This is a genomic window from Serratia sp. MYb239 (assembly GCF_002966855.1).
GTDB classification, from domain to species: domain Bacteria; phylum Pseudomonadota; class Gammaproteobacteria; order Enterobacterales; family Enterobacteriaceae; genus Serratia_B; species Serratia_B rhizosphaerae.
Window position 1 is genome coordinate 2,061,325 of record NZ_CP023268.1, and the last position, 226,557, is coordinate 2,287,881.

The window sequence follows — 226,557 nt, forward strand, 5'->3', positions numbered from 1 at the left end:
TTTGGTGTACTTTGCTATCTCTCAGAATAGTTCTAGTTTGTTTTTTCTGTTTATGATCTGTTTGATTTGGGGTGGGGTTAATAATTTTGGGTTGAATGTTATTGTTAGCATGATAATACAACTTAGTCCTGGATGTAAGACGACCTCATTAGGTATTTATAGTGCCTTATCATATGGAGGGGCGATGATCGGCAGTTTTTTATATGGGTATATATTTAATCAGTGGGGTTTTTCTGTTACTGCTATTGTTTCGTTAATTCTGTGTCTTATATCGGCATTACTTGCCTGGGTTAACGTAAACTATGTCGGAAAGGCACGAAGTCACGGTGTAAAAAAACAGAAAAATTGAGAACCTATCTTAGTGCTATACTTGCTCTGTCAATAATGGTGAGCAATGATGAAGGAGCCAATATGAATAAAATTGATAATACTCAGCACGATAGTGAGATTATCCGTAATTTTGGCTTTCCTTCGGCAGATGTGATCGCGGACTCTACCCTTTCTGGGTGGCGAAGCCTCTTTACGGTGTTGCATAAACAGCGACTCGATACTGATGAGTGTCAACGACCTGCCACGGCACAGCATCAATTGGTACTGTATTGTGGCGGAACAGAAAGCGGTGAAGTGAGTTTTAATCAGGAGTCATGGAAAAAATATACTAAAAGGAAAAATGAGTGGTATATAGCTCCTGCAGGTGGTTCAGGAAGCGTTTGGCGCTGGAAAAATATGACGGAGACAGACCAGGACTCGTATATTTTTCGCATCCTGCTGTCAGCGCAATCTTTGGCTGATGCGGCTTTACAGCTGAATGCCGACTCTTCGATAAATTTAATCCCGCGAATCGGTATTGTCGATGATTTTATGTTACAGCTTGCCCGGCAGCTTCGGGACGAAATGATAGCGCCTAGCCTCTATGGCTGTTCGTATGGAGAGGCATTATCAGCGGTACTGTCGATACATATCTTAAAAAATCACGCAGAGCTTAAGACGATTGAGGTACCCGGAAACGGTTCTTTATCCATGCAGAAAAGGGAGCTTGTGCGAGAATATATTGCAGAAAACCTGGATGGTGTGTTGTCGTTGGATGAGATGGCTGCACTTGTATCACTCAGTAAGTTTCATTTCTCAAGATTATTTAAAAACACGTTTGGTATGGCCCCTTACCGTTATATATATAATGCCAGGATGAACCTGCTTGCCAGATTGCTGGCCGATAGCGATGAGCCATTATATTCCCTGGCCGATAAAGTCGGATTTAGTTATAGCACCAATTTGATCAGGGCATTTAGGCGATTTAAAGGCGTGACGCCAATGGAATATCGTAAAGCGATAAGGGGATGATATTAGGTAAACAGACATTGATATGATAATCAAAGGGGCCGCAGCCCCTGAGCTTAACGATGGCGATAGTGCTCTTGCGGGCCGCCGTGGCCGCCGCCGTGCGGGCCACCGTCGCCATGGGGGCCGAAACAGCAGGCGCTCAACAGGGTGGTGAGCAGGGCAGCGCCGACCAGGGCGATAATACGTTTGGTCATAATCATTTTCCGGGTTACAAGGTGCAGTGATTATAAATAACCGCCGGCCGCAGCGTCCGTCAGTAAATCGTTAAGCGCTGTTAGCAGTCATATTTCCGTTGACTCTGGCAGCGTAATGTCAGTATTGCGTAAAGATGCCGAAAACAATCTGCAAATAGGCATCGGTGAGATAGTCGGGAAATAGTCACCTTGCTATAACGGCGCCTGCTTCAAATAACCCGAGACTATTACATGAATAAAATGTTGTTGCTGATGTGCCTGCTGCTGCCGGTGGCGGCGCAGGCGGAGGTGTTTATCGATATCAATGTGCCCGGCGTGTCGCTGCATCTGGGCGATCGGGATCATCGCGGTTACTACTGGGATGGCTACGACTGGCGTCCGCCGCAGTGGTGGCATGCGCATCAGGGGCGCGGCATCGGCGAACGTAACGACCGTGGATATTACTGGGACGGCGGCCGCTGGCAGCCTCCGGCGCAGCATGGGGAAGGCCGCCGCGGCGATGCACACCACGCTGACGACGACCGCAGCCATCATGACGGGCATCCGCATGCTGATCACGAGCAATCGCATGAAAGCAACGATCGTCATGATGGTGGTCACGGCGCGCAGGATAGCGGTAAACCGTACCCAAAACGGGGCGATGAGCATCGCTGATCGCTTACCGCTTACGCAGTTATCCGTGCTCGCCCTTTGAACGGCAGGGCGAGCTGGCTGCCATTTTCCCCTCCGCGATGCGACAAAGGCTTTCCCTGACGTCGTTAACCCCCTAATATTTAACTACAGATGTTAACGATCCGGCCGGCTTCTTCGGCCCACAGGGAATTGCCGCGTTTATGCCAACCAGCCAGACTTTCACGCTTTTACTGAAAAACCAGCGCCGGCGCGATAAGCGCTATCTGTCACTGTTGGCATTGGGCGTGGCGGTGGCGCTGGTGTTCAGCCTGAGCGCCGGCGATCTCTGGCTGTGGCCGAACCAGTGGTTTGGCGACGCCGGCCGGCTGTTTGTCTGGCAGTTGCGTCTGCCGCGCGCGCTGGCGGTGATGCTGGTAGGCGCCAGCCTGGCGGTGGCCGGTGCGGTAATGCAGGCGCTGTTTGAAAATCCGCTGGCGGAACCGGGGCTGCTGGGCGTCGCCAACGGTGCCGGCGTGGCCCTGGTGCTGACGATTCTTCTGAGCCACGGGCTGCTGCCGGTGGCGTGGATGAGCCTCAGCGCGATTATCGGCGCGCTGGCGATGACCTTGTTACTGCTCGGGTTTGCCCGCCGGCGACGTCTGACCAATACGCGCCTGCTGCTGGTGGGGGTGGCTTTGGGCATCGTCTGCAGCGCCGTTATGACCTGGGCGGTCTATTTCAGCTCCAGCCTGGATCTGCGCCAGCTGATGTACTGGATGATGGGCGGTTTTGGCGGCGTCGACTGGCGGCAAAAATGGCTGATTGTGGCGCTGTTGCCGGTGGTGCTGTGGCTGTGCCGGCAGGGTAAGGCGCTCAACCTGATGACGCTGGGGGAAACTCAGGCGCGTCAGCTGGGCCTGCCGCTGCACCTGTGGCGCAACCTGCTGGTATTGGCCGTCGGCTGGTTAGTGGGCGTCAGCGTGGCGCTGGCGGGGGTGATCGGCTTTGTCGGTCTGGTGATCCCGCATATGCTGCGGCTGAGCGGCCTGACCGATCAGCGTTACCTGCTGCCCGGCTGCGCGCTGGCCGGCGCCGGCGTGCTGTTGGCCGCCGATGTGGTGGCGCGTATCACGCTGCTGTCGGCGGAGCTGCCGATCGGCGTGGTAACCGCCACCCTCGGCGCGCCGCTGTTTATCTGGCTACTGACCCGGGTGAAGGCGTAAGCTGGCTGTGGCAGGCATCCGGCGCAGGCGCCGGACTTTTACCGATGACGACTCTCAAACTCACAGGATAACGATGATGACACAGGCTATTTATGACATTCCGCTGACCACGATCGACAACCGCCAGACCACGCTGCAGGCGTATCAGGGCGATGTGCTGCTGGTGGTCAATGTGGCTTCAGAATGCGGGTTGACCAAACAGTATGCAGGTCTGGAAAAACTGTATGAAACGTATCGTCAGCAGGGGCTGACGGTGCTGGGCTTCCCGTGCAATCAGTTCCTGGCGCAGGAGCCGGGCAGCAATGAGCAGATTCAGGCATTTTGCCGCACCAATTTTGGCGTGCAGTTCCCGCTGTTTAGCAAGATCGAGGTGAACGGCGCCAACCGTCACCCGCTGTATCAGGCGCTGATCGCCGCGCAGCCTGCTGCGCTGGCGCCGCAGGGCAGCGAATTTATGGCGCGACGCATCAGTAAGGATCAGGGGCCGAAACAGCCCGGCGATATCCTGTGGAACTTCGAAAAGTTCCTGATTGGCCGTGACGGCCAGGTGATCCAGCGCTTTGCCCCGGATATGACGCCGGAAGATCCGCTGCTGACGGCGGCGGTGGAGCGGGCGCTGAGCCGTTAAGGGATATGGAGACGATGCTGCAGCTTAGCCAGGTCGGGGTTACGGGGCGCCTGGCCCCGTTTAGCGCGCAGATCGCGGCAGGGCTGCAGGTGCATCTGATCGGCCCGAACGGTGCCGGCAAGAGCAGCCTGCTGGCGCGCCTGGCGGGGCTGTTGCCGGGGGACGGAACGATCGCGCTGGACGGGCGGCCGCTGGACGACTATCAGGCCGGTGAGCTGGCACGGCGGCGTGCCTATCTGAGCCAGCAACAGCCGCCGGCGGCGCTGATGCCGGTATTCCAGTACCTGGCTCTGCACCAGCCGGTGGGCGCAGCGGCGCAGGCGGTGGAAAACGCCATGCTTTACCTGTGTCAGAGCCTGAAGCTGACCGATAAGCTGTCGCGCATGTTGCAGCAGCTTTCCGGCGGCGAGTGGCAGCGGGTGCGGCTGGCGGCGGCGCTGCTGCAGGTATGGCCCAGCATTAATCCGCACAGCCGGCTGTTATTGCTGGATGAACCGACCAGCGCGCTCGACGTGGCGCAAAAAGTGGCGCTGGATCGCCTGTTGCATGAGTTCTGCCGCAGCGGGCGCAGCGCGCTGGTGTGCGCGCACGACCTCAACCATACGTTACAGCAGGCAGATCGCGTCTGGCTGCTGCAGGCCGGGCAGGTGGTCAGGCAGGGCGTAACCCATGAGGTGATGGAGCCGGCTCTGTTGTCACAGATTTATGAGGTGGATTTTCATATGCAGTCGACGGGCAATCAGCGCTGGATTATGACTACCACCGCCTAAGCGTTTTATACGCGCAGGATAAGTAAACGGAATATAAACAAACTTCATAAAATAGCCGGCTAAATACCGGCATCTCGTGCTGATATATTTGAGTTAAATTCGACCGCTCCCTTGAAAAACACACTTCAAGTGCTAGGCTTAATATAAGTTCACTTATTTTAAGATATAATTGTTAATAATTATAACTTATTGCTTTTTGGTGGATTTATTCTATTCCTCACGGCGATTCCGCCGTCAAAACTTCTGCAGAAAATGAATTTCATCTTAAGGTTTAGTTAAGCTTGCCGCCGTACATTGACCATGGAACAACCGGGAACGACTTTCTCCGGCGTTTACTATCCGTTAAATAAAAGCGCCTTACATTGTAATTGAAATCACGTTCGCAATCTTTGAGGTTTACTATGGATCAATTCTTGCCTTTCTCTCGCCCGGCAATTGGCGATGAAGAAATTGCGGCGGTAGGCAAGGTGCTGACATCCGGTTGGATCACTACCGGGCCGCAAAACCAGCAGCTGGAAGCGGACTTTTGCCGCACCTTTGGCTGCCGGCACGCGGTGGCGGTCAGTTCAGCTACGGCAGGCATGCATATTACGTTAATGGCGCTGGGTATCGGCCTGGGCGACGAGGTGATTACTCCGTCGCAAACCTGGGTGTCCACCCTTAATATGATCGAGTTACTGGGCGCGACGCCGGTCATGATTGACGTTGACCGCGAGACGCTGATGGTCAGCGCTGCCGATGTGGAAGCCGCGATAACCTCCCGCACCAAAGCCATTATTCCGGTGCATTATGCCGGCGCGCCACTGCCTCTGGATGCGCTGCGCGACGTTGCCCGCCGTCACCGGCTGCCGCTGATTGAAGACGCCGCACACGCGGTAGGCGCCCGCTATCAGGATGAGTGGATCGGCGCGCGCGGCACGGCGATTTTCTCCTTCCATGCGATAAAAAACCTGACCTGCGCCGAAGGCGGACTGATCGCCACCGACGATGCGGAACTGGCCGAGCGCGTACGGCGCCTGAAGTTTCACGGCCTGGGCGTGGATGCGTTCGACCGCCAGACTCAGGGGCGCACGCCGCAGGCGGAGGTGGTGGAGCCCGGCTACAAATACAACCTGTCCGACATTCATGCGGCGATCGCCGTGGTGCAGCTGGCGCGTCTGCCGCAGCTGAACGCACGCCGCAAGGCGCTGGCCGAACGCTATCTGCAGGCGCTGCAGGGGTCGCCGTTCCAGCCGCTGGGGCTGCCGGATTATCCGCACGATCACGCCTGGCACCTGTTTATGGTACGGGTGGACGCCGAGCGCTGTGGGTGCGACCGCGATACGCTGATGGAGCGTCTGAAGGCGCAGGGCATCGGCAGCGGGCTGCATTTCCGCGCCGCCCATACGCAAAAATTCTACCGTGAGCGTTATCCGCAGCTGAGTCTGCCGCATACCGAATGGAACTCGGCGCGGCTGTGCACGCTGCCGCTGTTCCCGGATATGAGCGAGGCGGACGTCGACCGCGTGGTCGGTGCGCTGTTCAGTGTACTGGAGGCGTCACGTGTCGCAGATTGAACCGATCAACAAAGTCTCGATCGTCATTCCGGTCTATAACGAGCAGGAAAGCCTGCCGGCGCTGCTGGAACGCACCATGGCGGCCTGTCATCAGCTGACGCAGGCGTATGAAATCATTCTGGTGGATGACGGCAGCAGCGATGACTCCGCCGATATGCTGAGTGCGGCGGCCGAACGGCCAGGCAGCCATGTCATCGCCGTGCTGCTGAACCGCAACTACGGCCAGCATTCGGCGATTATGGCCGGTTTTAATCAGGTGAGCGGCGATCTGGTGATCACGCTGGACGCCGACCTGCAAAACCCGCCGGAAGAGATCCCACGGCTGGTCAGCGTCGCGGAGCAGGGGTACGACGTGGTGGGCACCGTGCGCGCCAACCGGCAGGACTCCTGGTTCCGTAAAAGCGCCTCCAAAGTGATCAATATGATGATCCAACGCGCCACCGGTAAATCGATGGGCGATTACGGCTGCATGCTGCGCGCCTATCGGCGCCATATCGTCGAGGCGATGCTGCACTGCCACGAGCGCAGCACCTTTATCCCGATTCTGGCGAACACCTTTGCCCGCCGCACCACTGAAATCGACGTCCGGCACGCCGAGCGCGAATTCGGCGACTCCAAGTACAGCCTGATGAAGCTGATCAATCTGATGTATGACCTGATCACCTGTCTGACCACCACGCCGCTGCGTCTGCTCAGCGTGGTCGGCAGCGTGGTGGCGCTGTGCGGATTTGTGCTGGCGCTGCTGCTGATCGTCCTGCGTTTGATATTGGGGCCGGAGTGGGCCGAAGGCGGGGTATTCACGTTATTTGCCGTCCTGTTCAGCTTTATTGGCGCCCAGTTCGTCGGCATGGGACTGCTCGGCGAGTATATCGGGCGCATCTACACCGATGTGCGTGCTCGCCCGCGTTATTTTGTTCAGAAAGTGGTCGGCAAACAGCCTGACCAAGAGACTCAGGAAGAAGAATGATGAAAGCGATTGTATTTGCTTACCATGATATTGGCTGCGCCGGTCTGCAGGCGCTGAGCAACGCGGGTTACGACATCCAGGCGGTATTTACCCATACCGACCAACCCGGTGAAAACCAGTTTTTCTCTTCGGTAGCGCGTCTGGGGGCCGACATGGGCCTGCCGGTATACGCGCCGGAAGACGTGAACCACCCGCTGTGGGTCGAACGCATCCGCGAACTGCAGCCGGAGATTATTTTTTCGTTCTACTACCGTAACCTGCTGAGTGACGACGTGCTGTCGCTGGCTCCGCTGGGCGGTTTCAACCTGCACGGTTCGCTGCTGCCGCGCTACCGCGGCCGCGCGCCGGTGAACTGGGTGCTGGTTAACGGTGAAAGCGAAACCGGCGTTACGCTGCATAAAATGGTTAAACGGCCGGACGCCGGCGATATCGTCGGCCAACAGCGCGTGGCGATTGCCGGCGATGACACCGCGCTGACGCTGCATAAGAAAGTGCTGGCGGCGGCGTCGCAGCTGCTGGAAGAACAGCTGCCGAAGCTGAAAAACGGCAGCGCAACCTTCAGCCCGCAGGATGAATCCCAGGCCAGCTATTTTGGCCGCCGCAGCGCCGCCGACGGCGAAATTCAGTGGCACCGCAGCGCCGACGCCATCCATAACCTGGTGCGGGCGGTGACCGAACCTTATCCCGGCGCGTTCAGCTATCTGGGGCAGCGCAAACTGATTGTCTGGCGCTCGCGTCCGCTGGCGATTGCGCATGACAAACAGCCGGGCACGGTGCTCAGCGCTTCGCCGCTGGTGGTGGCCTGCGGCGAAGGCGCGCTGGAAATTATCGCCGGGCAGAATGAGGCCGGTCTGTACGTGCAGGGCAGCCGGCTGGCGCAGGAGATGGGCATTGTGGCCGATGTTCGCCTGCTGGCCAAGCCGCAGTCGGCGCTGAAGCGCCGCACCCGCGTGTTGATCCTGGGCGTGAACGGGTTTATCGGCAACCATCTGACTGAACGGCTGCTGCGGGAAGATCGCTATGAAATTTACGGGCTGGATATCGGTTCCGATGCCATCAGCCGTTTTCTGGACAATCCGCGCTTCCACTTTGTCGAGGGCGATATCAGCATTCATTCTGAGTGGATTGAGTATCACATCAAGAAATGCGACGTGGTGCTGCCGCTGGTGGCGATCGCCACGCCGATCGAATACACCCGTAACCCGCTGCGGGTGTTCGAACTGGATTTTGAAGAAAACCTGAAGATCGTGCGCGACTGCGTGAAGTACAACAAACGTATTATCTTCCCGTCGACGTCGGAAGTGTACGGCATGTGCGACGACCAGGCGTTCGACGAAGATCATTCCCGCCTGATCGTCGGGCCGATCAACAAACAGCGCTGGATCTACTCGGTATCCAAACAGCTGCTGGATCGGGTGATCTGGGCCTATGGCGCCAAAGAGGGGCTGAAGTTCACGCTGTTCCGGCCGTTCAACTGGATGGGGCCACGGCTGGACAACCTGGACGCCGCACGCATCGGCTCATCGCGCGCCATCACCCAGCTGATCCTGAACCTGGTGGAAGGCTCGCCGATCAAACTGATGGACGGCGGGGCGCAGAAGCGCTGCTTTACCGATATCAACGACGGGGTTGAGGCGCTGTACCGCATTATTGAAAACCGAGGCGGCGCGTGCGACGGCCAGATCGTCAATATCGGCAACCCTACCAATGAGGCGAGCATTCGCGAACTGGCGGAGATGCTGCTGGCCAGCTTTAACGACCACCCGCTGCGCGACCGTTTCCCGCCGTTTGCCGGCTTTAAAAACGTCGAGAGCAGCAGCTATTACGGCCAGGGGTACCAGGATGTGGAGCACCGCAAGCCGAGCATCCGCAACGCCCGTCGCCTGCTGGACTGGCAGCCGACCATCGCCATGCAGCAGACCGTTGCCGAGACGCTGGACTACTTCCTGCGCGCCACCGTGCAGGAAAGTGAGGAGGCATGAAAAAAGTCGGCCTGCGGGTGGATGTAGACACCTTCAGCGGCACCCGGGACGGCGTGCCGCGCTTACTGGCGCTGTTCGACAGGTACGCTATCCGCGCCAGTTTCTTCTTCAGCGTCGGGCCGGACAATATGGGGCGCCATCTGTGGCGCCTGCTGCGGCCGCAGTTTCTGTGGAAGATGCTGCGCTCCAACGCCGCCTCGCTCTACGGCTGGGATATTTTACTGGCGGGCACCGCCTGGCCCGGCCGCCATATTGCGCGCCGGCTGGCGCCGCTGATGAAACAGACCGCTGATGCCGGCCATGAGGTCGGGCTGCACGCCTGGGATCATCAGGGCTGGCAGGCCAACGCCGGGCGCTGGTCCGAGGCGCAGCTGGCGCGGCAGATCCAACTGGGCGTCGATGCGCTGAGCGCTGCCGCCGGCCAGCCGGTGCGTTGTTCGGCGGTCGCCGGCTGGCGCGCCGATCGGCGCGTGCTGGCGGTGAAAGAGCGTTTTGCTTTTGACTACAACAGCGACTGCCGCGGTACGCATCCGTTCCGGCCGCGGCTTGATGACGGCAGTTTGGGCACGGTGCAGATTCCGGTCACGCTGCCGACCTTTGATGAAGTGATTGGTCGTGAAGTCAGCATGACGGATTTCAATGACTATATTCTGCGGGCGATAGCGCAAGACGCCGGCGTGCCGGTTTATACCATCCACACCGAAGTGGAAGGCATGTCGCAGGCGGCGATGTTTGAGCAGCTACTGCAGCGGGCGCAGCAGCAGGGCATTGAATTCTGCCCGCTGAGCGTGCTGTTGCCGGCTGATTTGTCGTCGCTGCCGCCGGGCGATATTGAACGCGGGCCTTTTCCCGGCCGTGAAGGCTGGCTGGGCCGCCAAACCGACGTGAAGGACGTTGCATGAAGTCGTTAAAAAACGCCTGGGCCATCGTTGCATCGCTGTTTTTTGTGCTGGCGTATCTGCTGCCGCTCAACGGCCGCCTGCTGTGGCAGCCGGATGAAACCCGCTATGCGGAGATCAGCCGCGAGATGCTGCAGCGCGGCGACTGGGTCGTGCCGCATCTGCTGGGCCTGCGCTATTTTGAAAAGCCGGTAGCGGGTTACTGGATCAATAACATCAGTCAGTGGCTGTTTGGCGACAGCAACTTCGCCGTGCGTTTTGGTGCGGTATTTTGCAGCGGCGTCAGCGCGCTGCTGGTGTTTGCTCTGGCGATGCTGATGTGGCGCAACGCGCGCCGCGCCGGGCTGGCGGCGCTGATTTTCCTGTCGATGGTGCTGGTGTTCAGCATCGGCACCTACAGCGTGCTCGACCCGATGATCGCGTTATGGATGACGGCGGCGATGGTCAGTTATTACCTGGCCCTGCAGGCCGTCTCGGTCAGGGGCAAGCTGGGCGCTTACGCGCTGCTCGGTCTGGCCTGCGGCATGGGGTTTATGACCAAAGGCTTTCTGGCGTTGGCGGTGCCGGTGATCGCCGTGCTGCCGATCGCCATTACGCAGCGGCGCTGGCGCGATCTGTTGATCTACGGCCCGCTGGCGATTGTCACGGCGGCATTGCTCAGCCTGCCGTGGGCGCAGGCGATCGCTCAGCGCGAGCCGGACTTCTGGCGCTATTTCTTCTGGGTGGAGCATATCCAGCGTTTTGCGGAGAATGATGCCCAACATAAAGCGCCGTTCTGGTATTACCTGCCGGTGCTGATGGCCGGCGTACTGCCGTGGCTGGCGCTGCTGCCGGGGGCGTTGTTCAAAGGCTGGCGCGAGCGCGCCGCGCGGCCGGAGCTGTTCTTCCTGCTCAGTTGGGTACTGATGCCGCTGCTGTTTTTCAGCATCGCCAAAGGCAAACTGCCGACCTATATTCTGCCCTGCATGGCGCCGCTGGCGCTGCTGATCGCGGACTATGCCGAAGCGCGGCTGAGCGCGCTGCGCAGCCGGGTATTCAGGATTAATGCGCTGCTTAACGGTCTGTTCGGCGCGCTGGGGCTGCTCGCGCTGTTGCTGCTTGGCAGCGGTCTGCTGCCGGGCACGCCGCTGTTCGGCCCACACGAGGGGATAAAGCTGGCGCTGGGGGCGACGGCGTTTGCCGGTTGGCTGCTGTTTGCCGTGCTGTCGCTGGGCGAGGGCGGCCGGCGTTGGACGTGGGCAGCCGCTTGTCCGCTGCTGCTGTGCCTGCTGATCGGTTATGCCATTCCGCAGCAGGTGATCGACGCCAAACAGCCGCAGAACTTTATCCGCACCAATCAGACGCTGCTGGCGCACAGCCGCTACGTACTGAGCGACAGCGTGGGGCTGGCTGCCGGCCTCTCCTGGCAGTTAAAGCGCGGCGACGTGCTGATGTACAACGAACAGGGTGAGGTGGGGTATGGGCTGGGCTATGCGGATGCGCACGACCGGTTTATCAGCGAGGGCGAGTTCGCGTCATGGCTGGCGCAGGCGCGCCGGCAGGGCAACGTGGCACTGGCGCTGCAGCTGTCGCGCGGGGAGAGCCTGTCCGATCGGCTGCCGCCGCCGGATAAGATGCAGCGCATGAACCGCTACGTTTTGTACTGGTATCAGCAGCAGCCATGAGCGGCTACCTGCTGGTCTTACTGGCGTGTCTGCTGACCTGCGGTGGGCAGCTGTGTCAGAAACAGGCGGCGCGCGGCTGGCGCTTACCTGCCAGGGTGCGCCGTCGCTACCTGCTGCGCTGGCTGGCGCTGGCGTTGACGCTGCTGGCGGCGGGGATGGCGGTATGGCTGGCGGTATTGCAGCGGCTGCCGCTCAGCCAGGCTTATCCGATGCTCAGCCTCAATTTCGTGCTGGTGACGCTGGCGTCCCGCCTGCTGTTTAAGGAGTCGATCGCGCCGCGTCACTGGTGCGGCGTCGTCGCCATCGTTGTGGGGATCCTGCTGATGAGCGCGCCGTTATGAGAAAGGGCTACATCTGGGGCATCGCCAGCGTGCTGCTGGTCAGCGCCGCGCAGCTGCTGATGAAGTGGGGCATGGTGCAGTTGCCGCCGCTGTCGCTGCATAGTCTGGCGCTGCCGGCGGCGGGAAGCCTGCCGGCGCTGCTGGCGGTGGCATTCGGCATCGCCGGCTACGGGTTGTCGATGCTGTGCTGGCTGATGGCGCTGCGCACCCTGGCGCTGAGCCGCGCCTATCCGTTGCTGGGCGTCAGTTATGTGCTGGTGTATCTGGCGGCGGTGGCGTTGCCGTGGTTTAACGAATCCGCCAGTTGGTTAAAAAGTCTGGGTACGCTGCTGATACTGCTGGGGGTGTGGCTGATAGCGCGGCAGGATGCCCGGAAGCGCTAAAAATTGGTGCCATATCAGAATTATCCCGGTTGAAACTTGCCTTTTTTCCATCGGCGAGGATAAATTACCCGCATAGCGCCGTGACTTCCCGCCGCGCGGGCGATGCGGCAACGTATGCAAGCAAGGGATGATAACAATGCGTACCTGGTTCTTATTGCTCAGCCTGGTGCTGGCCGGCTGCAGCAGCCATGCGCCGCCGCCGAGCGGCCGGCTGGCGGATTCCATCGTGGTGGTGGCGCAGCTGAATGAACAGCTGCGTCAGTGGCACGGCACGCCTTACCGTTACGGCGGGCTGGACCGCGGCGGCGTTGACTGCTCCGGCTTTGTCTATCGCACTTTCCGCGACCGCTTTGACATGCAGCTGCCGCGCTCGACGGAAGACCAAACCTCGCTCGGCAGTAAAGTCTCGCGCGATGAACTGATGCCGGGCGATCTGGTGTTCTTCAAAACCGGCCACGGGGAAAACGGCCTGCACGTCGGGATTTATGACACCAACGATCAGTTTATCCATGCTTCCACCAGCCGCGGGGTGATCCGCTCCTCGCTGAATAACGTCTACTGGAAAAAGGTGTACTGGCAGGCGCGCCGCATCTAGGCGCCCGCTTTTTTCGGTAAGCGAAAATGTTGTATTCCGTTATCATACCGGCATGATGTTCTGACCGGTAACTGTGATGACAGCCCTGCGCGTATTGATTTCCGATTCTTACGATCCCTGGTTCAATCTGGCGGTGGAAGAGTGCATCTTCCGCGAGATGAGCACGCAAAAAATCCTGTTTCTGTGGCGCAATGCGGAAACGGTGGTGATAGGCCAATCGCAAAACCCGTGGAAAGAGTGCAACACCCGCCGTATGGAACAGGACGGCATTCGGCTGGCGCGCCGCAGCAGCGGCGGCGGGGCGGTATTCCACGATTTGGGCAATACCTGTTTTACCTTTATGGCTGGCAAGCCGGGCTATGATAAAAGCGTGTCAACGCAGATTATCCTGCAGGCGCTGGCGACGCTGGGCATCCGTGCGACGGCTTCTGGGCGCAACGATCTGGTGATCGACACCGCCGAGGGCACGCGCAAAATCTCCGGTTCCGCCTACCGCGAAACACCGGATCGCGGCTTTCACCACGGCACGCTGCTGCTGAATGCCGATCTGAACCGCCTGGCGGACTACCTGAACCCCGATGAGAAAAAACTGCAGGCCAAGGGCATTACCTCAGTGCGTTCACGGGTGGCCAATCTGGCGGAGTTTTTGCCGACGATCACCCATCAGCAGGTGTGCGACGCCATCGTGCAGGCGTTTTTCGCCTACTACGGCGGCAGCGCTGTGGCGGAGGTGATCTCGCCCGACGTGTATCCCGACCTGCCTAATTTTGCCGAACAGTTTGCCAAACAGAGCAGCTGGGCGTGGAATTTCGGCAAGGCGCCGGCCTTCAGCCACCTGCTGAACGAGCGTTTCAGCTGGGGCGGGGTGGATATCTTTTTTGACGTTGAGCAGGGCGCTATCAGCCGGTCGCAGATTTTTACCGACAGCCTGCAGCCGGCGGCGCTGCAGCGGCTGGCCGAGCTGCTGGTGGGCTGCGCCTACCGCAGCGATGCGGTGGCGGCGTGCTGTCGGCAACTGATTGATGAATATCCGGCCCAGCGGACGGAGCTGGCGGAACTGTGCCGCTGGCTCAGCGAAACCATCAAATAACCGTCGCGCTGAGCGGACGGCAGCGGATATTTTTCGTCGCCGTCCGGTATTCCCCGCCTGTTGCCCGTTCAATATCGGCAAATGAGGGCAGGCATTTTTTCTGCCGTTCAATGCCGGGAATAACGCCGATAATTGCTGTCTAATCATATTGAATCCGATGTAACGCAAATCGGCGTGCGTGAAAAAATAAAAGATAAGATTTTTCTTGGTGTTCATTCATGTTTCTGCGTAATTAAAATAATTAAGTCAAATTGTTAGCATACTGCGATGCATTAAGTGAAAAAAGTGTGCGGCAGCTGGCTGTAAACTATTTTGTCTCTCAGTTTTATCTCATTTTTAAGTCGTGGGCGTGACTTTCTTATAGTTTAAAGCTATCAATCTAATACTTATTTATTGGTATTTGCATCGTTATTTCCGATTAATCTATCGGTGATTGATCGATAAAAATTATTGATATACGATGAGATGCTCGCCATTTTTATTCCGGCATTAAAATGAAAATCCAATTTGAAACTGACTTTACCATTCGCCATGTATTCCAGCCTGTCTATACCCTCAGCGGACGGCTGTTAGCGTTAGAAATTCAAAGCCGTTTCAATAGTCCGGACGGCGCCCTGGCGATGCCGGCGGAGATTGGCGTTAATTTATTGCAGCCAGCGCAGAAAGCAGCGTTATTTTATGAGCAACTCGGGGTGATAGAAGCCTATGCGGATTGGTTTATTGAGCATCAGGTATTATTAAGTATTAATATTGACGCCACGCTGGCGGCACTGTTGTTGCAGGATAATCAACTGTGTCAACGCCTGCGGCGGCAGCCGTTTATCGTAGTTGAAATCAGCGAGAGTTTTCCCCAGTTGTCGGCCGGAAAAAACAATGCGACCGTCCGCCGGCTCAGCGAATTGTTCACGCTCTGGCTGGATGATTTCGGCTCCGGTCAGGCTACGCTGACGCCGTTGTATGACGGTTTATTTACCTATGTAAAAATAGACAAACGTTTTTACTGGCGGCTGTTTTCACATCCGGGATCCGATACGGTGATGGATTCGCTGCTGAGAAATATCAATTTACTGTGTCAGGGTATTATCGTTGGCGGTATTGAAAAAAAAGCCTACTTTAATCATCTCGATCGCGCCGGTGTTTTAGGACTGCAGGGTTTTTTATGGCCGGCCGTTGGGGGAGAACAGTTGGATACCTTGTGCAAAGTTCCGCCAGAATTTATCGACGCTGATGCGCCGGATAATCATTAATCCTGAACGTATTTAATACTGCAGATATACCCTTATCAATAATGGGTGTAGGCGGCGTTAATTCTACGGCGCCGATACTTTCGCGGCGCCGGTAATTTGCCCGCTGGCGCTTGCCGCTCGCCGGAATGTCTTTCTCCTTGTAATTACTCCGTGTTAATCGACCGCCGCAGGCAGTAGAGTAGGCGGAGACCCGCGCACCGTTGCCTGAGGCGGCGGGGCGCGCCCAGTATTCACGGAGATCCTATGCCGCAGTTTGATAACGCTTATTACCGGCAACTGCCCGGTTTCTATACCGCCTTGACGCCCACCCCGCTGGAAGGCGCGCGCCTGCTGTACCACAGCGCGCCGCTGGCGCAGCAGCTGGGGCTGGATGACAGCTGGTTTACGGCGGAAAATACGCCGGTCTGGAGCGGAGAGCGACTGCTGCCGGGCATGCAGCCGCTGGCGCAGGTCTACAGCGGCCATCAGTTTGGCGTCTGGGCCGGGCAACTGGGCGACGGGCGCGGCATTTTGCTGGGGGAGCAGCGCCTGGCGGACGGTACGCATCTCGACTGGCACCTGAAGGGGGCCGGCCTGACGCCGTATTCCCGCATGGGCGACGGCCGTGCGGTGCTGCGCTCGGCAATCCGCGAGTTTCTGGCGTCGGAGGCGATGCATCATCTGGGTATCGCCACCACGCGCGCGCTGACGGTGGTAACCAGCGACCAGCCGGTCTACCGCGAGCAGGTAGAGCGCGGCGCGATGCTGCTGCGCGTGGCGGAAAGCCACGTGCGTTTCGGCCATTTCGAGCATTTCTACTACCGCCAGCAGCCGGAGCAGGTGCGGCAACTGGCCGATTTTGTCATTGAACGCCACTGGCCGCAGCTGGCCGAACGGCAGGATAAATACCTGCTCTGGTTCACCGACGTGGCGGAGCGCACCGCGCGGCTGATGGCGGACTGGCAGACGGTCGGTTTTGCTCACGGCGTGATGAATACCGACAATATGTCGATTCTCGGTCTGACCATCGACTACGGCCCTTACGGTTTCCTCGACGATTATCAGCCGGGTTATATCTGCAACCACTCGGATCATCAGGGGCGTTACGCCTTTGACAACCAGCCGGCGGTGGCGCTGTGGAACCTGCACCGTCTGGCGCAGGCGCTGTCGGAGTTGATGAGTCCAGAGCAGCTGCAGCAGGCGCTGGCGGCGTATGAGCCGGCGCTGATGCGCGCCTATGGCGAACGCATGCGCGCCAAGCTGGGCTTCTTCAGCCAGCAGCGGCAGGATAACGATCTGCTCACCGAGTTGCTGAGCCTGATGGCGCAGGAGGGACGCGACTATACCCGCACCTTCCGTCTGCTGAGCGAGGTGGAGCAGCAGCAGGCGCACTCGCCGCTGCGCGATGAGTTTATCGACCGTGCGGCGTTTGACGGCTGGTACCGCCGCTACCGCGAACGGCTGCAGCAGGAACAGGTGAGCGATGCGCAGCGCCGGCAGGCCATGCAGGCAGTGAACCCGAAACTGATCCTGCGTAACTACCTGGCGCAGGAGGCGATCGCGGCGGCAGAACAGGACGACGTCAGCAAGCTGGCGCATCTGCACCAGGCATTGCTGAAGCCGTATGACGACGATGCGCGCTATGACGCGCTGGCGGCGCTGCCGCCGGAGTGGGGCAAGCACCTGGAAATTTCCTGTTCCAGCTGACGCCGCCTCAGCGGCGCAGATACACCTGCGGCGTCGTGAATTCCGGATGAGTCATCACGCCGAGGTCTGCCTGATACCAGCGGGTGAGGGTTTCGGCCTGCAGCACCTCGGCCGGCGTACCGTCGGCCACCAGCCGCCCCTGATGCAGCAGCAGGATGCGATCGGCATACAGCGCCGCCAGATTGAGATCGTGCAGTACGCAGCACACCGCCAGCGGCTGCTGCCGCGTCAGGTCATGCAGTAGCCGCAACGTATGTTGCTGGTGGTATAAATCAAGCGCCGAGGTGGGTTCGTCAAGAAACAGCCAACGCGGCGACGGCTGCGGTTGCCACAGCTGCGCCAGCACCCGCGCCAGCTGCACCCGTTGCTGCTCGCCGCCGGAGAGCCGGCGGTAATCCCGCGACGCCAGACTGAGGCAGTCGGTCTGCGTCATCACCTCATGCACCGCCTGTGCCGCGTCGCGCATACCGTGCGGCGCACGTCCCATCGCCACCACGTCTTCGACGCTGAACGGGAAGGCCAGCTCGCTGTGCTGCCGCATCACCGCGCGCACTTTGGCCAGCCGGTCGGGCGTCCACTGTTCCAGCGGTCGCTCCAGCAGCCGGCACTCGCCGCAGTCCGGCTGCAGATAGCCGGTCAGCAGGCGCAGCAGGGTGGATTTGCCGGCCCCATTGGGGCCGATAATCGCCACCATTTCGCCGCTGGCGATGCTCAGCGACACATCATGAATCAGCCGGCGTTCGCCCAGGCGATAGCGCAACTGCTGCGCCGTCAGGCTGGCGGATTTAGCCACGGTTACGCTCCTGCTGGCGCATCACCAGCCATAAAAAATAGGGGCCGCCCAGCAGGCTGGTCATCAGGCCGACCGGCATCTCCGCAGGCGCCACCAGCGTGCGCGCCAGGGTATCGCTGACCAGCAGCAGGCAAGCGCCCCCCAGCGCCGAGGCGGGCAGCAGCCAGCGGTGATCGCCGCCGAGCCGCAGCCGCATCAGGTGCGGCACCACCAGGCCGATAAAGCCGATCACCCCGCTGACGGCGACCGCCGCGCCGGTCAGCAGGGCGCTGAGCAGCAGCAGCTGTAATTTAACCCGCGCCACGTTAACGCCCAGATAGTGCGCTTCTTCATCCCCCAACTGCAGCAGGTTGAGACGGCGCGCCTGCAGCAGCGTCAGCAGGCAGGCGGGCAGAATCAGCGAGGCCGCCACCGCCAGCGTCGGCCACTGCGACTGGTTCAGACTGCCCATCATCCATAGGGAGAACTGGCGCAGCTGCTGGTCGTTGCTGAGATAAGACAAGACGCCGATTGCCGCCATACACAGCGCGTTAATGGCGATGCCGGCCAGCAGCAGCCGCGACAGGCTGCCGTGGCCGCCGCGGCTGATGGCATAAATCAGCGCCGAGACCAGCAGGCTGCCGAGAAATGCCGCCAGCATCTGGCCGTACAGCGCCAACATCGCCGGCAGCGCGAGCGGCAGCACAATCGACAGCGCCACCAGCAGCGCGCCGCCGCTGCTGATCCCCAGCAGACTGGGGTCCGCCAGCGGGTTGCGGAACAGCCCCTGCATCACCGTGCCGGCCACCGCCAGCGCGCAGCCGATCAGCACCGCCAGCAGCACCCGCGGCAGGCGGATATTCAGCCAGATATGCCAGGCGGCATCGCCGAACGGCTGCTGCCACAGGGTGCGGAATGACAATGTCAGCGCGCCGTAGTTGGCGGCAATCAGCGACAGCATGGTCAGCAGAGCCAGCAGCGTCACCAGCGCCAGCCGTGGCGAACGGCGGCACGGCATTACGGCTGCTCCGCGGCGCGGCGCAGCTTAATCAGGGCGTCCGGCGTTTGCAGGCCGAACCCCAGCAGCGCCATATCGTCGACCACCAGCACGCGGCGTTTTTTCCCCGCCGGCGTCAGGGCGATGCCGGGCAGTTTCCACAGCTGTTCCACGCCGCCGAGGGTTTTCACGCCGTCGCGTCCCACCAGCAACAGGTCCGGCGCGCTGGCGATTACGCCTTCCTGCGACAGCGGCCGGTAGTGGCTGAATCCCTGCATCGCATTGCGCAGGCCGGCGGCGCGAATGGCGGCGTCGGCGGCGGTGTCCTGCCCGGCGGCCATTGGCGTCATGCCGCCGTGGCTCATGATAAACAGCACTTTTACCGGCAGCGGCCGGGTGTTGACCGCCGCCAACTGCTGGCGATAGCGCGCGATCAGCTGTTGTCCCTGCTGCCGACGATCCAGTGCGGCGGCCACGGCGGCGATTTTTTCGCTGACCGCTTCCGGCGCGTTGTCGGCCGGGATATGCACCACGCGCACGCCGCTGTCGGCCAGTTGGCGAAATACCAGCGCCGGCTGCGCCAGATCGCTGGTCAGCACCAGCGTCGGCTTCAGCGCCAGAATGCCTTCGGCGTTCAGCTGGCGCATGTAACCGACGTCCGGCAGCGCCTGCAGCGCGGCGGGGGAGAGGCTGGTGCTGTCGCGCGCCACCAGCCGATCGCCGGCGCCGAGTGCATAGACGATTTCACTGACGTCGCCGCCGATGGAGACGATGCGTTCCGCCGCCCCGGCCAGCGGCGTCATCAGCGCCGCGCACAGCGCCAGCGCGTGGGAGAATAAGCGCGTCATGCGGCGATGCCCCGCGGCTGCAGTGCGGCGATCTGCTCACGCCACAGGGTTTGTTCCGGCTGGCCCTCGCTGCGCTGGCCGTACAGCTGGGCGATCTGCGTGCCGTCGGCGGCGAACAGCTCCAGACTGGTGACGATGCCGTCTTTGGTCGGCTTACGGGTGATCCAGCTTTCGGCGATGGCCTCTTCGATCAGATGCAGGGTAAAGCGCCGGTTAAACACGTTCAGCCAGCCGTTTTGTGGCAGCAGGCGCTCAATCTGGCCGGTAAAGATCTGCACGCAGCCGCGGTTGCTGACGAAAATCATGATTTCGTTCTGCGCCTGTTGCGCGGCGTTCAGCAACTGCGCCAGCGCGCCGTTATCGACGCGGTAGGCCAGATCGTCGCCGACGGCGCGAAACGCCTGCTGACGACCGATCTGATGGCGGCTCAGCAGCTGGAAGAACTGGTGCACGTCGGTCATGGCGCGCCATTCACTGTCGATGCGCGCGGCGTCGGCGTCGCGGTTTTCCGTCCGGGCCGGCGTCGGCTGCAGCGCCAGCGGCGGGTTGTCCGGCGCGGCATGGCGTTCGACCAGCGCCAGCCAGGCGGTCAGATCGGTTTCATCGCTGCTGTACACCTTATGCAATGCATCGCCCTGATGATCGAAAAACTGGATGCTGTGGCGTACGCCGCGCTGGTTGCTTTCGCTCAGGCTGAAGGCGCTGGCCCACTGGCCGAGAAACAGCCGCAGGTCCAGTTCGCGCGGGTTGAGGATCAGCCCCGCGTGGCCGCTTAACTGCTGATTGCGGTAGCGTCCCATCTGTTCATGCACCGCATAGTCGTTGCGGGTGAGCGATTTGGTGACGCCGACCTGTTCCAGCTCGCCGAGCAGCGTACGGACGTCGGCCTGCAGACGGCGGGCGTCGTGGCCCACGCGGGCGTGGGTCAGTTCCGCTTCGCTGACGGCGAGCAGCGCCGCCAGATCGCGCGCGTATTTACCGGGGTGATCCTGTTTAGCTTGCAGATAGCGTGCATAGAGGTCGTTGTTCATGGTTATTCTCCTGTCGTTACCACTGATAGCTGACCAGCAGTTTGGCGTTACGTCCGTCCTGCGGAATGCCCTGCGGCGAGTAATATTCTTTATCGAAGGCGTTGCCCAGCACCACGGTGGTGGTCAGCCCCTGCAGTTCGGCGCTGCCTTTGTAGCTGAGGTAGAAATCGTTGACGCCGTAGCCGGCCTGCTCGGCAGTGCCGCTGGGCACGTGGGTCGAGCGTTGGGTCAAGGTGGCGACCCAGCCGGTGGAGAAACCGCTGGCGCCCAGCGGCACGTCCAGCACGCTGGTGACGGTGTCCGGGTTGATGCTGGCGATCCAGTCACCGCTGGTTTCATCTTTGCCGCGGGTGCGGTTATAGGCCAGATCCCAGCCGAACCAGCGGGTTTTATAGTTCAGCGCGGCGTCCCAGCCCCAGATTTTGGCGCGGTCGATATTGGTGGAGTAGGTGGTGCAGCTGATGCAGTAAGGCCCGCGCGGGCCGGCTCCGATATCCATGGTGACGGCGGTGGAGATATAGTCTTTGGCTTTGGTATCGAAATAGCTGGCCTTGAACTGCAGGCTGTCGTCGGCCAGCAGCAGGTCGTCGAAGCGCAGGCCGAAACCATACTCCTGGGTGGCGTTGGTCTCCGGCTTCAGATTCGGGTTCGGCACCCAGTTGTTGGTGATGGTGGTGGGGCCCATCGGAATCGAGAAGTGTTTGTCATCGTTGTACATTTCGCCCATGGTCGGCGCGCGGAACGCCTGCGAATAGGAGCCGAACAGCATCAGCCAGTCGGTGGGGGTTATGCTGACCGCCCCGCGTGATGACCATTTGTCCGCGTTGACGTCGTCGTAGCCGTCGCTGCTGCCTTTATAGTTGTCATAGCGCGTTCCGGCCAGAATCGATACCGGCAGATCGCGCAGGGTGATCTCATCCTGCAGCCAGGCGGAGGCGAAGTTGATCTTGGCCTGCGGGAAGCTCTCGGTGGCGCCGCCCGGCGTCTGCTCCTGCTTATACGCTTCGGTGCCGTAGGTGAACAGGTGCGCCGCCGCGCTGTCGCTGAACAGGCGGGTGCGGTTTTCCAGCTTGGCGCCGCGGGTGGTTTGCTTGCGCGCCTCGTCTTCACTGCCGTCGCGGTGGGCGTTGATCTGCACCTCGGAGTAGTACAGCTGCGCCTGTGCATCCAGCCAGCCTTGTCCTACCGGTTTGAGCTTATAGGTCAGCTGTCCGTCGCGCTGAATGGTGGAGCGATCGGTCTGCAGGTTGCTGGCGGAAGCGGCCGGCGTCTGCGGGTTTTTCGGCTCCTGCGCGCGGTTGTTGTAATAGCGGAAACTACCGCTCAGCGCCTGGTTTTCATCGATGGTCCAGGTGCCTTTGGCCAGCAGGTTATTGATGTTTTCATCGTTCGGCGCGTCAAAGCCGTTTCCCTGGCGCAGATTGCCGACGTCGCGGGTGCCGAACGACAGCAGACCGTCCAGATTGTCGCTTCTGCCGTAGGCGCTGGCGCCCATGCCGAGGCTGTGATCGCCGCTGGCGGCGCTGCCGTAAACCCGAAAGCCGGTATTGTGCCCCGGTAGCAGCAGGTCGGCGGTGTCGACGGTTTCATAGGAGATGACGCCGCCCAGCGCGCCGCTGCCGTACAGCAGGGCCGACGGGCCGCGCACCACTTCCACCCGCTTGATCAGCGCCGGATCGAGGAAGGTGCCGTTAAGATGGCCGGTATCGGTGCCCTGACGCACGCCGTCCACCAAGGTCAGCACGCCGCGGCGGTCATAGCCGCGCATCATAATATCCTGGCCGTTGCTGCGGCCGGTGCCGGTGACGGTGATGCCCGGCACCTGACGCAACAGGTCGCCGGCGGTGCCGGCGGTCTGCGCCTGCGGCGACGTGCCGTCGATCACCGTGACCATCATCGGCGCGCTGAAACTGCTGCGCTGGTTGCCGGTGGCGACTACCGTCAGGGTATCGTCGGTCGCTTTTTCCGAACCGGTGTCAGAAACGGGGCTGGTGTTGGCAAAAGCCACCGTAGGCAGGGCGCAGGCAATGGCCAGGCTCAGGGCGGACAGACGCCGCGGGGTGGCAAAAATAGCAGGCATAGTGCAACTCTCCGTATGTTTTACAACATATCAAATGATTTGCTGGCTGCCTGGATCGTGACGATCGGGGTGGCTGGCGTTGGGGCTGTAAGGTATTACTTGGTCAGGATCAGCTTGCCCGCTTTGGTCTGGCGCAGCTGATAGCGTTGGCCCTGATGCGTGATAATCGCGACGCCGTCACGGCCGAGCAATTGCCGGCTGTCATAGCTGGGTGGGGGGGCCGTTTCCTGCGCGGGAGCGGCAGGCGCGACGGGCGCCTCGTGCTGTTTATTATCCATAATTGCTGTCTGAAGAATAAAAGAGTTAATTGATAACGTTTATCATAGTGATAATCATTATCATGTGAACATTGGGTTACAGCAAGGAAAATTTGCTTACCGGCGGGATCGGGTTCTTAACGTGGGAAACCGGAGCGGGGAGACTGAACGGCGCGGGCGGTGGGTAAGGGATTCCGCCCGGCACGAGAGTTATTTCAGCAGCGTCTCGATACGCTCGAACAGGCGCTCCGGCTTAGTCAGCGGCGCAAAGCGCATCACGCGCTGGCCGTCGGCGGTGAGCAGGAATTTGGTGAAGTTCCATTTAATGCGCTGACTGCCCAGCAGCCCCGGCGCACGGCGCTTCAGTTCGTTAAACAGCGGATGGGCATCCGGCCCGTTGACCATGATCTTGGCGAACAGCGGAAAACTGACGCCGTAGTTCAGGCTGCAGAAGCTGGCGATGTCCTGTGCGCTGCCCGGCTCCTGTGCGCCGAACTGATTGCAGGGAAAGCCCATCACCACCAGGCCGCGATCGCGATAATAGCGCCACAGATTCTCCAGCCCGCGATACTGCGGGGTAAAACCGCATTTGCTGGCGGTATTCACCACCAGATAGGCGCGCGCCGGGAAGTCGGCCAGCGTTTTGGCTTCGCCCTGCAGCGTAGTGCAGGGAATGGATAATAGCGATGGGAGCATGCGGCGGATCCTGTCTCGGTAAATAACACCCCTAGTGTAGAGCAATCGCTGTTATCAGGTCACGGATTTGCCGCGCAACGGCAGACGCCGGGCGCCTGCCGTTTGGGCTTATTTCTGCATTAAATAGTCAAAGTTGCTCATCAGATTGCGGTAGTCGGGAATATGTTCGCTGAACAGTTTGCCCAGACCCTCGACATCGTTGCGCCAGTCACGGTGCAGCTCGCAGGCGACGCCGAACCAGTTCATCAGCTGCGCACCGGCCTGGGTCATGCGCTGCCAGGCGGCATCGCGGGTGATGGGGTTAAAGGTGCCGGAGGCGTCGGTCACCACAAACACCTCATAGCCCGCTTCAATCGCCGACAGCGCCGGGAACGCTACGCACACCTCGGTCACCACGCCGGCGATGATCAGCTGTTTTCTGCCGGTGGCTTCCACCGCCTTCACAAAGTCTTCATTATCCCAGGCGTTGATATTGCCGGGGCGGGCGATATAGGGTGCGTCGGCAAACTGCGCCTTCAGTTCAGGCACCAGCGGGCCGTTGGGGCCGGTTTCAAAGCTGGTGGTCAGGATGGTGGGTAACTTGAAGTAGCTGGCCAGGTCAGCCAGCGCCAGCACGTTGTTCTTGAATTTATCCGGATCGATATCGCGCACCAGAGATAGCAGCCCGGTTTGATGGTCGACCAACAGTACCGCCGCCTGGTCTTTATCCAATCTGACATAGGGTTTGCCCATGACTTACTCCTTAATTAAGACGATGATCGTACAAGGCGCCGGCGGCAATGCCGTCGGCATCGGGCGTGCGCAGCCTGCCGCACGCTGTCGACAACCTTAGCGTAGGCGAGTAACGGCAGGTAGCCAGGAAAATTAAGCCAGAGCGTTCTATGGCTGGAACGATGAGGCGGTAGCAGCCAGCTTACGCCGCACCGCGCTCAGGGTGCGGCGTCTGATCCAGCCGCTGGCCGGACGGATCAGCAGCCAGTAGCAGGCAAAGCGCGCTTTCACCTGCGGCGTGGGGCAGTAGACAAAGGTTTCGGTTCGTAGCCGCGTTTGGCCGATTTGATCTGCGACGACCTTAAAGCGCAGCACCAGTTTGGCGGCGTCGGGGTCGGCAAACTGAAGAAACTGCCGGGCGTCCTCCGGCCTGGGCAGAACCAGCGTTGGCCGCCAGAAACGGCCGGCCAGACCGAGGGAGAGTTCGTGGCTGTCCTGATGCAGCGGGGTGAAGCTGTCAAAGCCGAAGGGGCGGGCGGGCTTCGCGCGCCGGCGCAGCCTGTCCGGCAGTTGTCGCAGCGCCAGCAGGCGACGGATCAGCGGATCCTCCTGCATATCCAGCGCCTGCACCGCGTGAATAATGGCTTGTGGCGCGGCGTCGATCGGCGCTGACTGGTGCCTTTCGTAAAAGCTGAACGCCGGCAGAAACGGCGACGCGTCCTGCCAGTGCCTGCACGCCCGTGCGCTGATAAATCCCAACCATGCCATAAGCCGCTCTCCGTATTGTCTGTCTGCAATATAGCCGGCGTTGCGGCGTAATGACAGCGCATAAAAAAAGCCTCCGCATGCGGAGGCTTGAGTGTTGCCGTAGCCGGTCTGTTACGCCAGATCGAAGCGATCCAGGTTCATCACCTTGGTCCAGGCGGCGACGAAGTCGCGGACAAACTTCTCCTGACCGTCGCTGCTGGCGTACACTTCCGCCAGCGCGCGCAGCACCGAGTGGGAGCCGAACACCAGATCGGCGCGGGTACCGGTGTATTTCACCTCGCCGCTTTGACGGTCGCGACCTTCGTACAGCTCCGCGCTGGCATCGGTGGCCTGCCATTCGGTGCGCATATCCAGCAGATTGACGAAGAAGTCGTTGCTGAGTACGCCGACGCGATCGGTGAACACGCCGTGCTGGCTGCCGTCGAAGTTGGCGCCCAATACGCGCAGGCCGCCGACCAGTACGGTCATTTCCGGCGCGGTCAGCGTCAGCAGCTGCGCCCGGTCAATCAGCAGCTCTTCGGTGGTCGGGCCGTTCGGCGAACGGCGATAGTTGCGGAAGCCGTCGGCCAGCGGTTCAAGCAGGTTAAACGCTTCAACGTCGGTCTGATCCTGACGCGCATCGACGCGTCCTGGCGTGAACGGCACTCTGACCTGTACGCCCGCGGCGGCGGCGGCCTGCTCAATGCCCACCACGCCGGCCAGCACGATCACATCCGCCAGCGACGCTTTGCCGGAGGCCTGCTGAATCGCCTTCAGGGTCGGCAGCACGCTGACCGGAATGGCGTTGACTTCCCAGTCCCGCTGTGGCGCCAGCGCCAGCCGTGCGCCGTTGGCGCCGCCACGCTTATCGCCGCCGCGGAAGGTGGCGGCCGAGGCCCAGGCGACCGAGACCAGCTCGCTGACGCTGAGATCGGAGGCTTTGATCGCCGTCTTCAGGCTGTCGATATCGGCCGCGCTTGGCTGCTGTACCGCCTGCGGCAGCGGATCCTGCCAGATCAGATCTTCGCCCGGCACTTCCGGCCCCAGGTAGCGCGCTTTCGGCCCCATATCGCGGTGGGTCAGTTTGAACCAGGCGCGGGCGAAGGCTTCGTTAAACGCCTGCGGGTCGTTCAGGAAGCGACGCGAGATTTTCTCAAACTCAGGGTCGAGGCGCAGCGTCACGTCGGTTACCAGCATGGTCGGCTTACGCTTCACCCCCGGGTTGAACGGATCGGGAATAATTTCCGGTCCGTCTTTGGCTTCGAACTGGATGGCGCCGCCCGGGCTGCGCGTTTGTACCCACTCATATTTGAACAGGTTTTCGAAGAAATTATTGCTCCACTGGGTCGGCGTTTGCGACCAGACAACCTCCAGACCGGAGGTGATGGCGTCGGGGCCGGAGCCGCTGCCGTAGTTGCTGGCCCAGCCGAGACCCTGCCGCTCCAGCGGCGCCGCAGCTGGCTCCGGGCCGAGGTGGTCGCCGGACGCTGCGCCGTGGGTTTTACCCAGCGTATGGCCGCCGGCGAGCAGCGCGACGGTTTCTTCATCGTCCATGCTCATATTGCCGAAGGTGGCGCGGATGGCGGCTGCGGCCGACAGCGGTTCGCCGCTGGCTTCCGGCCCTTCCGGGTTGACGTAGATCAGCCCCATTTCGGTGGCACCCAGCGCCTGATGGGCCAGACTTTCCGGGTGGCGGTGCGCCAGCCAGGTTTTCTCATTGCCCCAGTCGACGTCGAGATCCGGTTCCCAGACGTCTTCGCGACCGCCGCCGAAACCGAAGGTGCGGAAGCCGGAGTTTTCCAGCGCCACGTTGCCGGCTAGAATATACAGGTCCGCCCAGGAGACTTTTTGGCCATATTTTTGCTTGATCGGCCACAGCAGACGGCGCGCCTTATCGAGGCTGACGTTGTCCGGCCAGGAGTTAACCGGCGAGAAGCGCTGCTGCCCGCGCCCGGAGCCGCCGCGACCGTCAACGGCGCGGTAGGTGCCGGCGCCGTGCCAGGCCATGCGAATAAACAGGCCGATATAGCTGCCCCAGTCCGCCGGCCACCACGACTGCGAGTCGGTCAGCAGATGACGGATATCCGCTTTTAACGCGGCGTAATCCAGCTTTTTGAATTCTTCGCGGTAGTTGAAATCCTCGCCCAACGGGTTAGAGCGGTTGGAGTGCTGATTTAGCAGATCCACACGCAGTTGGTCGGGCCACCAGTCCTGATTGGTGGTGCCTCCGCCGGCGTATTGCTCAGGCACGTCGGCATGGAAGGGGCATTTCGCGGTCGTTGAAGACGTTGATTTGTCGGTTGGATTGCTCATTTCTTACTCCCTTTGCACTCGATGAATACCGTTACGATATCCTTTGGTTTTAGTAAGAGATATTTGAATTGGCCTACGGATTCGATAGGTATACTTTTTGTAACCATCTGATTCCATGCCTTTTATTTTTATTGTTCCGAAATTACTCGAAATTTACTCGAATTTTGATAGTTACTTTTTAAAGCATAACGTATTCTTTCCGGCGTGCATCAAGGTATTTTTCTGTCATAACCCCCGATTTATGCCCCAGCAATTTCTGTGCAAAATCCTTCCCTTTTTCCTTATCATAAAGCCGGCCAGACAAGCTGCGGATCTCGTGGAATGGTGGAGGACTGGCTTCAAACTCTATTCCCGTCAATTTCCGTGCTATAGCAAATTTACCAGTCAGGCTATTTAGGCTTATCGCCCCGTCAGGGCTGTTTTTGCGGATGCCAGCGCTAATCATGTAATCTGTCTTGCTGACCTGGCGGCAACGGTCAATCACTGCTCCCAAATGCAAGCCAACGGCCTGCAGCTCAAGGTTCAGGGGAAGGGCAATCATTGCCCCTGTTTTATCCTGCTCGATCAGCAAACGGCCATTCACGACGTGATCAAACCTCATTTTTGCGATGTCTGCACGTCGCTGGCCGGTGACAAGTGCGAGATCCATTGCCAATGAGAGCCATGCCGGCAGGGTGTCAGCTGCTTCACGTATTGGAATGTATTGCTTTAGCTCCAGCCGCTCCCTCTTTATAACCGGTTTGGCCGATCTCGTTGGAGTGACCGGGTTGCTTTCGATATGACCTTCAACGATAGCCTCTCGGAAGATGTCAGATAGCACTGTCCTCATCGCTGCCGCCATTGTCTTTTTCTCCTGTCTTACCCATATTTCAAGAAATTCTGCGATATGCCGAGTGGTGATTTTTGACAGGATCATGCTGCCCATTTTTTCGCTGATGACGGCAAATTGCTGGCGGCGAAATCTGCACGTTTTAGCTGATAGATTTCTACGTTCGAATAGAATGTAGTACCGCTCTAACCAGTTGTTTAGCGTGTATTCGTGGGTGCCTTTAATCTTCTCCAGCAGCAGTACTGGTGAGTAGTTCTGATCAATGTAGTGGTTGGCTTCGATCGCCTGAGCGATTGCATCACGGCGGGAAATTGCCCCCATTGAAATCTCTTTCTTGGTGATCGGATTCCGCCAGTAGAATGACTTGCTTTTTTGGCGATAAGTCAGATTTTTAGGCAATTGCATGTCATACCTCCCTTTTCGCCGTGTCATTGATCACTTTCTCCATAAACGCCTCGCGCGCCGGCGCGGCGCTCTGCGCTTCCTTAATTTTCTTGCCCAACGACGGATCGTTGGGTTTGATGTAAATCGTGCCGGGCTTCAGCATGTAACGACTGCCGTGCTTCTCCGCTGGTGGGTAGAAATTGCCGTTGCGCGCCCAGCGCCAGAGTGTCTGAATGTTCGGTTTGTAGCTCTCGTACGTGCCGTCGCACCATTCTTTCAAAGTGAGCAGCTTTTCTTTGCCACAGTCAGCGGGGCGGTGATTATCCCACCCCCTTGGGATCGGGTTGTTGGGCATGGTCTTTCCTCGGTTTTATCATCTTGGCTATGCTGTCGTCGGTCACACGACAAGCCCGTTTAATGTCCGCATCGGCCAGTGTTGTTTTGCGAACGCTGGAAGATAGACGGCCAATTTTTAGATCGAAATCAGAAAGCAGGATCATTCCTGGTTGCCACCGCTGCATTGCCATTTCCTCGTTGTGTGGGAGAGGGGACAATTTAGCGGTGGCGGCGGGTTATTTCTGATTATCGTTAATCAACTTTTTGAACGCTTGCTTTTCCCGCGCCAGGCGCACTTTCTGGGGAAAGTGGAACGCCAATTCGCTGCGGCTTTCTACTTCAATAATTCCGGTTGAGCCGTCGGGGAATGTCACGTGCACGGCGTCACCCTTGGCCAGATACATTCTCAGCATGTGAGATCCTCAGTATTGGCCCCGTTGCCGGGGCCGGGTGATTACCGAACCTGCAGAGACGGTTCGCCGATTTCGATATGCGCGCCTTTAACTTCCACGCCGTTCTCGATTGCCTCCTTAATGGCTTTCTTGTCTGGTGAAACGACGGTTTGCACGGTAACCAGCTCGTCGGGAAGAATATCGGCATTATCGACAACAATGCTCGCCGTACCTTTTCTGGCCGTGAACGTATTGGCCGTGGTTTTTATGGTGCCCTGGCCGCTGGCTAGCAGGCACGTCAGCACGTACATGCGGATCGATTTTGCACGGTTCTCGAATGACTTCTTACGTTCGGTCAGGCGTTTTATTTCCTCTGCCAATATGGCGGCTTGCCCTTCGATATTGCGCACGTGGATAAAGGCGGCGTCCAGCTTGTCGCCCAGTGCACCCTCGATGCCCTCGAGGGTGTCAGCGATCATCTCCGGCGTCAGCTCGTCAGAGGTTTCAACCAGCGCCTGTAATTTGGCGTAATCGGATGCTAATGCAATGGCGTTGACGCTCATGATGCTTTCTCCTCTGACAGTGTGGCGATGCGCTCTTCTTTCAGAACGGTAAGGCGGCGCAGACGGCTGGCCAGGTATTTAGCGTGTTCTGTATCGCCTTTGGCCTCGGCTGCTTTGCGGTGTGTTTCCACTTCGCGAGCGATCGAGCTATAAACTTTGCTGGCTTCATTGACGGTAACGGCCGTGCTAATGGTGTCGGCCACTGCAGACAGTTTCTCGTCCAGCTCTTCGCGCAGCCGCGTGACGTCTTCGGCTTTGTCGCTGGCGTTCTTGATAGCGAACTCCGTTGCGTTCTCTTCCCGATATTCAGGCAGGTCATGCCAGCCGAGGAATACATCGGCAGAGAAGCCCAGCATGGAAAGTGACTTTTTGATCGCATCGGTGAGGCTCTTTTTCATCACTTCACTGTCAGCCATAAAACCGCGCCTCGTTTTGTACATGTACGGCGTGGCGCCATAAGCTGTAACGCGGCCTTTGGTTCCGTTCAGGACATACCAAAATTCGACCTGCAGGCTATGGTTCTGCTCGAACAAGATAGTGCCATCGGCGTCGCGCAGAATGCGGTTACCAATAATTTTCCCGCCTTCGAATACCGCCTCGCTCATTGGTGCGCCGGCGATCATCTTCTCTTCGACAATGTCAAAACCCCAGCCAGTGCCGATAGGGCCGAAAATTTCGGTTGCGCGCATAAACATGTATTCGCTGTTGATGCTGGTACCGACATAACCGGCCCCCTCGATCGGCTTCGTGTATCGAGGATCTGTGCGCATGACGCGTTTCCAGATTTCGAGATTCTGCTGGGCTTCTGCTGGCTGCTCGGCGATCACTTGCTCAACCTGTGCAGCGCGCTGCTGGAAATCGTCGGCCTTTAGCTGCTTTGCCAGTCCCTCTGCGCGCTCTGCGTTTTCTTCAGCCTGCTGCAGAGCTGGGGATTTATCCTCTGGCGCGCTGGCGTAAACGCCATAGCCCATCTGATCTAGCTGCTGCTTGGCCTGCTCCGCCGTGGCGTCGTTAACTTCCTGCTGCTGATCCACTTCCGTTTTTTCGGCTTGATTTGAGGCGGTGTCCGGCTGCTCACCGGTCAGGCCGTCAATGGTAAATTTCCCATCCCCCAGAGACGCGACCTGCGGTTCTTTGACTTTGCTTTTGGGTGCTGACTGGCGGCCGAGATTGGCGTTGATGTATTCCCTATGGCTTGTCGGGAACTGGTGCAGGTCAGGATTAGCCGAACGAATAAGGTCGAAGATTTGCGCGCGGCTAAACTCCAAAACCCCGGTGGTTTTACGCAGCATTGCCGACCATTCTTTCCATGGGCTTTCCTTCTTGGCCACAACCTCTTTTGCTCGGCGATGGATCGCGACTGGAATGTTAAAGATATCGAAGTCCATCGGCAGCAGGGCTGCAGAGATTTCGTAATCGAGGCTGTCTAACGTGTGCGGATACCCTCGTTCCTCATCGTGCACGGATTCAGCCGGCGCATCATTTTCGGCAGCTACGTTTGTAGCGGTGCCAGACAGCTTCAGATTTTCACGGTCATTAGGATTGGTTACCCAGGAGTGTGCGAACGCTGCCACATCCTCTTGTGACGGCATTGATTCGCCAGCCTGCTGGAATATTGCAGATACCAATCTGTAAATGCCGATAGGTAGCATGATGCCGACCTTTGGCACGGAAACTAACCCATCGATCACCGCACGCATACCCGTATCATCAGGCGTTTCGTCATCATTGAGCATATCGACTACAAGCGACAGCTGGCTGTTATCGATTTCACCGTCGCCATACATCACTACCGCGGCGATCCGAACGTTCGCCGGTTGAGACATTAAATCTACCGCACCGGTCTGCGCTTCTGGCTCCGGTTCGGGCGCTTTCGGTGACCACGCCTTACCGTCGAACTCATTCTCGGCCGCAAACTGTTCATCGAACTGGCCAATGGCTGGGCGAGGGGCACCAGGTTGATCCTCTACGGTTTTCGGGGAGAGGAAGCTGTCGCCACCTTCTGGATACGCTTCGAACAGCTTACCGAGCGCGATGCTTTCAGCCGCACGCTTGCTCGGTGCATCCAGTGCAATAACAAGCGGCACGGCGCCGGCCGCCAGGGCTTTTTTCTTTGGTTCAAAAAGTGAGATGTAAGTTGGCATTTTCGGTCTTTCCTTTTGAAGTATCCGGCGCTGGTCAGGCGCCGGGGTTGGTTAAAATTTATCGCGTAATACGGCTTTCACGTTGTCGCAATACCAGCTGTATAACTCACGCTGGCGCTGCGGTAGGGTGTCGGGCGTTGCCATCATTACCGCCATCAGAAGCCGGTCACGGGTGTCCGCATCTTCGCCGTCGATGTACGTAAACACCTCGATCGCCTCGTCGGAGTATCCGTGCGTTGCTGCCGCCTCGAACTGGTCGCGCTGCGCGGCGGTGTCGTGTTGTTCGTAGAGCGCCAGCTCGGCGCGCAGGTTGTGGGTTTCGATATCCATGGCCGCGACCTCAGTACGGGAGTTCGTCGGCATCGACAGGGCAGTGCTCAATGCAAAGCAGCTGCTGCACCTGATCGTCGATTTCAGCAATGCGCTTGTAAGCGGCATCGGTGAGACGTGCCTTTTCAAGCTGCAGCGCTTCAACCTGCTTGCCGATAATATCGATCGGTTCTGGCTGATTTACATCGATGTGGATCTGGCGGGTTTCCAGCAGCACGTATTCGGGGTATTGCGACATATCCATGGTGAACACGGAGATTTTGTCTTGCGTGTACTGGCTAACGTTCGCGTGGATGTAGAGCGTGACGGGTATCTGTAGTGCTTTCATAGCAACTCCTGATATAATCGGCACTGATCGGTAGTGCCTTCGTTGGTGATATCGGTCTTTCCTAGCCGGGGTGGTTCCCGGCAAATCCCGGTTGCTTTGGTCGGCGCCGGGGTAAAGAGGCCCGCTTCGGCGGGCTTTTTTACGTCTGTATGTTGCCGGTCTTTCCCGGCTGTCAGGGCTGGTCATGCCCGTCGGTCTTTCCTAATTCATGCGGTGTGAAAAAAATGCCCCGACGCACGGGGCGAAGACTACACACAGCAATGGTAATTTTTTGCCGCGTAACGCCCGGCTGGCGGAACATTCTGAACAACCGCTGCATGGTTAGTGCGCTGTTGATGGGATTATGTTAGTCATGGCTAATCTCAATTGCAATATTAAAATTGAGTTATAACTAACATTTTTGGCGTAAGTAATTTAACTTTTTGATATTAAATTAAATATTTTTTCTGCCTTTACGGGCCTTCAGCAGTTCTTCAAATAGCTTATTGAAGTCGTCAACTTTGTCCCGCAGCGTTGATAGGTGGATTTCCTTTTCGGACTCTGGCAGTTGGTCAAACAGGTCAAGTAGCTGTATTTGTTGCTCATTGAGTTGGCGCGGGATTTCATCGACCTGAGATGGTTGTTGCTCTTCATCACCGAAAAGAACCCAGGTAGGCGAGCACCGCAGGGCGCGACTAAGGCTGAAAAGGTTTTTTCCAGAGGGTTCACTATCATCGCGTTCCCACTGTGAAACTGAGACGTGAGAAATACCCAGAGCCTGCGCGAGGCTCCGTTGCGTTAACTTCATTTCTTTGCGGCGTGCTCTAATTCGAGAGCCTGGAGTCTGTGTTGTCATAGTTAGCTAATACTAAATTCTATTGACTAAGTTAGTATTACCATCTAATTTGTTAGCCATAACTTACAAATCGGAGGTGATATGTACAAATCTGAAGCTATTAAGCACTTCGGCAACCTGACCAAATTGGCTCAAGCGGCTGGGGTTAAGTTGCCATCTGCTAGCGCCTGGGGAGTGTTAATCCCAGAGAAACGAGCAGCCCGTTTAGAACGGCTTACCGATGGCGCATTGAAATATGACCCAGCGCTTTATCAGCAACAAACGAATGAAGCTTAACAACCAACCCCCACAAAATCTGATTACGCGTAATCAGGTTTACAGCGACAGGAGACGCGACGTGGAAAACATCGAAAACCTGAAAGACGAGATAGCAGCCTGGGCAACAGAACGCGGACAGGAACATGTGGCCATCGAGATCAGCCGGATGTGGTTCATTTTGGGCGGCGATTCGTCAGCGGTGCGCCTTCACCCGATCGAGGATGATTTCGGCAGGGCTGATTGGCGCGCAATAAACAATAACCGGCAGCAGATTTTCCGCTGGTTACGCGGGGAGTCGAAGGCCGCTAGGGCAAAGGTTAGAGCGCTGGCCGACGCGATGGCCGCAGCTTTGCCTGCTGATAGGCGCGCCCGCCTGGGCGGGGTGTCGATGCAGTATCTGCTGTCCGTGGCCATTCGTGAATTTGCCGCGGCAGTTATCGCAATTCTGCTCGATGCCTGTGACACGCAGCAGCGGATTGCCGGAGCGCTCAGCGCATTACAAGACACACAACGCCTGACCAGCGTTTAACACCACAGCTAGGAAAGACCAATGACCGATCACATCACATACCGGAATGGCTGGCGCCTGAACGGAGCGCCGGCAGACATCGCAGATATTCGTCCGATCTTCGAAGAGAGAAGAGCGAGCATCTGGGAACAGTACGAGCAGCACAAGGCAGAGCTGCGTGACGAAAATCTATCGCCGGAGCAGTACCAGGATGCGTGCCGCCAGCTTGCGGATTCACTGGGGATCTGATCATGAGCATGGAAATGATGGTTCGGGCGATGAAAATCAAAGTGGGAAACCCGCTGCGCAAGCTGGTGCTGCTAAAGCTGGCTGATAACGCCAACGATCAGGGGGAGTGCTGGCCAGCAGTTCAGTACATCGCCGAACAGTGTGAGATCTCCAAACGCTCCGCCCAAAATCACATTCAGCAACTGGTGAAAGATGGCTTATTGCGCATCGAAGAGCGCAAAGCAGAGAACGGCCTTAATCGCTCAAATATCTATCACTTAGTGCTGGGGGAGTATGGTGCAAATGCTGCACCCTATGGTGCAAATCCTGCACCCATGGGTGCATCTGCTGCAGGGGGGAGGGTGCAGGAGCTGCACCCAGAACCAGTCAGTTTAGAACCAGTCAATGAACCTATACCCCCTAACCCCCAGGGGGACGACGCTGACGCGCCGGTTGAGCCGCCAAAAATTAAATACCAGGACGTGGCTGACGCCTACAACGAAATCCTCGGTGAACGACTGCCGAAGGTTCAGGAGCTGAACGACAAGCGCAAGCGGCAAATCAAGCGCCTGCTTGGCGAGCTGCATGAACCGACGCTTGAGGTCGTCCGGGCGTACTTTGAGACGTTCCGGGATTCTGCGGGGCCGTTTTATTTTGGCGACAACAACCGCACCTGGCGCGCCGGGTTCGATTACCTGCTGCGTTCTGACGTGCTGACAAAAACCCGTGAGGGTGCGTTATGACACAGCAGGAAATGGAGGCCGTGGTGCTGAGCGGCCTGCTGATCGGCGGCGCCACGCCGGACGCGATGGACGTGATCGCGACCATGCCTGAAGAGGCTTTCAGTGTCAGGTTTCACCGTGACACATACCGGGAAATCAAAAAGCAGGCGCTGACCGATGGCGTGATCGACGTCGTGCTGATCAGCGAAAAGTTGGGCGGCAGCAGCCTGTCGTCGCTGGTTGAGATCAGCCGCGCACCTGGCGCACTGGCCAACCTGAAAGGCTTTGCCAACCTGGCCGTCAAAGGCTGGCGTAGCAGGGTGATGGCCGAACTGCTGCAGGAAGGGGCCGACGCTATCCGCGGCGCCAGGAACCAAGAACAACGCGACGAGGCCGTGCAGGCATCGGTCACGAAGCTGATCGAGATGACTGCTGATGCTGGTGGTGTGGTGCCGGTACACCTTGGCGAGCTGCTGGGTGGTTACATGGATCTGCTGGATAAGCGCATGGCCGGTGATGCGGAAACCCGGAACCTGCTGAGCGGCATCGAGGAGCTGGACGCGATAACCGGCGGTTTCAACCCGCAGGATCTCGTTGTGATTGCCGGCCGCCCGGGCATGGGTAAAACAGAATTTGCGCTGAAAGTTGTCGAGGGAGCGACCCGGAACGGCGGTGGTGCACTGATTTTCAGTATGGAGATGGCCGCCCTGCAAATGGTGGAACGTTCCGTCGCCGGTGCCGGGAACCTGCCTGTTTCAAAGCTGCGTAATCCTCTTGAGATGTGCGACGAAGACTGGGGCCGTATCAGCAGCGCGCTGGAAACGCTGAACGAGCGCGATATCTGGATCGTCGATGCCACGGATCTGACCGTTGACCAGATACAGGCAATCGCGGAGACGCACAAGCGCCGGCACCCGCACCTGTCCATGGTCATGGTCGATTACCTCGGGCTGATCAAAAAGCCCAAGGCGGAGCGTAACGACCTGGCCGTCGGGCACATATCACGCAGCCTGAAAACGATGGCGATGCGCACACGCACGCCGTGCTTCGCACTCAGCCAGCTGTCACGCAAAGTCGATGAACGCCCGGCGGGAAACCGGCGGCCGATTATGTCCGACCTGCGTGATTCCGGCTCTATTGAGCAGGACGCGGACAGCATCCTCATGCTGTATCGGGAGGGCGTTTACAACGCCGACAGCCCGGCAGCACGTTTCGCAGAAGTCATCGTCGGCAAAAACCGTTTTGGCGAGAACGGCACCGTTTACCAAGAGTTCAAAAACGGCCACTTCCTGCCGGTTGATCAAGTCAGCGCACAGGAGGCCACCAGAATGGCTCAGGAGGCTCAAAACCCACAACCCAAGCAAAGACCTTACTCAAGCAAGAAATTTTAACCAGCGCCTGACCAGCGCGTTTTTGACCATAGGAAAGACCCATATGACGACTACAGATTTGTTCTACGCAAAATCCTCGGCAGTTATCGATGATGGCTGCGACCACACTGCGCTGATCATTTGGCGTATGAATGCCGGCGCCCGGGCGCGTACCCGTTCTGCGTTCGTTTTGCCGCCGGTACCGGTGCAGGTAATCAAACCACGCCACGAAAAAGCTAAGCCAGCCCAAAAAGATCGGACGGTTCGCGCCAAGGTGAAACCGGTAAAAACGGGCTTTCCTGCGCGAAACCTTGCTGCTGTCATGCTCGGTAAAACCCTCACGTTTAACGGTGTGATGATGGCCCTGAATAAACATTATCCGGGGCATGGACTGACGAAACGGAACCTGCAGACGCGCCTGACGCAGATGCTCAACTCCCCGCACGTCGATATCGTTCGGCACGAAAAACCGACCCCTGAATACACGCTGAAAAAAGTAGACGGGTGCTATTACGCCAACTCTGAGAAGTCATCAGGGAGCCTCTGACCGATGGCCGGGCAATCGGATTACTTACCGCCCGGCCTGCCATTCAATCGAGGAGCCTGGACGCAGGAACAACGCGACCTGGAGCAGTACGACCTGCGCGCCTGCGGCCTGATCCGTGACCTGTACGCACGGAAAATCACCCGCACAAAAGTGCTGGTGGCGATTGAAGAAGCACCGGAGCACTACCGCGAACATTTCAGATCGCGCCTGAATTACTGGCGTGAGCGTAAAGACGGGATAAAGACATGAAAACGAGCATCGTAAAAACTCACATCGGCACGGTTATCACGAAAGACGGACCTAAGCGCAAGAAGCTACACGAAACGAGCTCGATGTGGGTTGTCGGGAAAAACGAGTATTACCGAAAAGACACTGGTAAGCGCCATTTTGCCGAGCATACGCGCCGGCGTCTGGTACTCGAATCTATTAAACCGATCCAGGGGGCCGAAAATGCTTAATCAGACCGAAATAGCCATTGGCCAGATATCCGAATACATCCTGCGAGTATGTCAGGGCATGCAGCTGCAGGAAGCAAAAGAACGGTTGCAAAAAAAGTTGGCCCTGTACTCCGCTGATGGGTGTGAGGCCGAAACACTACATACCACCTTTGCCGCGGCACTCAAAAGCCATACGCGTGATTCGTTCTTTTCGCATATCAAGCAGTCGGAAGGAAAGGCACTTAAATGCCCTCGCTGCGGAACGGAGGGGTGGCACCGCTGCTATATAGGGCAGGAGGTAGGGCGATGATCTGTATTCAAAATTATGAGTGGAGAACGGATATCGATGAATAAGCAACTGGAAGAGCTGAAATCGGTTGGTGCAGATTTTCAAACACCTCATGGGCCACAATCATGGGACAGTAACGGCAGATAGTAATGCCGGTAGCCTGTTTACCGATAGCGGGGTGTAGTTATATTTTAGAGTGTGCGCTAAAATTCACACCTATATACTTAATCAATGGATAGGGATAACTATGTGCCAATTATTTGATCATAAATATTCTGATAGGGTGTCGGATTCACTTAAAGAAAAAGTTCTATCTAATATTAAAGCCGATGGGGTTATTGCTCGAGGGGTTTTGGAGGCTATTCGCCTTCTCGAAGGTGATACCGTTGCGCAGTCCACAAAAGCCATGCTTCATAAGGAAAGAGAGTTTAAAGGTGAGCTGGCTGGTTTTTATCACATCCATGTCGCTGAAAACGTCCTCAGCAGGACAATAAATAACGTTGGTAAAAAAAAACGAAATCCGGTGAAAAATCCCGAGCCAGATGAGGTTATTGAGTATGTAACAATACAGGTTTTAGAGTCATATGCTAAAAGTTGTAACATTCCCTACAGTCAGGATAATAGCCAGCATTTAGTGGAAAGCATTCGTCATAGTAGTCATGTAAAAAAAGTTGGCCTTGACAAGGTGCTTGCATCACTTCAGGAAAAAACTAATGTCATGATTAATAATGTTTTTTATTCAAAAAACAAAGTGACTGGTGATTGGTTAATATATAAAAAACATTCTGATGGGAAAAATTACTACTTAGACTATACACCACACATAAGTCCACATGACTTACAGTTACAGAGTGAGCTTAAAGCATCTTTAAGCAAGTCTTTTGAATTATTGATCTCTCAATGTTGATAATATGTAAGATCAACGTCTGAGAGTATTTTCGGGAATAGTTAATGTACTATTATAGCGTTAGCAAGCAGTTCCCAGGTTCGGTATTTTATCCAACAGAGGATACTAAATGATTATGGATTTTGTTGTCTTTGGCCACGGCTACGATGGTGATAGAAAAGAGGGGGACTATAACGGAGAGGGAACCGTGGATTTCTTCCGCCCTATTGGCGTTGGAGCGTTATCTGTTGAATCAGGTGGATTTGTTGGTCAACCACTGACTAAGGTCACCTTCACAGTCCACGAGCACAAATCATCCATCAATGGAAAGATTTATATGCTAGCGATAGAAGATGGCTTTGTCCCGGAAGATGTGGATTTTAAAATATTACATTCAATGGTAGACCCAAGACCTTAGCAACACCCTACACAAAACAACCTCGCCCCGGCGGGGTTTTTTATTGCCCAGAGATAGCATGAAGGGGGGCATGCGCGGCGACACTGAACACGGCATTGTCACTCACTTGGTACCACGACTTGCTGCGCTGGAGGATGGCAGAAATGAATAAAACTAATGTCAAAATTGATGAGATAATTCTTAATGAGAGCAGTGAAAGATTCAAAAGGAATAGTTTTGTGAAGTTATTTTTTATTTGGTTATTAATTTGCAGCCCATTGCTGCTGCTAGGGAATATCCTTGGCTTGGCGTCAGTAGCGCTCTGGCTCGCTAACACAGCAATCATGACGTTGATCGCGCGGTATGTGATGACACGTAAACGTGGTGACGAGGACAGTTGGGACGGGTACTGATTGCCTTCCAAACGCCATAATCTTGAGCGGCCCGTTAGTGCGGGCTGTTTTTATTCCACCACCACACAACAAGTCATGTGTATTTATACAGTATTTTTGTGACATACTTCTCCTGTGAATTGGTTGTGCCAGGGGAGAAACAAAAATGATTACGAAACAATATGCTATCGATAATTTACCATACACAGGACGAGTCATTATTCGCTGTGAAAACGGTAGCGTGGAGAGCATTCGTAACGTATACAATAATGAACACGTTGCATCATTTAACGCGTTGATTGATTTGGCAAAATCCGCAGGTTATTCGATTGTGTCACCAGACGGGATTAAGCTATAATTAATGGGTCGGACTGAACACCCGGCCTATTCAATTTCTGAACAACTGCTGCGCTACAGGAGATCACCTAATGGCGCAGTATTCGTTTGTAAAATCCGCAGGAAATATGTTGGTTCCGGCAACGCCGGACGCACTGGAATTTCTCAAAACCAAGGTTAAGTTTGGCGCTGTCATGTACGCGGATTTCAGCCAGGCGCGTAACCCGGCATTTCACCGTAAATATTTCTCGCTGCTAAACCTCGGGTACCAATACTGGGAGCCAACCGGCGGCGCCATATCCCCGGCCGATAAAGAGCTGCTCACCGGGTATGTGAAGTTTCTGGCGTATTACGCAGGCAACGAGGAAACACTGCAGGCCGCCGCAGACGAATATCTGCATGATGTAGCCGAAAAGCGCGCCGGAAATATCACCATCACAAAATCGTTCGAGGCGTTCCGCTCCTGGGTAACGATCCAATCTGGCCATTACACCGAATACCAGATGCCCGACGGCAGCGTGCGCAAGGAACCCCGCAGCGTATCGTTCGCAAAGATGGACGATATCGAGTTCTCCCAGCTCTACAAAGCCACCATCGATGTACTGTGGAACTACATCCTGTTCCGCTCGTTCCCCAGCCAGCAGGCAGCAGAGAACGCTGCCGCCCAGTTGCTCAGCTATACAGGTCAGGGGCATTAATGGCTATGAAAAAAACCTGGTTCCATCATCTCGAATGCTCGACCACTCAAGCTGACGAACTGGTCTCTCGGTATCGCCAGCGCGGCGTGAAGGTTGAGCGCAGCCTAAATCACGATCTCAGCACATGGACGGTCAGCGCATACCTGCCAGAAAGCAAAAATACACCACGCCCAGCCCGGCGCTGGCGCAACCGGATGTGGGGGTGATCATGGCTAATTTACGCAAAGAGGCCCGCGGCCGGGATTGCCAGATCCGTATCCCGGGCGTTTGCAACTTCAACCCAGAAACGACCGTGCTGGCGCACTATCGCATGACCGGCACCAGCGGCACGGCAATCAAGCCAGACGATGCGCAGGGCGCGTGGGGCTGCAACGCATGCCACGATGCGGTCGACGGCAGAACAAAAACAGAATACACGCGCGATGACCTGCGGCTAATGCATGCCGAGGGAGTATTTCGCACGCAAGCAATCTTGAGAGGTGAGGGGAAATTATGATGCTCGATATGTATGAGGTGTTGTCTCGTTGGGGCGTATGGGCACGTGAAAGCAGTGGTATCGACTACTCACCGATCGCCGCCGGTTTCAAAGGGCTGCTGCCGCCGGCAAGCTCAGGGAAAGAGTTCTGTAACGATGATGACGGGCTGCTAATCGATGGCTGCGTGGCCAGGCTGAAAAAGTATAAGCCCGACGAGTACGATCTGGTGATTGCACACCATGTTTACGGGGTTTCGCTGCGCAAGATAGCCAAGCGGCGTAAGTGCTCTGATGGCACGGTGCGGAAGGAGATGCAGACTGCCGAGGGGTTTATCATGGGGGTGTTGTGCATGTTAAACATACAACTTGGTTCTATCTTTGAATAATTTTAGTTTTTTGTAGGGGAGAGAGGGGGTTTTACGTTAAAATACCTCCCATTAAATTTGTAAATTTGTTATAGCTAGGGGCTTGGATATGTCAGCATTTATTACTCCACTACGTTATCCTGGAGGTAAGGGGCGTTTGGGACCTTGGCTGTCTGAATTGTTGAGATTTAATGCTATAAGTGGTGGATGGTATGTCGAACCGTATGCAGGTGGTGCCGGTGCTGCTCTTTTCTTATTAATGCGCGGGTATGTAAACCATATAGTCATTAATGATATTGACCCAGCAATCCATGCATTCTGGTGGTCCATTCTAAATAAAAATAAAGATTTTTTATGCCTTTTGGAAAGAACAGACATTACGATGGAAAACTGGTATAAGCAAAAAGAAATAATCGCTAACCATACTTGTTATGATCCATTAACTGTAGGATTTGCCGCATTTTTTCTGAATAGAACGAATCGTTCCGGAATTCTCACTGGAGGAGTTGTTGGAGGAAAGAAACAAGACGGTAAATATAAGCTTGATGCGAGGTTCAATAAGATAAAGCTTGCAGAGAGAATAAAAAGTATCGGAGAAATAAAATCTCATGTAAGCCTGTATAACCTTGATGCTATTAAGTTGATTGATAAGATTGAAAGTGATCTTCCAACAAATTCTCTAATATATCTCGATCCTCCCTATTATGTTAAAGGGAGTCAATTATATAGAAATCATTATAAACATGATGATCATGAAAAAATTGCAGAGCGAGTAAAAAAATTATCTACTCCTGTTTTAGTTACATATGATAACTGTGAGCAGATACGTGAAATGTATAGGGGAGAGAGTGTTGAGGAGTTTTCCTTTCATTACTCAACACATTTAACTCGACCAAAAATCACAGAAATTATGGTCTATAAAAATATAGATCTGCATAAAATTCCCTCTATGGTCAAGAGCGGATGATAAATCTGGCCACTTATAGTGGCCAGAGATTTAGTCTTTCCAACAAGCACGAACAAAACAACCTATGTTATCCCAAAATATATTTATTGTGATATAGTCTGGGTGGTGCGTCTCCCTATGGAGTAGTTTTTGCAAGGTTTCAATATGTAATGCCCCTTGCTCTCCTCTCGTATATGTCATAATAATGTTGTGCTCTGATTTATCTATCAAACCCCGCTCCAACATATGATCCGCACACGCAGCAATGTTTTTTGAAAGACTGGATTTATCTTTTAATTTATTCAACCCTCTATATTCTTTCTCGCTAAGTTCGAGCAGCGCCCTTAATAGGAAGGTTGCTGCAAGCGTTGTTTTCTTTACATCCAATTGCCGTAGTTCAGCAATGATTGTTCTAACTTTTGTATCTTCATCAGGCACTTCTATACCAATTTTACCTCTTCCGAGAACCCTGTTTCTTTCTGATGGTCTTTTTTTGGGAGTTTTTCCTCGACCTGATGATGATTTAACGTTATCAGTACCATCAGTACCATCAGTACCATCAGTACCATCAGTACCATCAGTACCATCAGTATTATTTGATGATGAACTATTTTTACTATTGTCCTGTTCTTTTTTTTCTCCCTCTCCATCCCTCTCTTGTTCATCATCGTTTTTGTTATATGAACTTTCGTCTTCATATATCCCTGCAAATGACCTGACTTTTCTTAAATAATTTAGAGCTGCCTCTGGTGTAAACACTGAGTTAACATCTACAATTTTTTGCGAGAAGTCAGTGTTTATCTTTGAAGCCATTTTAAGTATTTTATCCTTCGATAATATAGGTTTTAAATTATCGTTTTCCACCTCGTATCCGAGTAATTTAAGGTTGGCTATGGTGAAGAATCTATGGACAGTTGTGATAGGGAAATCATCTTCTACGTCTAGACCGCCTTGTTCAGCTAAGATGAGATATTGCCCAGCTCTCTTATAGTCTGTAGGATGTTCATTGTTTAATAGGAAAACAGTCCTCATATAAGCATGCCAATCATATAATCCAGCACCATCTCTGGCACCTGAATGTCTTGCGACGATTTCTTTAAATATGGCGTCTTTGTTGTCGCTGGATAAGCAGTCTATCTTCGAAGGTATGTTGTCCGAGTACGTTTTCTTTATATCTTTTATTTTATTTATTAAGTGTTGCTCTGAGCATAGTTTGGGATCATTAAGTAACTTTAATGCTGTAACTCTTCTGTTTCCATCTTTCACAACCCACTTCCCGTCATCTGTTGGCATGACTATAATGGGCATTGTGGTTAAGCCATTTTTCGCTATATCTTCCATCAAAACCAAAAGCTGTTTTTCTTTTCTCAATATCCTAGATATACAGTTGTTTTGATCGCTCCCAGCTCTTATACGTGCATTACCTGTATCTAAAAGAATATTTTGAATTGGAATGTCTTTTTGCTGAGTGAAATGCTTGCGGCTCATGAGAATATTTCCTTTTTCATTATGTAGTTACTTATAATGTCATCACGATGATACAAAAAAGCTAACGCGTACGCAAAAAGTGTTGTAACGTGATAAGAATGATTACGTAGTCACGTAGCTTAGCAACTTCCAAAACCTCGCTCTGGCGGGGCTTCGATTAGGGTGGTAGCGACGTTTAGGCATCCCCTTTCTGTATGTAATTCAGAATAGTTGGATATACATGGCATGCTTTTTGAACAGTGATGTCCCCCAGACGCTACTGTGCTTAAAAGTGACGACCAGGAAATACTGGTAACAAGCCTTGGCTAACGCCGGGGCTTTTCTATTTCAGGGCTGCGCTAACGCGCGGCCTTTTTCGTTTCTATCACCCGGAGACCGGGACAAGCCCCGGAAAGGGGAAAGGATGAAGATAATCATGCCTGATAAAATCGCCACAGCGATCGGGTATTGCACATCGGGCGGCCTCATTTGTTGGGGCGGTATTGCGCGTTGGTTGCATGACCTCGACTGGAATCTGATCGCCGTCGTCGGCGGCTTTGTTATCGGCGTGGCGACCTTCGCCGTTAACGTCTACTTCAAAAATCGGCAGACGAAAGCATATGAAGCGGCGCTAAAGCGTGGGTATGTGACGGCGCCGCCGCAGAAGGACTAACCATGACACCACAACTCAGGAAGAAAATTATCGCAGCCATTACCGGCGGCGGTGGTGCTGCCGTTATCGCGACTGCGATGCTCGGCGGCCATGATGGATTAGAGGGGCGGCGGTATGTAGCCTATCGCGACGTCGTCGGCGTTCTGACGGTCTGCGATGGGCATACCGGTGCCGATATTATTCCCGGCAAAGGCTACAGCGATGCAGAATGTGATGCGCTCCTAAAAGCCGATCTGCAAAAAGTCGCCCACATTGTCGATCCCGCTATCAAGGTTAAAACCACGGAAACCCAGCGCGCCGCGATTTACTCGTTCTCCTACAACGTCGGCCCGAATGCGTTTATTCGTTCGACGATGCTGAAAAAGTTGAATGTGGGCGATCCCACCGGCGCATGTGGTGAACTGAAGCGCTGGAAGTACGCCGGCGGTAAAGAGTGGAAAGGGCTTGTCACCCGTCGCGAGGTGGAAAATACCGTTTGCGCCTGGGGGCAGCGATGAACTTGTTATTCCACATCAAGGTCGCTCTGGTTGCTTTCGCTATTACGTCACTGATTTATTTCGCTGCCAGCAACTGGGGGCTGCGCAAAGAGTTGCTGATGGTGGAACAGCGGGCTGAACAGCAGAAAAAGACGCTGGCGCAGCAGGCCGAACTGCTCGCAACAATGCGCGCGGATGACGCCCGTAATCGCTCACTGATGGCGGAACAGCAACAGAGAGAGCAGCTGCTGCGCCAGCAGGGCGAAATTTACCAGAGGAAACTGCGTGATGCACTTAAAGGTGATAAGTGCGGCAATAGCCCTATGCCTGCCGCTGTTGTTGAGCTCCTGCAGCAGAACACCGCCGCCGGCACCAGAGCAGGTGATAAGCATGCCCCCTGAAACAGTATTCGCTACGTGCGAGCAGCCAGAACTGCAGGGCGACACGTGGGGAGACGCAGTCAGCTACACGCTGGCGCTTCAGACATCACTGAAAATATGCGCCGGCAAGGTTGAAACGCTCAACAAGTGGAGGCAAACCATGCCGAAATAAAACGGATAGACCGTAGCAGCCGAAAGGCGGCAATCGCAGGGTTATGACCTGCGCCCGAGTCTCCGCGTAGAGAGCCAGCTTTGCATCTGGCGAGGGTTAATATGAAAAGAGGCACCGGTGTCGCCGCGTGACAGCCAATCACGCACTGGTTAGAGCCAGCGGGGAGCAGAGACGAACTGGGGGGGGGACGACTCAAGGGCATGAGCGTGGCCACTGCGAAAGTGTGGCGGCATGACAGAAGCCCTTCAGTGAGGGGCTTCGATAATGACACTTCAAGCCTCGATTAGCTCAAATAGGTAATCCTTTCCATCATACGAGTAAATGGCCTTTTTCTGAGGCTTGAGAACGTTGGTTCTCCAACTCTGATGGCGTGACCATGGTTTGATCTCATAAAACTCCCAAGCAGCCAATGTGCTGCGGTGTTCACTAGTAATTCCGTTCACAGTTACACGAACTCTATGGCGAACGTGCTGTGCTGGATTTTTCATATGCGTCCTTCATCGTCATTGATAATTCAGATCATTAATTTTATCAGCAGTGACCACATAAAGCAGTCGGTTTGCATTATAGAGCGCCTATCCGCGGTGGCCAGATAATGCTTGAACGAATAGGAAGTGTATGGTTAGATAAAACTATAAAATTCAATCATCTCAGTATAGTTGAGTTGATTCACCGGCGTGTGTGGCTTCTTCCTTAGACTGATGCTCACGGCTTCTTTAGTTGGGACTGGCGAGAGCTTAACCTCATTTGTAACACAGTTCTTAATTGCAGAAGTAATCAGTGTCGTTGCGGGATATACCGTTAAGGAGGGTTCAAAAATGATGAGAAATTTATTTGCTGTGAAAGATTTTTTGAACAATACAATCGGAGCTGTGAAAAACAGTCTGGGCGTAAGCCACAATTTCAGGCAAAGCCTGCTGATGAGCCTGTGAAATTCAGGCGAAAATAGCACGTAGATAAATAAAGCCGCCTCCGGGCGGTTTTTTATTGTCCATTCCTGAGCGCCCACACGGACGCTGCGTAATGCGCAAAAAAAAGCCCCTCAAGGAGAGGGGCAAAGCAATACACAACACCAGGGAAAACGTCACGGTAGTAACGCGCTGTTATTGTAGGGTTTTAAGGGTGAAAATGCTGATGCAATTTTGCATTGGTATGATGAGCGGATACGCTTCGCAGAGCAGTTTCACGAGGCTACTGCGATATGCGCAAAGCAAAGTCACTGAATCTGCCTGACTTCCCCGTCGATTGGGTGATAGAAGGGAGGGGGCGACCGCTACGAGGGGGGCCGTGCAGGCTGCCCTCGGTGAATCGTGAAGATAGTGGCCCTTGCTCAAGTGATAACAGTTCTCGTTTTCGGGTCCCTTTCGTGATTTTGAACACCGAGGGGGCGGCGACACGCGGGAAACGGCTAGTTTTTTGCATTTTATTGACATCATCATCATGTGCTCACGTAATTGTTTTCACTTGAAATTATTTTTTCAAGATGTCGAATCGTATAAAAAGTGTTCATCATCATGGATAAAGAATTGGAGAACGTCAGGCTGAACCTGAATCAGCTGGCGGCAATTACGGGATCACATCGGCAAACCATCGCTGCGCGCCTGAAAAACGTCGAACCTGCCCCCGGCAGTAATGCCAAGCTGAAGCTTTACACGCTGCCGGATGTGCTGGCTGAACTGGTGAAGTCTGCGCCGGTGGATGATGTTGACAAAATGCTACCGCCTGACAGAAAAGCGTGGTTCCAGTCGGAACGCGAGCGGCTCAAGTTTGAACAGGAAACCAATGAACTGATCCCTGCAGAAGATGTTGCTCGCGAATTCTCTGCGATGGCAAAGGCGATGGTTCAGGTGCTGGAAACATTACCGGATATCTTGGAGCGTGATTGCGCGCTGCCGCCGTCTGCCGTTTCCCGTGTGCAGTCTATTATCGATGACCTGCGCGATCAGATAGCGCTGAAGGTTATGAACGCTGATACAGAGATTGAGGAGGAAATGCCCGAGGAGGAGTAATGGTTGCACAGGCATCAGCCGCAGAAACCCGGCGGAATATGGCCGGTATTATTCAGGCTCCGCGCCGCATGCCGGTTGCCGAAGCTGTTGAAAAGTTTATGCGGGTGCCTATGGGCGCGGGCAACTCTGTTAAGTGGGACCCGAGCGTGGCGCCGTATGTGATTGAGCCGATGAACTGCCTGGCGTCACGTGAATACGACGCCGTGGTGTTTGTTGGCCCGGCGCGTACGGGTAAAACCATCGGCCTGATTGATGGCTGGATTGTTTACAACATCGTGTGCGATCCCTCCGATATGCTGGTCGTGCAAATCTCGGAAGAGAAAGCGCGGGAACACTCCAAAAAGCGCCTGGCGCGCACGTTCCGCGTGAGTCCAGACGTGGCTGAGCGTCTCAGCCCCCGGCGCAATGATAACAACGTTCACGATCGGACCTTTCTGGCGGGGAACTATCTGAAGATTGGCTGGCCATCGGTCAATATCATGTCCTCGTCGGACTACAAATGCACCGCGCTGACAGATTATGACCGGATGCAGGAAGATATCGACGGCGAGGGCGACGGGTTCACGCTGGCGTCAAAACGTACCACAACGTTTATGAGTGCAGGCATGACGCTGGTAGAGAGTTCACCAGGTCGCGATATTCTGGATTCAAAATGGCGGCGCCGCTCAGAGCATGAGGCCCCGCCAACCACCGGCATCCTTTCATTGTTCAACCGTGGCGATCGCCGCAAATGGTATTGGCAGTGTCCGCACTGCGGCGAATATTTCCAGCCGATCATGGAAGTGATGACCGGATACCGGGAAATCCCCGATCCGGTAAAAGCCAGCGAGTCTGCGCATATGTGTTGCCCTCACTGCAGCGGCACGATAACGGCAGATATGAAACGAACCTTGAACCAGTCTGGTGTGTGGTTGCGTGAAGGGGAGTCGATCGACGCCGAAGGCAACCGGACAGGCGAGCCGCGCCGTTCACGTATTGCGTCATTCTGGATGGAGGGGCCGGCGGCGGCATATCAGACCTGGTCACAGCTCGTCTACAAGCTGCTGACCGCTGAGCAGGATTACGAAACAACGGGATCGGAGGAAACGCTCAAGGCGGTTATCAATACCGACTGGGGCCGGCCGTATTTGCCGCGTTCTGCCTCTGAACAGCGCCGCAGTGACGAACTGCTGGCGCGCGTGGAGGATTACGGTAAACGCCTGGTACCGCCAAAGGTCAGATTCCTGATCGCGGCGGTGGATGTGCAGGGCGGCAAGAATCGCCGCTTTGTGGTCCAGATTGTCGGCTATGGCGAAAACGGCGAGCGGTGGCTGGTGGACCGGTACAACATCAAGCAGTCGATGCGGTGTGATCCCGATACGGGTGAAGCGTTGCCGATCCATCCGGGGGCATACCCGGAGGACTGGAACTTGCTGATCACTGACGTGCTCGATAAAACGTACCGGCTGCAAAGCAATCAGGACAAGCGTATGCCAATCCTCGCCATGGCCGTAGACAGCGGCGGCGAAGATGGCGTGACCGACAACGCGTATAAATTCTGGCGTCAGTGCCGCCGCGATGGCGTGCATAAGCGGGTGTATCTCATCAAAGGGGACAGCACCCGGCGTCAGAAAACCATTACAAAAATCCACCCGGACAACACCGACCGAAGCGACCGCCGCGCAGCTGCGCGCGGTGACGTTCCTGTCTACCTGTTGCAGACCGACACGCTGAAAGACCAGCTCAGTAACGCGCTGAGTCGTGAAGCGCCAGGCGCCGGGTATATTCACTTCCCGAATTGGTTGGGGGAATGGTTTTTTGACGAACTGACCTACGAAGAGCGTGGATCAGATGGCAAGTGGCGTAAGCCAGGGAAGGGCAATAACGAAGCCTTTGACCTGTTTTGTTATGTGCATGCCGTCGTGATGTTACGCCGTTACGAGCGTATCAAGTGGGATGAGCCGCCAGCCTGGGCTGAATCACAAGATACGAACCCCAATATTTTCAACGAGAACTCATCAAGGGAGGTCGTGTTGACGAAGAAAAAAACCAAGGCGGAACCGAAACAGGCTGCGCCTCAGCATACCTCTAGCGGATGGATGAACGGTGGCGGTACGGGGGGAGGAGGCTGGTTATGACGAAACAGGAAATCCGGGACATGGTGGTGCGTGTCAGGGGGTTCTACACGGACTCGCTCGACGGTAAATCCGTGTCCTTTACCGGCGTCAACGGCCGCACCATCACAAACCACGATCCGGCGGCGATGCGTGCAGAGCTGGAATATTGGGAAGGCCGGCTACGAAAGGCGTCCTGTCGTGGCGGTGGGTATAAGCTCGCTAACTTCGTGTAGGTAACCCATGGGATTTATAGAAAAGACACTCGGCGTTGTGGCGCCAGGGTGGGCCTTGTCACGCGCCAAAAATCGTTATCAGCTGCGGGCGTATGAAGCGGCCAACGTGTCACGGCTGCAAAAAGCCAAGCGCGAGGGGCGTTCTGCTGATTCGGCCGTATTCGCGGCCGGTGTGTCGTTGCGTGAGCAGGCGCGCTGGCTGGACGAAAACCACGACATTGTGATCGGCATCCTCGACAAACTGGAAGAACGAGTCGTCGGGGCGCAGGGTATTCAGGTCGAGCCGCAGCCGTTACGGAAGGATGGCACGCTGCATGAGGAATGCGCGGAGCTGCTGGCTACGCACTGGTCCGAATGGTCCGTCCGGCCAGAAGTCACCGGCATGTTTACGCGCGCCGAGGTTGAACGGCTGATCCTGCGCTCAGCACTGCGTGACGGCGAAGTGTTCTCGCAACTGGTGCGGGGGCCGGTGTCGGGGCTGAAGCATGCCACAGGCATCCAGCTGTCTCTGGAATGTCTGGAGGCGGACTTTGTGCCGATGAATCTGGGGAGCCTTGGCAGCGGGAATGTTCAGCAGGGCATTGAGGTTAATGCCTGGGGGCGGCCGGTGGCTTACAACGTGTATAAGGCACATCCAGCCAGCACGCTGCGTATGTCTACGGCGACCAAGCGGGTGCCGGCCGAAAACATGTTGCACCTGGCAATGCGCAAGCGGCTGCACCAGCTGCGCGGGATCAGTTTGCTACACGGCGTGATTACCCGTCTGGCTGATATCAAAGATTACGAAGAGTCGGAACGTGTTGCCGCGCGTATCGCTGCGGCGCTGAGCTTCTATATCAAGCGTGGCGATGGCGCTTCTGGTGATGAGGCGGAGTTTTCGGAGCCAGGCACGGCGCGTAACTTTGACATTGCGCCGGGCATGATCTTCGACGAACTGCGCCCCGGTGAGGATTTGGGGATGGTTGAGTCAAACCGGCCCAATGTGCACCTGTCTGAATACCGTAACGGCCAGCTCCGCGCCGTTGCCGGCGGTACGCGCAGCGGTTATTCCAGTATTTCCCGCGACTATAACGGCAGTTATTCCAGCCAGCGCCAGGAGCTGGTTGAAGGGTTCGAGGGCTACAACGTCCTGCAGAACTGGTTTGTCGGTCAATACAGCCGCCCGGTTTACCGTGCCTGGGTAGACATGTTGCGTCTGTCGAAAATCCGCCTTCCCGATGATGTGGATATGTCCTCGCTGTACAACGCGCTCTATCTGGGGCCGGTAATGCCGTGGATTGATCCGGTGAAAGAGGCTGAATCGTGGAAAACCATCGTGCGCGGTGGGGCTGGCACCGAGGCTGAATGGGTACGCGCGCGCGGCAAGTCACCGCAGGAGATTAAACGCCAGCGTGTACGTGAAGTTGAATTTAACCGCGATCACGGTCTGGTGCTGGACTCTGACGCAGCCAACGACTCAGGAGCGAAAGCGAATGAAACAAAAAAATCCGGGGTGGATGACCCCGAAAGCAAGTCTTAGCGGTATCGACGCGGTGAATACCGAAACCTGGTATGAAATCCGTGCCGCGCTGGGCCGTCCGGGACAGGTAGAAATCTATCTCTATGAAGAGATCGGCCGCTGGGGTATTTCGGCGCAATCCTTTATCAACGACTGCCGCGACGCCGGCGTGTTCGAGGCCACAAACGTTGAGCTGCACATCCACAGCCCCGGCGGGGATGTGATGCACGGGTTCGCCATTTACAACACGCTGCAGCGGCTGACCGGGCAGGTCGATATCTATATCGACGGCCTGGCGGCGAGCATGGCTTCGGTTATCGCCTGCCTGCCGAATGCCACGGTACATATGCCCTCCAATGCTTGGATCATGATCCACAAGCCGTGGGGCGGCATGGCCGGGGATTCTGACGAAATGCGCGATTATGCCAATTTCCTCGATCGTAACGAGGAGATGATGCTGGCGGCGTATATGTCGAAAACCAGTCTGTCGCGGGAAGAAATCGCGGCATTACTGAAGGCCGAAACCTGGATGGATGGTGCGGAGGCGGTTGCTAAAGGCTTCGCTGATGTGCTGGAAGAACCACTCGATGCAGCCGCATCGCTCAATCAAAACAAACTGAAGGATTATCACAATATGCCACAAGCAGCTAATCACCTCTTCGGCGCACGTGCGCAGACCTCGGCACCTAACGCGCAAAATTCACAGAACCCGGCTCCGGTCTCTCAGCCGGCGCCTGCTCCATCCGCGCCGGTTGCACAGGCTCCACAAATCGATGTGGCGGCGCTGGCGGCGCAGCTGCAGCAGACGCTGCAGGCCAACAACACCGCACGCATCACGGATGTGAATGCCGTCTTTGAAGGTTTTCCTCAGTTGGCCGCGCTGCGCACCGAGTGCATCAACGATATGAGCTGCGATGCGAACATGGCGAAAGATCGCCTGCTGGCTAAGCTGGCGGAAGGCACCACGCCGAGCATTGGCGCCAGTGCCGCGCATATCCATGCCGGCAACGGTAACCTGGTCGGTGATTCGGTCCGTGCCTCGGTAATGAGTCGTGCCGGTCATGCGCAGGCGGAAAAAGACAACCCTTACCAGGGGATGACGCTGCGTGAACTGGCGCGCGCCTCGCTGGTTGATCGCGGCATTGGCGTAGCCGGCATGTCTGGTCAGGGTGTGGTCGGTCTGGCATTTACCCATTCAAGCTCCGACTTTGGCAACATTCTGATGGATGTGGCCCATAAATCTACGCTGTTAGGGTGGGAGGAGGCGAATGAAACCTTTGACCGCTGGACGCGTAAAGGCACGCTGACCGACTTTAAAACCGCGCACCGCGTTGGCCTGGGCGCGCTGGACAAGTTGCGTGAAGTGAAGCCGGGTGCGGAATACAAATACATTACGGTCGGTGACAAAGGGGAGCCTATCGCCCTGGCAACCTATGGCGAACTGTTCAGCATTGACCGCCAGACCATCATTAACGATGACATGGACATGCTGACGCGTATTCCTGCGATGATGGGCGGCGCAGCACGTTACACCGTCGGTGAGCTGGTCTGGGCGGTGCTGACCAGCAACCAGAAGATGAGCGACGGGAAAGCCCTGTTCAGTGCGGATCACAATAACCTGGTGAACCAGCCTCTCACTATTGACGGACTGGATAAGGCCCGCCAGGCGATGCTGCTGCAGACCAACGGCAAGCGTAAGCTTAACATTCGTCCGGCTTATATGCTGACGCCGGTGGCGCTGGAGTCGAAAGCCAATCAGCTGATCCGCTCTGCCAGCGTACCGGGCGCCGATGCCAACAGCGGCATCAACAACCCGATCCAGAACTTTGTGGAAGTTATCTCCGAAGCGCGCCTGGATGATAACAGCGCGGAAGCATGGTATCTGACGGCAGCACAGGGCAAGGACACGATCGAAGTGGCGTATCTGGATGGCATTGATACGCCATATCTGGAACAGCAGCAGGGTTTCACCATTGACGGTGCGGCATTCAAGGTACGCATTGACGCCGGCGTCGCGCCGATGGATTGGCGCGGTCTGGTGAAGTCTACCGGCAAAGCTTGATAAACCGCCTGATACGGCGGTTTTTTTATGTCCGTGGGTGGCGTCGCCACCCATTTACTTTCTGGAGAAAATCATTATGGCAAAGAATTTACAGCAGGATGGCACCACGCTGGATTACGAGAACACGTCGGCAACACTGGTTGAGTCCGGTCAGCCGGTGGCTGTTGGTGGCATTGTCGGTGTTGCACATGCCGATATCCCCGCAGGGGCGTGGGGCGTGCTGCATACCGTCGGGGTATTTGTTCTGCCCAAGGTGGCGGATGAAACCTGGGCGGTGGGTGACAAGGTTTATCTGGATGCCACTGGCGCGCTGACAGCAAAAGCCACTGACGGCGCAGAAACTGCTGCAGCGTTCCCTCTGGCCGGCTCGGCATGGAGCGCCGGCGAGGCCGGACAGGAAGACGCCCCGGTGCGGCTGGGTTTCTAAATGAACCGGTTCACGGAACGGATGCAGCGTGCTGATCGTCGTGTGGACCGCTATTTCGCCGAAGACCCCTCGGTGGTTTTAGTCATTGAGGGGCAAGCCCGTCCGGTCGTCGCAATTTTTGAAAGCCCGGATGATATGGCCCTGGTGCAGGGCGGCGGTGAAATTCAGGATCATGCGCCAGCTATCAGCGTGTATACGGCTGACATTGTTGGGCTTGAAAAGAAATGCCAGGCGTTGATCGGCGGGGCCAGCTATTGGGTGACGCATATCGGTGCTGATGAAGCGGGCAGAACGCGCGTGAAGCTTGCCAGAGGCGTCCCTGGGAAAGATGTGGACCCCATTAACAAATGGAGTAAGTAACGATGGCCAGGACTACGCGGTTACGCCGTGATCTCCCGATCGATATCGACACCATGGTTCTGCGTGACATTGCCCTGGCCGTCGGGGCAACGCACAAGCAGTACATGACCGCGTATTCCCGCGCACTGAAGCGAACCGCCGCCACCATGCGCAAGCGGGCCATGGCGGATATCAAGGATGGGCTGGCACCGCGCAGTATGGCGATGGTGAGAAAGCGCCTGCTTTCCTTTCGTGTTTCTCGCGGCTCGTTGCTGGATGAAGGGCGCTTGTGGTTCGGTCTGAATGCAATCAAGGTCAAGGACCTGAAGGGGCGTATTAACGGCCGTATGCGTCCGCATCATACCCGCCGTGACCCGAAAACCGGGCGCTATGCCCCGTCGCGCCGGCGGGCAAACTCTGTGGGTTATGAACCGCGCGGCAACCTGTTGTCAGCCAAAACGTTTGAGAATGGCGAGGTCGGACGGAGCAAACGAGAAGGACGCCGGACGGTGCTGATCCGCGACGCGGCGACGCGGCGTACCCGTGAAGCCGAAGTCGATATTTATGCGCCGATGCTGGATTACATCGAAGACAACGCGTTTGCGGATGTTATTGAAATATTTCTGCATCACTTTGAAACCGATATCCGGGGTAGGGTAAAGGCGCGGGTTAATGTGAACAGCTGGAGGAAGTAAGTGGCCAAGCCTATTTTAATGCCGACTTATCACGACGCGGTCATTGAAGCGCTGCGGTCGTTGTCGTGGGTAAACAATGCCGACGACTACCCGGAACACGCAACGCAGCTCACCACGCCGGCCGTGTTCTTTTCGATCATGGGCTGGGAACAGTCGCCGAGCAGTGACGGGCAGCTCAATGTTGAGTTTGAATGTGATTTGTTTGTGGTGATCGACAAGGCCAGCAACACCATCGATAAACCCCAAATTTACGCCCGCTCGGCGGCGGCGGATATCAGCCAGTGGATCAACGGACAAACCTTCGGGCTTGAAGGGCTGCAGCCAGCTGCGTTTATCAGCGCGGGGCCGGACAGCTTCGATCCTGCAATGGATGATTATATCGTCTGGCGCATCACGTATAGCCAGTCTGCAGCCATGGGGGAAGACCCGTTCGAATCGGTTGCTGGTCCGCTGCGTGAAGTCTGGCTGGGTGCGGCGCCGGAAATTGGTGCTGCGCACATTAATGACTACCGGCTTATCTACAAGCGCAAGGAGGAATGATGTCACAGGATATGGGGGACCTTGCCCGGCGCGTGGCCAACATGATCCGCCGTGGCGTCGTTCAGGCAGTTAAGCACGGCCCGCAGCCGCAATGCCGGGTAGAAATAGGCGACATTACCACGACCTGGTTGCCGGTCTGCCAGCCGTCATCCAGCGCCAACAGGGCTGACTCTAACCCGATTGCCGTAGGGGATGCCGTTACCGTCATCAGCGAAGCCGGCGACCTGAATAACGGCCGGGTGTTCCCCGGCTGGAACACGGGGAAAATGCCGGTCCCGGACGGGAGCGATAGCGAGCATGTCACCCGATACAGTGACGGCACGGAAATCCGTTATGACCGCGGCGCCCATGCTCTGAAAATCATTATTGCCGAAGGCGGCACGTATGAGATTGAGGGGAAGGGAACGCTGCGCGGCCCGGTGGAGATCACCGACACTCTGACGGTTCAGGGCGTCACGCAGATCAATGCCAACACCGGCGTTAACGGGGACTTGTCCGTCAGCGGCCAGATATCGGATGGCAAGAGCACGCTGGAGCGGGTGAGGGAGGTTTATAACAACCACGCCCACCCAGGAGACAGCGGCGGCACGACAGGCGCGCCAAACAGCAAGATGTGACCCGCGATAGCGCGGGTTTTTTATTATGGGGGTAATCATGCACGGTGTTAATGCCGGCAACGGCAAGCGGCTCTCCGGCACTGAGCATTTACGGCAATCCGTCATTGACATACTCACCACGCCGATCGGCTCGCGTGTGCTGCGCCGTGACTACGGGAGCGAGCTGGTTGATCTGGTCGATAACCCGCAGGACGAAAGCAACCGCGTCCGTATTATTGCGGCGACGGCCGGCGCCCTGGCTCGCTGGGAGCCACGCATTCGTGTGTCATCGGTACAGGTGGCGTTTGTTACCCACGGTCATTTTGACCTCACCATCGTTGGCACGGACATAGAGAGCAGCCAGCCGATCACGTTGACGGAGATAAGCATTAATGGCGACGAATTCAGCAACAATTAACCTTTCCGAGCTGCCGGTGCCGGATGCGGTGAAAGTCCCGGACGCCGGCCTGATTTTTGAAGGGTGGTTAAACCGTCTGCGCGGGCTGGACCCGGTCTATGATGCGCTGCTGCCTTCCGATCCGGTGTACAAACAGGGTGAAGTTCTGGCCTATCACTCCACGCTGTTACGCGTGGCGATGAATGACTCCATCCGCGCCGTGCTGTTGGCCAGCGCAAAAGGCGCTGACCTTGACCAGATTGGCGCAAACTTTGACGTGGCGCGGTTGCTGATAAATCCGGGCGATCCGAATGCAGTGCCGCCGGTTGAGCCGGTTTATGAAGATGATGACGCGTTTCGCACGCGCATCCAGTTGGCCTGGTCACGACTCAGCACCGCCGGCGCCGAGAACGCCTATACCTTCTTTGCCGCTTCTGCAGACCCCTCTATTCTGGATGTTCGCGCCTATGGGCCGCTGGATCATGGCCGGCACGGCGAGGTAGATATTTACGTGCTTTCCCGTGATAACGACGGTATCCCCACGACGGAGGTGTTGGAAAAGGTCAATCAGGCCGTTAATGCGAAGGACGTCCGGCCCATGACCGACTTTGTCACCGTGAAACCGGCGGCAATGGTGAAGTTCGTGGTAACGGCAGATATCTACATCCCCTCCGGCCCGGATATCGACACGGTGATGAGTGCATCACGGCGGGCGCTGGAAACCTACCTCGAACAGACACACCGGATCGGCAGCCGCGTATCACGTTCGGGGATTGACCGGGCGCTGCATCAGCCGGGTGTGGTCACGGTTAAGCTGGCCTCGCCGGTCGATGATCTGCTGATGGATATCGGTCAGGCGCCGCTTTGCACGGAAATCACGCTGAAAAAGGTGATCGTCAATGTCGATGCATAAAACGTTATTGCCGCCTAATGCGCTGCCCGCCGAGCGGGCGCTGGAAGAGGCAACCACGACAGAGGTGCTGTCGATCCCCGACCTCATCCGCGCCGTAAAGAACCCCGACACATGCCCGGCGGAACTGCTGCCCTGGCTGGCATGGGAATACAGCGTAGATACCTGGTTGCCTGAGTGGAGTGAGGAACAAAAGCGCGCAGCCATACGGAGCGCTACCTATATTCACCGGCACCGGGGGACGCGTGGTGCGATAGAGACGGCGCTGGAAGGTCTGCCCTTCACCTACCAGTTAACCGAGTGGTTTGAACAGACGCCGCGCGGGGAGCCGTACACGTTTTTGCTGGTGGTTGAGCAAGCCGGGAACCCGGTGAACGAGCAGCATATTCAGGATTTTAAGAACGCGGTGATGCGCAGTAAAAACCTGCGTTCGTGGTTCGACATGTCCTTTCAAAATGCCACACAAGGCACCGCATACTCGGCCTCCTACATGGTGACGTCCGAGATAACCAGTTACGGGAGTTAACTTAATGAGTGGTCTTATTCTGACGACTGCCGGCGCTGCGGCGATCGAGGCCGCTTACCAGGCGGGAACCGTCATAAAAATTACGCTGGCGGCGTTTGGTGACGGTGGCGGCAAACCAATAACCCCGAATCCCGGCGCGACGGCATTGGTAAACAAGTTCGGCGATGCGCCCTTTACCGGCGGGACATCAACGGAAGGAATGATTAGCGGCCAGACCGTTATCGAAGCGAGGAAGTATCCCGGCAAAGTTCTGCGAGAAGTAGGGCTGGTCAGTGCCGACGGTGTGCTGGTGGCGTACGGTGATTACCCGGACACGGTATTGCCGGCGGACGGTGCGCCGGTGATGAAAGAGATCATCATTAACTTCGTGATGACGCTGACGCATGCTGAGAGCGTGGTGATTGAGGTCGATCCTAATGTCTCCGCGTTAACCATTTCAGAGGCAGATAAGCGATATGTGAAAAAATCCGGTGACGTTATGTCCGGAAAATTACATGTCCAAAATAATATTGCTGTCGATGGCGAAGTGAGTATCGGTGGAGCACTTGGCGCAAACACGCTATCCATTGCCAAAACGGCACAAATCGGCACATTGACGGTCAGCGATGAAGTTTATGTGGGCAACGCACCACTGATGCCGGTGGGTGCCCCTATCCCCTGGCCGCTAAGTTCACCGCCACCCGGTTATGCATTCCTGTTAGGCCAGGGATTTGATAAGGCCATTTACCCGCGCCTTGCGCAAGCCTATCCGTCCGGCGTGCTGCCGGATATGCGCGGTAATACGATTAAGGGTAAACCGGACGGTCGCGAGCTGCTGACCTTTGAGGCCGATGGCAACAAATATCACGGGCATGGACTGGAGATTGATGGCACTGACCTGGGCACCAGGCAGACTACGCCGGGCGGCGCTTATCAACTGAAGTTACGCTCATACCGCTCTAACACCTCTCTGGATGGCGGCGAAAGTTCACGCCACAGCATCGACCAGGAAAGAAGTTTCGCTGACTTTGGCTTGATTGAACCTCTGCCGTCTCATACGCACGATGTCCCGATAGGTTGGCACAGCCACGGCGGCCGCATAAACCCGGACGGCAACCCGGAAACCACCGTCAAAAACATTGCATTTAACTATATCGTGAGGCTTGCATAATGAGCACAGACTTCGAATTTTCTGCCCAGCCGCGCTGGGTGTGGATTTACAATTTCGATGAAAATAACGTTTTTACTGGCACCCTGAATTTTTATGTCGCGCCACACACCGGATTACCAGCCAACTGCACGACAACGAAGTGCGCGCCGAAAACCGGCCAGGCTGGCGTCTGGAATGATGGGCAATGGCAGTATGTTAATGATTACCGAGGCTCACCGTACTGGGATGCGCAGGCGAATAAACACATCATGTTTGAGGTCGGCCCTTTGCCTGACGGTTGTACGTTTACGCCGCCGAACACACCGTATGACACGTGGGACGGTGAGAAATGGGTAACGGACGAAGCCAAGGCGCAGAGCGAGCAGCTTCAAATTGCAAAGAATGAACTGGCGCAACGTAGCGCTGAAGCCGCTGAAGCCATTGCACCGTTGCAGGACGCGGTAGAGTTTGGTGACGCCACTGAGGCTGAACAGGCGGCTCTGACAGAGTGGAAAAAATACCGGTTGGCGCTAAGCCGCATCGATGTTAATCAGGCGCCGGATATCTCCTGGCCAACCCGACCAACCCCAATTAAACAATGACCCGCCATCGAGCGGGTTTTTTTATGCCTGGAGGATACTATGGCCGAATTGCACGGCGTAGAAACAATTGAACTGACAAGTGGGACGGTTGCCGTTACCACGATCCAGACTGCGGTTATCGGCCTGGTAGGTACAGCCCCGGACGCATCGCCGGGAACCAAGGCGCAGGCCGTCACCGGGACTGCGCTGCTGGATAATGAGCTGACGTTTACGGCCTCGCAGCCGGGGCGGGCGGGTAACCAGCTCCGCGTGACCGCTGCTGCAGCGCCGGCCGGCGGAAAAACCAGTGCTACCTATGCGCGAGGCGTGCTGGAAATTCTGCTGGCCAGCGATACCGACGGCAAACTCACCGCCACCGCGCAAGAGGTGTCCGACGCGGTTCTGGCACTGACTGACAGCCTGGTCACCGTATTACCGGGCGCTGACACCGGCAAGGTCAGCCCGTTTAGCGTGGTGCTGTCCGGCGGACAGGATGAACCCTTTCCCCTCAACACACCGGTAGCCGTCGTCGGAGGTACGCAGATGCGGGCGCTGGGTAGTGCAGGAACTATCCCGCCGGCCGTGCAGGAGATTGCCGACCAGACCAACGCGCTGATCGTCATTGTGCGCGTTGAAGATAATGAACAGCCGGTCACCGTCTCCACCGAAGAAAAAGAGCCGATCACCGCCGAGGATGAACAGCGCCTGCTGTCTGATCAGATTTTCAATATCGATATCCGCGCGAATATCCTGGCGGGGATCAACGCCTGGTCATCCAGTGAATCGGTCAACGGTTATCGCCCTCGCATCTTGATTGCGCCGGGGTTCAGTGAAGATGACGGTATCGGCAAAGGGCTGGAAACGGCAGCCGAAAAACTCCGCGCCGTGGCTTATTTGGACTGCGCCTCGATGGCAACGTTGCCGGAAGTAGTACAGCGCCGGCAGATGTACGGTGGCCGCGTCGAACTGCTGCGGCCTCGGGTGCAAAAAGTGAATGCCGGCGGCGAGCTGGAGTTCCGGCCGTATTCCGCCTTTGCAGCTGGCCTGCGGGCGCGCATCGATCTGGAGAAAGGCTGGTGGTGGAGCAAGTCCAATCAGGACATCAACAGCATTCTCGGCCTTGAGCAGGTTGACGAGTTTATTCTTGGCGATCCGAACTGTGAAGCGAACCTGCTGAACATGCAGAACGTCAGCACCATCATCCGCCGCACGGGGTACAAGCATTGGGGCAACCGCCTGTGCATCGATCACCCTCAGTGGCGTTTCGAGTCGGTTCGCCGCACTGCAGACGTTATCGAAGACAGTATCCAGAACACGGTCATGATTTATAACGACCGGCCACTGGATAAAGAGACGGCTGATGACATTCTCGGCACGGTGAATGCCTACCTGCGCCAGCTTGTTGGCCTGGGTGCCATCTTTGGCGGTACTGCGTGGTTGGACGAAGAACTGAACACGGCAGAATCCCTGGCCGCTGGTGTGCTGTATATCAACTATGACTTCGGGCCGAAGTCGCCGACCGAGCGCATCACCATGCGTGTGCGCATCAATAATGATTACGCCGTTGAGGAGATGACCGCGCAATGAGCGAAAAAAATACGTTACGGGCATGGACCATTTTTGCCGGCGGCTTCCGTGTTACCGGCGCGCATGAGTTTACGCCGCCGGAGCTGTCCATTGTCACCACCCAGCTGCGTACCGGTGCCCAGGATGCACCGACCCCGCTGGATGATGGCATGGAGGCGCTGACGTGCTCTATCAAGTTCTGGGGCATTGATACCGACGTGTTGAGCCGATTTGGCTTTATCTCCGGTAGCCGCCCGCGCTTTATGGCGTATCAGGGCTATCTGAGTAACGGCCGGGCAGTCGGCACGATCGAAGAGATTGAAGGGTTCGTCTCGAAGGTCACGCCGGATGCGCGGGGCAATGAAAACATGGGGGAAACGGCGATCACGGTTGAGATTGCGATGAGCTATTACAAGCAGACGCGCGACGGTATGGAGCTGTTTGAAATCGACACCGAGCGTTTTATCCGCCGTGTGAACGGCGTGGATCAGCTGGGCGGCCTGCGCAGCAAAATCCGCATCTAATCCCCACCCAACAACTATTAAGCGGCCTTTGTGCCGCTTTTTTATTGGAGCAATACCATGAATTACCCAGGCAGCAACGTAGAAATCAAACTGTACTCCCCGCTGACGCTGGCCGATGGCAGCAAGCTTGAAAAAGTCACGATGCGCGAACCGCTGGTGCGTGACCGCATCGAGTATGTCAAACGTCCGGGGAGCGATGCAGAAAAGGAAATTGGCATGCTGGCCGATCTGTGCGGCATGAATGTTGAGGACGTCTATCAACTGACTGCGGCTGACTATTACCAGCTTGAGGCGGCCTGGAACAATTTTTTGCTGCCTCCTGGGGAGCGTCAGAAGGCGACATCCGACAAGCTTTGAGGCTGGTTGGCCGCACCCTGAATTACAGCATGGGGGACTGGCTCTCCATGCCGTTTTCCGCCTTTTACGACTTTGTTAAAGACGAATATGAGCGGGTGAGTAAATGAGCAGCATAAGTCAAAAATTGAAAGCCGTCATAACGTTTGGCGGCAACATCGACGGCAGCTGGGGCCGCTCGACGGACGGGCTTAACAAAGGGCTGAAAACCGTCGAGAAACAATCTGAACACCTCGCCAAGCAGCAAAAGGCGCTGGCGGATCGGATGAAGCAAACCAAGCTGGCGGGCAAGGATGTCAGCGCCCTGAAGCGCGATTACGACACTGTGACGCGCTCTATCAAACGGACGGAGCAGGAGCAGGAATCGCTGAACCGCAGCCTGCAGCGCGCTGAACGTTTTCGCAGGGCGGGTGCTATGGGACGCGGCCTTGTAGGCCGGGCGGGAAGAACACTCGGCGCCGGGTTGGGGATTGCTGCCGCCGGCGGGTTAATCGGGGCGGGGATCGGTGCGGTCATGTCTCCTGTTCGTTCTAATGCGGAAACCGCCGAGTCATACGGCATCGCCCGCAGTTATGGCGTAGGTATTGGCACCTACAATGCATGGCAGAGCCTCGGTAAGCAGATGGGGCTGAACGGGGAGAACTTCGGAGACCTGTTTGAAGAGTACCGCAATAAGGTCTCGGATTTTAAGAAGGACCCGACGAAAGGCGCTATCGCAGAGAACTTCCCGCTGCTGGGGTTCAAGGCCGGCGATATGTACGGCAAAAGCAATGAAGACCAGGTGTCGAGCATTTTTGAACGCCTGCTGAAGCTGGGTAACGAACAGCTGGCGGCCGGTTACGCGGACTCCATCTTCGGCGGTGAAGCCAACAAAATCCTGACCTACATGCGCCTGACCGGCAAAAGCTATCGTGACCTGATGAACGAACAGAAGCGATACAACCTGGTGACCCGTGACGGCGCGGAAGGGGCGATGCGCAGCAACATCGCGTTCAGCAACTTGCGAACGGTCTGGAGCAGCGCTGTGGACCAGATCGCCGGCAAGTTGGGCGGCGACCTGGCTCCGATGGTCACCAAGCTGGCCGATGAGCTGTCCGACTGGTTCAAAAACGGCGGTATTGAGGTGATTGCGTCAACGATCCGAAATTCCTGGATACCTGCGCTGATTGAGTTCGGCAATGGGTTGCTCACCTTCAGCAAGGTGGCCGTAAACATTGCGAAGTGGCTGGGGCAGTTTGTGCCGGACGAGGCCGACAATAAGAAAAAGGTGTTGCGTTCGCTGGCTTATAACGGCTCCACGGAGCTAGCCAGGCAGACGGCCGACCGTTATGGGCTAGGGGAGTGGTTTGATCAGCAGGTTGCTGCTAACCCGAACCTGACTAAACAAGCCATTGCTGCAAATACGGGAAGTACGCAATTCTTTGGCATGTTTAAGGACAGCAAGGCTTTCGACCAGCATATTGATGCATTGTATGAAAGCACCGTTGGGAATGAAGAGGGTGATCCAGTAGCTACAGCATTCACCCAGATGATGAAAAAAGCCGGCTTGCTGGACAGTAAGGAGGATAAGCCGACTGTCACCGACAACCGCCGGAATAATATTTATATGACCGTCAACGGTTCACCGGGGCAGGACGCCAAGAGCATCGCCGATAACGCGGTAACGCAGATAGGCAAGCTGGACGTATTCAACGGGAACAATGCGATGTATGACGCACCGGGAGGCTGGAGCGGATGAGCGATATAGACATCATCGGAACGATAACCGGCGCGTACAGCTACAACGCGCCGAACGGGCGCCCGGCAGAAAATGCCAAGATCATGATGATGTTGGGCGACTTTGAATTCTCCATCGACACGGCAGCCTATAACCAGCTGACGCGGGAGGCGCGCTGGCGCTGGCAGGAGCAGGAGCGGATCGGCAAACAGGACCTGCTGCAGTACACGGGCAAGGAAGCCCGCAGCGTCAAATTGGACGGTGAGGCCCACGCTTTTTTCCGCAACGGGGTCACGTCCATCGATGCACTGTACGATCTCGCCGACAAGGCGCAGCCCCAGCAGCTAGTTAGTGGCGCCGGGGATGTGCTGGGCTGGTGGGTGATTACGGACTTTACCGATACCACGCCTGCATTCCTGCCTGGCGGTTCTCCGCGAAAGAAAACCTACTCGATCACGATAAAACATTATGCCGACGACATACATAACCCATGAAGGCGATGTGCTGGATGCCATCTGCGCCAGGCATTACGGTCTGGCAAACCTCCCTCAGACGCTGACGGAAGTGCTGGATGCCAACAGGGAGCTGGCCGCGCTGGGGGCGATATACCCTTCCGGCCTGATCATTACGCTGCCTGATATCGAAACGCAGGTTGCAGAGTCAACGGTTCAATTGTGGGACTGAAATGGAAAACGTGCAGAGAGAAGAATATCGCCCGGAGTTTAGCCTCACGGCGGAAGGGCGGGATATTACTGCGCTGATGCGTGAGAACCTGGTGGAAATCAGGCTGACGGATAACGGCGGCGCTACGGCAAAGGCCGACGAACTGCAGATCACCATTTTGTCGGAAACCATGGCGCTCCCTAACAAAGGCGCTCGCCTGCGGATGGGACTGGGATATAACGGGGTATTGCAGGACAAGGGATGGTTTGTTGTCAGCGGTATTTCCAGTAGCGGCCCGCCGCGCAAAATCGTTATTTATGCCACGGCGGCACCGATGAACGCCCAGCGCCAGCCCGGTGACGTGCTGAACCAGAAAAGCCGCAGCTGGGACGACGTGAACCTGGGCGACATTGTGAAGACTGTCGCCAGTGACAACGGGTTGATCCCCAAAGTGGCCGGCGCACTGGCAGACATCGCGGTCGGGCACCTCGATCAGGTCAATGAGTCGGATGCCGCGTTAATGACCCGACTTGCCAGTCGTTTTAATGCGATCAGTAAGCCGTCCGGCGGCTATTGGCTGTTTCTTCAGCAGGGGGAGTCGTTAAGCGTCGGCGGGAAGCCGCTGGCCAGCGTAACGATTTTAAAGGAAGAGGTGTCGGAGTGGAGTTATACCGATGGCCAGCAGCGCGGGGCCACTACTGGCCCCGGTAAAAAAGGTGAGGGTGGGAAGAAGGGCAAAATCAGTGTTTCGTACTTTGACCCGGAGGACGGGCGAACGAAAACGCAATCACTCGAACATGATGGTCCGTCACAATCCCACCCCTTCACCCAGCCGACCAAAACCGCCGCCAACCACAGCGCGCAATCCAGAAAAACGCAGGTAAGCCGCAATGAGCGCCGCATGACGCTTAGCGGGCCGTGCCGGCCGGCACATATTCCACTGACGGCAGAGAGCCGGGTTATTACCCAGGGCTTCGGCGCGGTGGAGGATCGGAGCTGGTTAATCGAATCGTTGGTGTTTTCTCTCACCTCCCAGGGAATGTCGTTCGCGTTCAATTTGGCGACGGATATCAAGCCGCCAAAAGGGAAGGGCGGGAAAAAATCGGGGAAAAAGAAAGATGATGGTATTGGCTATTTTGATAAAACATAACGGGAGTCTGCAGCATGGTTAGCAGGTTAAAGCAAAAGGTGGTCAGTGACCCCATCGGTGTCGATAAGGAAATGAAAATATCGGAACTTCCTTCGGCTGAGAATTCGTTAATTGATGACCTTCTTGTTATTTCTCAAAGCGACGGTGATGGTTTGTTGCGAACCAAAAAAATATTAATGTCATTACTTATTAAGTCGCTGGTTTCTGATCGCTCCGGTAATCTCGTCAGTCTTGTAGACGGTTTTAAACTTTTTGCCGACAAGTCTGTTTTGGACGGATTGACGGAAAGGGCTGAGGATGCCGCAGGAAGGGCGGAGAATACTGCTGACGCCAACACGTATTACATCACCCCTGATGATCCTGATGGAACGATTGCCGGCCTTGCCGGTACGCCTTTCGGGAAAAGCTTCCGCGTCGGCCAGGGGGAAGGGAAAGGGTTTAAATATTATATGAACCTGAATGGCACCGCACTGGAGTTTGCAAGTGCAGCCGGTGCCAGTGATGTTGAGAATGCCATTGACTTTGCGAGCAAATCATTATCACAGAGTGGTGAGGTAGATAAGCGCACGCAGGGGTATGGCGTTGAAAAAAAGGTCTATGACACAGAGGGTGTATTAGTCGGGGGCGGTTTTTTTGCTGCGAACGGTGTGTCACCGATTAACTATACAGAAAATGGTGACGTCAATATTACCGGCGTACAGTTTAAAAATCTTGGCAACCATCATGAATATGATTGGGCGCAGACAGATAAAAAGAACGTGCCGTATATCGGCGGTTCGAAAATGGGCGGTGTCATCATTGGCCGGGTTGAGATTGTTGAAATTCCGGGGCCACCAGGCGTTGTGTTTGTCGATAAAGGTTATGTCCCTTATGCCTGTGATCCAGGGTATGAAACCGATCTGGATATTCCCGTGATTGGCTCTACCCCCCCGAAGCCTGATATTCCACCGGTGCCGTTCCGGCCGTATGACTACATGGGGGTGCGCAGTGAGGGGCAGTCGTTGTCTCTTGGTGCCGCGAACCCCAACGATGACCCACAGCCTGTCAGCACAGAACAGCGCTATGGGAACAAGGGATTCAGCACCAATAACAACAGCGGCATGACCGACACAGACACACTGGTGCCACTGGTGGAAAAGCGTTACCAACCGTCAGAGGGAACCTGGCCGGCAGCGGAAACCCCTGTTACCGGCGCGACGCATAAGCTGGTGGAAATGATCCAGGCAGAAACAGGGCTACCCTTTGACCATCAGGCCAGCGCCTATATCGGTTCTGCGCCCGGCACTGGCGGTCAGCCTATCAAGAACCTGATTAAAGGCACTGCAGCCTATAGTCGCATGATCGCCCACGTTACCAACAGTCTACGCCTGGCCGCTGACGAAGGAAGAACGTTTGCTGAACTGGCTGTTGTGTGGATGCAGGGCGAATCAGATTATCGCGATCAGACGTCGCGCGCTGACTATCTCGCTATTTACCTGCAGTACATCGCCGATTCGCTGGCAGACAAAAAAGCGATCACCGGCCAACTGTTTGACCCCATTTTTATCAGCTACCAGCTCAGCACGCACCGGGCGTACCGACGCCGTGACCCGCTTGTCGCTCTGGCACTGCGTGACGCTGCAATGCTGGGTAAAACGGAAATCGCTTACCCCGGCTACATCGGTGATTACTACGCATCAGACCACATCCACGGTATGCCTGAAACGTACTACATGTTCTCTCAGTATACGGGCCGCATGATTTACAAAAAGCGGCGGGACATGCTGGAGGGCGTGACGCGTATGCATCGTCTTGATGTGATCGATGAAATCCGGCAGGGCATCTTCACCATGCTCTATTTCAACGTGCCGGCTCCGCCGCTGGTTTTCGATACAGACTGGGTGGCGCCGGCGGAAAACATGGGGTTCTACATTCGTGACAGCGTTTCGCTCGACGTCATAGACATTATCACGTCCGTCGATATTGCTGGCCCCGACCGTGTCCGCATCACGACATCGCGGCCACTGCGCGATAGCGAAATCGTCACTTACGGATGGGGCAAGGCAGGTGATCCGCTGACGAACGGCAGAACGACGGGGCCGCGCGGCAACCTGCGCGATAGCGAAGGGGATTTACCTGGCGAAAACTACACAGACAGCGCAGGTGTTTTGCGCAAACTGCACAACTGGTGCGTAATTTTTTAAGTAAGGTAACGAAATGACAACGATTATTCGCAATCTGGATATGGAAATTAAGAACCCAACATTACCACCGCTGTTTGAGCCGTTTGCCACGGTGTCGGGCCTGATGGCTGGATGGCGTTTTGGGGATGGTTTCTCCGATCTGTCTGGGAACGGACACACGTTAAAGGCTGTCGGTACGCCAGTATTTAACGCGTTCTTTGTGACAGGCGATAAAGATAACGGTTTTATTACCGATGTACCGGACGGACTGCAGCGCACCATGATTGCGGTGTACCGCCAGGCTGCTGATGTGAATACGTTCGGTTACCCCGTAGGGAACATTGTGCAGTCGGCCTCGGCAAACGGGGAAGGCATTGCCATTACGGATGTATCAGTGGACGCACTTCGCCGGCGTTCATTGAGTATTGGCGGTCAAGCCTACAATGAAAAACTGTATGGTACGGCGGCAGGGCCTTCTGAGGCGACTTCAAGCCGTAACAACTTTGTATTTACTGCTGTCACTGTTGATGGCGCAGGTAACCAGGGCGGCTTATATGTACCTTCTGCCAGCGCTGACATTATCCCGGCAACACTCGCTGAAGGCGCGAATCTGGCCGAACGTTCGGTGACGGAAAAGGATGCGGAAAGCTTCTATCGCATTATCACCTGGCGCAATCCAAACTTGCCGCCGGTGCCGCCTTCAAGTCCCAATACAGGGCTGGCTGTTGCTGAAGTGTTGATTTATGACCGGGTGTTATCTTTGGATGAGCTGAAGGTTCAATACGGCCGTTCTCAGCGTTACTTCAAAAACACGTATGGTGTGGTCGTTTAGTGATGGGCGCCGGGGGATATCTCCCGGCTATTAGTCATTTTCGATGCCAGTCCCACTCTGCATGCACCCAGATGGCTAACATCACGAAGTTATAGATGAACATGGCCTCGGGCCAGTGGGTGAACCCAGAGATAAGGGAAAGCGCAGACACAGCGGCGCCGAGTCGAACGAATGCTTTAATGAAGGTATTCATGCTGTTCCTGCCGTAATAAAAAGCCCATGCGGTGCAGGCATGGGCGCAGTGAGGGGATTCCCTGGTGCTGTTGTAGTTGGTATGTGGTCAATGATTACACGGTTTGTATGCAAAATAACAATTGGTTGTATAGATCGGTTTTTTGGTATCGATCGGTTAAATCGATCAAGTTGTATAGACGAGCACATGGCAGGCAAAAAAAATCCCGGCCACGACAACCGGGGGAATGAACGGCTTAAAGCAATAGACAGTGTGAAAGGAATTCTTTCACTGGGTAACGATAACGGATTGAAATGATTGGCTCAAGAGATATGACATACTATTTCATGGCGGGTTACATCCCACTTCCAACCTTACCGCTTATCCGGCGTTGAAGCTCCTCACGAGCAATATCAATGAGCTGCTCTATTTCAGAGACAGCTTTTGTTCCGATGGTTTCAACGCGAGTTAGTGCATCTAAGGAGGATAGGAGGGGGCTTTCGCGCCCACCCTCTGTTTTTCTGCGGATAATTTCACCACGCATGGCCGAAACGATGAAGTGTGTTGTCGATTCCCCTTCTAACTTTACGGTTTCCATTTCCTCAATTATTTCACGTGGGACTCGAGATGCTAGGACTTTTGATTTGGCGATTTTCTCATCTATGGTCATTCGATTGCTGCTCCTTAACTTTGAAATGACAAAGTAAAAAATCGGCTGAAATCACCGACGGGGTCGAGCTAAATCTTGGGTTGTAGTTACTGCAGTTCATATGCTGACGAAAAAAAAGCCCGGCTACGGCACCGGGCTATTAGGTAGGCATATGTCGAGGCTATAAGTGCCTTTGATTTTTAATTTTAAATCAATATCGGCAGGGTGCAAAAAAATCCCAGCATGATGGATAGCATGCCGGGATTAAAGTTTGGGATATCCATTTAGTAAGTGGGTACGTAAAAGTCCACTTAAACTTAGTGTGTGTTATTATTTTGCTGTTTGCAACATAATGTTTCTGATTTGTGATGTGTATCGAGGATAGTCGAGCGGTACCCACACATGATTGGACTATATATGGAGGAGTTGGTGATCGATCACGTCTGCGCTGTGGGCAAAAAAAAGCCCGGACACGACGCCGGGTATATCAGGTAGGTATATGCGGGCTATATCTGCCCTTGCTGAAAAGTATAGACGGGCATGAGAAACCGTCAATACAGCCATCAACTGCCCACTGCGACGCCTTGAAAATTTAAACTCTGAACCTATATAAAATCTGCTGCCCCAATGCCGGCCTCGTAGTGTTCGTGTGGGTTGAACATCGGCAGGGGCAGCACCTCAAAAGATATGGTGGCCGGGATGGAGCTCGGTCTAATTATGATTCCCTGCATCATATTTGTTTTGGTGATTGTGCTGCCGAAATTTTCCCGAATTAAAACGAGAGAACTGGTAAGTACATGATTTTATTGGAAGGGAATGCAAGGTGTTGCATGCCTAAACTCACGGCGATTTGTGTGTAACCAATTGAAAATAAATAGGTTTTCTTGCTTTTTGAGGCTAAGGATTCGATAGTCGCTTTCTTTGCAATTTAGTGACCCGCCATGGCAGTGTGCCTGGGACTGTCGGTGGGCGGCGGCGCCGTCGGGATAAGCTAGATGCGGTGACGAAAAAAGCCGGCGGCCGCGATCTGACGGCCGCCGGCGGGATATTTACCAGCTGTAAGCCACCGAGGCGATAACGCTGCGGCCGCTGCCGTAGAAGCAGGCCGAGGTATTGCCGCAGGAGGCGACATAGTGCTTGTCCGCCACGTTGTTGACGTTCAGCTGCAGCGTGGCGCCGCGCAGAGACGGACTGGCCTGGCCCAGCTCATACTTCGCCATCAGGTCGTACAAGGTGTAGTGCGGAATTTTAAACCCGCCTTCGGAATCCCCCCAGCTGGTGCCGGTATAGCGTACGCCGCTGCCCAGCGTCAGCCCCTGCAGCGCGCCGTGCCGGAAGCGGTAGCTGCCCCAGGCGGAGGCGGCGTGGCGCGGAATGCTGGCGGGCGTATGGCCGACCTGCTCGCCGATGGCGCTCTCCTTGGTGACCGCATCGGTATAGCTGTAGGCGGCCATGACGTTGATCGCCGGCGTCAGCTGCACGTGCGCTTCGGCCTCGATCCCTTTGGAACGCACCTTGCCGACCTGCTCGTTATAGCCGGTTACGCTGTTATAGGCGGTGATGTTTTTCTGGGTGATATCAAAGGCCGACAGGGTCAGCAGCGTGTTGCTGCCCGGCGGCTGATATTTCAGGCCGATTTCGGTCTGCTCGCCGGTGGTGGGCTTGAACGGATCGCTGCCCGGCGCACCGCTGCTCAGGTTAGGCTCGAAGGAGGTGCTGTAGCTGATATACGGCGACAGGCCGTTATCGAACGCATACAGCAGGCCGGCGCGGCCGCTGAACTTGCTGTCGTTCTGCTGCACGTCGCTGTCCGCCACGCGGTCCTGCGTGCGGACTTCCGACCAGTCCTGACGGCCGGACAGCAGCAGGTTCCAGCGGTTCCACTCCAGCTGATCCTGCAGGTAGATCCCCAGCTGGTCCAGCTTTTTACGGGTGCTGGTGGCCAGGCTGAAGGTGCTTTCATCGATATGCACCGGGGTCGGGTGCGCCCAGTCGAGAATGTATTGATCGCCGCTGTCGCGCCACAGCTTGCTGTCCACGTCGCTCCATTTGTAATCCAGCCCGCCCAGCAGCGTGTGCTTGACGTCGGCGGTGGCGAATTCGGCCTTCAGCTGGTTGTCGATGCCAAGCTCCTGCGACTCGATTTTATCGTGCTGCGGCCGGCGGTTGATGGAATGATCGTTACGGTCGTCGGCGTCAAAGGTGTACACCAGATATTTGTAGGACTCGTCCATATTGGTGTAGCGCAGGTTCTGCTGGAAGGTGAGCACGTCGTTGAGGCTGTGGTCGAAAATATAGCCCACTGAGGTTTGCTCGCGCTTTGCCTGGTTGTAGCTCGGGTCGCTGACGTTGAAGTCGTAGGGAATACGTCCCGCGCTGGTGCTGAACACCGTGCCGTTGGCGGGCAGGAAGTTGCGGAAACCGGCTTTCGGTTCGTTCTGGTAGCTGGTCAGCAGCGTAAAGCTGGTGTCGGCATTGGGCAGCCAGGTGAGCGCCGGGGCGATGGCCAGACGCTGCTGCTTGTTGTCTTTCATCGACTGATGCTGGGTGCTGGCGACGCCGTTCAGCCGGTAGAACAGCGTGTTGTCGTCGTTGAGCCGGCCGCCGAAATCAAACGCCGCCTCGCCGTAGTGACGGTTACCGCTGCTGAGGCGGATTTTGTGGATGCTCTCGGCGGTGGGGCGCTTGCTGGTCATGCTGATAATGCCCCCGGGGTTGACCTGCCCATACAGCACGGAAGCCGGGCCGTGCACCACCTCGACGCGCTCCAGCAGCCAGGGATCGATCTGGCCCGCCGCGCCGGCCTGGCCGGACAGGCCGTAGCTCAGGCCGTCAAGAAACTTGGGCATATAGCGGAAGCCGCGGGCGATCACCTCATCGTTGCGGTTCGAGCCGCCGCGGTAGTTGGTCAGCAGGCCGCTGGTGTAGTTCAGCGCATCAGACACGGAGAGGGCGGCCTGGTCGTCCATCTGCTGGCGGGTAATCACGGAAATCGCCTGCGGCGTTTTGCGCAGCGGGGTGGCGGTTTTGGTGCCGGCGGCGCTGTCTTTGGCCACCGGGCCTTTCAGCGGCGCGGTCACGCTTTGCGCCGTGACGATCATGCTCTCTTCGTCCGCCGCATAGCCCGGCAGCGCCGGCAACAGGATGAGGGAAGGTGAAAATAACAAATAGAACAGCTGCCCCGACGTTGCCGGTTGTTTTCTAATTATCCCTTTGTTTTTCAATCTCATTGTAACCCCTGAATAAAAACGTGTGCTGTATGAAGGCGTGCGTTACTCCTCACGCGGCCTGCTGACGGCCTTGTTTATCCCACCTGTCGGCCGTTGCTGATTTGCCGAAACGCGCCGTAGCAAAAAAGCTCGCAAATGATATTGAAAATAAGAATGATTATCAATACGATTGTAAATCTTCGTAAAAGTACCTCACTTTACCGTAAGGAATTACATGCATATTTTGCCAGCCGCCCGACAGGGAGCGGCAGTAAGCGCACAGAGCACGGTAGCGGCAGGGACGGTCAGCCGGTGGTTGCAGGCTGAACAGGCCGGGCAGGCGGCGTGGTGGCAGCAGGTTGTGCAGCGGGGAACGCCGATCGTCGAAGAGCATGATCGGCAGCAGGCGCGCTTCACCTGGCTGTGGCGCGATCCGCACGGGGATGAGCCGCGTTCGCCGATCCGGCGGGTGTATGTCGATATCAACGGCGTGACCGACCACCACAGCACCGATCCAAGTACGCTGCAGCGTCTGCCGGGCACGGATATCTGGCACTGGTCAACCCTGCTGCCGCGCGACTGGCGCGGCAGTTACAGCCTGATCCCGGTGCAGGATGCGCAGCTTCCCCCCGTTTTCAGCGCCGATCGGGCGCAGTGCCGCCAGCAGCAGCGCGCCTGGTGGATCTCTCTGTTCCCGCTGGCAATTGCCGATCCGCTCAATCCCTATCCCGCCGCGTCGACCCGCATCGGCCAGCCGCTGTCGCTGGCGCAAGGGCCGGACGCCGCCGATCAGCGCGCCTGGCTGACCACGCCGCCGCCGCTTGATGTGTCGCGGTTACACCACTTCCTGTGGCGCAGCGAAACGCTGGGCAATCAGCGCCGCATCTGGGCGTACGCCAGCGGCGAGGGCGCCTCTGCGGCTGAGCGGCCGCTGGTGATCCTGCTGGACGGTCAGAACTGGGTGGACGGCCAGCCGCTGCTGCCGGTGCTGGCGCGCGAAACGGCTGCCGGTCGTCTGCCGCCGGCCTGCTATCTGCTGATTGATGTGATCGACGGCCAGCACCGCGAGCGGGAGCTGCCCTGCAATGCCGACTTTTGGCTGGCGCTGCAGGCGGAATTGCTGCCGCTGGTGCGCCAACGCATGGCGTTCAGCGACAGCGGCGCGCGCACCGTGGTGGCGGGGCAGAGCTACGGCGGGCTGGCGGCGATGTACGCCGGGCTGCACTGGCCGCAGCGCTTCGGCCGGGTGCTGAGCCAGTCCGGTTCGTTCTGGTGGCCGACGGTGCAGTACGTCACCGATTTTGCCCGGCGCGCGGAGTTTGACGAAGGCTGGCTGACGCAGCAGGTGCGTCAGGGCCGGGTGGCCGCGGGCACGCTGACGGTATTTCAGGAAGCCGGCGACCGGGAAGCGGATATCGAATTTGTGAATCAACAGATGCAGCAGGCGCTGAAGGCCGCCGGGCATCGGGTCAACTACCGGGTATTTTCCGGCGGCCATGACGCGCTGTGCTGGCGCGGCGGGCTGCTGGACGGACTGCACTGGCTGCTTTCCGATATGGACGACATACATTTCGACTAACAGGTGATGGAAATGACTCAGGAACAACAAAACCCTTTTGATGATGAAAGCCTGCCGTTTTTGGTGCTGATCAACCAGCAACAGCAGTATTCGCTGTGGCCGCAGTTTGCCGCCGTGCCGGCAGGCTGGCATGAGGTGATGGGGCCGGCGACGCGCGCCGAGTGCATCGCGTTTATCGAAGCCCATTGGCAGGACATGCGCCCCGCGGCGCTGAAAAACAGCGTAACGCCGGCGCCGTAATCCGCGCGCTCAAGTTCCGACACGTTCCGTTTAAGGAAAAGGATAGAAAGCATGTCAGAAACCCTTTCACTGCCTGAAACCCGGCTCGACTACCAGGAATATCCGCTGGTTGCGGCGCAACCGGGCATCTGGATCGCCGATCAAATCGCGCTGCGGCGCAACAGCTTCGCCGTGGCGCACTATACCGAACTGCGCGGCGAGATTGACCGCCCGTGCCTGGAGCGCGCCATTCGCCAGGGGCTGGCGGAGGCCGACACCGTGCAGGCGCGTTTCTATGAGTCGGCGGACGGTGTACCGCTGCAGCGTCTGCCGCTGCGGGCCGATGCGGCGCAGGTCGCGCCCGCCGAGTGGCTGGACTTCAGCCGGCAACCGGACGGGGAGCAGGCCGCGCTGGTGCTGATGGAAGACGATCTGGCGCAGCCGCTGCCCGCCGACGGCGAACGGCCGCTGTACCGTCAGGTGGTGATGCAGGTCGGCGAAGGGCGCTGGTTCTGGTACCAGCGCTTCCACCATATCATGCTGGACGGCTTCAGTTTTGACGCCGTTACCCGCCGGATCGCCGATATTTACCGCGCATTGCGTCAGGGCGAGACGCCGTCGCCGTCGCCGTTCACCCCGTTCGGCGAGGTGGTGGCGGAGTACCGCCAGTGGGCGAGTTCGCCGGCGGCGGAGCGGGCGGCGATGTTCTGGCAGCAGCGGCTGCGCGACCTGCCGCCGACGCTGTCGCTGTCGCATGAAAATTGCGTCGTTGCCGGGGAGGCGCGGCCGCTCAAACAGTCGCTGGTGTTGCCGGCGACGCTGTTCGACGCGCTGCAGGGCGAGGAGGCGTTGCAGCAGGCACAGCCGGCCGACATCGTCACTGCGGCGTTGGTGGTGTATCTGGCGCGCATCAGCGGTGAAAGCCGTCTGTCGGTAGGGTTTCCGTTTATGCGCCGCATGGGATCGCAGGCGCTGGCGGCGATCGGGCCGGTGGTGAATGTGCTGCCGCTGCAGCTGACGGTGACGCCGCAGATGTCGCTGGCGGAAACCTGCCGGGCGGTGGTGGCGGAAATCAAACAGGTGCGCCGCCATCAGCGTTATGAGGCGGAGCAAATCCGGCGTGATTTAGGGCTGGTGGGGCAGCAGCAGGAGCTGTACGGCCCGGTGATTAACGTGAAGGTGTATCACAGCGCCTTATCCTTTGACGGCCAGCCGGCGGTGACGCATACGCTGGCGATGGGGCCGGTGGACGATCTGGAGTTTGAACTGGGCTTCCAGAACGAGGCGCTGTACGTCTCGCTGGTGGCCAACCCGCAGAAATATTCCGCCGCCACGCTGCGGCAGCATGCCGAACGCATCGGCCATCTGCTGCAGCAGCTGGCGCATCAGCCGCAGCGGCCGAACGGCGAACTGCCGCTGATCGGCGAAGCGGAACGGCAACGGCTGGCCGCCTGGGGGCGCGGACGTGAACTGACGACGCCTGCCGGCATGACCTCGATCATCGACGCGCTGCTGCAGCGGGTGGCGCAGCAGCCGGAGGCAACGGCGGTGGCGTGCGGCGGGCAGAGCCTCAGCTACCGCCAGCTGTCGGAACGGGTGATGCAGCTGGCGCGGGTGCTGATTGATCACGGCATCGGCGCTGAAGATGTGGTGGCGATCGGCATTCCGCGCTCGGTGGACACGCTGGTGGCGCTGTTTGCGGTGCTGGCCAGCGGCGCGGCCTATATGCCGCTCGATCTGGACTACCCACGCGAGCGTCTGGCGCTGATGTGCGACGATGCCAAACCGGCGCTGCTGCTGACGCAGCGCGGTACGCTGCCGCAGATGCCGGAACTGCCGCAGGTATTGTGTCTGGATGATGCGCACTGCCGGGCGCTGTGCGCGGCGGCGGCGTCGCATCCGATTGAGGATGCTGAACGGCGCGAGCCGCTGCATGAGGCCCATCTGGCCTATATGATCTACACCTCCGGCTCGACCGGACGGCCGAAAGGGGTGATGTCGACCCATCGCGGCCTGCTGAATCTGTTCCTGTCCCATCAGGCGTACCTGTTCGGCCCGGCGATTGAGAAATATCAGGCTCGCCACGGGCGGCGCATGCGCGCCGGACACACCGCATCGTTCTCGTTCGACTCCTCCTGGGAGCCGCTGTTCTGCATGATCATGGGCTGCGAGCTGTATATCTTCGACGAAGAGCTGCGGCGCGACGCCTGGGCGCTGCTGGAACAGACCCGCCAGACGCCGGTGGATCTGCTGGATATCACGCCGTCCTTCTTCTCGCAGATGGTGGACTGCGGGCTGCTGCAGGGCGACTTCCCGCGGCCGTCGTTTGTGATGATCGGCGGGGAGGCGGCAACGCCGACGCTGTGGAACCTGATGCAGCAGCACCCGGAAGTGGAAATCCACAACTATTACGGGCCGTCGGAATACACCGTGGATACGCTGGGCGCGCCGGTTGACGCCGCCGAACAGCCGGTGGTGGGGCGCGCGGTGGCCAACACCGAAGTGTGGCTGCTGGATAAACAGCTGCAGCCGGTGCCGATCGGCGTCGCCGGCGAGCTGTATATCGCCGGCAAAGGCATTGCGCGCGGCTACCTGCGCCGCCCGGATCTGAGCGCGGCGCGCTTTGTCGCCAACCCGTTCAGCCGCGGCGAGGTGATGTACCGCAGCGGCGACCTGATGCGCTGGAGCAGCGAGGGGCAGCTGGTATTTATCGGCCGCACCGATCACCAGATTAAAGTGCGCGGCTTCCGCGTGGAGCTGGGCGAGGTGGAAAGCGCGCTGGCGGCGCTGCCGCAGGTGGGGCGCGCGGTGGTGATCGCCGAAGCGATCGGTGCCACCCACCGGCTGATCGGCTACTGTTCGGTGCAGGATGCGGCGCTGCGGGCGTCGCCGACGCTGCAAAGCGATCTGTTGGCAGCGCTGGCGGGCCGTCTGCCGGACTATATGGTGCCGGCGCTGCTGGTGGTGATGGACGAGCTGCCGCTGAACGTCAACGGCAAAATCGATCGTCAGGCGCTGCCGCAGCCGCAGCAGGCGGTGAGCAACGTCAGCCGTGACGCGGCCAACGACGCCGAGCGGCTGATCTGTCAGGCGATGGCGCAGCTGCTGGGCATGGAGCGCGTCGGCGCCGACGATGATTTCTTTGCGCTGGGGGGCGACAGCATCTCGGCGATGGGGCTGGGCACCGCGCTGCGGCGCGCCGGCTATCTGCTGCGGCCGCGCGATATCTTCGCGCAGCATACGCCGGCGCGGATGGCGAAGGCGATGCAGCCGCTGACGGCGCAGCGACAGCCGCTGCGCGAAGTACAACACGGGCCGATCGACGGCCTGCCGATCCTGCATGCGTTCGGCGAACAGGGCGATATCAACCGCCTGTTCGCCCACGGGGTGTTCCTGCGCGTGCCGGCGGTGCTGGAGGCCGGGCAGCTGCGCAGCGTACTGACGCAGCTGCGCGCGGCGCACCCGGTATTGGACGCACGCACCCGTGAGGGGCAACTGTGGGTCGGGGAAAGCGGCGGGGCCGACTGTCTGCGCGTGCAGACGACGGAGGGCGGGCTGGAAGCGGCCGCCGAACAGGCGTTCGACCAGTCGTTGAGCCGGCTCGATCCCGCCGCCGGCGTCATGATGCAGGCGGTATTATTGCCATGCGGCGGCGAATCGCAGGGACTGGTGCTGGTGATCCACCACCTGGCGACCGACGGCGTCTCCTGGCGCATCCTGCTGGAGGAGCTGCGTCAACTGGCGGAAGCGGCGATGCGCGGCGAGACGCCGGCGCTGCCGGCGGAAGAGACCTCGCTGTATGAATGGTCGCGCTGGCTGCGGGAAGACAGCGCGGCACGCGCGGCGGAGCTGCCGTTCTGGCGGGCGATGCTGGCGGACGGCGCACCGCGGCTGGGCGCTCGGGCATTGGATCCGGCGCAGGATCGTCCGGCGGCGCTGCGTGAGCGACGCACTCTGCTGGACGGTGAACTGACTGCCGCGCTGCTGGGCGCATTGCCGCACAGATACCGCGCCAACGTCGAGGAGATCATCCTCAGCGCGCTGGCGCTGGCCTGCCGTCAGCGCTTCGGCGCTTCACAGCTGCGTATCGGCGTTGAGTCGCACGGCCGCGCCGAGGTTGGCGCCAATGACCTGGCGCGCACCCTGGGCTGGCTGACGGCGGAATATCCGCTGCTGATTGCGCTGGAAGCAGAACCGGCGCATCAGGCGGTACGCGCGGTGAAACAGGTGGTGCGCGCGGTGCGTGACCGCGGCATCGGCTACGGCCAGCTGCGCTATCTGCACCCGCAGCATCGCGATGCGCTGAGCGCCCTGGCGGCGCGCAATGCGCCGGAGATCCTGTTCAACTATCTCGGACGTTTCGGTCAGGAACAGACGCTGTGGACGCCGCAGCGCACGCAGCAGCGCTTCCGCGACGTCTTTGCGGTGGCGCAGGATGCGCAACAGACGCTGAGCCATCCGTTGGAAGTGAATATTTTTGTCGAAGAAGGGGAGCAGCCGCGTTTGGCGGTGAACTGGAGCTGGCTGCCGGCGATCTTCAGCGAGCAGGATATTGCGGCGCTGCACGACGGTATCGAACAGGCGCTGGCCGAGCTGTCGGCGTTTGCCGCACGTCAGCCGGCGCAGGCGGCGGCGACGCTGGTGGCTGCCGAACTGGCGCCGCTGACGGTCCGCGATGAGCAACTGCAACAGTGGCAACAGCGCCATGGGCCGTTGGCGGATGCGCTGCCGCTGCTGCCGCTGCAGCACGGTCTATTGTTCCATGCGCAAACCGCCGCCGTCGGCGGCAGTTATAACTCGCTGACCCGTCTGAGCCTCAGCGGCGAGCTGGATGAGCAGCGTCTGCAGCAGGCGCTGGATGCGGTGGTGCGCCGTCATCCGCAGCTGGCGGCGCGCTTTACCCGTGAAGGCGAGCCGCTGCAGCTGCTGCCGCTGTTGGCGGAGAGCGACAGCCCGTGGCCGCTGGATGTGCAGCCGTTGCCGGCGCAGTCGGCGCAGCAGGAGGCGCAGGCGCTGCGCACGCTGGAGCAGGAGGAACTGGCGCGCGATTTGTTCAATCAGGGCGGAGCGATGCTGCATGCGCTGCTGGTCAGGCACGGCGACGAAGCGCGCTATACGCTGTTCCTGAACGCTCACCACCTGATTGTCGACGGCTGGTCGACGCCGGTGGTGCTCGGCGATCTGCTGACCGCGCTGTATCAGGGGCCGTCGGCGCTGCCGCCGCTGCGCTCACGCTACGGCGATATCGTGCGGCAGCTGACGGCGCGCGATGCCGAGGCGTCGCGGCAGATCTGGCGGCAGACGCTGCAGAACGCGCGGCCGACGCTGCTGTTCGGCGAGCGCTCGCATGATGAACAGGTCTATGAACGGGAGATGACGCTGCCGCCGGCGCTGGAACAGCGGCTGCTGAACCTGTGCCGCGAGCGCGGCCTGACGCTGAACAGCGTGATGCAGGGCATATGGGCGCTGCAGCTTGCCAGCCACAGCGGTCAGCAGGACGTGGTGTTCGGTTCGCCGGTGTCCGGCCGTTTCGGCCAGGTTGACGGGGTGGAAGAACATGTCGGCCTGTTCAGCAATACCTTGCCGGTGCGGGTGCGGCTGGACGGTCAGCGCTCGCTGTGTGAACAGATGGCGGAGCTGCAGCAGCAGCAGATCGCACTGCTGGAGCATGACGATCTGGGGCTGGGGGAGATCCAGCGTCTGGCGGGGGCCGGCACGCTGTTCGACACGCTGCTGGTGGTGGAAAACTACCCAGACAACGGCGCGCTGCTGGGCGGTGACCGGCCGCTGCGCTGCGACGCCATTGCCAACAAAGGCTATACCCACTATCCGCTGACGTTGCTGGTGCTGCCGGGTGAGCGCCTGCGCCTGCTGATGGAGTACCGCGCGTCGGTGCCGCAGCCGCAGCGCTTCGCCGAACGGCTGATACTGCTGCTGACGCAGTGGATCGAACAGCCCGATCGGCCGCTGGCGCAGTGGCAGCTGCAAACGCCGCAGGAGCAGGCGCTGATCGCGGCGGTGAACCAGACCGCGCATCCGCTGACGGCGACCACGCTGCCGCAGGCGGTGGCGCAGCAGGCGGCGCGAACGCCGGACGCTGTCGCGCTGCAGGATGCGCAGCACTGTCTCAGCTACCGGGAGATGCAACAGCAGACGCAGCAGTTGGCGCAGCGGCTGCGGCAGGCCGGCATCCGGCCGGGGGATATCGTCGCCGTCGCCTTGCCGCGTTCGGTGCGCCTGAGCCTGGCCCTGAGCGCGGTGGTGCAGCTCGGCGCCGCCTGGCTGCCGTTGGATACCGGCTACCCGGACGAACGTCTGGCCTATATGGTGGCGGACGCGCAGCCGCGGCTGATTATCAGCGACAGTGCCCTGCAGGCGCGTTTCGCCGCGCTGGCGCCGGTGCTGACGTTTGACGAGGTGACATTGTCACATGAGCCGTCGCCAACGGCGGAAGCGTGGCCGGCGATCGACCCCGATGCCCCGGCCTATGTGCTGTATACCTCCGGTTCAACCGGACGGCCGAAAGGGGTGGTGGTCAGCCACCGGGCGATTATCAATCGGCTGTACTGGATGCAGCACGCCTACCCGCTCGACGGGCAGGATGTGGTGCTGCAGAAAACGCCGTGCAGTTTCGACGTCTCGGTATGGGAATTCTTCTGGCCGCTGATGGTGGGGGCGCGTCTGGTGATGGCGCCGCCGGAGGCGCACCGCGACCCGCAGGCGCTGACGGCGCTGATTGATGAGTACCGCGTCACCACGCTGCACTTCGTGCCGTCGATGCTGGCCATCTGGGTGGAGGCGCTGGCGGAGCAGGCGTCGCCGCAGCGCGCCCGCAGCCTGAAGCAGGTGTTCTGCAGCGGCGAGGCGCTGTCGTGCGAGCTGGCGGTCCGCTATCAGACGCAGGTTGGCGCGCCGCTGCATAACCTGTACGGCCCGACCGAGGCGGCGGTGGACGTCACCTATCAGCCGGCCTCCGGCGCGGCGCTGGCGGCGGTCAGCGGCGCCGGGGTGCCGATTGGCCGTCCGGTGTGGAATACCCAGCTGCACATTCTGGATGCGCTGCTGCGTCCGGTGCCGGTCGGCTGTGCCGGCGATCTTTACCTCAGCGGCGTACAGCTGGCGGCGGGCTATCTGCGGCGCGCCGACCTGACCGCCCAGCGCTTTGTGGCGTCGCCGGCGGGGGATGGACAGCGCATGTACCGCACCGGTGATATCGCCCGCTGGCTGGAGGACGGCAGCGTCGAATATCTGGGGCGCAGTGACGATCAGCTGAAGATCCGCGGTCAGCGCATCGAACTGGGGGAAATCGAGCAGGCGCTGCTGGCGCAGCCCGGCGTGGCGCAGGCGGCGCATGCCATCGTGCTGTCGCCGCAGGCCGCTGCCGCCGGCGGAGCCGATATGCGTCAGCTGGTGGCCTGGCTGGTGCCGCAGCCGGGCATGGCGCTGGATAGCGAGGTGCTGGCGCAGGCGCTGGCGCAGCGTCTGCCGGCGCATATGCTGCCGGTCAGTTATGTGCTGACCGACAGTTTCCCGCTCAGCGCCAACGGCAAGCTGGACCGCAAAGCCCTGCCGAAACCGCAGTATCAGCAGACGGCGGGGCGTGCGCCGCGCAGCGACAGCGAACTGCTGGTGGCCGGGCTGTTCAGCCGGATCCTGCAGCGCGACGGCATCTGCGCCGGGGACGATTTCTTCGCGCTTGGCGGGCATTCGCTGCTCGCCATGCGGCTGGCGGCGGAACTGCGTCAGCAGTCGGGGCGTTCGCTGTCGGTCGGGCAGATTATGTTTGCCCGCAGCGTGGAAAATATGGCGGCGCTGCTGGATGAGGCGCAGCCGGGCGGCAACGCCGAAAGCCGTGGCGCCGGCGAAATCCTGCGGCTGCGCGGCGGCGACGGACCGGCGCTGTTCTGCCTGCATCCGGCTTCCGGCTTCGCCTGGCAGTACGCCGGCCTGATGCGCTATCTGCCGGGCGACTTCCCGATCGTCGGCCTGCAGTCGCCGCGGCCGGACGGCGTTATTGCCCGCTGCGACACGCTGGATCAGATGGTCGATCGTCATCTGGCGAACCTGCGAGACCTGCAGCCGCACGGCCCGTACTACCTGCTGGGCTATTCGCTGGGCGGCACGCTGGCCCATGCGATGGCGGCGCGTCTGCAGCAGCAGGGGGAAGAGGTGGCGTTCCTCGGTATGCTCGACACCTACCCGCCGGAAGGACAGGACTGGAGCGGGCCGAGCGAGGAGCAGGCGCAGCAGGAGGTGGCGCAGGAGCAGGCGGAGTTTATGGCGGAGGACGACGGCGATCCGGCGCTGCGCGCGGAGAAGGCGGCGATGTTCAACGACATTGTCGCCAACTATAAGGACGCGGTACGTCTGCTGTCTACCGCCCGCAGCGCGCGCTTCGACGGCACGGCGACGCTGTTTGTCGCCAGCAAAACCCTGCCGGCGGTGATGGACGTCAACGCCACCTGGGCGCCGTATCTGCAGCGGCTGACCTGCTATCCGCAGGCCTGTGAGCATGCGGATATTCTGTCGCCGGCGTCGCTGGAAACGCTCGGGCCGCTGCTGCATTCGCTGTTAACGCGCCAGTACCGTCTGGCCTGACCGACAGGCCGGCGGCCAGCGCGGCTGCCGGTCTGTAATAACGATAAAGTTTATTGTGAGACATTATGGCTAAACCCTCTTTTTTGCTTGATTTCAGTTTACTGAGAACCAATGCGCACTTCCGGGCGATTTTCTGCGCCCGCATGCTGTCGGTCTTTTCACTGGGAATGTTGGCGGTCGGCGTGCCGATTCAGATCCAGGCGATGACCGGCTCGACGCTGCAGGTCGGGGTGGCGGTGGCGCTGGACGGCGTCGGCATGTTTATCGGCCTGATGCTGGGCGGCGTGCTGGCCGATCGCTTCGACCGGCGTAAGCTGATTCTGTTTGCGCGCGGCACCTGCGGCCTGGGCTTTGTGGCGCTGAGTCTGAACGCCTTCGCCCCGGCGCCGTCGCTGTGGGCGCTGTATCTGCTGGCCGCCTGGGACGGCTTTTTCGGCGCGCTGGGCATGACCGCGCTGATGGCGGTGATCCCGCTGTTGGTGGGGCGGGAGAATCTGGCCGCCGCCGGGGCGCTCAGCATGATTACCGTGCGTCTGGGGGCGATTCTGGCGCCGGCGCTGGGGGGCGTGATTATCGTCGCCGGCGGCGTGGGGGCGGCGTTCGCCGTGGCGGCGGCCGGCACCCTGGGCACGCTGATCCCGCTGACGCGCCTGCCGACGCTGCGGCCGCAGGCGCAGGAGCCGGAACATCCGCTGCGGGCGCTGGCCAGCGGCGTGCAGTTTGTCTGGCGGCACAAAGTGGTGGGCTCGGTGGTGCTGCTGGGAATGCTGATGAGCATCGTCGGCGCGGTGCGTATTTTGTTTCCGGCGCTGGCGCAGGATACCTATCGGGTGGGCACCTCGGCCATCGGCCTGATGTATTCGGCGGTGCCGCTGGGCGCGATGCTGGGCGCCTTTACCAGCGGCTGGGTGCCGCGCTTCCGGTGGCCGGGCGCGCTGATGCTGAGCGCTGCGATCTGCGCCTTTGCCGCCATCGCCTCGCTGGGAGTGTTCAGCAGCCTGCTGCCGGCGCTGATCGCGCTGGTGTGTTACGGCTATGCCAACGCCATCGCCTCGCTGCTGCAGTTTATGCTGATTCAGAGCAATACGCCGGACCACCTGCTGGGGCGGGTGAACAGCCTCGGCACCGCGCAGGACGTGACCGGTGATTCGCTAGGGGCGCTGGGGCTGGGGGTGGTCGGCCGGGTGCTGACGCCGTTGCTCAGCGTGCTCACCTTTGGCGGCGCGGCGGCGCTGATCGGCCTGCTGCTGGCGTGCAGCGTGCGTACGCTGCGCCACTGTGTGCTGCCTGCGTCGCCGCAGGAAGAGGAGCCGGCGGACGGGGAGCCGGTGACGGCCGACTCCCGTTCTTGACGTGCGGAACGGCGGTTACGACGCCGCGTTGGCGAACTGCCGTTCCAGATAGTCCAGCAGGTTGTTGGCGCTGTAATAATCCAGCCGAAACGTATCCAGCCCCATGGCGTAAACCCGCTGCTGGCGCACCGCCGGCAGCTGCGACAGGAACGGGTTGCCAGTAAACTTCTTCACCGTCCGCCCGTCGGCGGAAAACAGCAGTATGGTGGCGCCGCTGACCGCACGCGCCATTTTTTCCCCGCTGAGCTGAATAATATCGTTGCGTTTACCCTGCGTGTGGTTGCCGCTGATGTCCGGCGGCAGCGGCGCGAGGGTAAAGCCCAGCTCCTGCAGCAGCTGACCCTGCGCCGACGCCGGCGTCCAGATATTCATCCCGCGACCGTCCTCGTAATACACCAGCGCCGAGGTGGGCTGCGGCGGCAGGGCGATACGCTGCTTCAGCGCCGCCACCCGCTGCTCGAAGCGCGTGACGGCGGCCTGCGCATCCGCCTCATGGCCGGTTATTTCTCCCAACTTCTGCGTCAGACCTTGCCAGCTGATATTGCCGTAATCAATCACCACCGTCGGGGCGATGCTCGACAGCTGTTCGTACAGCTTCAGCGCGGAGTCGCCGCCGGTGGCGGACATCACGATTAAATCCGGCGTTTCGGCGGCGATCGCTTCGGCATTGGGTTCGCTGATATACAGCGGCTTCAGCCGGCGCGCCTGCGCGGCCTGGCTCCACTGGGTGAAAAAGCCCTGAGCGTCGGCCACCGTCGAGTTGCGTGCGGTGGCGCCGGAGCCGACCAGCGGAGCGTTAATCGCCAGCAGCGAACCGGTCAGCGTTACGCTGGTGGAGACGATGCGCTGCGGCGGCTGCTGCAGCACCACGTCGCCCCGTGGCGTATGCAGGGTGCGCGGCCAGCCGGCGTCCGCGGCGCGGCCTGGCGGGCTGGCGAGCAGCAGTAGAAAAGTCAGTAGGGTGGAAAACAGCGGAAATAAACGCGAGGGCTGCACGGCCGGTCACTCCTTGATATCGAGGCGGAAAAATAAATCACGTCAGGGTGGCTGGTTGCTGGGCAATGGCTAGCTGACTAATGGTTTTTTGCAATATGTTTTTACATCAACAATACAAATAATTATAGTTCTCATTCGTATTACTTCGCGAGGGCGTTTGTGCTATCGCGTCAATTAATATGCCTCAGGGAAAGACATCAACACCGGAATCGCCGTTTTTGCGGATGATTCAGCACGGACACAGGGAATATCGGCGGAACGGCGCGGCGGCAATCACGCCGGCGTATTCCGCTCACTGACAATAATAAAACCCCGAAGGATAAAATAATGATTATGGCTAAACGCCGTGGCCGTCTCCTGACCTCTGGCGGCCGGATGATGCCGGCGCTGTCAGGCATTGCCGTTCTGGTCGCCGCCGCGCTGCACCTGCCGGATGCCGCCGCGCAGGAGACGGAACAGGAGGACAACATCCTGGTGGAGGCCGCAGCAGGCGACGATGAGGCGGCGCAGCAGGATTACAGCGTGCCGATCACCCGGGCGGGCACCAAGATGAACCTGACCGCGCGCGATATCCCGCAGTCGGTCAGCGTTATCGGCCAGCCGCGCATGCAGGACCAGCAGATGCAGACGCTGGGGGACGTGCTGAAAAATACCACCGGAGTGACGGAGAAAGTGGCCGACTTTGACCGCAGCACCTTCTATTCGCGCGGCTTCCTGATCGATAACTACATGGTGGATGATATTCCCACGGTGTTTGAGGAGCGCTGGAATCTAGGGGATTCCGCGTCGGATACCGCGCTGTATGAGCGGATCGAGGTGGTGCGCGGCGCAACCGGCCTGATGACCGGCGCGGGCAACCCGTCCGCCGCGGTGAATATGGTGCGCAAGCATGCGGACAGCCGGGAGTTTACCGGCAATGTGTCCGCCAGCTACGGCAGCTGGAACAAGCAGCGCTATGTGCTCGATCTTTCCGCGCCGCTGACCGCCTCGGGCAATGTGCGCGGGCGCATGGTGGCCGGCTATCAGGATAACGACAGCTATATCGACCGCTACAGCGCCAACAAGAAGTTTATTTACGGCGTGGTGGATGCCGATCTGACCGACAGCACCACGCTGTCGGCGGGCTACGAGTATCAGGAAACCAACGCCGACAACCCGCCCTGGGGCGGCGTGCCGCGCTGGTATCGCGACGGCGGCAAAACCGACTATTCACGCTCGTTCAATACCGCGCCGGACTGGGCCTACAACGACAAGCAGTCGCGCAAACTGTTCGCCACGCTGAAGCAGCGCTTCGACAACGGCTGGCAGTTCACCCTGAACGGCACCCACACCGAAACCAAGCTCGACAGCAAGATGCTGTATATCGACGGCTTTTTTGACCGCGACAGCGGTATTGGCGTCAGTTCCTATCCGAACTACCCGGTGGTCGGCGGCACCGGCTACAACACCGGCACGCGCAAGGTGCATGCCATCGACGCCTTCGCCAGCGGGCCGTATCAGCTGTTCGGCCGCCAGCACCAGCTGATGGCCGGGGTCAGCTACAGCCGGCAGACCAACCGCTACCTGAACGCTTTCGCCAACCTGTCGCCCGACGATGTCGGCAACTTTAATCACTGGAACAGCCAGTTCCCGGAAACCGACTGGGGCGAGATGAGCGTGGCGCAGCAGGACACCATCCATCAAAAATCGGCCTACGCCGCGACGCGTTTCTCGCTGGCCGACTCGCTGCACCTGATTGCCGGCGCGCGCTATACCCAGTGGAGCACCAGCACGCTGACGCAGAACATGGAGAAGAACAACGTTACCCCGTACGCCGGGCTGGTGTACGACATTAACGACAGCTGGTCCGCCTATGCCAGCTACACCTCCGTGTTCAAGCCGCAAACCTACCGCGACAGCAGCGGCAGCTATCTGTCGCCGGTCACCGGTAAAAACTACGAGGCCGGTGTGAAAAGCGACTGGCTGAGCAGCCGTCTTACCACCTCGCTGGCGATCTTCCGCATCGAGCAGGACAACGTGGCGCAGAGCACCGGCCACGTGATCCCCGGCACCGCCGAAACCGCTTACTCCCCGGCGCAGGGCACCGTTAGTAAAGGCATCGAGTTTGAAGTGAACGGGGCGGTGACCGACAACCTGCAGATGACCTTCGGCGCGACCCGCTATGTGGCGGAGGACAGCAAGGGTGAGGCGGTCAATCCGATGTTGCCGCGCACCAGCGTGAAGCTGTTTGCCGCCTATAACCCGCCGGCGCTGCGCGAGCTGACCGTCGGCGGCGGGGTGAACTGGCAGACGCACACCTGGCAGGACGTTGCCGGCCCGGAGGGCAACGGCACCCTGCACGCCGAGCAGGGCAGCTATGCGCTGGTCAACCTGTTCGGCCGCTATCAGCTGACCAAACAGCTGTCGCTGCAGGCCAACCTGAACAACCTGTTTGATAAACGCTACGACACCAGTGTGAGTCAGTACGTGGTCTACGGCGCGCCGCGTAACGTGTCCGTGACCGCCAACTACCGTTTTTAATTTTTATGCTGAAAAAAGAGGTTTGCGATGAATAAGAAAAGATCTGCGCTGATGTTGTTGGTGGGGTTGGCGTTGGCCGGTTGCAGCGCCCAGCAGGGCGGCGGCGCATCCGCGACGGCGACAGGCACGCCGGCCGCGGCGGCCACGCAGAGCGCGCAGCTGCAAAAGAACGCGCTGGGGGACGGGCTGTATGAAATGGCCCTCACGCCGGACGGCCGGGCGCTGTATGTCGCCAGCGCGCAGGGTTTTAAGGACGTGCAGGGCGGAGCGATCTATAAGCTGGACCCCGCCACGCTGAAGGTGCTGGGGATCACCCATACCGATCTGAAAAACTTCGGCGTGGCGATGGATCCGCAGGGCAAGACGCTGTACATCACCAACTCGCTTGACGGCGGCGTCAGCGCACTGGATATCGCCAGCGGCAAGATTACCGGCCGTCTGCTGTTCAGCGAGCGTAATGAGAAAGGCTTCCCCTACGGCGCGCGGGAAATTCTCTGGCATGACGGCCAGCTGTTTATCGGCGGCGTGGCGGATCCCGGCGTGATCTGGGTGGTGGATGCCAAAACGCTGAAGCTGAAAAAACGCATTAATAACGCCGGGAAATGGGTCACCGGTCTGCACTATTCCGCGCAGACCCAACGTCTGTATGCCGCCAACGGCGGCGGTGAAATTCTGGTGATCAACCCGCGCAGCTACGCGATTGAGCAACGCTGGCAGCCGCTGGGTGAGAAGCCAGCGCTGCTGTTGAATCTGGCGGAAGATAAGCAAGGCGGCCGCCTGTTCGTCACCGATAATTCCAAAGCCAAAACCACGCTGGTGCTGGATATCCGCAGCGGCAAGCTGATCAAGCAACTGGACAACGGCGACTCGCTGGCGGTCAAGTATAATCCGCAGCGCCAGGAGCTGTACCTGACCCAGCGCGAATCGGGCAAATTGCTGATCCTGGATGCGCACAGCTATGCGACCAAGCGCAGCGTCAGCCTGCCGCCGCACCCGAACAGCCTGCTGCTGTCCGCTGACGGACAAACCCTGTACGTGACGGTGAAGCAGGCGTTCAACAAGGACGGCTCGACCCAGGGGCCGGACAGCATTGTACGGGTGCCGCTGAATCAATAACGCTTATAAAAAATAATTGCAGAACCTGTTAGGCCATATGTGAGGTAAGAACGGGGGATAAAGAAAGTTTTTCTATAAATATGTCATTTTCACTTCTGACGGGCGCAATAAGATGCGCCCGTTTTTTATGCAATCATCATGGGTAATTACTTGGATGCATCCTGCAGGGCTTGCTTAATAAAGGCGACTGAACTTTCGAGAGCCTGTACCGCTTCTGGCTGCAGCGTTGAGAAGAAATGCCAAGCGTGGAACATACCCGGCCAGACTTCCAGATTTACACGAACGCGGTTATCACCCAGATGCGTTGCCAGACGCATCGCGTCGCTCAGCATAAGTTCGTTTTCGCCAATTTGAATGAGCACTGGCGGTAGACCCGTCACATCGGCAAATACCGGTGATGCCATTGGATGGTTAGGCAACGCATCACCCAGGAAGGTGCGCGCCAGAAAATCCAAACCTGCTTTTGTGTTTAAGGGATCGAGACCTTCCCTATTGGTCATGGATACACCCGTATGTTCAAGATTGGCCCATGGTGAGATAGAGACACCAGCGGCCGGAAGCGGGAGACCCTTGTTACGTGCGGCAACCATGACGGTAACAACCATCGCTCCACCCGCAGACTCGCCTGCCAGCACGATTTTACTGGCATCAAAGCCTTGTTCAATCAACCACTCATAGGCACGAACCGTATCGGTAACTGGCGTAGGGAAAGGATACTCCGGAGCCAGTCGGTAGTCCGGCATGTAGACCCTTGCGCCCAGCATATTGGCGTAGTTGCCGCCAATACCGTGATAGCCAGCTGGTTCACCGACAATATAGGCCCCGCCGTGGATGTACATAACGATAGCATCGGTTTCAAGGATGTCGGGCGTAACCAAAGTGCCTGGTACGCCCCCCATATCAACCTCATTAAAGCTCACTCCGGCAGGTGCAGGATTTTTAGCCAGCATACGGGTGTAGGCGTTACGGACCTCACTCATCGGCGTTACGGTATCCTGACCTGTAAGGATTGGCCCCAGACCGGCCAGACTGTCTGACCATTCTTTTACAGCTTGTTTGGTTTGTTGATTCATCATCAGTGCTCCTGTGTATATTTGCGTTTAAATTTGACAGGAGCCTATGATATACAAACATTTGGGGAATATGGTTCCCATATCAGGGGGCGTTAATGCCCGTATTTGAAGAGAGAAATAATGCATGGAGATCAATAGTATTGGTGATATTGCAGCATTCGTCGCTGCGGTAAAAGCGGGGAGTTACACCCATGCGGCGAGTTCCCTTGGGCTTACACGTTCTGCTATTGGCAAAAGTATTGTCAGGCTTGAAACACGTCTTGGTGTTCGTCTTCTTAACCGTACTACGCGGCGTCTGAGTCTTACTGATGAAGGGAGGATAATGTTTGATCGTTGTCGTCAGATACTCGAAGACCTCGAGGAGGTCGATGCCACCATGGCCATGCGCAGAGTTAAGCCAACGGGGACTCTCCGGCTTAGCGCGCCGCTCTCTTTTGGACAGCGACATATTCTTCCCGTTCTGGATGCTTATCTAAAGAAATGGCCAGAACTTCGCGCGGAGGTGTCTTTTAGCGACAGGTTTGTGGACCTTATTGAAGAAGGTTTTGATATTGCCATTCGCATAGGTGAACCGCGCGATGATTCGCGCATTCTGACCCGAACGATAGCGTTGCAGCATATTGTCACATGCGCATCACCTGAGTACTTGTCCTCTCGAGGTATTCCAAAGACACCTGCGGATTTAATCGACCATGACACTATCTTTCTTCTTAGTGCAGAGAAAAGACGTAGCTGGCGGTTTGCCACCCCGGAAGGGGCATTTGTGTATGAAGGACCCGGGCGACTTAACCTCGACAGTTCTGAAGCCATGCGTGCATCGGCTATTGCCGGGTTTGGAATAGTCCACTTACCAACCTATTTGCTCGGTGAGGATTTGCGTAGCGGAAGATTGATACCCGTTCTTGAGGAATATCCTATTCCACCGGAACCTATTCGGGTGATTTATCCCAGTAAGCGGCATTTATCACCGCGGATTCGCTCTTTTATTGACCTGCTTATTGAAAGCTGGGAGCAGGGAGCGCCTTGGGAATAAGGCAGGCGTATCCCAAGCTCTGTTGTTCAGAATGTTTTTCAGGCCTAACGTCCGCTCCTCGCTCACAGCGGACCTTATGGCTTTGCTTTCTGTCCGCTCCGTGCTGTGAGTTCAACTGATGGACGCAACACACTTATTGAACCGTTCTGCGGGTGATTCATAGTCTAGCGTTTTTCTCGGTCTTTCGTTGAGCTGTCTGGCAACGCTGTTTAGTCTCTGCTGACTGTGAACCGATAAGTCAGTTCCCTTTGGAAAATATTGTCTGAGCAACCTGTTCGTATTTTCATTTGAGCCACGTTGCCAGGGAGATTGAGGATCACAGAAGTAAATCTGGATGTCTGTTGCTACAGTAAACCGGGTGTGGCTGGTCATTTCAGCTCCCCGATCCCAGGTTAATGTTTTATAAAGCTCAACAGGCAATTCCCGGGCTTGTCTGATGAGTGCAGATATAACCGTTATGGTCTTGTTGTCCCTGATTTTAGCCAACATAACAAAGCGGGAATGGCGTTCTACGAGGGTGACGATATAGGAGTTTTTCGAGCCCTGGATCAGATCACCTTCCCAGTGACCAGGTATGGCTCTGTCTGCGGCTTCCGGTGGCCTTTCGCTGATAGGTATCGAATTCGGGATTTTCCCTAATCCTTTCCCTTTAAGTGATGACGTTCGGGATCTACGAACCGCTCTTCCGCTTCTGAGGCATTGCTGTAGTTCTTTTTTTAATGCTCCCCGGGTTTGTATAAAAAGCGTTTTATAAATCGTTTCGTGTGACACATGCATTTCCTGATTATCCGGATAACAGCGTTTCAGCCAACCGGCGATTTGTTCCGGCGACCAGTCCTGATGCATCTTTTCTGCAATGAGTTTACACAATGTGGGGCTTTCAATTAGCTTGCAAGGTTTTGGTCTCAGAGCACTTTCCCACGCAGCTGTATCTGCTTTTGCTGCACGGTATTGTTTTGCACCTCCATGCCTCTTGATCTCGCGGCTAATCGTTGAGGGGGCTCTTGATAATTTATCAGCGATATCCCTGATGCTACGTCTTGCTACCAATCCTCTGGATATCTCCTCTCTTTCATCAAGTGAAAGAGCCAGCCGGTGCCGCTTTCGAACAGGAGGGCGATACCCACCAGTCTGGTGGATAGTCGGCATAATAGAAGAATGAAATCTGTCGAACATTCTGGCGATATCATGCAGGGAATCACCTTGCTTATACCTGTCCCAGATAATCGCCTTCTGCTCTGGCGTGTAGTTAATCCGAGTTCTTCGTTTCATGGCAACGTCCCCCCTTGATTAAGGATAGCGTTGCATCGACCCATTGAACTCACAGCCAATAGCGGACATAAAAGAAATTGCGATACCTTGAGTGGTGAAAAGCCGTTTCCGCTCAGTTTTTAATGTTGAGAGCGGCCTCCTACAGTGAATCCAGCAAATGCTAAAGGAACATTCACTCATTTACTGTATTAACGCCTCTTGCTGGTCGCTGACGCATAGCGCCCGGCGGATATCCATTGATGCGCTTAAAAGCTCTGCTAAACGCTGCCTGTGAGGCATAGCCGAGGCGAAGAGCAACGGTGTCAATTGAGATCTTATCGTGAATAATCCAGTGACCTGCGATGCGCATTCGCACCTCCCTTGCATAGCGCAGGGGAGGTATGCCGATGATTGATTTGAAGCGTTCAGCAAAAACAGAACGTGACACATGTGACTGTGCAGCAAGTTCAGCAACAGACCACTCCCGACCCGTATCGCGATGAATGGCCAGAATTGCACGGGCGAGTCGTGGATCACGTAACGCAGCGATCAGGCCAGCTGCGTTCTCGCTGCCGTTTTCGATCCATCCACGCACAATCATGGCAGCCGCCACTTCTGCGAGGCGGGCCAGAATGCCCGCGAAGCCAGCGCGTCCGGAACAGATTTCAAATTTCATCGCGCCCAGAATGGGAACCAGCCCCGGATAGATCTGTTCATTTGCCTCAACCACTATGGCTTGCGGCATCAGTTTACCAAGACCCTGCATTCCACCGAGATCGAACTCCATACAGCCATAAAACAGAACCGTGCTGGGTGTCGGATGCGAACTCGGGCAAGTATTGATTCCGCTGACGGCCTCGCCTAAAGGAGCAGAGCCTAACGTGTCGATATGTTGAAATGAACAGCTGACATCCGATACAAGCTGGTGATCCTCACCCTGCGGCATGAATACCATGCTGCCAGCTTTCAGTTCGTGCAATGTACCATCGTGTGTGCGAAGCAGAGCAGTACCTACAGCGATGTAATGAAAATAGGCATGTCCCGGTCTGTTGCTAAAACCCACGCCAAACTCAGAGCCAGTCTGTAAACGGCGATACTGCACGCCACGCAGGCGCATTTCCAGCAGCAATTCACTGATGAGCTCGGATGTAAGGGCAAAATGTCTGTTCACATGCATAATCGGAGTTTCGGGTAAAAAATCAGGATGTAGCATCATAGATCGTCCAGCGACTCAACTCTAGACTAGGCGTTATAATTTTTCTCCAGGTAGAGTGTGTTATGAGAAATGAAGCAACTGAAGCTGTATCCGCGAGTTTGAATAGTTCGGAACCCAAAGAATCCGCATGGATGGCCGTTATTTCACTGACTATGGGTGTGTTTGGCTTGCTGACTGCAGAATATCTTCCTGCCAGCCTGTTGACCCCCATGGCTGCCGATCTCGGTGTGACCGAAGCTCTAGCTGGTCAGGCTGTGACGGTAACGGCTGTGGTGGCCCTGTTTGCTGGTCTGATGGTTCCCCGCCTGACGCGTAATTATGATCGCCGAAATGTTTTGCTTGGTTTTACCGTGCTGATGATTGCCTCCAACCTGCTGGTCGCACTTTCATCCAGTCTGGCTGTTCTGTTAGTCATGCGCATTTTGCTGGGCATCGCGCTGGGAGGCTTCTGGAGTATGGCTGCTGCCGTCGCTATGCGGCTGGTCCCTGCTAAAAGCGTCCCGCGCGCTCTCTCCATTATTTTTAGCGGTATTGCTGTCGGTACCGTGGTTTCGATCCCGCTGGGGAGCTATTTGGGTGGGCTTTATGGCTGGCGTAGTGCTTTTATCGCTGCAACCGCAGTAGGCGTGCTGACACTGATTTTTCAGCTGTTTACCCTTCCTGGAATGGCTCCGCGTAGAATGATGATAACAGCCTCTGTCATGGATTTACTCCGTCGCCCAGGCATTGCGATGGGTATGACGGGGTGTGTGATTGCCCATACCGGTCAGTATGCGCTGTTTACCTATATTCGTCCGGCTCTCGAAAATATTGCCCAACTTGATGTGGATCGTTTGTCTTTGATACTGCTTGGATTTGGCATCGCTAATTTTATCGGTACGCTGCTAACCGGGTGGCTGATGGAGAGAAGCCTGCGTCTCACACTGATACTCATGCCAGCGCTTGTCGGTTTCGCGGCATTAAGCATGATTTTGCTGCCACTAGAGGAAAAAGGATTGGTGTTGTTCGTCGCGTTGTGGGGGATGGCATTTGGTGGCGTACCCGTTGCGTGGTCAAATTGGGTAGCGCGTTCCGTTCCCGATCAGGCTGAAACCGCTGGCGGCATGGTAGTCGCAGCAGTTCAGTCCTCAATTGCGGCGGGTGCTGCGTTGGGAGGATTACTCTTTGGTATCAGCGGCGTAACAGATGTTTTCATCACCGCTGGTTGCATAATGTTTTTTGCCACGCTCGTTATTGGACTAAAGGTGAGGGTCGCTCTGACCTGACCACTTCCCCTGTAAGAAAGTTTCAATGAAGGCCAGCTGAACCAGGTGGCTGGCCTGAAAAAAACAGCGAGATTTCCTCCTCCTTTTCCGCTCTATTTGTTATCCGCTAGTCGTTGTCAGCAGATCTTCAGCGTCAAGTGTTTGTCTGCTGTGTGCCAGAAGCAGACATTGATTAACCCCGGCACCATGTGGAGCATATGAGGAGATCGATCTCCCGGACGTGAAGGTTCTTTTAGATCCTCCTGAAATATATAGCAGGGGGGATGTCCTTTATTATAATGGAAAAATTACAGACACTTCTTACGTTGCTGTTTTGAATCTAACCATAAATCATGACATCAAAAAAATATCTATAAATAGCATTGGTGGTGATGCTAAAAATGCTATGGAAATAGGTGACTACATCTACAAAAATGGCCTCGGTGTTGATGTACGCAGTGTTTGCGCTTCTGCCTGTGCTAACTATATTTTCCCGGCCGGGAAGAATAAATATCTAGGTAATAATTCATATCTTCTGTGGCATGGTGGTGTCAACGGACCTGAGAGAGAAGTTACAGTATCAGGAAATATTTCTAAAGATGATTTTTTTATGCTTCAGGAACTTAAAAAATTAAAAAATGATGACATTGCATTCTATAGAAGAATTGGTGTGAACATCAGGGTGTCATTTTGTCCGCAATTAAAAGATGACTATGAAGAAAGATTTCCGGAGAAATGGTTTTCATACCCTCCGGAAGACTTGGAAAAATTTGGCATAAAAAACATTAACTATGCCATTTCAGCTTCTCAATGGGTTTTCTCCATGAGAAATAAGCACGTTATTTTTGCCAGTTACTGTAATTAGGGGAAACAACAATGTGTGAGCTTTCTTTGAGTGAAATGAAGCTTCGTGTTGTAGAAATAACCGACAGAAAGGCAGCAGGAAGTAATGGTTAACCGCTTTAGCCCCCTCAGCTCTGCCCGCCCGCGATTGAAAGCCACCTTATAGTTCATAACTAAGAACATCGAGGCAGAACCTCATCGGTTTAAACAGCATCCCCTGAGGCCCGGAATGACGGCACCTTCGCCGTAACCGATATAAACTACAGCCCTGACGCCTTCTTCCTTGATTACCTGCAGGATAGGCGGCGTCCGGATATCATTTCCCTGAGTTAGGATAAGGTTTACCCCGATTCCTCTTTGATAAGAATCTCGCTTGCATCCAGTAGGGGTGGGATCAACGCCTTATCCTTACGTCCTTTGTGAGTACCACCCCATCATCTGTATCGGGGCAGATCGAGTGTGTATTTATTGACAGTGCAATCGAACAACGTTCAGAAGCTATATGTCACTTTCAAGCTTCCATTGGGCGATGCTTTTCGTTGCACAATCGGGCTGTTACGTGCATCACCAGCCAACTGCGTAAAGCCTGTAGCGGCCACTACACTCCAGTCTTGGTTGAACTTGTGCGTCCAGTCCATATTCATTGAATAGGCATAAATCCCGGAACCGGCATCATATTGACTAAACCCCGATGCGGCTGACTGTGATGAACTTACCCCGTAGTAAGTTTGCATATAGTTGCCTGTTCCCCAACTGCTGGTCAGCGCCATCGTCACGGTATTTTCCGATGAGTTATAAAGCGGGCTGATAATACCGAAATGCACGGCCGCGCCATTGTCCCGTTGAGAAAACGGCACCTCAGCCTGCAATTGCAAATGAAGCCAGTCGGTGACCTTATACCCCAGACCCAATGCCCCGATAGCCGAGCCTTTGACATCGCCCATACCCCGCAAGTCGTCACTGCCATCGCTCAGTGAGTCGCTGTCCACGTCATGATCCTTACGGCCTGCGCGATAGCTCAGCGCAGTACTGTAATCCAGCTTGCCGGTGCTGTTGCCGTAACCGATACCCCGCGTGGTACTCACGAAGAACCCATTATGCATCGAGTAATCAAGTAACAGGGCTGTCGTGACGCGGTTTTCATCCGAACCAGAATAAAGTGGCGTAACATCCACGCCTCCTCCCAACGTTAAGGCGTTACCCTGTTGTGGTTCTGCCGCAAGTGTTGGGGTGGCCAGTAACGCCAGCAGCGCGCCCGGCAGCATTTTTTTCAGGGTGCGTCCTGAGAGTGAATAGGGGAACTTATGACGCAGTTCGAAGTTGCTCATTAAAGAAGTCCTTATGGATTCAAACGATTACGATGCAAGCGGGTTTTAAACGCCAGAACGCTCAGTTTGAATACGCACCCTAAAGTTCTCATGAGCTAAAAATGAAGAAATACTTAAGCACGTACCGGTGACACAAACCTGATAAATTTCCTGATACCGTTTTTTTCTTCAGACGTTCTTCATTCACTGTTGATAACGTAACTATTGTGAAAATTCTCCTCATCGAAGACGACCTGGATCTCGGCAACGGCGTACGTATTGCCCTTGCAGATCAAGGATTAGATGTAATATGGGTTCGCCGCAAAGTGGATGCGCTGCATCAACTCGATGCCTGCGTGCCGGAACTTGTGTTGCTCGACCTCGGACTGCCCGACGGCGATGGCATGAGCCTGATGGCGTACTTGCGCCAGCAGCTCAAGGGGATCCCCGTCATCATTCTGACCGCGCGAGGCACTCTGCAGGATCGCCTGTGCGGGCTGGATGCCGGTGCTGACGACTATCTCGTCAAACCTTTTGTTCTCGCCGAGTTGTTGGCCAGGGTAAGAGCACTTGCGCGACGCAGTTACGGTTTTAAGAATGAGGTGATAGAAATTCGTGGGTTATCTCTCCACGTGCCGACTCGTCGCGTGACAGTGAGCGCGCGGAATGTTGAGTTGACGGCAAGTGAATATGCGCTGCTTGAAACTTTAATGATGCGCACTGATCGCGTGCTTACACGAAGGTTTCTGGAGGAAAGGATATTCGGCGCAAAAGAAAATATGAGCAATGCACTCGATGTGCATATGGGTAATTTACGTCGCAAAATCGGCGACGGTTATGTACGAACGGTGAGGGGCATAGGGTATGTCATTGATACCGTACCGATTCAGAAAGGGGCCGGTTGATGCGAAATTTTTGGCGCCACCTGAGAACTCCAACGCTCGTACGGCGAATTATGATCGCCCAGATGTTACTGCTTACACTGCTTTGGTGTCTTTTTCTGACCTACATTTTGTGGGAGAACTTGCGTAGCCCCCCGATGCTAACGGGCAGCAATACCTACGAAACCATTCTTACATTGGTTGATCGTATGGATGATCGCCCGCAGGATCGCAACGCTGTGCTGGAAAAGTTCAGCACAGCGTTGCGGGAAGGTTATGGCGGAGGTGAAGATCCGAAACTGTCAATCAGCCTAATCGTTCGGAAGAATAAAGAGATAATTTATTCATCTGATGGCGCTCCGGCAGGGGTGACAAACACCCTGTATGGGAAAATTCAGAGCATTCAGAGTGAAGGTCGCACCTGGACTAGCCGTACTCTCAAGTCCGGGAGGTCCGATGCGGAGGTAACACTTGTCACGCCTGCCGGAGGCTGGAACTTTTTTATATACCTGAACTCGCGTGGATACTACATATTGCCGCTGCTGGTGTGCATTCCTTTTCTTTTGTTTCCCGCGTGGCTGTCAATCCGTATTGCAATGCGACCCTGGAACAAGGTGATAAATGAAATTTCCTTACGAACTTCAGAAGATCTCTCTCCCTTAAAAGAAGTGCCAAAGCACATGGAGCTTCGCCAAATGGTGGACGCTACTAATCTATTTCTTGCCAGGGTGCAAGAGAGTTCTGATAGGGAACGGGTTTTCATTGCAGATGCCGCTCACGAACTGCGTACCCCACTGGCTGCGATGCGAATCAATGTGGAGGCTTTGCAGTCCTATGTAAGCAGCAATAATCAACAGGAGTTGCTTGCAGGGATTATTCGCAGCAATAGCCGTGCAGCGCGTCTTGTCAATCAGTTGCTGCTGATGATGCACAGCGAAGTGCGCATTGACACTGTTATGGAGCCTGTGCCGCTGACAACGCTCATACAAGAGCGAATGGCTGCACTGGCACCGCTAGCGGCTGAGCGCAGGGTTGAGCTCGAATTCTACTCTGATGATGAAGTCTGGATCACAGGCGTCAGGGAACGCCTGATGTCGCTGATTGATAATTTAATTGAAAATGCCGTGAAGTACAGCCCTGAGGGCGGACGGGTTGAGGTAGATGTACGATCTATTGATAAATCTACTCAGCTACGTGTTTCAGATGCAGGGCCCGGCATTCTATTTGAATTGAGGGAGCGCGTGTTCGATAGGTTTTTTCGCGATCCCAATCAGATACAAAGCGGGAGTGGATTGGGACTTGCAATAGTCAAAGCGGTTGCGCAGCAACACAACAGCAGCGTATGCCTAAGTACGTCTGCAGAAGGTGGGCTCATGGTTACTGTTGACTTTCCAAACTACAAGTCCGCCTGAAAGAAAACATGATTTTGATACCAGCGCAGCGGAGGGCCTCTCTCTGTAAGAACAATGGAGTTGAAATTGAAATATTTGACGCTGTCTACACTATTATTTTCTATCTCAATCAGCGGGTGCGCCATAACCATCAGCGAATTAAAAAGCGGTCAATCATCTTATGACGGCAGCTTCACGAGCAAGACGAAGCCCTCCGACACCTATCGAACCTTAAGGCACATGGCAAGGCAGTGCCTGGAATATGAGGCATATTCAGGAAATCCGGTCATCGTATTAAGCGAGTTTGACGGTGAGCGCAATGAAGGTGAGATCAATCAAAAGCTCCTTGCGCAGGGACTGTTGATTAACAACACGCTAATTGAAATAGAAAGAAATGATGGGGACAAAGCCCAGGTCAGCCTATACACAACCAAGAACATCTTGAGTGTGGGAATCAGGTCGCCAAATATAAGTGATATCAAGCGCTGGGCTGACGGCGATAGAGCTTGCTAGAACGACACTCTCGTCAATACCGTGAAGCATCTCAGGCCATATGACTTAATCCCCCGTTGATTTACACACCGCGATTTAAGTAATGCCTTCATCAGTAATGAGAACAACTGCGAACGTCCGCTCCTCGCTCATTGCTGCCTGTCATTCCTGCTTAAAAAACAGGCTTAACGTAGGATATTTTCCGTTTTCCAAGCGGCCCCCTTAAAAACCGCACCCAATATACCATATATGCGTTATCCACAGAAACTGGGGATAAGTTTGTGGGGGATCGGCTTTCCTCGCGTTAAGCCGAATCAGATACAAAAGATAGAAGAGGCCCAATATGAGAAATCCAAAAGGGAAATAATTCGTGCCGGTGATCGGTCAGCCCATCCGTTTTTCTTCCGACTTCTGGAATTATCCCCAAACTCGGAAGCAAATAATCGACACCGCCCCGCACCGCGGGGCAGGGGGTTCGGGTCTAAAACACAACATGCAGTACCTGTTACTGCCAAAAACCACTTCATCTTGTGCCTGATGGGCAGGGCGGGGGCGTTGCCGGAAATAGCAGAAAACGGAAGGGCGTTGTGTCACATCCAGACGGATGTATAAAAGTTGCGCGCGTTTCAGATTTTCATTAAAATGGATGTTATGAAATCTTAAACACACAGAGACGAGGCTATCATGACTACACTGAACATGACCAAACCGGCCCGTGCTCCCCGGCTCAACCCTGAGCACGTTGAAAAAGCGTTGATCCAATCGCGCATAGATAACGTCGGCAAAAAATTTGTTGCTGCACTCGATGCCGTGGATGAAAACAAATTACTGTCCTTATTAACCCTGTCCGACGATGAGTTCTGGTCGGAAGTTAAAATCATGGCCCTCACTCAGTCGCTGATTAATAACGTCAGCGAGGAAAAAGAGGAGCAGGAATATTATGCCGAAGCCCGGCTGGCATTCTTAAAAAGTCTGGAGAAATACGGCGGCGTTCATAAATCAACGGCCGTGAAAAATATACTGGGTGTGTCGGTGCCGACCGTCCACAAATATAGCAAGCAGAACAAGCTGATTGTTCTAGACTGGGGTGTTGAAAAGCTCTATCCGGTATTTCAGTTCTCGGTTGATGAAAAGAACAGTGAAAACGGCATGCTTAAAGGCGTTCCGGAATTATTGGCATGCATCACCCATAACGTGAGCAACCTGCGTAAATGCAACTTCTTTACCCGTCAGGTTGAAATGCCAGGCAGCGGTGAGAAAATCAGCGCGCTCGATATTTTGCGCCGTGGCGCCACCGATGAAGAAATGGCGCACCTGCGTATTCTGGCCGCAAACTTCGGCACGCAGAACGCGGTGTAACAAAAGCGGTGCCAGTCACCCCTGGCACTGCTTTTCCTTATTTATCCGGCGATCCGGATATTGCAATCAGCTCTCAGGATCTGCCTTGCGGTTCTCCCCCGGTGCTCATACTGACTCAGCGGTGTCACTGATGCTGTCGGCAGGATGCCATCCCCGTCTACCTTGTCTGACCAAAGAGCCAGGCACGGCTTACCGGTGTGTCTGGACAAATACTCAACGCCATCTGCATGCTGTGCCATCTCCGTTGCCAGTTCCTGCGTCAACGGATAGGTCGCCTTGGGCGCCATCAAATCGCCGACAGGCTGCCTCAGATGAGGCCCTAACCGGGTCAGATCAAACACCTTCAATGGCCGTTCTGTGGTGATTTCAGCCATGCAGTTGGTCTCAAAGTCCGAACGATCGATGAACTCTTCATCCTAGAAAAATTCACTACACGCCGTATGGGGCGAGTCGGCCAGGTACATCGGCCATTTGGATTGATCGGATACCCCGGCGGCGGCATAATGATAGCGCAACCTGGCACTGCCGGCAGGGAAAACCCTTGATATTTATAGAGTTTTGCTAGCTATAATCCAGAACACCACGATGAAGGGAGATAACAGCAATGACTGAGGCAGTACCGGATGAATTTATTGATGCCTTCGACCACTTGTGGCAGCTACCGGCGGGCATGACAGATAAAGAGATCTCGGACTCCCATGCGTTCCGGGAATTTAGGCAAACGGTTAATAGATGTTCCTATGCCCACGTCACGCTCTTTATGGAATGGCATCTGATCCGGGGATTAAAAAAACTGGGTGTGCCCTGTTTTTTCCTGCCGGTGACCCACTTGCGGCTACCGACAGGATGAAGGCGACAACGCTCTGTCATGCTGCGTTGATGAAGGAGTACGTCCAGATCACCTATCTCTGCCCGCTCGATTGCGCCGGCGACATACCGCGTATTAAGACGGCCAATGCCACCATCAAAGTCTTCAGTGAAGCAGAACTGAATGTATTGCTGAATTCTCCCGAGCATCAGCGACAATCAGGCTTCAAGGCCGCAGAGACCAATAGGTTGTCGCAATTTTGGTTCTGTCGCATTAAGGCGCGGTCAGGTAACATACTGTTTTTTTTTGCAATGTTGCCTGACCATGTCCCTGATCCAAAAATCCTTTAAACGCCTTCATTATCCCACCGATATTATTGCTCAGTGCGTCCGCTGGTATCTGGCTTACTCCCTGAGCCTGCGTAATCTGGAGGAGATGATGGCTGAGCACGGTATCACCATTGACCATTCCACGCTTCACCGCTGGGTAATTCGTCTGGTGCCGCTGCTGGATAAGACCTTCCGCCGGCATAAAAGTTCGGTGGGATGTCGATGGCGAATGGATGAAACCTACATAAAAGTCAGGGGGCAGTGGAAATATCTGTACCGTGCGGTCGATACCGAAGGCAGGTCAATCGACTTTCTGCTGACGGCGAAGCGGGATGCCACAGCAGCCCTGCGCTTCTTCCGCAAGGCCATTTGCCATCACGGTACACCGGAAGTCGTCACCATCGATAAAAGTGGCGCCAACACCGCGGCACTGGCCATACTCAATGCCGGTAAACCGGATGAAGAAACCATCGCCATCAGGCAGGGTAAATACCTGAATAACGTTGTAGAGCAGGATCACCGTAACATCAAACGCCGGATAAAACTGATGCTGGGATTCAAATCGTTTCGTCGGGCACAGGCGCTCCTGGCTGGCATCGAGCTGGTCCACATGATACGCAAAGGGCAATATCAGCATCCGGACGGGGAGGGATTATCTCCGGCAGATCAGTTTTACCTGTTGGGTGCCTGAAAAACAGGCAATGCACTTTTTGACAACCCGCTGCCGTTAATGCGACAGAACCCTCCCGGGCGGCATCAAATGCTCGCTGCCGCCACGGTTACCCTGAAAACATGTTCAGCAAATCCGTCACTCCCCGACACCCAAACTTCGCGAGCGCTTTGCGCCTGTGGGTGTAAATGGTCTTTGTGCTGACGTAGTTCAGCTTTGCCTGCCAATGAACGGACACTTCGCGCAGTGATTGTTGCAGAACCCGCAGCTCTGTTGGCGTCAGCCGGCCGTCGGGTAACAGGGGGAGTCGTTCCGCTTGCCATGAGCGCGAAAAAAAGGTCTCGGGCGAGGGCATCACGGCCGCACGGTACAGGGCGGTCAACGGCTGCCGTCCCGGTGTGATACGGACAATCCCCGGTATCCCCGTTCCCATCAGGGCGGTGCGAGTCACGTCGCTGGAAAATGGACTGCACACAATCAGTTGGTGATAATGCGCTAGGCACGCCTTCCCTCCCCCCAGTTGAAGCAATAACAACAGGGCAGCCGGGGGAAAGGGCGGCAAGTGCACAATCAGACTGCGAGCGAGAGAGCGGGGCAAGGAGCACCCGGCGCGTGACGCGTGGGGGGGCAGGGCCTCGACTGAGCCGGCAACAGTGACGCCGGACAGGGTGCCTGCCATGGCGGGCTCAGAGAGCAGCATTTCCCATCCCTTGCGGGTATATGCGCAAGGGGAAACGAGTGTCACATCCCAACACCATGGCAAGGTTGAGGTCAATGATGCCGGTGTGCCGTTGCCCTGTGGGGGCACGGCCGCGCGTGCCAGGATGTTCTTCGATAATAGGCTCAACAATGCATTCCCTTATGGTTCATGTAACATGTGAATGCCGAGATGGAACAGGCCAAGCCCCCACTGGCCAGTATCATGCCCAGCCAGAGGCAATACCGGAACCAGCACGCATTGTGTCACCCGGTATTGAATGCGGCGAACAAGACGGCACGTCCCATCATGACGACAACCCCACCCAACGGCAGGCTCATGACCGGCAATCCCGCAATTCTGCTCCATATCGCCCCGCCCCCCACGAATAACCCAGTCGTGATGACATCCTCCATGGCATATCTGCCACATAAAAATCGCCGCCACGCACCGTGTCTCTCAGGCGCGTGAACCACAGGGGTGCCGGGAAATAGCCACAGGCCAGCGGTCAGGGAGACAAGCAGCCATAACCACGACACGACATAGGAGCAGATTAACCCCTAGACCAGTTTTCAACCGTTGGGGTGGATCAGTTTTGCACCGTTGGTAACATTTATCCGTGAATGTGGACAGAACTCTGGACTGTTTTGGTGTCTCCCCGGAGCTACCGGTCAGTTATAGTTAATGGTAAACATTACCTGTCCATCCGCTTTTCCCGGTATAACAACATTTTCAACCTGATAGTATCGTGCAGCCAGAGGGATTCTGATTGTCTGTGAACCGTCTGCCGGTGGCGTGATTTCCTGCGCCCCGGCTAAATTCCATGGTACAGCGGAACTGGTGTCGCCAAACCCCAGCTGAATGCCGATACCGGATGCGGAGGATGGAGACGATTCGTTTATTTTGATCAATCCCTGTTCCGCATTAATGACACCGGTATTTGCGGTCAGCGTGACCAGCAGCTTATTAGGTGTTCCTCCCCCTGAAGGGGGGGCTTCGTTCAGAGATGATTGACCACCATGCAGCCCATAGTAGCCAATAAAACGAGGGCAATTAGTCAACATAATGGATGCGTCTTTCCACGGTGTTACAGACCCTTTACCTTTAAACGTACCGCGCAACTCATATTCGCCTAATGGTACAGTCGTATCCTGTGTTTCACAGGTCGACGTTGTGACAGTAACGCTTCCGGTAAACGACAGTGTTTGTAAATCCATCGGCAACCCGGTATAACCGGGGGTTTCTACTCCTCTGAATTTTATTATGGGTAATGCGCTTCCCTGTATCTGCGAACCAGATGTGACATTACCCGTTTTTATCAATGCAATGTCATAGCGTAGTCCGCTGTTCATATGTATTGAGCCATTTTTCGCACCCTGAGTAATGTTAAACGGCCTGGATGCAGTAAATGTATTATTCCCTACAAGTAATGCGATACCCACTCCATCAACATTTGTCGGGTAGATATCTCCATTAAACGGCATACCGGTCACACTGAAGGGTGGACCCGATGGTTCCGTTGCGGCAATACTGGTGGCTTTAATCTCCCATGGTTCTGATCCTGAATCACAACCGAAATCAGGGCCATAATTCGTTTCTAAATGTGTACGGTAAAGCACCGTACCAACGGGTAAGTCACTACCGGCATAAATACTGGCGTGCAATGGAACAGAAATACTAAAAGGATTATTAACAAAGCAAGCAACGTCAGCCCTGAGCAGCGTTGAATATCCCATCAGTGTCGTAATCAGGACCATTCCCTGAATTACAGATTTTTTTATCCAGTTAGTCATATTTACACTTATTTATTAAAGGTACAGGTTGCTCTCACCGAAATCAGTTTATTACTTTCAGTTTGTAACTGACTGAGTGAATAAGGAATGGTACATTGTTCATTGCTGCTCTGCCCCCAATGAACATGCAGAATGTCTTGTTCTTTATCCACTCGTGCATAGATCTCCCCTCCCTGGCCGACAATACCAACATTACTGCCGCTGGTATCCAGCACTTCCGCCCCAAACGGAATCACCAGGTCCCGGTTGTCAAGACTCAGGAGCAATGGATAGCCTTTCCGTGTCGCAAAAGTCAGTTTCACTACGGAGCCTGCATGAGGCGCCACACGCTGGCTGGTATTTTCCAGTTCAACATTCGGTGAAATTCCTTTTGGATCCAGTGCCACTTCATTCATTTCATAGGGGTTCAGATATGGCACTGCGGCATGACCAAAGTTGTCAATTTTCACCCCTGTGTAATTCCCGACCGTAGCACCGCTGGCACCCTCCGCTTCGACCAGCGCAAATGTGTCGCTGGTATATGGTGTCAAGACCAGACCATCTGACCAGGCTAACAGGGTTCCGCTGGCACCAGCTGAAGCACTGTTGTAATTTTTCCCCTTACTGACTGACGCACTGAGATTACTGTATGGTGTTCTGTACTGACCATTCAGGGTACCGCTGTTACCTGTACCGTTTCCATATCGGGTGGCGGTAGCGCCATAGCTGAACTGATGTTCTTTACCCCCTGTACCGGAAAGGCCCAGTTGCTGACCATAATTCCCCTGACCGTCACGGCTTAATCCTGCCGTCAGGTTAGGCGTATTGGCCATCCCCACACCGCCCAGAGGCATGCTCAGGTTGAACATGAACGTAGTCTCTTTCTTACTGCTTCCGTTACGGGTGCGTCCGGCATTAAATCCGAAAGCGACCGAATGGAAATTGTTGCTGTAACCGAGCTGGTATTGCAGGTCTGAATGTGAGCTTTTATTCCAGTAATCCTGCGTATACCCCGTCATGTATAACTGACCATACCCATCAGTAAGTCCCTGATTCAGCGTGGTGGTGAACCGGTTTTTGGGCCGGTAGATATTTTGTACACTTCTTCCATTTTCAACTTCGTCCTGCATCAGTATTGCAGTACGGTAATCCAGATAACCTGAGGTCGAATAACGGTAGGCCGCAATGGAAACATTACTTCTGGTTTGCGGCACAAACTTACTGTAACTCACCCGGTAGCTCTGTCCGGACAGATTGTTGTCCCCTGATACCGGGCCATTAAAATGCGTACGGGAGTGGCTGGCATCAACAGCCAGTGCTCCAAAGGGGGTATTAATCCCGGTTCCCAGCAGGATGGAATAATAGTCAGCGTTGCTGCTCTGGAATCCGCCATAGCCGGTAAATGTATTGGTCAGCCCCCGCTGATAAGTCAGCTGGTAAAGCCCACGCCGCCTTGCGGCGCGGCTGTCACTGGATTCACCGACCACCACATCGTAATGATGGGTTCCCGGACGCAGCAACTGAGCCACAGAGGCATAAGGCACGCTGAAGCGTTGAACTGAACCGTCAGCTTCCGTTACCGTCACCTCCAGCTCACCACCATAGCCGTTAGGGTAAAGGTCATCGATTATAAATGGACCGGGTGGTACAGTGGTTTCCCGGATAATCTGTCCGTTTTGACGGATGGTCACTTTAGCATTCGTATGGGCTATACCCCGGACTTCCGGCGCATAACCGCGTTCTGACTGCGGCAGCATACGCTCTTCATCACGCAGTTCCACACCACGAAATGCCAGAGTGTCGAAGACGCTACCACTGGTGTTATTTTCACCAGCAAGAAAACGTCCCCGGATAAGCGGCAGATCGCGCTGTACATAAGCATTGGTCCGTTGGTATGAACTGCCGCTCTCCTGCATCCAGTTGTAATTACCGTTATGCCGCAGTTTCCATGCTCCCAGATTAAGTCCGGCATTCAGCCCCACATGAGCCGAATCATAACGTTTACCGTGCGAAGACATGGTGTAATAATTACTCTGATATCCCAGCATGAAAGCGGATACGCCCTCATCCCAGTATTCCTGGCTGACATAACCGTCGTTGCTGTTACGCAGATAAGCCTGTGGTATGGTCAGGTACAGGTTTTGAGTGCCCGAATCATAATTAATATCAACTTCGGGAAGCAGTTTTTTCACATCCAGACAACTGTCACCAGTCTGTCTCATATCAGCGACTGAACTGGCCGGTAACTGTTTTTCATTCAGATTGATTTTACGCAAGGATGCCGGCGTCATGTACAGAGTGATGTTATCGTGTTCATCTTCTTTGAACGTAACATTGGTATATCCCATGCTCAGGTCGTTGATGAAAATCTGCACTTTGTAATTTCCAGGCAGAGCAGAAGCCTTTTTTTCAAAGCGTTTTAGGTCTGTTTTTTTCGCTGCACCCGGACTTAAAAATATGGGGTCAAATGTCACTGCTTCTGGTGAAGACTCTTTGGCATCAGATACATGAAAATCGCCATCTGTCGCAAATACATAACCTGGAACAACTGTTAAAGCTGGAAAAAGCAATACAGTAAGTATGTTACATCTAAAAGAGGAGGGAGTTTTCATTATTCATTTCACAAATTATTTTTTTGGTTTATCTTTCGATTTTTTTAACGGCTCCCCAGTCATTGATATACTGATAAATCATTTTCTCTCCGGCAGTGAAGTGTCCCTTCTTGTTTTTAAACGTGAGTCGACCAAATGGGATGAGCATTTCTTCTGGTGACTCTGTTTTACCGTGTGCAGATTGTACGCCGAGCAACGTAATAAAATAAGGGGATGAATTAACCGCGACCAGTTTTCCTCCACTTACCTGCCATTGTATACCTTCTGCTGCAGAGGTCATATCATCTTTCAGAGACGCTGGCCGGTAAAATAACTTAATTCGTGACCGGAATGCTACTTGTAATTTATTATCACCAGCGCCATTCATTTTAGTGGGAGGGATTTCCAGAACATTCAGCCAGAATACACTTTCCCGGTCATCCGGAAGACGAGGCATCCCTGTATAAGAAATGCGCAACGTCTGGCCTTTATGTGGATCCACACGGTTCATTGGAGGCGTTATCAAAAAAGGAACGCGAATATCATCAGGAGTGGCATTAACATTCCCGCTATCAATCCATGTCTGAATGAGGACAGGTCCATTACCTTTATTGTTCAGTTTTACAGTGATTTCTTTCTCGTCAGCCGGATAAATTACACGTGTTCCGGTAATAACAACATTGGCCATAACCTGAGATGTGCACAGCAATAACATACACAAAAATATTTTTCGCATAAAACAAATAGCCAGTTTAATTTTTCGCCATTCAATATGGTCTGACACAATCATGCCAGACCATTGTAATTTATTTGTACTGCAGGTTGTATACAACACTGGAACTTACAGCGCCAGCAGTCGCTTGATTTTCTGCATAATATTCAACAGAGTAAGGTAACACTACATTTTCGCCAGTCTTAATTTCAGAAAAGGCATTTCTTGTCGCCTGATTCTGGTTACCAGCAAAAATGGCATTACCATTAGTACCATCGCGTAATTGCAGAGAAACGTTAGAGGCACCATCGCTTTTAGTTTGCTTCAGACGCCCGGTATTATTATCGACAGTTGCGCCTGTCTGAAAGAAAGCCGAAACGGTGTTTGCCCCATGTTCACTCACAGTACAATCGGTCAGGTTCATATTGAAATTGGTACGTCCCGAAGTCTTCCCTGCACTTCCCAGCTCAGAGGTTGATACCGTCGGCAATACTATTGTGGCATTCGATCCCTGACCGTCGACATTTACATTACAGGTTGTATCCGTTACTTTACCATTAAAAGTAATCGTACCGGTTGATGCTGCATTGACGAAACCGGACCCCAGGCCCAGCACGGCCATTATTGAAATGGTGATTAGTTTTTTCTGCATTGAGTTAGAACTTGAAATCATAATTAATCTTTTCCCAGTAAAAAATGTTTTTATTAATTAATACAATCAACTGAAAGGTAATTTTAACTTTTAAAATATCACCCGTTAATTTAAATGCTATACTAAAAACCCACTTATAGTCATCACTATATTAAGAAACAATCTCAAAATAGAGCTTAGCAAGTGTACATAAACATAAAAATAAAACATCCGTTATTTTGGAAAACTTGCCTTTCCAAAAAGGAAAGAAAAAAGTATTTTTCTGGACTTCCCCACCTCGGTATGACCCTGACCAAAAATCCTGCTCCATTCAGAAACAGAATTCCGGCATGATAATGACTCCCCTGAACGGAGGGGCTCTGTCGCACTAAGGTTGTGCCGGATAACATGCTGTTTTTTATGATGGTACCTGCCCATACCTTTGATCCGAAAAGCCTTCCAGCAACTGCATTATCCCGTTGATATTATCGACCAGTGTGTTCGCTGGTACCTCGCTTATGCCCTGAGTCTGCGTAATCTGGAAGAAATGATGGCGGAGCGTGGTATCATCGTTGACCATTCCACGCTGCATCGCTGGGTCATCCGCCTGGTGCCGTTACTGGATAAGGCATTTCGCCGACATAAATGTGCCGTGGGGCGCCGCTGGCGCATGGACGAAACCTACATCAACGTCAAAGGGCAGTGGAAATACCTATACCGCGCCGTTGACAGCGCGGGACAGACCATCGATTTTCTGCTGACCGCCAAACGGGATACGGCAGCGGCCCTACGCTTCTTTCGCAAGGCTATCCGTCACCATGGCGAACCTGAAGTGGTGACGATCGATAAAAGCGGCGCCAATACCGCCGCCCTGACCACGTTCAATGCCGACAACCCCGAGGAGGAAAGCATCACCGTCAGGCAAAGCAAGTATCTGAACAACCTGATTGAGCAAGATCACCGTCATATCAAACGTCGGATACGACAGATGCTGGGATTCAAATCGTTTCGCCGAGCACAGACGCTGCTGATTGGCATAGAGCTGCTCAACATGATACGTAAAGGGCAATATCAACATCCGCAAAGTGATGGATTGTCACCAGCAGAACAATTTTATCTGTTGGCTGCCTAAAAAAACGGCAGCGCGATTTTTGCTGACATACTGTCGTTAATGCGACGGAGCCCCCTGACGCTCATCACGCAGTTGTTTGACCCATTTTGTCATCGTGGAAAGACCAACATCCATAGCCTTAGCTGCGTCAGAGACGGTGTAATTTTGGTCGACAACCAGCTGAGCGGATTCGCGTTTGAATTCAGGACTGAAATTTCTTCTTTTCATTGGAGCACCTGTGTTGTTCTGAGGTGAGCATATCACCTCTGTTCAGGTGGCCAAATTCAGTAAACCACTACAGTCCACATTACGTGGGTAGGATCGCTCATCCAGCCGCAGCCGCTACCAGTCCACCTGCGATAGCAAATGAAATAATCACGGCAACAGCAACAACCACTACAGTAGTACCACCGGCAACCGCAGCCCCTGTCTTTGTTTTAGATATTTCCGATTTCTCCAGTGAACTCAACTGGTTCAGGGGAAGGGTGATGTTATTGGTGCCGTTTATACTCTGCGGACTGACGCTGGCCACCGTCAGTTCTCCTTTCTCGCCCGTTTTCAGTTGATATTTTATTTTATCCCCGACATATAGCGGTGGTTCGGTGAGATAATAATAACTTTCGCCAAGGGGATGCTGCTTTAAGCTCACATTTTGATAGGAGTGACATCCGTTCAGTATCAGAGGGGTTGCGAGAATAAGACCTGTAAGTAAAGATTTGCGTTTCATAAATGCCCTACGTTGCAATAAGGTTATTAATCCGTTGCCGGGACGGTGCCTCTTAGGCGCTAAAAACAAATAAGGAAATCACTATCCCGGACCTATTTTTTCAAGCTGACTCAGGTAGGTTGAGCAACCAAACAACACGGGAATAGCGAGTTGCGGTACAGTTTCTATTGCGGTTAATTTTTTCATACACGTTAACGGGAACAGTAGACGCGGGCTTCACGCGGCGTATAAATACCAAAGGTAATAACATCGAGCAGTCCATTAACAAAAGTAACCTGAGATTCAGTACGAACCACCTTGTCGGCTCCCCCGCATACAGCGGCAGCATCGATGGTTTTCTTCTGGCCGATACCGGAAACGAAGAAGTGATGGGTTACAGTTCTGTCCGGCATTCCGGCAGGTTCATTTTTCAGGGTGAACGCCTGCTGTGCGCAACCACTCACCATCATGGTTAGCAATACTGCGATGTGGTATTTTTTCATCTATTCTCCGATTGTGTTAGACCTAAACACTGATAAAGTATTACATATAATTACACAAGTAACATAAATATTAAGAAAACTACGTTAGTATGTGTGATCTCTCCCCGCGCCGTAACAGCAAAGCCGAACCGGACTGCGCTTAAGATAACTTTTAACAAATTACTGTTTCGTTTTATTTCCATTTATGTGTTTCTCTTTCATGGCGAGTATATTTGTACGTTCAAAAAAACAGCACCCAGCGGTCGCCGGTCCGGCTCCTTACGGGAGCATGCCAAGAGGACCGAAGTGTGATTGACAGAACGAACCATCTGATTAGCGACTGGCTGATTTATATCCGGGTAGTGGAGTGCCAGAGCTTTTCAGCCGCCGCACAGTATCTGAACCGTAGCGTGTCGGCTGTCAGCAAGTCGGTGTCAAAACTGGAAAACACCTTAAACACCCAGCTGATCAGCCGGAATGCTAGGAATTTTGAGATGACCCCGGCCGGGGAGGCAACCTACGAGAAAGCCCTGGAGATGTACCGGGCTTATCGGGATTTGGTCGCGAAACTGCAGGCATCTTCCGGTCAGATACAGGGAACGTTGAGGCTTTCCGCTCCGACCGTGCTGAGTGACTGCATCATTCCCGGCTGGATAATGGCCTACACGGACAGTCATCCGATGGCGGTCATCAATCTTCAGTCACGGGAGGGAAGCAGCTTTTCCAGCAACTCGCAGGAGTTTGACGACCTGGTAATAAAAAGCGGCTACATAGACAGTTCCGACCTAGTGCATAAAAAAATCAACCCGGTCCCTCTCGGGATTTATGCGTCCCCGGACTATCTGTCCTGCCGTCAGATCGTTCATCCGGACGAACTGGTAAACTGCAGTATACTCAAACTGCAGCATCCGTCGCTGGCCGGGCCGTTAACGTTCACGGGAAAGGACGGCGACAATGTTCATGTCGCTGAAACCCGCCCGGTTTTTACGTCCAATAATGTTAGCAGCCTCGTTCAGATGGCCACGCAAGGTAGAGGGATCTGCCTGGCTGTACCTGCGTGGACTGTCAGGCAGCACCTTGAAGACGGACGCCTCCAGACTGTGCTGCCGGACTGGTCTCTTCCTGCGCTGCCCTCCTATCTGGTCTGGCGCTACCGAAGTAATTATTCCCTGCTGTTCAGGGACTTCATTACCTTTGTTGAACAGCAGTGGAATGATTTATTCAGCAACTAACGTGGTGCTGTTGCGCCGTAGGTCCATTGACCATCAGGCGTTCATTTCGTTATGGGGGCGTTGGTGACAGTTGGTCGAGAACCCGACCATGGCGCTGGCGCTGCACACCCACACGCTGGCCGTGAAGGTGTTCGGTTCGCGCTACGCCGGATCGCTGCTCAAAACGGCTCTGTAGCATTAAGGTTGTGTCGGATAACATGCTGTTTTTTATGATGATACTTGCCCATGCCTTTGATCCGAAAAGCCTTCCAGCGGCTGCATTATCCCGTTGATATTATCGACCAGTGTGTTCGCTGGTACCTCGCTTATGCCCTGAGTCTGCGTAATCTGGAAGAAATGATGGCGGAGCGTGGTATCATCGTTGACCATTCCACGCTGCATCGCTGGGTCATCCGCCTGGTGCCGTTACTGGATAAGGCATTTCGCCGACATAAATGTGCCGTGGGGCGCCGCTGGCGCATGGACGAAACCTACATCAACGTCAAAGGGCAGTGGAAATACCTATACCGCGCCGTTGACAGCGCGGGACAGACCATCGATTTTCTGCTGACCGCCAAACGGGATACGGCAGCGGCCCTACGCTTCTTTCGCAAGGCTATCCGTCACCATGGCGAACGTAGCGCCCCTGCGGGGCGAGCACGGCTGCTTTGCAGCCTCAACCGTCTTTAAGCCCCAGCTTCACATCAACGCCGATGCCACCTGACGGCCCGGCAGCTCGCACGGTGGCGCATACCCCACCGCCGCGTTGACACCCGCATAAAATGAGCACGCCTGTGGCGTGAGCCGGCTGGTGCCGACGCACTTTTCCTGCCCGATAACGCCCTGTAGACTCTGCACCATGTATATTCCGCGACCCGCAAAGCTGCTGTTCCAGCATGACGACGGCTGGAGCCGCTATCTCGACAAACACGGTGACACCCTTAGCGACTGGACCAAACTCGCCGTCGAGCGCATGCTCGCCTGCGGCACTTGTGCCATGGGTGTTCGCCGCTACTGCTGTGCCTCACCGGATTGCACCCATGCCCGCTTTTTCTGCCAGAGCTGCAAGTCCAAGGCCTGCAGCAGTTGTGGCCTCAAGGCCACCGAGCAGTGGATCGCCGAACAGCAGCACATTCTGCCCGACTGCGACTGGCAACACATCACCTTCACCATGCCGCACCTGCTGTGGCCGTTCTTCAATAACAACTGGCTCCTGCTCAATGATCTGTTTCGCTGCGCCACCCGCGCCATGCTCCGCTGGGCGCGCCAACAGGGGATCGAAGTCGGTATCTTCTGTGCGCTCCATACCTACGGCCGGCAGCTCAATCAGCACCCGCATATCCACGTCTCCGTCACCCGCGGCGGCCTCGACATCAAACACGGCACCTGGCGGCAGCTGTTCTTCAAAAAGAAAGAGGTAGAGCAAATCTGGCGCAACGCCGTGGTTTACCTGCTGCGCGACAACTACGCCCAAATCAACCCTGGAGGCCTGCCGGGCCTCGGTCATATCCGTAATGAAGATCGGTGGCACCGTTATCTGCATGCGCAATATCGCCGCGCCTGGAAAGTGCATTTTGCCAAAAAGACGCGCGGTGCCTGGCGCAGCGTGAAATACCTCGGCCGGTACCTGAAGCGCCCGCCGGTGGCCGCTTCTCAGCTGCGCCACTACCGCGGCGGTGCCGTGGTCCATCAGTATTACGATCACCGCACGCAGCAACACAAACGCCAGAAAATCAGCCAGGAGGAGATGCTGCAGCGTTACGTCAGCCATATCCCGGCCCGACACTTTAAAATGGTGCGCTACTACGGCTTTCTGGCCAACCGCAAGCGCGGCTCGCTGCTGCCGAAGGTCTACGACGCGCTGGCGATGACGGTACGGGAAAAACCGAAACGGCCCGGGTTCGCAGTACTTATGAAGGGCTTCCTGGGCACCGATCCGTACCAGTGTATCTTGTGCAAAGGCCGATTGCGTTTTGCCGGCGCTATGGCGGGTGAACACGCTACAAAAATGCTCTCTGACCGGCTGCAGCGGATGGCGAAAAAACGATGGCTTCAGAGCCCAGCTCTGGATTAGTGCGCCTGAAAAATGGGTTTTGGTTTAAAAACTCAGCAAAGTTGGCATTTTTACGCATTACCTCGCGATAGGTCGCACCACATGTTGATCCTCATTGCCACCGTTCATGGTTAGGAAACTCAAAAAGGGTCGATTGAGTTTCCTAACCATGAACGTAGCGCCCCTGCGGTGCGAGCACGGCAGCGTTGCTGCCTCAACCGTCTTTAAGCCCCAGCCTCACACCAACACGGTGCCTCAAATTAAATGCTGTATATGATTCATTTGTTGATGAAGGATCCGTATTACCAGAATATCCGTGTGCTCTATTTTATAGAAAATAGAGTGTTTTTGAAATTCGATCCGCCTGACATCAGGGATAGTAGGGTAATATCTCCCCAAACTTGGCATATCTGCGACTGAATTCAAAAACGCCTCCAGTGTTTCGGTGTAAGCATCAGCTTGCCTTTCTCCAAAACGCTGGAAGGTATAATCATAAATGGTGGAAAAATCCTCAACCGCTAGTTTTGTGAGTTTATACACGAAGTTTTTGCTTCCTCTGGGCTGCAATATCCTTTAATGATAAAGGGCTTACCCCACTATCCAACCCAGCAGTAACAGCTTGCCTTACAACCTCATCATGGGTTTCTTGTTGCTCCAACAGCCGTAATGCTGAACGCATAACTTCGCTTGTTGAGCCATAACGACCGCTGTTGACCAGTCGGTTAATAAAAACCTCAAGTTGCTCCCCGAGGGTAACACTGGTTGTTCTCGCCATAATAAGGCTCTCCTGTGTTGTATATCAACACAACTGTAAGCTAAGTGATTATGCCCGTCAAATAACATTTATCGCTGGGGATTTATGCGCGTCAGCGCATGAAGGCGACAGCTGCGGGGCAAGAGAACGCCATCAGGTGAGGGTCGCCGGTGACGCGGCGCAGCCGCCCAGGTCTGATAGGTATCACCTATCCCATCCCTCGCCCTGTAAGACCAGTTCCGCTAAACGCGACGTATATATCTGTGTGCGCCGTCGGAGTGGTCACAGCAAGGCGAAGCCGCAGCTGTGGCGTATCTCCGCGTTAGCGGGCCGTTAGGGCCGCTTACGGGCGTGTATTCGGAACATTCAGCAATACTTCCGATAGCGATTAAGTAGCTAGTTACAACATCCATCATTAATAGCGACACTGTTCCCCGGCCGGCGGCCGGGGGGCGGCGGCGCTTTTCAGTGGTGGGGAGAAAGTAGAAATAATTTGATTGGGGTTCTACGCCGGAACCGCCGAAATTTCCGGCCCGTGATCTTCAGAGGTTCTAAGAGGAAATCCGCCAAAAATTCCCGCATGCTAATTCAGCAATTAATCGTCCACATCGGAGCAAAGCATCCAGCTGCTTCCACCGAAAAGTATGTTACCCACGACCTGCTCCCAAGTTTCTGTTTCTGCCAGTTTCTCTTTCACTGACAAGAAATCGGCATGACTCAGTATGATCTCACCCTGTTCATCGGGTGATTCAAGTATATAGCCGTCGGCCAGCACTGATTTCTCCTGTCGGGGACTCCGCGCCGCTCGCCGGTAAAAGCTTTTAATGCACCCACCGTTTCGCAGGGTCGATAAAATTGTATTTTCGGGTATACGCATCACTAATCCTGCTTATGACGAGAAAGGGTCCGGTAAACTGTTGGCCTAGATACTGCGAATAACTCAGCCAGATCGTTGATCGAGTACTGCCCGGTTTCACGCATCCTGCACAGTTCTTTTTGTTGTTTATCAGATAGCTTGGGTTGTTTTCCCCGCAGTTTTCCTTTCGTCCGGGCAATGGCCATACCTTCGCGAGTGCGCAGACGTATCAGATCTGGGGTTCTAAGCGGGAACCCGCCAAAATTTTGTCACGAAGGAGATAATTGCTCAAGAAAGCAGGAAAGAAATTGGTTTTTAACTAAATGGAAAATGTAAAATCTCATCACTCTATAGCCATGGGTATTTAAGGCTATCAGCATAATTAATTAGACTTTTTTGAGTAACCCCGCTCTAGATTCTAATCATCAGCTTCGTCTAAATATGTAAATCTTGTTTATGAATTGTTGTTGCAATGATGGAAAAACATACTATAAATGTAAATTGTCTATGCTATGCCGTTTGTACGATTGCTAACGCATAGGCGTGATGGATCAGCAAAGAGTTCACTTTTACTAGTTGAAATACCAGTAGTTCTGAGAAGTTAGATGTGGATCAATAATCTCATTAACTAAATAGAAAATAAGGATATATTCATGGAAAAAGTTAACATCAAAATGCACCCGCGTTTACAGGCAGCAGCACCGATGAATTTGGCCAAGGTCATTGGCGGATTTGACTCGGCCAAGTCACTGCACCCACGTTTGCAAGCGGCCGCTCCTATGAACCTGGCTAAAGTGATCGGTGGTTTTGATTCTACCAAGGCGTTGCATCCGCGTTTACAGGCAGCTGCGCCAATGAATCTGGCCAAGGTCATCGGAGGGTTTGATTCCACCAAAGCCTTGCACCCGCGTTTGCAGGCGGCAGCCCCTATGAACCTGGCTAAGGTTATCGGTGGCTTCTAGTTAAATATTCCATGCCTCAATCTTGTATTGAGGCATTTTTTAAAAGGATTTTTCATGAGCACAATCTCTGTCATTGGCAGTGGCATGCTGGGTGTCAATCAAATCACCACAGAAGGTTTTTCCGTCATTCAGAATGCCGATAGAGTTTTCTGGATCGGAGACATTGCTGGTCTGAACGAATATCTTTACCATCATGAAATATATCATGAGGACCTATCGCATTTGTATGAAGATGGCGGAGTCGATGTTGACAATTATGCCAGTATTATCCAATACATGACAAATGCGCTTTCTGAGTGTGAACATGTCGGCCTTATTGTTCCTGGTCACCCGAGAGTCGGCGTGACGATCGTTCAATTACTGCAAAAATCATCTCAGGATGGGAGTTTTTCTTTTCATTGTTATCCTGGTATTTCGAGCTTCGACGCGATGATTAATGATATTGGCATTGACCCATTGGAAGAAGGTGTCAGTGTACTCGATGTAAATCGGCTGATCATCTATGATTACGCAATGGAACCCTGTATCAATTACTTTATCTATCATGTCTGCTCTATTGGTAATTCCAATACGGATTACTCATCACCGCAGACATCAAATAAAGTCACCTATTTGAAGTCGAAATTATTAAAACATTACCCCGCTAATACCACTATATTCTTGTTGAGTGCATCAACCGAAAAAGGACAATCTTCGGATAAGTTACAAGGTGATATTTCTGATATAGAGGCATTACTTTCAAAAGTCACTTACCGCCACACGCTTTACATCCCAGGCTCTTTACCCACCAAGGAGAGGGTAAACTTCGAGTTTTTGAAAGAAATTAATATTTCTTAGCAGGAGGGCTAAATGTCAATACTTTCCTATAGCGGAAATGATATGCTGAATGATTACTACTCATGCAGCGAGGGATCTGCATTCCACAGAGACATCAGCGAAAAGTGGCCTTCAATTTGCGCACAAGTTCGCGATCACGCCACTCACGAGAAATATCATTTTACTCTACTCCGAAAGCAGGTCTCAAAGGTTGATATAGGTAACGGGTCATTTAACTGGGTGCATGCTGAGGCTGGAGAGGCAATGGCATTGCTGATGGGGATCTCAGATGTCGGCAGTATTCCGGTATGTGAAAATAGATTGGCATTCCTCAATGACGGCATAAATAGATTTCTATCGTTATATGAGAGTGAAATGGAATTCATCACTGATTTCATTTCCACTTTGGTATGGTTAACTCCTAAAAATACAACCGCCAATAATGGAAATGCATCATTTTACGAGCTTCCACATATTACCTTTATTTCCGATGCCACCCTCTTCTTTGTTCCACCGTACCATCAGCTTCCAAGAGAGTTCGGGATACTTGGATTTGTCGAAAATCTTTATCACGAAGCACTCCATCATCAGGTACACGCGTTCAACGCATTTCATGACCAGCAATATTGCCATGGAAGCCATGGAGCGGCGCTGATTAATTTCCCGCAGCGACAAGACCGGACTTTCAGTTATACTCAAGCGTTCAATGCCTGTTACGTCTATGGTGAAATTGTTAAATATCGACGTAAAGTGGCTCAGCACCTTTCTGAGACATATCGACCAGAAGAATTGATATGGATAAATGAAGCAGTAAGTACTGCAAAAATGATGCGATTTAATCTGGCCGCACGGTTATATCACGTCAGGGACACCTTCTTACCTCCATGGAAATCACTCATCGAAGAATGGAAGTTTGAAAATGAGACGGATAAATATTTCAATTCGGAGAAATCATTATGAGTAATATAGTCGAAGGGGAAGGCTATCTGATTTTTGACGATTTTTTGAGTAACGATGAACTCTTCGCCCTTCAGTTATATATGCAATTTGAGAGTTACTATCTCGTTCATTCTCAGGGGTGGTCAAAATCATGGAGGATGACCGATGGCGAGCCTTTGGTTAGTGTCAGTTATTTTTACTCATTGCTGACAGAAAAAACCACCCTGGATGATAATGTCATTACGGCTGGCATTCATATTTTAAGTAAAAAAATCAGCATAATAACATCACGCCTGCGTAATTTTCTTGGGGAAGACTGGAATGCATTTTCACTCACAACGTTCCTGTATCCAGCAGGTAGCGGGCTGGGCTGGCATGAAGACGATGCCCAATATAAAGGGGCATACATATTTTATGCGCACCCCGAATGGAAACCTAATTGGGGTGGGGAGCTTTGCGTCATCAACACACCTGTTAACTCCAGTGCAGGACTGTCCGAACAAACCTACAATGCTTCTGAAGAGGTTTTACGCATGTCAGGGATAACCGGGGGGGCAGTCGGACCGGAATTTGGATGGACCATCCGTGAACGCAGTATCAATGACTCTGGGGTCGGGACATTTATTTATCCAAAACCCAATCGACTTGTGATCATAAAACCAAATTATTCACACTGCATCAAGAAGGTTGATGCCAGTGCCGGGGACAATATGCGTTGTTCCGTTGCTGGTTTTTTTCATAAAAGCTGAAGCTACGGCCGGTAATCAATACCGGCCGTTTTAATGTCATCAAGACTGACGTTTTACATGCAAAATCAGCAGAGAAGACAGCAATAACCCTGTCATAGAACAAATGACAAGTGCCAGCGGACTGCCTACTTTATCAGCCAGTATGCCCGCCGAGATACTGATCACTGCACCGATAATAATTTGTTTTCTGTAGCTGCTGGCAGAGGCGGCTGCTACCTGATCGTTGTCAAAGTTCGTCAGCAAACTGTACCAGCCAAGGCTATAGATAATATTGGAAAATACATGGGCAGAAAAAACCAGTAGTAATGACACACTCAAGAAGGGTGTCAGCGGAACGAACAAATAGCACACAATAAACGCCGTCATGCACGCAATAATAAACAGTGATGACTGATTCTTGTAACGCTCTTCCTTGACCAAAAATGGCCCAAGAAGTTGTCCCAGACTGCGGGCGAACAATAAAAACAGTAGTGTTTCTTTTTGGTCATTATTGCTGTGGACCAATGTGGGCAGGAGCGACATGGCCGGAGCTCCAGTCATTGCCAGTGCCGGCAATAAATAGAGGCTAGCACGTTGTTTTGATGACAACCTTTTAGGCAACCCTTGTGCGTAAACATTCTGTTCTGCATAATTCGCCAGCTTTGGCAGTGAAAATATAAATGTAATGGCTATGATGTAGCTGAGCAGATTTGCTAACAAATAGGTATTGCTCTGAACGGTACCATAAAGGAATACGCCAACACCTATGCCAAATAAAACCTGGCAAGCAAACACCAGCGTGTCGATAACCGCACCGGCACCAATATCTTCTGGAGCAAGCTTAGCTTTGGTATAATGATTAATGGCAGGAATGGTGATCCCCGCAGATACCGACGAGGCAACGCCAGCAAGCTGCAGGATGGTCACAGAACCATGAACCAATCCGTACCAGGGAATAATCAAACCCAGTGCGCCAATGCATTCAGCGATCATGAAGCAATATTTTGCTTCAATACGTGCAAGCAGATATTTTCCTGCAATACTCCCGAAAAAACCCGGAGATGTTGACAAAATAAACGCCAAGGCAAAGGAAGACGGCGCCGCGTTCAATCTGGCTAGCTCGCCAAAAACCATAATGAACGTCAATCCAGAACCTACGGAACTGCAAATTAGCGCCAACACGAGTATCCTTAACCAAAGATACTTACGCATTGAGCGTAACAATATCAAAAACATAGTCACCTCAAGACCATTAAACGATTAATTGAATTGATTCCCCTCCATGTGATGTCAATTACATCGTCTCGTTCCTTATCTGGATCTGGTTGTTGAGATGGCTATACTCCACCGAGTATAGATAATTTTTTCCTATTTTCCAGTTTGTGGCTCCATGTTTGAATCTCCGAACATTTTGACTTTACAGATAAATGGGAGCCTTTAGCTGTCCTTATGGCGGGCCAGTGTTCGGTAAACTGTCGGTCGTGACACCGAAAATAATTCAGCCAGGTCGCTGATCGAATATTGCCCGGTTTCATGCATTCGGCACAGCTCTTTTTGTTGTTTATCAGACAGCTTGGGTTGTTTCCCCCGCAGTTTTCCTTTCGCCCGGGCAATGGCCATTCCTTCCCGGGTACGAAGACGTATCAGGTCCCCTTCAAACTCGGCAAAGGTAGCCAGCACGTTGAAGAACATTTTCCCCATCGGGTCTGCCGGATCATAGAGGCTGGTTCCCAGCGCCAACTTCACTCCTCTGGCCAGTAGGGCATCGGCGATCTGACGCGCATCAGGAACCGAACGGGCCAGCCGATCAAGCTTCGGTACCACTAAGGTATCTCCGTTGCGGACAGCAGCCAGGGCCTGATCCAGTCCGGGCCTCTGCCGATTTGAACCGGTCAGCCCTTTATCCATGTAAATTCTGTCTGGGGAGACGCCGAGTTTTACCAGCGCCTCCTGCTGGGCGGTTAAATCTTGCTTATCAGTAGAGCATCGGGCATAGCCGATCCGTATTTCAGTCATAAATGTGTACGTTTAAGGGGCCATGAAAGAGATTGATACCGTACCAGTTATATGAGACAACGTCAGCAGTGATTTTTCCTGGGGTACAAAAATTAATTTTTACTGTCCGTTGAACGATCCTCTTACGGACATGATTTTTCGGGGTCAGGATGACAACTCGTGGTAAAGCGGCAGGCCAAAGTGAACGACTATCGGTTTTAAACGATGCCGAACAGGAGGCACTTTATGGCCTCCCTGATTTCGATGACGCTCAGAGGCTGGAGTTTCTGGCTCTGGATGCATCTGAACTTGCACTGGCCTGTAGTCGTCAGGAACTTCATGCTCAAATCTACTGCATTCTGCAGATCGCTTATTTTAAGGCCAAACATCTGTTTTTCCGCTTCGGGTGGAATGATGTTAAGGACGACTGCAGTTTTGTTCTGAGTCGTTATTTCCACGGAGAGTCGCTTCCGGATAAACCTATCTCTAAACACGAGCGCTATGCTCAGCGAGGAAAGATCTGCGCACTGTATGGCTGGCAGCCGTGGTCCTCGACGCTTTATTTACCACTTGAACAGCAGGCAGCTCACATTGTACATCGTGATGTGACACCTGGTTTTGTCGCTACCGAACTGATTATCTGGCTCAACGAGCATAAAATCATCCGTCCTGGTTACACCACGCTGCAGGAGCTGGTGAGCCGGGTTCTTTCTGACGAAAGGCAGCGGCTGGGGCGTATTCTGACGGAAAAGATTGATGATGCCACCATTGCCGGCCTGGACAAGCTTATTGAACGTGATGATACCCTTTCCCAGCTCGCGGTACTCAGACAGGATGCCCGTGATTTTGGCTGGCGTCAGATGGTCCACGAACGCGAGAAACGAGCTATTCTCGAACCTCTGCACCGTAAATCCTGCGACATCTTACCGGTACTGAATATTTCTCAACAAAACCTGTTGTATTACGCCAGCCTGGCAAATTTTTATACCGTTTACGATCTCCGCAACCTGAAGCCGGAGCAGGCCCGTCTTTACCTGCTGTGCTATGCCTGGGTTCGTTATCGCCAGTTCAGCGATAACCTGGTGGATGCGATGTTTTTCCATATGAAACAGCTTGAGAATGAAAGCCGCAGTGTGGCTAAACAACTTATGGCTGATGTGCAGGAAAAACACCGACGGGAAACGTCTAAAATCGGACGTCTGCTGTCGCTTTATGTTGACGACAGCGTTCCGGACCCCACCACCTTTGGCGAAGTCCGCCGTCGTGCCTGGAAAATCATGCCGCGTGAGACGCTGAAAACTACCGCACAACGCATGAGTGTAAAACCCATCAGTGAACTGGCTTTGCAGTGGCAGGCCGTGGACGGTATGACGGCATTAATCCGACGTCACCTGCGGCCATTATATCTGTCACTCGACCTCACCAGCGTGGTTCAGAACAGCCCGTGGGATGAGGCGCTAAGCTGGCTCAGAATGGTGTTCAGCAAAAAGCAGACGCTCTCGCAGAGACCACTGGCGGAATGCCCACTGGAAACGTTACCCAAACGGCTACGCCCATTTTTGCTTGAATTCGGCGAGGATGGCGAGCCCGCAGGTCTGAATGCCGGGCGCTATGAGTTCTGGCTCTATCGTCAGATAAGAAAGCGTTTTCAGTCGGGTGAATTCCACCTCAATGACAGTCTCCGGCACCGTCATCTTTCTGATGAACTGGTACCAGAAGGGGAACAGGCCGCTGTGCTGGCTGAAATGAACATCCCCTTTCTGCAAAAAACCATTAAGGTGCAGCTAAAGGCGTTGGCGTCTGAACTGCACCGGCAATGGAAAGTGTTCAACCGCGAGCTGAAGCAAGGGAAGCTGAAACACCTGGAATACGATAAAGAAACACAGAAACTGACTTGGCATAAATCCGTGCCCAGCCGTCATAAGGCACTGGAAACGCGTTTTTATGAGCAATTGCCATTCTGCGATGTGACCGACGTCTTCCGCTTTGTTAACGAACAGTGCCGGTTTTTTCCCGCTATGAAGCCACTGCAACCCCGTTACGCCAAAAAAGAAGCCGATACAGATAGCCTGATGGCGGTCATCGTTGCCCAGGCGATGAACCATGGCAATCATGTAATGGCGCGAACCAGCGATATTCCGTTTCATGTGCTGGAAACCACATACGAACAGTACCTTCGGCTGGCGTCGCTGCTCACGGCCAATGACTGTATTACTGATGCCATAGAGGCACTGCCGATTTTCCCGCACTATTCATTTGATCCGGATACTCTTTATGGTGCCGTTGACGGGCAGAAATTTGGCGTTGAAAGGCCGACAGTTAAAGCCAGGTATTCACGTAAATACTTTGGTCGCGGTAAAGGCATGGTGGCCTACACGCTGTTGTGCAACCATATTCCTATCAACGGATACCTGATTGGTACAAACGACTACGAGGGTCACCATGTCTTTGATATCTGGTACCGCAACACCTCAGGTGTGAAACCCACGGCCATCACCGGTGACATGCACAGTATCAACAAAGCCAATTTTGCGCTCCTGCACTGGTTTGGCCTTCGCTTTGAACCTCATTTTACTGACCTGAACAAGCAACTGCAGGAGTTGTACTGCACCAGAGATCCATCAGCATATAAAAAATGCCTGATTCAGCCTGCCGGACAGATTGACCTGAACCTTATCGCTCGTGAAAAAAGCAATCTCGATCGCATCGTCGCTACGCTGGGGCTGAAAGAAATGACGCAGGGAACGCTGATCCGCAAATTATGTACGTACACAACAACCAACCCGACAAGACAGGCGGTATTTGAATATGATCGGCTGGTTCGTAGCATTTACACGCTGAAGTATCTGCGCGATCCGCAACTGGAACGCAATATCCGTCGTTCCCAGAACCGGGTTGAATCTTATCACCAGCTACGTGCCGCCGTCGCCAAAGTCGGCGGGAAGAAGGAGTTAACCGGGAAAAATGATATTGAAACGGAAATCAGCAATCAGTGCGGGCGGTTGATCTCCAACGCGATCGTTTATTACAACTCCGCGATCCTGTCGCGATTACTGGAGCGAATAGAAGCCGAAGGTAACGACAAAGGCGTTGAGGCTCTGACCCGGATATCGCCGGTGGCCTGGCAGCACATTTTGTTGAACGGGCATTATACCTTCCAGAACAGCAATGAAATTATTGACCTAGATGCGCTGGTTGCCGGGCTGAAACTGGGGTAGCGGAAATTTCGGCGGTTCCGGCGTAGAACCCCGATATAAAAGGTCGTACTGCACGAGGGCAAAAGTGGATAACGCAGTTACTGCAGAAAACGTGCAGAGAGCCGATCGCCGAAAAGCATGACGGCAAGTCCGATCAGCATGACAACCATTCCCCCCAGCCTGAGTAACGAAACCGGACGCCGCACAGCGCCCAGCAAGCCAAAATGGTCAATCATCTGCGAGGAAAGTAACTGTCCGACAATCGCCAGCCCGAGCAGAGCTGAAAACCCGATTTTCGGCGCAAGCACGACATAGCTGAACAGGGCACATGCGCCTATCATTCCGCCCGCCAGACTCCAGAGGGGTTGCGACGGGATCGCCGCTAGCGATGTCATCAACCCACCCCGCAGCAGCGCGTAAATCCCCAGACTGAACGCGCCCGCCGTAAATGAAAACAGCGCCGCAGTGACCGGGTCGCCGCCCAGTCCCTTTGCCAGCTGGCTGTTCAGGGTCGTCTGCAGGGTGATCCCCAGACCTGCGGCAAAAGCGATTACGTAATAGATCATGCCCATGCTTTTCACCCTGGTCAGTCGGCCTGCACCAGCGGCAGGAAGGTGTCAGCAAAAATGTCAGGCTGGTAGCCAGAGGCTGCAAAAAGGTGCTCACGCGACTCATCAATCGCCGCACGTAGTCGCGCGCTGTCTACGCCCAGCACCTTACCGTTCTGTTTAACGATGCGTCCGCCGATCATGACGGTGTCGATGTTGCTGCGCTCGGCGGCATGAACCACCGTGCCAAAGGCATTGCCGGACGGGTAAAGATTGAGATCACTGACGCTAATCAGCACCAGGTCGGCTTGTTTGCCTGGCGTCAGGCTGCCCACTTTGTCCTGCAGCCCTGCACAGGCAGCGCCATCAAGAGTCGCGGCTTTAAGGAGTTGCGCCGCCGGAAGCGTTTTCAGCGCATGTTCAGAATCGCAGCACTGCTGCTGATGCATGCCCATCACGCGCTGCAGGTAAAAGGCGACGCGCATCTCCATAAACATATCGGTGCTGTACGACGTTTCATTGTCTACGCTCAGGCCAGGGTTGATGCCATGACGCTGCGCGGCCTCAATGGCGAACATCCCGCTTTCGATGCCATAGTGCGAATCTGAGCGCGGGCAGACATTCACCCGGACACCGGCCTCCCGTAGAATTTTCCATCCCCGGTCGGGCAGCGCCGTGCAGTGATTGAAAATATTGTCCGGACCCAGCAGCCCTTGCTGATGCAGCGACTCAAGTTCAGACCCCATCTCAGCGCCAAAGAACTCAGTGACAATCGACAGTCCCAGCCTGCGGGCCTCGGCCCACAACTCCGGCTCCAGCTGGGCCATGACGGCGAGAGAGACCAGGCTTTCAGGGTTGTCGGTGAAATACTTATCCTGCAGACGCTGCCAGTTTCCCGGCCAGTGGGCTTTATCCCATTCGCCAGCTACCGGTGCGCCGGAAGCATGAATGGCACGAATGCCGGTATCAAGCAGGGCCTCCACGGCGGCATCGGAATGCGCTGCGGTTCGGCTGTTGTGCGAGTTATCGATCATCATGGTGATGCCCGCGTCAATAGCGCCCAGCGCCGTCAGCAGGTTGCCAACATAGATATCGGCAGGACGGTAATATTTAGCGAAGGAGAAGTGCGTGGCGTTGCTGTAGTCGTCCAGGCAGGTGGCGTTTGGGTTAATGCGGCGCAGCTGTCCTTCCCATGCGTGACGATGAGAATCGACCATTCCCGGCATGGCGATCATGTTGGTGGCATCAATGACATGCGCACCCTGCACATCAAGGTTCTGGCCCACGGCGGTAATCGTTGAGCCGTTGATGAGAATATCGCCGCGCTCAATGTTACCGACGTTCCCGTCCATGCTCAGTATCGTCGCGCCACGAATCAACGTAGCCCGTGAAGTGACATTCTGATTGTTAACAATATTTCGGATGTAGTCGGTCATTAAACCTGCCTCTTTCCTGATTAATGGGGAAACGATACGCCACGTCATTAGCCTAAAAAAGATGCTTAAAACGTTTTCATAATTCATAATTCGCGAATAATCAGACTCACTTTTACCCAGGAGCAGGACGATGGATCGGATTCAGGCTATGCAGGTCTTTATAAGAGTTGCTGAAGCCGGAAGCTTTGTGCGCGCGGCAGAGACACTGTCACTGCCAGCTTCCACCGTCACCAGCACGATTAAAAATCTGGAGAGATACCTGCAGGTGCGTCTGCTTAACCGGACGACGAGGCGGGTCAGACTCACTCCTGAAGGCCTGCAGTATCTTGGGCAGTGCCGGGAAATCCTTTCACTGATTGAACACACGGAATCCAGCCTGACCGATTCCGTCAGGCGGCCCCAGGGGCGACTGCGGATAGATATGCCCGGTGGGATCGCCCATTTTATCGTCATGCCGAATCTGAAAGATTTTTACCGGCTCTATCCGGATATTTATCTGATGATTGGCGTCAGCGACCGGCAGGTTGATCTTGTTCAGGAGGGTGTGGATTGCGTCATCAGAACCGGGGAATTAACCGACTCCACGCTGGTTGCCCGTCCCCTTGGCCGGTTTCGCTGGGTGACCTGTGCCTCGCCGGACTATCTCAGGGAGTACGGTATCCCTGAGATGCCGGAAGCGTTGTCGCAGCATCGTGCGATCCATTATTTCTCCGGTTCGGGAAGACGGACCAATGAACTGCGTTTTACGCGTGGCACTGAGATGCTTTCCGTTCCGGTAGAAGGAGACGCAGCCGTTAACGAAACGGGACTCTATATCAGACTGTGTCTTGAGGGTTTTGGGCTGGCGCAGCTTGCTGAGAATGTGATTTCGGAGAATCTGCAGCAAGGCAAGCTGGTCGAGGTTCTGGCGGACTGGCAGCCACCTTCAGTGCCGGTGACGATGCTCTATCCGCATCAGCGTTTTCTCTCTCCCGCAGTGCGTGCTTTTGCTGACTGGGTCGCCGGGCTTTTTAACGATGGCGCAGGTCAAAAACGGTCTTCTCTGTAAAAGGTCGCCTTAAGTAGCAGGAATATTTATCGGAACGATAATGGAGAGTATCCACAGCAGGAGAACAGAGCGCTCTCCTGCAGTGTCAGCAAATTCAGCCCGGCTGCTGTGCCGGTTCCAGGTGTGCATTTCGTCCGGCAGCCATTCCTGTGCAGGCACCAGCGACCGCGATTGCTGCGGTCATCAGTAATGGCAATGTCCAGCCTCCGGACAACTCCTGTACTTTGCCCAGCAACAGCGGACCCATCGCCGCCATCAGATAACCGACGCTCTGCGCCATGCCTGACAGCGCGGCGGCGTCACCGGCATTTTTGGTACGTAGCCCGATGAAGGTCAGGCCCAGCATCATACTGGCACCCGAGCCGAAGCCGAGAAGAGCAGCCCACAACATCGCCAGATTTGGCAGGTATAGGATGCCGATAAAGGACGCAGCGGTTAACAGGCTGACGCCGGCAGCGGCTGCTTTCTGATCGTTGAGGCGATGCAGCGTGGCCGCCAGAATCAGGCCGGGAATAGCTGTGGTCAGCTGAAGAATGCCGTGTACTTCACCGGCCTGGGCTGAGGAGAGTCCACTGTCCGTTAGAATGGCGGGTAGCCAGCCGACAGCAACATAAAACGGCATCGCATTCAGGCCCATAAACAAGGTGACCTGCCATGCCAGAGGCGAGCGCCAGACCGCGACGGTCGCCGCTTTTTTCTCACCCTCTCCTGGCAACTGATGCTTCATCTTTAACTGGGGCAACCATAAAAGCAACGCAAGCAGCGGTGCAATAACCAGCATGGCTAACGCGATGTTCCAGCCCCAGCCCTGCGTCAGAGGAATGACAATGGCTGAACCAATAGCACCAGCCGCGCCCATGGTGATGGAATATGCCCCCGTCACGGAAGCCACGTTGCCAGAAAAGTCACGTTTGATAAGGCCAGGCAGCAGGACATTGCCGAGGGCAATCCCGATACCTATCAATATGGTTCCGCCATAAAGCGCCCAGACACTGCCTGCGGAGCGAAGCAGGATGCCCGCTGAAATCACGGCCAAGGCACCAAAAAGGGTGCGTTCAAGACCGTACTTGTGTGAGATGGATGCGCTCAGCGGTGAAAAGGCGGCAAAGGCCAGCAAAGGCAGCGAGTTAAGCAACCCAACGGCAGTAATACTTAGCCCAAAATCATGGCGAATAGACTCTAAAACGGGTGCGATAGCGGTAAAAGGAACACGCAGGTTGATAGCTATAAAAAGGATGCCGGTCACAAGTATGATTGAAGACCACTTGTTCGTAGTGTGGGACATAAATTTTGCTTTCTCTGGTAAAAAGAAAGACTTTAAAGGACGCATGAGTTACAGAATATAGATAATCTGACAACATATAACTAAATCATGCCAGTTAATAAAAAACCGGTGACCTCACCGGATGAGTTTAATGCCGATGCTTTCAGTCAGGCTGCTATCGCGCTGCATGTATCATCGTCAGGCGAGTATGCAGGTCAGAGTCCGCACTCTCACCGTAAGGGACAACTTATTATCTCTTTGCGCGGTGCAGTGAGCTGTGAGGTTGAGGATGCGCTGTGGCTTGTTCCACCGGGACATGCTGTCTGGGTTCCGGGTAAAATTCCCCACAGTTGCCGGGTCACGAAGAATGCAGATACCTGCTTTTTGTTCATCGAACCCGGCGCGGCAGCGATGCCGGAAATCTGCTGTACCCTGGCGATGACTTCTCTGGTCCGCGAGCTTGTTCTGTATCTGGCAGAGCAGGGACAGGCTTATTCTCCTGACAGTAAAACTGCCAGGCTCGCAGCGGTGCTGCTGGAGCATATTCCGGATGTGCCGGTTGAAGCGCTCCATCTTCCCGTATCCGATCATCCTAAAATCCGGAATATGGCGGAGGCACTTTTTAATGAGCCTGATGATCGGCGAACGTTAAAGCAGTGGGCTGCACATCTGGTCACCAGCGAACGATCGCTGGCCAGGCTGATAAAAGAGGCGACAGGAATGAGCTTTGGTCGCTGGCGTCAACAACTGCATTTGATGATTGCCCTGAGCCATCTGGCTGAAGGTCAGTCCGTGCAGCGTGTAGCCGGAACGCTGGGATATGATTCGGTCAGCGCGTTTATTACGATGTTCAGAAAAGCGCTGGGTAAATCACCGACGCAATATTTTTCGTCTCTAAACTAATGCAAAACAACACAAACCGAATTTTTATAAAGAACGTCAACGTCCGCTGTTCGCTCTCAGCAGACCTTCAGCGTCACGTGTTTGTCTGCTGTGTGCCATAAGCGGACATCTGCGTTCTGGGCCAACACAAACGGGAGAGCGAGAGTAATTTTGTATTAAATGAACGTACCTGTCATCTGTCAGGTCTGAGAGGCACCCCCGTCTGCGAACAGCTCTATACCATTCACATAACTTGAGGCATCACTGGCCAGGAATGAAACTACAGAGGCTATTTCTTCCGGCTCTCCGATACGTCCCAACGGACTTTTAGCGGTGAGGAAGGCGATCCCCTCTTCGGCATTATCGCCAAATGCGGCTCTGAGAGACGCTGTATTCACAGGACCCGGGCTGACAATGTTTATGCGTATACCCGTCCCGTGCAGCTCTGTAATCCAGCTTCTCACCATGTTTCTGACTGCGGCTTTGGTCGCACCATAAATACTCATGGTGGGTCCCGGGTCTGCTGACGCCGTCGAACCAATGATAATCACGCTCGAACCCTTTCCAAGCAGGGGCATAGCCTGCTGAACAGTCAACACAACACCTTTAACATTTGTGGCAAACTGATCGTGGATCTGTTTTTCAGTGATTTCACCAAGCGGAGCATGGACCCCACCGCCGGCATTAGCGACAAGAATATCAATGTGGCCGAATTCCGTTTTAACCTGTTCATAAAGCGCATCAATACTAACCTTGCTGCTGACGTCAGCCACAATACCTTTTACATTTTTCCCCAGCGCCTTTACCGCCTCCTGAAGGGTTTGTGCATTCCGGCCAGTGATAATGACATCTGCGCCTTCGTCGCTCAGATCTTTCGCTATAGCCAGACCAATACCGCTTCCGCCACCAGTGATAACGGCGAACTTTCCCTTAAATGTCTGATTCATAATTGCACCTTGTGGCTTGTTGTAGTGGTCACTATATTCAACCTTGAACAGGCTGTCACTAACTGATTGTAGCGTTCACTACAAAAAAGTTTTAAGATGGCATTCAGAAATACTTCTGATGCAAGGGAAAAAACCTATGAGCGATACCGAAAAAACAATAAAAGCACCCAGGCGGATATTTGACAGAGAGTCTGGCGTGCAGACGGCTAAAGCGCTGTTTCATCAGCATGGTTATGATGCTGTAGGTATCACGGAACTGACAAAGACGCTGAACATAAATCCTCCCAGCCTTTACGCCGCTTACGGTAGTAAAGCAGGGCTGTTTGAACGCTGCCTGGATCTCTATGTTGCAGAAGGAAACCTGCCGGCTGACAAAATTCTGACTCCGGGCAGGCCGCTGGATGAGGCGGTTGCAGATCTTTTTATGACTGCTGCACGTTTATACGCCCGATCCCCGGTCCAGCGAGGCTGTCTTGTGGCTGAAGGTATGCGTGCCGACGATCCGCAGGCCCGGGAGCTGGCAAGTCGCTATGGTGAGGCAGGAATTCAGTTTATCAGAAATTATATCCGGCAGTATGAACCTGCACGGGCCCGCGAGCTTTCTGATTATGTCGTGACAACGCTGCGGGGCTTTTCTGCAGCCGCAGTAACGGGACTGTCAAAAGCCAGGTTAACTGCCGTGGCTCAGCTGGCCGGTCAGGCATTCAGCGCTCTCCTGGAGCCAAAAAATGTTTAACTAGGAAATAAAAGTTATGTCTGTTATCGACCATGTTGAAATTGCTGTAAAAAATGCTCAGGTATCGCTCAAATTCTTTGAAGCAGCTCTCGCTCCGCTGGGGTTCAGCCTGATTATTTCTGTGCCTCCGGAGCGTACTTTATCGGGAGGTGCCCGGTACGGGCTGGGCCCGGAGGGATATCCGAGGCTCTGGCTTCATGATAAAGACATAACTGGCGCTTCAACACATCTGGCTTTTGCTGCCAGTGAGCGGGACATAGTCGACGAATTCTGGCGTGCCGCTCTACAGGCAGGCGGTATAGACAATGGCGCGCCGGGAATTCGCGATCATTATCATTCACACTATTATGCGGCTTTCATCCTTGATCCTGACGGTAATAACATCGAAGTCGTCTGTCAGGAAGGATGAGTAAGAGTGCCGGCCGTCACTTTGCGAAATTGAACTACGTCTGAGTTACTGCGTGTTGGGTTTTCCTGGCTGCTACCCACGGAGTGAAATATCTTGAGGTGAGTTATTGCCTCGTTGCGACAGCAAAATTCACTGTCGCATTAAACGTGGTGATTCAGAGAGCTTTCTGCATCATCAGCGTCGTTCCGGAGACTTGCAGCGTCTTTTAAAGGAGAGCGGCCAAAGAAACGGGCGTACTCACGATTAAACTGGGGCACGCTGCGATAACCCACCTCCATGGCAACAGACGTGACGCTCTGCTGACGCGCCAGTAATTTGGTTCTGGCATGAAGAAGACGGACGCGCTTCTGATACTGGACCGGACTCATGTTTGTCACAGACTTAAAATGACGATGAAAGGCCGATACGCTCATGGCCTCCTGCCCGGCCAGTGATTCAACCACAAATTCATCAGCAAAATTATGTCTTATCCAGCGAATCGCATTACCTATCCGCGCCAGCATGGTTCCCGGTGAAGCAATATCCCTCAGCATCCAGCCATGTGGGCCTTTCAGAACATGATAAAGGATTTCACGTTCATACACCGGTGCGAGAGCAGGGATATCTTCAGGACTTTTCATCAGGCGAAGCATTCTTACCCAGGCATCCAGCAGTTCGGGCGTGACGGCAGCAACGGAAAAAGCACCCGACTGTGAATCAGCCTTCACGGGAGGTAAATCAGCCAGCAGTGTCGCAATCCGTTCCGGCGTCAGGGTCAGGCTGACCGCGAGATACGGCTCACCGGTTGCCTCGGGATGGACTTCGCCTACGGCTGGCAAATCTACTGACATAACAAAGTAAGAAGCAGGATTGTAGTTGAATACCCGGTCTCCCACCGTCATGGATTTACTGCCTCGCAATATGAGATTAACCATCGGCTCATAGACCGCAGCCAGTGCATGTGCGGGAACGTTACCCTGCACCATGGCCACACGGGGGATACCGGTTTCGGTTCGCCAGTTTCGGGCATGAGCGGCCAGAAGACGCAGCTCGTCAAGCAGGGGTTCCAGTATCAAAGTCAGCCTCCTCAGTATGATGATTAAAGCGAGCATAAAGCAGAAAAAGGCAAGAATCGAGCAGGAACGCAGAGGTTGACCTGTCCGGGAAGTTTTATCCTTTTTCTATCGCAGACAGAAAGGATGAAATCATGAAAATTGTACTGGTTACCGGCGGCAGTGGCGGGATCGGCGCCAGCGTGGCGCAACAGTGCGCGGCTAAAGGGATGGGGGTGATTGTGACTTATAACAGCCATCCTGAATCTGCCCTGAGGGTTGTGAAGGAGATTGAGGCTTCAGGCGGCCGTGCCGTTGCGCTGCATCTGGATGTGGCTCGCACCGAAACTTTCGGCACTTTCCGCGACGCCTTACTGGACATAGTGAGTGTCACCTGGGAACGTGAGCATATTGACGTGCTGGCCAACAACGCCGGGTTTGGGCTCTTCAACCCGATTGAAACGGTGACGGAGAGTGAGTTCGACAGTCTTTTTGCCGTACACCTGAAGGGCCCTTTTTTCCTGACCCAAAAGCTGCTGCCTCTGATTTGCGATGGAGGGCACATCATCAACGTTACCAGCGCCACCACGCGCGTGGCTACGGCAGGTGTTGCGCCCTACGCTGCCTTTAAAGGCGGCCTTGAAGTACTGACCCGCTATATGGCCAAAGAGTTCGGGCCGCGGCGCATCCGGGCAAACGCAGTCTCTCCGGGTGCAATCCGTACGCCGCTTGGCGGAGGACTGAATGATGAATTTGAGACTCTGCTCGCCTCACAGACCGCGCTGGAACGCGTGGGAGAGCCGGATGATGTCGGCCGGGTTATCGCAGGCCTGGTCTCTGATGACAGCGTCTGGATTAACGCACAATCCATCGAGGTTGCCGGCGGCTACCAAATCTGAATCCTTCCGGAGGTTTTATGCTCGATCATCTGTTTTTAACGGTCAGCGATACAGACCGTTCTGTCCGTTTCTATACGGAAGTGCTTGCCCCTCTCGGCATCACGGTTCGTCATGATTATGACGGAAAAGAGGGGCCGCCCGGCCACCCGGATTTGAAAGGGTTCGGTGCTCAGGGCCGGATCTTTTTCTGGCTACGCGAAGGAACTGTTGCGCCAGCTGCTGTACATGTCGGGTTTGTCGCGCGAAATCAGACAATGGTGAATGAAGCCTATGCTTCAGCCATGCGTGCCGGCGCGTCTGACAATGGCGCACCCGGTGCCCGGCTTCACTACGATCCCCGCTACTACGCCGCCGGCGTTTTCGACCCCGATGGCTACAGCCTGGAATTTGTTTATAAAGAATGGCAGCACCCTCAACCATGAAAACATTACTGATTTATGGCGCCACCGGTTACACGGGACGCATGACCGCCGCGCAGGCTAAAAGTGCCGGCCTGAATATTATTATTGCCGGCAGAAACAGGCAGCGACTGGCCGCACTTGCCGGTGAACTTGACGTCAGTATGCGGGTATTCGGCCTGGAGGACGCTGCTGAAACCGCGCTGCAGCTGGCAGGCGTCGACATTGTGCTGAACTGCGCCGGGCCGTTTACTGCTACGGCAGAACCGCTGATGAAAGCCTGTATAGACCAGAGTATTCATTACCTTGATATCACAGCGGAAATTAACATTTACAGGCTGGCTGAGTCACTGGGAGAAAGAGCGGCGCGGGCCGGGAGTATGCTACTGCCGGGCGTGGGCTGGGACGTGGTACCTACCGACTGCCTGGCCGTTCGCCTTGCACGACATGTACCGGAACCACGACGGTTGCGTATAGCATTACAGGTGGCCGGAACGATGTCCCGGGGGTCTGCCGTCAGCGCAGGCGAAATAATCGCAGCCGGCCTGCTGGAACGTGTTAACGGTATTCTGATGACGAAAGAGGATGCGCAGCCCGGCTGGTTTGATTTTGGTGAAGGCCCTGTGGCCTGTGCGCCGCTTTCCTTTGGCGATCTGGTGACGGCATGGCATTCAACCGGTATTCCGAATATTGAGATGTTTGTGCATGTAACAGGGGATGCCTTTCCGCAGGGTGATTTGTCCCTGCTTCCTGAAGGACCCGGGCAGGATGAACGCGATGCAAATCGCGCACGCGCTGTTGCTGAGGTCACCGGGGCTGACGGGAGGGTCCACCGGGCTGTGATCGGGACGGTTAACGGATATTCCTATACGCCGCTTGCGGCCACAGAGGCTGCGAGGCGTGTCCTGAACGGTGACAGTTTTCCCGGTTTTCAGACACCGGCGATCGTTTTCGGTAGTGAGTTTGCGCTGAGTATTCCGGGTACGTGGCTCCAACTGTCCTGACTTTATTAATAAGCTGCACCGGTCAGCATTGAGCTGGCCGGTGCCCCGCATTGCCGTTCTGGCACTGATGGCTGACGGGTATAAAAAAGTGAAGTCTACTACGCTCTCTCAGTCTGCGAACTGTCGATAGGCGTGCCCACATGAAACTGAAGTGCACCCATCAAACGGGGAACCACGTTGCGCGATGTAAACCGCCACTGGCCGTCGTGTTTTTCAAAACTGTCGTAATACCGTCCTGTGCATACGGGCTGCAAAGGAAACCCCTCCAGTTCCTGATGCACGGTGAAATAGCTGACGCAGGTAGCTGAATTACCGGAAGGTGAAACATCTATCAGCACATTAGAAACGTTATGCCACGTCCGGGGAGTTCCGTCCTTATGACGCTGAACGCCACGGTTAAGAAACTGCTCAACCTCTTCACTACCATGAGCCATATCACTAAGAACAATAAATTCAGCATGTTTAAACAATTCGGCATTCTCAGCAAATTTCCCGTCATCCAGGTTGTGGGCATAGGTAGCGAGTAACCGCTGAATTTCTAACTCATCGAAATAATGCTGTTCATTTTCTGCACGAACGGAATTAATCATAATTTGAACTCCTAAGGTCAGGGTTGAAATGGATCCGCCACGCACCAACTAGGCGAACCACATTAAATATTGCCGTTGAAAATCAGCGCAACAGGTCCACTGCCGACAGGAAGCATCTGTGCCGGACCAAATCGTGGCAGCAGGGCCGGTTCCCGCAGAAGGGAGGACTGCTATGTTGCCCAAAAATATTCCTTCTCCAGTAACAACAGTCAGATCTGAGATGCGCCGCCATCGGCAAAAATTTCCGCGCCGTTGATATAACTGGCATCATCACTGGCGAGGAAGATAACAGCTTTTGCTATTTCTTCTGTCTGGCCGATGCGGCCAATCGGGCTGCGGTCACGCAAAGACTGCAGGATGGCGTCAACGGGATCAGGAAGGAAATCGTGTAAGGATTGAGTATCCACCGGTCCGGGGCTGAGGATATTAATGCGAACGCCAGCACCTTTTATGTCCACAATCCAGCTGCGTACCATTGCACGTAAAGCAGCCTTGGTGCCTCCATAAACACTGAGGCCCTGACCGGGATTAATGGATGCCGTTGAGCCCGTGATAATAATGCTGCTTCCTGGTTTCATAAGTGGTAATGCTTTCTGAACGGTAAACGTGACACCCCTTACGTTCGTTGTGAACTGACGATCGAACTTCTCCGGGGTAATCTGCCCGAGGGGTTCAAATTCGCCCATGCCGGCATTTGCTATCAGAATGTCAATGCGACCAAACCGGGACAATATTTGCTTATAAAAATTATCCAGTTCGGAGAGGCTGGATACATTCACCTGAAACTGACTCGCATCCGGTCCAAGAGTACTGAGTGCAGATTCAAGTTTATTCTTGTCCCGCCCGGTAATGATCACAGTTGCACCGAGTGCTGCTAATTCCTGTGCGATCCCAAGCCCAATGCCAGATGATGCGCCGGTCACAACCGCGATTTTGTTCTGAAAAGAGTGAGTCACTGTGTATTCTCCTCATTGCCGTGAGTTAGGTGTATAGTGATCACTACACGTAAAAGTAAAACACTGCAAGTTAAAAAATTAACATAAATTAAAAAAATATTTTATATCAATAATATGGATATATAACTTTATGCTGATAATTTTAGTGATTACTACAAAAATGGATTCAGGAAGCAAATTGAAATAAGAAAACAGGTTGCGATGAACTGCATTTGATCGCGAAGCATTAGTCGCAATTGCACAGGCACACTTTCATGAACATGGCTATGACGCTGTCAGAATTGCTGACCTGAAGCGGGCGCTGAATATCAAGCCGACGGATATCAAGGTACACACCTGACTATTCATCGATAATCATGAGGGTCCATACAAGACAACGGTCAAACGTGACGTAAAACAGTCCAAATCCGGTAAAACCATTCAGACGTGCCGAAATCATCAGGAGCTTTTTTCAGGATTCTTGCCGGAGTAAAGGTAGCAGAAACGGCTATCTCGCCTCAAAATGACGCTAAGGCGCTCTGCAGGGGGCCGCCCAAGGAATTTTATGTCTAATGTGGCATAACTACCCTATCGCCATGATTTTGACGTCCGCTTCTCGCTCACAGCGGACCTTCAGCTCCGTTAGCTTGCCCGCTTACGGCTGCCTGGTGCCGAAGCGCGAAGCACTACAGGTCGGAAGCAGAGGTATACTTGGGTCACTTTGCTCTTGTCTGTCTCGTGGATCGGTTCTGAAGGATATAGGTTAGAATTCACGTAGTGGGATCAACGATTAATTTCTTGCCGACATAAGAGTTCGGATGCCGCGGTAGGTCAATCTGAATGATAAAACGGCTCGGTTCGGTCGGTAGATGAGGGTGCTCCGGTAGTGATATGCGTTCTAACATAATTGAATATATTAGCATTTTTATACAGGTCGTTGAGCAGGGCAGCTTCACCAAAGCTGCTGATATTCTGCAGCTGCACCGCCCCGCAGTGAGTAAAGCGATACAGCAGCTCGAGGACGAACTTGGCGTAAAACTCATACATCGTACCACCCGCAAGCTGAGTATTACGGCGAAAGGGGACGAGTTTTATCAGCATGCCAAACACGTTCTGGCTGAAGTCGATGGCATGATGGCCAACTTTTCATCAACCTTACCACCGCGTGGGCGGCTCAAGCTTGATGTTCCGCTGGCGCTGGCCCATACCATCCTTATTCCCCACCTGACGCAGTTCAAGTCGTTATATCCCGATATTGACGTGGTGCTGGTTTCATCGGATAAAAAAAACGATCTGATCGCCGAAGGCGTGGACTGTGTGGTACGCCTGGGGGAATTGCAGGATTCAAGCTTTATCTCCAGACGTCTCGGGGATATCAGGATGGCCACCTGCGCCGCTCCCTCCTATTTGCAGAGGTATGGGAGGCCGGCAACACTGGCAGAACTGGAACAGCACCGGGCAGTTAACTTCTTCAGCGAACACAGTCGTGACGTGATGGAGTGGAAGTTTATCGAGAATGGGGAGGTGGTTTCACTGCGCCCTGCCAGCAGCATGCTGGTCGATAACTCCGATATTCTGTTGTCCTGCGCCCTGGCCGGTCTGGGGATCATCCAGGCCTCCAGTGATGCCCTTGCCCCGCATATCGCCTCCGGTAAGCTTGAAGAAATCCTGACGCAGTATCCCTCCGTTGCCAAACCCGTGTCGGTGATGTATCCGGACCGGCGCTATCTTTCCCCTCAGGTGCGCGTCTTTATCGACTGGTTCAGCGAGGTTTTTGCCGGCAGATCGGCTGAAACCGACAGATTGTTACTGAATGAATAACACTGAAGTTCCTCAGCGGCTATTTTTACCCGGGTGACAACCACGTAGATTGTTCGCAGATTAATCGAGTACACCTTTCACGCTATCGATAAGGTATACCGCTAACTGACGAGGTCTATATATGTCTAAAGTTGTCACGTTTAACCGCACCGGCGGTCCGGAAGTTCTTGAGGTTGTTGATGTAGAGGTGCCGGCGCCTGCCGCAGGGGAAGTCCAAATCCGCGTACATGCAATTGGCCTCAATCGTGCTGAAATTATGTACCGAAATGGTCAGTATGTGACTGCCCCCGAATTCCCGGCACGTCTGGGTTATGAAGCGGCTGGCGTGGTTGAGGTTGTCGGTGAGAATGTCGAAGGGTTCGCCAAAGGGGATGTGGTCAGCGTGATCCCTGCATTCATGTTTAACGAATATGGTATGTACGGTGAGCGTGTTAACGCGCCGCTACACGCGGTGGTGAAACATCCTGGCAATTTGTCTTTCGAAGAAGCGGCCGCAAGCTGGATGATGTTCGTCACGGCTTATGGCGCACTGGTTGAATACGGTAACCTGCAGGCCGGGCAGAATGTTATTATCCGCGCAGCATCAAGCAGCGTTGGCCTGGCAGCTATTCAGATCGCGAACATGTTGGGGGCCAAACCTGTTGCCCTGACCCGAACCAGCGAAAAACGCGACATGCTTCTGCAAGCAGGGGCGGCCGCTGTGATCGCGACTGCGGAGCAGGATATGGTCGCTGAAATCAACCGGGCGACACATGGCGAAGGTGTGCACATTGTTTTTGATCCTGTTGGTGGCCCGGACGTGGCAAAGTTGACTCAAATCATGGCACCACAAGGTATGTACTTCCAGTACGGTGCGCTCGACAGCCGTGACATGCTGGTGCCTGTATTCGATATTCTCGGTAAACATCTCACGCTACGCGGCTATGAGCTGTTCGAAATCACCACCGACGCGGAAAAAATGGAGCGAGCGAAAACCTTCGTTTCAGAAGGTTTGCGTTCTGGCAAACTGAAACCGGTCATCGATAAAACCTTCAGGCTTGAAGATATCGCAGATGCGCATCGCTATATGGAAGCAAACGGTCAGGTCGGTAAAATAATCGTGACCGTGGGATAAAACCGCTCTCCCACGCTTTTATAAGCGCAATTGCAGGGGCGCGTGAACGGCTCCTGCAATTGCCGGTCATTGAGGCGACAGAGAAGTGCCGGGCGTTTACGGCCATTCAGGTTACCCGCGACTGACAGACATCGTGTGCGGGTGATAACCGGTTTAGGCGGCCTGCGGCAGCTGCTCATGCAGCGGCGGCGTCAGCGTGACCGTGACCGGCAGCGCCGGCGAGCTGCGCAGCTCGGACGGGGTGAAGCCGAAGCGCTTTTTAAACATATAGCAAAAGTGCGACTGCGAGCCGAAGCCAAAATCGATGGCGATATCAAACAGGCTCTGCTCGGAAAAGCGCAGCTTGCGCAGCGCACCCATCAGCCGGCGTTCGCGGATGTAACGTCCCAGCGAATAGCCGGAAATCTCCTTAAAAACCTTCTGCATATACCATAACGAATAGCCGGAGTAGGCGGCGAGTTCGGGTAACTGAATGGCCCGGCCAAGGTGGTTTTCTATCCAACGGCTGAGCTCCACGACAAGTGTTATATGAAGTTGTTCGGTCATGTCGGCTGTCAAGGCTGATTGAAACAGCCTGCAGTATGCCTTAAACCTGCGTCGGGGATTTATCGTAAAAATGGGGTTGGGGTAAAAACATTGGCGAACAGACGGAGCATGATGCGTTGCGGGCAGGCCGGGGCGGTAACCCCGGCCGGGAATCTGTCAGAAGCGGGTGTCCACCGCGTCCGCCAGCATCGCCAGCAGCTGTTCGCTGTCTGACCAGCTGAGGCACGGGTCGGTGATGGACTGGCCGTAGGTCAGCGGCTGTCCGGCGACGATTTTCTGCGTGCCTTCCACCAGGAAACTTTCCGCCATGACGCCGGCGACGGCGGAGGAGCCGGCGCGGATCTGCTGGCAGACGTTCTCCGCCACGTCCAGCTGGCGGCGGTGCAGCTTCTGGCAGTTGCCGTGGCTGAAATCGATCACCAGGTGCTCCGGCAGGTCGAACTCGCGCAGGCTGTCGCAGGCGGCGACGATATCCGTAGCGTGGTAGTTCGGCGTTTTGCCGCCGCGCATAATGATATGGCCGTACGGGTTGCCGCTGGTCTGGTAAATGGTCATCTGGCCGTTTTTATCTGGCGAGAGGAACATATGACCGGCGCGCGAGGCGCGGATGGCGTCGATGGCGATACGGGTATTGCCGTCGGTGCCGTTTTTGAAGCCGACCGGGCAGGAGAGCGCCGAGGCCATCTCACGGTGGATCTGGCTTTCGGTGGTGCGCGCGCCGATGGCGCCCCAGCTGATCAGATCGGCAATATACTGGCCGATCACCATATCGAGAAATTCGGTGGCGGTCGGCAGGCCGAGCTGGTTGACGTCCAGCAGCAGCTTGCGCGCCATTTCAATGCCGCGGTTGACCTGGTAGCTGCCGTCCAGCGCCGGATCGGAGATCAGGCCTTTCCAGCCCACCACGGTGCGCGGTTTCTCGAAGTAGGTGCGCATCACGATTTCCAGCCGGTCCTGATAGCGTTCGCGCAGGGCGTTCAGGCGGCCGGCGTAGTCCAGCGCGGCGTCGAGGTCGTGAATCGAGCAGGGGCCGATCACCACCAGCAGGCGTTTATCCTCGCCTGACAGGATCCGTTCAATACGTTTACGTGACGCTGTCATGTTATCGGCAACCGCCGCAGAAATCGGCAGCTTGTCCGCCAGCGCTTGCGGCGTAACCAGGCTGTCGATGCGCGCGGTCCGCAGTTCATCTGTTTTGTGCATGACGTTCTCTGAATCTGTTTCTTCTCTACGGCAGGAGTACCGGGAAGTGATGACGATCACAATAACGCAAAAGCGGCTGATTTCAACCGTACAAAACGAGATTTATTGACCTGAGGCGGTAAAAAATGGCGTTGCATACCGTCACGCCGCCCGTGCGGCGTGACAAATGCGGGGCGATCAGAACATGCGGCGGCTCATGCCGAGAATATCGAGGATTTTGGTGGATATTTCCTCTACCGAATAGTTGGTGCTGTTCAGATAGCGGATCTGATTTTTGCGGAACAGCGCCTCCACTTCGGCAATCTCCATGCGGCACTGGCGCAGCGAGGCGTAGCGGCTGTTTTCCCGCCGCTCTTCGCGAATAGCGGCCAGGCGCTCCGGGTCGATGGTCAGGCCGAACAGCTTGTGCTGGAACGGCTTCAGCGCTGCCGGCAGCTGCAGGTTATCCATATCGTCGGCGATAAACGGGTAGTTGGCGGCGCGGATGCCGAACTGCATCGCCAGGTAGAGGCTGGTGGGGGTTTTGCCACAGCGGGAGACGCCCAACAGGATCACCTGCGCCTGATCGAGATTGCGCAGCGAGATGCCGTCGTCGTGCGCCAGGGTGTAGTCGATGGCGGCGATGCGCGCGTCGTATTTGCCCAGGTTGCTGGCGGTCAGCCCGTGGGTACGGTTCGGCACCGGCGTCGGGTCGACGTTCAGCTCCTGCTGCAGCGGGCCGACCAGCGCCTGTACGATATCCTGACAAAAGCCCTCGCTCTGCACGATCACCTGACGCACTTCCGGCGAAATAATCGAATAAAACACCAGCGGGCGTTCGCCGGTCTGCTGGTAAATATCGTTGATTTGCTGGCAGACGGCGCGCGCGCGCGCCTCGGTTTCGACAAAGGGGAGCGAATAGGTGGTCGCCGTGACCGGGAACTGCGACAGCACCGCATGGCCTAATACCTCTGCGGTAATGGCGGTGCCGTCCGAAATATAGAAAACGCTTCTTTCCACCCGTGACTCCTTAATTGAGAAACAGTAATCCTGCTGCTGCGGCAATGGGTCTGCCTGAAGGTTAAGCATAATGGGCTCCAGATGATTCAGCGGTAAAGAGGCTAACAAAAAAAGTGTGACGGCAAGAGACGCTTGCTCAGGGAATGGGCAGAGACGGGGCAAAATAGGAATAATCGGCTGCCATCGTTGCCTGAAACACTTTTTCTTTTTTTATGAAATATCAATTCCGGCGTTGAGGGGGGGACTGACGCGGAAAATGGCGCTTTGGCGCGCCGGCGGGCGGCTTTTTTCAATTTAAAGTTTAAATATTATGTAATTTATTGAAATAAAAAGCGGTTAGCTAAAAAGGGAACGATACCATCATAAAAGTTTCATTTAGGTAATACTCTTAAAATCCATTTTCTTCATTGGGTTGAACGATTCACCTTTCCATTTCTCATGGATGATTGTGCTAGTCTGATTGCGCTCAAACCAACGAGCAGTTAACGCAATTGAAGTAGGCTGCGCTCAGGCACCAATAAGCGATGAGCAACGCGAATAACCGGCCCGGCATACGCCGGGCCGGTGCTCAGCCGATGCGCAGCCTAAAGTCCGTCTATACCCTACTGATAGCAATAAGGATTGTCTCGATGCCCAACAATGGCCCAGACTTGCGTAATGTGCTTTGGTATAACCAGCTTGGCATGAACGACGTTGACCGCGTTGGCGGCAAGAATGCCTCGCTCGGTGAAATGATCACCAATCTTTCCGATCTGGGCGTGGCCGTGCCAAACGGTTTTGCCACCACCGCACAGGCGTTTAACGATTTCCTGGAACAAAGCGGCGTTAACCAACGCATTTACCAGCTGCTGGATCACACCGACGTTGATGACGTCACGCAGCTGGCGCAGGCCGGCGCGCAGATCCGCCAATGGATTATTGATACGCCGTTCCACCCGGAATTTGAGCGCGAAATCACCCTGGCTTACCAGCAGCTGGCCGACGGCGAACCGGAGGCCTCGTTTGCCGTCCGTTCGTCCGCCACCGCTGAAGATATGCCGGACGCCTCGTTTGCCGGCCAGCAGGAAACCTTCCTTAACGTGCAGGGCATCGACGCCGTGATGGTGGCGATTAAACACGTGTTCGCCTCGCTGTTTAATGACCGCGCCATCTCCTACCGCGTGCATCAGGGCTACGATCACCGCGGCGTGGCGCTGTCCGCCGGCGTACAGCGCATGGTGCGTTCGGATCTGGCCTCTTCCGGCGTGATGTTCACCATCGATACCGAATCCGGTTTTGATCAGGTGGTGTTTATTACTTCCGCTTTCGGTCTGGGCGAAATGGTGGTGCAGGGGGCGGTCAACCCGGATGAGTTCTACGTGCACAAACCGACGCTGCAGAACAACAAGCCGGCGATTGTGCGCCGCAACCTCGGTTCGAAGAAAATCCGCATGGTGTACGCGCCGTCGCAGGATCACGGCAAGCAGGTGCAGATTGAAGACGTGCCGGAGGCGCAGCGCAATCGTTTCTCGCTGAGTGATGACGAGGTGCAGGCGTTGGCGCATCAGGCGATGCTGATTGAAAAACATTACGGCCGCCCGATGGATATCGAGTGGGCCAAAGACGGCCATACCGGCAAGCTGCTGATTGTGCAGGCGCGTCCGGAAACCGTGCGCTCCAACGGCCAGGTGATGGAACGCTATCAGTTGAACGGCAGCGGCAACGTGCTGGTGGAAGGGCGCGCGATCGGCCACCGCATCGGCGCCGGCCCGGTGAAAGTGATCCACGATATCAGCGAAATGGATCGCATTCTGCCGGGCGACGTGCTGGTCACCGACATGACCGACCCGGACTGGGAGCCGATCATGAAAAAGGCGGCGGCGATCGTTACCAACCGCGGCGGCCGCACCTGCCACGCGGCGATCATCGCGCGTGAGCTGGGCATCCCGGCGGTGGTTGGCTGTGGCCACGCCACCGACCTGCTGAAAGACGGCCAGAAGGTCACCGTTTCCTGCGCCGAAGGCGACACCGGCTACGTCTATCAGGACGAGCTGGACTTCAGCGTGCAGAGCTCCGAAGTCAACGAACTGCCGTCGCTGCCGCTGAAAATCATGATGAACGTCGGCAACCCGGATCGGGCGTTCGACTTCGCCTGCCTGCCGAACGAAGGCGTCGGCCTGGCGCGTCTGGAGTTTATCATCAACCGCATGATTGGCGTGCACCCGCGCGCGCTGCTGGAATTTGACCAGCAGACGCCGGAACTGCAGGCGGAAATCCGCGGCATGATGCAGGGCTACGACGATCCGGTCGAGTTTTACGTGGGCCGGCTGGTGGAAGGCATCGCGACGCTGGGCGCCGCGTTCTGGCCGAAGCGGGTGATCGTGCGTCTGTCCGACTTCAAATCCAACGAGTACGCCAACCTGGTCGGCGGCGATAAATACGAACCGCACGAGGAGAACCCGATGCTGGGCTTCCGCGGCGCGGGTCGCTATGTTTCCGACAGCTTCCGCGACTGCTTTGCGCTGGAGTGCGAAGCGGTGAAACGCGTACGCAACGTGATGGGGCTGACCAACGTTGAAATCATGGTGCCGTTCGTGCGTACCGTGGCGCAGGCGGAAGCGGTGGTGGCCGAACTGGCGCAGCAGGGGCTGAAGCGCGGTGAAAATGGTCTGAAAGTGATCATGATGTGCGAAATCCCGTCCAACGCCCTGTTGGCGGATCAGTTCCTGGAGCACTTCGACGGTTTCTCCATCGGTTCCAACGATATGACGCAGCTGGCCCTGGGCCTGGACCGCGATTCCGGCGTGGTATCGGAACTGTTTGATGAGCGCAACGAAGCGGTGAAAGCGCTGCTGGCGATGGCGATTCAGGCGGCCAAGCGCCACGGCAAGTATGTCGGCATCTGCGGACAGGGGCCTTCCGACCATGAGGATTTTGCCGAGTGGTTAATGGAGCAGGGCATTGACAGCCTGTCGCTGAACCCGGATACCGTGGTGCAGACCTGGATTAATTTGGCGCAACAAAAATAAGCCGTTTTAATTAAATTAAGATTAATGCCATAGCCGCAACAATGTTGCGGCTATTTTATTTCTGAATGTAACTTGGTAATGAGGGAAAATAAGCGGGGAGAAAAATAGAATAAAAAAAAGCCCATCTAAGAAGACGGGCAAAGACTACACACAGCAATTCATATGTATGGCATTACATTGTTCGGAAACTTGCTTGGCTTCAGCGAGTTAAAGCAAGATATGGCAATAATACTAGGCACTTAGCGCGTTTTAGTCATTAAGAATTGTCCTAATAATTGCAATTTAAACCATTAAATGATTATTTCCCCTCGTATTTACAGAAAATAGAACATGTATCCTTACGGCATGTTTATTAACGCGCCATTTGGCATGACGAAATAGATTTTATATTAATGCGAATTGTCGTGCGGCGGGGAATGCTGTTAATTGTATTGTGTGAACGCGCCTGCCCATTGCGGGCAGGCGGGATTAAATTACATCTCTTCCAAATCCTTGGCGACTTCTTCCAGATCGGCGGTCGGCTCCGGTGTTTCATTCATCCAGGCGGTGAGCAGGCGGTAGGAGACGGCCAGCACTACCGGACCGATGAACAGCCCGATCATGCCGAAGGCCAGCAGGCCGCCGATGACGCCGGACAGGATCAGCACCATCGGCAAATCGGCGCCCATGCGGATCAGCACTGGCCGCAGGAAGTTGTCCAGCGTGCCGACCACGCAGCTCCATACCAGCAGCACGGTGCCCCAGGTGGTGTCGCCGCTCCAGTAAAGCCAGATAATGGCGGGCACCAGCACCGGTAACGGCCCGAGCTGCGCGACGCAGAAGATGAACATCAGCACCGCCAGCAGCACCGCCGCCGGAATGCCGGCGACCGCCAGCCCGATGCCGCCCAGCACCGACTGCACCAGCGCGGTGACCACCACGCCCAGAGCCACGGCGCGGATCGCCTGGCCGCCCAGTAGCACGGCGGCGTCGCCGCGTTCGGCGCCGAGGCGTACGGCAAAGTGGCGGATGCCCAGCGCCACCTGTTCGCCGCGGGCGTACAGCAGCGCGCTGAACAGCACCATCAGCGAACAGTGCATCAGGAAGCGGCCGATATGCGCCGCCTGCGAGGCGAACCAGGTCGCGGTACGGCCGAAGTAGGGCTGAACCTTGGCGATCAGCGCGCCGCCACCGCTTTGAATCAGCGTATGGTAGCTGTCATACAGTTTGTCGCCGATCATCGGCACCGCGTGCAGCCAGGCCAGATCGGGAATATGCACTTTACCCGGCGTGCTGGCCCAGGCGACCAGCGGCGCGCTGTTGTCCACCACGCTGTTCACCAGCAGCGCAATCGGCATCACGAACAGCAGCACCAGCAGCAGCGTCATCGCCAGCACCGCCAGCGAACGCCGTCCCCAGAGCAGCTTCTGCAGTTTTAGCAGCACCGGCCAGGTGGCGATCACCACCATGCCGGCCCAGGCAAAGCCGAGTATGAAGGGCTGCACCACCCAAAAGCAGGCGATGATCATAATGGCAATAAACAGCACGCCAAAAATTAGCCTTGGTAAATCGTAACGAGGTTGTGGGAGTGTCATGAAGGGCTCTCATCCTATGGTTTGCAGTACCCGCCCGCCAGCGATTGGCGGGGGATAAATTCCGTTGTTCCCGTTAATCATGATGCATTTTGGCTAAATTTCACAGTGTGACAGGTAATTAATACTGATGGATGGGGGCGAGCGCGCCGGCGGATACGGTTTGTCCTGCCTGCTGGGGTGGCGTAGTAAGAATGACAAAAACAGAAAGGGTTGTCAGTCCGCATGGAGCAGGCAACAAATCCCGGCCATAGGCCGGACGTGGAGACTTCATTTATACAGCCAGCGGCCAGCCTTGGCGGATTCGATGAGCATATTAATGGTAAAATCAGGGACTATAGGGATATCCCTCTTCTTGAACGGATTTAACAGTTCGCGCAGCGGCGGATCCGCTGGGTAGTAGGTTTCTAGGGCAAAACTCCCCCTCTCAACGCCAAATTGTTCAAAAAACTCGTTCATCAATGCTTCCGCTTCATCGTCTTCCAGTTGTAGATCCGTGTCCAGGTCAGTGTCTGGGGTGAGCGTTTTTTCCTTAAACAGATAGACACCATCATGTTTGCGGACCAACGCATAAATCTGTTCTTCGATTTCATCTACCATAACTTGTCGGCGCCTCTCGCTATCATGTTGTATTTAGTTACAGTTTTGAACGAAATTTCGGTTACATCCTTGGCAAGAATTATCCACCCGACAACAGGCACTGCTCTGCCAGTAAAGGTACCTATCTTTGCTGTCATTCGGAATTTCATGGTACTTGGAGGGTAACCGCCAATTATCGATGGAAGTTTGATTCCCCATGGAAAGGTAGCCAGACCAAATATTCGCCTTGCTCCTCGGGAAGCATAGGAGGTGTCTTTAATAGTTCCTGCAGGTTTGGCCCTTGTTTTGGAGATATTACGTCCTGAATAAATCGCGACAATAGCTGCAAAGTCATCGATGCCTAATTGGTTGGCCGTTTCTTCACAGAAAATGATGAAAAACAACTCGCTGGCACTTAAATTGTATCTTCCTGCGTAGAAGTAAGTCCCACCTGACTCTTCAATAGTATCCATACTCACATCCTCAACGACATTTGTTCGTAACATAACCAATAGGGGGGGCGGTTTCAATGTGTTGAAATGGAGAGACGATACATTGGGTGATTGAGTCTGATAAAGCACCGTGCATTTTCACTCTGGTTGTCATCCAATACCCGCGTTACTTGGTGGGGGAAAATGTGCCGGACCAACAATGAATATGGTTACGGCAAGGCAGCCGTTTGCTTAAAGGTGGTCAGCTCTGCTTGTTTTTCCCCGGTATCCATTTCAATATGTCATCTATAGCGATAACAAAAATTTAGGGCAGGCCTGCGACGGGCCTGATTCAGCGTTTATCAGCGCATCAAAATGAGACGGACAGGGTCTACAAAAGCAATGATCCCACAAATAGCTCAGGCGCCCGGGTTGGTTCAGCGGGTGCTGGATTTTTTGGAAGCGTTAAAGCACAACGGATTCAACGGCGATATCGCCACCAGCTATGCCGATCGCCTGACGATGGCGACCGATAACAGCATTTACCAACTGCTGCCGGAGGCGGTGCTGTTTCCGCGCTCCACCGCCGATGTGGCGCTGATTGCGCGGCTGGCCGGCGAGGAACGTTTCAATACGCTGACTTTCAGCCCGCGCGGCGGCGGCACCGGCACCAACGGCCAGTCGCTCAACAGCGGTATCGTGGTGGATATGTCGCGCCATATGAACCGCATTCTGGACATCAATCTGGAGCAGGGCTGGGTGCGGGTCGAGGCCGGGGTCATCAAAGATCAGCTCAATCAGTACCTGAAGCCGTTCGGCTACTTCTTTTCACCGGAACTCTCCACCAGCAACCGTGCCACGCTGGGCGGCATGATCAATACCGACGCCTCCGGGCAGGGCTCGCTGGTGTACGGCAAAACCTCCGATCACGTACTGGGTCTGCGCGCGGTGCTGCTGGGCGGCGATATGATCGACACCCGCGCCATGCCGACGGCGCTGGCGGAAACGATTGCCCAGGAAGAAACCTCCGAAGGGCGCATTTACCACACCGTGCTGAACCGCTGCCGCGACCAGCGCGCGCTGATTCTGGAAAAATTCCCTCAGCTCAACCGCTTCCTGACCGGCTATGATTTGCGCCACGTGCTGAGCGACGATCTGCAGACCTTCGATCTGACGCGCATTCTGACCGGCGCCGAAGGCACGCTGGCGTTTATCACCGAAGCGCGGCTGGACATTACGCCGCTGCCCAAGGTGCGCCGGCTGGTGAACGTCAAGTACGATTCGTTTGATTCGGCGTTGCGCAATGCGCCGTTTATGGTGGAGGCCAAGGCGCTGTCGGTGGAGACCATCGACTCCAAGGTGCTGAATTTGGCGCGGGAAGATATTGTCTGGCATTCGGTCAGTGAGCTGATCGCCGACGTGCCGGATAAGGAGATGTTGGGGCTGAATATCGTCGAGTTTGCCGGCGATGATGAAGCGTTGATTGAACAGCAGCTGGACGACTTGTGCCAGCGTCTGGACTCGCTGATGGCGGAGCGGCAGGCCGGCGTGATTGGCTACCAGGTGTGCGGCGATCTGGCTGGCATCGAGCGGATCTACGGCATGCGTAAAAAGGCGGTCGGGCTGTTGGGCAACGCCAAAGGGCAGGCCAAGCCGATCCCGTTCGCGGAAGATACCTGCGTGCCGCCGCAGCACCTGGCGGACTATATCGCCGAGTTCCGCCAGTTGCTCGACGGACACAACCTGAGCTACGGCATGTTCGGCCATGTTGACGCCGGGGTGCTGCATGTGCGTCCGGCGCTGGATATGTGCGATCCGCAGCAGGAGATGCTGATGAAGCAGATCTCCGACGACGTGGTGGCGCTCACCGCCAAATACGGCGGCCTGCTGTGGGGCGAACACGGCAAGGGCTTCCGCGCCGAATACAGCCCGGCGTTCTTCGGTGAGACGCTGTATGACGAGCTGCGCCGCATCAAGGCGGCGTTCGACCCGGACAATCGCCTTAACCCCGGCAAAATCTGTCCGCCGCTCGGCGTCGATGCGCCGATGATGAAGGTGGACGCGGTAAAACGCGGCACGCTGGATCGCCGCATTCCGATCGCCGTACGTAGTTCCTTCCGCGGCGCCATGGAGTGCAACGGCAACGGCCTGTGCTTCAATTTTGACGCGCGCAGCCCGATGTGTCCGTCGATGAAAATCACCGGCAGCCGCATTCATTCGCCGAAAGGGCGCGCCGCGCTGGTGCGCGAATGGCTGCGCCTGCTCAGCGAGCAGGGCGTCGACCCGCTGCAGCTGGAGCAACAGCTGCCGCAGCAGCGTATGAGCTTCCGTAATCTGATCGAAAAAACGCGCAACAGCTGGTACGCCGATAAGGGCGAGTATGACTTCTCGCACGAGGTGAAAGAAGCGATGTCCGGCTGCCTGGCCTGTAAGGCCTGCTCAACCCAGTGCCCGATCAAGATTGACGTGCCGGGATTCCGCTCGCGTTTCCTGCAGCTGTACCACACGCGCTATCTGCGTCCCGCCAGTGACTACGTGGTGGCCGGCGTGGAGAGCTATGCGCCGCTGATGGCCAAGGCGCCGAAGGTGTTCAACTTCTTCCTGAAGCAGCCGTGGCTGCGCGATTTGAACCGCAACGCCATCGGCATGGTCGATGTGCCGCTGCTCTCCAGCCCGACGCTGCGTCAGCAGCTGTCCGGCCATCAGGCGATCAATATGACGCTTGAACAGCTGGAGGCGCTGCCGCATGCCGCGCGCGAGCAGTATGTGCTGATCGTGCAGGATCCGTTCACCAGCTACTATGACGCCGTGGTGGTGGCGGACTTTGTCCGGCTGGTGGAAAAACTCGGCTACCGGCCGGTGCTGCTGCCGTTCTCACCAAACGGCAAGGCGCAGCATGTGAAGGGCTTCCTGACGCGCTTTGCCAAAACGGCGCGCAAGACCGCCGATTTCCTTAACCGCGTCGCCCGGCTGGGGATGCCGATGGTCGGGGTCGATCCGGCCTTGGTGCTGTGCTACCGCGATGAATACCAGGAGATCCTCGGCGAGACGCGCGGCGATTTCCGCGTACAGCTGGTGCATGAATGGCTGCAGGCGTTGCTGGCGGAGCGGGCAGAACAGCCGGCCACCGGCGAAGCCTGGTATCTGTTCGGCCACTGTACCGAAACCACCGCGCTGCCGGCCAGCAGCCAGCAGTGGGCGTCGATCTTCGCCCGCTTCGGCGCCAAACTGGAAAGCGTCAGCGTAGGCTGCTGCGGCATGGCCGGCACCTATGGTCATGAAAGCAAGAACCTGCAAAATTCGCTCGGGATTTATGAGTTATCATGGCATCAGGCGCTGCGGCGGTTGCCGCGTCAACGTTGCCTGGCCACCGGCTATTCCTGCCGCAGCCAGGTCAAACGGATTGAGGGCAACGGCGTGCGGCATCCATTACAGGCGCTGCTGGAGATGATTGCGTGAAGCTGTGGAAACGAGAGACAACGCTGGAACAGTTAAACCGTTCCGGAGAGGGCTGCATGGTGGGGCATGTGGGGATTGAATTTACCCAAATCGGCGACGATTTTCTGGAAGCCACCATGCCGGTAGACTCGCGCACCACGCAGCCTTTTGGCTTGCTGCACGGCGGCGCGTCGGTGGTGCTGGCGGAGTCGATGGGGTCGATGGCCGGCTACCTGTGCACCACCGGCGACCAGCAGGTGGTGGGGGTGGAGATCAACGCCAACCATCTGCGGCCGGCGTTTGACGGCCGGGTGCGCGGCGTCTGCCGGGCGCTGCACGCCGGACGGCGCAATCAGGTCTGGCAGATCGAGATTTTCGACAAGCGGGATAAGCTGTGCTGCATCTCCCGCCTGACCACGGCGGTGATTGAGTAACACACTGAGGCCCGGCGTCCGCGCCGGGCCTTATTCTTTGCCCTTACAGCTGAAAGGGCACGCGTTTGACGAAGTCCTTTTGATAGGCGTTAGCCTTTTCCCAGGTTCCCTCCATGGCGTATTTCTGACAGATCAGCGTCAGGGTGTGGCGCGCAAAATGGTAGCTCTGTACCCGAAACAGCTGACAGCGCTGCGGATTGTTGATCTCGACGATCAGCCGGTTATGCAGCTTGCTGAGGGCGTGCAGATAGCTGTCGTCGTCGCCGTTCTCCAGGCACAGATTGGCCATATTCAGGCAGACGCCGTTGTAACGCTTCAGGTGATCGACGTTGCACGTCGGCCGCTTGAGCGCCGCCTCCGCCATATAGAAATCCACCGTGGCGTCGCGGATACTGAATTTGTACTCATCAATCTTGCCCAGCAGCCATGCATTCATCGAAATGTTCATTTGCCCACGCCTGATAAAGTAAATGATAATCATTATCATATTTGCAGCCGCTGCGGCGATCAATCATCACGGCGAAATTTTTTTTCCTGCTTCGGTATTCAGAGCGTAGCGATCCATTTGCCCGCTAACGACTAAACTTTAACCTATAAGGAAAATTCACCGCCGGTGTGACGGCGGCGACGTTTTAGCGCGCAAGGGCATTTTTAAACCAGACAGCATGGCAGAAATAGGTATTTTCTATGAATGTTTAAGCAACGACGAATTGGCACGGCCGGCAGCAATACGGGACAGGGCGGTTCGCGGATAAAATGCAAGTAAAAGCATTAAAATTCAGTCTGGTAGGAAATGCTGGCCGTCGGTACGCGGCCATCGCCGCGCCGGGTGTCCGCGCAGCTTGCCGGTCGGAAGATGGAAAATCGGGCCGCGGGGGCGATACCCCTGCAAAATCAACGGTTGAAGTGATAATCATTATCACTAACATGGCTGGCAGATATCCCGCGCAGCGTGCGCGCGTCGCGTGTAACACGACGGGAAGAGGATGATGCGTCTCGTCAGAGACCAGTATGAGGTAGGTCATATGCAAACAGAAAATGTCGGCACTTTTTCGCTGGATGAGCAGACCTGGCAGGGGATTTCGCTCAGCGACAGCGCCGTGCAGCAAATCATTAAACTGATGCAGCAGGACCCGCAGGTAAAAGGGCTGCAGCTGAGTGTGAAACAGTCCGGCTGCGCCGGCTTCGGCTACGTGCTGGATCTGACCCGCGAGCCGGCCGACGACGATCTGCTGTTTGAGCGCGACGGCGCCAGGCTGTATGTGCCGTTAAAAGCGATGCCGTTTATCGACGGCACCACGGTGGATTTCGTCCGCGAAGGGCTGAATCAGATATTTAAGTTCAATAACCCTAAAGCTCAGCACGCCTGCGGGTGCGGCGAGAGCTTTGGCGTTTGAGTGATGTGATCGCCATGACACGAAGCAATGTAAATGTAGAAGTTCCTGATAATGTGCAGGCCTGGGTCAGCGAGGGACGCTATAAAGAAGGCTTCTTTACCCAGCTGCAGACCGATGAGCTCGCCAAAGGCATTAACGAAGAGGTGGTGCGGGCGATCTCGGCCAAGCGCAACGAGCCTGAGTGGATGCTGGAATTCCGCCTCGAGGCTTACCGCGCGTGGCTGCAGATGGAAGAGCCGCACTGGCTGAAGGCCAATTATGACAAGCTGAACTATCAGGATTACAGCTATTACTCGGCGCCGTCCTGCGGCAGCTGCGACGACGCCTGCGGTTCCCAGCCGGGGGCCGAGCAGCAGACGGGCGCCGCGCTGAATGAGAACGGCTACCTGACCAGCGAAGTGGAGCAGGCGTTCGAACAGCTGGGCGTGCCGGTACGCGAGGGCAGCGAAGTGGCGGTGGACGCCATTTTCGACTCGGTGTCCGTTGCCACCACTTACCGTGAGAAACTGGCGGAAAGCGGGGTGATTTTCTGCTCGTTCGGCGAAGCGATTCAGGAGCACCCGGAGCTGGTGCGCCAGTATCTCGGCCGGGTGGTGCCGTCCAACGATAACTTCTTTGCGGCGCTGAACGCCGCGGTGGCTTCCGACGGCACCTTCGTCTATGTGCCGAAGGGCGTTCGCTGTCCGATGGAGCTGTCCACCTATTTCCGCATCAACGCGGCGAAAACCGGCCAGTTCGAACGCACCATCCTGATTGCCGATGAGGGCAGCTACGTCAGTTATATTGAAGGCTGCTCCGCGCCGGTGCGCGACAGTTACCAGCTGCACGCGGCGGTGGTGGAAGTGATCCTGCATAAAGACGCCGAGGTGAAATACTCGACGGTGCAGAACTGGTTCGCCGGCGGGGAAAGTAAAGGCGGCATCCTGAACTTCGTTACCAAGCGCGCGCTGTGCGAAGGGGCGAACTCGAAAATGTCCTGGACCCAGTCGGAAACCGGTTCGGCGATCACCTGGAAATACCCCAGCGTGATCCTGCAGGGGGATAATTCGATCGGCGAATTCTTCTCGGTGGCGCTGACCAGCGGCCATCAGCAGGCGGATACCGGCACCAAGATGATCCATATCGGCAAAAACACCAAGTCGACCATTATTGCCAAGGGCATCTCCGCCGGCCACAGCGAGAATACCTACCGCGGACTGGTGAAGATCCTGCCGGGGGCGGAAAACGCGCGTAACTTTACCCAGTGCGATTCGATGCTGATCGGCCCGGACAGCGGGGCGCACACCTTCCCGTACGTCGAGGCGCGCAATAACAGCGCGCAGCTGGAACACGAGGCCACCACCTCAAAAATCGGCGATGACCAGCTGTTCTACTGTCTGCAGCGCGGCATCAGCGAAGATGACGCCATCTCGATGATCGTCAACGGTTTCTGTAAGGACGTTTTCTCCGAACTGCCGCTGGAATTCGCGGTGGAAGCGCAAAAGCTGCTGGCCATCAGCCTGGAGCACAGCGTCGGTTAACCCTGCCGGTTTGGCGGCAGCGACAAGATTTTTGGCGTGACAACGCCACCTGAGGATACAGCATGTTAAGTATTAAAGATTTACGCGTCAGCGCGGAAGACAATGAGATCCTGAAAGGACTGAGTCTGGAGATTAAACCGGGCGAAGTGCATGCCATCATGGGGCCGAACGGCTCCGGCAAGAGCACGTTGTCCGCGACGCTGGCCGGGCGTGAAGAATATGAAGTGAGCGGCGGCAGCGTAACGTTTAAGGGCAAGGATCTGCTGGAGCTGGACCCGGAAGATCGCGCCGGCGAAGGGGTCTTTCTGGCCTTCCAGTATCCGGTGGAGATCCCCGGCGTCAGCAACCATTTCTTCCTGCAGACCTCGGTCAACGCGGTGCGTAAATACCGCGGTCAGGAGGCGCTGGACCGTTTCGACTTCGCCGATTTTATCGAAGAGAAGATCGCGCTGCTGGATATGCCGGCCGACCTGCTAACCCGTTCGGTCAACGTCGGCTTCTCCGGCGGTGAGAAAAAGCGTAACGACATTCTGCAGATGGCGGCGCTGGAGCCGGATTTGTGCATTCTGGATGAAACCGATTCCGGGCTGGACATCGATGCGCTGAAGATCGTCGCCAACGGCGTGAACTCGCTGCGTGACGGCAAGCGCGCCTTTATTATCGTCACCCACTATCAGCGTATTCTGGATTACATCAAACCAGATTACGTCCACGTACTTTCCCAGGGGCGCATCGTTAAATCCGGTGATTTCTCTCTGGTGAAACAGTTGGAGGAGCAGGGCTATGGCTGGCTTGCCGACCAACAGTAATTCACGCGCGCTGCAACAGCTCTACAGCCTGTTCGAGGCGCAGGGCGGCGAGCACTCCCCGCATGCGCTGGCGAACTGGCAGCAGGCGCTGCGGCTGGGCTGGCCGACGCGCAAACATGAGAACTGGAAATACACGCCGCTGGACGGTTTGCTGGAGCATCAGTTCCATGCGCCGCAGCCGGCGGCAGTCAGTGCCGAGCGCTGCGCCGAGCTGGCGTTGCCCCTCGATGCCTACCGGCTGGTATTTGTCGATGGCCGTTATCGCGCCGATCTGAGCGACGCCGATCTCGGCGATTACCAGCTGGAAATGGCAGGGTATCAGCTGCCGGAGCCGATTCAGCCGGAGATCTTCCTGCACCTGACCGAGAGCCTGGCGTTGGAAAGCAGCCTGATTCGCCTGCCTGCCGGCAAAGTCGCCGCTCGTCCACTTTACCTGCTGCATATCAGCAGCGGGCGCAGCGGCGCCGGCGAAATTAACAGCGTGCACCACCGCCATCATCTGGAGGTGGCGGCCGGTGCGCAGGCGGAGGTGATTGAGCATTACGTCAGCCTGAACGAGCACGCGCACTTTACCGGCGCGCGCCTGACCGCGACGGTGGGCGACAACGCCCAGCTGCATCACTGCAAGCTGGCGTTTGAGAATCAGCCGAGTTATCACTTTGCTCATAACGATCTGAAGATTGGCCGCGACGCGCGGGTGAAAAGCGACAGCTTCCTGCTGGGGGCCGGTCTGACTCGCCATAACACCAGCGCACAGCTGAACGGCGAAGGCGCCAATCTGCAGCTCAACAGCCTGGTGCTGCCGGTAGGGAAAGAAATTTGCGATACCCGCAGCTATCTGGAGCACAACAAGGGGTATTGTGAAAGCCGCCAACTGCATAAAACCGTGGTCAGCGACCGCGCCAGAGCGGTGTTTAACGGCATGATCAAAGTGGCGCAGCACGCCATCAAGACCGACGGCCAGATGACCAACCACAACCTGCTGCTGGGCAAGGTGGCGGAAGTGGACACCAAGCCGCAGCTGGAAATTTACGCCGATGACGTCAAATGCAGCCACGGCGCCACCGTTGGCCGCATTGACGAAGAGCAGCTGTTCTACCTGCAGTCGCGCGGTATTGCCAAGCATGATGCGCAGCAGATGATCATCTTCGCCTTTGCCGCGGAACTGACCGAAGGCATCGGCAATGACGTAATTCGCGAGCGGGTGCTGGCGCATATCGCACAGCGTCTGCCGCGGGAGGCCGTATGAGTTATCCGATCGAACAGGTGCGCCGGGACTTTCCGCTGCTGACGCGTGAGGTCAACGGCCAGCCACTGGCCTACCTCGACAGCGCCGCCAGCGCGCAAAAACCGCAGGCGGTGATTGAGCGCGAGATGGAATTTTACCGCCATGGCTACGCCGCGGTGCACCGCGGCATTCACAGCCTGAGCGCGGAGGCGACGCAGCAAATGGAGGCGGTGCGTGAACAGGCGGCGCGCTTTATCAACGCCGCATCGGCGGAAGAGATCGTGTTCGTCAAAGGCACCACCGAAGGCATCAATCTGGTGGCCAACAGCTACGGCAGCCTGCTGCAGCCGGGCGACAGCGTCATCATCACCGAGATGGAGCACCACGCCAATATTGTGCCGTGGCAGATGCTGGCGCAGGCGCGCGGCGTGACGCTGCGCGTCTGGCCGCTGCAGCCGGACGGCACGCTGGATGTGGCCGATTTGCCCGGCCTTATCGATGACCGCACCCGGCTGCTGGCGATTACCCAGGTCTCCAACGTGCTGGGCACCGTCAACCCGTTACAGGAAATTATCACCCAGGCGCACGCCGCCGGGGTGAAGGTGCTGGTGGACGGCGCGCAGGCGGTGATGCATCAGCAGGTGGACGTACAGGCGCTGGACTGCGATTTTTATGTGTTCTCCGGCCATAAGCTGTATGGGCCGTCCGGCATCGGTATTCTGTATGGCAAAGCCGCGTTGCTGCAGCAGATGCCGCCGTGGGAAGGGGGCGGCTCGATGATTCAGCAGGTCAGCCTGACGCAGGGCACCACCTATGCCGAAGCGCCGTGGCGCTTTGAGGCCGGCTCGCCCAATACCGCCGGCATCATGGGGCTGGGCGCGGCGCTGAACTATGTGTCGCAGCTGGGGCTGGCGCAGATACAGCAGTATGAGCAGGCGCTGATGCAGTATGCGCAGGAGGCGCTGCAGCAGGTGCCGCAGCTGCGCATCTACGGGCCGGCGCAGCGCGCCGGGGTGATCGCCTTTAACCTGGGCGATCACCATGCCTATGACGTCGGCAGTTTCCTGGACCAGTACGGCATCGCCATCCGCACCGGTCACCACTGCGCGATGCCGCTGATGGCGTTTTATCAGGTGCCGAGCATGTGCCGCGCTTCGCTGGCGATGTACAATACCCGCGAGGAGGTGGATCGGCTGGTGGCCGGTCTGCAGAGAATTCAGCGACTGCTGGGCTAAGCGCCCGGCGGTGGAACAACGATAGGAAGCCTGATGGCCAACTTGCCGGATAAAGATAAACTGGCGCGTAATTTTTCACGCTGCCTGAATTGGGAAGAGAAATACCTGTATGTGATCGAGCTGGGCGGCCGTCTGCCGCCGCTGGCGGAGGAGGCGCACAGCCCGGAGAACCTGATTTCGGGCTGCCAGAGCCAGGTGTGGATCCTGATGCGGAAAAACGCGCAGGGCCAGGTCGAGTTCAGCGGCGACAGCGACGCCGCGATTGTCAAAGGGCTGCTGACCGTGGTGTTTATTGTCTATCGCGACCTGACGCCGCAGCAGATCGCCCTGCTGGACGTCCGTCCTTTCTTTGCCGATCTGGCGCTCAGCCAGCATCTGACGCCGTCGCGTTCACAGGGGCTGGAGGCGATGATCCGCGCCATCCGGCAAAAAGCCGCGCAGCTGTAATCATTTTCCCGCCCGTCATACCGGCTCATTGATTATGTCAATGAGCCTTTACAAAACGCCGTCGAGCGATGCCGCTAACGCCAAATCAATGTTTTTTCAACCGCTTAGTTGTTGACGTTACATTGACAATTCCTGCAGGAAGCTAGTTTATAACACTTTGATTTTTAGGCGAGTTATTGCCTTTACACCCAACGTTGCTAGTATTAAACAGGTTATTGTCTGATTTACCCGTGAACAGGCGACAGCTAGCCTTGTGGCCGAACCGTACTGAAAATAGGGAAGAGCATGAAACGTGCGTTGACTTTAATGGGCGTACTATTCGCCTCCGTGTTGGCCGGCAGTCAGGCCGCTAATGCGACCGAATATCCATTGCCGCCGGCGAACAGCCGTCTGATCGGCGAGAATACCACCTACACCGTACCGGATGCCGGCCTTTCGCTGGAGGCGATTGCCGCCAAATACCAGATTGGCCTGCTGGGCATGCTGGAGGCCAACCCTGGCACCGATCCTTACCTGCCGAAGCCGGGCAAAGTGCTGACCATTCCGACGCAGATGCTGCTGCCGGATACCAAGCGCGAGGGCATTGTGGTCAATCTGGCGGAGCTGCGTCTGTATTATTACCCGAAAGGCGAAGACAAGGTGATCGTCTACCCGATCGGCATCGGTCAGACCGGGATGCACACGCCGCTGAAAGTTACCTCGGTCAGCCAGAAGATCCCTAACCCGACCTGGACGCCGACCGCCAATATCCGCAAACGTTATGCGGCGAAAGGCGAGACGCTGCCGGCGGTGGTGCCGGCCGGCCCGAATAACCCGATGGGGCTGTTCGCCATGCGCCTGTCGATGGGACATGGGGAGTATCTGATCCACGGCACCAACGCCAACTTCGGCATCGGCATGCGCGTCAGCTCCGGCTGTATCCGCCTGCGCCCTGACGATATCGAAGCGCTGTTCAACAGCGTGCCGAAGGGCACCCGCGTGCAGATTATCAACGAGCCGGTGAAGGTATCGGTTGAGCCGGACGGCAAACGCTATGCGGAAGTGCATCAGCCGCTGTCGAAAGTTGAAAGCGACGATCCGCAGACCATGCCGATTTCGCTCTCCAAGTCGCAGCAGAAGTTTGCCGATAGCGCAGAAACGGATAAGTCGGTGTTTGACAGCGCCATAACGCGCCGCTCCGGCATGCCGGTGCTGGTCAGCGTCGGGCAGAACCCTGCAGACGTCCCTCTGCCGTCGGTACAGCTGTTTGGCGGCAGTAAGCAGGCCGAGACACAGGCAGCGCCGATCAGCCAGGCACAGTAGCGCACAGCGCGCGTAAGCGGTATCAAGCTCAGCCAGGCGCTGGGCTTTTTTTATGGCGTCGTGGGGCAGGTTCAGAAAGGGCGGTTTGACACGGCGGACAGACATAAAAAAACGGCGCACAGGGTGCGCCGTTTTTAATTACCGAAACTCTCTTACTTTTTGTAAGAATGAGCTTGGTTGTCCAGACGCTGGTTAGCACGTGCTGCGTCGTCTTTAGCTGCTTGAACGTCGGAACGGATAGAGTTCACGTCGTTGCTCAGTTGATCAACTTTAGCGTTCAGAGTCTGAACGTCAGAAGACAGTTGATCGATTTTAGCGTTGCTAGAGCAACCAGCCAGCAGAGTAGAACCCAGGATTACAGCGCCCAGTACCAGTTTAGTACGATTCATTATAACACCCTCTAGATTGAGTTAATCTCCATGTAGCGTTACAAGTATTACACAAACTTTTTTCGAAAGAGAATAAATTTTTTGCGTTGGAGGGCTTTATTTTGATCGTTCGCTCAAACTTGCATCTTGTTTTACGCAATAGTTAAAAAAGTGAAGCAAAACAGCCGGATTCCATCAGACTGCTCCTATTCATTATTCACTTAATAATAGCGAGCCTGCTATTGCGTTTTCGGAAATATCGTTTACCCGAGCAAAAAAAACGCCGCAAAGCGGCGTTTTGTCGATCAGATTTTTGTCACTTTTTAAATTACAGCACGTGAACGGAGGCGGTATTGGTGGTGCCGCTTGGCACCAGTGCGCCGGAAACCATCACCACGATATCGCCTTTCTGCGCCAGGCCGCTGGCCAGCGCCGCTTCCTTACCAATGCGGTAGAAGTCGTCGGTAGAGGCGATTTCTTTGACCATCTGCGGGATGACGCCTTTGCTCAGCGCCAGCTGGTGGCAGGTGACTTCATTGGTGGTCAGCGCCAGGATGTTGGCGTCCGGGAAGTACTTGCGCACGGATTTGGCTGACTTGCCGCCGCTGGTGGCGACCACGATCAGCGGTGCGGCCAGTTTCTCGGCGGTTTCCACCGCGCCGCGGCACACTGCTTCGGTGATGCGCAGTTTGCGGGTGTCGTTCAGGCTGTCGATGCGGCTAGGCATCACTTTATCGGTGCGCTCGCAGATGGTCGCCATGATGCTGACCGCTTCCAGCGGGTATTTGCCCTTGGCGCTCTCGCCGGACAGCATAACGGCGTCGGTGCCGTCCAGAATGGCGTTGGCGACGTCGCCGGCTTCCGCACGGGTAGGGCGCGGGTTCTTGATCATCGAGTCAAGCATCTGGGTGGCGGTGATCACCACTTTGCGTGCGCGATTACATTTTTCAATCATCATCTTCTGGGCGAAGATCACTTCTTCCACCGGGATTTCCACACCCAGATCGCCGCGGGCGACCATGATGCCGTCAGAGGCTTCGAGGATTTCGTCGAAGTTGTTCAGGCCTTCCTGGTTTTCGATCTTGGAGATGATCTGGATCTGCTCGCCGCCGTGAGCTTTCAGATGTTCACGGATTTCCAGCACGTCGGAACGTTTACGGATAAAGGAGGCGGCCACGAAGTCCACGCCTTGTTCGCAGCCGAAGATCAGGTCGCGTTTGTCTTTTTCCGCCAGCGCCGGCAGTTGGATGGAGACGCCCGGCAGGTTAACGCCTTTGTTTTCACCCAGGTCGCCGTTGTTCAGCACCTTGCACACGACTTCGCTTTCGCTGATATCGGTCACTTCCATGCCGATCAGGCCGTCGTCAACCAGCACGGTGTTGCCGATTTTCAGATCGTCGGCGAAGCCAGGGTAGGTTACGGCGACGCGTTCGTTGTTGCCGATAACGCTTTGATCGGTGGTGAAGGTGAAGGTCTGGCCGGCGACCAGCGCCGCGTCTTTACCGCCTTCCAGCTTCATGGTGCGGATTTCCGGGCCTTTGGTGTCCAGCAGGATGCCGGCGGTGGTGCCGGTTTTGGCCATGACCGCACGCATGTTTTTGATGCGGTTGCCGTGCTCTTCATAGTCGCCGTGCGAGAAATTCAGGCGCATTACGTTCATGCCGGCGTTCAGCAGTTGGGTCAGCATCTCTTCCGATTCGGTTTTTGGACCGATGGTGCAAACAATTTTGGTCTTTTTCATGACGATTTTTTCTACAAGTTGTGATGGATTATAAAACGAATAAAACCGACGGCCAGACCGCCGGTATGGAATTTGAGTCGAACCTGATAGGGCAAATCATAGTTAAGAATAGGTGACCGTGGTTGAAATGGGGCGGAAAAATTCAGCCCGCGCCGGCGTGCGGGGATACGGCGAAAACGATTGGAAAATAGGATTGTTGTTATTGCGTTTTCACAGATCAAGGGCTGAAACCATTCAACTGAAAGACGCGCGCATTATAAGGCCATCAGGGTGGGAAGCAAAACAAAAAACCGATGGCTGGCGCAGGTTTAGTCAAAAAGAGAGCAAATGTGGCGCAAATATGCGTCCGTGCGGCGAGTTTGTTGCGCAAATTACTGCAGTGTAAATAAAACGTCGCAGCCGTTAACGTCAGGCGCTGATTTCCAGCAGCGTACCGGCGCTCAGGCAGAAGCAGCCGCTGGGCACCTGCGCCGGAACAGCCACGCTTTCGCCGGCCTGCAGCAGGAGAATATCGCTGCCGACGGTAAATTCAAAGTCGCCGTCGATCACCCGGATGTGCACGGCGTCAGCACGCTTTTTCAGTTGGCCGAAGGCGCCGGCTTCAAAGCGGACTTCCGCGGCGACGCGGCCGTCGCTTAATTGTCCCTCACGGCGGGACTGGCCGTTATCGGGCGTGGTAAACGCCGATGCGGCAATAAATTTCAACATAGCACCCTCTTGGTCAATCAGGCCGCCGATGATAGCCGATCGGTACGGCGGAGCCAAAGTTTTTGCGCCGTCGGCCAAGGCGCGTTGACTCTTGACGCAATTTTCATCTGTCAGGGCTGGCGGTAGCGGATCGCCTCAACCAGTGCGGAAAACGCCGGAGAAGCATTGCGCCGGTTGGGGTAATACAGGTGGAAACCGGCGAAGTAGGGGCTCCAGTCGGCCAGCACCTCAACCAGCCGCCCGTCGTCCAGGTAAGGCTGCACCATAAAATCGGGGAGATAGGCCAGCCCGATGCCGTCCAACGCGGCGTTGAGAATATGGATATTGCTGTTGGCGGTCATCTGGCCCTTAACCCGCACGGTTAATGGCTGGCCGTCTTTTTCAAACTCCCAGGCATAGAGGCTTCCTCCCGGCGAGTGACGGATATTGATGCAGTTGTGGGCCGTCAGATCGCGTGGGTGCAGCGGCGTCGGGCTAGCGGCAAAGTAGGATGGCGCGCCGACTACCGATAGCCGCCAGTCCGGGCCGAGCCGCACGGCGATCATGTCCTGGCTGATCGCCTCGCCCAGCCGGATCCCGGCGTCAAAGCGCTGCTCGACGATATTGGTAAAGCCGTAATCAATGCAGATTTCAACGTTGATATCCGGGTATTTGGCAAGAAATGCCGGCAGCGCGGGGCGTAAGATCTGTTCCGCCGCATCGTCAGAGCAGGTGATGCGGATGGTGCCGGCGGGCTTATCCCTCAGTTCGCCGATTTTATCTATTTCCGCCGTTATCTGCTCGAACAGCGGGCCGGTGGAGGTCATCAGCCGCTCGCCGGCCTCGGTGGGGGCCACGTTACGGGTGGTGCGCGTTAATAAACGTACGCCTAACCGTTCTTCAAGGTTACGGACGGTATGGCTTAATGCCGAAGGGCTGACGCCCAGCTGTTTCGCCGCCCGGGTAAAACTTTGCGCTTTAGCCACCGCAAGAAAAGCGAGGATGTCATTCATGGCTGCCGATCCTGATTATTGAACTGGTATATCAATGGTGTCCGGCGGTTGCCGGCGGAAACCCGTTGCCGCTGCAAATTGATGAGATTTTTTCACAAGTACATACAGATTACGCCCTCTAATCATAACACTGCCGGCGTATTAGGATCTGCCTATCGTTAGAAAACAGGAATAATGCATGCCGTCAGTTCATACCTTTTCAACATCGCGTATCGCCAGCCCGCATCCCGCCTGGGGCGCCGTATTTTCTATGGCGCTGGGCGTGGTGGTGCTTATCGCCTCCGAATTTATGCCGGTCAGTCTGCTGACGCCGATTGCGCGGGATCTCGTCATCAGTCAGGGCCAGGCGGGGCAGGCCATCTCCGTATCCGGCCTGTTTGCGGTACTGACCAGCCTGCTGAATACTCCGCTGACCGGCCGCTTCGATCGGAAAAAAGTGCTGATCGGCTTCACCTTGCTGCTGACTTTTTCCGGACTGATCGTGACCTTCGCCGCCAATGGCGTGATGTTTATGACCGGCCGCGCTCTGCTGGGGGTTGCCATCGGCGGCTTCTGGTCAATGTCCACGGCGACCGTGATGCGTCTGGTACCCGTGCATGCGGTAGCCAGGGGGCTGGCGCTGATTAACGGCGGCAATGCGCTGGCGGCGACCATCGCCGCGCCGCTGGGCAGTTTTTTAGGGCAGTATATCGGCTGGCGCGGGGCGTTTTTTATCGTCGTGCCGCTGGCGATCGTTGCCTTTGTCTGGCAGTGGCGAGCGATCCCGCATTTGCCCGCTGCGTCGCGGCAGCAGGGTTCGGCCAATCCGTTTCGCCTGTTGCGTTACCCGCAGGTGGCGCTGGGAATGACCGGTATTATGCTGTTCTTTATGGGGCAGTTTGCGGTCTTTACCTATTTGCGGCCATTTTTGGAAGAGGTGACGCAGATTTCCGTCAATCAGCTTTCTCTGACGCTGCTGGCGTTGGGGGCCTTCGGCCTGCTGGGCACCTGGATGATTGGTCATCTGCTGCAGCGCTGTCTGTTCGCCTGGCTGGTGGCGATCCCGTTAGCCATGGCGCTGATTGCCGGCCTGCTGATTGAAACCGGTGCGTCTTTTATGTTTGTCGGGCCGCTGTTGGCGCTCTGGGGACTGGTGGCGACGCCGGCACCGGTGGCCTGGGGACTGTGGTTGAGCAAAGCGTTGCCCGATGACGCCGAGACGGGCGGCGGCCTGATGGTGGCGGTGATCCAGGGGGCGATTACTCTGGGCGCAGGTGTGGGCGGCGTGTTGTTTGACGCGCTCGGCTGGTGGAGTCCTTTGGCGTTTGGTCTGTTGCTGCTGCTGGGGTCGGCGCTGTTTGCCTGGTTTGCCATGATCAACAGCGTCAGGATCAATATGGCGGCGGTGGAACATTAATGGGAGTGTGACGGTGTTTAGGAGGGATAAACCGAGAGGGCGGCGTGTGGTATATCCGAACTGGCGTCATACGAAAAAGAGAGTGGCTATTTAAAAGGTATTTGTGCAGGGAAGGATATTACGGCTTGCGATGAAATGGTGCGTCCGAGTGGACTCGAACCACCGACCCCCACCATGTCAAGGTGGTGCTCTAACCAACTGAGCTACGGACGCACTGAGCTGCTGCAGTAATTTGGTGCGTCCGAGTGGACTCGAACCACCGACCCCCACCATGTCAAGGTGGTGCTCTAACCAACTGAGCTACGGACGCACTGAACTGCTGTAGGAATTTGGTGCGTCCGAGTGGACTCGAACCACCGACCCCCACCATGTCAAGGTGGTGCTCTAACCAACTGAGCTACGGACGCATCATTTTCCTGTCTGTCATGGCTGACAGCGGGGACGAATATTAACGAGCAACCTGCCTGCTGGCAAGGGGAAAAACGTAATTTTATCCGCTATTTCGCGCGACTGCTGCGCTTATGCGCAGTGAGGCGGTTTTTTCCGCAAATTCAGCGTGGGAAGTCGCCGGCCCGCGGGGAGCCGGCGGAAAAATCAGCGGGTGGAACGCTGCAAAATCAGCGCGGCGGGCTGACGCTGCAGCCAGCGCATGCGCAGCACCATCATGATGGCGGCGAAGGTCAGGCCGATAATAAAGCCGATCCAGAAGCCGCTCGGCCCCATCGCCGGCACGATGTAGTCGGTCAGCGCTAGCAGATAGCCGCTCGGCAGCCCCAGCACCCAGTAAGCGATAAAGGTGATGAAGAAGATCGAACGCGTATCTTTGTAACCGCGCAGTACGCCGCTGCCGATCACCTGAATGGAGTCTGAAATCTGGTAGACAGCGGCCAGCAGCATCAGGTGCGAAGCCATGGCGACCACCGCCGGCGTGTCGTTATACAGCAGCGCGATCGGCTCGCGCAGCAGGGCGGTAAACAGCGCGGTGCCGCAGGCCATGGCAATACCGACGCCAATGGCGCTGTAGGCTGCGACGCGCGCGCCGTCGACGTTGCTTTCCCCCAGCCGGTGGCCGACGCGGATGGTGGAACCGACGCCGAGCGACAGCGGCAGCACGAACATCAGTGAGCTGAAGTTCAGGGCGATCTGGTGGCCGGCGACGGCGACGATGCCGAGCGGCGACACCAGCAGCGCCACCACGGCGAACAGCGTCACTTCAAAGAACAGCGCCAGGGCGACCGGCAGGCCGATGCCGACCAGACGTCGCTGCGTGGCCCAGTCGACCGGCGGCCAGGCGCGCTCTGGTTTGATGTCGCGCTGCGACGGCGCGCGGCGCACGTACCAGCGCATCAGCAGGAACATCACCCAATAGACGCTGCCGGTAGCAACGCCGCAACCGACGCCACCCAGTTCCGGCATGCCGAATTTGCCGTAAATGAAAATATAGTTAATGGGAATATTCACCAGCAGACCAATAAAGCCGATCACCATCCCCGGTTTGGTTTTGGATAATCCTTCACACTGGTTACGCATTACCTGGAAGAATAAATAGCCCGGCGCGCCCCACATAATGGCGTGCAGGTAGCCGACGGCTTTTTCCGCCAGTTGCGGATCGACATTGTGCATCATGTCGATCATATATTTGCTGTTATACAGCACGGCGATAATCAGCAACGAAACACCGCTCGCCAGCCAGAAGCCCTGACTGATTTGATGCGCGATGCGGTCGCGGCGGCCGGAGCCGTTAAGCTGGGCGATAACCGGCGTTAACGCCAATAGCAGGCCGTGGCCGAACAGGATAGCCGGTAGCCAGATGGATGTGCCGACTGCAACTGCAGCCATGTCCGTGGCGCTGTATGCACCCGCCATAATGGTATCCACCACGCCCATCGCCGTCTGGGCGATTTGCGCGATAATGACCGGAATAGCGAGGGCTAATAAACTACGCGCTTCAATAAGGTACTTCTGCACGCATTACACCTTTTTGAGTATTAAGCAATGAAAGAACGGCTGTCACGAATGGACAGCAATTTAATCGCGGAATGATAACCAGCGTAGTGTAACCGTTCGGACTTATTTAAGCCACTGGCGTTGTTTAATGCAGGATAGCCGGCGGCGATGGGAAAACGGGTTTATTTCGTGCGCAGACAACGAATTTTTACCGCTGCGGATTTGGTTTTCTCCGCCATCTGGGGCACACTGCCTACCAGCGCTGTATATCTATTTTCAGAAAGAGGCACCCATGTTTACCGGTATCGTACAAGGCATTGCGCCGCTGGTTGCAGTAGAAGAAAAACCCAATTTCCGTACCCACGTGATTGAAATGCCCGATGAGCTGCTGCCCGGTCTGGAACTGGGCGCTTCGGTGGCGCATAACGGCTGCTGCCTGACCGTTACGGCGGTGGAGGGCAACCGCGTCAGTTTTGATCTGATTAAAGAGACCCTGCGGCTGACCAACCTGGGCAGTCTGACGGTCGGCGACAAGGTCAATGTGGAAAGGGCGGCGAAATTTAACGATGAAATCGGCGGCCATCTGATGTCCGGCCATATTATCTGCACTGCGGAAATCGCCAAGATATTCACCTCGGAAAACAACCGTCAGGTCTGGCTGCGTATGCCGAATGCCGATCTGATGAAGTATGTGCTGCATAAGGGGTTTGTCGGTATTGACGGCATCAGCCTGACCATCGGCGAAGTGGTGAACAACCGTTTCTGCGTGCATCTGATCCCGGAAACGCTGGAGCGCACGACGCTGGGTAAAAAACGTCTGGGCGACAAGGTCAATATTGAAATCGATCCGCAAACGCAGGCGGTAGTGGATACCGTCGAGCGCGTATTGGCCAGCCGTGAAGCGGCGACGGCGCAGATTGCGGATCCGACGCCGAAACCCTGAACGGGCACGATCTGTTTGAAGGCAAAAAAGAGGAGCTAAACGTGAAGTTTTATCGGAAAACATTGATGTTGGCGGCGCTGATGACGCTGGCTGCCTGTAGCAGTACGTCAGAGAACGGCGCCTCTGCGTCGTCGGTCGATGCGGATGACACCTGCGGCGCGTCGCAGTATCAAAACTACGTGGGCAAGCCGCTCTCTTCACTGGATGGCGTGCAGATCGACGCCCGTCAGGTGCGCACCATTCCTTATAATTCTGCGGTCACCATGGACTTCAACCTGACCCGCCTGAACTTCCTCGGCGATCGGGACGATAAAATCACACGCGTTTACTGCGGCTGATCGTGGCCAGATAATAAAAACCCCGGGACTGAATGCCGGGGTTTTTTATTGCGAACGCATGAAACTCAACGCGGTACGCGTATGCCGCCTTCAACGCCTTTCGGGCTGAACAGCACCTGCCACAGCTGAATATCGCGCGAACGGAAGGCGCCGGCGCAGGCGTTGAGGTAGTAGCTGAACATCCGCTCGAAACGCTCGGAATAGCGCTCGGCCAGCTGCGGCCACGCCTGTTTAAAGCGTTCATACCAGGCCATCAGGGTGCGATCGTAGTCGGCGCCGAAATTATGCCAGTCTTCCATCACGAAATGGCCTTCGCTGGTCTGGGCAATATGCGCCACCGAGGGCAGGCAGCCGTTCGGGAAGATATATTTATTAATCCACGGATCGACATTCATATCGGTTCTGTTTGAACCGATGGTGTGCAGCAGGAATAAACCGTCGGGTTTTAAATTGCGCTCCACCACGTCGAAATAGGTGCGGTAGTTTTTCGGCCCGACGTGTTCAAACATGCCGACCGAGACGATGCGGTCAAACTGCTGATGCAGATCGCGGTAATCCTGCAGTTGAATATCGACGTCCAGCCCGGCGCAGCGCGCTTGCGCCAGCTTCTGCTGTTCTGCGGAGATAGTCACGCCCACCACCGAGACGCCGTAATTTTTTGCCGCAAACGCTGACAGTCCGCCCCAGCCGCAACCGATATCCAGCAGGCGCATGCCCGGCTGTAATTGCAGCTTGTCGCAGATCATACGCAATTTATTTTCCTGCGCCTGTTCCAGCGTCTCGGCGCTTTTCCAGTAGCCGCAGGAATATTGCATATAGGGATCCAGCATCAGGGTAAATAAGTCATTACCGAGATCGTAATGCTCTTTCCCCACGATCCACGCGCGCTTCTTCGACTGCAGATTGGTTAAACGCGCGGCGGCAATGCGCAGCGTATCTTTAAAATGGTGGGGGAGTTTTCTTTCCAGGCCGGCGGCCAGCACGCGATGAAAAAAACAGTCCAGCCGCTCGCACTCCCACCAGCCATCCATATAACTTTCACCCAGCCCGAGAGAGCCTTCCTGCAGCACGCGTTTAAAAAATTCGGGGTTCTTTACCTGAATATCGAAAGGTCGGGTGCCGTTTATTTCTATATCGGCCATGCTGAGCATTTCATGGGCGATACGATACCATTGGTTGTCCTGGATGCTCAGATCTTCTAAACACGATGAACTCATTAGTTTCTCCATCACCTTTCTTCTGACTTATGGCCACCAAAAAAAGCTTAGCCAATTTCGGTAGGCACATACGTATACCTGCGGAGGATTGCACCGCGGCGTCCGATATCCGACATGAACAGAGGAAAATTCAAAGAGAAGCCCGTACCGGCTGGCAGGGTAAACTCATCAATAAAATAAAAAAGTGACGCCATTGGCGACCACGAAACGCCACGGATTACTACAAGATTTTACTATCTTATTTTAGCGCTTTTTTGAGTATAGGCCTGCCGGGGCGCTTCCTCAACCGCAAATCGCACCCGGCAGACATGTCATTTAAGTGAATATTATTACTGGTAATTATGACGCAGAGTTAGCATGCTGACGGCGTTCGGCGTTCTTTTGCCGTGCGCTGTCGCCGCGCTGCAGCAGATAGCCGGCGGCGGCCAGCGCCACCGTGGCGACCATCACCGTCACCGTCGCCAGCAGCGGCTGGGCGATATAGGCGGAGACCAGCATACTGGCGACAAAACACAGGCCCAGTTGCAGGGTATTTTGCAGCGCCGCCGCTTTGCCGGTGCTTTCCGGGAACGGCGTCAGCGCATTTGCCACCACGATCGGGTAGGTAGCGCCGTTAACCAGCGCCATCAGGCAGAATGGGATCAGTAGTGTGGTCAGCGTCGGCGTGGTCAGGGTGGCGACCAGATACAGCGCCACCATGCTGACGGCATACATGAGGAGCAACCACGGCAGCAGCGTATTGCCGTTCGTACGGTTCAATGCGGCGCGGCAGCCGAACCCCCCGAGCAGAAACGCCAGCGTCTGCGGCACATAGCTCAGGCCGATATCGTTCGGGCTGTAGCCCATATTGCCCAGAATAAACGGCGAGCCGGTCAGCCAGGCGAAGAAACCGGCTGAGCAGGCGGCGTACACCAGCACGTTGCCGCTGTACAGCGGCGATTTCAGCAACTGCAGGAAACCGATGCCAGGCGCAGCGCCTTCATCGGCTCGCGGACGCGGTTTGTCGCGCAGCAGCAGCGTCGGCAACAGCAGCAACAGCGTAATGGCCAGCAGCACGGCGAAAATGGCGCGCCAGTTCAGGTGGTTCAGCAACCAGGCGCCGACCAGCGGCGCCAGCGCCGGCGAGAGGGCGACCAGCGGCATAATGGTGGCGAACACCTGGTTGGCGCGGCTGCCCGGGTAGCGGTCGATCACGATGGCCTGCCAGGTTACGGCGGCGGCACAGACGCCGACCGCCTGTATAAAGCGCAGCGTCCACAGCTGCTGCGCGTTGTCCGCCCACATCATGCCAAGGCAGCCCAATCCAAACAGCGCCAGACCGATCAGCAGCACCGGCTTGCGTCCCAGTCGATCGGACAGCGGTCCCCACAGCAGTTGCGCAAAGGCAAAGCCGGCCAGGAAGATGCTCAGGCTGGCGCTAATGGCGCCGGGGGAGATTTGCAGATCTTTTTGCATCATGCCGAAGGCCGGCAGGTACATATCCGTGGCCAGAAAGCCGAGCATACTCAGGCCGGCCAGATAAAACATAAATCCAAAGTTTCGCATAGTGGTTCTCAATCGTTATTTGTGATGCAGGTTTTCACGCCGCGCAGTGTATCCGGCTGGATCTCTGGTTGTGAAACGGTAATATTTGCATACTGGTTTGAAAATTTTTGCAGGCAAACGTATGTGGTCTGAATATTCACTGGATGTGGTCGATGCGGTAGCGCGTACCGGCAGCTTCAGCGCGGCGGCGCAGGAGCTGCACCGCGTTCCTTCCGCGGTCAGCTATACCGTGCGTCAGCTGGAGCAGTGGCTGGCGGTGCCGCTGTTTGAGCGGCGTCATCGCGACGTCACGCTGACGCCGGCGGGGGCGCTGTTTGTCCAGGAGTCGCGCGCTGTCATCAAAAAAATGCTCGACACGCGACGTCAGTGCCAGCAGGTCGCCAACGGCTGGCGCGGGCAGGTGAAGATCGCCGTCGATCTGATCGTCAAGCCGCAGCGCTGTCGGCAGCTGGTACTGGATTTTTATCGCCACTTTCCGGACGTTGAGCTGCTGCTGCAGCCGGAAGTGTTCAACGGCGTATGGGATGCGCTGGTGGATGGCCGCGCCGAAATGGCCATCGGCGCCACGCGCGCGGTGCCCGCCGGCGGCGGGTTCGCCTTTCGCGATATGGGCTTTATGAACTGGCTGTGCGTGGTCAGCGCCGATCATCCGCTGGCCGGGCTGAACGGCGCGCTCAGTGATGAACAGCTGCGCCCCTATCCGGCGCTGTTGCTGGAGGATACATCGCGCAATCTGCCCAAGCGTGTTACCTGGTCGCTGGACAACCAGCGCCGCCTGGTGGTGCCGGACTGGGTATCGGCGGTGGATTGCCTGCGTGGCGGTCTATGCGTCGGCATGGCGCCGGCGCACCGGGTGTTGCCGCTGGTGGCGCGCGGCGAGCTGGCGGTACTGCAGCTGCACGAGCCGTTTCCGCCCAGCGCCTGCTGTCTGACCTGGCAGCAACCTAATCAGTCGCCGGCCATCGCCTGGCTGCTGGATTATCTGGGGGACAGCGAAACGTTGAATCAGGAGTGGCTGAGCGAAGCAGAGGAAGCGGGGCCGGTGCGGGAGTAAGCGCACCGGCCAGTCGCAATTAGCGGCGGTAATCGATAAAGGGACCGTCGGCCACGGAGCGCCGTTCGATCAGTTTAGGATGGACTTCGATCACCTGCGACTCCTCGCGTTTGCTGATAATACGGTCCAGCAGCATGGTGAAGGCCATTTCGCCCAGGCGCTCTTTCGGCTGGTGCACCGTGGTCAGGGCCGGGGTGAAGTAGCGCGCGTTGCGCACGTTATCATAGCCGATCACTGAAATATCCTGCGGTACGCGCAGGCCCAGCTCGTCCGCGGCGCAAATGGCGCCCATCGCCATAATATCGCCGCCGCAGAACACCGCCGTCGGGCGATGTTTTTGCGACAGGATCTGGTGCATTGCCTTATAGCCGGACTCCGGCTCGAAGTCGCCCTGGACGATCCACTCGTTGCGCAACTCGACATTGGCCTCCTGCAGAGCCTTCAGGAAACCCTGATGGCGGCCGCCGCCGGTGTTGCGTGACAGCTGGCCGGGAATGGCGCCGATCTCACGGTGGCCGCGCTCGATCAGATAGCGACCCGCCAGATAGCCGCCTTCGAAGGCGTTATCGATAATGGTGTCGGTAAAGTCGCTGCGCGCCACGCCCCAGTCCATCACCACCATCGGAATATTACGGTGGTCTTCCAGCATGCCGAGCAACTGATCGGGGTATTCGGAACACATCACCAGCAGGCCATCGACGCGTTTTTGCGCCAGCATCGCCAGATAGGCGCGCTGCTTGTCCAGATTGTTGTGCGAGTTGCACAGAATCAGGGTGTAGCCTTTGCTGTAGCAGCTGTTTTCCACTGCCTCAATCACTTCGGCAAAATAGGGGGCCTCGCTGGAAGTCGCCAGCAGGCCAATGGATTTGGTGTGGTTGACCTTCAGGCTGCGCGCAACCGCGCTGGGTGAATAGTGCAGCTCTTTAATGGCGGCCCAGACCGCCGCTTTAGTCTCTTCGGCGACGAAACGGGTCTTATTGATGACGTGCGAAACGGTGGTGGTGGAAACGCCCGCGCGTTTGGCCACATCTTTAATCGTTGCCATGTAAAGATGACTCCTGAACTCACATGTTTGCAGTATGTAAGCATGTTGTTAATCGTTTGCCTGCGCAGATCCTTCTCCAAAATCTCGAAAACGTAGTTTTTAGTTTGGAAGTCGTAAGCCGCTTGCTTGGTTTGGAGGGGCTTATTGGCCGGTACGCAGCAGTGAACTGCGAATTTTGGCGTATATTGCGCAAAAGTGGAAGAGGAAATCGGTATTATCCGCCAGGAAAGCGGGCAATATTTTTATATTGGCCTCTTTTTTGCCGCAACACGATCGGGCGTTGCGCAAAATCAATTGGGAATGGCCGCGAACTGTGGGAAAATCATTTGACCCATTAACGCTGGGGGCTTTATGCTGGCGTCGCGAAACAGATAAGGGAGTTTCTGATGGAAACCGAGTTGAAATTGTCATTGTTCACCACCGTATGTGCGTTGGTGATGATTATCGCCTTTAGCTTTACCGCCGCGCTGAACTGATTGTTCTGCGAAATATAAAAAGGCGCAGTAATTACTGCGCCTTTTCTGTTTGCGGGTGAACCGGCGCTTATGCCAGATTTTCCGCCACGAACGCCCAGTTTACCAACGCCCAGAAGTTTTCCAGGTAGTTAGGACGCGCATTGCGGTAATCAATGTAGTAAGCGTGTTCCCACACGTCCACGGTCAGCAGCGGTTTGTCTTCACCGGTCAGCGGGGTAGCTGCGTTGGAGGTGTTGACGATCGCCAGTGAGCCGTCTGCTTTTTTCACCAGCCAGGTCCAGCCTGCGCCGAAGTTGCCGACAGCGGATTTGGTGAACGCTTCTTTAAACGCGGCGAAAGACCCGAAAGCCTGATTGATGGCGTCCGCCACCGCGCCGGTTGGTTCGCCGCCGCCCTGAGGTGACAGGCAGTGCCAGTAGAAGGTGTGGTTCCACACCTGCGCCGCGTTGTTGAATACGCCGCCGGTAGAGGTTTTCACGATCTCTTCCAGGGTTTTACCTTCGAACTCGCTGCCTTTCACCAGGTTGTTCAGGTTCACCACGTAGGTGTTGTGGTGCTTGCCGTAGTGGTATTCCAGCGTTTCAGCGGAAATGTGCGGTTCGAGAGCGTCTTTTGCGTACGGTAATGCAGGTAATTCAAACGACATTGCTTTCTCCTTATTGATACAGCGCTAAAATGCCCATGGCCGCCTGTGGGATGCGATCGTTCGGGTGGTCCCCCAGACGAAGCCGCGCTATTTATACCCGTCATACAGCATATTTAGGGCATATTCGGGCATCGAGTTGTTATGTTTTTTTTAAGGTTATTAATTCTAACCACTTTCAAAGGGAAGGGAAGGTTTAAAACGTGCGGAGCGTTCAACTGCTTAAAGCGTCGGCAATGGCGGGAACGGGGGAATGGCTGAGGCAAGCTCAGCCATGCGGATTAGCGAACGGTTTTCGGCGTCATCACGCGGCGGGCGCCGATGTAATGGTTTTGCCAGTAGTTATTGTCCAGCTGACTGATGCGGATATCTTTGCCGGTACGCGGCGACTGAATAAACTTGCCGTCGCCGAGGTAAACGCCAACGTGGTCGGCCACGCCGCGGTTATTAATGCGGAAGAATACCAGGTCGCCTTTTTGCAATTCGCTTTTCTTAATCGGCGCGGCATCACGCAGGTGATACATCTCATTCGCCGTACGCGGCATTTTAATTTTCATCACGTCTTTATAGGCGTAATAAATTAAACCGCTGCAGTCAAAGCCGGTACGCGGCGAGGCGCCACCCCAGCGATAGGGCTTGCCCATTTGATTCATCAGCTTGGTCATTGCGGTTTGCTTCGCCCGCTGATAGCGCTTTTTATGCGCCGCGCTGAGCTTGAGCGGTTTATCGTCGCTCAGCAGTTTGCTGGTTGCCAGGCCGTGGGTGCGGTGACGACCGTAGCCTTTTTTATAACCTTTCTTCGGCGGGGTGACTTTATTTTTCGCCAGGTGCGTCACTTTACGCGTAGATTTAATGCGGGTCGTTTTTTTGGCGGTTTTAATCGTCGTGCTTTTATGCGCTTTTACCTTGGTGGTTTTTGGCGCCGTGGCGGTGCGGGCTTTTTTACTGCTCTTCAGCGTTTTCTTTTTTCGACGCTCGTCCGGGCGCGCATCGCTGACGTGGCTTTTACGCGGCTCAGCGGCAACGCGCGACTGTGGCGCAGCGTGCGCCAGATTGAAGAACAGCTGGGTAAACAGCAGCACAAAAAGCGTAACTATTAGACGCATGTCGACGTTACCAACCTTGGTCCCGAGTCAGAGATTGAATTAAACACAGTATTCCCCAAATCCGCGATATAAAACAGCGCGGAACTTAATAAAGCGTAATCCATATTGTGAGAAAACGTTAATAAGATTTCACCTGGCTGAAATTTAATCGCCGGGCGGAGAAAAAAACGCCGCTTTGACCGCGCAGGTTAATATTTCGCAGCAGGGCGCTGCTGAAAATATATTAGTGAAATGGTCAGATTAAAAATGTTATTCTGAGAGCATGTTTAGCGCGTAAGGGCGTTGCCGGCGCCGCTGGTTCGGCGGGCGGAATGTCCTTGCAAAAGATGGCGTTTTTTTGCAACGGCCGCAGCCGCTACAATAGCCCGGTGTAACGCATGTTGTAGCCATCCGATGGCTTGAGGAAGCAATGATGACGACGATTGAAAGAATTCAGCAACAAATCGCAGAAAACCCGATTCTGCTGTACATGAAAGGCTCACCGAAGCTGCCGAACTGCGGCTTCTCCGCGCAGGCCGTACAGGCGCTGTCCGCCTGTGGCGAGCGTTTTGCCTACGTGGATATTCTGCAGAACCCGGACATTCGCGCCGAGCTGCCGAAATACGCCAACTGGCCGACGTTCCCACAGCTGTGGGTTGACGGCGAACTGGTCGGCGGTTGCGATATCATCATCGAAATGTATCAGCGCGGCGAACTGCAGTCGCTGATCAAAGAGACGGCGGAAAAGTACAAGCAGGAAGACCAGCAGTCGTAACGACGGTTTTCAGCGGAAGGATAATGGGCGCAGTCGGTGTATACCGCTGCGCCCATTTTTTGTATTACTCGTCGTCGCCGGCGGCGCCGATCGCCAGCGGCCATCCGCCGAGCCGTTTCCAGCGGTTAACCAGCTCGCAGAACAGCAGGGCGGTCTGCTCGGTATCGTACAGCGCGGAGTGCGCCTGGCTGCTGTCGAAGGTCATGCCGGCGGCGATGCAGGCTTTGGCCAGCACGGTTTGCCCCAGCACCAGACCGCTGAGCGCGGCGGTATCAAAGGTGGCGAACGGGTGGAAAGGATTACGCTTCAGGCCGGCGCGTTCTGCGGCCGCCATCAGGAAACTGTGGTCGAAGTTGGCGTTGTGCGCCACGATAATCGCCCGGTTGCAGCCTTGCTCTTTCAGGCCTTTGCGCACCGCCTTGAAAATGGCGTGCAGCGCGTCATATTCACTCACCGCGCCGCGCAGCGGATTGTGCGGGTCGATACCGTTAAATGCCAGGGCTTCCGGCTGCAGATTTGCGCCTTCAAAAGGCTCAACGTGGAAATGCAGAGTTTCATCCTGCTGCAGCCAGCCGTCCTCATCCATTTTCAGCGTAACGGCGGCAATTTCCAGCAGCGCGTCGCTCTGGGCGTTAAAGCCGGCGGTTTCTACATCTATTACTACGGGATAAAACCCACGAAAACGACCACTCAGGGCGTTAAGATCACTTTTATCGGCCATCAGTTTCTTATCTTCATCGAATGCAGCGCGCATTATGGCAAATTTTGCCGCGGCGTGCAGGCGGTTATCATGCGGATAATAAAACGGGCGCAGAACGCGCCCGACGGAAACTTAGTTGCCGAGGCCGTGGCCGGCGTGTTTATTCTCGATCAGCTCGATTTTATAGCCGTCTGGATCTTCCACAAACGCGATCACCGTGGTGCCGCCTTTGACCGGGCCGGCTTCGCGGGTGACGTTGCCGCCGGCCTGACGGATGGCGTCGCAGGTGGCGGCGACGTCGTCGACGCCCAGCGCCAGATGGCCGAAGGCGCTGCCCATCTCGTAGCTGTCAACGCCCCAGTTATAGGTCAGTTCAATGACCGCACCTTCGCTCTCTTCGGTATAGCCAACGAATGCCAGCGAGTATTTATATTCTGGGTTTTCACTGGTACGCAGCAAGCGCATGCCTAATACCTTGGTGTAGAAGTCGATAGAGCGTTGCAGGTCACCGACGCGGAGCATGGTATGGAGTAGGCGCATAATTTCCTCTAATTGCAGGTGTTTGCCGTCGTTAACGGCTGAGTTATTGAAACGTCGTTCAGTATAGCGTTGTCGCAGAAGGGAATTCAAATGGCGCGGCGGCGGATGCCTCTAGGTGACGGTGTAACAAAAACCGCGCCGGCCAATAAAACACCAAAGGCCGGCGCAGGGCCGGCCCGTAGCGTAAACGCGGGGGTTACTTCGCCAGGAACGGGTAGTCGGTATAGCCCTGAGCGCCGCCGCCGTAGAAGCTTTCCGGCTGCGGTTCGTTGAGCTCTGCGCCTTGCTGCAGACGTTCGACCAGATCCGGGTTGGCAATATAGCTGCGGCCAAAGGCCACGGCGTCGATATAGCCTTTTTCGATCAGCGTTTCGGCCTTTTCCGCCGTATAGGCGCCGGCGCCGACGATAACGCCGCTAAAGCGCGCGCGCACCGCATCGCGGAAGGCGTCAGAGTAAGGCTTGCCGCCGGCCCAGTCCGGTTCGGAAATATGCAGGAACGCGATGTTGCGCTTATTCAGCTCTTCCACCAGGTACAGCGCCGCTTCTTCCTGATCTTCACCGTTATCCAGGCCGTTGAACGGGCCGAGCGGTGAAATACGGATACCGACGTGCTCGGCGCCCCATTCCTGGATGCTGGCGTCGACCACTTCCAGCGTCAGACGCGTGCGGTTTTCGATGCTGCCGCCATACTGGTCGCTGCGCTGGTTGGAAGCCGGCGACATAAATTGGTGCAGCAGGTAGCCGTGTGCGGCGTGCAGCTCAATGTAATCAAAGCCGGCTTCGCGCGCATTGGCGGTTGCCTGGCGGAAATCATTGATGATGCCGGGAATTTCCGCCGTTTCCAACGCGCGCGGCGTAGAGGTCGGCACGCGTACCCAGGCGCCGGTTTCATCGCGCACGGTGGTGCGGGTGTCGGCGTTGATGGCGGACGGGGCGACCGGCGCCTGCTGGCCCGGCTGCAGGCTGGTATGAGAGATGCGGCCTACGTGCCATAGCTGTACGGCGATATGGCCGTTTTTCTCATGCACCGCCCGGGTGATTTCTTTCCACGCGGCAATTTGTTCCGGCGTATGCAGCCCCGGCGCGCCGGCGTAACCCTTAGCCTGGAAGGAAATTTGCGTCGCTTCGGTGATCAGCAAACCGGCGCTGGCTCGCTGGGCGTAGTACTCTGTCATCAGCGGCGTCGGGATATCGCCCGGTTCAATGCTGCGCAGGCGCGTCAGCGGCGCCATAAATACGCGGTTGGGCAATGTGGCGGCGCCAACCTTCAGCGGGGTAAATAGTTTTTCAATTTTCATAAAGCATCCATCCTGAATAGACCGGTCGACTAGTGATACATTAAATAAAACCCCTGTGATGTCGGATCTTGGCATCCCAGGGGAGGGGCTTAAGGCTGCGCAGGGCGCAGCAGCAGTTCAATACTTTCCAGCGCGCTGGTGAGCGGCGCAACCGAACGACGAATTTTGGCGCGCAGTGAAGCGCCGAGCCACAGCGCGTACAGCGTTTCGGCGGTGGCCGCCGGGCTCATGGTTATCGCCAGCGACCCTTCGCGGATACCGCGTTCAATCGCGTCCTGCAACCGGCCGATCACCTGCGCGCTGCCGGTTTCCAGCGCATGACGCATCGGTTCCGACAGATCGCTGACCTCGGCGGACAGTTTTACCGCCAGGCACGAATTGTGACATTCGCTGCGGCAGTGAAAACTGATGGCCTGCGCATAATAGCTCAGCAACTGGTGCCGGGCATCGCTGCCACTGTCGTTGAACAACGCCAGCATGGCGACGTCATAATGCGCGAAATAGCGTTGCAGCATGGCTTCGCCGAAGGCTTCCTTCGAGCGGAAGTAGTGATAAAACGAGCCCTTGGGCACCCCGGCGGTAGCCAGCAGTTCGCTCAGGCCCATGCCGGTAAACCCCAGGCGCAGGCTGAGTGACTCGCCGGTGGCGAGCAGGTGTTCGCGTGTATCTGTGTTGCAATGCGTATGTTTCGTCGTCATGAGGCTGAGCATAATAGACCAGTTGGTCTAGATCAAGAGGGAAAGAAAAAAACCGACGCTGAGGCGCCGGCCATGATGGTGAGTATTGTGCCTCAGCGGCGCAGGGAAGTTAAGCGCTGTCGCTGCGGCAGCGCTGCAGAATATCCAATTGAGACTGATACTGCCGGGTCTGCACGTTCAGCATGCCAAGCAGGGTATGGAACAGATTATCCTGCGAGACGGCATCCCGCTGCGCGATATTTTGCAGGCACTGGCGGTTAATGCCGAAGCTGCGCTGATAGTCTGCCGACATCCACATCAGGAACGGTACGTGCGTCTGTTGGCTCGGTGCGAACAGATACGGCGTGCCGTGCAGGTACATACCATTTTCCCCTAACGATTCGCCGTGATCCGACAGGTATACCAGCGCGGTATTGAAACGGTCGCTGTACTGCTGCAGCAGTTTGATGGTGCTGTCGAGCATGGCGTCGCTGTACAGCAGCGAATTGTCATAGGTATTGATCAGTTGCTGGTGGCTACAGTCCTGGATCTGATTGCTGTCGCAGGTCGGGGTAAAACGGCGGAACTCAGGCGTGCTGCGGCGGTAGTAGGCCGGGCCGTGGCTGCCCATCTGGTGCAGCACAATCACGCCGTCGTCTTTCAGGCTATCAATATAGTCCCGCAGGTGATACAGCAGCACACTGTCCATACAGACGTCACCTTCACAATCCTGCGGCAGTTGCAGTTTGGTCATATCGACGTGAGGGATCCGGTCACAGGCGCCTTTACAGCCGTTATCGTTATCGCGCCACAGCACGTTGATTCCGGCATGGGCCAAAACGTCCATCAGTCCCTCCTGATGCTCGGCCAGGGTGGAGTTATACCTGCTGCGCGTCATATTCGAAAACATACAGGGGACCGATACCGCGGTTTCGGTACCGCAGGAGGCGGCGTTTTTAAAATAGATCACGCTGTCCTGTTGCAGGCGCGGGTTGGTGACGCGCCCGTAGCCGCCCAGCGAGAAGTTTTCCGCGCGCGCGGTTTCGCCGACCACCAGTATCACCAGCGTCTTTTTCTGCTCGGCGCGGAGCAACGGCCCCTTATGGGCGTCCTCGCCGATTTTCACCAGAGGCAGGCTGCGGGTGAGTTCGCGCTGTTCGGTGAGCTTGATGGCGCCGGCGATAAAATTCGACGGCGTCAGCATTTTCACCACGCTTTTGTTGTTGCGAATCAGCGACGCGTAGTCTTTATAGAATAATGCGGCGATCAGCAGAATCACCACCAGCGACAGCATCACGTTGGCGGCGCGCAGGCCGAGCGTGTACCACCACGGGCGGGTCTGGCGAATCCTGACGATAGACACCGCCGCTGCCGGCAGCACGCCAAGCAGCAGCAGCCACAGCCCCATTTGCGGCGTCAGCAGCGCGCCGATCTCCTGCGCATTGGTTTCAACGGCACTTTGCATCATATCGCCGTCGATCACGACGCCATAGCTATACATAAAGTAGTTGGCCGCAGCGCTGCCCAGCAGGAAAACAATCATTAACGGTTTGCGCAGATAGGGGATGGTCAGCATGCTGAAAATGATGTTCAGCGCGCAGAAGATCACCACCGGCATGGTGGCGGCGAACAGCAGGTTGTTGAAACTGCCGAAACGGATATATGACCACGCCGTATGCAAAAACAGCGCATTTTGAAATAGCGTAAAGAACAGCGCGCAGCCTAGGATAAAGCTCAGGCTGCCGCATGAAAATTTTGGTAGTAACCGCATTGCCGCATTGTCATCCTGTAGAAAGTCATGCAGGGCAATCTAGCGGGTGAAACTTAAGATAACCTTAGAGGCATGCCGGCCGCGCGGAGCGGCCGGGCTGGCGATATCAGTAGGCGGCGGTAAACTGCGCCCGGATAAACTGCGGTTTTTCGATTTCGTCGACGATCGCCACCGCCAGGTCTTCCACCGAAATATGCGCCGGCGCATCGCCGTCCATCAGCAGGCTGGTGGTGCCGAGGCGGAATTGGCCGGTGCGTTTGCCCGGCTCCAGCATGGCGGCCGGAGACAGATAGGTCCACTCCAGGCTGTGGTTCTGCAGCAGCTGGTTGCGCAAATCACGCACCGCGCGAGCGCCGGGGCGAATATTTTCCGGGAATTCCGGCGTATCGACCAGTTCTACGCCGGGCGCGACCTGCAGGCTGCCGGCGCCGCCGACTACCAGAAAACGCGTGACGCCGGCGGCGTTCACCGCGCTGAGAATTTGCTGCATGCCGGCCACGGTTTTGTCATACAGGTTATCTTCCCCCCAGCCGGGGTTAAAGGCGCTGATCACCGCATCCTGCCCGCGCAGCTGCGTAGTCAGCCAGTCGGTATCGGCCACGTCGCCGAGTGCGATATGCAGGCGGGCGTTATCCGGTAAATCTTTTTTCTGCCGGGCGATGGCGGTGACGTCCAGTCCGCGCGACAGGGCTTCATCCACTACGCGACGGCCTACAAAACCGGTGGCTCCAATAATGGCAATTTTCATCTGCTTGCTCCTGATAAGTGATAAGGCAACCGTGGGGCCGAGGTCGTGCCCCGGCGTGATGCAGATACTCTAGATCTTAACAATAGATTTGATTAGTGCCATATTGATGCTTTCTTTATTAAGTAAAACTTTATAGTGATGGATAAACTCAATCGAATGGCGGTGTTTGCCGTGGTGGTGGCCGAAGGATCGCTGGCGGCGGCGGCACGGCGGCTGGGCATGTCGTCATCGGCGGTCAGCCAGCACCTGCGCGCGTTGGAAAGTTCGCTTGGCGTGCCGCTGCTGCACCGCTCCACGCGCAAACTGGCGCTGACCGAGGCCGGCGCGGCGTTTTATCCCGGCTGCGAAGCCATGCTGCAGCAGGCGCAACAGGCGCAGCAGCGGCTGGCGGAATTGCGGGACACGCTGGTGGGGGAGCTGCGCATCGCCACCACCGTCGGTATCGGCGGCGGGCCGCTGGCCGAGGCGCTGGCGCCGCTGTTGCAGGCGCATCCGCAGCTGACGCTGCGCGTGCTGGCGGATGACCGGGTGGTGGATATGATTGAGCAGCGGGTGGATATTTCGCTGCGGGTCAGCCGGCAGCTGGCGGACACCTCGATGATCGCGCACGCTCTGAGCGAGTGGCCGATGGTATTGTGCGCTGCGCCGCGCTATCTGAGCCAGCACGGCGTGCCGGAAACGCCGCAGGCGCTGCAGCAGCACCGCTGGATCAGCGGCAACAACGCCGCTTTTCCGCTGGATTTGCACCATGCCTCGGGGGAGACCTTCAGGCTGCGGCAGGCGCAGGGCCAGATCGTCAGCGACAGTATGCACGTGATGCGCGCCTTTACCCGTATGGGGCTTGGCATCTCCGGTCAGCCGCTGTATGAGATTGGCGATGAACTGCGGCGCGGCGAGCTGATTGCGCTGTTGCCCGCCTGGCGGCCGACGCCGCTGCGGTTGCATGCGCTGACGCTGGAACGCGCAATGCCGGAGAAAACCCGCCAGGCGCTGCGCTATCTACGCGATTATTTTCGCCGTCTGGCGGAAAAGTCGCTTGCCATCAACGCCGATGACGTCTTCAATTAAGGGACGAGTCAGGAGGTGGTGTGCCGCAGCAACTTGAGTTCTTCGACATTCCCAGCCCGTGTCGCGGCATTTGTCAGGCCGACGAGCGCGGATACTGCCGTGGCTGCCTGCGCAGCCGCGAGGAGCGCTTCGGCTGGATGAACATGAGCGATGCGCAAAAGCGCGACGTGCTGCGCCTGTGCCGCCAGCGGCTGCTGCGTCTGCAGCGCGCCAATAAGGCGGCGGAAGAACAAAACCCCGATCAGCCTTCGCTATTCTGAGCACTTTTCCCATGAATTTTCCGATCCTGCGCACGGGCCGCCGCGCGCTGCGTTTCCCTGCGTCGCCGGCTTGTGTATGCTGGGGAAAACACCGTTATGAGGTCTGAACATGGGTCATCGTATTCAACTGGCGCCGCAGGGGCCGGAATTTTCCCGTATGGTCTGCGGTTACTGGCGGCTGATGGAGTGGGGCATGTCGCCGCAACAGCTGCTGGGGTTTATCGAGCAGCACCTTGAGCTGGGGATCACCACCGCCGACCACGCGGATATCTATGGCGGCTATGCGTGCGAGCAGGCATTTGGTGACGCGCTGCGGCTGCAGCCGGCGCTGCGTCAGCGGCTGGAACTGGTGAGCAAATGCGGCATTGCCACCACCGCCAAGCCGGGCAACCCGATCGGTCATTACATCACCGACCGCAGTCATATCGTCAGCAGCGCCGAGCATTCGCTGCAAAAGCTGCATACCGACTATCTCGATCTGCTGCTGATTCACCGTCCCGATCCGCTGATGGACGCCGACGAGGTGGCCGAAGCCTTTGTCGATCTGCACAAAAGCGGTAAGGTGCGCCACTTTGGCGTGTCTAACTTCACCCCGGCGCAGTTTACGCTGCTGCAGTCCCGTCTGCCGTTTTCGCTGGTCACCAATCAGGTCGAGATCTCGCCGCTACATCAGCCGGTGCTGCTGGATGGCACGCTCGACCAGTGCCAGCAGTTGCGTATCAAGCCGATGGCCTGGTCCTGTCTGGGGGGCGGGCGGCTGTTCAGCGGCGCGGAGAGCCAGCCGTTGCGCAACGAACTGCACAGTGTGGCGCAGGAGATCGGCGCCGACACGATTGAACAGGTGGTTTACGCCTGGGTGATGCGTCTGCCGTCCGCGCCGCTGCCGATTATTGGTTCGGGTAAAATCGAACGCGTCACATCGGCGTTGCGGGCGCTGGAGCTGACGATGAGCCGCGAGCAGTGGTTCCGCATCCGCAAGGCGGCGCTGGGGTATGACGTTCCCTGACGGCGTGCGCCGGCCACTGTCGGCCGGCGCATTAATCAGGCCACAATCAGCTGGCCGTCCTGCAGCGACTGCGGGCTGACGCCGACCAGCGTCACGCTGCTGTCGCCCAGCCCGATAGTCAGATTGTTATCCGCTTCATGGTATTCGACCCGGCTGCCGGCGCCGATAAACACCAGCTTATCGCTTGCCTGCAACCCCTCCAGCCGATCGTGGCCGAAGCTGCCGCTGAACAGAAACGTATTGCCGCCGCCGCCGGCCTGCAGTTGGTCGTTGCCGGCTCCGCCGACAAACGTATGGTTGCCGAGCTGGCCGTTCAGCGTATCGTCGCCTTCCAGCCCGAACAGCCAGCCGCCGGCCTGCGTTGCCGTCAGGCTGTCGCCGCCGTCGCCGCCGTTGAGCGAGTCGGCGTAAGCGGTCAGCCCCGACGCAGAGAGCAGGCCATCGGCGGTGACCTGATGATCGACGTTTTTATTCAGCACGACGAGCTGCAACTCTTTGCTGCGCAGCGTAGAGATATTCTCGGCAAGGGTAATCCCGCCGTCGGCGTCGCGCAGATACAGGTTTACGCCGTCGTACGCCACTTCGCGATCCTGCAGCGGCTGCTGGATATCCAGCGTATTGCGGCCGTCACCGCCGAGGATCCAGTTATAGCCGCCGCCGTCGCGGAAGGTATCGTCGCCGGCGCGCCCTTCGAGGTAATTGTTGCCCTGACCGCCTTTGATGAGATCATTGCCATCGCTGCCGATGATAAAGGTCGGTCCGCTGTGCGTCTCGGCATTGCGGTTGAGATCTTCCACCCAGGTCGAGCCGCGGGTCACGTTGGACAGATTGGTGACGATCACCGTCGAATTTTGCCCGGTAAGATCGTAAAACGCCGAGTCCAGCACGCGCGTCAGACCGTCCTGATAGGCACTGGGCAGGTGCGACAGCCAGGTGGGAATATTCAGGATGGAAAACGGCAGCGCGTTCCAGGCGGCGGAGGCGTAGTGATCGTTAAAATTGACGATATTATTGGTGGCGTTCTCTTTTACGCCGTCGTGCACCCCCAGCGAACCGGCGGTCAGCGTACTGCCGTCGAGGGCGCGGAACACCGGGTCGTTTTCGTAACCGATATTCAGCACCCGATCGTCGCCTTGGTGCTGAGTGGGTGAGGCGAATGCCACATAGTTGGCGTGTGCGTAGAAACCGTCCCAGTTAGCGTCACTCATGCTGGCCATACTGTTGACGGCCATGCCGCCCAGGCTGTGGCCGCTGACCACCACGTCTTCGCCCGTCAGGCCGTTTTGTTGCGCAAAGCGCGCCACGTCGCCCAGCAGCGTATTAAAGGCGTTAAGCGTGTAATGGTCGGCATAACCCGCCGGGCCGAAGCCGGCCAGCAGATCGTTAATCACATCGCCGATACTGTCGCTGATGACCGATTCGCGCGGTCCGCTGGTGCCGCGGAAGGCGATGCCGATCTCGGTCAGCTTGCCGGCATCGTCATACTTCGCCAGCACTTCAGCCTGTGCGGTTTCATAGCCCCTGGTTTCGCCGAAATAGGTGCCACGGGCGTCGGTTTTACCCTGGTAGCCCAACTGCTGCGCATCGACCCGCGTCCAGCCAGCCTCGGTGACCGCCTCCAGCGCGGCCTTTTCCGCATCCGGGTTCCAGGGAATGCCGGGCAGCGCGCCCTGCGAGTCGGTACTGCCGAGGATACCGCCAACCAGCGTCAGCGGCAGCCCCAGGCCATAGCCGTTATTCTGATAGCCGACGGCAAAGCCGTTATCGATGTTATGGTATGCATAGTGGGAGATCGCCATCGCGTCGGCAAACAGCGTTTTGGACGCAGCGGCGTCCGTCTCACGATAATCAAAAATGCCCATAGCCGGTTCCTTTTGATGCCGGTTGCCGTTATGTTGGTGATTCGCTTGATGATCTTCGGCAGCCGGGATTAAGTTAAACAGGATAAACCGAACGACAACTGGTCAGATGACTGACCACAAGCGGTAAAGAAGTATTAGCACAGATGGATAATTATGCGAGCCGGGCAGGCAATATTGCGCTCCGGTCGGGTGCGGCGAGGCTCGTCTTCTATACTCAAAGTTCGATAACGGACGTGAATGGAGAGGTTGATTTATGAAACATTTTTGGTGTGCGGCAATCGGCCTGCTGGCCTGCGGCGTTGCCCAGGCGGCAACGGAAGAGGTGGATATTCATTTGGTGACCGCGCAGGGCATCGGTCAGGATATTGGTAAGATCGCCATCAGCGAAACGCCGTACGGGCTGCAGTTTACACCGCAGCTCAAAGCGTTGCCCGCCGGCATCCACGGTTTTCACGTACATGAGAACGGCAGCTGCGAGCCGGCGATGAAAGAGGGCAAGGCGGTGGCGGCGCTGGCGGCCGGCGGCCACTTTGACCCGGAAAAAACCGGCAAACACCTGGGGCCGTATGCCGTTGGTCACCTGGGAGACTTACCGGCTATCTACGTTGCCGAAGATGGCACCGCCAGCTATCCGGTGCTGGCGCCAAGGCTGAAAAAAATCAGCGACATTGAAGGCAAGGCGCTGATGGTGCACGTCGGCGGCGATAACCATGCCGATCGGCCGAAACCGCTGGGCGGCGGCGGTGACCGCTTCGCCTGCGGGGTGATCAAATAACCGTGCGTCAGGATGGGGCCGTCATGACGGCGGCCCCATCGTCCTGCGGCGGCGCGATAGCCTGCCGCAGCTGTTGCAGCGAGCAGTATAGCCGCCACACCAGCCCGGCCAATTCCCGCGCCGCCGCGTCATGATGCTGCGCCAGCGCATCGCCTATCCGCAGTAACTCCCGCAGTGTCGCATCCAGCGAACGGTGCTGAACGCCTCTTTCCGTCATAATGCCGCGCAGGCAGTGAATACAGCGATCGCGCACCGCCGAGAGCGGATCGGAGCGCGTCTGCCAGTCACGCAGCTGCCAGACGATATGGCTGCAGTTCAGCAGCACCACGCCCCAGCGTAGCAGCCAGGTGCGCGCCTCCTGGTCCTGGCTCTGATTCAACTGGCTGATGCGGTGGTAAATCAGCGATTCGAAGCGGCTTTGGCGCAGCTGCGGCTTTTGGCTCAGTTGGTCAATAAAATCGCGCCGCAGGGCGCGGATGATGCGCCGGCTTTTGCGCTTGTCCGAACTGGGGCGCAGGATCTGGAAGGCCAGCCCGGCCAACAGAACGCCGACGATCTTGCCGATATTGTCATTGAGGAATGACTGATAGTCGTAACTCGGCGGGTTGGTGATGGTAAGAAAAGAGCCCATAAAGACAATCAGCTGTCCCCACAGCGCGGCGTAGGGGGGATTCTGCAGCTTGAGCATTTGCATGGTGACCAGCACCGGGAACAGAAAGGCGCAGAACAGCCAGAAATCATCGATTTGCACCATCAGACCGAATTTCACCACAAAGCAGCCGACGGACAGCAGCACCAGCGCTTTTAACAGCGTGGTGATGCTTTTGATCGGCGACGGCGTGGCGGAGTAGAGCACGCAACTGATGGCGGTCAGCGTCAGAGCGGCGCTGCCGGCCTCCCACTGCGTGTTGATCCAGTAGGCGCAGCCGAGCACGATGCTTAAAAAAGTGCGCAGCCCGTTGTAGGCCGCTTCATAACTGTCGGTATGGCGCGCCAGCGCGCTGACCGCCGGAGGCTGAATATTGCTGACCGGCGTGGCGTTTTCCAGCTGCAGCAGCCAGCGGTTGGCCTGCAGATACAGCCAGCAGAAGTCGCGCAGCCGCAGGAAAAAAGCATGGTGGCGATAGTCCGTTTCATCCAGCGGCGCGATCTGCTGCAGGATTTTCGCCAGCCGGTATTTGTCGGTATGCGCATTGCGCAGTTCGTCAAGCAGCTGTGTCAGTACCGGCTCCAGATTGGCCGGCGGATCCGGCCAGTTGAGCAGCATACGCCGCAGGCTGGAAATTACGCTGGTCAGGCGCAGCTGCAGGTGCAGCATGTAGTTGAGCACATGGTTTTGCCGGCGCAGCCGGTAGTGGCTCCAGAACGCCTGAATACGCAGCAGATTCATGGTGAGGATCTGGCTGATGACCCCTTCGTGGGAGGTGCGGATCTGCGGCGTCACCTCCGGTTGCCACAGCATGGCGGCGTGCTCCAGCAGGCGCAGATGCATGCGGCGCAGGGAGGTCAGCAGCGTTTCGCCGTCAGAGGTGCTGGGCAGGATCATCATCATCAGCGCGCCGCACAGGATGCCGGTAATCACCTCGCAGACGCGCGCCTGGGCAAGGTTGAAAATATCCAGCGTGTCCGTCACGTTCACCGTACTGAAGGCGATAATGGCGGCGGTGTAGCCCGACAGGGCGAAGGCATAGGAGACATTGTTCTGGTAGTGGTTGGAAATATAGGTGCACAGCCCGATCCAGGCGGCGATAAACAGCGTGAACAGCCAGGGATCGTTCAGGCAGTGGCCGGCGATGGCGACCGATGCGGCGGCGCCGATCAGGCTGCCGATAATCCGGCCGATACTCTTGCTGATAACGCCGCCCACCGTGGGGAAACTGACCACCGCCGCCGAGGTGAGCGCCCAGTAGGGCTCGTCCAGATCAAGGGCGAACGCTACCCAGAGCGCCAGACACATTGCCAACGAATTACGCAGCGCATAGCGCCACTGGCCGCCGGTGGCGCGCCCCCACGGCGTGCGTTTCCATTCCAGAAACGGCAGATTCATTGATTAACCTTTCTGATGTATCGAAATGGTGCAGGTGGTGCCGGCGACCAGCGGCAGGTCGGCGGGCACATTGAGCAATTTTATCCGTACCGGCACGCGCTGCGCCAAACGTACCCAGGGCACATTGGGTTTCACATCCATTAATAAATTGCCGCCGTTTTCGACGCTTTGGTCATAAATAGCGCGACCGATGCTCTCGACCTGTCCCTGTAAAGGCATATTGCCATTATATAAAGTGATATCCGCTTTGTTTCCCTCTTTAATATGCTTGAGTTTGGTCTCTTCAAAATAACCGAGCACATAAAAAGAGTGCACATCGACCAGCGCCACCAGCGGGGTGCCGGTGCTGGCATAGTTACCCACCCGCGCCTGTAAATTAGTGATATAACCGTCCGTCGGCGCATAAATTTGCGTTTTACTTAAATTCCATTTTGCCTGTTCAAGATTTGCCTGAGCGGCTTTATAAGCCGCTTTCATTGCCTGTGCGGTTAAATTTGCAGCGTCCAGCGCTTCGCTGGAAATAACATCGCGCGGCAGTCCGCGGCGGCGGGCGGCTTCATGTTCGGCCTTCGCCAGGTCGGACTGCGCTTTGGCAAGCGCCGCCTCGGCATTCGCCAGCGCGATGCGGTAAGGCTCGGCGTCCAGGCTAAATATCAGACTGCCGGCGGAAACATATTGGTTATCGTGTACGGTTATTTTGGTCAGCCGGCCTGAGACTTCCGGGGTGATATTGACCAGTTCCGCGCGTACTTTGCCGTCGCGGGTCCAGGGAGACTGCATATAATAATTCCACAGCCACCAACCGGCGCAAATGGCGATGGCGCAGACAATGACCGTGGAAAAATATTTTAATGTTTTATACTTCATCGGTTACAAACTCGCTAAGATCCACAAAGAGCCGCTCACGGCAATGACGAAAATGGATAAATCCATTAACATTGGATGCCAAATTTCGCCGGAATAGAGCCAGTCGCGCAGCAGGCGATGCACCAGCAACCAAAAAACCAGACCTAGTAAGAATGCTTTAAACATGGGGGGGAAATAAAGCGATGCGCCCAATACCAAATCGGGCAGTGCTGCGCTCGAATGTAACCATGGCGTAATCAATTTAACTATTCCTACGTGCAAATGTGTAATATATTCGAGTATTTGGTAACCAAATACTGCTAAGTTTACTGACGGCTTTGAGAATATCCATTATATACATTTGTATTTTTAATGTGATTTACCCAAAATAGAGTATGGTCTGGGAGATTAATATTAGCATGCTAATTATAAGGAGGGGTAAGTGGAATCAACTTTAGGTTCGGATTTAGCACGATTGGTTCGTGTTTGGCGCGCGCTCATCGATCATCGGCTAAAACCGTTGGAGCTCACCCAGACGCATTGGGTGACGCTGCACAATATCAGCCGGCTGCCGCCGGAGCAGTCGCAGATTCAGCTGGCGAAGGCGATTGGCATTGAACAACCCTCGCTGGTGCGTACGCTGGATCAACTGGAAGAGAAGGGGCTGATCACGCGGCATATCTGCGCCAACGACCGGCGGGCGAAACGCATTAAACTGACCGAGGCCGCCGCGCCGATTATCCGCGAGGTGGACAGCGTTATCAGTTCGACACGCGGTGAAATCCTGAACGGCATCAGGCCGGAAGAGGTACAGCTGTTGGTGACGCTGATTGGCAAGCTTGAGCAGAACATTACCGACCTACAAAACAAACAATAATCTTCAAGATTTTTGCACGATTACATTTACAGCAGCAAAACATAAAACCGGAGGCCAGGGCCTCCGGTTTTACGTTGGGAAACAGCGTGTTACAGCGGAGATACGGTAACCGTATTGCCGGAGCGCGCCATACGCACGCGCTGGCCCGGGCTGAACTTGGTGGCGCCTGCTTTCTGCACCACGACAATGTTGTCGCCTTTGGTGTCCGGACGGATTTCCAGCTCGACGCCGGAAGTACGGCCGGCAACGTCGCCGATCTGGTCGCCCGCCACGCCGCCGGCGACGGCGCCTGCTGCGGTGGCCAGGCTACGGCCGGTGCCGCCGCCGATCGTGTTGCCGAGGAAGCCGCCGATCACTGCGCCGCCGATGGTGCCGAGCATGTTAGAACCGCCTTCGCCCTGGATTTTCACCGGACGCACGGATACCAGAGTGCCGTAGCTGGCCTGCTGCACCTGCTTCGCCTGTGCCGACGTATAAACGTCGCCGGACATGGAATCATTGGCGCAACCGGCCAGCGTCAGCCCGGCTAGAGCAACAACGATAAGACGTTTGATCATATAAAACTCCTGATTTTAGTGTTCCATAACCTGGCCATCCCAGGCGAGAGTCAGTGAAAGATAGACAAAGTATGGCTCAAAGCTGCGCAAATGCCTATTAGGCCGCGCGTGCCGCACCTTACCTCTCCTTCCAGCATAATCGTGCACCGTTCAACCAATAATAAACAGCTGTTTAAATTTATCACAGTGTATCGCCGTACGGCTCAGGGTAAAACGTGCGCCTGGCGCGTGCTAAAAATAAACGTTTTCTCTCACAATCGCAAAAAAGGCATCCTAATTCATGGCGTTAATAGATTAATTCTGGTTTATTTGTCTGAGTGACAACGGTTAAGCAGACCCGCGACGGGGAAAGGACAGGTTTATGAAGTCAGGCCGCTATATCGGCGTTATGTCAGGCACCAGTCTGGACGGGGTAGACGTGGTGCTGGCCGCCATTGATGAACGTATGGTGGCGCAGCAGGCCAGCTACAGCCATCCGCTGCCGATTGCGCTTAAGCATGAAATCCTCGGCATGTGCCAGGGCCAGCCGACCACGGTCTCCGCCGTCGGGCAGTTGGACGCCAGGCTGGGCACGCTGTTCGGCGAAGCGGTGCTGGGGCTGCTGGAGCAAACCGGCGTGCCGGCCCATGAGATCACCGCCATCGGTTGCCACGGGCAAACCATCTGGCATGAGCCGGAAGGAGACACGCGTTTTTCGATGCAGCTGGGTGACAATAACCGCATCGCCGCGTTGACCAACATTACCACCGTCGGCGATTTTCGCCGCCGCGATATGGCCTACGGCGGGCAGGGCGCACCGCTGGTGCCGGCGTTCCATCAGGCGCTGCTGTCGCATCCGGCGGAGCGGCGCATGGTGCTGAATATCGGCGGTATCGCCAACCTGTCTATGCTGCTGCCGGGGATGCCGGTGCGCGGCTTTGACACCGGGCCGGGCAATATGCTGATGGACGCCTGGGTATGGCGCCATCGCCAGCAGCCGTATGACAAAGATGCCGCCTGGGCGATGAGCGGGCGGGTTTGCCTGCCGCTGTTGCAGCAGATGCTGGCCGATCCTTATTTTGCGCTGCCGGCGCCGAAAAGCACCGGACGGGAATATTTCAATATCGGCTGGCTGGAGCAGCAGTTGGCGCGGCTGCCGGGCGTCAGCGCGGCGGACGTGATGACCACCCTGGTAGAACTGACCGCCGTCACTATCTGCGAACAGGTGATGCTGGCCGGCGGCAGTGAACGGCTGCTGGTGTGCGGCGGCGGGGCGCGCAATCCGCTACTGATGGCGCGCATGGCGGCATTGCTGCCCGGCACCGAGGTCAGTACCACCGACAGCTTCGGCATCAGCGGTGACGATATGGAAGCGCTGGCGTTTGCCTGGCTGGCGTTCCGTACCCTGTCCGGCCAGCCGGGCAACCTGCCGTCGGTGACCGGCGCCAGCCGCGAAACGCTGCTCGGTGGGATTTATCCGGTTTTCCCATCGCACCGGCGTCCGCTCTGTTAGGATAAAAACGATCGCCTGACTACAAGGAATAACCCGATGAAAAAACTTCTTCTTGCCGGCCTGACGCTGGCGCTCGGCGGGTGCAGCTATTTCCTGCCGCAGCAGAGCCAGGTGCTGCACTACCAGTGCGGCACCACGCCGCTGACCGTGGCGCTTAACGGTGAAGACAGCACGGTCAACCTGTTGCTGGATGGCCAGCAGCTGACGCTGAAGCAGCAGTTGGCCGCCTCCGGCGCCAAATACGGCGACGGCAAATATACGTTTTGGTCCAAGGGGCAGAGCGCGTTCGTCGAACGTGACGATAAAGTGATTATGAGCGACTGCACGCTGGTGAACTGAGATGGCGCCCGGCGTGCGGTAAAGATTGAGATTATGGCGCGTCGGGCGCAGAATAATCCCACCTATTTTTTGGTTGGTTGATACACCAGATGTCTGATAACTCTCAGTTTGATGTCGCGGACCTGCGCCGCGAATACACCCGTGGCGGCCTGCGTCGTCAGGACCTTACGGCAAACCCTCTGGATCTGTTTGAGCGCTGGCTGCAGCAGGCCTGCGAAGCGCGCCTGGCCGATCCCACCGCCATGTGCGTGGCGACGGTGGATGAGCAGGGGCAGCCGTATCAGCGTATTGTCCTGCTGAAGCACTATGACGACAAAGGGCTGGTGTTTTACACCAACCTTGGCAGCCGCAAGGCGCAACAGCTGGCGCACAACCCGAAAATCAGCCTGCATTTTCCCTGGCATACGCTGGACCGGCAGGTCAGTTTCCTCGGCACGGCGGAGCGCCTGTCGACGCTGGAAGTCATGAAATACTTCAGCAGCCGGCCAAAAGACAGCCAGATCGGCGCCTGGGTGTCGCAGCAGTCAACGCGCATCTCGGCGCGTGGCGTGCTGGAGAGCAAGTTCCTCGAGCTGAAGCAGAAATTCCAGTCCGGCGAGGTGCCGCTGCCTAGTTTCTGGGGCGGTTTCCGCGTCAGATTCGACTCCGTTGAGTTCTGGCAGGGCGGCGAACACCGTTTACATGACCGTTTCCTGTACCAGCGCGACGGGAATGACTGGAAAATTGACCGACTGGCGCCCTGACGCGCAGAAAATACCGTTAAGCGCTGGCAGAGTTGAGGCCGGCGCTTTATTCTATGCGCTTCATTCCGATTTTATTATTTCGCCACTGGGCGGAAGGCCGTGTACCGGCAAAGGTGCATTCGTTTATACATGGAGAACTTGATGGCTAGCATCAACCTGATTCAACAATTGCAAGAGCGGGGCCTGGTGGCCCAGGTGACGGACGAGGAAGCGTTAGCAGAGCGACTGGCGCAAGGGCCAATTGCGCTGTATTGCGGCTTCGATCCGACCGCTGACAGCTTGCATTTGGGCCATCTGGTGCCGCTGCTGTGCCTGAAGCGTTTTCAGCTCGCCGGCCACAAACCGGTGGCGCTGGTGGGCGGGGCGACCGGTCTGATCGGCGATCCGAGCTTCAAGGCGGCGGAACGCAAGCTGAACACCACGGATACCGTTAACGAGTGGGTGGAGAAGATCCGCAAACAGGTGTCGCCGTTCCTCGATTTCGACTGCGGCGACAATAGCGCCATCGCTGCCAACAACTACGACTGGTTCGGCGATATGAACGTGCTGACCTTCCTGCGTGACATCGGCAAGCACTTCTCCGTTAACCAGATGATCAACAAAGAAGCGGTGAAGCAGCGCCTGAACCGTGACGATGTCGGCATCTCCTTTACCGAGTTCTCCTACAATCTGCTGCAGGGTTACGACTTTGCCGAGCTGCACCGTCGTCATCAGGTGGTACTGCAGATCGGCGGTTCCGACCAGTGGGGCAACATCACCTCCGGCATCGACCTGACCCGCCGTATGCATCAACAGCAGGCGTTCGGTCTGACCGTGCCGCTGATCACCAAGGCGGACGGCACCAAATTCGGCAAAACCGAAGGCGGCGCGGTATGGCTGGCGCCGGAAAAAACCAGCCCGTACAAGTTCTACCAGTTCTGGATCAACACCGCGGATGCGGACGTGTACCGCTTCCTGAAGTTCTTCACCTTTATCAGCCTGGAAGATATCAACGCGCTGGAAGAAGAGGACCGCAACAGCGGCAAAGCGCCGCGCGCCCAGTACGTGCTGGCGGAAGAAGTGACCCGTATGGTGCACGGCGAAGAGGGGCTGGCGGCGGCGCAGCGTATTACCCAGAGCCTGTTCTCCGGCGCGCTGCATGAGATGACCGAAGCCGATTTCGCGCAGCTGGCGCAGGACGGTATGCCGTCGGTCAAGCTGGATAAAGACGCCGATCTGCAGCAGGCGCTGGTTAACGCCGAGCTGGTGCCGTCACGCGGCCAGGCGCGCACCATGATCGGCTCCAATGCGGTGAGCGTGAACGGCGAGAAGCAGTCCAACGCGGAATACGTTTTCAGCGACGACGACCGCCTGTTCGGCCGCTATACGCTGCTGCGTCGCGGTAAAAAACATTACTGCCTGGTTGAGTGGCAGTAATCGCAATTAACAGAAAGGGGCCCGCTGCGGCCCCTTTGTCATTACCCGGTCAGGAACGGCACGCTCCCGGCCTTTGAGATTTACGCACGCCAATGAAAAACATTCTTTCCATTCAATCACACGTGGTGTTCGGTCATGCCGGCAACAGCGCCGCGGAGTTCCCCATGCGCCGCATGGGCGTCAACGTCTGGCCGCTGAATACCGTGCAGTTTTCCAACCATACGCAGTACGGCCGCTGGACCGGCTGCGTGATGCCCGCCAGCCACCTGAGCGAGATCGCCCAGGGCATCGCGGATATCGACCAGCTGCAGCGCTGCGACGCGGTGCTGAGCGGCTATATCGGTTCTCCCGAACAGGGCAGCCATATTCTGGATATCGTGCGCCAGGTGAAACAGGCGAATCCCGACGCCTGGTATTTTTGCGATCCGGTGATGGGTCACCCGGAAAAGGGCTGCATCGTGGCGCCGGGCGTGGCGGAGTTTCTGTGTCAGCAGGCGTTGCCGTGCAGCGATATGGTGGCGCCGAACGTGCTGGAACTGGAACAGCTCAGCCAGCGTGAGATCGCCTCCGTCGATCAGGCGGTTGACGCCGCGCGCGCGTTGATTGCGCGCGGGCCGAAAGTGGTGCTAGTGAAACACCTGAGCCGCGCCGGGTATCGCCACGACGCGTTTGAGATGCTGCTGGTGACGGCGGAGGAAGCCTGGCATATCAGCCGTCCGCTGGTGGACTTCGGCAGCCGTCAGCCGGTGGGCGTGGGCGATTTGACCAGCGGCCTGCTGCTGGTGGATCTGCTGCAGGGCAAGGCGCTGGACCAGGCGCTGGAGCACGTGACGGCGGCGGTGTATGAAGTGATGCTGACCACCAAGGAGATGGGCGAGTATGAACTGCAGGTGGTTGCCGCGCAGGATTATATCGTCAACCCGCGCTGCCATTTTGCGGCGGTGAAGCTCGGGGCATAATTCTTTCCCCGCCGTTGCGGCGGGGAAGACAAACACTTACTGCAAACCTTCGGCATTCAGCGCTGCGGCGACCGCCGGGCGTGCCGCCACGCGCTTCATATAGCCGGTCAGGTGCGGATAGGGCTGCAGATCGAACTGCAGCGCTACCGCCCAGCGCAGCACGGTAAACAGGTAGGCGTCCGCCACGCAGAAGCGGCTGCCCAGCAGGTAGTGTTGCTGCGCCAGCACGTCGTCGAGATAGTGGAAATGCTGCTCCAGCTTGGCGCGCGCCATCGCCAGATACGCTTCCGGCGTTTTAGGGTTGAACAGCGGGGTAAAGCCCTTGTGCAGCTCCGTAGCGACAAAGTTCAGCCACTCGATCGCATGGTAGCGCGACAGCGTGCCCGCCGGCGGAATCAGTTGACGGTCGGGCACCCGATCCGCCAGATACTGCACTATTGCCACGCCTTCGGTCAGCAGACTGCCGTCATCCAGCAGCAGTGCCGGAACCTGTCCTTTAGGGTTAATCGCCAGATAGTCGGCGCCGCTCTCGGTGGTTTTGCTGACCAGATCGACTTTTTCCGCGGTGAAGTCCAGCCCCGCCTCGCGCAGCACGATATGCGGAGACAGGGAACAGGCGCCGGCTTTATAGAACAGTTTCATCGTTTGACTCCTTGATAAGGATAAAAGGCGTGCGTGCCTAACCCTCTATCCTAGCGCCGCCGCGATGAAATTGCCGCGCTTCAGCTAACAAATTTCACTGACGGCTTCATCCTGCGGCTGCAGTTGCGCCAGCGTGGCGGCAATTTGCTGCTGCAGCGCCAGCGGCGCGGTTTGCATCGGCGCGCGCAGCTCGTTGCGCAGCAGTCCCTGCTGCGCCAGCGCGGCTTTCACCGGTGCCGGGTTGGCGAAACTGAACATCTGACGGATCATCGGCAGCAGTGCGTAGAAGTTGGCGCGCGCGGCGGGCAGATCGCCGTCGGCGACCTGTTGCACCAGCTTCACAAAGCGCTCCGGGTACAGATGTGCCGACGCGGAGATCGCCCCGGTGCCGCCGAGGCACAGCGTGGAGAGAATCAGGTTGTCCTCGCCGGTCAGCACGTCAATCTCGCCGTCGTCGATCAGCGCCATGGTGACGTCCGGATTGCCGCCACACTCCTTGATGGCTTTCACCTGCGGGTGGCGGGCAATCTGACGCAGCGTGTCCAGCTCAAGGGTGACGCCGGTGCGATAAGGCACGTTGTACAGGATCACCGGCACGTGCGACGCGTCGGCCAGCGTGGTGAAGTACTCAACCAGCCCGGACTGCGACGGACGGATGTAATAAGGTGCGGGAACCAGCACGCCGGCAATGTCGCGCTGTGCAATCGCCTGCTGCATCTGCAGGGTGGCGGTCAGATTGTTGCCGGCCAGCCCCATGACGACCTGGTGCGCCGGCGCCACTTCCAGCACCGCGTCCAGCACCGCCAGTTGCTCCTCTTTATCGAGCGCGGCGGCTTCGCCGGTGGTGCCGCACACCACCAACCCGTCGACGCCGGTGGCCAGCAGATGCTGCGCCAGACGTTTTAGCGCGGGAAAATCGACGTTGTGTTGATTAAACGGGGTGACTAACGCTACCCAAATACCGGAAAAAGAGGCCATAAAAATTCCTTCTGAGTGACCGTGAGAGAGGCCAGATGAAAAAGCAGCGAATGGGCGTTGCGCGTCGTGCTGCCAGCTCATCTGACAGGACAGCGCCCCGGTCAGACGAGCGGCTGCTTCTGCAATGTATCGATCAGGCCGCCGGCAAACATCGGCGCACTCGGGCGGTATGTCGGGGGATAGTACAGCGGCATGATGGCGTTCTCATAACGGGATAATAGGGGATGATGATGAATACTCCCGATCGGGCTGTCAATTTATAACAGGTTGATAACATTGTTATTCATGATGGCCGAAGGCTGATGAGTTTCGCTAATAGCGCGGTGCGGACGATCGCTGTCTGGGGTCAGACATCGTCCCGGACGCCGAATTTACGGTCAAACTCGCGGCGGTAGGCGCGCGCCTTGTTGCGATCGCGGATCCACAGATAGCCGCACACCAGCGCCACCGCGCCGGAAAACACCATATTACGCATATCCTGGTCATAACAGTACACCAGCAGGGTATCCAATGCGGCGATCAGCGCAAACCATTTATAGACGTGGGACTGCCGCCGCGTTGCCGCGTTCAGGCGTTTCAACTGTCTGGCTTCGTCGAGCACTGGTTTTTTCTGCATGATTTTCCTGTCTGGGATTTTTATTAGAAATAAATTAGCAGAGATTTGATGATTACCGAACCGGTTAATCTGAGTTTTTTCTGAGTGATGGCGGCAGAGAGGGGCAGATCGGCATGCCGGGAAGATGCTTTTACTACCCGGTCGCTTGTTTATTCTGATAATGTGATTTTTTATTCACTCTGGAGGGCGGTATGATCGTTCGTACCTGGCACGGCTGCGTGCCGCAACAACATCGGCAGGGTTTTGCCGATCATCTGGCTGTCACAGGCGTGCAGCATGCTAAGGCAACGGCTGGAAACTGTGGCGCTTTTGTCCGGCAGGAACTGCAGGGCGACTACGTGCACTTTTTTCTGGCTACGTATTGGGAGTCGCTGGAGGCCATCAGGCAATTTGCCGGCGAGCATTATCAACAGGCGGTCACTTATCCGGATGATGAGGCATATGGTTTGATTTCAGACCCCTATGTTTTTCAGCATCGGGTGACGGAGATAGCCGAACTGTAACCACCGCGAGGAGAATGTGATGAACCATCGAACGTTACGACCGGAAGAGTTGGTGCAACAGCAGCTTGAGGCTCACAACGCGCGGGATATCGACGCTTTTCTCGCCTGTTGGGCCGAGGATGCGCAGTACTATCAACATCCCGACAAACTGCTGGCCAGCGGCAAGGCGGAACTTCGCGAGTACCATATCGCGCGCTTTCGCGAGCCGAGCCTGTTTGCCGAGCGCGTAAAGCGTATTGTGGTTGCCAATAAAGTGGTCGATCAACTGCGGGTGACGCGTAATTTTCCCAACGGACGCGGCAGTATGGACGTGCTGGTGATTTATGAGATTACCCAGGGGAAAATCGCTCGCGCCTGGATCACCGTTGGCCCCTGCGTGGTAGACGAAGGGGCGTTGTGACGCCGCTTACAGCGCGATAACGGCTTCGATCTCAACGTTCACATCTGCAGAAAACAGCGCGCTGACGGCCAGCAGGGAGCAGGCCGGCAGCGCATCTGCCAATGCCTCTGCCAGCACCGGACGCACCGACGGCAGGTCGGCGATATCGGTCAGAAACACCGTCAGTTTAATCAGCGTTGCCAGGCTGCCGCCCTCATTACGGGCAATGGCGTCCAGCTGTTGCAAAACGGCCTGCGTTTGCCGTGCGGCCGTCTCTCCCTGCGCCTCGCCGCCGAATGCCGTCAGCCCGGAAACGTACAACAGATCGCCATGGCGCACCGCATGCACATACGGGCCGCCGGGCGCGGTTAAAAATGGGTAATTAATGCGTTTTAGTCCAGACATACGTAATTTCCCCTTAAGGCGAAGGCAATAAAATCGATACACTGGGCTGACAGGGCGGCATAACGTGCGCCCGCACTTTCAGCTATCAAGATGCGAGAGGGCGATGAATCAGGCTTTTACTCCCTACCTGCAGCGCTGGGCGCTGACGCCGGACGGTAAGGCATTTGAAACCCATAGTAGCCTATTGATGCCGGTGCGCCACCAGGGGGCGCCGGCGATGTTGAAAATTGCCCGTGAGCCGGAGGAAAAATTCGGTGCACGGCTGATGTGCTGGTGGCAGGGCGACGGCGCGGCGCAGGTGCTGGCCTGTCACGGCGACGCGCTGTTGCTGGAGCGCGCGCAGGGGGCGCAGTCGCTGACCCAGCTGGTGCGTACCGGTGATGACGAGCGGGCAACGGCAATCCTGTGTCAGGTGGTCGCCCGACTGCACAAACCGCGCGCGCAGCCGCTGCCGACGCTGATAGCGCTGGACCAGTGGTTTGGTTCGCTGTGGCCGGCGGCGCAGGCGCACGGCGGCATGCTGCGGCTGAGCGCCAGCGTGGCGGCGGAACTGCTGGGTAGCCCGCGCGAGCAGTGCGTGTTGCATGGCGATATCCACCATGACAACGTGCTGGATTTCGGCGAACGCGGCTGGCTGGCCATCGATCCCAAGCGCCTGTATGGCGAACGCGGTTTTGATTACGCCAATATCTTCTGCAATCCCAATTACGGCATCGCCACCGATCCGCAGCGCTTTCAGCGGCGCGTTGAGCAGGTCTGCGCGCTGGCCGGCTTTGAGAGGCGACGTCTGCTGCAGTGGATCCTGGCCTGGGCCGGGCTGTCCGCCGCCTGGTTTATGGAGGACGGCGATACGGCGGATATCGATTTCCGCGTGGCTGAACTGGCGGCGACCGCGCTGGGGCTGTCGCCACCGGACGACTCAGGGTTCATCCTGCCAGTAATCGAGCGATGCTGAAGGTCGCTGCAGATAGCGCGCCTGATAATCGCCGGTAAACGCCATGGCCTGATACTTGCCGGAATCCGGGTACTCCACCAGCTCCGGCTGTTCGCGGGTACTGATGGAAAGATAGGTCAGCGGCGCGTCGGAGCTGTTGATCAACTGGTGGGGGTAGTCCGGCCCCGGCGGGATAAAAATGGTATCGCCGGCGCTGACCGGCAGCATTTCGTCGGCCACGCGCAGGGTGCCGCAGCCTTCCAGAATGATAAACATCTCTTCCTGCCCGTAGTGGAAATGATAAGGGCAGGAGCGTTTGCCGGGGGCGACGGTATCGATGGAGGCACCGAGCTTGCTGGCGGCGGTGCCGGTACCCAGCCGTGCTGACAGGCTGTCGTACAGCGGCGGACGGCTGTCGTGGCGTTTGGCGATCTGATGGTAATTGCGGATCAGTTTCTGGCGTAGCTGTGCGGCATGTTCAGACATAGATTCGTTACCCCGTCACTTATTCATGGAGTGAGCGTTGTACAAGCAGAGTCGGCCAACGCGCTGGATCTCAGTTAACCAGAATATCCGCCCGGATGCGACCCGTCTTCAGCGCATTGCCCGTGCCGGCCACGCCAGCAGCAGATGGGCGAATACGCCGCCAACCAGCCCCCAGAACGCCGCGCCGACGCCAAACAGCGTAATGCCGGAGGCGGTGATAAGAAAAGTAATCAGCGCAGCGTCGCGCTGCCGTTCATCGTGCAGAGCACGCTGCAGACTGCCGCCGATGGCGCCCAGCAGCGCCAGCCCGGCGATAGTGTGGATCAGCGCTACAGGCAGCGCGCTGAGCAGCAGGCCGATAGCGCCGCCGAATAGCCCGGCCAGCAGGTAAAAGCCGCCGGCCGCCATTGCGGCCAGATAGCGTCGTTTCGGATCCGGGTGCGCGTCCGGCCCCATACAGATGGCGGCGGTAATTGCGGCGATGCAGACGGAAAAGCCTCCGAACGGCGCCAGCAGCAACGCGGTAAGCGCGGTCCAGCTAATCAGCGGCGAGGTGGGAACCTGATAGCCGGCGGCGCTGAGCGTGGCAATCCCCGGTGCATTCTGCGACGCCATGGTGACGATAAAGAACGGAACGCCGATCCCTAGCAGTGTAGAGAGACTGAACTGCGGCGCGATAAACTCGGGCGGTGCGATGGCGCCGTGTAACGGTATCGGCGCGATCGTGCCCTGCAGCGCGGCGACCGCCAGCCCGGCCAGCAGCGTCAGCACAATGGCGTAACGCGGCAGCAGACGGCGCGCCAGCAGATAAGTCAGACACATGGCGCCGGCCAGCGGCAGGTTGCTCTGCAGCGCGCCGAAGGCGTCCAGCCCGAAGCGCAGCAGAATGCCCGCCAGCATCGCGGCGCAGATCGACGGCGGAATAATATGCATCAGCCGGGCGAACAGTCCGGTGACGCCACACAACAGAATCAGCCCGGAGGCGAAGATAAACACGCCGATGGCTTCCGGCAGCGAGGTGCCGGGCAGGCTGGTCACCAGCAGCGCCGCGCCGGGGGTTGACCAGGCGGTGAGAATCGGCGTGCGGTAATACCATGACAGCCCTAGTGAACTGACGCCCATCGCCAGCCCGAGCATACTCAGCCAGCCGCCGATTTGCTGCGCGCTGGCGCCGGCGGCCGCGGCCGCCTGAAAGATAATCGCCGCCGAACTGGTATAGCCTACCAGTACGGCGACAAAGCCGGCGATCAATGCCGGCAGGAATATGCCGCTTGCCCGTTTCATCCTATCCCCTGGTGCTTGTGCGTTATAGCGCACGATTGCGCCGAGCATAGCACTGTGCGTTATAGCGCACAAGGCGCTATAATCGGCCCAGCAATGCGAGGAGAAATGATGCAACCAATGAGCGGCCATCTGGCGCAAACCCTGAAAGCACTGCGTCATCAGCGCGGTTGGAGCCTGAGCCAGGCTGCCGATCAAACCGGCGTCAGCAAGGCAATGCTGGGACAAATTGAGCGTGAGGAGTCCAGCCCGACGGTAGCAACGCTGTGGAAAATCGCCACCGGTTTTAACGTGGCGTTTTCCGCTTTTCTGGCGCCGTCATCGCCGCCTACGCCGACGCTGCACCGTCAGGGAGCGCTGCCGGCCTTTATGCAGGAGAACGCCGCCATGCGTGTGACGCCGCTGTTCCCGTTTGACGCGCAACTGGGCTTTGATATGTTCGCCATCGAGCTGGCGCCCGGCGCCTTCAGCGAATCGACGCCCCACGAGCCGGGGGTGATCGAACATGTGGTGGTGCTGAGCGGCGAGCTGGAGCTGGCGATCGACGATCGCTGGCACCGTCTGGCGGCCGGCGAGGCGATGCGCTTTCAGGCCGACCGTCCCCATGCCTACCGCAATAGCAGTGCGCAGGCGGTGCATATTCACGATCTGATCCATTACCCGCGTACTTAACCCGTTCGCCGCGTTTTGACAGCATGGCAGTGAATGGGTAGTTTGTTGATAATCACTCTCATTTGATTGTTTAACCGTGCCGGTTATGCCGCACAGCAAAAGGAGCTTGATGGTGCCGTTCGCTAATCGACGTCAATTTCTTAAACTCGGTGCACAAACCGCAGGAGCCGTTATCGCCATGACTTCACTGCCTAACAGTATCCGCCTTGCCATGGCGGGCGCACAGCCGCCCGCGGACGATCAGCTGTGGCTGGAACCCTTGCAGGGGAGCGAAGCGCTCAACTGGGTCAAACAGCAGAATCAGCGCACGCTGCAGCAGTTTGCGCAGGACAGCGCCTTTCCGCAGTTGGAAAAACAGGTACTGGATATTCTGAATAAAGAGACGCAGATCCCCTGGGTCACCAAATTTGGCGACTATTACTACAACTTCTGGCAGGACCAGAAAAATCCGCGCGGCCTGCTGCGGCGCGCCACGCTGGACGAGTACCGCAAGCCGCAGCCAGTCTGGGAAACGGTGCTGGATATCGATGCGCTGGGCAAAGCGGAAGGGAAAGAGTGGGTGTATCACGGTTCGCAGTCGCTGGAGCCAGAACATCGCTATTGCCTGATTAATCTGTCGCCGGACGGCGGTGATGCGGTAGAAGTGCGCGAGTTCGATTTACACAACAAACGTTTTGTCGAGCAGGGGTTCCGCCTGCCGGCGGCGAAAAGCGTGGTGTCCTGGGCCAGTGTCGACGAACTGTTCGTCGCCACCGATTTCGGCAGCGGCTCACTGACCCAGTCCGGCTACCCGCGTACGGTGAAGCGCTGGCGGCGGGGGACGCCGCTGGACAGCGCGGAAACGCTGTATCAGGCGCAGCCGGAGGATATGCGCGCCTATGCGTATCACGACGATACGCCCGGTTTTGAGCGCGATTATATCGTGCGCATGATCGACTTCTATCGGCAGGAAACCTTCTTGCTACATGCCAACGGCGAACAGCAGCGTATTGAGGTGCCGTCTGATGCGGAGATCAACAGCCACCGCGACTGGCTGCTGATTAAACCGAGAAGCGACTGGCAACTGGAGGGGCGGACTTATCCGGCCGGCGCACTGCTGGCAGCCAAATTCGACGACTATCTGGCCGGCAGGCGGAAGCTGGAAGTCCTGTTTACCCCCAGCGCCAACCAGGCGCTGAGCGGTTATAGTACGACGCGCGACCACCTGATCGTCGGCATTATGCAGGATGTGGCCAACCGCCTGGAGGTGCTGACGCCGCAGGGCGACAGCTGGCACTCCCGGCCGCTGGGCGTACCGGTCGAATTGAGCACCGTCGCCGCCGGCGGCATTGACAATAAGACCAATGATTACTTCCTGACGGTCAGCGGATTCCTGCAGCCGACGTCGCTGTATCTGGGCAGTCTGGACGATGAGGACGAACCTGAACTGCTGAAGCAGGCGCCGCAGGACTTTGCCGCCGATAAGTATCAGGTCAGCCAGCACTTTGCGACGTCGCAAGACGGCACGCGGGTGCCGTATTTCCAGGTGGCGCGTAAAGGGCTGCGGCTGGACGGCGATAACCCGACGCTGCTGTATGGTTACGGCGGCTTCGACGTTTCCTTGCTGCCGAGCTATCTGGGGGCGCGCGCGCCGACCTGGCTGGAGCGGGGCGGCGTGTATGTTATCGCCAATATTCGCGGCGGCGGCGAGTACGGCCCGGCCTGGCACCGGGCGGCGCTGAAGCAGAACCGCCATCGCGCCTATGAGGATTTTGCCGCCGTGGCGCAGGATTTGATGGACAGAAAAGTGACATCGTCACGCAGACTGGCGGCGCGCGGCGGCAGTAACGGCGGCCTGCTGGTCGGCAATATGCTGACGCACTATCCGCAGCTGTTCGGTTGTATCGTCTGTGAGGTGCCGCTGCTGGATATGCGGCGCTACACCAAGCTATCGGCCGGTGCGTCGTGGATTGCCGAATACGGCGACCCGGATAAGGCGCAGGAGTGGGAATATATCCGCACCTTCTCGCCGTACCATAACCTGAAGGCGGACGTTGCCTATCCACCGGTGCTGTTCCTGACCGCCACCAGCGACGACCGGGTCAATCCGGCCCATGCGCGTAAAATGGCGGCGCGTATGCAGCAGATGGGCTATCAGCAGGCGTACTTTTATGAAAATACCGCCGGCGGCCACAGCGCCGCGGCGGATAAGCAACAGTCGGCGTTTAACGCCGCGCTGGTCAGCGAGTTCCTCTGGCACAGCCTGAACGGCGCAGGCTAGGCGGTAGGGTAAACGACAGCATAAAAAAAGCCGGTCAGTTGACCGGCTTTTTTGTGCATCAGGAGCAATCAGTGGCTGGCGGAGGTCGCCGGCGCTTTCTGCGTGGCGTCCTCGGGGTTGTCCAGCGTCATGCGGTGCAGCTTCGGCGCGGTCAGCATCATCAGGATGGCGATCACCCCGGTCGCGATGCCGATCTGCAGGAAGACGTGGCTGTAAACCGCCAGTGAAGCGTGAGCGTCGTTAAGCTCGCCGGCCGGCGTTGCGGTCAGACCGGCCACTTTACCGGCGATCAGCGCGGCGGCGGCGGTGGTCAGGAACCAGGAGCCCATGATAAAGCCCATCAGACGCTGTGGCACCAGCTGCGCCACCATCGCCAGACCCAGGCCGGAAATCATCAGCTCGCCGATGCTCTGCAGCGCGTAGCTCAGAATCAGCCAGTTAACGGATACGATACCGGCGTCGTTAGCGAAGCTGGCGCCCCAAGGCAGCACCAGGAAAGCGCCGGAACACAGGATCATGCCGAAGGCGAATTTGTGCGGCATCGGCAGGCGGTCGCCCATTTTATTGTACAGGGCCGCCAGAATCGGGCTGGCCACCATGATCCAGAACGGGTTCAGCGCCTGATACTGTTCCGGTTCAAAAGGAATGCTCAGAATGCTGTGCTCCACGTTATGGATCGCAAAGAAGTTCAGCGAGGTCGGCATCTGGGCATACAGCACGAAGAACACCACCGCTTCCAGCATCAGCAGGAAGGCGACGATCATCTTGCGGCGCGCGGCGCCCTGCATGGTGAAGGTCTCTTTGGCGAACACCAGCACGATGCCGGCAGAGATAATCGCCAGCGCCCAGCGGGCGATCGTCTGGTTGTGCAGCAGCCAGGTGGAGATGGCGATCAGCGCCACGATGCCTACCAGCACCATCAGCAGCTTCGGCAGGTGCAGCGGCTTGAAGTCCGGCTTGGAGCCGTGCTGCTTCACCCACTTCTTGCACATCATAAAGTTGACCAGAGTGATCAGCATACCGACCACGCTCAGGGAGAAGGCGACGCTCCAGCCATATTTGGCCGCCAGCCACGGGGTAGCCAGCATCGACATAAAGGAACCGATGTTCACCGACATGTAATACATGGTGAAGGCGCCGTCCAGGCGCGGGTCATCTTTCTCATAGCAGGTGGACAGCAGCGAGGACGGGTTGGCCTTGAACAGGCCGCTGCCGACGGCGATGGCCGCCATACCGAGGTAAACCCAGAAAATATCGTGGCCGGAGTAGGCCACCATGGCATAACCGGCCGCCAGCACCAGCGCTCCCAGCACGATGACGCGTTTGGTGCCGAGCACTTTATCCCCCAGCCAGCCGCCGATGGCGACAAAGCCATAGACCAGGGCGCTGAACGAGGAGAACAGGGTGATGGAGTCGGCTTCGCTCAGGCCGAGCATCTTGACCAGATACACCGCCATGATGCCCTGCAGGCCGTAGTAGCCGAAGCGTTCCCAGAGTTCGATAGAGAAGATCAGGTAGAATGCTTTCGGCTGCTTAAAAGCATTAAGGCTGATGTCTTCCGGGTGTTTGTTGTTTGCTGTTGACACAAGTACCTCGATTTTTCACAACCCGTCATAAGTGACAGGAAAATACAAAAGGTGATGCCGAAAGCATCCTTCTGCGTTGTTATAAGATGGGATGACGGCGGTTAATGTTCACTATCTTTGTCAACCTGGCAAGCTCTTTGTCATATTCGGTTACATATAACGACGAGGCAGGGAAACAACTATGTTGCAAATGTTATGCAGAATTAACGTTTGAGTTTTTTTGATTTGCCGAGCTTTTGTTTTGTTTAAAAGATATCCAAGCCGCATCTAGTGATATGTTCTGCTATTTGGATTTTTTTTAGACCATATCAATGGGTGTGGGTGATAATCTGTTGCAATGTCATGCATATCGCTTGTTTTGCGGAATTATAGAAATCTCGCAAAACTTGTAGCCAAGTTGTGAATGCATTGTTTAATCTGAATCGTGATACAGGCCGCAATTTTATGCTAATTTTTCGCTTGAAATTAAGTGGAATATCAGATTCTGCGGAAATCCACGATCTTGCCGAGGTTAATGCTGCGCAATATCACATTTTTGATAAAAAAGAGGCGTCAATAGGGAGAGGCCGGACGTGGTATGCGCCCGGCGGCAGATCAGGCGTCTGGGTAGACTTTTTCTTTATATTCGCACAGGTCTTCAATCAGGCAGGAACCGCAGCGCGGCTTACGCGCGATGCAGGTATAGCGCCCGTGCAGAATCAGCCAGTGGTGGCAGTCGACCTTGAACGCGGCCGGCACCACCTTCAGCAGCTTCTCTTCAACCTGGTCGACATTTTTGCCCGGTGCGAAGCCGGTGCGGTTGCTGACGCGGAAAATATGGGTATCGACGGCGATGGTCGGCCAGCCGAAGGCGGTATTCAGCACCACGTTGGCGGTTTTACGGCCGACGCCGGGCAGTGCTTCCAGCGCCGCGCGATCTTCCGGCACCTCGCCGTCGTGCTGTTCCAGCAGAATGCGGCAGGTCTTAATCACATTCTCCGCCTTGCTGTTAAACAGGCCGATGGTCTTGATGTACTCTTTAACGCCGTCCACGCCCAACGCCAGCATGGCCGCCGGCGTATTGGCTACCGGATACAGCTTGGCGGTGGCCTTGTTGACGCTGACGTCGGTGGCCTGCGCCGACAGCAGCACGGCGATCAGCAACTCAAACGGCGTGCTGAATGTCAGCTCGGTGGTGGGGTGCGGGTTGTTGTCACGCAGCCGGGTCAGTATTTCCAGGCGTTTTTGTTTATTCATGAGGCTTTCTCTGGCTCTCCGTGCTCCGGCGCCGCGTCGGCGATTGCCTGCGCCTTGCGCGCTTTCATCTTCTCATCAATCACATATTTCGCCGCCAGCATCAGCCCGAGGCCGATAAAGGCGCCCGGCGGCAGCATCGCCAGCAGTAGCGGGCTGTCGAAATGCACCACTTCAATACGCAGCACCTTGGCCCAGTTGCCCAGCAGCATATCGGCGCCGTCAAACAGCGTCCCGTTGCCGATCAGCTCACGCATTGAACCGAGCACGAACATCGCGCCGGTGGCGCCCAGGCCGATAAACAGGCCGTCGATCAGCGCCAGGTTGACCGGTTTTCTGGCGGCGACCGCTTCGGCGCGGCCGACCACGATGCAGTTGGTGACGATCAGCGGAATAAAAATCCCCAGCGACTGGTACAGGCCGAAGGCATAGGCGTTGATCAACATCTGCACGATGCTGACCGCGGCGGCGATAATCATCACATAGATCGGGATGCGCACTTCACTCGGCACCAGCCGCCGCAGGGCGGAGATTGAGCCGTTGGTGATCATCAGCACCAGCGTGGTCGCCAGCCCGAGGCCGAGGGCGTTGGTGGCGGTGGAGGTCACCGCCAGCAGTGGGCACAGCCCCAGCAGCTGCACCAGCGCGGAGTTGTTCTTCCACAACCCCTGAATCATTAACTCTTTTGCTTCACTCATTGGCTGCTCCACAGGCAGGTAAGTGGTCAAGTTTAGTCGGCAGCGTCTCCATATACAGCGCGGTACGGCGCACGGCGTTGACTACCGCGCGCGGCGTGATGGTGGCGCCGGTGAACTGGTCAAACATACCGCCGTCCTTTTTCACCGCCCAGCGCTTATCATCCGGCCCTTCGATCTTCTGGTTGCTGAAGAAGGTGATCCAGTTGCTGAGGCGCAGCTCGATTTTATCACCCAGGCCCGGCGTTTCATGGTGTTCAACCACCCGGCTGCCGAAGACGGTGCCGCTGAAATCAGCGCCGACCAGCAGTTTTATCGCGCCGGAGTAGCCGTCCGGCGCAGTGGTTTCCAGCGCGGCGCCCACCGGTTTGGCCTGTTTGCGCGCCAGATACAGCCGGTGTGCGGCCGTGTCACCCAGCGCCGGATCGCTGACCAGATAGCACTCCGTCTGCATATCATTATCGTAATGTTCAGGCGGCAGCACCTGATCGAGCAGCGTTTTTTGCTGCAGCGCTGCCTGATGGGCGATGGTTTTCTGGGTTAACGCATTGACCACCGCGGTCATACCGGTGGTGGCTGCGGCGAACAAGGCCAGCGTGGTGCCATGCTTGCGCATTGATTTTAGCATGATGGCTCCTTAGCGATGGCCGTAAACACGCGGCTGCGTGTAGTGATCGATCAGCGGCACGGTGATATTGGCCAGCAGTACCGCGAAGGCCACGCCGTCCGGATAGCCGCCGTAAACGCGGATCAGCCAGACCAGCACGCCGATCAGCGCGCCGTAGATCAGGCGGCCTTTCGGCGTGGTGGAGGCGCTGACCGGATCGGTGGCGATAAAGAACGCGCCGAGCATGGTGGCGCCGGAGAACAGATGGATCAGCGGTGACGCCTGATGCGCCGGGTCAAGCTGCCAGGCGAGGGCAGAGCACAGCGCGATGGCGGCCAGCATGCTGAACGGAATCTGCCAGTGAATCAGCTTGCGTCCCAGCATAAACAGCCCGCCGGCGAGGAAACCGAGGTTCACCCACTGCCAGCCGATGCCGGCCAGCGCGCCGCCGAATATCGGCGTCTGCAGCACCTGTTCTACCGAATGGCCGCTGCGCAGGCCGGTTTTGAAGCCGTCCAGCGGCGTGGCCTGGCTGACGCCGTCAACGCCCAGTTGCAGCTGGTGTAGGGAGAGTCCCTGGCTGGTCTGGCCGCTGAAAATACTCAGCAGCACATCGTGAAACGGTAACCCTTCGGCGCGCAGCGCTTCCGGCGGCAGCCAACTGGTCATCTGTACCGGGAAGGAGATCAATAGTACCACGTAGCCGACCATCGCCGGGTTGAACGGGTTTTGTCCCAGGCCGCCGTACAGATGCTTGGCGATCACGATGGCGAACAGCGTGCCGATAACGGCCATCCACCACGGCGCCAGCGGCGGCAGGCTGATGCCGAGCAGCAGGGCGGTGAGCAGGGCAGAGTTGTCGGCCAGTCGGGCGCGCACCGGCTGTTTGCGCAATGCCAGCACGGTGCCTTCCGCCAGCAGGGCGGTGGCCATTGCCAGCGCCGTCTGTACGAGAGAACCATAGCCGAAGAACCAGATTTGCGCGCCCAGCCCCGGAATGCACGCCAGCATCACCCAGAGCATAATGCGGCTGGTACTCTGCTGATTGTGGGTAAAAGGGGAACTGGCGATATGTAAGCCTTTGGTGGCAGACTGTTTTACCGGCCTAAACTTCATAGAGTCACTACACCTGTTTGTCCCGCCATTATGACAGGATTACTTTATCAATAACTTGCCGTCAGTTTAATGTAAAAACAACGACTTAAATTCATATCCCGCAGGGCCGCCGAGTGTGGAGCGGTGCCTGCGCGCGGGTAAAATATGGGGGCTCTCAACGCGATGGCGTTGTCAGAAAGCCCGGTATCCGGCCGTGCGGCTTCCTGCCGAATGAACAGAACCGGCGTAGTTTACATTGAACAGCGCGCTATCACTATTATCTGTCACATTGTTTTTCATTTCTTTCGGCCGTATCCAGGGCTGAGGCCCTGTGCCGCCGAGGGCGTTGCACCGGGGAGGAGAATGCTTTACGCGATATTTCAGCGTGGATTTTAAAACCTGTTCCCAGCGCAAAAACGCCGCAGCAATGATCAGGACACGGGGCGTTTGGCCGCCATTTTTCGCATTATTCATGCCATACTGTGGTTTTATTCAGCAACGTTTTGCGTTAGCTTAATCCTAGACAATACGGGGGCGCAGTATAAAATCGCGCAGAACCTAATCCCACAATCCTAACATGTTATTTTGGGTACATTTTTTCGCACAAAATATCAACCATGATATAATGTATACAGGTTACTATCCCGAGTCTTACTAAGTTAGTGAATTGATAATAATGACGAATGAAGACATATTTTTTATTGAAGAGCTGATCGAGTGGGTTGAAATACATCTGGAAACACGCCCGAACCTGGATGAAGTGGCACGCATCTCCGGTTACTCCAAATGGCATCTGCAACGTAAATTCAAGCGCATCACCGGCATTCAGCTGGCGACCTATATCCGCTCGCGTATCCTGACCCGCGCGGCGGTGGCCCTGCGCATTACCCACCGCTCAATTATCGATATCTCTGACGAACTGGGCTTCGATTCACAACAAACGTTTACCCGCATGTTTAAACAGCGCTTTGGCACCACGCCAAACCGCTACCGTTCCATGGAAAAATGGGACGTAAAAAATCTGATGCCGCGCTTTAGCTTCGAGGCGCAGTATGACAAAGGCTACTACCCGGAAGTCAAACGGCTGACGCTGCCGGAAATGCAGCTGGTCGGTTTTTCACGCCAGCTGGATTTTGAAGAACAAGAGATTGAGCACGACTCCTGCATGGCGATGAAAGATGAAATCTTCAACGACTTTTTCAAGGGGCTGGACGTCGGCTGCCGCAAGGTTTACAGCATCTACTCCGCCCGGCTGCAACATGAGGGGCTTTGTTCTGGCATCCATTCGATGGCGGTCGAGGCGCAGCACCGTAAGGATATTGTGTCCGGTCATCATACCGACAATATTACGCTGCCGCCGCGGGAATATATCTCAATAACCCATAAGGGCTCGGCCAAAGAGTGCATCCAGTTTTTTGCCTACCTGAGCACTCATGTGATGCCGGGTTTGCGTCATGACGTGAAGGGCAGCGTGGAGATGGAGATTATCGAGATTAACGAATGGCAAATGGATGCTAAACTGCGTCAGATTGACGTTGACTATACCTACCTGATTTCTATCGACTAATTTCACACGCCGGCTGGCAATCCGTTTACTCAGGGTTGCGTACGCCGCGTGGGGAACCCCGCACCTTCACGATCTTTTCTCTACCCTCTATCTTGTGTATGCGACGAAGTAAAAACGCCTCGCGCTACGCGAGGCGTTTTGGTCAGGACTGTTTTTCCGTTTCTGCCTGCTGAGCGGCTTTTTTGGCCTTCACACGGGCGATGGCGGCAGCGACGGCGGCCTTGCGCGGATCGGCATCGCTATCCGCTGCGGCAGGGGCCGGCGTTTCAGCCGGTGCGACGTCCGGTTGCTGAGCGGCTTTTTTAGCCTTCACACGGGCGATAGCGGCGGCAACGGCGGCCTTGCGCGGATCGGCATCGCTGTCCGCTGCGGCAGGTGCCGGGGTTTCAACCGGTGTATCGTCGGCCTGCTGTGCAGCCTTCTTGGCCTTCACGCGGGCGATAGCGGCGGCAACGGCGGCCTTGCGCGGATCGGCATCGCTGTCCGCTGCGGCAGGCGCCGTGGTTTCAGCCGGCGCGCTGTCGGCCTGCTGTGCAGCCTTCTTGGCTTTGGCGCGGGCGATGGCGGCGGCAACGGCGGCCTTGCGCGGATCGACATCGCTGTCCGCTGCGGCAGGCGCCGGGGTTTCAGTCGGCTCATCCTCGGCCTGCTGTGCAGCCTTCTTGGCTTTGGCGCGGGCGATAGCGGCGGCAACGGCGGCCTTGCGCGGATCGGCATCGCTGTCCGCTGCGGCAGGCGCCGGGGTTTCAGCCGGTGCATCGTCGGCCTGCTGGGCGGCTTTCTTGGCTTTGGCGCGGGCGATAGCGGCAGCAACGGCGGCTTTGCGCGGATCGGCATCGCTGTCCGCTGCGGTAGGCGCCGGGGTTTCAGCCGGTGCATCGTCGGCCTGCTGTGCAGCCTTCTTGGCTTTGGCGCGGGCGATAGCGGCAGCAACGGCGGCCTTGCGCGGATCGGCATCGCTGTCCGCTGCGGCAGGCACCGGGGTTTCAGCCGGTGCATCGTCGGCCTGCTGGGCGGCTTTCTTGGCTTTTACCCGCGCCAACGCGGCGGCAACGGCAGCTTTACGCGGATCGTCAGTCTCAGCGGCGTCAACCGCAGGCACGTCAACCGTCTGCTGCTGCGCTTTGCGTTCCCGCGCCTGCGCTTTGCGCGCCTCGCGGGCGGCGATGGCGGCGCTGTTATCCGGCGTAGCGCCCGGTTGTACTTCACCGGTCGCCGCATCGTTTTTACTGCGTACGCGCGCCAGCGCCGCCTGAACGGCGCTTTGGTCGTTATCGGTCAACTTGACCGCCGCCTTCTTGTGGCGCTCTTCACGCGCCAGTTTCTCACGTTCCATACGCGCCTGTTTGGCTTCGTAGCGCGCTTTGGCTTCGGCGGCGCGCGCCGCTTCCTGATCGATCGCCTTGATTTCCGCCTTTTCCTGGCGGTAATACTGCACCAGCGGGATATTGCTCGGGCACACATAGGCGCAGGCCCCGCACTCGATACAGTCAAACAGATTATGCTGGCGCGCCTTGTCGTGCTCCTGGCCGCGACTGAACCAGTACAGCTGCTGTGGCAGCAGCCCGGCCGGGCAGGCGTCGACGCACAGTCCGCAGCGGATGCAGGACTGTTCCGGCTCCTGCGGCGCCATTTCATCCACGGTCGGCGCCAGCAGGCAGTTGCTGATTTTCACGATCGGCACGTTGAGCGCGGGCAGGGTGAAGCCCATCAGCGGGCCGCCCATCACCACCATCTGCTGGCTTTGCGGCCGGAAACCGGCGAATTTCAGCAGATGCTCCACCGGGGTGCCGATGCGCGCCCACAGGTTACCCGGCTGGCTCAGCGCCTCGCCGGTCAGCGTCACCACGCGTTCGATTAACGGTTCGCCGTCGACGATGGCGCGTTTAATGGCGAAGGCGGTGCCGACGTTCTGCATCAGCACGCCGATGGCGGAAGAGTGTTTGCCATGCGGCACTTCTTTGCCGGTCAGAATCTTGGTCAGCTGCTTGGCGCCGCCGGAAGGGTATTTGGTCGGGATCACCCGCAGACCGATGCCCGGATGCGCGCGTAGCGCTTCTTTAAGAGCGGCGATGGCCTCCGGTTTATTGTCTTCGATGCCGATCAGCGTGGTTTTAGGCTGCAGCAGATGACGCAGGATATCGGTGCCCTGCAGAATTTCTTCCGCGCACTCGCGCATCAGGCGGTCGTCGGCGGTGATATAAGGCTCGCACTCGGCGGCGTTGAGGATCAGCGTTTCGACGCCGTGGGCGCCGCCCTGCAGTTTGCTGGCGGTCGGGAAACCGGCGCCGCCCAGGCCGGCAATACCGGCCTGATGGATGCGCCGGAGCAGCTCGTCGGCGTCCAACTTGCGATAGTCGGCCGCCGGCTGACGTTCACACCAGCGGTCTTCGCCGTCAGGACGGATAATCACGCACAGTTCGGCCAGCCCGGACGGGTGGGCGGTGATATGCGGTTTGATGGCGATCACCGTGCCGGAGGTGGGGGCATGTACCGGCAGGGTACGGCCGCGGCCCATGGTCAGCGGCTGGCCTTTCAGTACGCTGTCGCCGGCCTGCACCAGCAGTTCGCCTTCCGGCCCCAGGTGCTGCTGCAGCGGGATGATAAAGGTGTCGGGCAGCGGTGCCGTGCGCAGCGGCGCGCCGCTGGACTGCGTCTTCATTTCAGGTGGATGGATCCCGCCGTCGAAATCCCAAATGCGATCTTTTTTAAAGGCGGTGAACAGATTAAACATGTTGCTCCACGTGAATGACTTGCACCGGGATGGTCTTCATATCCCATTTCCAATTGGCGGTGGTGGCGGCGACCGGGATCATTTCAATACAGTCGGTCGGGCACGGCGCGACGCACAGATCGCAGCCGGTGCACTGATCGGCAATAACGGTGTGCATGGCGCGGGTGGCGCCGACGATGGCGTCTACCGGGCAGGCCTGAATACATTTGGTGCAGCCGATGCAGTTGGCTTCATCGATAAACGCCACTTTACGCACCGGCTGGGCGACTTCCTCACCGCCGTCCAGCGGCTGAGGCTCGACGTTGAGCAGTTCGGCCAGTTTCAGCATAACCTGCTCGCCGCCCGGAGCGCATTTGTTGATCATCTCGCCGTTGGCGACCGCCTCGGCGTAGGGGCGGCAGCCGGGATAACCGCACTGGCCGCACTGGCTCTGCGGCAGGATCTCATCGATCTGCTCGGCAACCGGGTCTTCTTCCACCTCAAAACGGCGCGCGGCAAAACCGAGCACCACGCCAAACAGCAGCCCGAGGGCGCTTAATGCCGCAACGGCAATCCACAACGCGCTCATTAGAATTTCACCAGACCGGTAAAGCCCATAAAGGCCAGAGACATCAGCCCGGCGGTGATCAGCGCGATGGACGAACCGCGGAACGGCGCAGGTACATCGGCAACCGCCAGACGTTCACGGATGGCGGCGAACAGCACCATCACCAGCGAAAAGCCCGCCGCGGCGCTAAAGCCGTAGACGGCGGACTGCAGGAAGTTGTAGCCCAGGTTGATATTGAGCAGCGCCACGCCGAGCACCGCGCAGTTGGTGGTAATCAGCGGCAGGAAGATGCCTAACAGACGGTACAGCGCCGGGCTGGTTTTACGCACCACCATTTCGGTGAACTGCACCACCACGGCGATTACCAGGATAAACGCCAGCGTCCGCAGGTAAATCAGATCGAGCGGCACCAGAATAAAGGTGTTGATCACCCAGGAGCTGATAGACGCCATGGTCATTACAAAGGTGGTCGCCATGCCCATGCCGATGGCGCTCTCCAGCTTCTTGGAGACGCCCATAAACGGGCAGAGGCCAAGAAACTTCACCAGGACAAAGTTGTTCACCAGCACGGTGCCGACAAAAAGAAGCAGGTATTCGGTCATTGCAACGCCTAAAAAAAGAAAAGCCGCTTATTATCGGAAATCAGCGGTAGAACGACAACCTATGAATCGCAGGGATCATACCTTTTCGTTCTGTTTTGGTCAAAAAACGCACGAATTACCGTTCGAATCGTGCGTTTCCTGCTGAAATTATTCGGTAAAAGTCTGTTTCACCCGCTGCGAGCGACGCAGATAAGGGACAAAAATCGCCGCCATCAGCAGCGGCCAGCCCAGGCTGCGCACCGCCACTTCGTCGGGAATCGGCGCGAAGGCGAAGGATTTGATCGCCAGCAGCACGGTGATCAGCAGCCACACCAGAAACAGTTTGGGAAAGCGGTGCGAACGGTGGCAGAACAGCCACAGCAGCCACAGGGTAAAGACCCACATTGCCAGCGTTGTCAGCACGGAAAAGTACCACTGCAGCGTGAAGGCCTGCGCGTTGGTCAGCAGATATTCGCGCGACTCTGGGGTGATAATCGCCATCGCGTACAGCGCCAGCATCAGGGTGGCGCTGAGCAGGGTGACGATCAGATAGGCCATGGGGGCCAACAGCCAACCGCCAATGCGATTGTATTCAGCGTGGGACATAAACGGCTTCCTGGATAACGGGTTAAGGCAAACTGCGGCATAGAGTAGCGGGTAATGCCCACGCCGTCATCCCCATGCGTGCGGTGTTGAGGCGGAAAGCATTGCCGTGCGTCGACGGCAATGCTTATTCCGTTACGGAAACCGTCTTTGCTGCAGGCTTCAGGCCTGGCGGCTCTCCTCCCGCAGCGTTACCGGGCTTTCCTGCACCGTCGGCGTATTGGAGCGCAGCGCGCGGCGGATCACGAAGAAGGCCGAAATCAGCATGGTGACGGCAACCAGCATAAAGAACCCGCAGAGCGCGGCGTTAATCTGGTTGCTGAACACGATGGTCTGCATATCCTGCAGCGTTTTGGCCGGCGCGATAATCTCGCCGTGCTCGATGCCGGCAGAGAACTTGTTTGCCTGCGCCAGGAAGCCGATGCTTGGCTTTTCATGGAAAATCTTCTGCCAGCCGGCGGTCATCGAAGTGACGAACAGCCAGACGGTGGGCACGATGGTGACCCAGGCGTAGCGCTGCTTCTTCATTTTGAACAGCACCACGGTGCCGAGGATCAGCGCCATCGAGGCCAGCATCTGGTTGCCGATGCCGAACAGCGGCCACAGGGTGTTGATGCCGCCGAGCGGGTCGATCACCCCCTGATAGACGAAGAACCCCCAGCCGGCCACCGCTACGGTGGTGCCGGCCAGGTTGCCGAACCAGGAGCGGTTATTCGCCAGACGCGGAACCGCCACGCCCACCAGATCCTGCACCATAAAGCGGCAGGCGCGGGTGCCGGCGTCGACGGCGGTCAGAATAAACAGCGCCTCGAACAGAATGGCGAAGTGGTACCAGAAGGCCATCATCGCGCGGCTGTTGAACACCTCGCTGATAATATGCGCCATGCCGACGGCAAAGGTCGGCGCGCCGCCGGCGCGCGACAGCACCGAGTTTTCGCCCACTTCCCGGGCGATCAGCGACAGCGTTTCCGGCGTTACCACAAAGCCCCAGCCGTTGATCACCTGCGACGCGTTTTCCACCGTGGTGCCGATCAGCGCCGCCGGCGAGTTCATGGCGAAGTAGACGCCGGGGTCCAGCACCGAGGCGCAGATCAGCGCCATAATGGCGACGAAGGACTCCATCAGCATCGCGCCGTAGCCGATAAAGCGCATGTGGCTTTCGCGCTCCACCAGTTTCGGCGTGGTGCCGCTGGATACCAGCGCATGGAAGCCGGAAATGGCGCCGCAGGCGATGGTGATAAACAGGAACGGGAACAGCGCGCCGGAGAACACCGGGCCGCTGCCGTCAATAAAGCGCGATACCGCCGGCATTTTCAGCTCCGGCATGGCGAACACGATGCCCACCGCCAAACCGATAATGACGCCGATCTTCATAAAGGTCGACAGATAGTCGCGTGGCGCCAGCAGCAGCCAGACCGGTAGCACCGACGCGACAAAGCCGTAAATCACCAGCACCCAGGTCAGCGTGGTGCCGTGCAGGGTAAAGAACGGCCCCCAGTAAGGGTGCTGCGCCACGTTGCCGCCGTAGATAATCGCCAGCAGCATCAGTACAAAGCCGATCAGCGAGATTTCGGCGATTTTACCGGGGCGAATAAAGCGCATGTAAATGCCCATAAACAGCGCGATAGGAATGGTTGCGGCGATGGTGAACAGCCCCCACGGGCTGTCCGCCAGCGCTTTGACCACCACCAGCGCCAGCGCCGACAGGATAATAATCATCACGCCCAGCGCCCCGAGCATGGTTATCACCCCGGCGAAGGCCCCCAGTTCCTGTTTGGCCATTTCCCCCAGCGAACGGCCGTCGCGGCGGGTTGAGATAAACAGCACCAGAAAATCCTGCACCGCGCCGGCCAGCATCACGCCGATCAGGATCCAGATGGTGCCGGGCAGGAAGCCCATCTGTGCGGCCAGTATCGGCCCCACCAGCGGGCCGGCGCCGGCGATGGCGGCAAAGTGGTGGCCGAACAGCACCCACTTGTTGGTGGGCACGTAATCCAGGCCGTCATTGTGCCGTTCGGCGGGCGTCAGCCGGCGGTCATCCAGTTCAAACACCTTTTTGGCGATAAACAGGCTGTAGAAGCGATAGGCGATGCTGTAACAGGCGACGGACGCCACCACCAGCCAGACTGCATTGACGTGTTCGCCGCGGCTGAGCGCCAGCATGGCAAACGCGCCGGCTCCGACCAACGCCACCACCAGCCAGATAATTCCGGACTTGACGTTCTTCATGGTAAACAACTCCTTGCTGTGCAGGAAACGAACAGAGATGTTGGTATAAGTAATGAATAACAGCTTAAAAATAGGAGTTTTAGACGGGAAGAGAAGCCGGGCGGCGAAGAAATGTGAGGCTAGTATTGTTTTATTGTAAAAACAATGTGATGAAATGACGTGAAAGCACGGCGATATCGGCGGCGGCCAATAAAAAGGCCGGGCAGTCAGCCCGGCCTCGGTATTGTCGGCCTCCCAACGCGGGGAGCGCGGAGGGTTACGCCGCCGGTTTGGCGATCACGTTGCGGGTTTCCATGCGCACTTCCGCGATGTTGACCTGCAGCGTATCGCTCTGGCGGTAAACCACTTCGCCTTTCACCTGCACGGTGCCGGTGTCCTGGCTGCACACCAGCTCATCGCGCACCGCATGGATAAACGGCGCCGGGATAAAGGCGACGGCGCCGTTATCCAGCAGGCGTACGCGCAGGCCGCCACGCGTCACATCGATGATCTCCGCATTGAAACGGGTATCGGTGCCGGCTTTGTTCTGCAGGAAGCGGGCGTACAGCCAGTCGCCGACGTCGCGTTCTGCCATGCGGTTGGCGCGACGGCGCTCCGCCAGCTGCAACGTCATGGCATCCTGCGGTTTCTCCGCCGGTTGTTCGCTGATGATCGCTTTCAGCAGGCGGTGGTTGACCATATCGCCGTATTTACGGATCGGTGAGGTCCAGGTGGCGTAGGCTTCCAGCCCCAGGCCAAAGTGCGGGCCGGGTTCGGTGCTGATTTCCGCAAAGGTCTGGAAACGGCGGATGCGGCTGTCGAGGAACTGGGTCGGCTGAGCGTCCAGATGGCGTCGCAGTTCGCAGAACCCGTCCAGCGTCAGCAGCTTCTCGGCGTCGGCTTCAACGCCGTTGGCCTGCAGCACGGTGACGGCCTGTTCAACCAGCGCCGGGTCGAAGCCGTTATGCACGTTGTAGATGCCGAAGCCCAGACGGTCGCGCAGTACGATGGCGGCGCAGACGTTGGCGGCGATCATGCACTCTTCAACGATGCGGTTGGCGATGCGGCGATGCTCGGTGATGATATCCAGCACCTCGCCTTGCTCGCCCAGCACGAAGCGGTAATCCGGTCGATCCTTGAATACCAGCGCATGCTGGTGACGCCAAGAGCTGCGTGCGGCGCAGACGCGCTGAAGCAGGGTGATCTGCTGGGCGATGGCGTCGCTTGGCGGCTGCCAGTCGCCGACGCCTTCCAGCCAGTCGGAAACTTCGTCGTACACCAGCTTGGCTTTTGATTCGATCTCGGCGGCGAAGAAGTGAATATCGTCGCCGAGGGCGCCGTCGGCGGCGATGGTGACGCGGCAGGCCAGCACCGGACGGCGCTCATTGGCGCGCAGCGAGCACAGGTTGTCGGACAGGTCGCGCGGCAGCATCGGGATATTGAAGCCCGGCAGGTAGTTGGTAAAGGCGCGCACGCGGGCGATGTCGTCCAGCGCGCTGCCTTCATCGACGAAGGCGGTCGGATCGGCGATGGCGATGGTCAGCTGCAGCGTACCGTCGGCGTTCTCCTGCACCAGCAGGGCGTCGTCCATATCTTCGGTGCTGGCGCTGTCGATGGTGACAAAATCCAGCGCGGTCAGATCTGCACGCTGCAGAGCGTCGCTCGGCGCGTGGGTTTCCGCCATCTCCGGCGCTTCTTTCTCCAGATTGTGGCGCGCCAGCGTCACCCACCACGGCACGAAGTGGTCATCGGCGTGGGTGATGTACTGCGTCAGTTCGGCGTAAAACGTGCGGTCGCCCTTGAGCGGGTGACGACGCATCTCGGCCACCGCCCAGTCACCGGCCTGGAAGTCGTGGCTCAGGCCGCGCGCGGGGCGGCACTGGATGGCGTCTTTCAGCAACGGATGGTCCGGCACGATAGACAGGCGATCGTCTTTTTTCTGCACCCGGCCGACAAAGCGCGTCAGGAACGGCTCGACCAGCGAGTCCGGCTCCGCGATTTCGCGCTCTTTTTCCGTATGCAGCGTGGCGACGATGCGATCCCCGTGCATGACTTTTTTCATGTGCGGCGGTGGGATGAAATAGCTTTTTTGACCGTCTACCTCAAGAAAGCCAAAGCCTTTCTCAGTCCCTTTTACTACGCCTTCAACGCGCGGGGTCTGAGAGTGAAGTTGCTGTTTAAGCTGCGCCAGCAGCGGGTTATCTTGAAACATATCGTCCAGTGAATGGGTTGTGAGTGGCAAGATTTGCGGCTGACAGTTTTACGCGAATCACCCGCTGCGGGCAAGCCTGACGTCGCGCTTTTCCCGGCGAGGCGGACTATTTTTGGTCATTCTGCGGGCAGGGGGCGGAAAAGCGTCCCGACGAGCGGCCGGGACGGCGGGGCGATTACGCCTGCAGCGGCGTCGGCTGCAGGATCTCAATCCAGTAATCGTCCGGATCCTTGATGAACGCCACGTAGTTCATACGCCCTTCGTGCAGGCGCTTCTGGAAGGTGACGCCCATCTGTTCAAAGCGTTCACAGGCGGCGCGTACGTCCGGCACGGTGACGCACAGGTGGCCGAAGCCGCGCGGTTCGCTGTTGCCGTTATGGTACTGGAAATCCGGCTGATTTTCCGTGCCGTGGTTGTGCGTCAGCTCCAGGATGCCCGGCTGGCTCAGCGCCCACTGCTTGCGCTGCTCGTCATCCTGCGGGATCTGGTCGCGCGGGACGCGGGCCAGATACACGATGGTAAACGCCGCCTCGGCAAAGTCTTCTTTATATACCGGCGTAAAGCCCAGCACGCGGGTATAGAAGTCCAGCGCCTTGCTCAGATCTTTTACGCGGATCATGGTGTGGTTAAACACATAACCACCGGTAACGCTTTCCGGCTGGTCGGCGACGCCCGGCAGGTTTAATAACTCGTTCAGAGGCATAATTTTTCTCCTTGATGCTTTATCTGTAACGCTGTGCTGAGTATACCCTGTCTTGCAGGAAGCGTGTGGCGGGCGGCAACATCCGGCAACGTCTGATAACAACCGGAATGGATTTTAAAGCCGGCGCGCCGTTTTTTTCGCCAAAACGTGACGGCGCGGCTTGCGGGCGGCAAGGTTTATTACCGGATCGGCATAACACATACAAATGGTTGCACTCTGTTATCTGCTGTAAAAGACTGGTGATTCCGCTGCCGCGCCGTTTGGTGCAGTCTAGCCCGCCTAAAACAGAGAAATATGAAGAGGATATCGTCGTGAAGCCTAGTGTATTGGCCGTTGTATGTGGAATGTTACTGCCGCTGGCAGCCCAGGCGGCAGCAACGCCGGCGCAGGTTCCTGCGCTGACCCCGCCGCCAATCGATGCGGCTTCGTACGTATTGATGGATTATACCACCGGCCAGATTTTGGCGCAGGATCATGCTGACGAGCGGCGCAATCCCGCCAGCCTGACTAAACTGATGACCGGCCTGGTGGTCGACCACGCTCTCGATCAGCACAAAATTGGGCTGGATGACGTGGTGACGGTGGGCCAGGACGCCTGGGGCGCCGGCAACCCGGTATTTAAAGGGTCCTCGCTGATGTTCTTAAAGCCAGGTGACAGGGTCACGGTGCGCGATCTCAGCCGTGGCATTATCATTGACTCCGGCAATGACGCCTGCGTGGCGATGGCCGATTACGTGGCCGGCAGTCAGGCGGCTTTCGTACAGTTGATGAACCAGAAAGCGGCGCAGCTCGGGCTGAAAAACACCCACTTTGAAACGGTGCACGGCCTGGATGCGCCGGGTCAGTTCACTACCGCCGGGGATTTGGCGCAGATATCGCGGGCGATCATCATGAGCGAACCGGCGGAATATCATATGTACAGCGAAAAATCGCTGACCTGGAACGGCATCACGCAGCAGAACCGCAACGGCCTGCTGTGGGATAAAACGCTGCACGTTGACGGCCTGAAAACCGGCCATACGGCGTCGGCGGGCTTTAACATTATTGCCTCCGCCACCGAAGGCAACCGCCGTATGATTGCCGTGGTGATGGGCGGTAAAAGCTCGAAAGGGCGTGAAGAGCAGGCGCGTAAACTGCTGACCTGGGGGCTGCGCGACTTTGACACCGTGCAGGTGTTCAAGGCCGGCGCCGCACTGGGCAATGAGACGGTCTGGTACGGCGATAAGTCGCAGGTGCAGGTCGGCGTCCAGCAGGATCACGCGCTCAGTCTGCCGAAGGGCGAGGTGCAGAAGCTTAAGGCGCAGTACGTGCTGAACGGCAAACGGCTGGAAGCGCCGCTGAAGGCGGGCCAGACCGTCGGCGAAGTACGCATCAGCGACGACGGTAAACTGCTGGAAACGCTGCCGCTGGTGGCGCTGCAGCCGGTTAATCAGGGCGGGATCTTCTCGCGGCTGGTGGACTACATAAAACTCAAAGTATAACTATTCCCTCCGGGCCCGGCCGACGCCGCACGGGCCCGCTTTTTGCTGCTTAATGATATACTTGGTTTAGATGTCATCATCCGAGCGAATTAATGGATATTAAGCAACTGATTTATCTGTGTAATCTTGAGCGCGAACGCCATTTCGGCCGGGCGGCGGAAGCCAGTTTCGTCAGCCAGCCGACGCTATCTATGCGGTTGAAAAACCTGGAGAAAGAATTGGGCGTGGCGTTGATCAACCGCGGCAATAATTTTGAAGGCTTTACCGCAGAGGGCGAACGCGTGCTGGCCTGGGCGCGGGAAATCGTCTCGGTGTATCAGGGGCTGAAGCTGGAGGTGGAATCGCTCAAGCACGGGCTGAACGGAACGCTGGTGATTGGTGCGGTGCCGCAGTGCAGCATCATGCTGGCGCAGTTGCTGAAGTCGGTCAGCGCCAAATTTCCCCGGCTGGATTTCCGCGTTTCGGTACTCAGCGCCGATCAGCTGCTGGAGGCCCTGACCGCCCATACGGTAGACATCGGCATCGGTTTTTTCGAGCTGCAGACGCTGCACGAGCTGCATTTCCAGTCGCAGCCGCTGGAGGACAGCGGCGTCGATCTGCTGTTTCATTCGCAGCACTTTCCGCAGCTGGTCGGCGATACGCCGCTGACGCTGCGTGAGGTCGCCGACTTGCCGCTGTGCCTGGCGGAACCGTCGCGCTATTTCCGCCGCTATATCGATCAGAACTTCCGCGACGCCGGGTTAACGCTGCATACGCGGCTGGAAAGCAGCTCGCTGCTGCAACTGCTGCAGGGGATTTTCGTCGGTTTAGGCTGTGGCATCTTTCCGCGCGGCAATTTACTGCCGGAAATGACGCCGCAGCTGCAGCGCCGTTCGATCGCGATAGCGCCGATGACGCGCCACGCGGCGGTGGTGGTGGCCGAGCCGGGCCGGGCGACGCCGCTGGCCCAGCATTTCTTTGACGCGGCCCAAAGTTGGCTGCTGCAGTAAATTACTCTTCGTCTTCCGTGCCGATGCTGAGCGTATCGCCCAGGCTATAGCGCAGACGGTTCTCCCAGGCATACAGCGCGCTGGTCAGTATCAGATCCAGCGCCTGCGCCTGCGTTGCACCCTGCTGAAACAGCGGTTGTACGCTGTGCGGCGTAAACTTTTCCGGGCTGCGGGTTAGCGCGCTGCCGATCTGAATCACCGCCTTTTGCCGGGGATCCGCCGCAAGCTGATAGCCGGCGTCGATGCTGTCGCACAGGGCGTGCACCAGCGGCGGGTTGTGCAGATCGGCGGCGACGCTGGCGGCGCAATAGCGGCTGCCGTTGATGCGTGAGGTGCAGAGCGCCGCCAGCGCCATCAGTCGACGGCTCGTTTCATCATTACTGCCATGAATACCGTTAAATACGCCGTTGCGTTCACGCAGGGCGGCGGCATCATGGGCCAGCAGCAGGTAGTAATCCTCACTTCGCGCGTCCGGATGGCTCTGATCCAGCACGTCCAGCTGTTCGGCCGCCGCCTCTTCGGGTTGCAGCAGCGTCAGGCGTGACCGCCAGAGCGGCGGGCGTTCATCAAGGCGCAGCGCCTCGGCGTCCTGCTGGGTGGTGAAGCCTGGTGCCACCGCAGCGGGCCGGCCCGCCAGCGCGGCGATGCCGGCGACTACCCGTGCCTGATAGCTGACAAAACCGATAATCTGCACGAAGGAGACGATATCCGCTACGCTCAGGCCGACATCACTCAACTGCTGCAGCGCCTTACGACAGATCAGCGTGGGCTGGGTGGCAAGCTGGCGGGCGTATTGGGTGATTTGCGCTAAGCGGATATTACTTTCACGGGAGGCGTCGGGGCTGTCGAGCGGGGCGAGGCGGGCGGCGTAGTGGCTACACAGCGACTGCACGCCGGTAACCTGCGCCACCGTCAGCGCGGTACAGAGGCGATCGTATGGTGACAACGTCACGTGGCGCGACAGCGCGACCTGCTCGGGAAACAGTACGCTGCAGCACGCCAGCGAGGCGCTGAAGAGCGGCGCCCGGGCGATCAGCGCCTGATTCAATGCCGGGTCGGCAAACTCGCCCAGTCCCAGCAAAAAGCGGTCGCGGATCAGGGCGGCCCGCGGCTCTAACGGCATATCGCCGCGTACGCTGCACTGGGTTTCATGATACCACTGGCTATGATATTGGCGCTGTTGTTCCCTGAGGCGTGGACTCGTCATCAGTGAGATATCCTGTTGTTTAATCAACTCAACGTAGGGATATCTTCACTGATTCGAATAGCGAGATAAAATAATGTTACGTGCTAATCAATAACTGAAGGGAATAAAATATAATGATATATCACAAAAATGTAATTTGTATTTGCGCCTGACGGGTAACGGCCCGCCGCGCAGGCACGGCCTCCGGGCGGCGCCGACACCGCCCGGAAGTTGATGTCAGAAGCGGCCTCCGCCGTCGCGCCGCCAGGCGTCGGCGGTCAGGGCTTCGCCAAAGTGGCTGGCGATCAGCCGCTTGGTCAGTTCATGCAGCGGCGCCGCCAGCACCTCGGCGGTGCTGCCGCGCTCGACGATTTCCCCTTCATGCATCACCAGCACCTGATCGCTGATGTGTTTCATCATTCCCAAATGCTGGGTGACATAGATATAGGAGATGCCGTGCTTCTCCTGTAGTTCCAGCATCAGGTTGATGATTTGCGAGCGCATCGACATATCCAGCGAGGCCAGGGCCTCATCGGCGACGATCACCTTTGGCTGCAGAATCAGCGCCCTTGCCAGCGCTACGCGCTGTT

At 56.6% G+C, this 226,557-nt stretch carries 228 protein-coding genes, 3 tRNA genes, 1 other RNA gene and 4 pseudogenes (2 of these 236 cut by a window edge); 130 read left to right on the plus strand and 106 right to left on the minus strand.

The window, feature by feature from the left end; all coding sequences use genetic code 11:
- Both CLM71_RS09870 and CLM71_RS09875 read left to right on the plus strand, forming a co-directional pair.
- A protein-coding gene (locus CLM71_RS09870; RefSeq protein WP_105230864.1) for an MFS transporter crosses the window boundary here: on the plus strand, positions 1-349 show its 3' end. It extends 839 nt beyond the left edge of the window; the window shows 349 of its 1,188 coding nt (coding positions 840-1,188); its start codon lies beyond the left edge, outside the window; its stop codon occupies positions 347-349.
- A 62-nt stretch (positions 350-411) separates the two neighbouring features.
- Complete coding sequence (locus CLM71_RS09875) at positions 412-1,341, plus strand: AraC family transcriptional regulator (RefSeq protein WP_158684800.1); 930 nt, start codon at positions 412-414, stop codon at positions 1,339-1,341.
- A gap of 53 nt (positions 1,342-1,394) precedes the next feature.
- Here CLM71_RS09875 and CLM71_RS24125 read toward each other — a convergent pair whose 3' ends face one another.
- The gene (locus CLM71_RS24125; protein ID WP_187043239.1) at positions 1,395-1,535 is read right to left on the minus strand and encodes a hypothetical protein; all 141 of its coding nucleotides are present in this window, start codon (positions 1,533-1,535) and stop codon (positions 1,395-1,397) included.
- A gap of 231 nt (positions 1,536-1,766) precedes the next feature.
- On the opposite strand from CLM71_RS24125, the gene CLM71_RS09880 reads away from it, so the two are divergent.
- From CLM71_RS09880 to CLM71_RS09950, 15 genes are all read left to right on the plus strand, one after another.
- On the plus strand, positions 1,767-2,189 hold the full coding sequence (locus CLM71_RS09880) for a DUF2502 domain-containing protein (protein WP_105230866.1): 423 nt from the start codon (positions 1,767-1,769) through the stop codon (positions 2,187-2,189).
- A 179-nt stretch (positions 2,190-2,368) separates the two neighbouring features.
- Positions 2,369-3,370 carry a vitamin B12 ABC transporter permease BtuC gene (gene btuC, locus CLM71_RS09885; RefSeq protein ID WP_105230867.1) on the plus strand — a complete coding sequence of 334 codons (1,002 nt, stop codon included), beginning with the start codon at positions 2,369-2,371 and terminating at the stop codon, positions 3,368-3,370.
- 76 nt (positions 3,371-3,446) lie between these two features.
- Positions 3,447-3,998: a glutathione peroxidase gene (locus tag CLM71_RS09890; protein WP_105230868.1), complete on the plus strand. Its 552-nt coding sequence runs from the start codon at positions 3,447-3,449 to the stop codon at positions 3,996-3,998.
- A gap of 14 nt (positions 3,999-4,012) precedes the next feature.
- Positions 4,013-4,768: a vitamin B12 ABC transporter ATP-binding protein BtuD gene (gene btuD / locus CLM71_RS09895; protein ID WP_105233295.1), complete on the plus strand. Its 756-nt coding sequence runs from the start codon at positions 4,013-4,015 to the stop codon at positions 4,766-4,768.
- A gap of 401 nt (positions 4,769-5,169) precedes the next feature.
- Entirely contained in the window at positions 5,170-6,324 is a 1,155-nt protein-coding gene (arnB, locus tag CLM71_RS09900) for a UDP-4-amino-4-deoxy-L-arabinose aminotransferase (RefSeq protein WP_105230869.1), read from the plus strand.
- A complete protein-coding gene (gene arnC, locus CLM71_RS09905; RefSeq protein WP_105230870.1) occupies positions 6,311-7,291 on the plus strand; it encodes an undecaprenyl-phosphate 4-deoxy-4-formamido-L-arabinose transferase in 981 nt (326 codons plus the stop codon). Before arnB ends, arnC begins: the two co-directional genes overlap by 14 nt.
- On the plus strand, positions 7,291-9,273 hold the full coding sequence (arnA, locus tag CLM71_RS09910; RefSeq protein WP_105233297.1) for a bifunctional UDP-4-amino-4-deoxy-L-arabinose formyltransferase/UDP-glucuronic acid oxidase ArnA: 1,983 nt from the start codon (positions 7,291-7,293) through the stop codon (positions 9,271-9,273). The genes arnC and arnA overlap by 1 nt, the downstream gene beginning before the upstream one ends.
- Positions 9,270-10,175, plus strand: a complete 906-nt coding sequence (gene arnD, locus CLM71_RS09915) for a 4-deoxy-4-formamido-L-arabinose-phosphoundecaprenol deformylase (RefSeq protein WP_105230871.1) — start codon at positions 9,270-9,272, stop codon at positions 10,173-10,175. The genes arnA and arnD overlap by 4 nt, the downstream gene beginning before the upstream one ends.
- Positions 10,172-11,836 carry a lipid IV(A) 4-amino-4-deoxy-L-arabinosyltransferase gene (gene arnT, locus CLM71_RS09920; RefSeq protein ID WP_105230872.1) on the plus strand — a complete coding sequence of 555 codons (1,665 nt, stop codon included), beginning with the start codon at positions 10,172-10,174 and terminating at the stop codon, positions 11,834-11,836. The genes arnD and arnT overlap by 4 nt, the downstream gene beginning before the upstream one ends.
- Entirely contained in the window at positions 11,833-12,177 is a 345-nt protein-coding gene (arnE, locus tag CLM71_RS09925) for a 4-amino-4-deoxy-L-arabinose-phosphoundecaprenol flippase subunit ArnE (protein WP_105230873.1), read from the plus strand. The genes arnT and arnE overlap by 4 nt, the downstream gene beginning before the upstream one ends.
- Positions 12,174-12,560, plus strand: coding sequence for a 4-amino-4-deoxy-L-arabinose-phosphoundecaprenol flippase subunit ArnF (gene arnF / locus CLM71_RS09930; RefSeq protein WP_105230874.1), 387 nt, complete (start codon positions 12,174-12,176; stop codon positions 12,558-12,560). The genes arnE and arnF overlap by 4 nt, the downstream gene beginning before the upstream one ends.
- A gap of 136 nt (positions 12,561-12,696) precedes the next feature.
- Positions 12,697-13,155 (plus strand): NlpC/P60 family protein, encoded by a 459-nt coding sequence (locus CLM71_RS09935; RefSeq protein ID WP_105230875.1) that lies wholly within the window; start codon positions 12,697-12,699, stop codon positions 13,153-13,155.
- A 76-nt stretch (positions 13,156-13,231) separates the two neighbouring features.
- Positions 13,232-14,245: a lipoate--protein ligase A gene (locus CLM71_RS09940; protein WP_105230876.1), complete on the plus strand. Its 1,014-nt coding sequence runs from the start codon at positions 13,232-13,234 to the stop codon at positions 14,243-14,245.
- Between the two features lie 494 nt (positions 14,246-14,739).
- Positions 14,740-15,492 carry an EAL domain-containing protein gene (locus tag CLM71_RS09945; protein ID WP_105230877.1) on the plus strand — a complete coding sequence of 251 codons (753 nt, stop codon included), beginning with the start codon at positions 14,740-14,742 and terminating at the stop codon, positions 15,490-15,492.
- Positions 15,493-15,735: 243 nt separating this feature from the next.
- On the plus strand, positions 15,736-17,178 hold the full coding sequence (locus tag CLM71_RS09950; RefSeq protein WP_105230878.1) for a protein adenylyltransferase SelO: 1,443 nt from the start codon (positions 15,736-15,738) through the stop codon (positions 17,176-17,178).
- Between the two features lie 7 nt (positions 17,179-17,185).
- On the opposite strand, the gene CLM71_RS09955 is transcribed toward CLM71_RS09950, so the two are convergent.
- The 19 genes from CLM71_RS09955 to CLM71_RS10040 form a co-directional block, all read right to left on the minus strand.
- Positions 17,186-17,971 carry a heme ABC transporter ATP-binding protein gene (locus tag CLM71_RS09955; protein ID WP_105230879.1) on the minus strand — a complete coding sequence of 262 codons (786 nt, stop codon included), beginning with the start codon at positions 17,969-17,971 and terminating at the stop codon, positions 17,186-17,188.
- Entirely contained in the window at positions 17,964-18,968 is a 1,005-nt protein-coding gene (locus CLM71_RS09960; RefSeq protein ID WP_105230880.1) for an iron ABC transporter permease, read from the minus strand. Before CLM71_RS09960 ends, CLM71_RS09955 begins: the two co-directional genes overlap by 8 nt.
- Complete coding sequence (locus CLM71_RS09965) at positions 18,968-19,795, minus strand: hemin ABC transporter substrate-binding protein (protein ID WP_105230881.1); 828 nt, start codon at positions 19,793-19,795, stop codon at positions 18,968-18,970. Before CLM71_RS09965 ends, CLM71_RS09960 begins: the two co-directional genes overlap by 1 nt.
- Entirely contained in the window at positions 19,792-20,826 is a 1,035-nt protein-coding gene (locus CLM71_RS09970; protein WP_105230882.1) for a hemin-degrading factor, read from the minus strand. Before CLM71_RS09970 ends, CLM71_RS09965 begins: the two co-directional genes overlap by 4 nt.
- 16 nt (positions 20,827-20,842) lie before the next feature.
- Complete coding sequence (locus CLM71_RS09975; protein ID WP_105230883.1) at positions 20,843-22,906, minus strand: TonB-dependent hemoglobin/transferrin/lactoferrin family receptor; 2,064 nt, start codon at positions 22,904-22,906, stop codon at positions 20,843-20,845.
- A gap of 95 nt (positions 22,907-23,001) precedes the next feature.
- Positions 23,002-23,184, minus strand: a complete 183-nt coding sequence (gene hemP, locus CLM71_RS09980; RefSeq protein WP_105230884.1) for a hemin uptake protein HemP — start codon at positions 23,182-23,184, stop codon at positions 23,002-23,004.
- 189 nt (positions 23,185-23,373) lie between these two features.
- Positions 23,374-23,859, minus strand: coding sequence for a glutathione peroxidase (locus tag CLM71_RS09985; RefSeq protein ID WP_105230885.1), 486 nt, complete (start codon positions 23,857-23,859; stop codon positions 23,374-23,376).
- Between the two features lie 108 nt (positions 23,860-23,967).
- A complete protein-coding gene (gene ycaC / locus CLM71_RS09990) occupies positions 23,968-24,591 on the minus strand; it encodes an isochorismate family cysteine hydrolase YcaC (protein ID WP_105230886.1) in 624 nt (207 codons plus the stop codon).
- A 147-nt stretch (positions 24,592-24,738) separates the two neighbouring features.
- The gene (locus CLM71_RS09995; RefSeq protein ID WP_105230887.1) at positions 24,739-25,338 is read right to left on the minus strand and encodes a hypothetical protein; all 600 of its coding nucleotides are present in this window, start codon (positions 25,336-25,338) and stop codon (positions 24,739-24,741) included.
- Positions 25,339-25,449: 111 nt separating this feature from the next.
- Positions 25,450-27,630, minus strand: coding sequence for a catalase/peroxidase HPI (gene katG, locus CLM71_RS10000; RefSeq protein WP_105230888.1), 2,181 nt, complete (start codon positions 27,628-27,630; stop codon positions 25,450-25,452).
- A gap of 178 nt (positions 27,631-27,808) precedes the next feature.
- Positions 27,809-28,891, minus strand: coding sequence for a tyrosine-type recombinase/integrase (locus tag CLM71_RS10005; protein ID WP_105230889.1), 1,083 nt, complete (start codon positions 28,889-28,891; stop codon positions 27,809-27,811).
- Positions 28,866-29,198, minus strand: a complete 333-nt coding sequence (locus CLM71_RS10010; RefSeq protein ID WP_054306657.1) for an excisionase — start codon at positions 29,196-29,198, stop codon at positions 28,866-28,868. The genes CLM71_RS10005 and CLM71_RS10010 overlap by 26 nt, the downstream gene beginning before the upstream one ends.
- Entirely contained in the window at positions 29,164-29,364 is a 201-nt protein-coding gene (locus CLM71_RS10015) for a hypothetical protein (RefSeq protein WP_072186141.1), read from the minus strand. Before CLM71_RS10015 ends, CLM71_RS10010 begins: the two co-directional genes overlap by 35 nt.
- 51 nt (positions 29,365-29,415) lie before the next feature.
- Positions 29,416-29,592, minus strand: a complete 177-nt coding sequence (locus tag CLM71_RS24130) for a hypothetical protein (RefSeq protein ID WP_169802931.1) — start codon at positions 29,590-29,592, stop codon at positions 29,416-29,418.
- A 41-nt stretch (positions 29,593-29,633) separates the two neighbouring features.
- Complete coding sequence (locus CLM71_RS10020) at positions 29,634-30,134, minus strand: siphovirus Gp157 family protein (protein ID WP_105230890.1); 501 nt, start codon at positions 30,132-30,134, stop codon at positions 29,634-29,636.
- On the minus strand, positions 30,131-32,278 hold the full coding sequence (locus CLM71_RS10025) for a hypothetical protein (protein WP_105230891.1): 2,148 nt from the start codon (positions 32,276-32,278) through the stop codon (positions 30,131-30,133). Before CLM71_RS10025 ends, CLM71_RS10020 begins: the two co-directional genes overlap by 4 nt.
- A 51-nt stretch (positions 32,279-32,329) precedes the next feature.
- A complete protein-coding gene (locus CLM71_RS10030; protein ID WP_105230892.1) occupies positions 32,330-32,608 on the minus strand; it encodes a hypothetical protein in 279 nt (92 codons plus the stop codon).
- Positions 32,609-32,618: 10 nt separating this feature from the next.
- The gene (locus tag CLM71_RS10035; RefSeq protein WP_105230893.1) at positions 32,619-32,936 is read right to left on the minus strand and encodes a hypothetical protein; all 318 of its coding nucleotides are present in this window, start codon (positions 32,934-32,936) and stop codon (positions 32,619-32,621) included.
- Between the two features lie 433 nt (positions 32,937-33,369).
- On the minus strand, positions 33,370-33,723 hold the full coding sequence (locus CLM71_RS10040) for a helix-turn-helix domain-containing protein (RefSeq protein WP_370446987.1): 354 nt from the start codon (positions 33,721-33,723) through the stop codon (positions 33,370-33,372).
- A gap of 129 nt (positions 33,724-33,852) precedes the next feature.
- On the opposite strand from CLM71_RS10040, the gene CLM71_RS10045 reads away from it, so the two are divergent.
- The 17 genes from CLM71_RS10045 to CLM71_RS10130 all read left to right on the plus strand — a co-directional run bounded on the left by CLM71_RS10045 (position 33,853) and on the right by CLM71_RS10130 (position 42,646).
- On the plus strand, positions 33,853-34,047 hold the full coding sequence (locus CLM71_RS10045; protein WP_072186140.1) for a Cro/CI family transcriptional regulator: 195 nt from the start codon (positions 33,853-33,855) through the stop codon (positions 34,045-34,047).
- A 61-nt stretch (positions 34,048-34,108) separates the two neighbouring features.
- A complete protein-coding gene (locus tag CLM71_RS10050; RefSeq protein ID WP_105233299.1) occupies positions 34,109-34,558 on the plus strand; it encodes a toxin YdaT family protein in 450 nt (149 codons plus the stop codon).
- Positions 34,559-34,579: 21 nt separating this feature from the next.
- A complete protein-coding gene (locus CLM71_RS10055) occupies positions 34,580-34,786 on the plus strand; it encodes a hypothetical protein (RefSeq protein ID WP_054306651.1) in 207 nt (68 codons plus the stop codon).
- A 2-nt stretch (positions 34,787-34,788) separates the two neighbouring features.
- Entirely contained in the window at positions 34,789-35,508 is a 720-nt protein-coding gene (locus tag CLM71_RS10060) for a helix-turn-helix domain-containing protein (protein ID WP_105230894.1), read from the plus strand.
- On the plus strand, positions 35,505-36,878 hold the full coding sequence (locus CLM71_RS10065; RefSeq protein ID WP_105230895.1) for a replicative DNA helicase: 1,374 nt from the start codon (positions 35,505-35,507) through the stop codon (positions 36,876-36,878). The genes CLM71_RS10060 and CLM71_RS10065 overlap by 4 nt, the downstream gene beginning before the upstream one ends.
- Before the next feature lie 43 nt (positions 36,879-36,921).
- Positions 36,922-37,404 (plus strand): hypothetical protein, encoded by a 483-nt coding sequence (locus CLM71_RS10070; RefSeq protein ID WP_105230896.1) that lies wholly within the window; start codon positions 36,922-36,924, stop codon positions 37,402-37,404.
- A 3-nt stretch (positions 37,405-37,407) separates the two neighbouring features.
- Positions 37,408-37,653 carry a hypothetical protein gene (locus CLM71_RS10075; protein WP_105230897.1) on the plus strand — a complete coding sequence of 82 codons (246 nt, stop codon included), beginning with the start codon at positions 37,408-37,410 and terminating at the stop codon, positions 37,651-37,653.
- Positions 37,650-37,862, plus strand: a complete 213-nt coding sequence (locus tag CLM71_RS10080; RefSeq protein ID WP_105230898.1) for a hypothetical protein — start codon at positions 37,650-37,652, stop codon at positions 37,860-37,862. The genes CLM71_RS10075 and CLM71_RS10080 overlap by 4 nt, the downstream gene beginning before the upstream one ends.
- Positions 37,855-38,151 carry a hypothetical protein gene (locus tag CLM71_RS24245; RefSeq protein WP_234008640.1) on the plus strand — a complete coding sequence of 99 codons (297 nt, stop codon included), beginning with the start codon at positions 37,855-37,857 and terminating at the stop codon, positions 38,149-38,151. The genes CLM71_RS10080 and CLM71_RS24245 overlap by 8 nt, the downstream gene beginning before the upstream one ends.
- 226 nt (positions 38,152-38,377) lie before the next feature.
- Positions 38,378-39,037, plus strand: a complete 660-nt coding sequence (locus tag CLM71_RS10090; protein ID WP_105230899.1) for a hypothetical protein — start codon at positions 38,378-38,380, stop codon at positions 39,035-39,037.
- Positions 39,038-39,146: 109 nt separating this feature from the next.
- Positions 39,147-39,434, plus strand: a complete 288-nt coding sequence (locus tag CLM71_RS10095; RefSeq protein ID WP_105230900.1) for a hypothetical protein — start codon at positions 39,147-39,149, stop codon at positions 39,432-39,434.
- Positions 39,435-39,971: 537 nt separating this feature from the next.
- A complete protein-coding gene (locus tag CLM71_RS10105; protein WP_105230902.1) occupies positions 39,972-40,163 on the plus strand; it encodes a hypothetical protein in 192 nt (63 codons plus the stop codon).
- A gap of 70 nt (positions 40,164-40,233) precedes the next feature.
- Complete coding sequence (locus CLM71_RS10110) at positions 40,234-40,839, plus strand: DUF1367 family protein (RefSeq protein ID WP_105230903.1); 606 nt, start codon at positions 40,234-40,236, stop codon at positions 40,837-40,839.
- On the plus strand, positions 40,839-41,045 hold the full coding sequence (locus tag CLM71_RS24250) for a hypothetical protein (protein WP_105230904.1): 207 nt from the start codon (positions 40,839-40,841) through the stop codon (positions 41,043-41,045). Before CLM71_RS10110 ends, CLM71_RS24250 begins: the two co-directional genes overlap by 1 nt.
- Positions 41,046-41,047: 2 nt before the next feature.
- On the plus strand, positions 41,048-41,335 hold the full coding sequence (locus CLM71_RS10120) for a DUF1364 domain-containing protein (RefSeq protein ID WP_061325500.1): 288 nt from the start codon (positions 41,048-41,050) through the stop codon (positions 41,333-41,335).
- Positions 41,335-41,700: an antiterminator Q family protein gene (locus tag CLM71_RS10125; RefSeq protein ID WP_105233301.1), complete on the plus strand. Its 366-nt coding sequence runs from the start codon at positions 41,335-41,337 to the stop codon at positions 41,698-41,700. Before CLM71_RS10120 ends, CLM71_RS10125 begins: the two co-directional genes overlap by 1 nt.
- Before the next feature lie 88 nt (positions 41,701-41,788).
- A complete protein-coding gene (locus CLM71_RS10130; protein WP_105230905.1) occupies positions 41,789-42,646 on the plus strand; it encodes a DNA adenine methylase in 858 nt (285 codons plus the stop codon).
- 30 nt (positions 42,647-42,676) lie between these two features.
- On the opposite strand, the gene CLM71_RS10135 is transcribed toward CLM71_RS10130, so the two are convergent.
- Positions 42,677-44,113, minus strand: coding sequence for a ParB N-terminal domain-containing protein (locus tag CLM71_RS10135; protein ID WP_105230906.1), 1,437 nt, complete (start codon positions 44,111-44,113; stop codon positions 42,677-42,679).
- A 403-nt stretch (positions 44,114-44,516) separates the two neighbouring features.
- Between CLM71_RS10135 and CLM71_RS10140 the strand changes: the two genes are divergently transcribed.
- The 3 genes from CLM71_RS10140 to CLM71_RS10150 are packed head-to-tail and all read left to right on the plus strand — an operon-like array spanning position 44,517 to position 45,642.
- Complete coding sequence (locus tag CLM71_RS10140) at positions 44,517-44,765, plus strand: phage holin (RefSeq protein WP_105233303.1); 249 nt, start codon at positions 44,517-44,519, stop codon at positions 44,763-44,765.
- Between the two features lie 2 nt (positions 44,766-44,767).
- Positions 44,768-45,262 (plus strand): lysozyme, encoded by a 495-nt coding sequence (locus CLM71_RS10145; RefSeq protein WP_105230907.1) that lies wholly within the window; start codon positions 44,768-44,770, stop codon positions 45,260-45,262.
- Positions 45,259-45,642, plus strand: coding sequence for a DUF2570 domain-containing protein (locus tag CLM71_RS10150; protein WP_105230908.1), 384 nt, complete (start codon positions 45,259-45,261; stop codon positions 45,640-45,642). The genes CLM71_RS10145 and CLM71_RS10150 overlap by 4 nt, the downstream gene beginning before the upstream one ends.
- Positions 45,643-46,415: 773 nt before the next feature.
- Here the strand turns inward: CLM71_RS10150 and CLM71_RS10155 are convergent.
- On the minus strand, positions 46,416-46,802 hold the full coding sequence (locus tag CLM71_RS10155; RefSeq protein ID WP_105230909.1) for a hypothetical protein: 387 nt from the start codon (positions 46,800-46,802) through the stop codon (positions 46,416-46,418).
- Positions 46,803-47,307: 505 nt separating this feature from the next.
- On the opposite strand from CLM71_RS10155, the gene CLM71_RS10160 reads away from it, so the two are divergent.
- The 24 genes from CLM71_RS10160 to CLM71_RS10275 all read left to right on the plus strand — a co-directional run bounded on the left by CLM71_RS10160 (position 47,308) and on the right by CLM71_RS10275 (position 68,799).
- Positions 47,308-47,802 (plus strand): DUF1441 family protein, encoded by a 495-nt coding sequence (locus tag CLM71_RS10160; RefSeq protein ID WP_054306664.1) that lies wholly within the window; start codon positions 47,308-47,310, stop codon positions 47,800-47,802.
- Entirely contained in the window at positions 47,802-49,919 is a 2,118-nt protein-coding gene (locus CLM71_RS10165; RefSeq protein WP_054306640.1) for a phage terminase large subunit family protein, read from the plus strand. The genes CLM71_RS10160 and CLM71_RS10165 overlap by 1 nt, the downstream gene beginning before the upstream one ends.
- On the plus strand, positions 49,916-50,131 hold the full coding sequence (locus CLM71_RS10170; RefSeq protein ID WP_054306639.1) for a hypothetical protein: 216 nt from the start codon (positions 49,916-49,918) through the stop codon (positions 50,129-50,131). The genes CLM71_RS10165 and CLM71_RS10170 overlap by 4 nt, the downstream gene beginning before the upstream one ends.
- Positions 50,132-50,138: 7 nt before the next feature.
- Positions 50,139-51,650, plus strand: a complete 1,512-nt coding sequence (locus CLM71_RS10175; RefSeq protein ID WP_105230910.1) for a phage portal protein — start codon at positions 50,139-50,141, stop codon at positions 51,648-51,650.
- Positions 51,604-53,691, plus strand: coding sequence for a ClpP-like prohead protease/major capsid protein fusion protein (locus tag CLM71_RS10180; RefSeq protein ID WP_105230911.1), 2,088 nt, complete (start codon positions 51,604-51,606; stop codon positions 53,689-53,691). The genes CLM71_RS10175 and CLM71_RS10180 overlap by 47 nt, the downstream gene beginning before the upstream one ends.
- A gap of 76 nt (positions 53,692-53,767) precedes the next feature.
- On the plus strand, positions 53,768-54,118 hold the full coding sequence (locus tag CLM71_RS10185) for a DUF2190 family protein (protein WP_105230912.1): 351 nt from the start codon (positions 53,768-53,770) through the stop codon (positions 54,116-54,118).
- A complete protein-coding gene (locus CLM71_RS10190; protein ID WP_105230913.1) occupies positions 54,119-54,478 on the plus strand; it encodes a head-tail joining protein in 360 nt (119 codons plus the stop codon).
- Between the two features lie 2 nt (positions 54,479-54,480).
- Complete coding sequence (locus CLM71_RS10195) at positions 54,481-55,152, plus strand: hypothetical protein (protein WP_105230914.1); 672 nt, start codon at positions 54,481-54,483, stop codon at positions 55,150-55,152.
- Positions 55,153-55,692 carry a hypothetical protein gene (locus tag CLM71_RS10200; protein WP_234008641.1) on the plus strand — a complete coding sequence of 180 codons (540 nt, stop codon included), beginning with the start codon at positions 55,153-55,155 and terminating at the stop codon, positions 55,690-55,692.
- Positions 55,692-56,309, plus strand: a complete 618-nt coding sequence (locus tag CLM71_RS10205) for a phage baseplate assembly protein V (RefSeq protein ID WP_105230915.1) — start codon at positions 55,692-55,694, stop codon at positions 56,307-56,309. Before CLM71_RS10200 ends, CLM71_RS10205 begins: the two co-directional genes overlap by 1 nt.
- Positions 56,310-56,346: 37 nt before the next feature.
- Positions 56,347-56,706, plus strand: coding sequence for a GPW/gp25 family protein (locus CLM71_RS10210; RefSeq protein WP_033638731.1), 360 nt, complete (start codon positions 56,347-56,349; stop codon positions 56,704-56,706).
- Positions 56,681-57,598, plus strand: a complete 918-nt coding sequence (locus CLM71_RS10215; RefSeq protein WP_105230916.1) for a baseplate J/gp47 family protein — start codon at positions 56,681-56,683, stop codon at positions 57,596-57,598. Before CLM71_RS10210 ends, CLM71_RS10215 begins: the two co-directional genes overlap by 26 nt.
- Entirely contained in the window at positions 57,585-58,121 is a 537-nt protein-coding gene (locus tag CLM71_RS10220; protein WP_105230917.1) for a phage tail protein I, read from the plus strand. Before CLM71_RS10215 ends, CLM71_RS10220 begins: the two co-directional genes overlap by 14 nt.
- Positions 58,122-58,125: 4 nt before the next feature.
- Complete coding sequence (locus CLM71_RS10225; protein ID WP_105230918.1) at positions 58,126-59,271, plus strand: phage tail protein; 1,146 nt, start codon at positions 58,126-58,128, stop codon at positions 59,269-59,271.
- On the plus strand, positions 59,271-59,852 hold the full coding sequence (locus tag CLM71_RS10230; RefSeq protein WP_105230919.1) for a tail fiber assembly protein: 582 nt from the start codon (positions 59,271-59,273) through the stop codon (positions 59,850-59,852). The genes CLM71_RS10225 and CLM71_RS10230 overlap by 1 nt, the downstream gene beginning before the upstream one ends.
- Before the next feature lie 39 nt (positions 59,853-59,891).
- A complete protein-coding gene (locus tag CLM71_RS10235; protein ID WP_105230920.1) occupies positions 59,892-61,418 on the plus strand; it encodes a phage tail sheath C-terminal domain-containing protein in 1,527 nt (508 codons plus the stop codon).
- On the plus strand, positions 61,415-61,921 hold the full coding sequence (locus tag CLM71_RS10240; RefSeq protein WP_054306627.1) for a phage major tail tube protein: 507 nt from the start codon (positions 61,415-61,417) through the stop codon (positions 61,919-61,921). Before CLM71_RS10235 ends, CLM71_RS10240 begins: the two co-directional genes overlap by 4 nt.
- 57 nt (positions 61,922-61,978) lie before the next feature.
- Positions 61,979-62,278 carry a phage tail assembly protein gene (locus CLM71_RS10245; protein ID WP_105230921.1) on the plus strand — a complete coding sequence of 100 codons (300 nt, stop codon included), beginning with the start codon at positions 61,979-61,981 and terminating at the stop codon, positions 62,276-62,278.
- A 103-nt stretch (positions 62,279-62,381) separates the two neighbouring features.
- Complete coding sequence (locus tag CLM71_RS10250; protein ID WP_105230922.1) at positions 62,382-64,013, plus strand: hypothetical protein; 1,632 nt, start codon at positions 62,382-62,384, stop codon at positions 64,011-64,013.
- Positions 64,010-64,486: a phage tail protein gene (locus CLM71_RS10255; protein WP_033637992.1), complete on the plus strand. Its 477-nt coding sequence runs from the start codon at positions 64,010-64,012 to the stop codon at positions 64,484-64,486. Before CLM71_RS10250 ends, CLM71_RS10255 begins: the two co-directional genes overlap by 4 nt.
- Complete coding sequence (locus tag CLM71_RS10260) at positions 64,461-64,676, plus strand: tail protein X (RefSeq protein ID WP_054306623.1); 216 nt, start codon at positions 64,461-64,463, stop codon at positions 64,674-64,676. The genes CLM71_RS10255 and CLM71_RS10260 overlap by 26 nt, the downstream gene beginning before the upstream one ends.
- Position 64,677: 1 nt before the next feature.
- Entirely contained in the window at positions 64,678-65,805 is a 1,128-nt protein-coding gene (locus CLM71_RS10265) for a contractile injection system protein, VgrG/Pvc8 family (protein ID WP_105230923.1), read from the plus strand.
- Between the two features lie 14 nt (positions 65,806-65,819).
- Positions 65,820-67,988, plus strand: a complete 2,169-nt coding sequence (locus tag CLM71_RS10270) for a hypothetical protein (RefSeq protein ID WP_105230924.1) — start codon at positions 65,820-65,822, stop codon at positions 67,986-67,988.
- 13 nt (positions 67,989-68,001) lie between these two features.
- Positions 68,002-68,799: a hypothetical protein gene (locus tag CLM71_RS10275; protein ID WP_105230925.1), complete on the plus strand. Its 798-nt coding sequence runs from the start codon at positions 68,002-68,004 to the stop codon at positions 68,797-68,799.
- 34 nt (positions 68,800-68,833) lie between these two features.
- On the opposite strand, the gene CLM71_RS23925 is transcribed toward CLM71_RS10275, so the two are convergent.
- From CLM71_RS23925 to CLM71_RS10285, 3 genes are all read right to left on the minus strand, one after another.
- A complete protein-coding gene (locus CLM71_RS23925; protein WP_156484014.1) occupies positions 68,834-68,992 on the minus strand; it encodes a hypothetical protein in 159 nt (52 codons plus the stop codon).
- A 334-nt stretch (positions 68,993-69,326) separates the two neighbouring features.
- Complete coding sequence (locus CLM71_RS10280; protein ID WP_054306619.1) at positions 69,327-69,641, minus strand: YlcI/YnfO family protein; 315 nt, start codon at positions 69,639-69,641, stop codon at positions 69,327-69,329.
- Positions 69,642-70,669: 1,028 nt separating this feature from the next.
- Positions 70,670-72,850, minus strand: coding sequence for a TonB-dependent siderophore receptor (locus tag CLM71_RS10285; protein ID WP_105230926.1), 2,181 nt, complete (start codon positions 72,848-72,850; stop codon positions 70,670-70,672).
- Positions 72,851-73,064: 214 nt separating this feature from the next.
- On the opposite strand from CLM71_RS10285, the gene fes reads away from it, so the two are divergent.
- From fes to entS, 4 genes are all read left to right on the plus strand, one after another.
- Positions 73,065-74,408 (plus strand): enterochelin esterase, encoded by a 1,344-nt coding sequence (gene fes / locus CLM71_RS10290; protein WP_105230927.1) that lies wholly within the window; start codon positions 73,065-73,067, stop codon positions 74,406-74,408.
- Between the two features lie 12 nt (positions 74,409-74,420).
- The gene (locus tag CLM71_RS10295; RefSeq protein ID WP_105230928.1) at positions 74,421-74,648 is read left to right on the plus strand and encodes an MbtH family protein; all 228 of its coding nucleotides are present in this window, start codon (positions 74,421-74,423) and stop codon (positions 74,646-74,648) included.
- Positions 74,649-74,699: 51 nt separating this feature from the next.
- Positions 74,700-83,225, plus strand: coding sequence for an amino acid adenylation domain-containing protein (locus tag CLM71_RS10300; protein ID WP_105230929.1), 8,526 nt, complete (start codon positions 74,700-74,702; stop codon positions 83,223-83,225).
- Positions 83,226-83,290: 65 nt separating this feature from the next.
- Complete coding sequence (gene entS / locus CLM71_RS10305; protein ID WP_105230930.1) at positions 83,291-84,577, plus strand: enterobactin transporter EntS; 1,287 nt, start codon at positions 83,291-83,293, stop codon at positions 84,575-84,577.
- A gap of 15 nt (positions 84,578-84,592) precedes the next feature.
- Here entS and fepB read toward each other — a convergent pair whose 3' ends face one another.
- Positions 84,593-85,573 (minus strand): Fe2+-enterobactin ABC transporter substrate-binding protein, encoded by a 981-nt coding sequence (gene fepB, locus CLM71_RS10310; protein WP_105230931.1) that lies wholly within the window; start codon positions 85,571-85,573, stop codon positions 84,593-84,595.
- A gap of 327 nt (positions 85,574-85,900) precedes the next feature.
- On the opposite strand from fepB, the gene fhuE reads away from it, so the two are divergent.
- Positions 85,901-88,093 (plus strand): ferric-rhodotorulic acid/ferric-coprogen receptor FhuE, encoded by a 2,193-nt coding sequence (fhuE, locus tag CLM71_RS10315; RefSeq protein WP_105230932.1) that lies wholly within the window; start codon positions 85,901-85,903, stop codon positions 88,091-88,093.
- Positions 88,094-88,120: 27 nt separating this feature from the next.
- Positions 88,121-89,209, plus strand: a complete 1,089-nt coding sequence (locus CLM71_RS10320) for a YncE family protein (protein ID WP_105230933.1) — start codon at positions 88,121-88,123, stop codon at positions 89,207-89,209.
- A gap of 146 nt (positions 89,210-89,355) precedes the next feature.
- Here the strand turns inward: CLM71_RS10320 and CLM71_RS10325 are convergent, their stop codons facing one another.
- Entirely contained in the window at positions 89,356-90,285 is a 930-nt protein-coding gene (locus CLM71_RS10325) for an alpha/beta hydrolase (protein WP_105230934.1), read from the minus strand.
- Between the two features lie 121 nt (positions 90,286-90,406).
- On the opposite strand from CLM71_RS10325, the gene CLM71_RS10330 reads away from it, so the two are divergent.
- Positions 90,407-91,315 carry a LysR family transcriptional regulator gene (locus CLM71_RS10330; protein WP_105230935.1) on the plus strand — a complete coding sequence of 303 codons (909 nt, stop codon included), beginning with the start codon at positions 90,407-90,409 and terminating at the stop codon, positions 91,313-91,315.
- Between the two features lie 111 nt (positions 91,316-91,426).
- Here CLM71_RS10330 and CLM71_RS10335 read toward each other — a convergent pair whose 3' ends face one another.
- Complete coding sequence (locus CLM71_RS10335) at positions 91,427-92,587, minus strand: IS30 family transposase (protein ID WP_105230936.1); 1,161 nt, start codon at positions 92,585-92,587, stop codon at positions 91,427-91,429.
- 172 nt (positions 92,588-92,759) lie between these two features.
- Complete coding sequence (locus CLM71_RS10340) at positions 92,760-93,782, minus strand: AraC family transcriptional regulator (protein ID WP_004958612.1); 1,023 nt, start codon at positions 93,780-93,782, stop codon at positions 92,760-92,762.
- Positions 93,783-93,844: 62 nt separating this feature from the next.
- On the opposite strand from CLM71_RS10340, the gene CLM71_RS10345 reads away from it, so the two are divergent.
- Both CLM71_RS10345 and CLM71_RS23930 read left to right on the plus strand, forming a co-directional pair.
- Positions 93,845-95,047, plus strand: coding sequence for an MFS transporter (locus CLM71_RS10345; RefSeq protein WP_105230937.1), 1,203 nt, complete (start codon positions 93,845-93,847; stop codon positions 95,045-95,047).
- A gap of 220 nt (positions 95,048-95,267) precedes the next feature.
- On the plus strand, positions 95,268-95,891 hold the full coding sequence (locus tag CLM71_RS23930; protein WP_020439782.1) for a hypothetical protein: 624 nt from the start codon (positions 95,268-95,270) through the stop codon (positions 95,889-95,891).
- A gap of 197 nt (positions 95,892-96,088) precedes the next feature.
- Here the strand turns inward: CLM71_RS23930 and CLM71_RS24255 are convergent.
- Positions 96,089-96,229, minus strand: a pseudogene (locus CLM71_RS24255) (nitronate monooxygenase); the annotation flags it as partial.
- 131 nt (positions 96,230-96,360) lie between these two features.
- On the minus strand, positions 96,361-97,197 hold the full coding sequence (locus CLM71_RS10355) for a MipA/OmpV family protein (RefSeq protein ID WP_020439781.1): 837 nt from the start codon (positions 97,195-97,197) through the stop codon (positions 96,361-96,363).
- 206 nt (positions 97,198-97,403) lie between these two features.
- Here CLM71_RS10355 and CLM71_RS10360 point away from each other — a divergent pair, with 206 nt between their 5' ends.
- The 4 genes from CLM71_RS10360 to CLM71_RS10375 all read left to right on the plus strand — a co-directional run bounded on the left by CLM71_RS10360 (position 97,404) and on the right by CLM71_RS10375 (position 101,299).
- On the plus strand, positions 97,404-98,081 hold the full coding sequence (locus tag CLM71_RS10360; RefSeq protein ID WP_105230938.1) for a response regulator transcription factor: 678 nt from the start codon (positions 97,404-97,406) through the stop codon (positions 98,079-98,081).
- A complete protein-coding gene (locus CLM71_RS10365) occupies positions 98,081-99,469 on the plus strand; it encodes a HAMP domain-containing sensor histidine kinase (RefSeq protein ID WP_020439779.1) in 1,389 nt (462 codons plus the stop codon). Before CLM71_RS10360 ends, CLM71_RS10365 begins: the two co-directional genes overlap by 1 nt.
- Before the next feature lie 54 nt (positions 99,470-99,523).
- A complete protein-coding gene (locus tag CLM71_RS10370; protein WP_004958564.1) occupies positions 99,524-99,961 on the plus strand; it encodes a hypothetical protein in 438 nt (145 codons plus the stop codon).
- A gap of 663 nt (positions 99,962-100,624) precedes the next feature.
- Positions 100,625-101,299 carry a hypothetical protein gene (locus CLM71_RS10375; protein WP_105230939.1) on the plus strand — a complete coding sequence of 225 codons (675 nt, stop codon included), beginning with the start codon at positions 100,625-100,627 and terminating at the stop codon, positions 101,297-101,299.
- 41 nt (positions 101,300-101,340) lie between these two features.
- Here CLM71_RS10375 and CLM71_RS10380 read toward each other — a convergent pair whose 3' ends face one another.
- Positions 101,341-101,673, minus strand: coding sequence for an RES domain-containing protein (locus CLM71_RS10380; protein ID WP_105230940.1), 333 nt, complete (start codon positions 101,671-101,673; stop codon positions 101,341-101,343).
- Positions 101,674-101,903: 230 nt separating this feature from the next.
- On the opposite strand from CLM71_RS10380, the gene CLM71_RS10385 reads away from it, so the two are divergent.
- From CLM71_RS10385 to CLM71_RS10395, 3 genes are read left to right on the plus strand one after another with little or no spacing between them, the layout of a single operon-like run.
- Positions 101,904-102,149 carry a hypothetical protein gene (locus CLM71_RS10385; protein WP_105230941.1) on the plus strand — a complete coding sequence of 82 codons (246 nt, stop codon included), beginning with the start codon at positions 101,904-101,906 and terminating at the stop codon, positions 102,147-102,149.
- The gene (locus CLM71_RS10390; protein WP_158684801.1) at positions 102,146-102,457 is read left to right on the plus strand and encodes a hypothetical protein; all 312 of its coding nucleotides are present in this window, start codon (positions 102,146-102,148) and stop codon (positions 102,455-102,457) included. The genes CLM71_RS10385 and CLM71_RS10390 overlap by 4 nt, the downstream gene beginning before the upstream one ends.
- Positions 102,432-103,127, plus strand: a complete 696-nt coding sequence (locus CLM71_RS10395; protein WP_105230943.1) for an IS6 family transposase — start codon at positions 102,432-102,434, stop codon at positions 103,125-103,127. Before CLM71_RS10390 ends, CLM71_RS10395 begins: the two co-directional genes overlap by 26 nt.
- A gap of 1,347 nt (positions 103,128-104,474) precedes the next feature.
- Here the strand turns inward: CLM71_RS10395 and CLM71_RS23935 are convergent.
- The 4 genes from CLM71_RS23935 to CLM71_RS10415 are packed head-to-tail and all read right to left on the minus strand — an operon-like array spanning position 104,475 to position 109,530.
- Positions 104,475-105,596, minus strand: coding sequence for a fimbrial protein (locus tag CLM71_RS23935; RefSeq protein ID WP_158684802.1), 1,122 nt, complete (start codon positions 105,594-105,596; stop codon positions 104,475-104,477).
- 8 nt (positions 105,597-105,604) lie between these two features.
- Complete coding sequence (locus tag CLM71_RS10405) at positions 105,605-108,187, minus strand: fimbria/pilus outer membrane usher protein (RefSeq protein WP_105230945.1); 2,583 nt, start codon at positions 108,185-108,187, stop codon at positions 105,605-105,607.
- A 28-nt stretch (positions 108,188-108,215) separates the two neighbouring features.
- Complete coding sequence (locus CLM71_RS10410) at positions 108,216-108,950, minus strand: molecular chaperone (protein WP_234008642.1); 735 nt, start codon at positions 108,948-108,950, stop codon at positions 108,216-108,218.
- Positions 108,951-108,972: 22 nt separating this feature from the next.
- Entirely contained in the window at positions 108,973-109,530 is a 558-nt protein-coding gene (locus tag CLM71_RS10415; RefSeq protein WP_105230946.1) for a fimbrial protein, read from the minus strand.
- A gap of 415 nt (positions 109,531-109,945) precedes the next feature.
- Between CLM71_RS10415 and CLM71_RS10420 the strand changes: the two genes are divergently transcribed.
- A complete protein-coding gene (locus CLM71_RS10420) occupies positions 109,946-110,641 on the plus strand; it encodes an IS6 family transposase (protein WP_105230947.1) in 696 nt (231 codons plus the stop codon).
- A gap of 51 nt (positions 110,642-110,692) precedes the next feature.
- Here the strand turns inward: CLM71_RS10420 and CLM71_RS10425 are convergent.
- The 3 genes and pseudogenes from CLM71_RS10425 to CLM71_RS10435 all read right to left on the minus strand — a co-directional run.
- Positions 110,693-110,848, minus strand: a pseudogene (locus CLM71_RS10425) (transposase); the annotation flags it as partial.
- Positions 110,849-110,945: 97 nt separating this feature from the next.
- Entirely contained in the window at positions 110,946-111,347 is a 402-nt protein-coding gene (locus tag CLM71_RS10430) for a hypothetical protein (RefSeq protein WP_105230948.1), read from the minus strand.
- Positions 111,348-111,538: 191 nt separating this feature from the next.
- A complete protein-coding gene (locus tag CLM71_RS10435) occupies positions 111,539-111,829 on the minus strand; it encodes a Bor family protein (RefSeq protein ID WP_105230949.1) in 291 nt (96 codons plus the stop codon).
- Positions 111,830-112,116: 287 nt separating this feature from the next.
- Between CLM71_RS10435 and CLM71_RS10440 the strand changes: the two genes are divergently transcribed.
- A complete protein-coding gene (locus tag CLM71_RS10440) occupies positions 112,117-113,040 on the plus strand; it encodes a substrate binding domain-containing protein (RefSeq protein ID WP_158684803.1) in 924 nt (307 codons plus the stop codon).
- 225 nt (positions 113,041-113,265) lie between these two features.
- Positions 113,266-113,655: pseudogene (locus CLM71_RS10445) on the plus strand (IS6 family transposase); the annotation flags it as partial.
- Between the two features lie 63 nt (positions 113,656-113,718).
- Here the strand turns inward: CLM71_RS10445 and CLM71_RS23940 are convergent.
- Positions 113,719-113,880 carry a hypothetical protein gene (locus CLM71_RS23940; protein ID WP_158684804.1) on the minus strand — a complete coding sequence of 54 codons (162 nt, stop codon included), beginning with the start codon at positions 113,878-113,880 and terminating at the stop codon, positions 113,719-113,721.
- On the opposite strand from CLM71_RS23940, the gene CLM71_RS10450 reads away from it, so the two are divergent.
- Entirely contained in the window at positions 113,879-115,093 is a 1,215-nt protein-coding gene (locus CLM71_RS10450) for an IS91 family transposase (RefSeq protein WP_105230951.1), read from the plus strand. The two genes, CLM71_RS23940 and CLM71_RS10450, sit on opposite strands and share 2 nt — an antisense overlap.
- Positions 115,094-115,327: 234 nt before the next feature.
- Here CLM71_RS10450 and CLM71_RS10455 read toward each other — a convergent pair whose 3' ends face one another.
- The 4 genes and pseudogenes from CLM71_RS10455 to CLM71_RS10470 all read right to left on the minus strand — a co-directional run.
- Complete coding sequence (locus tag CLM71_RS10455; RefSeq protein ID WP_105230952.1) at positions 115,328-115,612, minus strand: type II toxin-antitoxin system RelE/ParE family toxin; 285 nt, start codon at positions 115,610-115,612, stop codon at positions 115,328-115,330.
- Entirely contained in the window at positions 115,605-115,847 is a 243-nt protein-coding gene (locus CLM71_RS10460; RefSeq protein WP_105230953.1) for a type II toxin-antitoxin system ParD family antitoxin, read from the minus strand. The genes CLM71_RS10455 and CLM71_RS10460 overlap by 8 nt, the downstream gene beginning before the upstream one ends.
- A 574-nt stretch (positions 115,848-116,421) precedes the next feature.
- On the minus strand, positions 116,422-116,703 hold the full coding sequence (locus CLM71_RS10465) for a cytoplasmic protein (protein ID WP_105230954.1): 282 nt from the start codon (positions 116,701-116,703) through the stop codon (positions 116,422-116,424).
- Positions 116,704-116,705: 2 nt separating this feature from the next.
- A pseudogene (locus CLM71_RS10470) lies at positions 116,706-116,918 on the minus strand (helix-turn-helix domain-containing protein); the annotation flags it as partial.
- A gap of 417 nt (positions 116,919-117,335) precedes the next feature.
- On the opposite strand from CLM71_RS10470, the gene CLM71_RS10475 reads away from it, so the two are divergent.
- The 4 genes from CLM71_RS10475 to CLM71_RS10490 are packed head-to-tail and all read left to right on the plus strand — an operon-like array spanning position 117,336 to position 120,148.
- Positions 117,336-117,644, plus strand: coding sequence for a hypothetical protein (locus tag CLM71_RS10475; RefSeq protein ID WP_105230956.1), 309 nt, complete (start codon positions 117,336-117,338; stop codon positions 117,642-117,644).
- A 54-nt stretch (positions 117,645-117,698) separates the two neighbouring features.
- A complete protein-coding gene (locus CLM71_RS10480; RefSeq protein WP_105230957.1) occupies positions 117,699-118,481 on the plus strand; it encodes an SAM-dependent methyltransferase in 783 nt (260 codons plus the stop codon).
- 12 nt (positions 118,482-118,493) lie between these two features.
- A complete protein-coding gene (locus tag CLM71_RS10485) occupies positions 118,494-119,420 on the plus strand; it encodes a hypothetical protein (RefSeq protein WP_105230958.1) in 927 nt (308 codons plus the stop codon).
- A complete protein-coding gene (locus CLM71_RS10490; RefSeq protein WP_105230959.1) occupies positions 119,417-120,148 on the plus strand; it encodes a 2OG-Fe(II) oxygenase in 732 nt (243 codons plus the stop codon). The genes CLM71_RS10485 and CLM71_RS10490 overlap by 4 nt, the downstream gene beginning before the upstream one ends.
- Before the next feature lie 39 nt (positions 120,149-120,187).
- Here CLM71_RS10490 and CLM71_RS10495 read toward each other — a convergent pair whose 3' ends face one another.
- Positions 120,188-121,309, minus strand: coding sequence for a hypothetical protein (locus tag CLM71_RS10495; RefSeq protein ID WP_158684805.1), 1,122 nt, complete (start codon positions 121,307-121,309; stop codon positions 120,188-120,190).
- 255 nt (positions 121,310-121,564) lie between these two features.
- Complete coding sequence (locus CLM71_RS10500) at positions 121,565-122,143, minus strand: recombinase family protein (RefSeq protein ID WP_105230961.1); 579 nt, start codon at positions 122,141-122,143, stop codon at positions 121,565-121,567.
- A gap of 149 nt (positions 122,144-122,292) precedes the next feature.
- Here CLM71_RS10500 and CLM71_RS10505 point away from each other — a divergent pair, with 149 nt between their 5' ends.
- On the plus strand, positions 122,293-125,340 hold the full coding sequence (locus CLM71_RS10505; RefSeq protein WP_105230962.1) for a Tn3 family transposase: 3,048 nt from the start codon (positions 122,293-122,295) through the stop codon (positions 125,338-125,340).
- A gap of 77 nt (positions 125,341-125,417) precedes the next feature.
- On the opposite strand, the gene CLM71_RS10510 is transcribed toward CLM71_RS10505, so the two are convergent.
- Together CLM71_RS10510 and CLM71_RS10515 are read right to left on the minus strand one after the other, a co-directional pair.
- Positions 125,418-125,891 (minus strand): DMT family transporter, encoded by a 474-nt coding sequence (locus CLM71_RS10510; protein WP_004958554.1) that lies wholly within the window; start codon positions 125,889-125,891, stop codon positions 125,418-125,420.
- A 14-nt stretch (positions 125,892-125,905) separates the two neighbouring features.
- Complete coding sequence (locus CLM71_RS10515; protein WP_039991723.1) at positions 125,906-127,303, minus strand: amidohydrolase family protein; 1,398 nt, start codon at positions 127,301-127,303, stop codon at positions 125,906-125,908.
- A gap of 130 nt (positions 127,304-127,433) precedes the next feature.
- Between CLM71_RS10515 and CLM71_RS10520 the strand changes: the two genes are divergently transcribed.
- Positions 127,434-128,351: a LysR family transcriptional regulator gene (locus CLM71_RS10520; protein ID WP_105230963.1), complete on the plus strand. Its 918-nt coding sequence runs from the start codon at positions 127,434-127,436 to the stop codon at positions 128,349-128,351.
- Positions 128,352-128,445: 94 nt separating this feature from the next.
- Here CLM71_RS10520 and CLM71_RS10525 read toward each other — a convergent pair whose 3' ends face one another.
- On the minus strand, positions 128,446-129,636 hold the full coding sequence (locus CLM71_RS10525; RefSeq protein WP_039991721.1) for an MFS transporter: 1,191 nt from the start codon (positions 129,634-129,636) through the stop codon (positions 128,446-128,448).
- 87 nt (positions 129,637-129,723) lie between these two features.
- On the opposite strand from CLM71_RS10525, the gene CLM71_RS10530 reads away from it, so the two are divergent.
- Positions 129,724-130,518, plus strand: coding sequence for a helix-turn-helix domain-containing protein (locus CLM71_RS10530; protein WP_004958543.1), 795 nt, complete (start codon positions 129,724-129,726; stop codon positions 130,516-130,518).
- A gap of 179 nt (positions 130,519-130,697) precedes the next feature.
- Here CLM71_RS10530 and CLM71_RS10535 read toward each other — a convergent pair whose 3' ends face one another.
- The gene (locus CLM71_RS10535) at positions 130,698-131,444 is read right to left on the minus strand and encodes an SDR family NAD(P)-dependent oxidoreductase (RefSeq protein WP_004958633.1); all 747 of its coding nucleotides are present in this window, start codon (positions 131,442-131,444) and stop codon (positions 130,698-130,700) included.
- A 136-nt stretch (positions 131,445-131,580) separates the two neighbouring features.
- Between CLM71_RS10535 and CLM71_RS10540 the strand changes: the two genes are divergently transcribed.
- Positions 131,581-132,180 carry a TetR/AcrR family transcriptional regulator gene (locus CLM71_RS10540; RefSeq protein ID WP_102991033.1) on the plus strand — a complete coding sequence of 200 codons (600 nt, stop codon included), beginning with the start codon at positions 131,581-131,583 and terminating at the stop codon, positions 132,178-132,180.
- A gap of 16 nt (positions 132,181-132,196) precedes the next feature.
- Complete coding sequence (locus CLM71_RS10545) at positions 132,197-132,589, plus strand: VOC family protein (RefSeq protein ID WP_004958640.1); 393 nt, start codon at positions 132,197-132,199, stop codon at positions 132,587-132,589.
- Positions 132,590-132,729: 140 nt separating this feature from the next.
- Here CLM71_RS10545 and CLM71_RS10550 read toward each other — a convergent pair whose 3' ends face one another.
- Complete coding sequence (locus CLM71_RS10550) at positions 132,730-133,680, minus strand: AraC family transcriptional regulator (protein WP_004958642.1); 951 nt, start codon at positions 133,678-133,680, stop codon at positions 132,730-132,732.
- A gap of 95 nt (positions 133,681-133,775) precedes the next feature.
- Here CLM71_RS10550 and CLM71_RS10555 point away from each other — a divergent pair, with 95 nt between their 5' ends.
- Genes CLM71_RS10555 through CLM71_RS10565 form a run of 3 tightly spaced genes read left to right on the plus strand, consistent with a single transcriptional unit; the run spans position 133,776 to position 135,921 of the window.
- Positions 133,776-134,519 (plus strand): SDR family NAD(P)-dependent oxidoreductase, encoded by a 744-nt coding sequence (locus tag CLM71_RS10555; protein ID WP_004958644.1) that lies wholly within the window; start codon positions 133,776-133,778, stop codon positions 134,517-134,519.
- Positions 134,520-134,536: 17 nt separating this feature from the next.
- The gene (locus tag CLM71_RS10560) at positions 134,537-134,941 is read left to right on the plus strand and encodes a VOC family protein (RefSeq protein ID WP_004958648.1); all 405 of its coding nucleotides are present in this window, start codon (positions 134,537-134,539) and stop codon (positions 134,939-134,941) included.
- Complete coding sequence (locus CLM71_RS10565; RefSeq protein ID WP_004958650.1) at positions 134,938-135,921, plus strand: trans-acting enoyl reductase family protein; 984 nt, start codon at positions 134,938-134,940, stop codon at positions 135,919-135,921. Before CLM71_RS10560 ends, CLM71_RS10565 begins: the two co-directional genes overlap by 4 nt.
- Positions 135,922-136,019: 98 nt before the next feature.
- On the opposite strand, the gene CLM71_RS10570 is transcribed toward CLM71_RS10565, so the two are convergent.
- The gene (locus CLM71_RS10570) at positions 136,020-136,511 is read right to left on the minus strand and encodes a nuclear transport factor 2 family protein (protein WP_004958653.1); all 492 of its coding nucleotides are present in this window, start codon (positions 136,509-136,511) and stop codon (positions 136,020-136,022) included.
- A 209-nt stretch (positions 136,512-136,720) separates the two neighbouring features.
- Positions 136,721-137,467 (minus strand): SDR family NAD(P)-dependent oxidoreductase, encoded by a 747-nt coding sequence (locus CLM71_RS10575; protein ID WP_004958655.1) that lies wholly within the window; start codon positions 137,465-137,467, stop codon positions 136,721-136,723.
- 870 nt (positions 137,468-138,337) lie between these two features.
- On the opposite strand from CLM71_RS10575, the gene CLM71_RS10585 reads away from it, so the two are divergent.
- On the plus strand, positions 138,338-139,267 hold the full coding sequence (locus CLM71_RS10585; RefSeq protein ID WP_105230964.1) for a LysR family transcriptional regulator: 930 nt from the start codon (positions 138,338-138,340) through the stop codon (positions 139,265-139,267).
- Positions 139,268-139,388: 121 nt separating this feature from the next.
- A complete protein-coding gene (locus CLM71_RS10590) occupies positions 139,389-140,381 on the plus strand; it encodes a zinc-dependent alcohol dehydrogenase family protein (protein WP_105230965.1) in 993 nt (330 codons plus the stop codon).
- A 153-nt stretch (positions 140,382-140,534) separates the two neighbouring features.
- Here CLM71_RS10590 and CLM71_RS10595 read toward each other — a convergent pair whose 3' ends face one another.
- From CLM71_RS10595 to CLM71_RS10605, 3 genes are all read right to left on the minus strand, one after another.
- Complete coding sequence (locus CLM71_RS10595; RefSeq protein ID WP_105230966.1) at positions 140,535-140,927, minus strand: helix-turn-helix domain-containing protein; 393 nt, start codon at positions 140,925-140,927, stop codon at positions 140,535-140,537.
- Between the two features lie 156 nt (positions 140,928-141,083).
- A complete protein-coding gene (locus tag CLM71_RS10600) occupies positions 141,084-142,130 on the minus strand; it encodes a 3-deoxy-7-phosphoheptulonate synthase (protein WP_105230967.1) in 1,047 nt (348 codons plus the stop codon).
- A 177-nt stretch (positions 142,131-142,307) separates the two neighbouring features.
- The gene (locus tag CLM71_RS10605) at positions 142,308-143,129 is read right to left on the minus strand and encodes a pyruvate, water dikinase regulatory protein (RefSeq protein ID WP_105233309.1); all 822 of its coding nucleotides are present in this window, start codon (positions 143,127-143,129) and stop codon (positions 142,308-142,310) included.
- A 629-nt stretch (positions 143,130-143,758) separates the two neighbouring features.
- Here CLM71_RS10605 and ppsA point away from each other — a divergent pair.
- Positions 143,759-146,137, plus strand: coding sequence for a phosphoenolpyruvate synthase (gene ppsA, locus CLM71_RS10610; RefSeq protein ID WP_105230968.1), 2,379 nt, complete (start codon positions 143,759-143,761; stop codon positions 146,135-146,137).
- Positions 146,138-146,246: 109 nt separating this feature from the next.
- Here ppsA and rprA read toward each other — a convergent pair.
- The 4 genes from rprA to CLM71_RS10630 all read right to left on the minus strand — a co-directional run bounded on the left by rprA (position 146,247) and on the right by CLM71_RS10630 (position 148,760).
- Positions 146,247-146,356: antisense sRNA RprA (gene rprA, locus CLM71_RS10615), an RNA gene on the minus strand.
- Positions 146,357-146,610: 254 nt separating this feature from the next.
- Positions 146,611-147,711 carry an AI-2E family transporter YdiK gene (gene ydiK, locus CLM71_RS10620; protein ID WP_105230969.1) on the minus strand — a complete coding sequence of 367 codons (1,101 nt, stop codon included), beginning with the start codon at positions 147,709-147,711 and terminating at the stop codon, positions 146,611-146,613.
- A gap of 267 nt (positions 147,712-147,978) precedes the next feature.
- Positions 147,979-148,308, minus strand: coding sequence for a DUF1493 family protein (locus tag CLM71_RS10625; protein WP_105230970.1), 330 nt, complete (start codon positions 148,306-148,308; stop codon positions 147,979-147,981).
- Positions 148,302-148,760, minus strand: coding sequence for an STM2901 family protein (locus CLM71_RS10630; protein ID WP_015672146.1), 459 nt, complete (start codon positions 148,758-148,760; stop codon positions 148,302-148,304). Before CLM71_RS10630 ends, CLM71_RS10625 begins: the two co-directional genes overlap by 7 nt.
- Positions 148,761-149,120: 360 nt before the next feature.
- On the opposite strand from CLM71_RS10630, the gene CLM71_RS10635 reads away from it, so the two are divergent.
- Positions 149,121-152,177, plus strand: a complete 3,057-nt coding sequence (locus CLM71_RS10635) for an FAD-binding and (Fe-S)-binding domain-containing protein (RefSeq protein WP_105230971.1) — start codon at positions 149,121-149,123, stop codon at positions 152,175-152,177.
- On the plus strand, positions 152,174-152,590 hold the full coding sequence (menI, locus tag CLM71_RS10640; protein ID WP_105230972.1) for a 1,4-dihydroxy-2-naphthoyl-CoA hydrolase: 417 nt from the start codon (positions 152,174-152,176) through the stop codon (positions 152,588-152,590). The genes CLM71_RS10635 and menI overlap by 4 nt, the downstream gene beginning before the upstream one ends.
- Positions 152,591-152,633: 43 nt before the next feature.
- On the opposite strand, the gene CLM71_RS10645 is transcribed toward menI, so the two are convergent.
- Positions 152,634-153,038, minus strand: coding sequence for a hypothetical protein (locus CLM71_RS10645; protein ID WP_105230973.1), 405 nt, complete (start codon positions 153,036-153,038; stop codon positions 152,634-152,636).
- 577 nt (positions 153,039-153,615) lie between these two features.
- Between CLM71_RS10645 and sufA the strand changes: the two genes are divergently transcribed.
- The 7 genes from sufA (at position 153,616) to CLM71_RS10680 (ending at position 160,528) form a co-directional block, all read left to right on the plus strand.
- On the plus strand, positions 153,616-153,987 hold the full coding sequence (gene sufA / locus CLM71_RS10650) for a Fe-S cluster assembly scaffold SufA (protein ID WP_015672150.1): 372 nt from the start codon (positions 153,616-153,618) through the stop codon (positions 153,985-153,987).
- Between the two features lie 14 nt (positions 153,988-154,001).
- Positions 154,002-155,507, plus strand: coding sequence for a Fe-S cluster assembly protein SufB (gene sufB / locus CLM71_RS10655; RefSeq protein ID WP_105233311.1), 1,506 nt, complete (start codon positions 154,002-154,004; stop codon positions 155,505-155,507).
- A gap of 62 nt (positions 155,508-155,569) precedes the next feature.
- Positions 155,570-156,316 (plus strand): Fe-S cluster assembly ATPase SufC, encoded by a 747-nt coding sequence (gene sufC, locus CLM71_RS10660; RefSeq protein WP_105230974.1) that lies wholly within the window; start codon positions 155,570-155,572, stop codon positions 156,314-156,316.
- Positions 156,291-157,565: a Fe-S cluster assembly protein SufD gene (sufD, locus tag CLM71_RS10665; RefSeq protein WP_105230975.1), complete on the plus strand. Its 1,275-nt coding sequence runs from the start codon at positions 156,291-156,293 to the stop codon at positions 157,563-157,565. The genes sufC and sufD overlap by 26 nt, the downstream gene beginning before the upstream one ends.
- Positions 157,562-158,779, plus strand: a complete 1,218-nt coding sequence (gene sufS, locus CLM71_RS10670) for a cysteine desulfurase SufS (RefSeq protein ID WP_105230976.1) — start codon at positions 157,562-157,564, stop codon at positions 158,777-158,779. Before sufD ends, sufS begins: the two co-directional genes overlap by 4 nt.
- 33 nt (positions 158,780-158,812) lie before the next feature.
- A complete protein-coding gene (gene sufE / locus CLM71_RS10675) occupies positions 158,813-159,226 on the plus strand; it encodes a cysteine desulfuration protein SufE (RefSeq protein WP_105230977.1) in 414 nt (137 codons plus the stop codon).
- Between the two features lie 285 nt (positions 159,227-159,511).
- Positions 159,512-160,528 (plus strand): L,D-transpeptidase family protein, encoded by a 1,017-nt coding sequence (locus CLM71_RS10680; protein WP_105230978.1) that lies wholly within the window; start codon positions 159,512-159,514, stop codon positions 160,526-160,528.
- A 152-nt stretch (positions 160,529-160,680) separates the two neighbouring features.
- Here the strand turns inward: CLM71_RS10680 and CLM71_RS10685 are convergent, their stop codons facing one another.
- The gene (locus tag CLM71_RS10685; protein WP_015672157.1) at positions 160,681-160,917 is read right to left on the minus strand and encodes a major outer membrane lipoprotein; all 237 of its coding nucleotides are present in this window, start codon (positions 160,915-160,917) and stop codon (positions 160,681-160,683) included.
- Positions 160,918-161,224: 307 nt separating this feature from the next.
- Entirely contained in the window at positions 161,225-162,637 is a 1,413-nt protein-coding gene (gene pykF / locus CLM71_RS10690; protein WP_105230979.1) for a pyruvate kinase PykF, read from the minus strand.
- A 118-nt stretch (positions 162,638-162,755) separates the two neighbouring features.
- Here pykF and CLM71_RS23945 point away from each other — a divergent pair, with 118 nt between their 5' ends.
- Positions 162,756-163,022 carry a hypothetical protein gene (locus CLM71_RS23945; protein ID WP_145961127.1) on the plus strand — a complete coding sequence of 89 codons (267 nt, stop codon included), beginning with the start codon at positions 162,756-162,758 and terminating at the stop codon, positions 163,020-163,022.
- 23 nt (positions 163,023-163,045) lie between these two features.
- Here the strand turns inward: CLM71_RS23945 and CLM71_RS10695 are convergent, their stop codons facing one another.
- Both CLM71_RS10695 and CLM71_RS10700 read right to left on the minus strand, forming a co-directional pair.
- The gene (locus CLM71_RS10695) at positions 163,046-163,345 is read right to left on the minus strand and encodes a cupin (protein ID WP_105233313.1); all 300 of its coding nucleotides are present in this window, start codon (positions 163,343-163,345) and stop codon (positions 163,046-163,048) included.
- A gap of 110 nt (positions 163,346-163,455) precedes the next feature.
- Complete coding sequence (locus tag CLM71_RS10700) at positions 163,456-164,337, minus strand: LysR family transcriptional regulator (RefSeq protein WP_105230980.1); 882 nt, start codon at positions 164,335-164,337, stop codon at positions 163,456-163,458.
- 178 nt (positions 164,338-164,515) lie between these two features.
- Between CLM71_RS10700 and CLM71_RS10705 the strand changes: the two genes are divergently transcribed.
- Positions 164,516-165,733 carry an MFS transporter gene (locus CLM71_RS10705; RefSeq protein WP_199776402.1) on the plus strand — a complete coding sequence of 406 codons (1,218 nt, stop codon included), beginning with the start codon at positions 164,516-164,518 and terminating at the stop codon, positions 165,731-165,733.
- A gap of 136 nt (positions 165,734-165,869) precedes the next feature.
- On the opposite strand, the gene CLM71_RS10710 is transcribed toward CLM71_RS10705, so the two are convergent.
- The 4 genes from CLM71_RS10710 to CLM71_RS10725 form a co-directional block, all read right to left on the minus strand.
- Positions 165,870-165,946, minus strand: a tRNA-Val gene (locus CLM71_RS10710).
- A 20-nt stretch (positions 165,947-165,966) separates the two neighbouring features.
- Positions 165,967-166,043, minus strand: a tRNA-Val gene (locus CLM71_RS10715).
- Between the two features lie 20 nt (positions 166,044-166,063).
- Positions 166,064-166,140 (minus strand) — tRNA-Val (locus tag CLM71_RS10720).
- Positions 166,141-166,327: 187 nt separating this feature from the next.
- Positions 166,328-167,701 (minus strand): MATE family efflux transporter, encoded by a 1,374-nt coding sequence (locus tag CLM71_RS10725; protein ID WP_105230981.1) that lies wholly within the window; start codon positions 167,699-167,701, stop codon positions 166,328-166,330.
- Between the two features lie 271 nt (positions 167,702-167,972).
- On the opposite strand from CLM71_RS10725, the gene CLM71_RS10730 reads away from it, so the two are divergent.
- Positions 167,973-168,623 (plus strand): riboflavin synthase subunit alpha, encoded by a 651-nt coding sequence (locus tag CLM71_RS10730; protein ID WP_105230982.1) that lies wholly within the window; start codon positions 167,973-167,975, stop codon positions 168,621-168,623.
- A 41-nt stretch (positions 168,624-168,664) separates the two neighbouring features.
- Entirely contained in the window at positions 168,665-168,961 is a 297-nt protein-coding gene (locus tag CLM71_RS10735) for an I78 family peptidase inhibitor (protein ID WP_172606282.1), read from the plus strand.
- Positions 168,962-169,026: 65 nt separating this feature from the next.
- On the opposite strand, the gene cfa is transcribed toward CLM71_RS10735, so the two are convergent.
- A complete protein-coding gene (gene cfa, locus CLM71_RS10740; RefSeq protein WP_105230984.1) occupies positions 169,027-170,178 on the minus strand; it encodes a cyclopropane fatty acyl phospholipid synthase in 1,152 nt (383 codons plus the stop codon).
- Between the two features lie 339 nt (positions 170,179-170,517).
- Entirely contained in the window at positions 170,518-171,723 is a 1,206-nt protein-coding gene (punC, locus tag CLM71_RS10745) for a purine nucleoside transporter PunC (protein ID WP_105230985.1), read from the minus strand.
- A gap of 121 nt (positions 171,724-171,844) precedes the next feature.
- On the opposite strand from punC, the gene punR reads away from it, so the two are divergent.
- A complete protein-coding gene (punR, locus tag CLM71_RS10750; protein WP_105230986.1) occupies positions 171,845-172,777 on the plus strand; it encodes a DNA-binding transcriptional activator PunR in 933 nt (310 codons plus the stop codon).
- Positions 172,778-172,796: 19 nt separating this feature from the next.
- Here punR and purR read toward each other — a convergent pair whose 3' ends face one another.
- Positions 172,797-173,822 (minus strand): HTH-type transcriptional repressor PurR, encoded by a 1,026-nt coding sequence (purR, locus tag CLM71_RS10755; RefSeq protein ID WP_105230987.1) that lies wholly within the window; start codon positions 173,820-173,822, stop codon positions 172,797-172,799.
- Positions 173,823-174,208: 386 nt separating this feature from the next.
- Between purR and CLM71_RS10760 the strand changes: the two genes are divergently transcribed.
- Positions 174,209-174,298 carry a YnhF family membrane protein gene (locus tag CLM71_RS10760; RefSeq protein ID WP_105230988.1) on the plus strand — a complete coding sequence of 30 codons (90 nt, stop codon included), beginning with the start codon at positions 174,209-174,211 and terminating at the stop codon, positions 174,296-174,298.
- Between the two features lie 67 nt (positions 174,299-174,365).
- Here the strand turns inward: CLM71_RS10760 and sodB are convergent, their stop codons facing one another.
- Positions 174,366-174,944 carry a superoxide dismutase [Fe] gene (sodB, locus tag CLM71_RS10765; protein WP_105230989.1) on the minus strand — a complete coding sequence of 193 codons (579 nt, stop codon included), beginning with the start codon at positions 174,942-174,944 and terminating at the stop codon, positions 174,366-174,368.
- A gap of 278 nt (positions 174,945-175,222) precedes the next feature.
- Positions 175,223-176,047 carry a C40 family peptidase gene (locus CLM71_RS10770; protein ID WP_105230990.1) on the minus strand — a complete coding sequence of 275 codons (825 nt, stop codon included), beginning with the start codon at positions 176,045-176,047 and terminating at the stop codon, positions 175,223-175,225.
- Positions 176,048-176,456: 409 nt separating this feature from the next.
- Between CLM71_RS10770 and CLM71_RS10775 the strand changes: the two genes are divergently transcribed.
- Positions 176,457-176,801 carry a Grx4 family monothiol glutaredoxin gene (locus tag CLM71_RS10775; protein WP_105230991.1) on the plus strand — a complete coding sequence of 115 codons (345 nt, stop codon included), beginning with the start codon at positions 176,457-176,459 and terminating at the stop codon, positions 176,799-176,801.
- 64 nt (positions 176,802-176,865) lie between these two features.
- On the opposite strand, the gene rnt is transcribed toward CLM71_RS10775, so the two are convergent.
- From rnt to CLM71_RS10805, 6 genes are all read right to left on the minus strand, one after another.
- Positions 176,866-177,555: a ribonuclease T gene (gene rnt / locus CLM71_RS10780; protein ID WP_105230992.1), complete on the minus strand. Its 690-nt coding sequence runs from the start codon at positions 177,553-177,555 to the stop codon at positions 176,866-176,868.
- A 78-nt stretch (positions 177,556-177,633) separates the two neighbouring features.
- Entirely contained in the window at positions 177,634-178,041 is a 408-nt protein-coding gene (gene gloA / locus CLM71_RS10785) for a lactoylglutathione lyase (protein WP_105230993.1), read from the minus strand.
- 196 nt (positions 178,042-178,237) lie between these two features.
- Entirely contained in the window at positions 178,238-179,341 is a 1,104-nt protein-coding gene (locus CLM71_RS10790; protein ID WP_105230994.1) for an alkene reductase, read from the minus strand.
- Between the two features lie 89 nt (positions 179,342-179,430).
- Entirely contained in the window at positions 179,431-180,051 is a 621-nt protein-coding gene (locus CLM71_RS10795) for a TetR/AcrR family transcriptional regulator (RefSeq protein ID WP_105230995.1), read from the minus strand.
- A gap of 97 nt (positions 180,052-180,148) precedes the next feature.
- Complete coding sequence (gene eptA, locus CLM71_RS10800) at positions 180,149-181,789, minus strand: phosphoethanolamine transferase EptA (protein ID WP_105230996.1); 1,641 nt, start codon at positions 181,787-181,789, stop codon at positions 180,149-180,151.
- A 106-nt stretch (positions 181,790-181,895) separates the two neighbouring features.
- Positions 181,896-182,537 (minus strand): NAD(P)-dependent oxidoreductase, encoded by a 642-nt coding sequence (locus CLM71_RS10805; protein WP_105230997.1) that lies wholly within the window; start codon positions 182,535-182,537, stop codon positions 181,896-181,898.
- 138 nt (positions 182,538-182,675) lie between these two features.
- Between CLM71_RS10805 and CLM71_RS10810 the strand changes: the two genes are divergently transcribed.
- The 3 genes from CLM71_RS10810 to CLM71_RS10820 all read left to right on the plus strand — a co-directional run bounded on the left by CLM71_RS10810 (position 182,676) and on the right by CLM71_RS10820 (position 184,871).
- On the plus strand, positions 182,676-183,605 hold the full coding sequence (locus tag CLM71_RS10810; RefSeq protein WP_187043158.1) for a LysR substrate-binding domain-containing protein: 930 nt from the start codon (positions 182,676-182,678) through the stop codon (positions 183,603-183,605).
- A 20-nt stretch (positions 183,606-183,625) separates the two neighbouring features.
- Positions 183,626-183,865: a DUF1289 domain-containing protein gene (locus tag CLM71_RS10815; protein WP_105230999.1), complete on the plus strand. Its 240-nt coding sequence runs from the start codon at positions 183,626-183,628 to the stop codon at positions 183,863-183,865.
- Positions 183,866-183,974: 109 nt separating this feature from the next.
- Positions 183,975-184,871: an aldo/keto reductase family oxidoreductase gene (locus CLM71_RS10820; RefSeq protein ID WP_105231000.1), complete on the plus strand. Its 897-nt coding sequence runs from the start codon at positions 183,975-183,977 to the stop codon at positions 184,869-184,871.
- A gap of 35 nt (positions 184,872-184,906) precedes the next feature.
- Here the strand turns inward: CLM71_RS10820 and CLM71_RS10825 are convergent, their stop codons facing one another.
- Positions 184,907-186,733, minus strand: coding sequence for a polyurethanase (locus CLM71_RS10825; RefSeq protein WP_105231001.1), 1,827 nt, complete (start codon positions 186,731-186,733; stop codon positions 184,907-184,909).
- Positions 186,734-186,986: 253 nt separating this feature from the next.
- Between CLM71_RS10825 and sodC the strand changes: the two genes are divergently transcribed.
- Entirely contained in the window at positions 186,987-187,508 is a 522-nt protein-coding gene (gene sodC, locus CLM71_RS10830; protein WP_105231002.1) for a superoxide dismutase family protein, read from the plus strand.
- 7 nt (positions 187,509-187,515) lie between these two features.
- Here sodC and CLM71_RS10835 read toward each other — a convergent pair whose 3' ends face one another.
- Genes CLM71_RS10835 through CLM71_RS10845 form a run of 3 tightly spaced genes read right to left on the minus strand, consistent with a single transcriptional unit; the run spans position 187,516 to position 190,587 of the window.
- Positions 187,516-189,555: an FUSC family protein gene (locus CLM71_RS10835; protein ID WP_105231003.1), complete on the minus strand. Its 2,040-nt coding sequence runs from the start codon at positions 189,553-189,555 to the stop codon at positions 187,516-187,518.
- A 3-nt stretch (positions 189,556-189,558) separates the two neighbouring features.
- Positions 189,559-190,422, minus strand: coding sequence for an HlyD family secretion protein (locus tag CLM71_RS10840; RefSeq protein WP_105231004.1), 864 nt, complete (start codon positions 190,420-190,422; stop codon positions 189,559-189,561).
- Between the two features lie 3 nt (positions 190,423-190,425).
- The gene (locus tag CLM71_RS10845) at positions 190,426-190,587 is read right to left on the minus strand and encodes a DUF1656 domain-containing protein (protein ID WP_232251679.1); all 162 of its coding nucleotides are present in this window, start codon (positions 190,585-190,587) and stop codon (positions 190,426-190,428) included.
- Between the two features lie 256 nt (positions 190,588-190,843).
- Here CLM71_RS10845 and slyA point away from each other — a divergent pair, with 256 nt between their 5' ends.
- On the plus strand, positions 190,844-191,278 hold the full coding sequence (gene slyA, locus CLM71_RS10850) for a transcriptional regulator SlyA (protein ID WP_105231006.1): 435 nt from the start codon (positions 190,844-190,846) through the stop codon (positions 191,276-191,278).
- A gap of 89 nt (positions 191,279-191,367) precedes the next feature.
- Here the strand turns inward: slyA and CLM71_RS10855 are convergent, their stop codons facing one another.
- Positions 191,368-191,835, minus strand: coding sequence for a glycine zipper 2TM domain-containing protein (locus CLM71_RS10855; protein ID WP_105231007.1), 468 nt, complete (start codon positions 191,833-191,835; stop codon positions 191,368-191,370).
- Between the two features lie 361 nt (positions 191,836-192,196).
- Between CLM71_RS10855 and anmK the strand changes: the two genes are divergently transcribed.
- From anmK to pdxY, 5 genes are all read left to right on the plus strand, one after another.
- Entirely contained in the window at positions 192,197-193,327 is a 1,131-nt protein-coding gene (anmK, locus tag CLM71_RS10860; RefSeq protein ID WP_105231008.1) for an anhydro-N-acetylmuramic acid kinase, read from the plus strand.
- Positions 193,328-193,363: 36 nt separating this feature from the next.
- Positions 193,364-193,666, plus strand: a complete 303-nt coding sequence (locus CLM71_RS10865; protein WP_105231009.1) for an MliC family protein — start codon at positions 193,364-193,366, stop codon at positions 193,664-193,666.
- 89 nt (positions 193,667-193,755) lie between these two features.
- On the plus strand, positions 193,756-194,409 hold the full coding sequence (gene pdxH, locus CLM71_RS10870) for a pyridoxamine 5'-phosphate oxidase (protein WP_105231010.1): 654 nt from the start codon (positions 193,756-193,758) through the stop codon (positions 194,407-194,409).
- 141 nt (positions 194,410-194,550) lie between these two features.
- Positions 194,551-195,825, plus strand: coding sequence for a tyrosine--tRNA ligase (tyrS, locus tag CLM71_RS10875; protein WP_105231011.1), 1,275 nt, complete (start codon positions 194,551-194,553; stop codon positions 195,823-195,825).
- A 92-nt stretch (positions 195,826-195,917) separates the two neighbouring features.
- The gene (pdxY, locus tag CLM71_RS10880; RefSeq protein ID WP_105231012.1) at positions 195,918-196,784 is read left to right on the plus strand and encodes a pyridoxal kinase PdxY; all 867 of its coding nucleotides are present in this window, start codon (positions 195,918-195,920) and stop codon (positions 196,782-196,784) included.
- 36 nt (positions 196,785-196,820) lie between these two features.
- Here pdxY and gstA read toward each other — a convergent pair whose 3' ends face one another.
- The 3 genes from gstA to CLM71_RS10895 form a co-directional block, all read right to left on the minus strand.
- Positions 196,821-197,426, minus strand: a complete 606-nt coding sequence (gstA, locus tag CLM71_RS10885) for a glutathione transferase GstA (protein ID WP_105231013.1) — start codon at positions 197,424-197,426, stop codon at positions 196,821-196,823.
- An 84-nt stretch (positions 197,427-197,510) separates the two neighbouring features.
- Positions 197,511-198,404 (minus strand): 4-hydroxy-tetrahydrodipicolinate synthase, encoded by an 894-nt coding sequence (gene dapA, locus CLM71_RS10890; RefSeq protein WP_105231014.1) that lies wholly within the window; start codon positions 198,402-198,404, stop codon positions 197,511-197,513.
- A gap of 346 nt (positions 198,405-198,750) precedes the next feature.
- A complete protein-coding gene (locus CLM71_RS10895; protein ID WP_105231015.1) occupies positions 198,751-199,020 on the minus strand; it encodes a hypothetical protein in 270 nt (89 codons plus the stop codon).
- A 191-nt stretch (positions 199,021-199,211) separates the two neighbouring features.
- Here CLM71_RS10895 and CLM71_RS10900 point away from each other — a divergent pair, with 191 nt between their 5' ends.
- A complete protein-coding gene (locus CLM71_RS10900) occupies positions 199,212-199,523 on the plus strand; it encodes a hypothetical protein (RefSeq protein WP_105231016.1) in 312 nt (103 codons plus the stop codon).
- 19 nt (positions 199,524-199,542) lie between these two features.
- The gene (locus CLM71_RS10905) at positions 199,543-199,923 is read left to right on the plus strand and encodes a nuclear transport factor 2 family protein (protein ID WP_105231017.1); all 381 of its coding nucleotides are present in this window, start codon (positions 199,543-199,545) and stop codon (positions 199,921-199,923) included.
- Positions 199,924-199,929: 6 nt separating this feature from the next.
- On the opposite strand, the gene CLM71_RS10910 is transcribed toward CLM71_RS10905, so the two are convergent.
- Positions 199,930-200,307 (minus strand): RidA family protein, encoded by a 378-nt coding sequence (locus CLM71_RS10910; RefSeq protein WP_105231018.1) that lies wholly within the window; start codon positions 200,305-200,307, stop codon positions 199,930-199,932.
- A gap of 103 nt (positions 200,308-200,410) precedes the next feature.
- Here CLM71_RS10910 and CLM71_RS10915 point away from each other — a divergent pair, with 103 nt between their 5' ends.
- On the plus strand, positions 200,411-201,262 hold the full coding sequence (locus CLM71_RS10915; RefSeq protein ID WP_105231019.1) for an aminoglycoside phosphotransferase family protein: 852 nt from the start codon (positions 200,411-200,413) through the stop codon (positions 201,260-201,262).
- Here CLM71_RS10915 and CLM71_RS10920 read toward each other — a convergent pair.
- Together CLM71_RS10920 and CLM71_RS10925 are read right to left on the minus strand one after the other, a co-directional pair.
- A complete protein-coding gene (locus tag CLM71_RS10920; protein WP_105231020.1) occupies positions 201,227-201,727 on the minus strand; it encodes a cupin domain-containing protein in 501 nt (166 codons plus the stop codon). The two genes, CLM71_RS10915 and CLM71_RS10920, sit on opposite strands and share 36 nt — an antisense overlap.
- 108 nt (positions 201,728-201,835) lie before the next feature.
- Positions 201,836-203,011, minus strand: coding sequence for a benzoate/H(+) symporter BenE family transporter (locus tag CLM71_RS10925; RefSeq protein WP_105231021.1), 1,176 nt, complete (start codon positions 203,009-203,011; stop codon positions 201,836-201,838).
- A 108-nt stretch (positions 203,012-203,119) separates the two neighbouring features.
- Between CLM71_RS10925 and CLM71_RS10930 the strand changes: the two genes are divergently transcribed.
- Positions 203,120-203,680 (plus strand): helix-turn-helix domain-containing protein, encoded by a 561-nt coding sequence (locus tag CLM71_RS10930; protein WP_105233316.1) that lies wholly within the window; start codon positions 203,120-203,122, stop codon positions 203,678-203,680.
- Between the two features lie 178 nt (positions 203,681-203,858).
- Entirely contained in the window at positions 203,859-205,940 is a 2,082-nt protein-coding gene (locus CLM71_RS10935) for a prolyl oligopeptidase family protein (protein WP_105231022.1), read from the plus strand.
- Between the two features lie 68 nt (positions 205,941-206,008).
- On the opposite strand, the gene dtpA is transcribed toward CLM71_RS10935, so the two are convergent.
- From dtpA to CLM71_RS23950, 6 genes are all read right to left on the minus strand, one after another.
- A complete protein-coding gene (dtpA, locus tag CLM71_RS10940; protein WP_105231023.1) occupies positions 206,009-207,526 on the minus strand; it encodes a dipeptide/tripeptide permease DtpA in 1,518 nt (505 codons plus the stop codon).
- Between the two features lie 594 nt (positions 207,527-208,120).
- Positions 208,121-208,762 carry an endonuclease III gene (gene nth / locus CLM71_RS10945; protein ID WP_105231024.1) on the minus strand — a complete coding sequence of 214 codons (642 nt, stop codon included), beginning with the start codon at positions 208,760-208,762 and terminating at the stop codon, positions 208,121-208,123.
- On the minus strand, positions 208,759-209,457 hold the full coding sequence (locus tag CLM71_RS10950) for an electron transport complex subunit E (RefSeq protein ID WP_105231025.1): 699 nt from the start codon (positions 209,455-209,457) through the stop codon (positions 208,759-208,761). Before CLM71_RS10950 ends, nth begins: the two co-directional genes overlap by 4 nt.
- Entirely contained in the window at positions 209,450-210,082 is a 633-nt protein-coding gene (rsxG, locus tag CLM71_RS10955; protein ID WP_105231026.1) for an electron transport complex subunit RsxG, read from the minus strand. Before rsxG ends, CLM71_RS10950 begins: the two co-directional genes overlap by 8 nt.
- A 9-nt stretch (positions 210,083-210,091) precedes the next feature.
- Positions 210,092-211,177 carry an electron transport complex subunit RsxD gene (gene rsxD / locus CLM71_RS10960; protein WP_105231027.1) on the minus strand — a complete coding sequence of 362 codons (1,086 nt, stop codon included), beginning with the start codon at positions 211,175-211,177 and terminating at the stop codon, positions 210,092-210,094.
- Positions 211,178-211,348: 171 nt separating this feature from the next.
- The gene (locus CLM71_RS23950) at positions 211,349-211,630 is read right to left on the minus strand and encodes a hypothetical protein (protein WP_145961126.1); all 282 of its coding nucleotides are present in this window, start codon (positions 211,628-211,630) and stop codon (positions 211,349-211,351) included.
- 202 nt (positions 211,631-211,832) lie between these two features.
- Here CLM71_RS23950 and CLM71_RS10965 point away from each other — a divergent pair, with 202 nt between their 5' ends.
- Positions 211,833-212,723 (plus strand): helix-turn-helix domain-containing protein, encoded by an 891-nt coding sequence (locus CLM71_RS10965; RefSeq protein WP_105231028.1) that lies wholly within the window; start codon positions 211,833-211,835, stop codon positions 212,721-212,723.
- Between the two features lie 142 nt (positions 212,724-212,865).
- On the opposite strand, the gene rsxC is transcribed toward CLM71_RS10965, so the two are convergent.
- The 7 genes from rsxC to gloA (CLM71_RS11000) all read right to left on the minus strand — a co-directional run bounded on the left by rsxC (position 212,866) and on the right by gloA (CLM71_RS11000) (position 222,311).
- Positions 212,866-215,457: an electron transport complex subunit RsxC gene (rsxC, locus tag CLM71_RS10970; RefSeq protein WP_105231029.1), complete on the minus strand. Its 2,592-nt coding sequence runs from the start codon at positions 215,455-215,457 to the stop codon at positions 212,866-212,868.
- A complete protein-coding gene (gene rsxB, locus CLM71_RS10975) occupies positions 215,450-216,025 on the minus strand; it encodes an electron transport complex subunit RsxB (RefSeq protein WP_105231030.1) in 576 nt (191 codons plus the stop codon). Before rsxB ends, rsxC begins: the two co-directional genes overlap by 8 nt.
- On the minus strand, positions 216,025-216,606 hold the full coding sequence (gene rsxA, locus CLM71_RS10980) for an electron transport complex subunit RsxA (RefSeq protein ID WP_015672219.1): 582 nt from the start codon (positions 216,604-216,606) through the stop codon (positions 216,025-216,027). The genes rsxB and rsxA overlap by 1 nt, the downstream gene beginning before the upstream one ends.
- A 147-nt stretch (positions 216,607-216,753) precedes the next feature.
- The gene (locus tag CLM71_RS10985; protein WP_105231031.1) at positions 216,754-217,191 is read right to left on the minus strand and encodes a DUF2569 domain-containing protein; all 438 of its coding nucleotides are present in this window, start codon (positions 217,189-217,191) and stop codon (positions 216,754-216,756) included.
- A gap of 159 nt (positions 217,192-217,350) precedes the next feature.
- Positions 217,351-219,417: a carbon starvation CstA family protein gene (locus CLM71_RS10990; RefSeq protein ID WP_105231032.1), complete on the minus strand. Its 2,067-nt coding sequence runs from the start codon at positions 219,415-219,417 to the stop codon at positions 217,351-217,353.
- 256 nt (positions 219,418-219,673) lie between these two features.
- A complete protein-coding gene (locus tag CLM71_RS10995) occupies positions 219,674-221,608 on the minus strand; it encodes an exoribonuclease II (RefSeq protein WP_105231033.1) in 1,935 nt (644 codons plus the stop codon).
- 175 nt (positions 221,609-221,783) lie between these two features.
- The gene (gloA, locus tag CLM71_RS11000) at positions 221,784-222,311 is read right to left on the minus strand and encodes a lactoylglutathione lyase (protein WP_105231034.1); all 528 of its coding nucleotides are present in this window, start codon (positions 222,309-222,311) and stop codon (positions 221,784-221,786) included.
- Between the two features lie 311 nt (positions 222,312-222,622).
- Here gloA (CLM71_RS11000) and dacD point away from each other — a divergent pair, with 311 nt between their 5' ends.
- Positions 222,623-223,792, plus strand: a complete 1,170-nt coding sequence (gene dacD / locus CLM71_RS11005; protein WP_105233318.1) for a serine-type D-Ala-D-Ala carboxypeptidase DacD — start codon at positions 222,623-222,625, stop codon at positions 223,790-223,792.
- Between the two features lie 92 nt (positions 223,793-223,884).
- A complete protein-coding gene (locus CLM71_RS11010; protein WP_105231035.1) occupies positions 223,885-224,781 on the plus strand; it encodes a LysR family transcriptional regulator in 897 nt (298 codons plus the stop codon).
- A 1-nt stretch (position 224,782) separates the two neighbouring features.
- Here the strand turns inward: CLM71_RS11010 and CLM71_RS11015 are convergent, their stop codons facing one another.
- Positions 224,783-225,988: a peroxidase gene (locus tag CLM71_RS11015; RefSeq protein WP_105233320.1), complete on the minus strand. Its 1,206-nt coding sequence runs from the start codon at positions 225,986-225,988 to the stop codon at positions 224,783-224,785.
- A 216-nt stretch (positions 225,989-226,204) separates the two neighbouring features.
- A protein-coding gene (gene sapF / locus CLM71_RS11020; protein WP_105231036.1) for a putrescine export ABC transporter ATP-binding protein SapF crosses the window boundary here: on the minus strand, positions 226,205-226,557 show its end. The gene runs 463 nt beyond the window's last position; 353 of the gene's 816 nt are visible here — the last part of the coding sequence; its start codon lies off the right edge, out of view; it ends in the stop codon at positions 226,205-226,207.

Bases quoted from the DNA above. Each gene is read 5' to 3' on its own strand.
- CLM71_RS09875 (WP_158684800.1), top strand. From the start codon at position 412: ATGAATAAAATTGATAATACTCAGCACGATAGTGAGATTATCCGTAAT.
- CLM71_RS24125 (WP_187043239.1), bottom strand. From the start codon at position 1,535: ATGACCAAACGTATTATCGCCCTGGTCGGCGCTGCCCTGCTCACCACC.
- CLM71_RS09880 (WP_105230866.1), top strand. From the start codon at position 1,767: ATGAATAAAATGTTGTTGCTGATGTGCCTGCTGCTGCCGGTGGCGGCG.
- btuC (WP_105230867.1), top strand. From the start codon at position 2,369: ATGCCAACCAGCCAGACTTTCACGCTTTTACTGAAAAACCAGCGCCGG.
- CLM71_RS09890 (WP_105230868.1), top strand. From the start codon at position 3,447: ATGACACAGGCTATTTATGACATTCCGCTGACCACGATCGACAACCGC.
- btuD (WP_105233295.1), top strand. From the start codon at position 4,013: ATGCTGCAGCTTAGCCAGGTCGGGGTTACGGGGCGCCTGGCCCCGTTT.
- arnB (WP_105230869.1), top strand. From the start codon at position 5,170: ATGGATCAATTCTTGCCTTTCTCTCGCCCGGCAATTGGCGATGAAGAA.
- arnA (WP_105233297.1), top strand. From the start codon at position 7,291: ATGAAAGCGATTGTATTTGCTTACCATGATATTGGCTGCGCCGGTCTG.
- arnD (WP_105230871.1), top strand. From the start codon at position 9,270: ATGAAAAAAGTCGGCCTGCGGGTGGATGTAGACACCTTCAGCGGCACC.
- arnT (WP_105230872.1), top strand. From the start codon at position 10,172: ATGAAGTCGTTAAAAAACGCCTGGGCCATCGTTGCATCGCTGTTTTTT.
- arnE (WP_105230873.1), top strand. From the start codon at position 11,833: ATGAGCGGCTACCTGCTGGTCTTACTGGCGTGTCTGCTGACCTGCGGT.
- arnF (WP_105230874.1), top strand. From the start codon at position 12,174: ATGAGAAAGGGCTACATCTGGGGCATCGCCAGCGTGCTGCTGGTCAGC.
- CLM71_RS09935 (WP_105230875.1), top strand. From the start codon at position 12,697: ATGCGTACCTGGTTCTTATTGCTCAGCCTGGTGCTGGCCGGCTGCAGC.
- CLM71_RS09940 (WP_105230876.1), top strand. From the start codon at position 13,232: ATGACAGCCCTGCGCGTATTGATTTCCGATTCTTACGATCCCTGGTTC.
- CLM71_RS09945 (WP_105230877.1), top strand. From the start codon at position 14,740: ATGAAAATCCAATTTGAAACTGACTTTACCATTCGCCATGTATTCCAG.
- CLM71_RS09950 (WP_105230878.1), top strand. From the start codon at position 15,736: ATGCCGCAGTTTGATAACGCTTATTACCGGCAACTGCCCGGTTTCTAT.
- CLM71_RS09960 (WP_105230880.1), bottom strand. From the start codon at position 18,968: ATGCCGTGCCGCCGTTCGCCACGGCTGGCGCTGGTGACGCTGCTGGCT.
- CLM71_RS09965 (WP_105230881.1), bottom strand. From the start codon at position 19,795: ATGACGCGCTTATTCTCCCACGCGCTGGCGCTGTGCGCGGCGCTGATG.
- CLM71_RS09970 (WP_105230882.1), bottom strand. From the start codon at position 20,826: ATGAACAACGACCTCTATGCACGCTATCTGCAAGCTAAACAGGATCAC.
- CLM71_RS09975 (WP_105230883.1), bottom strand. From the start codon at position 22,906: ATGCCTGCTATTTTTGCCACCCCGCGGCGTCTGTCCGCCCTGAGCCTG.
- hemP (WP_105230884.1), bottom strand. From the start codon at position 23,184: ATGGATAATAAACAGCACGAGGCGCCCGTCGCGCCTGCCGCTCCCGCG.
- CLM71_RS09985 (WP_105230885.1), bottom strand. From the start codon at position 23,859: ATGCTCCCATCGCTATTATCCATTCCCTGCACTACGCTGCAGGGCGAA.
- ycaC (WP_105230886.1), bottom strand. From the start codon at position 24,591: ATGGGCAAACCCTATGTCAGATTGGATAAAGACCAGGCGGCGGTACTG.
- CLM71_RS09995 (WP_105230887.1), bottom strand. From the start codon at position 25,338: ATGGCATGGTTGGGATTTATCAGCGCACGGGCGTGCAGGCACTGGCAG.
- katG (WP_105230888.1), bottom strand. From the start codon at position 27,630: ATGAGCAATCCAACCGACAAATCAACGTCTTCAACGACCGCGAAATGC.
- CLM71_RS10005 (WP_105230889.1), bottom strand. From the start codon at position 28,891: ATGACACGGCGAAAAGGGAGGTATGACATGCAATTGCCTAAAAATCTG.
- CLM71_RS10010 (WP_054306657.1), bottom strand. From the start codon at position 29,198: ATGCCCAACAACCCGATCCCAAGGGGGTGGGATAATCACCGCCCCGCT.
- CLM71_RS10015 (WP_072186141.1), bottom strand. From the start codon at position 29,364: ATGCAGCGGTGGCAACCAGGAATGATCCTGCTTTCTGATTTCGATCTA.
- CLM71_RS24130 (WP_169802931.1), bottom strand. From the start codon at position 29,592: ATGCTGAGAATGTATCTGGCCAAGGGTGACGCCGTGCACGTGACATTC.
- CLM71_RS10020 (WP_105230890.1), bottom strand. From the start codon at position 30,134: ATGAGCGTCAACGCCATTGCATTAGCATCCGATTACGCCAAATTACAG.
- CLM71_RS10025 (WP_105230891.1), bottom strand. From the start codon at position 32,278: ATGCCAACTTACATCTCACTTTTTGAACCAAAGAAAAAAGCCCTGGCG.
- CLM71_RS10030 (WP_105230892.1), bottom strand. From the start codon at position 32,608: ATGGATATCGAAACCCACAACCTGCGCGCCGAGCTGGCGCTCTACGAA.
- CLM71_RS10035 (WP_105230893.1), bottom strand. From the start codon at position 32,936: ATGAAAGCACTACAGATACCCGTCACGCTCTACATCCACGCGAACGTT.
- CLM71_RS10040 (WP_370446987.1), bottom strand. From the start codon at position 33,723: ATGAAGTTAACGCAACGGAGCCTCGCGCAGGCTCTGGGTATTTCTCAC.
- CLM71_RS10045 (WP_072186140.1), top strand. From the start codon at position 33,853: ATGTACAAATCTGAAGCTATTAAGCACTTCGGCAACCTGACCAAATTG.
- CLM71_RS10055 (WP_054306651.1), top strand. From the start codon at position 34,580: ATGACCGATCACATCACATACCGGAATGGCTGGCGCCTGAACGGAGCG.
- CLM71_RS10060 (WP_105230894.1), top strand. From the start codon at position 34,789: ATGAGCATGGAAATGATGGTTCGGGCGATGAAAATCAAAGTGGGAAAC.
- CLM71_RS10065 (WP_105230895.1), top strand. From the start codon at position 35,505: ATGACACAGCAGGAAATGGAGGCCGTGGTGCTGAGCGGCCTGCTGATC.
- CLM71_RS10070 (WP_105230896.1), top strand. From the start codon at position 36,922: ATGACGACTACAGATTTGTTCTACGCAAAATCCTCGGCAGTTATCGAT.
- CLM71_RS10075 (WP_105230897.1), top strand. From the start codon at position 37,408: ATGGCCGGGCAATCGGATTACTTACCGCCCGGCCTGCCATTCAATCGA.
- CLM71_RS10080 (WP_105230898.1), top strand. From the start codon at position 37,650: ATGAAAACGAGCATCGTAAAAACTCACATCGGCACGGTTATCACGAAA.
- CLM71_RS24245 (WP_234008640.1), top strand. From the start codon at position 37,855: ATGCTTAATCAGACCGAAATAGCCATTGGCCAGATATCCGAATACATC.
- CLM71_RS10090 (WP_105230899.1), top strand. From the start codon at position 38,378: ATGTGCCAATTATTTGATCATAAATATTCTGATAGGGTGTCGGATTCA.
- CLM71_RS10095 (WP_105230900.1), top strand. From the start codon at position 39,147: ATGATTATGGATTTTGTTGTCTTTGGCCACGGCTACGATGGTGATAGA.
- CLM71_RS10105 (WP_105230902.1), top strand. From the start codon at position 39,972: ATGATTACGAAACAATATGCTATCGATAATTTACCATACACAGGACGA.
- CLM71_RS10110 (WP_105230903.1), top strand. From the start codon at position 40,234: ATGGCGCAGTATTCGTTTGTAAAATCCGCAGGAAATATGTTGGTTCCG.
- CLM71_RS24250 (WP_105230904.1), top strand. From the start codon at position 40,839: ATGGCTATGAAAAAAACCTGGTTCCATCATCTCGAATGCTCGACCACT.
- CLM71_RS10120 (WP_061325500.1), top strand. From the start codon at position 41,048: ATGGCTAATTTACGCAAAGAGGCCCGCGGCCGGGATTGCCAGATCCGT.
- CLM71_RS10125 (WP_105233301.1), top strand. From the start codon at position 41,335: ATGCTCGATATGTATGAGGTGTTGTCTCGTTGGGGCGTATGGGCACGT.
- CLM71_RS10130 (WP_105230905.1), top strand. From the start codon at position 41,789: ATGTCAGCATTTATTACTCCACTACGTTATCCTGGAGGTAAGGGGCGT.
- CLM71_RS10135 (WP_105230906.1), bottom strand. From the start codon at position 44,113: ATGAGCCGCAAGCATTTCACTCAGCAAAAAGACATTCCAATTCAAAAT.
- CLM71_RS10140 (WP_105233303.1), top strand. From the start codon at position 44,517: ATGAAGATAATCATGCCTGATAAAATCGCCACAGCGATCGGGTATTGC.
- CLM71_RS10145 (WP_105230907.1), top strand. From the start codon at position 44,768: ATGACACCACAACTCAGGAAGAAAATTATCGCAGCCATTACCGGCGGC.
- CLM71_RS10150 (WP_105230908.1), top strand. From the start codon at position 45,259: ATGAACTTGTTATTCCACATCAAGGTCGCTCTGGTTGCTTTCGCTATT.
- CLM71_RS10160 (WP_054306664.1), top strand. From the start codon at position 47,308: ATGGATAAAGAATTGGAGAACGTCAGGCTGAACCTGAATCAGCTGGCG.
- CLM71_RS10165 (WP_054306640.1), top strand. From the start codon at position 47,802: ATGGTTGCACAGGCATCAGCCGCAGAAACCCGGCGGAATATGGCCGGT.
- CLM71_RS10170 (WP_054306639.1), top strand. From the start codon at position 49,916: ATGACGAAACAGGAAATCCGGGACATGGTGGTGCGTGTCAGGGGGTTC.
- CLM71_RS10175 (WP_105230910.1), top strand. From the start codon at position 50,139: ATGGGATTTATAGAAAAGACACTCGGCGTTGTGGCGCCAGGGTGGGCC.
- CLM71_RS10180 (WP_105230911.1), top strand. From the start codon at position 51,604: ATGAAACAAAAAAATCCGGGGTGGATGACCCCGAAAGCAAGTCTTAGC.
- CLM71_RS10185 (WP_105230912.1), top strand. From the start codon at position 53,768: ATGGCAAAGAATTTACAGCAGGATGGCACCACGCTGGATTACGAGAAC.
- CLM71_RS10190 (WP_105230913.1), top strand. From the start codon at position 54,119: ATGAACCGGTTCACGGAACGGATGCAGCGTGCTGATCGTCGTGTGGAC.
- CLM71_RS10195 (WP_105230914.1), top strand. From the start codon at position 54,481: ATGGCCAGGACTACGCGGTTACGCCGTGATCTCCCGATCGATATCGAC.
- CLM71_RS10205 (WP_105230915.1), top strand. From the start codon at position 55,692: ATGTCACAGGATATGGGGGACCTTGCCCGGCGCGTGGCCAACATGATC.
- CLM71_RS10210 (WP_033638731.1), top strand. From the start codon at position 56,347: ATGCACGGTGTTAATGCCGGCAACGGCAAGCGGCTCTCCGGCACTGAG.
- CLM71_RS10215 (WP_105230916.1), top strand. From the start codon at position 56,681: ATGGCGACGAATTCAGCAACAATTAACCTTTCCGAGCTGCCGGTGCCG.
- CLM71_RS10220 (WP_105230917.1), top strand. From the start codon at position 57,585: ATGTCGATGCATAAAACGTTATTGCCGCCTAATGCGCTGCCCGCCGAG.
- CLM71_RS10225 (WP_105230918.1), top strand. From the start codon at position 58,126: ATGAGTGGTCTTATTCTGACGACTGCCGGCGCTGCGGCGATCGAGGCC.
- CLM71_RS10230 (WP_105230919.1), top strand. From the start codon at position 59,271: ATGAGCACAGACTTCGAATTTTCTGCCCAGCCGCGCTGGGTGTGGATT.
- CLM71_RS10235 (WP_105230920.1), top strand. From the start codon at position 59,892: ATGGCCGAATTGCACGGCGTAGAAACAATTGAACTGACAAGTGGGACG.
- CLM71_RS10240 (WP_054306627.1), top strand. From the start codon at position 61,415: ATGAGCGAAAAAAATACGTTACGGGCATGGACCATTTTTGCCGGCGGC.
- CLM71_RS10245 (WP_105230921.1), top strand. From the start codon at position 61,979: ATGAATTACCCAGGCAGCAACGTAGAAATCAAACTGTACTCCCCGCTG.
- CLM71_RS10250 (WP_105230922.1), top strand. From the start codon at position 62,382: ATGAGCAGCATAAGTCAAAAATTGAAAGCCGTCATAACGTTTGGCGGC.
- CLM71_RS10255 (WP_033637992.1), top strand. From the start codon at position 64,010: ATGAGCGATATAGACATCATCGGAACGATAACCGGCGCGTACAGCTAC.
- CLM71_RS10260 (WP_054306623.1), top strand. From the start codon at position 64,461: ATGCCGACGACATACATAACCCATGAAGGCGATGTGCTGGATGCCATC.
- CLM71_RS10265 (WP_105230923.1), top strand. From the start codon at position 64,678: ATGGAAAACGTGCAGAGAGAAGAATATCGCCCGGAGTTTAGCCTCACG.
- CLM71_RS10270 (WP_105230924.1), top strand. From the start codon at position 65,820: ATGGTTAGCAGGTTAAAGCAAAAGGTGGTCAGTGACCCCATCGGTGTC.
- CLM71_RS10275 (WP_105230925.1), top strand. From the start codon at position 68,002: ATGACAACGATTATTCGCAATCTGGATATGGAAATTAAGAACCCAACA.
- CLM71_RS23925 (WP_156484014.1), bottom strand. From the start codon at position 68,992: ATGAATACCTTCATTAAAGCATTCGTTCGACTCGGCGCCGCTGTGTCT.
- CLM71_RS10280 (WP_054306619.1), bottom strand. From the start codon at position 69,641: ATGACCATAGATGAGAAAATCGCCAAATCAAAAGTCCTAGCATCTCGA.
- CLM71_RS10285 (WP_105230926.1), bottom strand. From the start codon at position 72,850: ATGAGATTGAAAAACAAAGGGATAATTAGAAAACAACCGGCAACGTCG.
- fes (WP_105230927.1), top strand. From the start codon at position 73,065: ATGCATATTTTGCCAGCCGCCCGACAGGGAGCGGCAGTAAGCGCACAG.
- CLM71_RS10295 (WP_105230928.1), top strand. From the start codon at position 74,421: ATGACTCAGGAACAACAAAACCCTTTTGATGATGAAAGCCTGCCGTTT.
- CLM71_RS10300 (WP_105230929.1), top strand. From the start codon at position 74,700: ATGTCAGAAACCCTTTCACTGCCTGAAACCCGGCTCGACTACCAGGAA.
- entS (WP_105230930.1), top strand. From the start codon at position 83,291: ATGGCTAAACCCTCTTTTTTGCTTGATTTCAGTTTACTGAGAACCAAT.
- fhuE (WP_105230932.1), top strand. From the start codon at position 85,901: ATGATTATGGCTAAACGCCGTGGCCGTCTCCTGACCTCTGGCGGCCGG.
- CLM71_RS10320 (WP_105230933.1), top strand. From the start codon at position 88,121: ATGAATAAGAAAAGATCTGCGCTGATGTTGTTGGTGGGGTTGGCGTTG.
- CLM71_RS10325 (WP_105230934.1), bottom strand. From the start codon at position 90,285: ATGATGAATCAACAAACCAAACAAGCTGTAAAAGAATGGTCAGACAGT.
- CLM71_RS10330 (WP_105230935.1), top strand. From the start codon at position 90,407: ATGGAGATCAATAGTATTGGTGATATTGCAGCATTCGTCGCTGCGGTA.
- CLM71_RS10335 (WP_105230936.1), bottom strand. From the start codon at position 92,587: ATGAAACGAAGAACTCGGATTAACTACACGCCAGAGCAGAAGGCGATT.
- CLM71_RS10340 (WP_004958612.1), bottom strand. From the start codon at position 93,782: ATGATGCTACATCCTGATTTTTTACCCGAAACTCCGATTATGCATGTG.
- CLM71_RS10345 (WP_105230937.1), top strand. From the start codon at position 93,845: ATGAGAAATGAAGCAACTGAAGCTGTATCCGCGAGTTTGAATAGTTCG.
- CLM71_RS10355 (WP_020439781.1), bottom strand. From the start codon at position 97,197: ATGAGCAACTTCGAACTGCGTCATAAGTTCCCCTATTCACTCTCAGGA.
- CLM71_RS10365 (WP_020439779.1), top strand. From the start codon at position 98,081: ATGCGAAATTTTTGGCGCCACCTGAGAACTCCAACGCTCGTACGGCGA.
- CLM71_RS10370 (WP_004958564.1), top strand. From the start codon at position 99,524: ATGGAGTTGAAATTGAAATATTTGACGCTGTCTACACTATTATTTTCT.
- CLM71_RS10375 (WP_105230939.1), top strand. From the start codon at position 100,625: ATGACTACACTGAACATGACCAAACCGGCCCGTGCTCCCCGGCTCAAC.
- CLM71_RS10380 (WP_105230940.1), bottom strand. From the start codon at position 101,673: ATGGCTGAAATCACCACAGAACGGCCATTGAAGGTGTTTGATCTGACC.
- CLM71_RS10385 (WP_105230941.1), top strand. From the start codon at position 101,904: ATGACTGAGGCAGTACCGGATGAATTTATTGATGCCTTCGACCACTTG.
- CLM71_RS10390 (WP_158684801.1), top strand. From the start codon at position 102,146: ATGAAGGCGACAACGCTCTGTCATGCTGCGTTGATGAAGGAGTACGTC.
- CLM71_RS10395 (WP_105230943.1), top strand. From the start codon at position 102,432: ATGTCCCTGATCCAAAAATCCTTTAAACGCCTTCATTATCCCACCGAT.
- CLM71_RS23935 (WP_158684802.1), bottom strand. From the start codon at position 105,596: ATGACTAACTGGATAAAAAAATCTGTAATTCAGGGAATGGTCCTGATT.
- CLM71_RS10405 (WP_105230945.1), bottom strand. From the start codon at position 108,187: ATGAAAACTCCCTCCTCTTTTAGATGTAACATACTTACTGTATTGCTT.
- CLM71_RS10415 (WP_105230946.1), bottom strand. From the start codon at position 109,530: ATGCAGAAAAAACTAATCACCATTTCAATAATGGCCGTGCTGGGCCTG.
- CLM71_RS10430 (WP_105230948.1), bottom strand. From the start codon at position 111,347: ATGAAACGCAAATCTTTACTTACAGGTCTTATTCTCGCAACCCCTCTG.
- CLM71_RS10435 (WP_105230949.1), bottom strand. From the start codon at position 111,829: ATGAAAAAATACCACATCGCAGTATTGCTAACCATGATGGTGAGTGGT.
- CLM71_RS10450 (WP_105230951.1), top strand. From the start codon at position 113,879: ATGTATATTCCGCGACCCGCAAAGCTGCTGTTCCAGCATGACGACGGC.
- CLM71_RS23940 (WP_158684804.1), bottom strand. From the start codon at position 113,880: ATGGTGCAGAGTCTACAGGGCGTTATCGGGCAGGAAAAGTGCGTCGGC.
- CLM71_RS10460 (WP_105230953.1), bottom strand. From the start codon at position 115,847: ATGGCGAGAACAACCAGTGTTACCCTCGGGGAGCAACTTGAGGTTTTT.
- CLM71_RS10465 (WP_105230954.1), bottom strand. From the start codon at position 116,703: ATGCGTATACCCGAAAATACAATTTTATCGACCCTGCGAAACGGTGGG.
- CLM71_RS10475 (WP_105230956.1), top strand. From the start codon at position 117,336: ATGGAAAAAGTTAACATCAAAATGCACCCGCGTTTACAGGCAGCAGCA.
- CLM71_RS10480 (WP_105230957.1), top strand. From the start codon at position 117,699: ATGAGCACAATCTCTGTCATTGGCAGTGGCATGCTGGGTGTCAATCAA.
- CLM71_RS10485 (WP_105230958.1), top strand. From the start codon at position 118,494: ATGTCAATACTTTCCTATAGCGGAAATGATATGCTGAATGATTACTAC.
- CLM71_RS10490 (WP_105230959.1), top strand. From the start codon at position 119,417: ATGAGTAATATAGTCGAAGGGGAAGGCTATCTGATTTTTGACGATTTT.
- CLM71_RS10500 (WP_105230961.1), bottom strand. From the start codon at position 122,143: ATGACTGAAATACGGATCGGCTATGCCCGATGCTCTACTGATAAGCAA.
- CLM71_RS10505 (WP_105230962.1), top strand. From the start codon at position 122,293: ATGACAACTCGTGGTAAAGCGGCAGGCCAAAGTGAACGACTATCGGTT.
- CLM71_RS10510 (WP_004958554.1), bottom strand. From the start codon at position 125,891: ATGGGCATGATCTATTACGTAATCGCTTTTGCCGCAGGTCTGGGGATC.
- CLM71_RS10515 (WP_039991723.1), bottom strand. From the start codon at position 127,303: ATGACCGACTACATCCGAAATATTGTTAACAATCAGAATGTCACTTCA.
- CLM71_RS10520 (WP_105230963.1), top strand. From the start codon at position 127,434: ATGGATCGGATTCAGGCTATGCAGGTCTTTATAAGAGTTGCTGAAGCC.
- CLM71_RS10525 (WP_039991721.1), bottom strand. From the start codon at position 129,636: ATGTCCCACACTACGAACAAGTGGTCTTCAATCATACTTGTGACCGGC.
- CLM71_RS10530 (WP_004958543.1), top strand. From the start codon at position 129,724: ATGCCAGTTAATAAAAAACCGGTGACCTCACCGGATGAGTTTAATGCC.
- CLM71_RS10535 (WP_004958633.1), bottom strand. From the start codon at position 131,444: ATGAATCAGACATTTAAGGGAAAGTTCGCCGTTATCACTGGTGGCGGA.
- CLM71_RS10540 (WP_102991033.1), top strand. From the start codon at position 131,581: ATGAGCGATACCGAAAAAACAATAAAAGCACCCAGGCGGATATTTGAC.
- CLM71_RS10545 (WP_004958640.1), top strand. From the start codon at position 132,197: ATGTCTGTTATCGACCATGTTGAAATTGCTGTAAAAAATGCTCAGGTA.
- CLM71_RS10550 (WP_004958642.1), bottom strand. From the start codon at position 133,680: ATGCTCGCTTTAATCATCATACTGAGGAGGCTGACTTTGATACTGGAA.
- CLM71_RS10555 (WP_004958644.1), top strand. From the start codon at position 133,776: ATGAAAATTGTACTGGTTACCGGCGGCAGTGGCGGGATCGGCGCCAGC.
- CLM71_RS10560 (WP_004958648.1), top strand. From the start codon at position 134,537: ATGCTCGATCATCTGTTTTTAACGGTCAGCGATACAGACCGTTCTGTC.
- CLM71_RS10565 (WP_004958650.1), top strand. From the start codon at position 134,938: ATGAAAACATTACTGATTTATGGCGCCACCGGTTACACGGGACGCATG.
- CLM71_RS10570 (WP_004958653.1), bottom strand. From the start codon at position 136,511: ATGATTAATTCCGTTCGTGCAGAAAATGAACAGCATTATTTCGATGAG.
- CLM71_RS10585 (WP_105230964.1), top strand. From the start codon at position 138,338: ATGCGTTCTAACATAATTGAATATATTAGCATTTTTATACAGGTCGTT.
- CLM71_RS10590 (WP_105230965.1), top strand. From the start codon at position 139,389: ATGTCTAAAGTTGTCACGTTTAACCGCACCGGCGGTCCGGAAGTTCTT.
- CLM71_RS10595 (WP_105230966.1), bottom strand. From the start codon at position 140,927: ATGACCGAACAACTTCATATAACACTTGTCGTGGAGCTCAGCCGTTGG.
- CLM71_RS10600 (WP_105230967.1), bottom strand. From the start codon at position 142,130: ATGCACAAAACAGATGAACTGCGGACCGCGCGCATCGACAGCCTGGTT.
- ppsA (WP_105230968.1), top strand. From the start codon at position 143,759: ATGCCCAACAATGGCCCAGACTTGCGTAATGTGCTTTGGTATAACCAG.
- ydiK (WP_105230969.1), bottom strand. From the start codon at position 147,711: ATGACACTCCCACAACCTCGTTACGATTTACCAAGGCTAATTTTTGGC.
- CLM71_RS10625 (WP_105230970.1), bottom strand. From the start codon at position 148,308: ATGGTAGATGAAATCGAAGAACAGATTTATGCGTTGGTCCGCAAACAT.
- CLM71_RS10630 (WP_015672146.1), bottom strand. From the start codon at position 148,760: ATGGATACTATTGAAGAGTCAGGTGGGACTTACTTCTACGCAGGAAGA.
- CLM71_RS10635 (WP_105230971.1), top strand. From the start codon at position 149,121: ATGATCCCACAAATAGCTCAGGCGCCCGGGTTGGTTCAGCGGGTGCTG.
- CLM71_RS10645 (WP_105230973.1), bottom strand. From the start codon at position 153,038: ATGAACATTTCGATGAATGCATGGCTGCTGGGCAAGATTGATGAGTAC.
- sufA (WP_015672150.1), top strand. From the start codon at position 153,616: ATGCAAACAGAAAATGTCGGCACTTTTTCGCTGGATGAGCAGACCTGG.
- sufB (WP_105233311.1), top strand. From the start codon at position 154,002: ATGACACGAAGCAATGTAAATGTAGAAGTTCCTGATAATGTGCAGGCC.
- sufC (WP_105230974.1), top strand. From the start codon at position 155,570: ATGTTAAGTATTAAAGATTTACGCGTCAGCGCGGAAGACAATGAGATC.
- sufD (WP_105230975.1), top strand. From the start codon at position 156,291: ATGGCTGGCTTGCCGACCAACAGTAATTCACGCGCGCTGCAACAGCTC.
- sufS (WP_105230976.1), top strand. From the start codon at position 157,562: ATGAGTTATCCGATCGAACAGGTGCGCCGGGACTTTCCGCTGCTGACG.
- sufE (WP_105230977.1), top strand. From the start codon at position 158,813: ATGGCCAACTTGCCGGATAAAGATAAACTGGCGCGTAATTTTTCACGC.
- CLM71_RS10680 (WP_105230978.1), top strand. From the start codon at position 159,512: ATGAAACGTGCGTTGACTTTAATGGGCGTACTATTCGCCTCCGTGTTG.
- CLM71_RS10685 (WP_015672157.1), bottom strand. From the start codon at position 160,917: ATGAATCGTACTAAACTGGTACTGGGCGCTGTAATCCTGGGTTCTACT.
- pykF (WP_105230979.1), bottom strand. From the start codon at position 162,637: ATGAAAAAGACCAAAATTGTTTGCACCATCGGTCCAAAAACCGAATCG.
- CLM71_RS10695 (WP_105233313.1), bottom strand. From the start codon at position 163,345: ATGTTGAAATTTATTGCCGCATCGGCGTTTACCACGCCCGATAACGGC.
- CLM71_RS10700 (WP_105230980.1), bottom strand. From the start codon at position 164,337: ATGAATGACATCCTCGCTTTTCTTGCGGTGGCTAAAGCGCAAAGTTTT.
- CLM71_RS10705 (WP_199776402.1), top strand. From the start codon at position 164,516: ATGCCGTCAGTTCATACCTTTTCAACATCGCGTATCGCCAGCCCGCAT.
- CLM71_RS10730 (WP_105230982.1), top strand. From the start codon at position 167,973: ATGTTTACCGGTATCGTACAAGGCATTGCGCCGCTGGTTGCAGTAGAA.
- cfa (WP_105230984.1), bottom strand. From the start codon at position 170,178: ATGAGTTCATCGTGTTTAGAAGATCTGAGCATCCAGGACAACCAATGG.
- punC (WP_105230985.1), bottom strand. From the start codon at position 171,723: ATGCGAAACTTTGGATTTATGTTTTATCTGGCCGGCCTGAGTATGCTC.
- punR (WP_105230986.1), top strand. From the start codon at position 171,845: ATGTGGTCTGAATATTCACTGGATGTGGTCGATGCGGTAGCGCGTACC.
- purR (WP_105230987.1), bottom strand. From the start codon at position 173,822: ATGGCAACGATTAAAGATGTGGCCAAACGCGCGGGCGTTTCCACCACC.
- CLM71_RS10760 (WP_105230988.1), top strand. From the start codon at position 174,209: ATGGAAACCGAGTTGAAATTGTCATTGTTCACCACCGTATGTGCGTTG.
- sodB (WP_105230989.1), bottom strand. From the start codon at position 174,944: ATGTCGTTTGAATTACCTGCATTACCGTACGCAAAAGACGCTCTCGAA.
- CLM71_RS10770 (WP_105230990.1), bottom strand. From the start codon at position 176,047: ATGCGTCTAATAGTTACGCTTTTTGTGCTGCTGTTTACCCAGCTGTTC.
- CLM71_RS10775 (WP_105230991.1), top strand. From the start codon at position 176,457: ATGATGACGACGATTGAAAGAATTCAGCAACAAATCGCAGAAAACCCG.
- rnt (WP_105230992.1), bottom strand. From the start codon at position 177,555: ATGCGCGCTGCATTCGATGAAGATAAGAAACTGATGGCCGATAAAAGT.
- gloA (WP_105230993.1), bottom strand. From the start codon at position 178,041: ATGCGCCTACTCCATACCATGCTCCGCGTCGGTGACCTGCAACGCTCT.
- CLM71_RS10790 (WP_105230994.1), bottom strand. From the start codon at position 179,341: ATGAAAATTGAAAAACTATTTACCCCGCTGAAGGTTGGCGCCGCCACA.
- CLM71_RS10795 (WP_105230995.1), bottom strand. From the start codon at position 180,051: ATGCTCAGCCTCATGACGACGAAACATACGCATTGCAACACAGATACA.
- eptA (WP_105230996.1), bottom strand. From the start codon at position 181,789: ATGCGGTTACTACCAAAATTTTCATGCGGCAGCCTGAGCTTTATCCTA.
- CLM71_RS10805 (WP_105230997.1), bottom strand. From the start codon at position 182,537: ATGAAAATTGCCATTATTGGAGCCACCGGTTTTGTAGGCCGTCGCGTA.
- CLM71_RS10810 (WP_187043158.1), top strand. From the start codon at position 182,676: ATGGATAAACTCAATCGAATGGCGGTGTTTGCCGTGGTGGTGGCCGAA.
- CLM71_RS10820 (WP_105231000.1), top strand. From the start codon at position 183,975: ATGGGTCATCGTATTCAACTGGCGCCGCAGGGGCCGGAATTTTCCCGT.
- CLM71_RS10825 (WP_105231001.1), bottom strand. From the start codon at position 186,733: ATGGGCATTTTTGATTATCGTGAGACGGACGCCGCTGCGTCCAAAACG.
- sodC (WP_105231002.1), top strand. From the start codon at position 186,987: ATGAAACATTTTTGGTGTGCGGCAATCGGCCTGCTGGCCTGCGGCGTT.
- CLM71_RS10835 (WP_105231003.1), bottom strand. From the start codon at position 189,555: ATGAATCTGCCGTTTCTGGAATGGAAACGCACGCCGTGGGGGCGCGCC.
- CLM71_RS10840 (WP_105231004.1), bottom strand. From the start codon at position 190,422: ATGAAGTATAAAACATTAAAATATTTTTCCACGGTCATTGTCTGCGCC.
- CLM71_RS10845 (WP_232251679.1), bottom strand. From the start codon at position 190,587: ATGTTTAAAGCATTCTTACTAGGTCTGGTTTTTTGGTTGCTGGTGCAT.
- CLM71_RS10855 (WP_105231007.1), bottom strand. From the start codon at position 191,835: ATGATCAAACGTCTTATCGTTGTTGCTCTAGCCGGGCTGACGCTGGCC.
- anmK (WP_105231008.1), top strand. From the start codon at position 192,197: ATGAAGTCAGGCCGCTATATCGGCGTTATGTCAGGCACCAGTCTGGAC.
- CLM71_RS10865 (WP_105231009.1), top strand. From the start codon at position 193,364: ATGAAAAAACTTCTTCTTGCCGGCCTGACGCTGGCGCTCGGCGGGTGC.
- pdxH (WP_105231010.1), top strand. From the start codon at position 193,756: ATGTCTGATAACTCTCAGTTTGATGTCGCGGACCTGCGCCGCGAATAC.
- tyrS (WP_105231011.1), top strand. From the start codon at position 194,551: ATGGCTAGCATCAACCTGATTCAACAATTGCAAGAGCGGGGCCTGGTG.
- pdxY (WP_105231012.1), top strand. From the start codon at position 195,918: ATGAAAAACATTCTTTCCATTCAATCACACGTGGTGTTCGGTCATGCC.
- gstA (WP_105231013.1), bottom strand. From the start codon at position 197,426: ATGAAACTGTTCTATAAAGCCGGCGCCTGTTCCCTGTCTCCGCATATC.
- dapA (WP_105231014.1), bottom strand. From the start codon at position 198,404: ATGGCCTCTTTTTCCGGTATTTGGGTAGCGTTAGTCACCCCGTTTAAT.
- CLM71_RS10895 (WP_105231015.1), bottom strand. From the start codon at position 199,020: ATGCAGAAAAAACCAGTGCTCGACGAAGCCAGACAGTTGAAACGCCTG.
- CLM71_RS10900 (WP_105231016.1), top strand. From the start codon at position 199,212: ATGATCGTTCGTACCTGGCACGGCTGCGTGCCGCAACAACATCGGCAG.
- CLM71_RS10905 (WP_105231017.1), top strand. From the start codon at position 199,543: ATGAACCATCGAACGTTACGACCGGAAGAGTTGGTGCAACAGCAGCTT.
- CLM71_RS10910 (WP_105231018.1), bottom strand. From the start codon at position 200,307: ATGTCTGGACTAAAACGCATTAATTACCCATTTTTAACCGCGCCCGGC.
- CLM71_RS10915 (WP_105231019.1), top strand. From the start codon at position 200,411: ATGAATCAGGCTTTTACTCCCTACCTGCAGCGCTGGGCGCTGACGCCG.
- CLM71_RS10920 (WP_105231020.1), bottom strand. From the start codon at position 201,727: ATGTCTGAACATGCCGCACAGCTACGCCAGAAACTGATCCGCAATTAC.
- CLM71_RS10925 (WP_105231021.1), bottom strand. From the start codon at position 203,011: ATGAAACGGGCAAGCGGCATATTCCTGCCGGCATTGATCGCCGGCTTT.
- CLM71_RS10930 (WP_105233316.1), top strand. From the start codon at position 203,120: ATGCAACCAATGAGCGGCCATCTGGCGCAAACCCTGAAAGCACTGCGT.
- CLM71_RS10935 (WP_105231022.1), top strand. From the start codon at position 203,859: ATGACTTCACTGCCTAACAGTATCCGCCTTGCCATGGCGGGCGCACAG.
- nth (WP_105231024.1), bottom strand. From the start codon at position 208,762: ATGAATAAACAAAAACGCCTGGAAATACTGACCCGGCTGCGTGACAAC.
- CLM71_RS10950 (WP_105231025.1), bottom strand. From the start codon at position 209,457: ATGAGTGAAGCAAAAGAGTTAATGATTCAGGGGTTGTGGAAGAACAAC.
- rsxG (WP_105231026.1), bottom strand. From the start codon at position 210,082: ATGCTAAAATCAATGCGCAAGCATGGCACCACGCTGGCCTTGTTCGCC.
- rsxD (WP_105231027.1), bottom strand. From the start codon at position 211,177: ATGAAGTTTAGGCCGGTAAAACAGTCTGCCACCAAAGGCTTACATATC.
- CLM71_RS23950 (WP_145961126.1), bottom strand. From the start codon at position 211,630: ATGAATAATGCGAAAAATGGCGGCCAAACGCCCCGTGTCCTGATCATT.
- CLM71_RS10965 (WP_105231028.1), top strand. From the start codon at position 211,833: ATGACGAATGAAGACATATTTTTTATTGAAGAGCTGATCGAGTGGGTT.
- rsxC (WP_105231029.1), bottom strand. From the start codon at position 215,457: ATGTTTAATCTGTTCACCGCCTTTAAAAAAGATCGCATTTGGGATTTC.
- rsxB (WP_105231030.1), bottom strand. From the start codon at position 216,025: ATGAGCGCGTTGTGGATTGCCGTTGCGGCATTAAGCGCCCTCGGGCTG.
- rsxA (WP_015672219.1), bottom strand. From the start codon at position 216,606: ATGACCGAATACCTGCTTCTTTTTGTCGGCACCGTGCTGGTGAACAAC.
- CLM71_RS10985 (WP_105231031.1), bottom strand. From the start codon at position 217,191: ATGTCCCACGCTGAATACAATCGCATTGGCGGTTGGCTGTTGGCCCCC.
- CLM71_RS10990 (WP_105231032.1), bottom strand. From the start codon at position 219,417: ATGAAGAACGTCAAGTCCGGAATTATCTGGCTGGTGGTGGCGTTGGTC.
- CLM71_RS10995 (WP_105231033.1), bottom strand. From the start codon at position 221,608: ATGTTTCAAGATAACCCGCTGCTGGCGCAGCTTAAACAGCAACTTCAC.
- gloA (WP_105231034.1), bottom strand. From the start codon at position 222,311: ATGCCTCTGAACGAGTTATTAAACCTGCCGGGCGTCGCCGACCAGCCG.
- CLM71_RS11010 (WP_105231035.1), top strand. From the start codon at position 223,885: ATGGATATTAAGCAACTGATTTATCTGTGTAATCTTGAGCGCGAACGC.
- CLM71_RS11015 (WP_105233320.1), bottom strand. From the start codon at position 225,988: ATGACGAGTCCACGCCTCAGGGAACAACAGCGCCAATATCATAGCCAG.